Source organism: Myxococcus sp. NMCA1 (assembly GCF_026810205.1).
Lineage (GTDB): Bacteria > Myxococcota > Myxococcia > Myxococcales > Myxococcaceae > Myxococcus > Myxococcus xanthus_A.
Map to the genome: position 1 here is coordinate 7,922,556 of NZ_CP113950.1, position 229,940 is coordinate 8,152,495.

The 229,940-nt window shown below is 68.6% G+C and carries 194 protein-coding genes, 1 tRNA gene and 3 pseudogenes (2 of these 198 cut by a window edge); 122 read left to right on the top strand and 76 right to left on the bottom strand.

Going from position 1 to position 229,940, the window contains the following annotated elements:
- The 10 genes from OZ403_RS32665 to OZ403_RS32710 all read left to right on the top strand — a co-directional run.
- Positions 1-19, top strand: the final stretch of a protein-coding gene (locus OZ403_RS32665) for a hypothetical protein (protein WP_140795158.1). Its footprint begins 533 nt before the window's first position; only the last 19 of its 552 coding nucleotides appear in the window; its start codon lies off the left edge, out of view; its stop codon occupies positions 17-19.
- Between the two features lie 161 nt (positions 20-180).
- Positions 181-606 (top strand): hypothetical protein, encoded by a 426-nt coding sequence (locus tag OZ403_RS32670; protein ID WP_237079938.1) that lies wholly within the window; start codon positions 181-183, stop codon positions 604-606.
- A gap of 222 nt (positions 607-828) precedes the next feature.
- Positions 829-2,262 carry a TolC family protein gene (locus tag OZ403_RS32675; protein ID WP_237077635.1) on the top strand — a complete coding sequence of 478 codons (1,434 nt, stop codon included), beginning with the start codon at positions 829-831 and terminating at the stop codon, positions 2,260-2,262.
- On the top strand, positions 2,259-5,402 hold the full coding sequence (locus OZ403_RS32680) for an efflux RND transporter permease subunit (RefSeq protein WP_140857041.1): 3,144 nt from the start codon (positions 2,259-2,261) through the stop codon (positions 5,400-5,402). The genes OZ403_RS32675 and OZ403_RS32680 overlap by 4 nt, the downstream gene beginning before the upstream one ends.
- Positions 5,403-5,502: 100 nt before the next feature.
- Positions 5,503-6,507, top strand: a complete 1,005-nt coding sequence (locus tag OZ403_RS32685; RefSeq protein WP_268782595.1) for an efflux RND transporter periplasmic adaptor subunit — start codon at positions 5,503-5,505, stop codon at positions 6,505-6,507.
- Positions 6,508-6,924: 417 nt separating this feature from the next.
- On the top strand, positions 6,925-8,319 hold the full coding sequence (locus tag OZ403_RS32690) for a hypothetical protein (protein ID WP_268782596.1): 1,395 nt from the start codon (positions 6,925-6,927) through the stop codon (positions 8,317-8,319).
- A gap of 411 nt (positions 8,320-8,730) precedes the next feature.
- Positions 8,731-8,856, top strand: a complete 126-nt coding sequence (locus tag OZ403_RS32695) for a hypothetical protein (protein ID WP_257792420.1) — start codon at positions 8,731-8,733, stop codon at positions 8,854-8,856.
- Positions 8,857-8,991: 135 nt separating this feature from the next.
- Entirely contained in the window at positions 8,992-9,798 is an 807-nt protein-coding gene (locus OZ403_RS32700) for a hypothetical protein (RefSeq protein ID WP_268782597.1), read from the top strand.
- Positions 9,799-9,813: 15 nt separating this feature from the next.
- A complete protein-coding gene (locus OZ403_RS32705) occupies positions 9,814-10,098 on the top strand; it encodes a hypothetical protein (RefSeq protein WP_140795161.1) in 285 nt (94 codons plus the stop codon).
- A 143-nt stretch (positions 10,099-10,241) separates the two neighbouring features.
- A complete protein-coding gene (locus tag OZ403_RS32710; RefSeq protein ID WP_268782598.1) occupies positions 10,242-11,633 on the top strand; it encodes an ammonium transporter in 1,392 nt (463 codons plus the stop codon).
- Positions 11,634-11,707: 74 nt separating this feature from the next.
- Here OZ403_RS32710 and OZ403_RS32715 read toward each other — a convergent pair whose 3' ends face one another.
- A complete protein-coding gene (locus OZ403_RS32715) occupies positions 11,708-12,391 on the bottom strand; it encodes a GNAT family N-acetyltransferase (protein WP_140795163.1) in 684 nt (227 codons plus the stop codon).
- A gap of 162 nt (positions 12,392-12,553) precedes the next feature.
- On the opposite strand from OZ403_RS32715, the gene OZ403_RS32720 reads away from it, so the two are divergent.
- The 3 genes from OZ403_RS32720 (at position 12,554) to OZ403_RS32730 (ending at position 16,243) form a co-directional block, all read left to right on the top strand.
- Positions 12,554-14,539, top strand: coding sequence for a serine/threonine-protein kinase (locus OZ403_RS32720; RefSeq protein WP_268782599.1), 1,986 nt, complete (start codon positions 12,554-12,556; stop codon positions 14,537-14,539).
- A 61-nt stretch (positions 14,540-14,600) separates the two neighbouring features.
- The gene (locus OZ403_RS32725) at positions 14,601-15,404 is read left to right on the top strand and encodes a hypothetical protein (protein ID WP_237077639.1); all 804 of its coding nucleotides are present in this window, start codon (positions 14,601-14,603) and stop codon (positions 15,402-15,404) included.
- 14 nt (positions 15,405-15,418) lie between these two features.
- Positions 15,419-16,243 carry a hypothetical protein gene (locus tag OZ403_RS32730; RefSeq protein WP_268782600.1) on the top strand — a complete coding sequence of 275 codons (825 nt, stop codon included), beginning with the start codon at positions 15,419-15,421 and terminating at the stop codon, positions 16,241-16,243.
- A gap of 78 nt (positions 16,244-16,321) precedes the next feature.
- Here OZ403_RS32730 and OZ403_RS32735 read toward each other — a convergent pair whose 3' ends face one another.
- A complete protein-coding gene (locus tag OZ403_RS32735; RefSeq protein ID WP_268782601.1) occupies positions 16,322-17,686 on the bottom strand; it encodes a tail fiber domain-containing protein in 1,365 nt (454 codons plus the stop codon).
- Between the two features lie 186 nt (positions 17,687-17,872).
- Here OZ403_RS32735 and OZ403_RS32740 point away from each other — a divergent pair, with 186 nt between their 5' ends.
- The 4 genes from OZ403_RS32740 (at position 17,873) to OZ403_RS32755 (ending at position 24,190) form a co-directional block, all read left to right on the top strand.
- Positions 17,873-19,492 carry a DUF4041 domain-containing protein gene (locus tag OZ403_RS32740; protein ID WP_140795168.1) on the top strand — a complete coding sequence of 540 codons (1,620 nt, stop codon included), beginning with the start codon at positions 17,873-17,875 and terminating at the stop codon, positions 19,490-19,492.
- 201 nt (positions 19,493-19,693) lie between these two features.
- Entirely contained in the window at positions 19,694-21,109 is a 1,416-nt protein-coding gene (locus tag OZ403_RS32745) for an L-serine ammonia-lyase (RefSeq protein ID WP_140795169.1), read from the top strand.
- A gap of 123 nt (positions 21,110-21,232) precedes the next feature.
- A complete protein-coding gene (locus tag OZ403_RS32750; protein WP_140795170.1) occupies positions 21,233-21,883 on the top strand; it encodes an SRPBCC family protein in 651 nt (216 codons plus the stop codon).
- Between the two features lie 156 nt (positions 21,884-22,039).
- A complete protein-coding gene (locus OZ403_RS32755; RefSeq protein ID WP_268782602.1) occupies positions 22,040-24,190 on the top strand; it encodes a catalase in 2,151 nt (716 codons plus the stop codon).
- A 1-nt stretch (position 24,191) separates the two neighbouring features.
- On the opposite strand, the gene OZ403_RS32760 is transcribed toward OZ403_RS32755, so the two are convergent.
- The 5 genes from OZ403_RS32760 to OZ403_RS32780 form a co-directional block, all read right to left on the bottom strand.
- Positions 24,192-25,280: a hypothetical protein gene (locus OZ403_RS32760; protein WP_268782603.1), complete on the bottom strand. Its 1,089-nt coding sequence runs from the start codon at positions 25,278-25,280 to the stop codon at positions 24,192-24,194.
- Between the two features lie 93 nt (positions 25,281-25,373).
- A complete protein-coding gene (locus OZ403_RS32765) occupies positions 25,374-27,086 on the bottom strand; it encodes a sodium:solute symporter (protein ID WP_140795173.1) in 1,713 nt (570 codons plus the stop codon).
- On the bottom strand, positions 27,083-27,262 hold the full coding sequence (locus OZ403_RS32770; protein ID WP_140795174.1) for a hypothetical protein: 180 nt from the start codon (positions 27,260-27,262) through the stop codon (positions 27,083-27,085). The genes OZ403_RS32765 and OZ403_RS32770 overlap by 4 nt, the downstream gene beginning before the upstream one ends.
- Positions 27,259-27,807, bottom strand: a complete 549-nt coding sequence (locus OZ403_RS32775; RefSeq protein ID WP_268782604.1) for a hypothetical protein — start codon at positions 27,805-27,807, stop codon at positions 27,259-27,261. Before OZ403_RS32775 ends, OZ403_RS32770 begins: the two co-directional genes overlap by 4 nt.
- Positions 27,804-29,708 carry a PIG-L family deacetylase gene (locus OZ403_RS32780; protein ID WP_268782605.1) on the bottom strand — a complete coding sequence of 635 codons (1,905 nt, stop codon included), beginning with the start codon at positions 29,706-29,708 and terminating at the stop codon, positions 27,804-27,806. Before OZ403_RS32780 ends, OZ403_RS32775 begins: the two co-directional genes overlap by 4 nt.
- A 127-nt stretch (positions 29,709-29,835) precedes the next feature.
- Between OZ403_RS32780 and bshC the strand changes: the two genes are divergently transcribed.
- From bshC to bshA, 3 genes are read left to right on the top strand one after another with little or no spacing between them, the layout of a single operon-like run.
- Positions 29,836-31,509 (top strand): bacillithiol biosynthesis cysteine-adding enzyme BshC, encoded by a 1,674-nt coding sequence (gene bshC, locus OZ403_RS32785; protein WP_268782606.1) that lies wholly within the window; start codon positions 29,836-29,838, stop codon positions 31,507-31,509.
- A complete protein-coding gene (bshB1, locus tag OZ403_RS32790) occupies positions 31,506-32,312 on the top strand; it encodes a bacillithiol biosynthesis deacetylase BshB1 (protein WP_268782607.1) in 807 nt (268 codons plus the stop codon). Before bshC ends, bshB1 begins: the two co-directional genes overlap by 4 nt.
- The gene (bshA, locus tag OZ403_RS32795) at positions 32,309-33,472 is read left to right on the top strand and encodes an N-acetyl-alpha-D-glucosaminyl L-malate synthase BshA (RefSeq protein WP_268782608.1); all 1,164 of its coding nucleotides are present in this window, start codon (positions 32,309-32,311) and stop codon (positions 33,470-33,472) included. The genes bshB1 and bshA overlap by 4 nt, the downstream gene beginning before the upstream one ends.
- A gap of 20 nt (positions 33,473-33,492) precedes the next feature.
- Here bshA and OZ403_RS32800 read toward each other — a convergent pair whose 3' ends face one another.
- Complete coding sequence (locus OZ403_RS32800) at positions 33,493-34,341, bottom strand: DUF2911 domain-containing protein (protein WP_237077642.1); 849 nt, start codon at positions 34,339-34,341, stop codon at positions 33,493-33,495.
- Positions 34,342-34,568: 227 nt separating this feature from the next.
- Here OZ403_RS32800 and OZ403_RS32805 point away from each other — a divergent pair, with 227 nt between their 5' ends.
- From OZ403_RS32805 to OZ403_RS32835, 7 genes are all read left to right on the top strand, one after another.
- A complete protein-coding gene (locus OZ403_RS32805; RefSeq protein WP_268782609.1) occupies positions 34,569-35,861 on the top strand; it encodes an AAA family ATPase in 1,293 nt (430 codons plus the stop codon).
- Positions 35,862-36,116: 255 nt separating this feature from the next.
- Complete coding sequence (locus tag OZ403_RS32810) at positions 36,117-37,052, top strand: proline racemase family protein (protein ID WP_140857063.1); 936 nt, start codon at positions 36,117-36,119, stop codon at positions 37,050-37,052.
- Entirely contained in the window at positions 37,049-38,185 is a 1,137-nt protein-coding gene (locus OZ403_RS32815) for an NAD(P)/FAD-dependent oxidoreductase (RefSeq protein ID WP_268782610.1), read from the top strand. Before OZ403_RS32810 ends, OZ403_RS32815 begins: the two co-directional genes overlap by 4 nt.
- Positions 38,178-38,447 (top strand): (2Fe-2S)-binding protein, encoded by a 270-nt coding sequence (locus tag OZ403_RS32820; protein WP_140795183.1) that lies wholly within the window; start codon positions 38,178-38,180, stop codon positions 38,445-38,447. Before OZ403_RS32815 ends, OZ403_RS32820 begins: the two co-directional genes overlap by 8 nt.
- The gene (locus OZ403_RS32825) at positions 38,440-39,717 is read left to right on the top strand and encodes an NAD(P)/FAD-dependent oxidoreductase (protein WP_268782611.1); all 1,278 of its coding nucleotides are present in this window, start codon (positions 38,440-38,442) and stop codon (positions 39,715-39,717) included. The genes OZ403_RS32820 and OZ403_RS32825 overlap by 8 nt, the downstream gene beginning before the upstream one ends.
- Positions 39,714-40,604 carry a dihydrodipicolinate synthase family protein gene (locus OZ403_RS32830; protein WP_140795185.1) on the top strand — a complete coding sequence of 297 codons (891 nt, stop codon included), beginning with the start codon at positions 39,714-39,716 and terminating at the stop codon, positions 40,602-40,604. The genes OZ403_RS32825 and OZ403_RS32830 overlap by 4 nt, the downstream gene beginning before the upstream one ends.
- Positions 40,605-40,674: 70 nt before the next feature.
- The gene (locus tag OZ403_RS32835) at positions 40,675-42,249 is read left to right on the top strand and encodes an aldehyde dehydrogenase (NADP(+)) (protein ID WP_268782612.1); all 1,575 of its coding nucleotides are present in this window, start codon (positions 40,675-40,677) and stop codon (positions 42,247-42,249) included.
- Between the two features lie 41 nt (positions 42,250-42,290).
- Here the strand turns inward: OZ403_RS32835 and OZ403_RS32840 are convergent, their stop codons facing one another.
- A complete protein-coding gene (locus OZ403_RS32840; protein ID WP_268782613.1) occupies positions 42,291-44,531 on the bottom strand; it encodes a M9 family metallopeptidase in 2,241 nt (746 codons plus the stop codon).
- 137 nt (positions 44,532-44,668) lie between these two features.
- On the opposite strand from OZ403_RS32840, the gene OZ403_RS32845 reads away from it, so the two are divergent.
- Positions 44,669-45,472 (top strand): AraC family transcriptional regulator, encoded by an 804-nt coding sequence (locus tag OZ403_RS32845; RefSeq protein ID WP_237077643.1) that lies wholly within the window; start codon positions 44,669-44,671, stop codon positions 45,470-45,472.
- A gap of 50 nt (positions 45,473-45,522) precedes the next feature.
- Here OZ403_RS32845 and OZ403_RS32850 read toward each other — a convergent pair whose 3' ends face one another.
- Positions 45,523-46,470 carry a hypothetical protein gene (locus OZ403_RS32850; RefSeq protein ID WP_268782614.1) on the bottom strand — a complete coding sequence of 316 codons (948 nt, stop codon included), beginning with the start codon at positions 46,468-46,470 and terminating at the stop codon, positions 45,523-45,525.
- Between the two features lie 119 nt (positions 46,471-46,589).
- Positions 46,590-47,045 carry a hypothetical protein gene (locus OZ403_RS32855; protein WP_140795190.1) on the bottom strand — a complete coding sequence of 152 codons (456 nt, stop codon included), beginning with the start codon at positions 47,043-47,045 and terminating at the stop codon, positions 46,590-46,592.
- Positions 47,046-47,353: 308 nt separating this feature from the next.
- Here OZ403_RS32855 and OZ403_RS32860 point away from each other — a divergent pair, with 308 nt between their 5' ends.
- Positions 47,354-48,241 (top strand): RNA polymerase factor sigma-32, encoded by an 888-nt coding sequence (locus tag OZ403_RS32860; RefSeq protein ID WP_268782615.1) that lies wholly within the window; start codon positions 47,354-47,356, stop codon positions 48,239-48,241.
- An 89-nt stretch (positions 48,242-48,330) separates the two neighbouring features.
- On the opposite strand, the gene OZ403_RS32865 is transcribed toward OZ403_RS32860, so the two are convergent.
- Entirely contained in the window at positions 48,331-49,440 is a 1,110-nt protein-coding gene (locus OZ403_RS32865) for a winged helix DNA-binding domain-containing protein (protein WP_268782616.1), read from the bottom strand.
- 292 nt (positions 49,441-49,732) lie between these two features.
- Entirely contained in the window at positions 49,733-50,557 is an 825-nt protein-coding gene (locus OZ403_RS32870; RefSeq protein ID WP_268782617.1) for an SDR family oxidoreductase, read from the bottom strand.
- Between the two features lie 48 nt (positions 50,558-50,605).
- Here OZ403_RS32870 and OZ403_RS32875 point away from each other — a divergent pair, with 48 nt between their 5' ends.
- A complete protein-coding gene (locus tag OZ403_RS32875) occupies positions 50,606-50,872 on the top strand; it encodes a hypothetical protein (protein WP_140795194.1) in 267 nt (88 codons plus the stop codon).
- Positions 50,873-50,973: 101 nt separating this feature from the next.
- Positions 50,974-52,698 carry a hypothetical protein gene (locus OZ403_RS32880; RefSeq protein WP_268782618.1) on the top strand — a complete coding sequence of 575 codons (1,725 nt, stop codon included), beginning with the start codon at positions 50,974-50,976 and terminating at the stop codon, positions 52,696-52,698.
- A gap of 86 nt (positions 52,699-52,784) precedes the next feature.
- Here OZ403_RS32880 and OZ403_RS32885 read toward each other — a convergent pair whose 3' ends face one another.
- From OZ403_RS32885 to OZ403_RS32900, 4 genes are all read right to left on the bottom strand, one after another.
- Positions 52,785-53,159 carry an ArsR/SmtB family transcription factor gene (locus OZ403_RS32885; RefSeq protein ID WP_011556159.1) on the bottom strand — a complete coding sequence of 125 codons (375 nt, stop codon included), beginning with the start codon at positions 53,157-53,159 and terminating at the stop codon, positions 52,785-52,787.
- An 84-nt stretch (positions 53,160-53,243) separates the two neighbouring features.
- Positions 53,244-54,341, bottom strand: coding sequence for a S1 family peptidase (locus OZ403_RS32890; RefSeq protein ID WP_268782620.1), 1,098 nt, complete (start codon positions 54,339-54,341; stop codon positions 53,244-53,246).
- A 16-nt stretch (positions 54,342-54,357) separates the two neighbouring features.
- A complete protein-coding gene (locus OZ403_RS32895) occupies positions 54,358-54,960 on the bottom strand; it encodes a toxin-antitoxin system YwqK family antitoxin (RefSeq protein WP_268782621.1) in 603 nt (200 codons plus the stop codon).
- The gene (locus OZ403_RS32900; protein ID WP_268782622.1) at positions 54,951-55,691 is read right to left on the bottom strand and encodes a hypothetical protein; all 741 of its coding nucleotides are present in this window, start codon (positions 55,689-55,691) and stop codon (positions 54,951-54,953) included. The genes OZ403_RS32895 and OZ403_RS32900 overlap by 10 nt, the downstream gene beginning before the upstream one ends.
- A gap of 150 nt (positions 55,692-55,841) precedes the next feature.
- Here OZ403_RS32900 and OZ403_RS32905 point away from each other — a divergent pair, with 150 nt between their 5' ends.
- From OZ403_RS32905 to OZ403_RS32940, 8 genes are all read left to right on the top strand, one after another.
- On the top strand, positions 55,842-56,123 hold the full coding sequence (locus OZ403_RS32905) for a hypothetical protein (protein ID WP_140795199.1): 282 nt from the start codon (positions 55,842-55,844) through the stop codon (positions 56,121-56,123).
- A 54-nt stretch (positions 56,124-56,177) separates the two neighbouring features.
- Positions 56,178-59,921, top strand: a complete 3,744-nt coding sequence (gene ileS, locus OZ403_RS32910; RefSeq protein WP_268782623.1) for an isoleucine--tRNA ligase — start codon at positions 56,178-56,180, stop codon at positions 59,919-59,921.
- 308 nt (positions 59,922-60,229) lie between these two features.
- Positions 60,230-60,508: a helix-turn-helix domain-containing protein gene (locus tag OZ403_RS32915; RefSeq protein ID WP_269467605.1), complete on the top strand. Its 279-nt coding sequence runs from the start codon at positions 60,230-60,232 to the stop codon at positions 60,506-60,508.
- 38 nt (positions 60,509-60,546) lie between these two features.
- A complete protein-coding gene (locus OZ403_RS32920; RefSeq protein WP_140796678.1) occupies positions 60,547-61,929 on the top strand; it encodes an ATP-binding protein in 1,383 nt (460 codons plus the stop codon).
- Positions 61,916-62,467, top strand: coding sequence for a response regulator transcription factor (locus OZ403_RS32925; RefSeq protein ID WP_140795201.1), 552 nt, complete (start codon positions 61,916-61,918; stop codon positions 62,465-62,467). Before OZ403_RS32920 ends, OZ403_RS32925 begins: the two co-directional genes overlap by 14 nt.
- Positions 62,468-62,543: 76 nt before the next feature.
- Complete coding sequence (locus OZ403_RS32930) at positions 62,544-63,590, top strand: hypothetical protein (RefSeq protein WP_237077647.1); 1,047 nt, start codon at positions 62,544-62,546, stop codon at positions 63,588-63,590.
- Between the two features lie 5 nt (positions 63,591-63,595).
- Positions 63,596-64,063 carry a hypothetical protein gene (locus tag OZ403_RS32935; protein WP_268782624.1) on the top strand — a complete coding sequence of 156 codons (468 nt, stop codon included), beginning with the start codon at positions 63,596-63,598 and terminating at the stop codon, positions 64,061-64,063.
- A gap of 68 nt (positions 64,064-64,131) precedes the next feature.
- Positions 64,132-64,551: a hypothetical protein gene (locus OZ403_RS32940; protein ID WP_237077648.1), complete on the top strand. Its 420-nt coding sequence runs from the start codon at positions 64,132-64,134 to the stop codon at positions 64,549-64,551.
- Between the two features lie 58 nt (positions 64,552-64,609).
- Here OZ403_RS32940 and OZ403_RS32945 read toward each other — a convergent pair whose 3' ends face one another.
- Positions 64,610-64,855 carry a hypothetical protein gene (locus OZ403_RS32945; protein WP_140795204.1) on the bottom strand — a complete coding sequence of 82 codons (246 nt, stop codon included), beginning with the start codon at positions 64,853-64,855 and terminating at the stop codon, positions 64,610-64,612.
- 273 nt (positions 64,856-65,128) lie between these two features.
- Between OZ403_RS32945 and OZ403_RS32950 the strand changes: the two genes are divergently transcribed.
- A complete protein-coding gene (locus OZ403_RS32950; protein ID WP_140795205.1) occupies positions 65,129-65,995 on the top strand; it encodes a TolB family protein in 867 nt (288 codons plus the stop codon).
- Positions 65,992-66,645: a M23 family metallopeptidase gene (locus OZ403_RS32955; protein WP_237077649.1), complete on the top strand. Its 654-nt coding sequence runs from the start codon at positions 65,992-65,994 to the stop codon at positions 66,643-66,645. The genes OZ403_RS32950 and OZ403_RS32955 overlap by 4 nt, the downstream gene beginning before the upstream one ends.
- A 49-nt stretch (positions 66,646-66,694) precedes the next feature.
- On the opposite strand, the gene OZ403_RS32960 is transcribed toward OZ403_RS32955, so the two are convergent.
- From OZ403_RS32960 to OZ403_RS32975, 4 genes are all read right to left on the bottom strand, one after another.
- Positions 66,695-67,006 (bottom strand): hypothetical protein, encoded by a 312-nt coding sequence (locus OZ403_RS32960; RefSeq protein ID WP_237077650.1) that lies wholly within the window; start codon positions 67,004-67,006, stop codon positions 66,695-66,697.
- A 44-nt stretch (positions 67,007-67,050) separates the two neighbouring features.
- On the bottom strand, positions 67,051-67,653 hold the full coding sequence (locus tag OZ403_RS32965; RefSeq protein ID WP_268782625.1) for a hypothetical protein: 603 nt from the start codon (positions 67,651-67,653) through the stop codon (positions 67,051-67,053).
- 318 nt (positions 67,654-67,971) lie between these two features.
- The gene (locus OZ403_RS32970; RefSeq protein ID WP_237080732.1) at positions 67,972-68,196 is read right to left on the bottom strand and encodes a hypothetical protein; all 225 of its coding nucleotides are present in this window, start codon (positions 68,194-68,196) and stop codon (positions 67,972-67,974) included.
- 153 nt (positions 68,197-68,349) lie between these two features.
- On the bottom strand, positions 68,350-70,956 hold the full coding sequence (locus OZ403_RS32975; RefSeq protein WP_140877267.1) for an MXAN_6230/SCO0854 family RING domain-containing protein: 2,607 nt from the start codon (positions 70,954-70,956) through the stop codon (positions 68,350-68,352).
- 594 nt (positions 70,957-71,550) lie between these two features.
- Here OZ403_RS32975 and OZ403_RS32980 point away from each other — a divergent pair.
- The gene (locus OZ403_RS32980; protein ID WP_140799921.1) at positions 71,551-73,185 is read left to right on the top strand and encodes an MYXO-CTERM sorting domain-containing protein; all 1,635 of its coding nucleotides are present in this window, start codon (positions 71,551-71,553) and stop codon (positions 73,183-73,185) included.
- 71 nt (positions 73,186-73,256) lie between these two features.
- On the opposite strand, the gene OZ403_RS32985 is transcribed toward OZ403_RS32980, so the two are convergent.
- Genes OZ403_RS32985 through OZ403_RS32995 form a run of 3 tightly spaced genes read right to left on the bottom strand, consistent with a single transcriptional unit; the run spans position 73,257 to position 77,713 of the window.
- A complete protein-coding gene (locus tag OZ403_RS32985; RefSeq protein ID WP_268782626.1) occupies positions 73,257-76,409 on the bottom strand; it encodes a hypothetical protein in 3,153 nt (1,050 codons plus the stop codon).
- 12 nt (positions 76,410-76,421) lie between these two features.
- The gene (locus OZ403_RS32990; RefSeq protein ID WP_268782627.1) at positions 76,422-77,384 is read right to left on the bottom strand and encodes a hypothetical protein; all 963 of its coding nucleotides are present in this window, start codon (positions 77,382-77,384) and stop codon (positions 76,422-76,424) included.
- Positions 77,381-77,713 carry a hypothetical protein gene (locus OZ403_RS32995; protein ID WP_237077654.1) on the bottom strand — a complete coding sequence of 111 codons (333 nt, stop codon included), beginning with the start codon at positions 77,711-77,713 and terminating at the stop codon, positions 77,381-77,383. The genes OZ403_RS32990 and OZ403_RS32995 overlap by 4 nt, the downstream gene beginning before the upstream one ends.
- Positions 77,714-77,876: 163 nt before the next feature.
- Here OZ403_RS32995 and OZ403_RS33000 point away from each other — a divergent pair, with 163 nt between their 5' ends.
- Together OZ403_RS33000 and OZ403_RS33005 are read left to right on the top strand one after the other, a co-directional pair.
- On the top strand, positions 77,877-78,368 hold the full coding sequence (locus tag OZ403_RS33000; protein WP_237077655.1) for a hypothetical protein: 492 nt from the start codon (positions 77,877-77,879) through the stop codon (positions 78,366-78,368).
- A gap of 139 nt (positions 78,369-78,507) precedes the next feature.
- Entirely contained in the window at positions 78,508-79,323 is an 816-nt protein-coding gene (locus OZ403_RS33005) for a spermidine synthase (RefSeq protein WP_237080735.1), read from the top strand.
- Between the two features lie 6 nt (positions 79,324-79,329).
- On the opposite strand, the gene OZ403_RS33010 is transcribed toward OZ403_RS33005, so the two are convergent.
- Entirely contained in the window at positions 79,330-80,637 is a 1,308-nt protein-coding gene (locus tag OZ403_RS33010; protein WP_268782628.1) for a DUF2185 domain-containing protein, read from the bottom strand.
- 474 nt (positions 80,638-81,111) lie between these two features.
- On the opposite strand from OZ403_RS33010, the gene OZ403_RS33015 reads away from it, so the two are divergent.
- On the top strand, positions 81,112-82,176 hold the full coding sequence (locus OZ403_RS33015; protein ID WP_268782629.1) for a hypothetical protein: 1,065 nt from the start codon (positions 81,112-81,114) through the stop codon (positions 82,174-82,176).
- 66 nt (positions 82,177-82,242) lie between these two features.
- Here OZ403_RS33015 and OZ403_RS33020 read toward each other — a convergent pair whose 3' ends face one another.
- Together OZ403_RS33020 and OZ403_RS33025 are read right to left on the bottom strand one after the other, a co-directional pair.
- Entirely contained in the window at positions 82,243-82,719 is a 477-nt protein-coding gene (locus OZ403_RS33020; RefSeq protein WP_140795211.1) for a VOC family protein, read from the bottom strand.
- 34 nt (positions 82,720-82,753) lie between these two features.
- Positions 82,754-83,410, bottom strand: coding sequence for a TetR/AcrR family transcriptional regulator (locus OZ403_RS33025; protein WP_140795212.1), 657 nt, complete (start codon positions 83,408-83,410; stop codon positions 82,754-82,756).
- A 327-nt stretch (positions 83,411-83,737) separates the two neighbouring features.
- Between OZ403_RS33025 and OZ403_RS33030 the strand changes: the two genes are divergently transcribed.
- The 8 genes and pseudogenes from OZ403_RS33030 (at position 83,738) to OZ403_RS33065 (ending at position 97,146) form a co-directional block, all read left to right on the top strand.
- A complete protein-coding gene (locus OZ403_RS33030; protein WP_268782630.1) occupies positions 83,738-87,610 on the top strand; it encodes a kelch repeat-containing protein in 3,873 nt (1,290 codons plus the stop codon).
- A 24-nt stretch (positions 87,611-87,634) separates the two neighbouring features.
- Positions 87,635-89,275 carry an OmpA family protein gene (locus OZ403_RS33035; RefSeq protein ID WP_442929660.1) on the top strand — a complete coding sequence of 547 codons (1,641 nt, stop codon included), beginning with the start codon at positions 87,635-87,637 and terminating at the stop codon, positions 89,273-89,275.
- A 153-nt stretch (positions 89,276-89,428) separates the two neighbouring features.
- The gene (locus tag OZ403_RS33040) at positions 89,429-90,322 is read left to right on the top strand and encodes a type 1 glutamine amidotransferase domain-containing protein (protein ID WP_237080738.1); all 894 of its coding nucleotides are present in this window, start codon (positions 89,429-89,431) and stop codon (positions 90,320-90,322) included.
- 16 nt (positions 90,323-90,338) lie between these two features.
- Positions 90,339-91,268 carry a helix-turn-helix transcriptional regulator gene (locus tag OZ403_RS33045; RefSeq protein WP_268782632.1) on the top strand — a complete coding sequence of 310 codons (930 nt, stop codon included), beginning with the start codon at positions 90,339-90,341 and terminating at the stop codon, positions 91,266-91,268.
- Between the two features lie 177 nt (positions 91,269-91,445).
- Entirely contained in the window at positions 91,446-93,713 is a 2,268-nt protein-coding gene (locus OZ403_RS33050) for a family 2 encapsulin nanocompartment cargo protein terpene cyclase (RefSeq protein ID WP_140799924.1), read from the top strand.
- Between the two features lie 27 nt (positions 93,714-93,740).
- Positions 93,741-95,149 (top strand): annotated as a pseudogene (locus tag OZ403_RS33055) (family 2B encapsulin nanocompartment shell protein).
- 35 nt (positions 95,150-95,184) lie between these two features.
- Positions 95,185-96,585, top strand: a complete 1,401-nt coding sequence (locus OZ403_RS33060) for a family 2B encapsulin nanocompartment shell protein (RefSeq protein WP_268782633.1) — start codon at positions 95,185-95,187, stop codon at positions 96,583-96,585.
- Between the two features lie 135 nt (positions 96,586-96,720).
- Positions 96,721-97,146: a hypothetical protein gene (locus OZ403_RS33065; protein WP_237079948.1), complete on the top strand. Its 426-nt coding sequence runs from the start codon at positions 96,721-96,723 to the stop codon at positions 97,144-97,146.
- Here the strand turns inward: OZ403_RS33065 and OZ403_RS33070 are convergent.
- Complete coding sequence (locus OZ403_RS33070; RefSeq protein ID WP_268782634.1) at positions 97,124-97,711, bottom strand: TetR/AcrR family transcriptional regulator; 588 nt, start codon at positions 97,709-97,711, stop codon at positions 97,124-97,126. The genes OZ403_RS33065 and OZ403_RS33070 overlap by 23 nt on opposite strands.
- Positions 97,712-97,768: 57 nt before the next feature.
- On the opposite strand from OZ403_RS33070, the gene OZ403_RS33075 reads away from it, so the two are divergent.
- The gene (locus tag OZ403_RS33075; RefSeq protein ID WP_011556194.1) at positions 97,769-98,197 is read left to right on the top strand and encodes a VOC family protein; all 429 of its coding nucleotides are present in this window, start codon (positions 97,769-97,771) and stop codon (positions 98,195-98,197) included.
- Between the two features lie 5 nt (positions 98,198-98,202).
- Here the strand turns inward: OZ403_RS33075 and OZ403_RS33080 are convergent, their stop codons facing one another.
- A complete protein-coding gene (locus OZ403_RS33080) occupies positions 98,203-100,281 on the bottom strand; it encodes a TadE/TadG family type IV pilus assembly protein (RefSeq protein WP_268782635.1) in 2,079 nt (692 codons plus the stop codon).
- A 919-nt stretch (positions 100,282-101,200) separates the two neighbouring features.
- Between OZ403_RS33080 and OZ403_RS33085 the strand changes: the two genes are divergently transcribed.
- Together OZ403_RS33085 and OZ403_RS33090 are read left to right on the top strand one after the other, a co-directional pair.
- Positions 101,201-101,956, top strand: a complete 756-nt coding sequence (locus tag OZ403_RS33085) for a DUF6585 family protein (protein ID WP_140795221.1) — start codon at positions 101,201-101,203, stop codon at positions 101,954-101,956.
- A gap of 29 nt (positions 101,957-101,985) precedes the next feature.
- Complete coding sequence (locus OZ403_RS33090; RefSeq protein ID WP_268782636.1) at positions 101,986-102,486, top strand: hypothetical protein; 501 nt, start codon at positions 101,986-101,988, stop codon at positions 102,484-102,486.
- A gap of 125 nt (positions 102,487-102,611) precedes the next feature.
- On the opposite strand, the gene OZ403_RS33095 is transcribed toward OZ403_RS33090, so the two are convergent.
- On the bottom strand, positions 102,612-103,151 hold the full coding sequence (locus tag OZ403_RS33095) for a TetR/AcrR family transcriptional regulator (RefSeq protein ID WP_174258952.1): 540 nt from the start codon (positions 103,149-103,151) through the stop codon (positions 102,612-102,614).
- 72 nt (positions 103,152-103,223) lie between these two features.
- On the opposite strand from OZ403_RS33095, the gene OZ403_RS33100 reads away from it, so the two are divergent.
- From OZ403_RS33100 to OZ403_RS33125, 6 genes are all read left to right on the top strand, one after another.
- Positions 103,224-104,384, top strand: a complete 1,161-nt coding sequence (locus OZ403_RS33100) for an MBL fold metallo-hydrolase (protein WP_140795224.1) — start codon at positions 103,224-103,226, stop codon at positions 104,382-104,384.
- A 34-nt stretch (positions 104,385-104,418) separates the two neighbouring features.
- Positions 104,419-105,093, top strand: a complete 675-nt coding sequence (locus OZ403_RS33105) for an NAD(P)H-binding protein (RefSeq protein WP_140857122.1) — start codon at positions 104,419-104,421, stop codon at positions 105,091-105,093.
- Positions 105,094-105,257: 164 nt separating this feature from the next.
- Positions 105,258-105,818, top strand: a complete 561-nt coding sequence (locus OZ403_RS33110) for a hypothetical protein (protein WP_140795226.1) — start codon at positions 105,258-105,260, stop codon at positions 105,816-105,818.
- Positions 105,819-105,910: 92 nt separating this feature from the next.
- Entirely contained in the window at positions 105,911-107,776 is a 1,866-nt protein-coding gene (locus tag OZ403_RS33115; protein WP_237077661.1) for a gliding motility protein, read from the top strand.
- On the top strand, positions 107,773-109,371 hold the full coding sequence (locus tag OZ403_RS33120) for a hypothetical protein (RefSeq protein ID WP_268782637.1): 1,599 nt from the start codon (positions 107,773-107,775) through the stop codon (positions 109,369-109,371). Before OZ403_RS33115 ends, OZ403_RS33120 begins: the two co-directional genes overlap by 4 nt.
- A gap of 178 nt (positions 109,372-109,549) precedes the next feature.
- Entirely contained in the window at positions 109,550-110,833 is a 1,284-nt protein-coding gene (locus OZ403_RS33125; protein ID WP_140795229.1) for a reverse transcriptase family protein, read from the top strand.
- Positions 110,834-110,841: 8 nt separating this feature from the next.
- On the opposite strand, the gene OZ403_RS33130 is transcribed toward OZ403_RS33125, so the two are convergent.
- Entirely contained in the window at positions 110,842-111,261 is a 420-nt protein-coding gene (locus OZ403_RS33130; RefSeq protein WP_140795230.1) for a GFA family protein, read from the bottom strand.
- Positions 111,262-111,630: 369 nt separating this feature from the next.
- Between OZ403_RS33130 and OZ403_RS33135 the strand changes: the two genes are divergently transcribed.
- Both OZ403_RS33135 and OZ403_RS33140 read left to right on the top strand, forming a co-directional pair.
- Positions 111,631-112,965, top strand: a complete 1,335-nt coding sequence (locus tag OZ403_RS33135; RefSeq protein WP_140795231.1) for a KamA family radical SAM protein — start codon at positions 111,631-111,633, stop codon at positions 112,963-112,965.
- Positions 112,966-113,084: 119 nt separating this feature from the next.
- Positions 113,085-113,387, top strand: coding sequence for an Mpo1-like protein (locus OZ403_RS33140; RefSeq protein WP_140795232.1), 303 nt, complete (start codon positions 113,085-113,087; stop codon positions 113,385-113,387).
- Between the two features lie 16 nt (positions 113,388-113,403).
- On the opposite strand, the gene OZ403_RS33145 is transcribed toward OZ403_RS33140, so the two are convergent.
- Positions 113,404-114,639: an FAD-dependent oxidoreductase gene (locus OZ403_RS33145; RefSeq protein WP_140795233.1), complete on the bottom strand. Its 1,236-nt coding sequence runs from the start codon at positions 114,637-114,639 to the stop codon at positions 113,404-113,406.
- 370 nt (positions 114,640-115,009) lie between these two features.
- Between OZ403_RS33145 and OZ403_RS33150 the strand changes: the two genes are divergently transcribed.
- Positions 115,010-115,837 (top strand): carbonic anhydrase, encoded by an 828-nt coding sequence (locus tag OZ403_RS33150; RefSeq protein WP_268782638.1) that lies wholly within the window; start codon positions 115,010-115,012, stop codon positions 115,835-115,837.
- Positions 115,838-115,892: 55 nt separating this feature from the next.
- Here the strand turns inward: OZ403_RS33150 and OZ403_RS33155 are convergent.
- Positions 115,893-116,591: pseudogene (locus OZ403_RS33155) on the bottom strand (radical SAM protein); the annotation flags it as partial.
- Positions 116,592-116,692: 101 nt separating this feature from the next.
- Here OZ403_RS33155 and OZ403_RS33160 point away from each other — a divergent pair.
- Positions 116,693-116,872 carry a hypothetical protein gene (locus OZ403_RS33160; RefSeq protein WP_268784939.1) on the top strand — a complete coding sequence of 60 codons (180 nt, stop codon included), beginning with the start codon at positions 116,693-116,695 and terminating at the stop codon, positions 116,870-116,872.
- A 204-nt stretch (positions 116,873-117,076) separates the two neighbouring features.
- On the top strand, positions 117,077-118,927 hold the full coding sequence (locus tag OZ403_RS33165) for a bifunctional metallophosphatase/5'-nucleotidase (protein WP_140795236.1): 1,851 nt from the start codon (positions 117,077-117,079) through the stop codon (positions 118,925-118,927).
- Positions 118,928-118,994: 67 nt separating this feature from the next.
- On the opposite strand, the gene OZ403_RS33170 is transcribed toward OZ403_RS33165, so the two are convergent.
- Positions 118,995-119,165: a hypothetical protein gene (locus OZ403_RS33170; RefSeq protein ID WP_162521007.1), complete on the bottom strand. Its 171-nt coding sequence runs from the start codon at positions 119,163-119,165 to the stop codon at positions 118,995-118,997.
- A gap of 58 nt (positions 119,166-119,223) precedes the next feature.
- Between OZ403_RS33170 and OZ403_RS33175 the strand changes: the two genes are divergently transcribed.
- The 3 genes from OZ403_RS33175 (at position 119,224) to OZ403_RS33185 (ending at position 122,634) form a co-directional block, all read left to right on the top strand.
- Positions 119,224-119,472 carry a hypothetical protein gene (locus tag OZ403_RS33175; protein WP_174258953.1) on the top strand — a complete coding sequence of 83 codons (249 nt, stop codon included), beginning with the start codon at positions 119,224-119,226 and terminating at the stop codon, positions 119,470-119,472.
- Between the two features lie 573 nt (positions 119,473-120,045).
- Complete coding sequence (locus OZ403_RS33180; RefSeq protein WP_268782639.1) at positions 120,046-120,279, top strand: hypothetical protein; 234 nt, start codon at positions 120,046-120,048, stop codon at positions 120,277-120,279.
- Positions 120,280-120,981: 702 nt separating this feature from the next.
- Positions 120,982-122,634, top strand: coding sequence for an invertase recombinase-like protein (locus OZ403_RS33185; protein ID WP_268782640.1), 1,653 nt, complete (start codon positions 120,982-120,984; stop codon positions 122,632-122,634).
- A gap of 151 nt (positions 122,635-122,785) precedes the next feature.
- Here OZ403_RS33185 and OZ403_RS33190 read toward each other — a convergent pair whose 3' ends face one another.
- Positions 122,786-124,546, bottom strand: coding sequence for an RCC1 domain-containing protein (locus tag OZ403_RS33190; protein ID WP_268782641.1), 1,761 nt, complete (start codon positions 124,544-124,546; stop codon positions 122,786-122,788).
- Positions 124,547-125,149: 603 nt separating this feature from the next.
- Here OZ403_RS33190 and OZ403_RS33195 point away from each other — a divergent pair.
- Together OZ403_RS33195 and OZ403_RS33200 are read left to right on the top strand one after the other, a co-directional pair.
- On the top strand, positions 125,150-125,503 hold the full coding sequence (locus OZ403_RS33195; protein ID WP_140857140.1) for a hypothetical protein: 354 nt from the start codon (positions 125,150-125,152) through the stop codon (positions 125,501-125,503).
- A gap of 59 nt (positions 125,504-125,562) precedes the next feature.
- Positions 125,563-126,123 carry a peptidoglycan-binding domain-containing protein gene (locus tag OZ403_RS33200; RefSeq protein ID WP_161606808.1) on the top strand — a complete coding sequence of 187 codons (561 nt, stop codon included), beginning with the start codon at positions 125,563-125,565 and terminating at the stop codon, positions 126,121-126,123.
- On the opposite strand, the gene OZ403_RS33205 is transcribed toward OZ403_RS33200, so the two are convergent.
- Together OZ403_RS33205 and OZ403_RS33210 are read right to left on the bottom strand one after the other, a co-directional pair.
- Entirely contained in the window at positions 126,073-130,140 is a 4,068-nt protein-coding gene (locus OZ403_RS33205; RefSeq protein WP_268782642.1) for an NHL domain-containing protein, read from the bottom strand. The two genes, OZ403_RS33200 and OZ403_RS33205, sit on opposite strands and share 51 nt — an antisense overlap.
- Positions 130,141-130,143: 3 nt before the next feature.
- On the bottom strand, positions 130,144-130,842 hold the full coding sequence (locus OZ403_RS33210; protein WP_140795242.1) for a hypothetical protein: 699 nt from the start codon (positions 130,840-130,842) through the stop codon (positions 130,144-130,146).
- Positions 130,843-131,402: 560 nt separating this feature from the next.
- Here OZ403_RS33210 and OZ403_RS33215 point away from each other — a divergent pair.
- Entirely contained in the window at positions 131,403-132,674 is a 1,272-nt protein-coding gene (locus OZ403_RS33215; RefSeq protein ID WP_268782643.1) for an SBBP repeat-containing protein, read from the top strand.
- Positions 132,675-132,909: 235 nt separating this feature from the next.
- On the opposite strand, the gene OZ403_RS33220 is transcribed toward OZ403_RS33215, so the two are convergent.
- Positions 132,910-134,949 (bottom strand): endo-1,3-alpha-glucanase family glycosylhydrolase, encoded by a 2,040-nt coding sequence (locus OZ403_RS33220; protein ID WP_268782644.1) that lies wholly within the window; start codon positions 134,947-134,949, stop codon positions 132,910-132,912.
- A gap of 271 nt (positions 134,950-135,220) precedes the next feature.
- Between OZ403_RS33220 and OZ403_RS33225 the strand changes: the two genes are divergently transcribed.
- The 7 genes from OZ403_RS33225 (at position 135,221) to OZ403_RS33255 (ending at position 142,658) form a co-directional block, all read left to right on the top strand.
- The gene (locus tag OZ403_RS33225; RefSeq protein ID WP_140877302.1) at positions 135,221-135,412 is read left to right on the top strand and encodes an SMI1/KNR4 family protein; all 192 of its coding nucleotides are present in this window, start codon (positions 135,221-135,223) and stop codon (positions 135,410-135,412) included.
- 352 nt (positions 135,413-135,764) lie between these two features.
- A complete protein-coding gene (locus OZ403_RS33230; RefSeq protein ID WP_237077666.1) occupies positions 135,765-137,672 on the top strand; it encodes a polysaccharide deacetylase family protein in 1,908 nt (635 codons plus the stop codon).
- A gap of 356 nt (positions 137,673-138,028) precedes the next feature.
- The gene (locus OZ403_RS33235; protein WP_268782645.1) at positions 138,029-138,781 is read left to right on the top strand and encodes an SDR family NAD(P)-dependent oxidoreductase; all 753 of its coding nucleotides are present in this window, start codon (positions 138,029-138,031) and stop codon (positions 138,779-138,781) included.
- Between the two features lie 110 nt (positions 138,782-138,891).
- The gene (locus OZ403_RS33240) at positions 138,892-139,245 is read left to right on the top strand and encodes an ArsR/SmtB family transcription factor (protein ID WP_011556213.1); all 354 of its coding nucleotides are present in this window, start codon (positions 138,892-138,894) and stop codon (positions 139,243-139,245) included.
- Between the two features lie 4 nt (positions 139,246-139,249).
- Positions 139,250-139,735 carry an SRPBCC family protein gene (locus tag OZ403_RS33245; protein ID WP_328285478.1) on the top strand — a complete coding sequence of 162 codons (486 nt, stop codon included), beginning with the start codon at positions 139,250-139,252 and terminating at the stop codon, positions 139,733-139,735.
- Positions 139,736-139,966: 231 nt separating this feature from the next.
- Positions 139,967-141,100, top strand: coding sequence for an alpha/beta hydrolase (locus OZ403_RS33250; RefSeq protein WP_237080743.1), 1,134 nt, complete (start codon positions 139,967-139,969; stop codon positions 141,098-141,100).
- A gap of 883 nt (positions 141,101-141,983) precedes the next feature.
- A complete protein-coding gene (locus OZ403_RS33255; protein ID WP_268782646.1) occupies positions 141,984-142,658 on the top strand; it encodes a DUF4476 domain-containing protein in 675 nt (224 codons plus the stop codon).
- Positions 142,659-142,987: 329 nt separating this feature from the next.
- On the opposite strand, the gene OZ403_RS33260 is transcribed toward OZ403_RS33255, so the two are convergent.
- Together OZ403_RS33260 and OZ403_RS33265 are read right to left on the bottom strand one after the other, a co-directional pair.
- Positions 142,988-144,817 carry an aspartyl protease family protein gene (locus OZ403_RS33260; protein WP_268782647.1) on the bottom strand — a complete coding sequence of 610 codons (1,830 nt, stop codon included), beginning with the start codon at positions 144,815-144,817 and terminating at the stop codon, positions 142,988-142,990.
- Positions 144,814-145,629, bottom strand: coding sequence for a TrmB family transcriptional regulator (locus tag OZ403_RS33265; RefSeq protein WP_268782648.1), 816 nt, complete (start codon positions 145,627-145,629; stop codon positions 144,814-144,816). The genes OZ403_RS33260 and OZ403_RS33265 overlap by 4 nt, the downstream gene beginning before the upstream one ends.
- Positions 145,630-145,927: 298 nt before the next feature.
- On the opposite strand from OZ403_RS33265, the gene OZ403_RS33270 reads away from it, so the two are divergent.
- Positions 145,928-146,530 carry a DUF4291 domain-containing protein gene (locus tag OZ403_RS33270; protein WP_268782649.1) on the top strand — a complete coding sequence of 201 codons (603 nt, stop codon included), beginning with the start codon at positions 145,928-145,930 and terminating at the stop codon, positions 146,528-146,530.
- Between the two features lie 15 nt (positions 146,531-146,545).
- On the opposite strand, the gene OZ403_RS33275 is transcribed toward OZ403_RS33270, so the two are convergent.
- Both OZ403_RS33275 and OZ403_RS33280 read right to left on the bottom strand, forming a co-directional pair.
- Positions 146,546-147,469, bottom strand: coding sequence for a hypothetical protein (locus OZ403_RS33275; RefSeq protein ID WP_268782650.1), 924 nt, complete (start codon positions 147,467-147,469; stop codon positions 146,546-146,548).
- Positions 147,470-147,694: 225 nt separating this feature from the next.
- Positions 147,695-148,036 carry a hypothetical protein gene (locus tag OZ403_RS33280; protein WP_140795252.1) on the bottom strand — a complete coding sequence of 114 codons (342 nt, stop codon included), beginning with the start codon at positions 148,034-148,036 and terminating at the stop codon, positions 147,695-147,697.
- Positions 148,037-148,230: 194 nt separating this feature from the next.
- On the opposite strand from OZ403_RS33280, the gene OZ403_RS33285 reads away from it, so the two are divergent.
- Together OZ403_RS33285 and OZ403_RS33290 are read left to right on the top strand one after the other, a co-directional pair.
- Positions 148,231-148,842 (top strand): PP2C family serine/threonine-protein phosphatase, encoded by a 612-nt coding sequence (locus OZ403_RS33285; protein WP_268782651.1) that lies wholly within the window; start codon positions 148,231-148,233, stop codon positions 148,840-148,842.
- Entirely contained in the window at positions 148,812-149,042 is a 231-nt protein-coding gene (locus tag OZ403_RS33290) for a hypothetical protein (RefSeq protein WP_237079957.1), read from the top strand. Before OZ403_RS33285 ends, OZ403_RS33290 begins: the two co-directional genes overlap by 31 nt.
- A 4-nt stretch (positions 149,043-149,046) precedes the next feature.
- On the opposite strand, the gene OZ403_RS33295 is transcribed toward OZ403_RS33290, so the two are convergent.
- Positions 149,047-150,570 (bottom strand): endo alpha-1,4 polygalactosaminidase, encoded by a 1,524-nt coding sequence (locus OZ403_RS33295; RefSeq protein ID WP_268782652.1) that lies wholly within the window; start codon positions 150,568-150,570, stop codon positions 149,047-149,049.
- Positions 150,571-150,868: 298 nt separating this feature from the next.
- Here OZ403_RS33295 and OZ403_RS33300 point away from each other — a divergent pair, with 298 nt between their 5' ends.
- Complete coding sequence (locus tag OZ403_RS33300) at positions 150,869-151,990, top strand: sterol desaturase family protein (RefSeq protein ID WP_268782653.1); 1,122 nt, start codon at positions 150,869-150,871, stop codon at positions 151,988-151,990.
- Positions 151,991-152,011: 21 nt separating this feature from the next.
- On the opposite strand, the gene OZ403_RS33305 is transcribed toward OZ403_RS33300, so the two are convergent.
- The 4 genes and pseudogenes from OZ403_RS33305 to OZ403_RS33320 form a co-directional block, all read right to left on the bottom strand.
- Complete coding sequence (locus OZ403_RS33305; protein WP_268782654.1) at positions 152,012-152,815, bottom strand: hypothetical protein; 804 nt, start codon at positions 152,813-152,815, stop codon at positions 152,012-152,014.
- Positions 152,816-153,002: 187 nt separating this feature from the next.
- A complete protein-coding gene (locus OZ403_RS33310; protein ID WP_268782655.1) occupies positions 153,003-153,806 on the bottom strand; it encodes a DNA alkylation repair protein in 804 nt (267 codons plus the stop codon).
- 278 nt (positions 153,807-154,084) lie between these two features.
- Positions 154,085-155,290: pseudogene (locus tag OZ403_RS33315) on the bottom strand (IS701 family transposase).
- A gap of 226 nt (positions 155,291-155,516) precedes the next feature.
- Positions 155,517-156,008: a GNAT family N-acetyltransferase gene (locus OZ403_RS33320; protein ID WP_268782657.1), complete on the bottom strand. Its 492-nt coding sequence runs from the start codon at positions 156,006-156,008 to the stop codon at positions 155,517-155,519.
- 291 nt (positions 156,009-156,299) lie between these two features.
- Here OZ403_RS33320 and OZ403_RS33325 point away from each other — a divergent pair, with 291 nt between their 5' ends.
- Positions 156,300-156,857, top strand: a complete 558-nt coding sequence (locus tag OZ403_RS33325) for a hypothetical protein (RefSeq protein ID WP_268782658.1) — start codon at positions 156,300-156,302, stop codon at positions 156,855-156,857.
- A gap of 94 nt (positions 156,858-156,951) precedes the next feature.
- Here the strand turns inward: OZ403_RS33325 and OZ403_RS33330 are convergent.
- Positions 156,952-157,028, bottom strand: a tRNA-Pro gene (locus OZ403_RS33330).
- Positions 157,029-157,281: 253 nt separating this feature from the next.
- Here OZ403_RS33330 and OZ403_RS33335 point away from each other — a divergent pair.
- On the top strand, positions 157,282-157,668 hold the full coding sequence (locus OZ403_RS33335) for a response regulator (protein WP_044276566.1): 387 nt from the start codon (positions 157,282-157,284) through the stop codon (positions 157,666-157,668).
- A gap of 12 nt (positions 157,669-157,680) precedes the next feature.
- On the opposite strand, the gene rpe is transcribed toward OZ403_RS33335, so the two are convergent.
- Entirely contained in the window at positions 157,681-158,340 is a 660-nt protein-coding gene (gene rpe, locus OZ403_RS33340) for a ribulose-phosphate 3-epimerase (protein ID WP_140795259.1), read from the bottom strand.
- A 173-nt stretch (positions 158,341-158,513) separates the two neighbouring features.
- Here rpe and OZ403_RS33345 point away from each other — a divergent pair, with 173 nt between their 5' ends.
- Positions 158,514-160,016, top strand: coding sequence for a GAF and HD-GYP domain-containing protein (locus tag OZ403_RS33345; protein ID WP_140799959.1), 1,503 nt, complete (start codon positions 158,514-158,516; stop codon positions 160,014-160,016).
- A 4-nt stretch (positions 160,017-160,020) separates the two neighbouring features.
- Here the strand turns inward: OZ403_RS33345 and pyk are convergent, their stop codons facing one another.
- From pyk to OZ403_RS33365, 4 genes are all read right to left on the bottom strand, one after another.
- Positions 160,021-161,454 (bottom strand): pyruvate kinase, encoded by a 1,434-nt coding sequence (pyk, locus tag OZ403_RS33350; protein WP_140795261.1) that lies wholly within the window; start codon positions 161,452-161,454, stop codon positions 160,021-160,023.
- Between the two features lie 101 nt (positions 161,455-161,555).
- Positions 161,556-162,476: a hypothetical protein gene (locus tag OZ403_RS33355; RefSeq protein ID WP_140795262.1), complete on the bottom strand. Its 921-nt coding sequence runs from the start codon at positions 162,474-162,476 to the stop codon at positions 161,556-161,558.
- 118 nt (positions 162,477-162,594) lie between these two features.
- Positions 162,595-164,052, bottom strand: coding sequence for an NFACT RNA binding domain-containing protein (locus tag OZ403_RS33360; RefSeq protein WP_140877318.1), 1,458 nt, complete (start codon positions 164,050-164,052; stop codon positions 162,595-162,597).
- 97 nt (positions 164,053-164,149) lie between these two features.
- Entirely contained in the window at positions 164,150-164,389 is a 240-nt protein-coding gene (locus tag OZ403_RS33365; RefSeq protein WP_020478039.1) for a hypothetical protein, read from the bottom strand.
- Positions 164,390-164,744: 355 nt separating this feature from the next.
- Between OZ403_RS33365 and OZ403_RS33370 the strand changes: the two genes are divergently transcribed.
- Positions 164,745-166,052, top strand: coding sequence for a glycoside hydrolase family 1 protein (locus OZ403_RS33370; RefSeq protein ID WP_268782659.1), 1,308 nt, complete (start codon positions 164,745-164,747; stop codon positions 166,050-166,052).
- 61 nt (positions 166,053-166,113) lie between these two features.
- On the opposite strand, the gene dusB is transcribed toward OZ403_RS33370, so the two are convergent.
- Positions 166,114-167,127, bottom strand: coding sequence for a tRNA dihydrouridine synthase DusB (dusB, locus tag OZ403_RS33375; protein WP_140799961.1), 1,014 nt, complete (start codon positions 167,125-167,127; stop codon positions 166,114-166,116).
- A gap of 95 nt (positions 167,128-167,222) precedes the next feature.
- Between dusB and OZ403_RS33380 the strand changes: the two genes are divergently transcribed.
- From OZ403_RS33380 to OZ403_RS33390, 3 genes are all read left to right on the top strand, one after another.
- Positions 167,223-168,650: a M50 family metallopeptidase gene (locus OZ403_RS33380; protein WP_140795266.1), complete on the top strand. Its 1,428-nt coding sequence runs from the start codon at positions 167,223-167,225 to the stop codon at positions 168,648-168,650.
- 82 nt (positions 168,651-168,732) lie between these two features.
- Positions 168,733-169,797, top strand: a complete 1,065-nt coding sequence (locus tag OZ403_RS33385) for an acyl-CoA desaturase (RefSeq protein ID WP_140795267.1) — start codon at positions 168,733-168,735, stop codon at positions 169,795-169,797.
- Positions 169,798-169,994: 197 nt separating this feature from the next.
- A complete protein-coding gene (locus tag OZ403_RS33390; protein WP_140800816.1) occupies positions 169,995-172,028 on the top strand; it encodes a chloride channel protein in 2,034 nt (677 codons plus the stop codon).
- 12 nt (positions 172,029-172,040) lie between these two features.
- On the opposite strand, the gene OZ403_RS33395 is transcribed toward OZ403_RS33390, so the two are convergent.
- Positions 172,041-173,249, bottom strand: a complete 1,209-nt coding sequence (locus OZ403_RS33395) for a glycosyltransferase family 4 protein (RefSeq protein WP_268784922.1) — start codon at positions 173,247-173,249, stop codon at positions 172,041-172,043.
- Between the two features lie 241 nt (positions 173,250-173,490).
- Here OZ403_RS33395 and OZ403_RS33400 point away from each other — a divergent pair, with 241 nt between their 5' ends.
- Positions 173,491-174,003, top strand: coding sequence for a GNAT family N-acetyltransferase (locus OZ403_RS33400; RefSeq protein ID WP_140795268.1), 513 nt, complete (start codon positions 173,491-173,493; stop codon positions 174,001-174,003).
- A gap of 17 nt (positions 174,004-174,020) precedes the next feature.
- On the opposite strand, the gene OZ403_RS33405 is transcribed toward OZ403_RS33400, so the two are convergent.
- A complete protein-coding gene (locus OZ403_RS33405) occupies positions 174,021-174,551 on the bottom strand; it encodes a peroxiredoxin (protein ID WP_140796692.1) in 531 nt (176 codons plus the stop codon).
- Between the two features lie 48 nt (positions 174,552-174,599).
- Positions 174,600-175,892 carry an amidohydrolase family protein gene (locus OZ403_RS33410; RefSeq protein WP_268782660.1) on the bottom strand — a complete coding sequence of 431 codons (1,293 nt, stop codon included), beginning with the start codon at positions 175,890-175,892 and terminating at the stop codon, positions 174,600-174,602.
- Positions 175,893-176,070: 178 nt separating this feature from the next.
- Between OZ403_RS33410 and OZ403_RS33415 the strand changes: the two genes are divergently transcribed.
- The 3 genes from OZ403_RS33415 to OZ403_RS33425 are packed head-to-tail and all read left to right on the top strand — an operon-like array spanning position 176,071 to position 180,020.
- Positions 176,071-178,173 (top strand): serine/threonine-protein kinase, encoded by a 2,103-nt coding sequence (locus OZ403_RS33415; RefSeq protein WP_140795270.1) that lies wholly within the window; start codon positions 176,071-176,073, stop codon positions 178,171-178,173.
- 47 nt (positions 178,174-178,220) lie between these two features.
- On the top strand, positions 178,221-179,246 hold the full coding sequence (locus tag OZ403_RS33420) for an extracellular catalytic domain type 1 short-chain-length polyhydroxyalkanoate depolymerase (RefSeq protein WP_140857170.1): 1,026 nt from the start codon (positions 178,221-178,223) through the stop codon (positions 179,244-179,246).
- Positions 179,247-179,270: 24 nt separating this feature from the next.
- Positions 179,271-180,020 carry a carbohydrate deacetylase gene (locus OZ403_RS33425; RefSeq protein WP_268782661.1) on the top strand — a complete coding sequence of 250 codons (750 nt, stop codon included), beginning with the start codon at positions 179,271-179,273 and terminating at the stop codon, positions 180,018-180,020.
- Here OZ403_RS33425 and OZ403_RS33430 read toward each other — a convergent pair.
- Positions 180,004-181,902 (bottom strand): ATP-binding protein, encoded by a 1,899-nt coding sequence (locus OZ403_RS33430; protein WP_140795273.1) that lies wholly within the window; start codon positions 181,900-181,902, stop codon positions 180,004-180,006. The two genes, OZ403_RS33425 and OZ403_RS33430, sit on opposite strands and share 17 nt — an antisense overlap.
- Before the next feature lie 161 nt (positions 181,903-182,063).
- Here OZ403_RS33430 and queF point away from each other — a divergent pair, with 161 nt between their 5' ends.
- Complete coding sequence (queF, locus tag OZ403_RS33435; protein WP_090488789.1) at positions 182,064-182,432, top strand: preQ(1) synthase; 369 nt, start codon at positions 182,064-182,066, stop codon at positions 182,430-182,432.
- Positions 182,433-182,450: 18 nt separating this feature from the next.
- Here the strand turns inward: queF and OZ403_RS33440 are convergent, their stop codons facing one another.
- Positions 182,451-183,464, bottom strand: a complete 1,014-nt coding sequence (locus tag OZ403_RS33440) for a serine/threonine-protein kinase (RefSeq protein WP_237078476.1) — start codon at positions 183,462-183,464, stop codon at positions 182,451-182,453.
- A gap of 176 nt (positions 183,465-183,640) precedes the next feature.
- Here OZ403_RS33440 and OZ403_RS33445 point away from each other — a divergent pair, with 176 nt between their 5' ends.
- From OZ403_RS33445 to OZ403_RS33470, 6 genes are all read left to right on the top strand, one after another.
- The gene (locus OZ403_RS33445; protein WP_237077674.1) at positions 183,641-183,844 is read left to right on the top strand and encodes a hypothetical protein; all 204 of its coding nucleotides are present in this window, start codon (positions 183,641-183,643) and stop codon (positions 183,842-183,844) included.
- Between the two features lie 79 nt (positions 183,845-183,923).
- Positions 183,924-185,057 carry a phospholipase D-like domain-containing protein gene (locus tag OZ403_RS33450; protein WP_268782662.1) on the top strand — a complete coding sequence of 378 codons (1,134 nt, stop codon included), beginning with the start codon at positions 183,924-183,926 and terminating at the stop codon, positions 185,055-185,057.
- A 49-nt stretch (positions 185,058-185,106) separates the two neighbouring features.
- Positions 185,107-185,907 (top strand): hypothetical protein, encoded by an 801-nt coding sequence (locus tag OZ403_RS33455; protein ID WP_268782663.1) that lies wholly within the window; start codon positions 185,107-185,109, stop codon positions 185,905-185,907.
- Positions 185,904-186,812: a type VI immunity family protein gene (locus OZ403_RS33460; protein WP_328285479.1), complete on the top strand. Its 909-nt coding sequence runs from the start codon at positions 185,904-185,906 to the stop codon at positions 186,810-186,812. Before OZ403_RS33455 ends, OZ403_RS33460 begins: the two co-directional genes overlap by 4 nt.
- 106 nt (positions 186,813-186,918) lie before the next feature.
- Positions 186,919-188,436, top strand: a complete 1,518-nt coding sequence (locus tag OZ403_RS33465) for a Ppx/GppA phosphatase family protein (RefSeq protein ID WP_140795277.1) — start codon at positions 186,919-186,921, stop codon at positions 188,434-188,436.
- 148 nt (positions 188,437-188,584) lie between these two features.
- The gene (locus OZ403_RS33470; protein ID WP_140795278.1) at positions 188,585-189,805 is read left to right on the top strand and encodes a zinc-dependent alcohol dehydrogenase; all 1,221 of its coding nucleotides are present in this window, start codon (positions 188,585-188,587) and stop codon (positions 189,803-189,805) included.
- 20 nt (positions 189,806-189,825) lie between these two features.
- Here OZ403_RS33470 and OZ403_RS33475 read toward each other — a convergent pair whose 3' ends face one another.
- Both OZ403_RS33475 and OZ403_RS33480 read right to left on the bottom strand, forming a co-directional pair.
- A complete protein-coding gene (locus tag OZ403_RS33475) occupies positions 189,826-190,851 on the bottom strand; it encodes an S-adenosylmethionine:tRNA ribosyltransferase-isomerase (RefSeq protein WP_174258955.1) in 1,026 nt (341 codons plus the stop codon).
- On the bottom strand, positions 190,848-191,576 hold the full coding sequence (locus OZ403_RS33480; protein WP_140799969.1) for an SDR family NAD(P)-dependent oxidoreductase: 729 nt from the start codon (positions 191,574-191,576) through the stop codon (positions 190,848-190,850). Before OZ403_RS33480 ends, OZ403_RS33475 begins: the two co-directional genes overlap by 4 nt.
- A gap of 85 nt (positions 191,577-191,661) precedes the next feature.
- On the opposite strand from OZ403_RS33480, the gene OZ403_RS33485 reads away from it, so the two are divergent.
- Positions 191,662-192,219: a helix-turn-helix domain-containing protein gene (locus OZ403_RS33485; RefSeq protein WP_140795281.1), complete on the top strand. Its 558-nt coding sequence runs from the start codon at positions 191,662-191,664 to the stop codon at positions 192,217-192,219.
- A 41-nt stretch (positions 192,220-192,260) separates the two neighbouring features.
- Complete coding sequence (locus OZ403_RS33490; protein WP_237077676.1) at positions 192,261-192,875, top strand: DUF4230 domain-containing protein; 615 nt, start codon at positions 192,261-192,263, stop codon at positions 192,873-192,875.
- 7 nt (positions 192,876-192,882) lie between these two features.
- On the opposite strand, the gene OZ403_RS33495 is transcribed toward OZ403_RS33490, so the two are convergent.
- Positions 192,883-194,190 carry a tetratricopeptide repeat protein gene (locus tag OZ403_RS33495; RefSeq protein ID WP_268782665.1) on the bottom strand — a complete coding sequence of 436 codons (1,308 nt, stop codon included), beginning with the start codon at positions 194,188-194,190 and terminating at the stop codon, positions 192,883-192,885.
- Between the two features lie 3 nt (positions 194,191-194,193).
- Between OZ403_RS33495 and sitA6 the strand changes: the two genes are divergently transcribed.
- Together sitA6 and sitI6 are read left to right on the top strand one after the other, a co-directional pair.
- Positions 194,194-194,874, top strand: a complete 681-nt coding sequence (gene sitA6, locus OZ403_RS33500) for a SitA6 family polymorphic toxin lipoprotein (RefSeq protein WP_140795284.1) — start codon at positions 194,194-194,196, stop codon at positions 194,872-194,874.
- Entirely contained in the window at positions 194,871-195,596 is a 726-nt protein-coding gene (gene sitI6, locus OZ403_RS33505) for a SitI6 family double-CXXCG motif immunity protein (RefSeq protein ID WP_140795285.1), read from the top strand. Before sitA6 ends, sitI6 begins: the two co-directional genes overlap by 4 nt.
- A 12-nt stretch (positions 195,597-195,608) precedes the next feature.
- Here the strand turns inward: sitI6 and OZ403_RS33510 are convergent, their stop codons facing one another.
- The 4 genes from OZ403_RS33510 to OZ403_RS33525 all read right to left on the bottom strand — a co-directional run bounded on the left by OZ403_RS33510 (position 195,609) and on the right by OZ403_RS33525 (position 202,329).
- Positions 195,609-195,851, bottom strand: a complete 243-nt coding sequence (locus OZ403_RS33510; RefSeq protein ID WP_140799971.1) for a DUF1059 domain-containing protein — start codon at positions 195,849-195,851, stop codon at positions 195,609-195,611.
- 106 nt (positions 195,852-195,957) lie between these two features.
- Positions 195,958-197,550, bottom strand: coding sequence for a hypothetical protein (locus OZ403_RS33515; protein WP_268782666.1), 1,593 nt, complete (start codon positions 197,548-197,550; stop codon positions 195,958-195,960).
- Between the two features lie 149 nt (positions 197,551-197,699).
- Complete coding sequence (locus OZ403_RS33520; RefSeq protein ID WP_268782667.1) at positions 197,700-199,889, bottom strand: trypsin-like serine peptidase; 2,190 nt, start codon at positions 199,887-199,889, stop codon at positions 197,700-197,702.
- 280 nt (positions 199,890-200,169) lie between these two features.
- Positions 200,170-202,329: a response regulator gene (locus tag OZ403_RS33525; protein WP_140796696.1), complete on the bottom strand. Its 2,160-nt coding sequence runs from the start codon at positions 202,327-202,329 to the stop codon at positions 200,170-200,172.
- A gap of 13 nt (positions 202,330-202,342) precedes the next feature.
- Between OZ403_RS33525 and OZ403_RS33530 the strand changes: the two genes are divergently transcribed.
- On the top strand, positions 202,343-203,113 hold the full coding sequence (locus OZ403_RS33530) for a DUF2270 domain-containing protein (RefSeq protein ID WP_140795288.1): 771 nt from the start codon (positions 202,343-202,345) through the stop codon (positions 203,111-203,113).
- Positions 203,114-203,258: 145 nt separating this feature from the next.
- Positions 203,259-204,263 carry an isocitrate/isopropylmalate dehydrogenase family protein gene (locus OZ403_RS33535; protein WP_140795289.1) on the top strand — a complete coding sequence of 335 codons (1,005 nt, stop codon included), beginning with the start codon at positions 203,259-203,261 and terminating at the stop codon, positions 204,261-204,263.
- A gap of 1,608 nt (positions 204,264-205,871) precedes the next feature.
- Here the strand turns inward: OZ403_RS33535 and OZ403_RS33540 are convergent.
- The 3 genes from OZ403_RS33540 to OZ403_RS33550 are packed head-to-tail and all read right to left on the bottom strand — an operon-like array spanning position 205,872 to position 208,009.
- Positions 205,872-206,261 carry a translation initiation factor gene (locus OZ403_RS33540; RefSeq protein ID WP_020478031.1) on the bottom strand — a complete coding sequence of 130 codons (390 nt, stop codon included), beginning with the start codon at positions 206,259-206,261 and terminating at the stop codon, positions 205,872-205,874.
- Positions 206,262-206,279: 18 nt separating this feature from the next.
- Positions 206,280-207,686: a vitamin K epoxide reductase/DsbA family protein gene (locus OZ403_RS33545; RefSeq protein ID WP_268782668.1), complete on the bottom strand. Its 1,407-nt coding sequence runs from the start codon at positions 207,684-207,686 to the stop codon at positions 206,280-206,282.
- On the bottom strand, positions 207,683-208,009 hold the full coding sequence (locus OZ403_RS33550) for a cupin domain-containing protein (protein WP_011556273.1): 327 nt from the start codon (positions 208,007-208,009) through the stop codon (positions 207,683-207,685). The genes OZ403_RS33545 and OZ403_RS33550 overlap by 4 nt, the downstream gene beginning before the upstream one ends.
- A gap of 38 nt (positions 208,010-208,047) precedes the next feature.
- Between OZ403_RS33550 and ygfZ the strand changes: the two genes are divergently transcribed.
- The 5 genes from ygfZ to OZ403_RS33575 all read left to right on the top strand — a co-directional run bounded on the left by ygfZ (position 208,048) and on the right by OZ403_RS33575 (position 212,512).
- Entirely contained in the window at positions 208,048-209,118 is a 1,071-nt protein-coding gene (ygfZ, locus tag OZ403_RS33555) for a CAF17-like 4Fe-4S cluster assembly/insertion protein YgfZ (RefSeq protein WP_140795291.1), read from the top strand.
- Positions 209,119-209,143: 25 nt separating this feature from the next.
- On the top strand, positions 209,144-209,968 hold the full coding sequence (locus tag OZ403_RS33560; RefSeq protein ID WP_268782669.1) for a hypothetical protein: 825 nt from the start codon (positions 209,144-209,146) through the stop codon (positions 209,966-209,968).
- 110 nt (positions 209,969-210,078) lie between these two features.
- Entirely contained in the window at positions 210,079-211,575 is a 1,497-nt protein-coding gene (locus OZ403_RS33565; RefSeq protein WP_140795293.1) for a spermidine synthase, read from the top strand.
- On the top strand, positions 211,572-212,030 hold the full coding sequence (locus tag OZ403_RS33570) for a hypothetical protein (RefSeq protein ID WP_268782670.1): 459 nt from the start codon (positions 211,572-211,574) through the stop codon (positions 212,028-212,030). The genes OZ403_RS33565 and OZ403_RS33570 overlap by 4 nt, the downstream gene beginning before the upstream one ends.
- On the top strand, positions 212,027-212,512 hold the full coding sequence (locus OZ403_RS33575) for a hypothetical protein (RefSeq protein ID WP_268782671.1): 486 nt from the start codon (positions 212,027-212,029) through the stop codon (positions 212,510-212,512). The genes OZ403_RS33570 and OZ403_RS33575 overlap by 4 nt, the downstream gene beginning before the upstream one ends.
- Here OZ403_RS33575 and chrA read toward each other — a convergent pair.
- The 4 genes from chrA to OZ403_RS33595 form a co-directional block, all read right to left on the bottom strand.
- Positions 212,499-213,710 (bottom strand): chromate efflux transporter, encoded by a 1,212-nt coding sequence (gene chrA / locus OZ403_RS33580; protein ID WP_268782672.1) that lies wholly within the window; start codon positions 213,708-213,710, stop codon positions 212,499-212,501. The genes OZ403_RS33575 and chrA overlap by 14 nt on opposite strands.
- A gap of 69 nt (positions 213,711-213,779) precedes the next feature.
- Positions 213,780-214,439: a maleylacetoacetate isomerase gene (gene maiA / locus OZ403_RS33585; RefSeq protein ID WP_268782673.1), complete on the bottom strand. Its 660-nt coding sequence runs from the start codon at positions 214,437-214,439 to the stop codon at positions 213,780-213,782.
- On the bottom strand, positions 214,436-215,416 hold the full coding sequence (locus tag OZ403_RS33590) for a fumarylacetoacetate hydrolase family protein (RefSeq protein WP_140795298.1): 981 nt from the start codon (positions 215,414-215,416) through the stop codon (positions 214,436-214,438). The genes maiA and OZ403_RS33590 overlap by 4 nt, the downstream gene beginning before the upstream one ends.
- Positions 215,417-215,609: 193 nt before the next feature.
- Positions 215,610-215,999 (bottom strand): hypothetical protein, encoded by a 390-nt coding sequence (locus OZ403_RS33595; RefSeq protein WP_140795299.1) that lies wholly within the window; start codon positions 215,997-215,999, stop codon positions 215,610-215,612.
- 215 nt (positions 216,000-216,214) lie between these two features.
- Here OZ403_RS33595 and OZ403_RS33600 point away from each other — a divergent pair, with 215 nt between their 5' ends.
- From OZ403_RS33600 to serA, 5 genes are all read left to right on the top strand, one after another.
- Positions 216,215-216,592, top strand: coding sequence for an STAS/SEC14 domain-containing protein (locus tag OZ403_RS33600; protein WP_011556283.1), 378 nt, complete (start codon positions 216,215-216,217; stop codon positions 216,590-216,592).
- A 116-nt stretch (positions 216,593-216,708) separates the two neighbouring features.
- Positions 216,709-218,346 (top strand): serine protease, encoded by a 1,638-nt coding sequence (locus OZ403_RS33605; protein WP_140799977.1) that lies wholly within the window; start codon positions 216,709-216,711, stop codon positions 218,344-218,346.
- Positions 218,347-218,526: 180 nt separating this feature from the next.
- Positions 218,527-218,874, top strand: coding sequence for a hypothetical protein (locus tag OZ403_RS33610; protein ID WP_237077679.1), 348 nt, complete (start codon positions 218,527-218,529; stop codon positions 218,872-218,874).
- A 2-nt stretch (positions 218,875-218,876) separates the two neighbouring features.
- Positions 218,877-222,098 carry a hypothetical protein gene (locus OZ403_RS33615; RefSeq protein WP_268782674.1) on the top strand — a complete coding sequence of 1,074 codons (3,222 nt, stop codon included), beginning with the start codon at positions 218,877-218,879 and terminating at the stop codon, positions 222,096-222,098.
- Positions 222,099-222,168: 70 nt separating this feature from the next.
- Positions 222,169-223,422 carry a phosphoglycerate dehydrogenase gene (serA, locus tag OZ403_RS33620; RefSeq protein WP_140795303.1) on the top strand — a complete coding sequence of 418 codons (1,254 nt, stop codon included), beginning with the start codon at positions 222,169-222,171 and terminating at the stop codon, positions 223,420-223,422.
- Positions 223,423-223,434: 12 nt separating this feature from the next.
- Here the strand turns inward: serA and OZ403_RS33625 are convergent, their stop codons facing one another.
- Positions 223,435-224,841: an FAD-binding oxidoreductase gene (locus tag OZ403_RS33625; RefSeq protein ID WP_268782675.1), complete on the bottom strand. Its 1,407-nt coding sequence runs from the start codon at positions 224,839-224,841 to the stop codon at positions 223,435-223,437.
- A gap of 152 nt (positions 224,842-224,993) precedes the next feature.
- Here OZ403_RS33625 and OZ403_RS33630 point away from each other — a divergent pair, with 152 nt between their 5' ends.
- From OZ403_RS33630 to OZ403_RS33645, 4 genes are all read left to right on the top strand, one after another.
- Positions 224,994-225,362, top strand: coding sequence for a hypothetical protein (locus OZ403_RS33630; protein ID WP_237080747.1), 369 nt, complete (start codon positions 224,994-224,996; stop codon positions 225,360-225,362).
- 30 nt (positions 225,363-225,392) lie between these two features.
- Positions 225,393-227,186 (top strand): hypothetical protein, encoded by a 1,794-nt coding sequence (locus tag OZ403_RS33635; RefSeq protein ID WP_268782676.1) that lies wholly within the window; start codon positions 225,393-225,395, stop codon positions 227,184-227,186.
- 143 nt (positions 227,187-227,329) lie between these two features.
- Positions 227,330-228,796: a carboxypeptidase regulatory-like domain-containing protein gene (locus tag OZ403_RS33640; RefSeq protein WP_237077682.1), complete on the top strand. Its 1,467-nt coding sequence runs from the start codon at positions 227,330-227,332 to the stop codon at positions 228,794-228,796.
- A 101-nt stretch (positions 228,797-228,897) separates the two neighbouring features.
- Complete coding sequence (locus tag OZ403_RS33645; RefSeq protein ID WP_237077683.1) at positions 228,898-229,386, top strand: STAS/SEC14 domain-containing protein; 489 nt, start codon at positions 228,898-228,900, stop codon at positions 229,384-229,386.
- Positions 229,387-229,396: 10 nt separating this feature from the next.
- Here OZ403_RS33645 and OZ403_RS33650 read toward each other — a convergent pair whose 3' ends face one another.
- Positions 229,397-229,940, bottom strand: partial view of a hypothetical protein gene (locus OZ403_RS33650; protein WP_140795309.1) — the 3' end only. 548 nt of this gene lie beyond the right edge of the window; the window shows 544 of its 1,092 coding nt (coding positions 549-1,092); its start codon lies beyond the right edge, outside the window; it ends in the stop codon at positions 229,397-229,399.

The window sequence follows — 229,940 nt, forward strand, 5'->3', positions numbered from 1 at the left end:
CGGCCAGAAAGCCTCCTGAACAAACGCTATTGATTCTCGAACGCTCGCCGAGGCGCGGACTCGCACCATCGCCCCGAATTTCCCTCGGAGCGCGGGCCTCCGCCAGGTCATGGAGGCGTTCGGCCGCTCGAGAATCGTGAACTCCGGCTTGGCGGAGACCCTTCAAAGGGAGACATGACGATGAGAGCCAATATCTGGACTGTAGTGGGACTGATGATGCTCACGGGGGCCTGTACGCAGCAGGCCGCGCCCGCCATGAAGATGACGCCAGCGCCTCCAGTCCCTGAACAGAGTGCGGGGCAGCAAGGCCACCTCACCCGCGTCACGGACCGCAGCCTTGTCTGCATGGTGAACGACCAGCACATGGGCCGGCCACAGATACCGGTCGAGGTCAGCGGGCGCACGTATTATGGCTGTTGCGAGATGTGCAAGGACCGGCTCGCGAATGACGCGACGTTCCGGACCGCGACGGACCCGGTGAGTCAGCGGCCCGTGGACAAGGCGACGGCCGTCATCGGCGTCACCCAGGACAACTCCGCGCTCTACTTCGAGAACGACCAGACCTTCGCCGCCTACTCACGTCAGGCTGCGGGGGCGTCCCGGTAGTTCTACCCCCGCCGGGAAGTCCCGGACGCGGCCCATGAATGGCGCGGGCGGCCTCGTGAGCCCCCAGCGCTGCCCCCGTCGGCCCCCAACGACGCTCGAGGTGTCACGCTCCACTCCTGACGCGCCTAGGAACACGTCGAGTCAGCCAATTCGCTCGCACGCATCCGCGGACGGCTGGCTCGGCGAACCTCGTCGCTGTGCGTGAATCATCAAGGAGATGTCGTGTACGGGTTTGCATTGCTCTCGCGTGGCGCCGCCGCCATTTCAGGCTTCGGCGCCGTGCTCGCCGTTGCCTTATCTCCGGCCGAAGCCTCGGCTCAAACGCTGACCCTGCGCGAGTCATTGGACACCGCGCTTCACAACTACGGCGACATCCGCGCGAAGCAGTCTCGTCGCGACGCGGCCGAGCATGATGTGTCATACACCCGAAAGGCCTATCTCCCCGACGTCGTGCTGTCGGCGCAGCAGACATTCGGCACCGTGAATGCCCTGCATGGGACGCTCTATTCTCCCGGCGGCCCCTCCAATGCATCGACCAGTCTCCCGTTGCCGGAGCAGAACTGGAACGCGGCGTTCGGCGCCTTGTACTCGGTGCTCGTCCACTGGAACGTCTCCACCTTCGGCCGTCTCGACCGGCAGATTGAGCTGTCGGAGAGGACGCACGAACTGAAACAGCGCGAGCTCGAGCTCGCGCGGTTCCAGCATGGGGTTCGCGTCACCCACGCGTACCTCAACCTATCGACCGCTCAGCGCATCACCCACATCCAGAAGCAGAGCGTGGCGCGCTTCGAGGTCGTGCTCGAGTCCGTCCAGAGCCACGCCGAGAACGGATTGGTCCCCGGGGTGGATGTCTCCTTCGCGCGCGCCGAACTCGCCAGCGCCAGGTCCCTCCAGCTCAAGGCCTATGACGCCGAGCTCCAGGCGTCGAAGGAGCTTGCGGTCCTGATGGGCGTTCCGTTTCGCGAGTTCCAGCTCGAGCCGACGTTCCACCAGTCGACGCCCGAGCCCGGCGAGCCAGCGCACGTCGCGCCCGGGCACCCCGTCCTCGCGGTGCACGAAGGGCAGGTCCTCCGCGGCGAGCAGGAGAAGAAGGTGGCCGCGGCCGAGGGCCTGCCCACGCTCTTCGCCTTCGGCATGTTGCAGGGGCGCGGCTCGGGCTTTCGCTCCAACTACGCGCAGGACCCGGGCGCGTTCTCGAGCGGGTACCTCGACGGGGTAGGCATCGATCGGGGCAACACCATTGTCGGGTTGGGATTGAGCTGGAACCTGGCCTCCGTGCTGCGCAGCTTCTCCAGCGAGGCAGCGCGGGACGCGCGTACCCGCGCGCTCCACCAGGAGCAGGAGCTGGCCACCCAGGAGCTGGTTGCCCAGGCGCGCTTCGCCGAGCACAAGTTCACCCTGGCTCGAGAGGTGACCCACCACGCCGTGTTGCAACGGGACGCCGCCGCGGAGGGGTTCCAGCAGAGCAAGGCCCGCTACGACAGTGGGCTCGGGACGATTGTCGAACTCACCCAGGCGACCTTCTCCGCGACCCGGGGCGAGGTCGACCTCGAGCTCGCCCAGAACGGCATCTGGCAAGCCCTTCTCCTCAAGTCGGCCGCGGCCGGTGACCTCAACGAATTCCTGCAGCAGGTCCGTGGAGTGAAGAAGCAATGAGCATCCTGAAGGTCTCCCTACGAAGGCCCGTCACCGTCCTCGTGCTGGTCGTCGCCATGGTCTTTTTTGGTGTGCGTGCGGCCGGAGACATCAAGGTCGACGTCCTGCCGGAGATGAACCTCCCTGTCGTCTACATCGCGCATACCTTCAACGGGTATACGCCGGCACAGATGGAGGGGTATTTCACGAAGATGTACGTGAACATGATGCTGTTCACGAACGGCATCAAGAACATCGAGACGAAGAACTCCCAGGGCCTGACCCTGATGAAGCTCTCGTTCTACGAAGGCACCGACATGGGGCAAGCGGTCGCGGAGATCAACGCGCTCTCGAATCGCTCCCAGGTGTTCCTGCCCCCCGGCGCGCCTCCCCCCTTCATCATCCGCTTCGATGCTTCGTCGCAGCCGGTGGGACAGCTGGTGTTCCGCAGCGAGAGCAAGACCAACAACCAGCTCCAGGACATCGCCAACTTCACCGCGCGGCCGTTCCTCATCTCCATCCCCGGCCTCACGACGGCGCCCCCGTTCGGCGGCAGCCCGCGCACGGTTGAAATCAACATCGAGCCTGAGAAGCTGCGCGTGCACAACCTCACGCCCGAACAGGTCGTGGAGGCCATCGCTCGCCAGAACGTGACGGCTCCCTCCGGGAACGTCCACGTCGGCGACATGACCTACATCACGCCGACCAACAGCACCCTTCGCGCCGTGGAGGACTTCGGGAACATCCCGCTCCTCAAGGGCTCGGTGGCGAACGTCTACGTCCGGGATGTCGCGACCGTGAAGGACGGTGCCGACATCGCCACCGGCTACGCCCTGGTGAACGGCAAGCGCTCCGTCTATCTCAACGTCGCCAAGGCGGGGAATGCCTCGACGGTGCACGTGGTACAGCAGCTCAAGGAGTCCATCCCCCGAATCCAGAGCAACCTGCCCGACGACGTACACATCTCCTACGAGTTCGACCAGTCCGTCTACGTGGTGGGGGCCCTGAAGGGGCTGATTGCGGAGGGCGTGCTCGGCGCGGTGCTGACGGGGCTGATGGTCCTGCTGTTCCTGCGTGACGTGCGCTCCGCGATCATCGTCATCATCACGATTCCCATCGCCATCATCTCCGGCGTGCTGTTCCTCAAGCTGTTTGGCCAGACCATCAACATCATGACCTTGGCTGGCCTGGCGCTCGCAGTTGGCATCCTGGTGGACGAGAGCACGGTGACCATCGAGAACATCCATCAGCACCTCCAGCGCGGCAAGGCGGTGGCGGTGGCGGTGTGGGACGCGTGCCTGGAGATCGCCTTCTCGAAGCTGCTCATCCTGCTGTGCATCCTCGCTGTCTTTGCGCCTGCCCTCACGATGGGCGGAATCCCCGGGGCGCTCTTCCGGCCGCTCGCGCTGGCCATCGGGTGCTCGATGGTCGTCTCCTTCCTGCTTTCGCAGTCACTGGTGCCGGTGCTGGCGAACTGGATGCTCAAGCAGCACGGCCCGCCCCCGGGCGGTGAGGGCGCCAGCCCCTCCCCTGGGCGCGTGCGCCGCGTGATTGAGCGCATGCTGCCGCACAGGAAGTTGCTCGTCTCGGCAGGCGTGGGAGGCCTCATCGTCCTGGCGGTGGTCTCGCTCCAGCGCATTGGCAAGGACGTGCTGCCGAGAGTCAACTCCAGCCAGCTCCAGATGCGGCTCCGCGCGGCGGAGGGAACCCGAATCGAGAAGACCGAGCAGGTCGTCCACCAGGCCATGGGCCTCGTCGAAGAAGTCGTGGGCGCTGGGAAGGTCCGAATCTCCTCGGCCTACGTGGGCCAGCACCCTTCATCGTTCGCCATCAGCCCCATCTATCTCTACAACGCGGGCCCCCACGAGGCGCTCCTGCAGGTCGCCTTCGAGGGCGGCGTCGGCGACATCGACGCATTGAAGGAGCGCATCCGGCAGCGAGTGCGCGAGGTGATGCCAGACGTCCAGGTCGCGTTCGAGCCCGTGGAAATCACGGAGAAGATTCTCGGTCAGGGCGCGCTGTATCCCATCGAGGTCCGGTTCTCCGGGATGAAGAAGAAGGTCAACGAGAAATACGCGGGGATGCTGCTCGAGAAGCTCCGGGGTATCTCCTATCTGCGAGACCAGCAGGTGCAGCAGTCGCTGCGCTATCCGGCCCTGAACGTGGAGGTGGACCGGATTCGCGCGGCCCAGCTGGGCATCGACATGCAGGACGTCACGCGCTCCCTGACCGCGTCCACGTCGTCCTCGCGCTACACGTCCAAGAACATGTGGGTCGAGGGCATGATGGGCATCGCCTACGACGTGCAGGTCCAGACGCCCGCGAGCGAGCTGAACAGCGAGCAGGACCTGGCGCAGGTGCCGCTGTTGAAGAATGCGAGCCGCCCCGTCCTCGGGGACGTGGCGACCATCACCCCTGGCATCGCGTACGGGGAGACGCACAACCTGGGGACCATGGCGTTCGCCTCGGTTACCGCGAATGTCCACGGCAAGGACCTGGCGCAGGCCCGGCGCGACGTGCAGGCGGCGATTGCATCCATGGGCGAGCTGCCCAAGGGCGTCAACGTGCAGATGGCGGGGCTCTCCGTCGTCCTCGACGACACCCTGCGCAGCCTCGCGAACGGGCTGATGGTCGCGGTCCTGGTGGTCTTCCTGCTGCTCGCGGCCAGCTTCCAGTCGTTCCGGTTGGCCACCGTGGTCCTGACGGCGGTGCCGGCCGTCGTGCTGGGCGCGGTCATCTCCCTGCGACTCACCGGCTCCACGCTCAACCTCCAGTCCTACATGGGCATCATCATGGCCGTCGGTGTCTCCATCGCCAACGGCGTGTTGCTGGTCGCGAGCTCCGAGCAGCGCCGGAAGGCAGGCTCGAACGCGCCCCTCGCCGCGCTCGAAGGCGTATCGCTGCGCGTGCGCCCCATCCTGATGACGACGCTGGCGATGCTCGCGGGAATGCTGCCCATGGCCATCGGGCATGGGGAGGGCGGCGACCAGATGGCCCCCCTGGCACGAGCAGTGCTCGGTGGACTGAGCGCGTCCACGCTGATGGTGCTGTTCGGCCTGCCGCTCGCGTTCGCCTGGGCGCAGGACGCGGTTCCTACGACGTCCCGGTCTCTTGACCCTACCGATGAGGAGAGTGAACACCATGCCATGGGAGTTGTCTGAAATGCGTACACGAGCGAACCGCTGGTGCATCCTGCTGACCCTCGGTGGGCTGGCGAGTGTGAGCGGTTGCCGGACCGCAGAGCCCTCCATGGAGGCCACCGTGCCCACCGCGCGCGCAGCCACTGAGACCTTCCGGGTCGAGGCATCCCGGCTGGCGTCGACCCTGCGACTCCCGGCCGAGCTGGTCGCGGACCAGACGGTGGACGTGTACGCGAAGGTCAACAGCTACGTGAAGCACCTCCGAGTGGATATCGGCGACGTCGTCAGGAAGGGCGACCTGTTGGTGACGCTCGAAGCGCCGGAGATTGAAGCGCAGCTCGCATCTGCCAGGGCGCGGTGGGCCGCGATGGAGGCGCTCCATGTCGCGTCGAAGGCAAGCTACGAGCGCACCGTGCGGACCAGCGCGACCGAGGGTGCCGTGGCCCGCGACGCGGTCGACCAGGCGCGGGCGAAGGAGCAGGCGGATGCCGCACAGGTGGTCGCCGCCAAGGCGCACTACGACGAGCTGCTGGCCATGCGGAGCTACCTGGTGATGCGGGCACCGTTCGACGGCGTCGTGACGGAACGGAACGTGGAGCTCGGAACCTACGTGGGCCCCTCGGGCCGGGGCTCGCACAAGCCGATGCTGGTAGTGCGGACCGTCCAGAAGCTTCGGCTCCACGTGTCGATTCCAGAGGCGTACAGCCCCTATGTCCGGCTGGGTGAGACAGTGAAGTTCACCATACGCGCGCTCCCGGGGCGCGAGTTCTCCGCGCGAATCACCCGGCGGGCGGGGGCGCTCGACGCGGCACTCCGCGCGGAGCGAATCGAGGCGGACGTCGACAACCCGGACGGGGCGCTCTTGCCCTTGATGGTCGCCGACGCGAGCATTGCGCTCTCCTCGCAGGGCCCCACCGTCATGATTCCCCGGACGGCGCTGGTGGAGAGCGGAATGGGCACCTACGTCCTGCGGGTGCAGGATGGCGCGGCGAAGCGCGTGCCTGTATCGCGCGGCATGCGTGCTGGCGAGAAGGTCGAGGTGTTCGGCGCGATTGAGACTGGAGACGTGCTCGTGTTGAAGGCGTCGGAGGAGATGAAGGAGGGAATGGCCGTTGCCGGTGGCTGAGCTCCGCTCAGGCGGCATGAATCGTCAACTGGCCGGGCACCGGAAGCGGATGGGAGGGTGTGCATAAAGCTGCACATCCATCATTCGTCTCTTTGATTGGAATATTTCCAAGACCGCCATGTACAACCGCGCCTGTCGGCGGGCTGCTCGCTCCAAGCGAGGGGCCGCAAGACAACGCACACCTCCCGCTGGCGGCCGGGCCTCTGGGCCCTCATTGGATGAATCATGTCGATGAGCCGTTCACTCGCATTACCTCTATTGCTTTGCATGACCGCGTTGGGATGCTCGGCCCCAGAGCCGTCTTCTCCGACTCCCGACGCGGGCCCATTACCGGATGCGGGCCCTTCTCCGGATGCGGGCCCCTCTCCGGATGCGGGGCCGCACGAGGACCCGGCCCTCCAGGTGCGCATCCAACGCATGCGACGCTACTACTCGCCCGGCGGAATCGAGATGCGCCCCGAGGACTTCGAGAGGACGCCCATCTCCCTCTTCGTCGCGGACGGAACCTCGCTGAACGAAGTTCCGGGGAGAATCGGCGGCCCTGGAGAGTTCATCTTCTCGAATGTGCCGAATGGAACGTATTACGTAAAGGTGGGCATGGACTACGTCGTCACCCGTGATCGTGACGTGGACCTGAGTATCAACCTCATGGGACGCCCCGATGTTCGGTTGCAAGACAGGTCGTTCGTCTATGCGGACATCTCGCTGAATCACTTGGAGCCCTGGCAATACAGCCCATTCCCAACGCCGCCCGAGGCGCCGGGCCCCTCGCTAGAAATCATGTCCGAAGAAGTTCCCTTCTTCGCGATTCTGGCGGTGTCCGACGCACTCGCCGAAGGCCAGACCTCATGGAACGACTCGGGTAGGAGTATCGGCAACGCGGACACTGTTCCAGTCTTCGAACGAGAACGCGGGGATAGGATTTGGGTGCACCAGTATGCCCCGCGACAGGCCGAGACGCTGCCCGATGGCACTTCACTCGGATACATCTCCATGGCGCGTTCCGCTCAGCTTCCCCCGCTCGACTTCGATGGCACCCATCTGATGCCCATCCAAGGAAGCCTCCAAGCTGTGCCCAGCACTGATTCACTCTCCGTGGACTGGAAGGTCTCCGACTTCAAGGCCCTCGCCGAGCAAGCGCATCCAGGCGCCCAGGCGCGTCCTCTCGTGCTTTCCATCGTCACCACCATCCCCGGGGAAGCGGATGTGAGGGTTCCCACGAATGGGCCCATCCTCGCGGCGATGTTGCGCCCACCATCCATGGCGGAGGATGTCCAGACCACCCTCGTCTATGGCAACCCCTATCCATCCAACCGGGATGTGCTGGTTCGTGCTTTCGTGAGCCTTCGCATTCCCCGCGCCCCCGGGGCGAATCAGTTTTTCACCACCGGCTCAATTGCATGGGTGGATCGTGTTGCAAACCTCTCGGGCCGGCCCATTCGTCCCCTTGTACAACCGCCCCGTGCCCTCACGGTGGATGGGGCCGACGGATACCTCCCGAGGACGCTCACCAGCGGACCTCAGGTCATCTCCTGGCAGGCGCCTGCGGACGGCGTGCCCGACGGCTATGTCGTGTCACTCGGAGCCTCCTCTCGCGAGGGTGGCGCACGCATCTATCTCGCCGGGGACGCGACCTCCGTCGTCATTCCTCCGGACCTGCTTCCGCCCGGCACCTCCTTTCTCCACATCGACGCGATTCGCTCGGAAGGCTATGCGCGCTCCGGACAGCCAATGACCGCGTATGACCATGTTCCGAGAGGCAGCGCGACCGCGGTCAGCGGTGCGTTGACCGTCCCCAACGCCATTCACTGATGCCAGCTCTCGGCGGAGTCGGCGACGATACACCCTCACCGACTCCGTTGAGGCTCACGCACCTCATGGATGGGATTTCCATCATGCCGATCCGCGGATTGTGCCACGGCGCCGCGCATTGACAGTCTGTTCCGCGGCGACGACCGCGGGTTGGGGCCCCTGCACGCTTCGGGACCCCATTCGCAGTACCGTGCACGCAATGACGCGTTTGCCAACGCACGCGTGGCACTGGACCCGAATTTTCGGTGGCAACAGAGGTCATCCCTGCCCTCCTGGTAGTGACACCCACTCAATGGACATGGCACGCTCCCGGTAACAAGCCGAAGAGGTGCGTTCGCAACACGCTCACGGCCGAACTGCTCATCATCATGCGCTCCGCCGCCCGCTGTGCTTCAGGAATGGCATCGCGAGGTGGATGACGAGGTCGTCGAGTGGCTCAAGCGAAACCCGAAGGCCACGCCGACGAAGTTCGAAGCCTATCTGCGCGCGGTCTATTCTCGGAAAGGGCTGAAGGAGAAATTCCCCGAAGGGTTCTGACGCATCACCGGCATTCTTCGTCCTCGAAAGCCAACGTGGGTCGAGCCACGACACGGAGTTCACCACGGTCGAGGACCGTGAGCGGGCGGATGCGCAGCGGTGCCCGAAGTGCGGGGGCGTCGTTGGAATGCGCACGTGGCTCCCCCCTACTGGGTCGAGCTGCGGCTGGACCTCATCATCTCCGAGCGCTTCGCGGACGCCTTCCGCGCGGCGGGGCTCAAGGGTCTGAATGGCTTCGCCCCGGTGGAGGTCCTCCGGGTCCGGCGGGCGCGAGGCGCATCCAAGGGCAAGGGCGTCCCCCTGCCCCGCTACCTCGCCGTCACCGTGACCTTCGGCTCAGCCCTGGTGGACGAGGCACAAAGCCACATCCTCCGGCCAGGCCCGTTCGACTGTGACTACTGCCGCGCAGTGGGGACGGACGGCATCAACGGCTTCACCCTGGACCCGAAGAGCTGGAACGGCGACGACATCTTCGAACCCCGCGGCCTCCCCGGCGTCAGGGTGGTCTCCGAGCGCCTCGCCCGCCTCGTCACAGAGCACGGGATGACCAACGTGGAGCTCATCCCCACCGAGCGCTACGTCTGGGACCCGCTGCGGCGATTCACCGGACCCACAGACGAGTCCCCCCCCTTCGCGAGCCTGCTCCGTGTGGGCCCCCTGTTCGGCGTGATGCGCTCCCCGTGCCTACCCCACGCGCGGTCGCTGCCTCACGAGTGCGTCCAAGCCACCCTGGGCAGGGCGTCATTCCGAGTGAAAGAGGCGCGCACGCTCATCATCCACCCCTGGTCGGTGCTACGCGAGCGCGACTTTGTACGTAGACAAAGCACCTGTCTGTCCGCGCGACTGTCAGGGATGCGTCGTATGACTCGGCCTGCCGTCACGTGCGAGGCATGGACAATCACCAACTCCGTGCTCCAGTGTGCGCGGCACCAACGCTCCTGACTTAGGGAAGAAGGCATGAAGACGAAGCTCGCCGCGGTGACACTGGTTGCATCCCTGCTCGCGTCCTCCGCCGCGTGGGCCGCGGTGACGGTGCGCTACTACAACCGCGATTCGCGCGACCACTCGTGGTCCGTGGTGTGTAGCGGCGTGAAGACGTCGGTGACGTTCGGCAAGAGCCAGACGGCCTCCGTCACCATCCAGGGCTCCGGGCCCTGCTCCGTGAAGACGGACGCGGGAACCGTGGTCCTCAAGGGCGGTGAAGACCTGGAAATCAAGGACGGGCGCATCCAGGTGAAGTGAGCCCTCGCCCGCCAGACAGCCTTGACTTAGATTAAATCCGGACCATTTTAACATTACTGAGCGCAAATTAAGCCCAGCCCGGATTGAATCTAACGAGAACCCGCCACATACTGCATTGCGTCAGTCTTCCGGGTGGAGGCGCAATGAAGAAGTGGTTCGCGATGGCCCTTCTGGTGGGTGTGGGTGTGGCGGGGTTGCTGGTCGAACCGGCGGCGCAGTTGAAGCAAGGGGGGCCCATCAACACCGCGGACACGGCGTGGATCCTCACAGCCACCGCGCTGGTGCTGCTGATGACGCCGGGCCTGTCCTTCTTCTACGGCGGCATGGTGCGGCTGAAGAACGTGGTGTCCACGCTGCTGCAGAGCTTCATCGCCATGGCGGTCATCAGCCTGATCTGGGTGATGGTGGGCTTCAGTCTGTGCTTTGGCGACAGCTTCCATGGGCTCATCGGCGACCCGCGAACCTTCTTCATGTTCAACGGCGTGGGCGGTGAGACGCACCCGGACCTGGCGCCCACCATCCCCTTGATGCTGTTCGCGCTGTTCCAGCTCAAGTTCGCCATCATCACCCCGGCGCTCATCACCGGCGCGTTCGCGGAGCGCGTGCGCTTCAAGGCGTACGTGCTCTTCATGGTGCTCTTCACGCTCGTCATCTACGCGCCGCTGGCGCACTGGACGTGGCACCCGGAGGGCTTCCTCCGTCAGTGGGGCGTGCTCGACTTCGCGGGCGGCACGGTGGTGCACATGTCCGCGGGCTTCGCAGCGCTGGCCGGCGCGCTGGTGCTGGGCCGCCGCAAGGTGCACGTGGAGAACACGACGCACGCGCCCGCCAACATCCCCTTCGTGATGCTGGGCACGGGCATGCTGTGGTTCGGCTGGTTCGGCTTCAACGCGGGCTCGGCGATGTCGGCCTCGTCGCTGGCCACGCTGGCCTTCGCCACCACCAACACGGCGTCCGCGGCGGCGATGCTGGGATGGATTGCCTTCGACTGGCTGCGCGGCCGCAAGCCCAGCGCCATGGGTGCGTGCATCGGCGCGGTGGTGGGCCTGGTGGCGGTGACGCCCGCGGCCGGCTTCATCACCGTGGGGCAGAGCATCGTCGTGGGCCTCGTCGCCAGCTTCGTGAGCAACGCGGCAGTGCACTTCAAGAACCGCACCTCCGTTGACGACACGCTGGACGTCTTCCCCTGCCACGGCCTGGGCGGCGTGGTGGGCATGGTGCTGACGGGCGTGCTGGCCAAGGACGTGGGCCTCATCCACGGCGAGACGCGCACCTTCATGATGCACATGCTGGCGCTGGTGCTGGTGTCGGTGTTCTCCTTCGCCGGCTCGTTCCTGCTCTACAAGCTGGTGGACCGCATCGTCCCGCTGCGCGTCACCCGCGAGCACGAGGAAGAAGGCCTGGACCTGAGCCAGCACGGCGAGACGGTGGGCGAGTCCATCATCGCCCCCGGGCCGCAGTCCGCGCTCACCGCGACGACGGCGGTCGCCACCGAGCCAGCGTCGAACGCCTCCAGCCTGCCTCAGCCCGCCTGAGCCTCACCGAGGCAGGTGTCGCGTGCCGCCGCTCGGAGCCCCGGGCGGCGGCCTCGTTCGAAGCCTGAGCAGGCTCAGCTGCTCTTCTTCCTCGCCGCGGGCGCGCGCGCCTTGCGTGTCGCGGCCCGGGTGGGCGCGGTTTCCGGCATGGGGCCCGTCGAGGGCGTCCCCGCCTCCGCGGTGGGCTTCTGCCGGCGCTTCAACCGGCGCGGCGGCAGCAGGTCTGGTTCGCCGGGCACCTTCTGCGCCATGAAGATGGCGGCATCCAGCTTGTAGAAGCTCCGCGTCCGGTACCACGTCAGGGCGGACTCGTTGTTCTCCGCCACCTCCAGGACCAGGTGCGTGCAGCCTCGCGTCCGGGCCAGGTGCTGGAGCTGATCCAGCATGAAGCTGCCCACGCCCCGCCCCTGGTAGTCCGGATGCACCGCCAGCTCCTCCACGAAGAGCGGCCGCATGCCCCGCTTCTCGAACCAGCGGGGGTTCACCCAGTTGTCGTCCCCGGTGGCCTCGAAGGCGCACTCCGAGTAACCGACGATGCTACCGTCCACCTCATAGAGGAGCTGTTCGATCCACTCCGAGGTGTAGACCTCCAGGAATCGCCGCTTGGAGCGAGGCCGCTGGTACTCTACCGTCTCCCGGTTCACGTCCCGGAAGACGAGCTTGAGGAACTCCCAGGTCCGGTTCAGGTCCCGCCTGTGGATGCGGCGCACTCGGACTTCGAGTGAGTCCGGGGGTTTGGGAGTCTTGGCCTTCGGCATACGCCCGCCTCCTTAGCAGGCTGCCGGTGGGACGCCCAGTCTCGTCGCATGCTACGACCCGGCTGGGTGTGCCGCGACATCAGGAGGGTTGCCTCATGGGGGGGTGGGAGGATGGAATGGGCGAAGTTTCCCCGGAATGCCCTGCCTGAGAGTCCCAGCCCCATGACCCTACCCGCTGATGGTGACCTCCGCATTGATGAGGTCCTGCGGAATACGTACAGGATTGTCTCCCTGCTGGGACGGGGAGGAATGGGCTCGGTGTACCTGGCCCAGCACCTGCGGCTCCCCGGCAAGCAGGTGGCGGTCAAGGTGCTGCGCGGCGGCGACCACCTGACGCCCGAAATCTTCGCGCGCTTCCGCCGGGAGGCGGAAATCGCCTCGCGGCTGGGCCACCCCAACATCGTCGAGGTGCTCGACTACGACACCCTGGAGAACGGCAACCCGTTCCTGGTGCTGGAGTACCTGCGCGGAGAGAGCCTCCAGGAGCGGCTGGAGCGCGGGCGCCTGCCCATGGAGGACGTGGTCTCCTTCACCCGGCAGATGGGCTCCGCGCTCCAGGCGGCGCATGGCGCGGGCGTCATCCACCGCGACCTCAAGCCGGCCAACGTGTTCCTGGTGCCCACCGACTCCGGCGGCGTGGTGGGCGAGCGCGTGAAGCTGCTCGACTTCGGCATCTCCAAGGTCCTCAGCTCCACGACGGTGCAGACGCAGGAGGCGACCATCATCGGGACGCCTCAGTACATGTCGCCGGAGCAGGCCCAGGGGAAGAACCGGGACATCGACGCGCGCACGGACGTGTTCGCGCTGGGGTGCATCGTCTACGAGATGATGGCCGGCAAGTCCGTGTTCGGCTCAGGCAGCCTCGCGCAGATGATCTTCCGCGTCGTCTATGAGCCGCCCGAGCCCCTGGCCCCGCTCTGTCCCGAGGCCACGCCGGAGGCCATCTCCGCGGTGATGCGCGCGCTCGCCAAGAGCGTGGACGAGCGCTACCCGGACGTCTCCACCTTCATCGCGGACCTGACGGGCACGCCGCTGCACTCGCTGTCCACCACGGCGGGGAACCAGCCTGCCCCGCGTCCCCAGGCCCCGACGTCCGGAATCGCCCTGCCCTCCGCGGGCCCGGCCTCGCTGTCCGCCACCGTCCAGCCTGGCAGCCTGAAGGTGGCACCGGACACGGGCCGCGAGGGCTTCGATTCCACGATGGCGCCCGGCACCGGCCAGCAGGGCTTCAGTCCATCCGCCACGGGGCAGATGGGCGTGGCGCAGGCGCAGGGCTTCAGTCCGTCCGCCACGGGGCAGATGGGCGTGGCGCAGTTGTCCGCCGCATCGCTCATCGACCCGCCTGGCCTGGAGCCCACGCTCATCTCGAAGCAGCTTCCGGCCATTCCCGTGCAGGAACGTCCCGCCCAGCACCACACGGCCGTGAGCGTTCCCGTGCCCATCCCGAGCGCCGCCGAGGCCCATGCCGCCGCGGCGCTGTTGTCCGCCCCGTCGACGCCGGTCTCGTCGCCCCCCGCGGCGAAAGGCCGCGGCGCCATTATCGGCGCCACCGCGGCGGTCTTACTGGCCTCCAGCATGGGACTCGTCTGGTGGATGAAGGGTGGCACCTCCGGCTCGGGCTCGCCCACGACGCCCGTGACGGACACCCGCGTCCCTCAGGACGCGCAGCAGGCCAACGGCACTCAGCAGGCCAACAGCACGCAGCAGGCCAACGGCACGCAGGCCAACGACACCGAGCAGGCCAACGACACCGAGCACGCCAACGGTACTCAGCAGGCCAACGGCACGCAGACGCCACCGGACACAGACAACCCGCAGCCGGTGGTCGTGGCCACCAACACCGTGCCCGACAAGCCGACCTCGCGCCCGGTGACGCATCCCGAGGCCAAGGAAGAACTTCCGGAGCAGGTCCGCAAGCTGCTGAAGGACGGAGAAAGCGCGTTGGCCTCGGGTGACGCCAGCCGCGCCATCGCGCTGGCACGCAGCAGCCAGCGCACGAAGCGCTCCATGGCGGCGTATTCGCTGCTCACCCGCGCCTACTGCCAGCAGAAGGACCTGGGCGGTGCGGTCAGCGAGTGGCCCAAGGTCGCGTCAGCGGAGCGTGCCAAGGTCAAGAAGTTCTGCCAGAAGCACGACATCGAGCTCTGAAACAGCGGGCCATCCAGGTAGGGGGGCCCTCATGCAACACGAGGTGATTCGCTTGAGAAACATGGTCGCAGTGATTGTCGCGGCAGTCGCGCTGGGGGCGTCACAGGCCCTGGCCGCCGCGCCGGTGGAAGCTGGCAAGGTGTACTCCGGCACGGAGGGCGAAGAGGTGGCCGTGGTGCCGCTCACGCCCCGTTCCGACAAGAAGTTCATCCTGCGCGTGAAGGGCACGGGCTCGGAGTTCGATGGACTGGTGTTCCCCTACGAGCAGAACGACTGGAGCACCCGCAGCACCGAGCAGTTCAACTACAGCACCCAGTGGCACGGCCGGAAGTACACGGCCCTGCACGTGCGCGACACGAAGTACGAGCTCTACGTGCCCGGCCGCCAGCGCCCCATCCGCCTGGCCTATGACGAGAAGAAGACCGCCGCGCTGAAGCCGGAGGAGGTCTACGCGCAGCACCAGAAGCAGATGAAGGACGGCTCCCTGGCGAAGCTGATGGCCTTCGACCGCAAGGGCGAGGAGTCCGGCCACGAGAAGGAATTTGCCGCCACCCTCCAGGAGATGAACAACGCGTGTGGCACGTCCGTGGCCGCCCGCATCGACTGGAGCAGCATCAACGAGGACCAGCTCAAGGAGCTGAGCATCTCCAGCTTCTGTGGCACCCCGCTGACCAGCCTCAAGGAGCTGTGTACGGCGTCCGCCATCGCGAAGCAGACCATCCAGGAGAAGGTGAAGCAGGTCAGCTGCCGCTTTGGCTCCGCGTTGGAACCCAAGATTGAAGCGGACCGCGTCATCTGGACGACCTCCCGCGACGCCTCCAATCAGGACAAGTTCGCCACGAAGTACTTCAAGCAGAACCTGTAGTCGGAGCCTTCACGATGCGATTCCAGCGTTTCGCCTTCGCGGCGATGTCTTTCGCGTGTACCGCCGCCATGGCGACCGAGCCCATCCAGCCCCCCTGGGGCAAGGAGTCCAACCTCGGCGAGAAGATGATGTTGGAGGCCACGTCGGTGTGCACCGACGGCAAGGGCCACTTCGTGGCGCTCACGCCCGACGACGAGGACACCAACGCCGTCCTCTACTACGGCGATGAGAAGCAGTTCGTCCAGGTGCCCCGCCCCGGCCCCTACACGTCGGCCACGTCCTTCCTGGACCCGCGCTTCTTCAACAAGGGCGCGAACCCCAACTTCCGCGGCATCGACTGGCGGGTGATGTCGAGCGTGGAGATTGACCGCAAGGAGCGCACCTGCTCCCTGACCTGCGGTGAGAAGAAGATTCCCCTCACCATGTTGGACGGTGAGCCGGCCTCCGAGCTGCTGCGCAAGGCCAGCTTCCAGCCCAACCCGCAGAAGTTCGTGCCCTACGCGCTGCTGCGTGACACCAAGGGCGCCTACTACTTCGTGGACCGTGGCTTCCACGAGGCGGAGAAGAAGAGCTACCGCGTCTTCATCGGGCCCCGCGGCAGCCTGAAGGCCCAGAAGATGACCAACGTCATCTCCGACTCCGAAGGCGAAATCTTCTCCACCAAGCGCGGAGACCTCCGCCTGCTGCTCGACAAGGCGAAGCCCGCCCTGTGGATTGAGAACACCAAGCGCCGCCTGGAGCTGCGCCAGGTGCCCGTGGATGAGAACCTGCCGCTCATCTACAACGAGCTCGGTGTGTACGAAGGCGCCCGCCTGGGCACGCCCTGCGACGACCAGTAGCCGTCCATCAGCCCCAGGGCCGGGAGCCGGCGTCCCACGGACGTCTTCCCGGCCCTTCGTGTTTTTGGCGTCAGCGGCTCACGGACGCGGCAGCGACGCCTTCAACTGCGCCACGCTCGCCTTCAGCTCCGCCAGCTCCGCCTTGAGCGCGTCGAGCTCGGCGCTCTTCGCGTTCAGCTCCCGCGTCCGCCGCTCCAGCGCCTGGATGGCAGCCATGTTTACCCCGTCGATGTCGAGCATGCCGATGCTGGTGTCATCGGTCCCCAGGCCAAACGCGGCGCGGAAGTCCTGCGCCACGGGCCCCAGGTGCCGCACCTGCCGGTCTTCGCCCTTGTAGCGCCAGGACTCCACGGGCAGTTTCGCCACCTTCGCCAGGAGGGCCTCCCCATCGACGTGGCGGAAGTCCTCCTTCATGTTGCGGTCCGACGTGCAGGTGAACACACCCGAGTTCGCCGGAAGGTCACACCCCGTCCCCAGGTCGGCGCGGGTCCGCAGGCGGACGCCTCCCGCGGCGCGCACCATGAACTGGTTGTCCGCGGTGCTGGTGGCGGTGGTGGTCGACCCGTCGCCCCAGATGAACGCGCCTGTGCGGCCCCCCGTGGACACGCGATAGCCCAGCGCGACGCCGTAATCGCCCGTTGCCTGGGCGCTGTACCCGAGCGCCACGCTCCCCTGCCCCGCCGCGGTGCTGGTGTACCCCAGGGCCGTGGAGCCAAAGCCGCTCGCGGTGTTGGACGCACCACTGGTGAAGCTCGCCGTTCCCGTCGCCTGATTGCTAGAGCCGAAGCACACGGCCACCGTGCCGCTGGCGACGCACTGGTCACCGAAGGCGAAAGTGCCGTACCCACTGGCCCGGCTCCGGTTGCCTCCGGCCCACGAATATTCCCCCACGTTGGCGATGTCCCACTCAGTCTCCGCGTTGCCCGCGCGGAACACTCCGCGGGCCGGCGCCCACATGAGCCGCATGCCTCTGCCGCTCATCGGCAGCGGCGCTCCCAGCTCATACGCGCCTCGCGCCAGCAGTCCGCCGCCGGAGTCCACCGTGAAGACCGGCAATGCGTCCCAGACTGGCTGGGCCTCGCTCGTGTTCGTGACGCGAAGCAGCGGTACGGGGGACGAGACAGCCGCCGCCGCGTCGACGAACAGACCGGACCGCGTGCTGGCCGTGCCCGCGAGAGACAGCGAGGCGTCCTGGGGCTGCGTCCCATTCTGGATGTAGCCCCCACTGCCCGGCAGCGGCGGACGCGCATCGCTCAAGCGAGGGTCGCTCCCTTCCACGACGGTCCCCGGCCCCGTTCCATACGCGACACTGACGACGTTGCTGTCATCCAACCGGAGCCCCGAACCCACCTCCCAATTCTGTGCGGGTGGCCCCTCGGAACCACACCCCGTGGTGGCCAGGGTGATGCAGCTCATCGCGGCGAACAGTCCTCTGCCCCTCATCTCGTCTCCCGGTGTGGAATCCGGGTAGGAAACGACCCCGACCGATTTCCTTCGCGGAAAGGTCCATACTCCCGAGGGGGGATTCCGGGACGCACGCGCGTTGACTGAGCATCGGCCCCCACTATGGGCCGTAGATGCGGCCACGCGCCTCCTTCCACGAGGAGGCCATCCGAGGGGGAGACACCGATGCAGCCTGCCGTCTGGGTCCTGGGGCTTGTGAGCCTGTTGTCGTCCGGGCTGCTCGTCTTCACCGCCATCCGGCTCGCCGCCGTGAAGAGGCGCTTCAAGCCCGTGCTCGACGTGGAGGCCGAACGCCAGCGCGTCCTGTCGGAGCTGACGCGCGAGAAGGCCGAATCCACGCACACGCTGGCCATGGAACGGAACCGGGTGGCCGCTGAGCTGACCCGCGAGAGGTCGGACACCGCCCAGTCCCTGGCCGCGGAGCGGAACCGCGTCACGGCGGAGCTGACGCGGGCTCGAGAGGACGCGGAGGCCGCCATCCAGAGCGCCAGGCTGAACTTGGTGCACGCGAAGGAGGAGAATGAACGCGCCATCTCCCAGGCTCAGACTCAGGCCCAGGCCGAGGCAACGCGCATCCGGGAGCAGGCGGAGAAAGACGCCCGTGAGGCGGAAGTCCAGCGCCAACAGGCGCAGGTCGAGCGCACCCAGCTCGAGAACACCATCTCCCGGCTGGCCGCGGAGCTGCGCCCTTTGGAGGAGGAGTCGGTCCTCCGCTCCTACGGGCTCTACAAACCCGTCTACAACTTCTCCACATCGGAGAAGTACGAGGAGCGCCTGGAAGACATCCGCGAGCGTCAGAAGGAAATGCTCAAGGAGAAGAAGGCCGCCTTTTGCAAGATTGAGTGGGAGGTCAACGGCAGCAAGGCGGAGGGCCGCAAGCAGACGGAGCGGACGCTGAAACTGATGCTGCGCGCCTTCAACGGCGAGGCGGACGCCTGCGTCGCCAAGGTCAGCTACAAGAACGTCAAGGCCATGGAGGCGCGCATCCAGAAGGCCGCGGACGCCATCAGCGCCCTCACCGAAATCCAGCAGTGCTTCATCGCCACGAAGTACGTGGACCTCAAGCTGGACGAACTGCGGCTCGCCCACGAGTACCAGGAGAAGCTTCAGCAGGAGAAGGACGAGCAGCGGCGCATCCGCGAGCAGATGCGTGAGGAAGAAGCCGCCCAGCGCGAGTTGGAGCGCGCCCGGCTCGAAGCCGAGCGGGAAGCGCGGCGCGACGAGGAGGCCCTGCGCAAGGCCCGCACCGAGTTCGAGCAGAGCACCGGTGCGCAGCAGCAGAGACTGCAAGAGCGCATCGCGGAACTGGAGCGCCGGTTGGCCGAGGACCTGGAGCGTCAACGCGCCATCTCCCAGGCCCAGCTCACCCGCACCGGACACGTCTACGTTATCTCCAACATCGGCTCGTTCGGCGAGGACGTCTACAAGGTCGGGATGACGCGGCGGCTCGTCCCGATGGACCGCATTGACGAACTGGGTGACGCGTCCGTCCCCTTCGAGTTCGACGTCCACGCCATCATCCGCACCCATGACGCGCCCAAGCTGGAGTCCGAACTGCACCGCACGTTCGCCAACCGGCGCGTCAACCGCATCAACGAGCGCAAGGAGTTCTTCCGGGTGAGCCTGGACGAAATCGCCGAGGCCGTGCGCGAGCACCACGGTGACTTCGAGCTGACTCGCGTCGCCGAAGCCGCCGAGTACCGCAAGTCACTCGCGCTCATCGACGAGGAACGAAACGGCGCGGAAACATCCACGGCGTCCGCGCCACGGCGCGCCGTCGCTTGAGCCCGCCACTTCGACGCAGCGGGCCAGACAACGCACCGCGTCTATCGCGTCACACGCGCACGACACTGAGGACTCTCGCCTGGAGTGCGACCTACCCGCGCTCGTTGGACTTCCAATGACGTTCATCCGTCCACGTGGAGACATGCGCTTCGGCGGAGGGGCACTGGGACGGAACTGGAAACGTGGCATGTTGCGCTCGCCATGGCCGTCAGCGTCTTCGACCTCTTCAAGATTGGAATCGGACCCTCCAGCTCGCACACCGTCGGGCCCATGCGGGCGGCGCGCATGTTCGCCCGGAAGCTGGCGGACACGGGCGTGCTGGAGCGGCTCACCCGGCTCAAGGTGGAGTTGTTCGGCTCCCTGGGAGCGACGGGCAAGGGCCACGGCAGCGACAAGGCCCTGGTGCTGGGCCTGATGGGCGAGACGCCGGAGGGCGTGGACGTGGAGGCCGTGCCCGCCATCATTTCCCGCTGGCGCGCGGAAGGCCGCGTGGCGCTGCTCGGTCAGCGCGAGGTGACGTTTCGTGACGGCGAGCACCTGGTCATGCACCGCCGGCGCTCGCTGCCCTTTCATCCCAACGGCATGCGCTTCACCGCCTGCGGCGGGGACGGAGCGGAGCTGGCATCGGCCGTCTACTACTCCGTGGGCGGCGGCTTCATCGTCGACGAGTCCGCCGCCGTGGCGGGCAAGGACCCGCTGAGCAAGGACACCACGCCGCTGCCCTTCCCCTTCCAGTCCGCCGCCGCGCTGCTGGCGCACTGCGAGCGCGAGCGCATGAGCTTCAGCTCGCTCATGCTCGCCAACGAGAAGACCTGGCGCGACGAGGCGGAGATTCGCGCCGGGCTGCTGCGCATCTGGGACGTGATGCAGGCCTGCGTGCGCCGAGGCTGCACCAGCGGCGGCATCCTCCCCGGCGGACTCAAGGTGGAGCGCCGCGCCGCGGGCATGTACCAGAAGCTCATCAGCCGCCCCGAGGCTGGCCTCACCAACCCGCTCACCGTGCTGGACTGGGTGAACCTCTACGCCCTGGCCGTCAACGAGGAGAACGCGGCGGGAGGCCGCGTCGTCACCGCGCCCACCAACGGCGCCGCGGGCATCATCCCCGCCGTCCTGCACTACTACTGGCGCTTCGTGCCCGGCGCGAACGAGGACGGCGTGGTGCGCTTCCTGCTCACCGCCGGCGCCATTGGCGTGCTCTACAAGGAGAACGCCTCCATCAGCGGCGCGGAGGTGGGCTGCCAGGGTGAAGTCGGCAGCGCCTGCTCCATGGCCGCGGGTGCGCTCACGGAGGTCATGGGGGGCACGCCGCTCCAGGTGGAGAACGCGGCGGAGATCGCCATGGAGCACAACCTGGGCCTCACCTGCGACCCCATTGGCGGACTGGTGCAGGTGCCGTGCATCGAGCGCAACGCCATGGCCTCCGTGAAGGCCATCAACGCCACGCGCATGGCCCTCTCTGGCGACGGGCGTCACTTCGTGAGCCTGGACAAGGTCATCCGGACGATGCGCGACACCGGCCGCGACATGAAGGACAAGTACAAAGAGACGTCGCGGGGGGGGCTGGCCGCCAACGTGCTGGAGGTGGCCAACCTGAGCGTGGGCCTTCCGGAATGCTGAGCCACAACCAATCTCCGTCGTAGTCGTTGTGCTGTGCGTGGGTTGCGCGGAGCGCCGGACACGCTCTAAGACGCGCGGCAAGAGCGCGGCCACGCCAGGCCGCCTCGTGAGGACCCACTCCCCATGCTCAAGAAGATTCTCGTCGGCCTCGCCGCCGTCATCCTGCTGTTCGTCGGCTTCGTCGTCACCCGCCCCGACACGTTCACCTATCAGCGCGCCGCGGTGCTCCCCGTGTCCGCGGACATCGCCTTCGCGCTGGTGAATGACTTCCACCGCTGGACCGAGTGGTCCCCCTGGGACGGTCTGGACCCGCAGGCGCAGCGCACCTACTCCGGCGCGGAGTCTGGCACCGGCGCGGGCTACGCCTGGGTGGGCAATGACCAGGTCGGTGAGGGCCGGATGACCATCACCGACAGCAAGGCCAACGAGCAGGTCACCATCAAGCTGGAGTTCATCAAGCCCTTCGCCGCCACCAACACCAGCACCTTCGCCTTCAGCGCCGCCGAGGGCGGCACCCAGGTCGTCTGGGCCATGTCGGGCGAGAACAACTTCGTGAGCAAGGCGATGAGCCTGTTCATGGACATGGACGCCATGATTGGGAAGGACTTCGAGAAGGGCCTGGCGACCATGAAGGACGTCGCCGTGGCCGACGCGAAGAAGCACGCGGAGGCCGAGGCCGCGCGCATCGCGGAGGAGAAGGCTCGCACGGAAGCCGCCGCCGCTGCACCGGCCGGAGAAGGTGCTCCCGCCGTGGCCGCGCCCGCCGTGCCGTGATGCACGCCTGACGCCACGGGGTCCGAGCGCGCAGTGGCGGACACTGCCACGCGCGCGAGTGCCGACTCGCCGACGTCCCCCCAAGCCTCATGGCCCCAGGGTGGACGCGGCCAGCGTAGACGGCGCCTTCACCTCTCTCGTTGGCGACAGGCACCCATGAAACCGCGCAAGCCCTCGGCGAAGACCCGGCCCACCACGCTCAAGAGCGAAAGCCTCGAACCCCACCGGATGCATGCGGAGGGGAAGGTCCTCACCACGGACCAGGGCATTCCCATCTCGGACACGGACAACTCGCTGAAGGCAGGCATCCGCGGCCCCACGCTCCTGGAGGACTTCCACTTCCGGGAGAAGATGATGCGCTTCGACCACGAACGCATCCCGGAGCGCGCCGTCCACGCGCGCGGCGCGGGCGCCCACGGGTACTTCCAGGTCTACAAGTCGCTGGAGAAGTACACCCAGGCCCGCTTCCTCACCGACCCATCCCTGCGCACGCCGGTGTTCGTGCGCTTCTCCACTGTGGGCGGCTCGCGTGGCTCGGCGGACACCGTGCGTGATGTGCGCGGCTTCGCCACCAAGTTCTATACGGAGGAAGGCAACTTCGACCTGGTGGGCAACAACATGCCCGTCTTCTTCATCCAGGACGGCATCAAGTTCCCGGACTTCGTCCACGCGGTCAAACCCGAGCCGCACAACGAAATCCCCCAGGCGTCCTCGGCGCATGACTCGCTCTGGGACTTCGTCTCGCTCGTCCCCGAGACGACGCACATGATCATGTGGCTGATGTCGGACCGCGCCATTCCGCGCAGCTTCCGGATGATGGAGGGCTTCGGCGTCCACACCTTCCGGCTGGTCAACGCGGCCGGCAAGGCGACGTTGGTGAAGTTCCACTGGAAGCCGCTGCTGGGCAACCACGCGCTCGCCTGGGACGAAGCCCAGAAGCTGTCCGGCAAGGACCCGGACTTCCACCGCCGCGACCTCTGGGAGTCCATCGAGAAGGGCGACTTCGCCGAGTACGAGCTGGGGCTCCAATTCATCCCCGAAGGCGACGAGCTCAAGTACGGCTTCGACCTGCTGGACGCCACCAAGCTGCTCCCCGAGGAGCTGGTGCCGGTGCAGCGCGTGGGCAAGCTGACGCTCAACCGCAACCCGGACAACTTCTTCGCGGAGACGGAGCAGGTCGCCTTCTGCGTGGCCAACGTCGTCCCCGGCATCGACTTCACCAATGACCCGCTGATGCAGGCGCGGCTCTTCTCGTACCTGGACACGCAGCTCACGCGGCTGGGCGGACCCAACTTCGCGGAGCTGCCCATCAACAAGCCGGTGTGCCCCGTCACCAACCACCAGCAGGACGGCTTCGGGCGGCAGACGATTCCCACGTCTCGCGCCAACTACCATCCCAACTCCCTGGGCGGCGGCTGCCCGGTGCTGGCCAACCCCACGAACGCCTTCCGCCACTACCAGGAGCGCGTGGAGGGCCACAAAATTCGCGCGCGCAGCGGCAGCTTCAGCGACCACTTCAGCCAGGCCACCCTTTTCTACAAGAGCCTGTCGAAGCCGGAGCAGGAGCACCTCGTGGCCGCGCTCGAGTTCGAGATTGGCAAGGTGGAGCGCGTGGAGATTCGCGAGCGCGTGGTGAACCAGATTCTGGTGAACGTGGACCCGGAGCTGGCCGTGCGCGTGGCGCGCGCCGTGGGCGTCACGCCGCCCAAGGTGTCCAAGCCCCCCAAGCCGTCCAAGGCCGCGGGCAAGAAGGCGGCGCCCTCCGTGGAGACGTCCCCGGCGCTGAGCATGGAGAACTCGCCGCATGACTCCATCCGGACGCGGAAGATCGCGGCCCTGGTGTCGGACGGTTTCGCCGGCAAGGAGCTGGACGGCGTGCGCAAGGTGCTGGAGGAGCGCGGCGCGACGCTGGAGCTGGTGGGCCCCACGCTGAGCCCGGTGACGAGCCAGGAAGGCCGGGAGGAGCGGCCCCTGCGGACCTTCTCCACCGCGTCCTCCGTCATGTACGACGCCGTCTACGTGCCCGGTGGAGAGAAGAGCGTCGCGGCCCTGCGGCGCGTGCCGCTGGCGGTGGACTTCGTGCGCGAGGCCTACGTGCACTGCAAGGCGCTGGCGCTCTCCGCGGACGCCGACACCCTGCTGGACGCCGCGGGCGTGCGCGACCTGGAGGCGCCGCCGAGCAAGGGCCTGGACGCCACGCGCGGCGTCGTCCGCAGCGCGAAGATGGAGACGAAGGGCTTCGGCCAGCTCTTCGCCGAGTCCATCGCCCGCCGCCACTGGGAGCGTGAGGCCCCGCCCCCCGCGTAGCTCAGCCGCCCCACCCCATCCGCCCCGCGAGCAGGCCCAGCATGAAGGCCAGCACGGCCAGCAATCCCGCCCAGAGGGGCGGGACGCCCGTCGCGCGGGCGGAGGCGGCGGGGCCCGCGACGCGCACCGCGCCCGCTTCCTCGGGGACGATGACGCGGACCTTGATGACGGCCTGGGTGAGCACGGCCTCGACGTCGGAGAGGAAGCGCTCGTACTCCTCGGCCTGCATCTCCAGCGGCTCGCCGTGGTGAAGCTCGTACCGCTTCGCCACCGCCTTGAAGTTGCGGAGCTGGGCCTCGCGCTTGGACACGTCCACCCAGCCACACGTCAGCGAGCTCCCCGCGCCCTTGCGAGGCACCAGGGAGATGGCCTGCCGCGCCAGCTTCCCGCCCGCGGTGCTGGGCCCTTCCGGCTCGTCGATGCGCAGCACCCGGTGAGGGCCGCGGCCATACATCTTCGTCGACAGCGCGTCGCGGAGCTGCTCGGCCAGCAGCGCCGAGTGGTTCGCGAACATCGTCCGCAGCGCGGGGGCCTCTTCCGCGGCCACCACCTTCGCGCCCAGGGGCTCCAGCGGGCTCAGGCGCACCACGCCCACGCTGGCGGGGGACGCACTGGCCTTCGGCGGGCTGGCGCGCTTCTCCGGAGCGCCCACCAGCCCTCCCGTGGCCTTCGCCTCCGGGCCTCCGCGTGGCCTGGGAGGCTTCGGGGGCATGACGTCCGTGTGGACCTCGGCAGGCGGCGCTGGCGGCTCGGTCCGCGCGCTCCTGGCAACGCCGCGTGAGCGACCCGCCCGGGCAGCCCGAGCGTCGGGGACGGGCCCCATCCGCATCTCCAGCGCGAGAGGCTCCAAGGGGGGCAGGTCTTCCACCTGGGAGAAGGACTCCACGGGGCCCATGCGCGTCTCCTCGGTGAGCGGCTCCACCGGGCCCATGCGCGTTTCCTCGAAGCGAGGCTCCACGGGCCCCATGCGCGTCTCCTCGGGGCGCGTGAGGAGCGGAATGTCCCGCGTCGCGTCCTCGTCCTCGTCCGGGGCGATGCGTGGCTCCTCGGAACGCCCCGGGCGACCGGGCCGCCTCTTCCCGTCAGACATGTCCGTCCCTCTCCCGGGCGAGCATACTTCAAGGCCGGGCCGGCGCCCCTTCACGGACGCCTCCCGGCCTTCACCGCCCTGGATGCCGCGGACTCAGGCCCCCGTCGCCGGGGCCGGCGTCTCGCCTCGTGGCAGGACGGCCTGCATCACCAGGCCCAGCACCACCACCAGCGCGCAGCCGATGACGTTGAACCAGAGGTAGCCCACGTCCGAGAGGAAGAAGAGGGCAATCACCGTCGCCTGGGAGATGACGGCCGCCGCGAACACGGCATGGCCGCGAACGTGCTTCACGAAGAAGGCCACCAGGAAGATGCCCAGCACCGTCCCGTAGAAGATGGAGCCCAGGATGTTCACCGCCTGGATGAGGTTGTCCAAGAGCGACGCGAAGGTCGCGAAGCCCACCGCGACGACGCCCCAGAACACGGTGAACAGCTTCGACGCCACCAGCACGTGCCGGTCGGAAGCGTTGCGCTGGAAGACCCGCCGGTAGAAGTCCACCGTCGTCGTCGTGCCCAGGGCCGTCAGCTCGCTGGCGATGGAGCTCATGGCCGCGGACAGGATGACGGCGATGAGCAGGCCGAACAGTCCGCTGGGCAGCCAGCGCTTCACGAAGGAGATGAAGATGTAGTCGGAGTCCTTCGTCTCCGCGCCGGGCAGCGCGCGGACCACCAGGTCCTTGGCCTCCTTGCGGACGGCGCTCGCCTCCTGCGCATGGCCTTGCAGCAGCGCCCGCGACGCATCCCCGGCCGCCACGTCGCCTGAATCGACGGCCGACAGGTAGCGCTCCACTTCCGCGCGCTTGCCGGACTGGACCTGCTCCCACTTCGACTCCAGCGCGGCGTACTCGGCCGCCTGCGCCGTGCCCTGCACGCGGGTGCGCAGCGCCTCGTTGAAGAGCAGCGGCGGCGTGCTGAACTGGTAGAAGGCGAAGACGAGAATCCCGACGAAGAGGATGAGGAACTGCATCGGGATTTTCAGCACGCCGTTGAAGAGCAGCCCCAGCCGACTCTCGGAGATGGAGCGGCCGGAGAGATAGCGGCCCACCTGCGACTGGTCCGTGCCGAAGTACGACAGGGACAGGAACAGTCCTCCGGTGATGCCGGACCAGAAGTTGTAGCGGTCCTGCATGTCGAAGTCGAAGCTGACCACGTTCATCCGGCCGAATGCGCCCGCGACGTCCACCGCCTTGCCGAACGACACGTGCTCCGGCAGCCGCCAGACGATGACGATGGCGGCCACCACCATGCCGCCCATCATCACCACCATCTGCTGCTTTTGCGTCTGGCTCACCGCCTTGGCCCCGCCCGTCACCGTGTAGAGGATGACCACCGCGCCCATGACGATGACGGTGGGCTCCAGCGGCCAGCCGAGGATGGCGGAGAGGATGATGGCGGGCGCGTAGATGGTGATGCCGGCCGCGAGTCCCCGCTGGATGAGGAAGAGGAAGGCGCCCAGCAGCCGCGTCTTCAGGTCGAAGCGTGACTCCAGGTACTCATAGGCCGTGATGACGTTCAGCCGGTAGTAGATGGGCACGAAGACGGCGCTGATGATGATCATCGCGATCGGCAGTCCGAAGTAGAACTGCACGAAGCGCATCCCGTCCTCGTAGGCCTGCCCGGGGACGGAGAGGAACGTGATGGCGCTGGCCTGTGTGGCCATCACCGCCAGGCCGATGGTGGGCCATTTCAGCTCGCGGCCGCCGCGCAGGTACTCCTCGCTGGAGGCCGCGCCGCGGGACTTCCAGATGCCCCACACCACGATGAACGCGATGGTGCCACCGAGCACCACCCAGTCGAGCCCCGTCACGAATACACCTCCGTGAGCACCCAGCCCAGGGCGAGGAACAGGACGAAGGTGCCCAGCACCAGGATGTAGATGTTGCGCCACGAGCCCAACAGCGGCGGCGCGTCATCGAGCTCGGGCCGGGGCGCGGGGGCCTCGGCGGAGGGCTCACTCGGATTCAGATGGGGGGCAGTGCTCATTGAGAAAGGATGTTGGCCAACAGGCGGTAGGCGCCGGGAACTCCGGCGGGAAGCTGACGGAAGAAAGCGAGGCCCGTGTAGACGAACGTGCCCTTGCCATGGCGGGCGACCAACAGCGCGCCCTGGAGCGGCGCCTCGCCGGCATCGTGCATGGCGAACACGGGCTGGTAGCGAGCGTCCCACGACGACGCGAAGTAGAGACCGCGCTCCTGGACCCAGCCCTCGAAGTCCGCGGCCGTCAGCGCATTGGGCGTGCGCAGCAGCGGCTCATCGGCGCGGAGCGGCGTCATCACGGCCGTCTCGTCCGTCACCCGGTCGCGACCAATCTCCAAGGGATAGGGCCCGACAAAGGACGTGAGCGGCCCCACGCGGCTGTTGGTGTTGTACTGCACCACCAACCGCCCACCGCCTTCCACGTACTGGAGCAGCCGCTCCCGATGGACGGTCAGGTGCGTGTTGGCGTTGAAGGCGCGCACGCCCACGAGGATGGCGTCGAAGCGCTCCAGCTTCTCCCGAGCCAGCCGCTCCTCGGGAAGCAGCGTCACCTCATAGCCACCGCGCTCAGGCTCTCCGCGACGCGGTCGCCCGGCCCGGGGATGTAGCCGATGCGCTTGCCCTTCATGGCCAGGGAGAAGGGCACCACCGTGGCCGTGGACGGCTGGCGCACCGTCAGCGGCGGGATGTGGGGATAGGACACGGAGCGGGCACGCCAGGACCAGGCGCGGTCCCCCACGTCGACATCCACGGAGAGGTCACCCTTCTGCGTCGAGCCCTGGGGCGGCGTCACCTGGAAGGTGATGGTGCGCTCGTCGCCGCGTGTCGCGAGCTTGAACTCGACCGACGCGGGCTCCACGCGCCAGCCGGGCGGCGCCACCATCCGCACCGTGCCCGGCACCTGGTCCATCCCCGCGGCCAGCACCACCGGCACGACACGGGACTCGCCGTTGGGGAACATGAGCACGTCCTGCGCCAGCGTGGCGGTGACGGGCGGGACGACCTCGAAGTCACGGTAGAGCTCGCCGCTCACCGGGTCCGTCCAGACGTAGACCACCGGACGCACCGCGCGGAAGCGCCGCCCCGCGACCTTGTATTCGAACGCCACCGACAGCGCGGGAACGCCCTCCGGCTGGCCGGTGAGCGCGCGGTCCTCGCCTTCGAGCGTATAGAGCCCTCCGGTGACGGGCTCGCGGAGCCAGTAGGGCGTGGAGATGGGCGCCGTCGTCGGCAGCGTCACCGTGCGCGACAGCTTCAAGGGCACGTTCGCCCCCAGCGCCTTCCCCACGGCCTCGGGTTTCTCGCCTGGCAGCGTCAGCCCCACCCACTCGACGGCGGCGGGCGAGCGGTTCAGCGCCACCACGTCCAACGCCACCGGCAGTCCCGGGATGCCCGTGGGCGCGGAGGCTCGCACCTCCAGGAACAGGCCCGCGCAGGCGGCGATGAGCGCCTCCGTCTCCCGCAGCTTGGGCGCCTTCCACGGGTGGGTGTCCGGCAGCGCGGTCAGCGCCTCGTGGACGCGGACAAGCGCGGGAAGGGAGCGGTGGGGGGCGCGCGCATCGAACGCCTTCGTCGCGGCGGCCACCGCGCGGGACACGGCCTCGGAGCCCTTCCAACGTTTCCAGGAGAAGTCGAGCCCCTCGAACACATCGCGCTTTGGCAGCGTCCCCGCCAGCGGTGTGAAGTACTCCGTGCTGGGGCCTCGGTCCGTGGCCTGGCCGAAACCCTGGCTCTTGTGCTGGCTGCGGCTCTCCGCGGCCACCTCGCCCCACGAACGCCCGAGCAACGCGTCGTAGCCGCCCACCTCCAGCTTCACGTAGCGGGACAGGTCCTCATCGGGCTTGAACCACCATTGGGAGGCGTTCTGCAGCAGGCGGTCCGTCTTCCAGGGCTTCACCTCGGAGAGCTGCTCGGGGAAGCGCTTCGGGTCGGCGGCGGCGATGAAGGCCTCCGCCGCGAGCAGCGCCGAGGCTGTGTGGTGGCCGTGGTTCGGCGGCTCCGTGGTGAAGCGGGTGATGATGACGTCCGGCTGGAAGCGGCGGATGGCGAGCACCACGTCCGCCAGCACCGCTTCATGTCCCCAGATGCGCAGCGCCTCTTCCGCGCTCTTCGAGTAGCCGAAGTCCCGCGCCCGCGTGAAGAACTGCTCCGCTCCGTCCACGCTCCGCGCGGCGAGCAACTCGTGCGTGCGGATGAGCCCCAACAGGGCGTCCTGCTCGGTACCGATGAGGTTCTGCCCACCATCGCCGCGCGTCACGGACAGGTAACCCGCGCGCAGGCCGCGGTCTCCCACCAGCCACGCGAGCAAGCGCGTGTTCTCGTCGTCCGGGTGGGCCGCGACATAGAGAACACTGCCCGTCACACCGAGCCGCTTCAGGCCCGCCGCGATTTCACCCGCGTGGAGCTGCCGAGGAGGCTGCGCCACCGCCGTCGACCCGATTCCAAGGCTCATGGCCAGCGTCATTCCGAGGAGCAGGTTCCGCATTCGGGCGGACCCTATAACAAGCCTCTTCCCTGCGCGCGGCTCGCGTTCGACCCGGGATGACACGCGCCGTCACGGCCGCACATGACGTGCAGGCGTGCACTTCCGGTGGCGCGTCCGCCGCGACCTGTTATCACGGCATGCCGTGACGTCCTCGTTCTCGACTGCGTGGCTTCGCGGAGATGCGTCCGCGCTCTCCTTCCTTTCCGACGACTATCGACACCGTGAAGCGCGCGCCCGGGCCGTGGCCGCCGCCGCGTCGCGCGCGGTGTCGCCCGCGTTGCTGGACGTCCTCGGTGCGCAGAACGCGCGCCTCGCGCCCAGTCCCGCGCGGGAGCGCAACCTCGCGCTGCTCGCGCAGCCCGGCACCGTGGCGGTGGTGACGGGGCAGCAGATGGGCCTCTTCCTGGGGCCGCTGTACACGCTCTACAAGGCCGCATCCGCCATCGTCACGGCGCGCGCGCTTCGGGAAGAAACCGGCCGGCCCTGTGTTCCCGTCTTCTGGCTCCAGACGGAGGACCACGACCTTCCGGAGATTGACCACTGTGTCATCCCACGTCCGGGCGGAGGGCCATGTCGACTGGCGCTCGAGCTTCCGGATGCAGCAGCGTCTCGAGCGCCCATCGCCCACCGTCACCTTGGACCGAGCGTCCTCCCCGCCCTGGCCACCCTCCGCGCCGAGCTGGAAGCAGAACCCCACGCGGAGGAATTCCTCTCCCTGCTGGAGCGGGCCTACCGTCCCGAAGCCACGCTCGCGGGAGCCTTCACCGACGTACTGTCATCCCTCTTCGCCGACGAGGGACTCGTCTTCGTCGACCCGAGAGACGCACGGCTGGCGCCACTGGCCGCGCCCGTGCATCGCTTCGCCCTCCAGGAAGCGGGGGCACTCGCCTCGGTGCTCGCGGCCCGAACGGAGGCGCTCACCCGCGCGGGCTACACGGTGCAGGTCCATGTCCGTCCGGGCTCGCCGCTCAGCTTCTTCTCTCCGGATGCGCTCGATGGCCCGCGCTACCGGATGGACCCGGCGGAAGCGGGGGCCTGGAGTCTGGTGGGTCACCCGGACAGCAGCGCCATCACCCAGGACGCGCTGCATGCCGCCCTGGAGCGAGAGCCGCTGCGCTTCACCACGTCCGCGCTGCTGCGTCCCCTCCTCCAGGACACCTGGCTCCCCACGGCCGCGTATGTCGGCGGCCCGGGCGAGCTGGCCTACTTCGCGCAACTGGCACCGCTCTACGCCCACGCGGGACGTCCGATGCCGCTCGCCATTCCTCGGGCCCGCTTCCGGGTGCTCGATGATCGCGCGCGACGGTGGCTCGGCAGGGTGGGACTCCAGCCGGATGAGGTGAACGTGCCGCGCGACACGCTGCTCACGCGGCTGGCCACGCGTGATGCCCCGGAGTCGCTGGAGACGCCCGAGGCTCTTGAGGCCCGCCTCTTCGGCGCATTCTCCTCCGAATTGGAGCGCGTCGCCGGGCAGGTGTCGGCGGTGGACACGAACCTCCAGGATGCGCTGCGCCGCACCGAGGGCACGGTGCGTGTCGCGGTGTCCCGTCTGACGGGCCGCTACCGCCGCGCGCTCGCCCGGCGCGATGCCACGGCGGCCGAACAGGTGGACCGCCTGCGCACCTTCCTCTTCCCGGAGGGCGCGCCCCAGGAGCGGGTCCTCGGGCTGCCCTACTTCGCCTGCCGCATCGGGGCGCGAGCCTTCACCCAGTTGGTGCTGGACGCGTGTGTCCCCTTCTCCGGTGACTCGAAGGACCTGACGCCATGAGCGCGAATGGCACCGCCTACGGCATCGACGTGCTCGCCTTCGGCCCCCACCCAGATGACGTGGAGCTGTTCTGCGGCGGGCTGCTGGCGAGCATGGCCGCCCGTGGCTACCGCACTGGCATCGTCGACCTGACGCGCGGAGAGAAGAGCTCGCGCGGCACGCTCCAGTCCCGCGTGGAGGAGACGGAGGCCGCCACCCGCGCGCTGGGCCTGGCCCACCGGGAGAACCTGGAGCTGCCCGACGGCTGGCTCAATCCGTGGGCGGGCTTCGACACGCCCGAGCCCGAGCGCGCCCGCACGGCCGCCGTGGCCCGCGTGGTGGAAGCGCTGCGCCGCCTGCGTCCGGAGCTGGTCGTCGTGCCCTGGGAGCAGGAGCGGCACCCGGACCATGAAGCCGCCAGTGCGATGGTGACGCGCGCCCTCTTCTTCGCGGGCGTGCGCAAGTTCGACGCCGAGCCCGCAGCGGAGCCCTTCACGCCGCGGCAGGTCCTCTACTACCCGCTGCGGCACCTGGCCGAGCCCAGCGTCGTCGTCGACGTCTCCGCCGTCTACGAGCGCAAGCTGGCGGCGGTGCATTGCTACGCCAGCCAGGTGATGCCCCGGCCGGACGCCCCGCCCACGCTGGTGGGCTCACCGCTGTCGCTGTCCTCGCTGGAAGCCAGGGATCGCTTCTATGGCGCGCAGATTGGCGTCACCCACGGCGAGCCCTACGTCCTCCGCGAGGCGTTGGGACTGGCCGACCCGCTCGACCACTTTCGCAGGAATAGCTTCGCCCGACCCCTGTTCTTCCCGGCACGCACATGAACGCCCCGCTCAACGTGGCCATCACCTGCTTTCCGACCTTCGGTGGCAGCGGCATGGTCGCCACGGAGATTGGCCTCGCGATGGCGGACCGGGGCCACCGCGTCCACTTCATCGCTCGGGACCTGCCGGTACGCCTCCATGGCGCGAACCGGAAGGTCGTCTTCCACGAGGTGACGGAGAGCGACTACCCGGCGCTCCAGCAGTCCAGCACCTATCCCATCGCGCTGGCCTCCAAGATGATCGAGGTCGCCAACTACGAGCGCCTGGACATCCTGCACGTCCATTACGCGGTGCCTCACGCCACCGCCGCGTGGATGGCGCGCGAGGTGCTGGGCCACAAGGCGCCGCGAGTCGTCACCACCCTGCACGGGACGGACACCACGCTGGTGGGAATCGACCCCAGCTACCTGCCGATTACGCGCTTCTCCATCACGCGAAGCGACGCGGTGACGGTGCCGTCGGCCTACCTGCGCCGCGCGACGTGGCGGGGCTTCGACATTCCCGAGAGCGTCCCCATCGACGTCATCACCAACTTCGTGGACACCGCCCGCTATGCCCCGGTGCGAGACCGCGCCTGCCTGCGCGCGCTCTTCCCGGCCCTGCGTGACCACGAGCCGGTGCTCATCCACGTCTCCAACTTCCGGCCGGTGAAGCGCATCGTCGACGTGGTCGCCATCTTCACCGAGGTCCACCGCCACCGTCCCTGCCGCCTGGTGATGGTGGGGGACGGTCCGGAGCGCTCGCCCGCGGAGCGGATGCTGCGGGAGATGGGCCTGGAGGGCCGCGTCGCGTTCCTCGGCAAGCAGGACCGCTTCGAGGAACTGGTCGCCGCCTCCGACGTCTTCCTGCTTCCCAGCGAGCAGGAGAGCTTCGGGCTCGCCGCGTTGGAAGCGCTCAGCTGCGGCATTCCCGTGGTGGCCAGCGACCTGGGCGGAATCCCAGAGCTCGTCACGCACGGGGAAACGGGCTTCCTGGCGCCGCTGGGTGACGTCCCGACCATGGCCCGGCACGTGCTCACATTGGTCGAGGACGCGGAGCGTTGGCAGGGCTTCTCGCACCGCGCGCGGGCGCAGGTCCTGGAGCGCTTCCAGAAGGAACCCGCCATCGACCGCTACGAAGCGCTCTACCGCCGGCTCCTGACGGGGCCCCTCCGTCGCTGAGGAGCCCCGGGAGCGGCTGGCTACTTCTTGTTCTTCCACTCCGCCAGCGCCTTGGAGACCTGGTCACGGTAGAAGAAGTTCTTGTCCTTCTGCCCCAGGTCCCACGCGGCCTGCGCGGCCTTGCGGGCCTCGCTGTACTTGCCCATCTGCGACAGGACACCCGCGCGAACCCAGTGGTTGTACCAGGTGGGGTTGGCGGCCACGGCCGCGTCGGCGTGATTCAGCGCGGCGGCGTAGTCCTTGGTGGCCTCCGCCACGTAGGAGGCGGCGCTCGCGTGCATCATGGCCGTGCTCTTCTGCGCCTGCTCGATGTTCGCCTTCGCGAGGGCGGCGGTGTCCACAGTGATGGGCACGGAGATGCGCAGCTTCTCCCACTCCAGGTCCAGCCGCGTGCCGGTGTCCGTGGTGTCGGTGAAGAGGTACGTCAGGCGCTCGCGCGACGGAATCTCCGTGGTGGTGGCGCTCACCGAGGCCACGTCCTTGGCGGTGTCGTAGGGCGCGCCGCCCCGCCACAGGCCCAGGTCCGTGTTCAGCATCACCTTCCAACCCTTCTGCGAGGGAAGGCTGACGATGGCGTAGGAGCCCGCCGGAACGGCCTTGCCGCCAAAGGTGACAGGGTGGCTGAAGGTAATCTTCGTCGCCGAGTTGGCGCCGCTGCGCCAGGCCTTGTCATTGGGGACCAGCTCGCCCCAGACCTTCCGGCCCTTCACCGCGGGGCTGGAATATTCGACGGAAATCTCGGAGACACCCACCTCCTGCGTCACCTTCGCCGCGGGGCTGGCGGCCGGCAGCTTGAGTTGAGCCAGCGCGGGCATCGCCGACAGGGTCATGAGCGCGGAGGCCATACAGCTGAGAAGCTGGTTCTTCATCGTCCTCACTTCGTCCTTTCCGACCCGGAGGGGTCGCAGAGCCGGCGGAGTGTATAGATGAGGTCTCGCTCCACCTCACGTTCCACCTTGGCCTGCACCGCGTCATGCGGCGACCGTCCAGGGAGGGGCTCGGGCGCCCTCTACACACGAATGGAGGTGGACATTCCGTGACATTGCGCGGTTCCCCCGCGCGCCCACACTGGCCATGCTGCGCGCCGAGGAGACCCATGAAGCTCACGCGGCTCGAGGTCCATCACTACCGGAACGTCGTCCCTGGCACCTCGCTGGTGTTCAGCCCGTCGTGCAATCTGGTGCTGGGAGAGAACGGCACCGGCAGGACGACGCTGTTGGAGCTCATCTCCACGGTGCTGGGCTCGGACTTCTCCGGCCTCATCCACGAGCCGTTCGCGCTGGAGTACGACCTGGCGTTCCCGGGCATGAAGCTGCACGTCTTCGTCCGGAACGAGGAGAACGCTCCTGCGCCGGACGCGGAGGCACCGCCGCGAAAGGGCTCCGCGCTGATGCCGCTGCGCACGCCCGCGCTGGATTCCTCGCTGCACCCGCGCATCGAAGTGGACGTGCAGTTCCATTCGCCGTCGGCCAGGTTGGTGATGCGTGCGGACGCGGCGGGCATGGACTGCAAGGTGGACGGCGAGGCCGTGTGGTCGCGGAGCATGCACTGGTCGCTGCTGGACCGGTCGGTGTGGACGCTGCTGTTCATGACGGCGCAGTACATCGACGCGGGGATGAAGGAGCGGCTCAAGGAGCTGCTGCGCCGCACGTTCCTGCTGGCGCCGCAGCGCTTCGATGAAGCGCTGGGGATGTTCGAGCGCATCGGCGCCATCCGCTACGCCATGGAGGTGCGGGACGGCGAAGTGTTCCCGCTGGGGCTGATGGCGCTGCCCACGTGGATGCCGGGCTGGCTGCGTGAACAGATGGAGCAGCCATCCGTTACGGACGTGCTGGAGCTGACGCACGACGCGCGCGAAGGCAGCTTCCTGGCGAAGTTCGTGGCGCTGGCGGGCTTCGAGGCGGGCCGCTTCCGCGTGGAGGTGCTGGAGAAGCGGTCGTTCGAGAACGGAGGGCGCGTGGGCTTTGGGGGCTTTGGCTTCGAGTTCACGAGGCGCGATGGCCGGGTGCTGACACACGAGGCGCTGGGCTTCGGGCAGAAGCGGCTGCTGTCACTGCTCTATTACTTGGACGTGAACGAGGACTTCACCATCGCGGACGAGCTGGGCAATGGGCTGCATCCGCGCTGGGTGGAAGCGAGCATGCGGGAAATGGGCGCGCGGCAGGTATTTCTCACCAGCCAGAATCCGCTCCTCTTCGAGCACACGCTGTTTCCGTCCGCCGAGGCGCTGAGGGCGTCGCTCCTGCTGTGTGGCAACACGCGAGAGAACGGGCCAGAGCGCATCGCGTGGAAGAATCCCACACACGAGGTCGCGGGCCGGCTCTTCGACGCGCACGGGCTGGGCGCACACCCGCTGGCTGAGTTGCTGCGCCAGCAGGGCCTATGGTGAGCCCCGGCCATCGGCACGGGCGTGCGGCCGTTTCATTCTGAGGCGATGGAATGCACCGCGGGCGCCTCGGTGTCCGCTGCGGCCAACCGGTACCTCCCCGCGGGCGCGCGTGTCTCCGGCGGGTGTCCCCGAGGGGACCTGCTCGCTGGGGCATTTGCGTGATTGCCTCGCGAGTGCGGTCGAATCTCCCAAGAAACAGCGCCTCGGGACTCCTAGGGTGGCTCATGGGTGGCCCGGGTAGAGGGAGCGGTTCGCATGCGGCGCATTCGTGTCATCGACAGTCATACCGGGGGTGAGCCCACGCGCGTGGTGACGGACGGAGGCCCGGAGCTGGGAGCGGGCGACCTGGCGAGCCTGCGCGAGCGCTTCCGCGAGAAGTTCGACGCCTTTCGCAAGGCCATCGTCTGCGAGCCCCGTGGGTCCGACGTCATGGTGGGCGCGCTGCTGTGTCCGCCTGTCAGTGCGTCGAGCGTCGCCGGCATCATCTTCTTCAACAACGTCGGCTATCTCGGGATGTGCGGCCACGGGACCATCGGCGTGGTGAAGACGCTGGAGTACCTGGGGCGCATCGGTCCTGGCGTCCACTCGCTGGAGACTCCCGTTGGCGTGGTGAAGGCCACGCTGCATCCGGATGGGCGCGTCAGCATCGCCAATGTGCCGAGCTACCGATGGGCGCATGACGTGGCGGTGTCCGTGCCGGGACATGGCGAGGTGCGCGGCGACATCGCCTGGGGCGGCAACTGGTTCTTCCTCTCCCGCGCCACGCACCTGCCGCTGGAGCTGTCGCGGACTCCCGCGCTCCTGGCGTACACCTCCGCCATCAAGCAGGCGCTCTCGGACCAGGGCATCACCGGGGAGGGCGGCGCGGAGATCGACCACGTCGAGCTGTACGCCCCCTCTCCAACGCCGGGGGTGGATGCTCGCAACTTCGTGCTCTGTCCAGGGCTGGCCTATGACCGCTCGCCATGTGGCACCGGGACGAGCGCGAAGGTCGCGTGTCTGGCCGCCGAGGGTGTGCTCGCGGAAGGCGCGACGTGGGTGCAGGAGAGCATCCTCGGCAGTCGCTTCGAGGCGCGCTACGTCCGGGACGGTGCGCGCATCCTGCCCACCATCACCGGCACCGCGTCCGTCAACGCAGAGGCCACGTTGCTGGTGGAGCCGACGGACCCCTTTGCCTGGGGCATCGGATGAGCGCCTTCGACTGCGTCATCGTCGGCGGTGGCATCGTCGGCGCGGCGCTCGCGGATGTGCTCAGCGCCGACGGCGTGTCGGTGGCGCTCGTCGAGGCGCGGTCCATCGGTGCGGGGACGACGGCGTGCGGCATGGGCCACCTGGTGGCCATGGATGACAACGCGGCGGAGCTCGCGCTGACGTCGTGGTCCGTGTCGTTGTGGCGTGAACTCGCGGATGGATTGCCTCGCGCGGTGGAGTACGACGCGTGTGGCACCCTCTGGCTCGCCGCCGATGACGAGGAGATGGCCGCTGTCTCCGCGAAGGTGGCCAACTACCGCGCCGCGGGTGTCCGTGCCGAAGTGCTCGACAGCGCGGCGCTCCATGAGGCCGAGCCCGCGCTGGCTCCGGGACTCGTGGGGGCGCTGCGTGTCGTGGATGATGCCGTGCTGTATCCGCCGCTCGCCGCGCGGACCTTCGCGCTGCGTGCCCGGGCTCGAGGTGCGCGGCTGATGACGGGGTGTCCGGTTCGGGAGCTGCGCTCGGGAAGTGTCGTGCTCTCCAATGGGGAGGTGCTGACGGCACGGCATATCGTGCTCGCGGCGGGCGTGGCCAGTCCCACGCTCTGCCCTGGGCTGCCCATCTCTCCGCGCAAGGGACACCTGCTCATCACCCGGCGCGGGGCTCCCGTGGTGCATCACCAACTGGTGGAGCTGGGCTACCTCAAGAGCGCGCACGGCACGGACAGCGCTTCCGTGGCGTTCAATGCCCAGCCGCGTGTCACGGGGCAGCTCTTGCTGGGCTCGTCGCGACAGCCGGGCGATGCGACGCGCGAGGTGGACGCGGCGCTCCTGGAGCGCATGCTGAAGCGCGCGGCCAGGTTCCTTCCGGGGCTCGATGGATTGCAGGCACTGCGCGTCTGGACGGGGCTGCGTCCGGCGACACCCGATGGTCTGCCCTTGCTGGGGCCTCATCCGGAGAAGCCGTGGCTCTGGCTGGCTTGTGGCCATGAGGGGCTCGGTATCACCACCGCCACGGGCAGCGCGCGACTGGTGGCGGACCAGCTGCTCGGGCGCACCAGCGCCATCGATGTGCGTCCGTATTCACCCGCGCGCTTCCTGGCGGTGTCCTCTCGGGAGGTCGCTCATGCGTGAGCCCGCGTCGAAGGCCACCCCGCTCGTCACCCTGCGCATCAACGGACGTGCTGTCACGGTGCCGGTGGGAACGTCTGTCGCGGCTGCGCTGGCGATGACGGACCGCTTCGTCAGTCGCGCCGACTTGAGCGGGCGCCCCCGCGGGCCCCTCTGCGGAATGGGGGTCTGCTTTGAGTGCCGAGCCACCATCGATGGAGTGCCCGAGGTCCTCATGTGCCTGACGCCGTGCCGTGAGGACCAGGAGGTGGTGACCGATGCGTGAGGCCTGTGACCTCGTGGTCGTCGGCGCCGGACCTGGCGGACTCGCCGCCGCTTGCCGTGCGGCCGAGGCGGGGCTGGATGTGCTCGTCCTCGACGCCCAGCCCGAGCCCGGTGGTCAGGTCTGGAGAGGCGAGGCCCGAAAGGGCGCGAATCGCCTCGCGCGCCGGTGGCTCACCCGCTTCGCCGCGTCGGGCGCTCGCTTTCGTCCAGGCGCCCGCGTCGTCGCCGCGCCCCAGCCGGGAGTGCTCCTGGTCGAAGAGCGCTCCTCCTCGTTCGCGGTGCGCTACGGCCGCGCGGTGCTCGCCACCGGCGCACGCGAGCGCTTCCTCCCGTTCCCCGGTTGGACACTGCCGGGCGTGCTGGGCGTCAGCGGCCTCCAGGTGCTCGTAAAGGATGGCTTCCCCATTCGCGGCAAGCGCGTGGTGCTCGCCGGCACGGGCCCGCTGTTGCTCGCCGCCGCCGCGACGATTCACGCCCGCGGTGGCGAGGTCCTCTACATCGCCGAGCAAGCCTCCGCCGCGAGCCATTGGGGCTTCGCCCTCCAGCTCTGGCGACACCCGGCCAGGCTGCTCCAAGGCGCCTTGATGTCCGCGGCGCTCATCAGCGTGCCCACGTCCACGGACGCCTGGGTCATCGCCGCTGAAGGCGAGGGCCGGGTGGAGTCGGTGCGCCTGTCCGTGCGCGGTCGCGAGGAACAGCCGCGGTGCGACTACCTGGGCGCGGCCTACGGGCTCGTGCCCAATCTGGAAGTGGCCCGGATGCTGGGCTGTGAAACCTCGGCCAGCGCGGTGGTCGTGAACGAGCGCCTGGAGACGCGAGTCCCCAAGGTCCACGCCGTGGGCGAGCTGCTCGGCATCGGCGGCGTGGACCAGGCGCTCGTCACTGGAGAGCTGGCCGGACTCGCCGCCGCCGAGCAACCCATCCCCGTCGAGCTGGAGCACACCTGGCATCGCGTCCGCGCGTTCGCCGCCCAGCTCGCGCTGCATGACGCGCCACGCGCGGAGCTGCGACGACTGGCCACGCCCGACACGCTGCTGTGCCGCTGCGAGGACGTGCCCATGTCCGCGCTGGAGGGCTGTCAGAACCTCCGCGAGGCCCGGCTGTACGCCCGGCTGGGCATGGGCGCCTGCCAGGGCCGCACCTGCGGCACGGCGGCGCAAACCCTCTTCGGCTGGCCGGGCGAGGACGTGCGCCCACCGTGTCTTCCCGCGCGCATCGGCAGCCTGCGCCTTCCCTCGAACGTTTCCTCTACCCACACGAGAGAGTCATGAACCTCTGGACTGGTGTCCTCCCCGCTATCACCACCCCCTTCAACGCGGACCTGTCCGTCGACCACGGCGCGGTGCGCTCACACGTGCGCTGGCTGGTGTCGCAGGGCTGCACCGGCATCATCCCCTGCGGCTCACTGGGCGAGGGCGCGACGCTGAGCCAGGAGGAGAAGGTCGCGGTGATGCGCACGTGCGTGGACGCGGTGAAGGTGCCCGTCATCCCGGGCATCGCCGCCCTGTCCACGGCGGAGGCCGTGCGGCTGGCTCGCGCCGCGGAGGAGGCGGGCTGCGCCGGGCTGATGGTGTTGCCCCCGTATGTCTATTCCAGCGACTGGCGCGAGATGAAGGCCCACATATCCGCCGTCCTGCGCGCCACGAAGCTGCCGTGCCTGCTCTACAACAACCCCGTCGCCTACAAGACGGACTTCACCCCCGCCCAGCTCGCGGAGCTGGCCGCCGAGCATGACAATGCGGTCGCCGTGAAGGAGTCCTCCACCGACGCCCGTCGCGTCACCGCCATTCGCGCCCTCCTGGGAGACCGGCTGGCCGTGGGCGTGGGCGTGGACGACTGCCTCGTCGAGGGAGTGGACGCGGGCGCGCGCTTCTGGGTGGCGGGGCTGGTCAATGCGTTCCCCGCCGAGTCCGTGCGACTGTTCGAGCTGGCCCTCGCTGGAAAGAAGCAGGCCGCTTTCGAGTTGTACCGCTGGTTCCTGCCGCTCTTGCGCCTGGACACCGTCACCCGGTTCGTCCAGCTCATCAAGCTGGTGCAGCAGGAAGTCGGCTGGGGCCACGAGCGGGTGCGTGGACCTCGGCTGGAGCTGGCGGGTGCCGAGCGCGAGGAGTGTCTGCGCGTGCTGCGCGAGGCCCTGGCGAACCGGCCCGCGTTGTAGCGACCCGTCGCGAAGTGTCCTGTATCGAAGCTGGAGGGGCGATGGCCCCCTCCCGGAGTGAGGTCGCCGCATGAACTGGATGGGACTGTCCTTGATTGGCGCCGAACGCGGCGAGCCCGGTGGGCCGACGTTCACCGGCTGGAATCCCGCGGAGGGCGTGGCGCTCGAGCCTCGCTTCCACGGCGCGCGGCCCCAGGAGGTGGAGCGGGCCTGCGTGCTCGCGGAGCAGGCCGCCCCCACGCTCGCGGCGCTGCCCTCGCGTCAGCGCGCCGTGTTCCTGGAGCACATCGCCGAGGCGCTCCTCGCGGCGGAGGCGGACTTCCTCGCCGTGACGCCCAAGGAGACCGGACTTCCCCCCGCGCGCATCCAGGGAGAGCTGGGCCGCGCGGCCGGGCAGTTCCGTCAGTTCGCCCGGCTGCTGGAGGAAGGCAGTTGGGTGGATGCGCGCATCGACCGGGCCCTGCCCGAGCGCCGTCCCTTGCCGCGTCCGGACCTGCGCTCCGTGCTGCGCCCCGTGGGGCCGGTGGCCGTGTTCGGCGCGAGCAACTTCCCGCTCGCGTTCTCCGTCGCCGGAGGTGACACCGCATCCGCGCTAGCCGCGGGCTGTCCCGTCGTCGCCAAGGCCCATCCCGCGCACCCCGCGACGTCGGAGCGCGCGGGCCTGGCCATCCGCGAGGCCGTGGCGGCGTGTGGGCTGCCCGAAGGCGTGTTCTCGCTCCTGTTCGACGCGGGCACGGAGGTGGGCGCCTCGCTCGTGAGCCACCCCGCCATCCGCGCCGTCGGCTTCACGGGCTCTCGTGGCGGAGGACGCGCGCTGATGGCGCTGGCCGCCGCTCGGCCTGTTCCCATTCCCGTCTTCGCGGAGATGGGCTCCATCAACCCCATCTTCCTCCTGCCGGAGGCGCTGGCCGCCCGTCCCCAGGCGATGGCGGACGCGCTGGCCACGTCCATCCTCCAGGGCGCGGGCCAGTTCTGCACCTCGCCTGGCCTGCTCGTGGCGGTGGAGGGCCCGGGGTACGAGGTCTTCCGCGCGCGGCTCGCGGAGAAGCTGGGGGCCGCCTCGGCCGCGCCCATGTTGACGCCCGCCATCGCCGAGCGCTTTCGCGAGGGCGTGAGCCGTCTCGCCGCTCGCACGGACACGCGGACCTGTGCACGGGGTGAGTCGAAGGCCGCGCTGGGCGCTGCCGCGCTGTTCGAGGCGGAGGCCCGCGTGGTGCTCGCCGAGAGCGCGCTCACGGAAGAGGTGTTCGGAAGCTGCGCGGTGCTGACGGCGGCGCGTGACGCGGCGGAGCTGGTGCGCGTGGCGTCGAGGCTGGAAGGCCAGCTCACCGCGACGGTGATGATGGATGCGGGAGACACGGCGCTGGCCTCCGAGCTGCTCCCCACGTTGTCGGACCGCGTGGGGCGCGTGCTGATGAATGGTGTCCCCACGGGCGTGGAGGTCTGCCCGGCCATGGTGCATGGCGGTCCCTTTCCGGCCAGCTCGGATGGCCGCTTCACCGCCGTGGGCACGGGCGCCATCCGCCGCTTCGTGCGGCCGGTGTGCTTCCAGGATGTGCCGGACGCGCTGCTCCCGCCGGAGCTGCGCGAGGCGAATCCCCTGAACCTGTGGCGAACGGTGGAGGGGGTACTGAAGCGGGAGTGACTCCCGGGTGCCCCGTCTTCACCCGGGAGTCATCCCGGGCTTCACGGCGCCGCGTCGAAGCGGGACTCCAGCTTCACGCCCGCGAACGCCGCGCGGGACCTCACCATGGCGTAGTAGTAGACGCCGGTCAGCGGCGAGGGGATGTCCACCACCTCGTCGTTGCCGGCCAGATACGGCCGGTAGTCATACGCCGTCGTCGACGGCCACTGGTTGGCGCGGATGTAGAGGTCCGCGTTGCCCGTGCCGCCGCTCATCTGGAAGCGCAGGTTGCGCGCGCCGGCGGGCACCCAGAGGTAGAAGTACTGGATGTTGTTGCCGGCCAGCGGGCCCCGGTAGCAGCCATTGTCCAGCATCCGGGTGTCCGCGCCCGTGCACGGCGTGCCGTTGCCGGGCCCCGGGCCCGGGTCCGGATTCGCGCAGGTGCTCGGGTCGGTCGCGGTGGAGACGCAGTCAATCCACTGGTGGAACTCCGCGTCGTTCGCCGAGCCCAGGCTGTCCAGCGACGTGCGATACCCGGTGTAGTTCCCCGCGCGGAACTGGCCGACGAAGGTGTCCACCTGCGCCGGGTGGCGCTCGAACATGAAGCGCACCGCGAGGTAGCCCCAGTAGTACACGCGCTCGGTGCCACTGTTGTAGTCGTTGCGCAGAATCTGGCTGAGCTGGAAGCTCTTGCTGGTGCCCAGCTCCACCGCGGACGCGTTGTCGTCCTTCTTGGAGACGTACTCACCCAGCCCTTCAATCCACCAGATGGTGGGCTGGCTGATGCTGTCGCCGAAGTCGCCCTTCATGTTGAAGCGGCCATCCAGGTAGTGGACGTACTCGTGGCGCAGGTTCCAGATTTCGAACGTGGGCCGAACCCACTCCGCCTCATAGGCGATGAAGCGGGCCTGATTGCCGGACGCCGCCGGGTCTCCCTCCAGGTACATGCCGCCGTTGTTCGTGTCGATGCCGAACAGCGCGCCGGCATACGTCTGGTAGTCCAGGCTGCTGTCGAAGATGACCATCTCCAGCGACGTGTTGTTGTCACTGGCGACGGGCAGGCGGCCCGTCTTCAGCTTGTCGTGGAAGTAGGACTCCTGCGTGGCGAGCTGGCCGCAGCTCTGCGTGAGCTGCGTGGCCGTCATCTCCTGGGCGCGCATGCGCAGCGTGGCGCCGCAGTTGTGCGTCACGCGGAGCACCGCCTGCTCCAGCGTCCGCCGGAAGTCGCAGATGCCGTAATACGCGCAGTTGGCGCCGTCGTAGTAGTCGGCCATCTCCGCGGCGCCCACCCAGACGCCCGCGGTGGGGCCCGTCATCGAGTGGCTGGTGATGAGCGCCTTCACCTTGGGGCGCGTCTTCGTCTGCACCGTCCCCGGGTACTGGAGGAAGCGGGACAGCTCGCGGGCCGCGTTGACGGCGAGGTACTGGTTGTCGGTGCCCAGCAGGTGCTCGGTGCGCAGGCCGAAGGAGTCCAGCGAGTCGATGATGGACGGGTCCTGCTGTACGGCCGCCACGAAGTCGTCGTTGTAGTGGCCGCGGAACAGTCCGACGAAGACGTTGCTGGTGGCGCTGCGCATGTACCAGGAGGCCAGGGTGGTGTCGTTGAAGCGGTCCAGCAGGCCCTTGAAGGTGCCCAGGTGCCGCGCGTTCTCCCCTGCGCTGTCGATGAGCGTGACGAACTCCCGCAGCACCGCGCCGTGGTCGTCGTTGACGTCCCGGAAGTGGCTGTTGGCCACGAAGGCGGCCAGGGCCGGGCGGATGGCGTTGGCCAGCGCCGTGCCGTAGCTGCCCACGACGTCCGGGGCGTAGTACTGCACGTAGTACCCCGCGCGCAGGAACATGATGAGCTGGAGCGTCTGGCCATTGTTGTTGCCCCCGTAGCCTTGCGCGCTGGTGGTGAGCGCGTTGGCGATGGTGACCATCTTGCTCTCGATGAACACCTGCCGGGCGAGCGTGCCCGTGACGCTGAACAGCGTGTTGATGCACTCCGTCGAGGAGCCCTTCACCAGCGTGACGAGCGCCGTGCCGGTGGCGGCCCCGAAGGCCGCCGTGTCACACGCCAGCAGAGAGCGCTTCGGTGCGGGTGGGGTGAGGGCCTGACGCAGCTGCTCCGGGGAGACATCCGGCTGCCGCTCGTCGGGTTGGATGCGTTGGTGCGCGTGCTCCAGTCCATGGACGCGCTGAGCAGACTCGGCCGGGAGAGGACCTCCGGGACGGGCGTCCGCTCCGGGTGCGAACAGGGTGAGACAACAGATGGCGAGGACGATGTGACAGCGACACCAATCCGTGATTGGACTGCGCATGGCTTCGTGCTCCGCGAATGGGGGGGCTTGCCGCACGGTGTCGTCCGTTCCGAGTAACACCGACGTGGGTTTCACGCGGCTTTCAAGGTATTCGTGAGCACGTGTGACATTCTTGTGTCTTTCCCATGTGGGGACGAATGGAAACCACCAAAACGCGTGAAACCTTGGAGCACTGGCGGATGGGCTTCATGGGGCGGGTGGCGAATCCGCTGTTCGCGGAGGAGCTGTTCGACCGGGTGCCGGACATCGTCTTCTCGGTGAAGGACATCCGGGGGCGCTACGTGTGCATCAGCGAGGCGTGCGCGGAGCGCTGTGGCCTGAAGAGCAAGGCGGCGGCGGTGGGGCGCACGGCGCACGAGCTGTTCCCCCAGTACATGGCGGACCGGTACGTGCGACAGGACGAGAAGGTGTTCCGGACGGGGCGCGCGCTCGTGGACAACCTGGACCTGACGTTGTTCAACAACCGCAAGCCGGGCTGGTGTCTGACGAGCAAGGTGCCGCTGTTCGATGCCACGGGCGAGGTGATGGGGCTGGCGTGTCTGTCCAAGGACGTGCACGAGCCGGGGCGCGCGGGGCTGGTGGACGAGCGCTTCGCGGGGACCATCGATTACATCCAGGCGAACTATGGGGAGCGGCTGCGCATCGACTCGCTGGCGCGGCGGGCGGGGATGTCCGCGGCGCAGTTCGAGCGGCGGATGCGGCGCATCTTCCAGCTGTCGGCCGGGCAGTTCATCATGAAGACTCGCATCGACGAGGCGGCGGAGCGGCTGGTGGAGGATGCGCAGCCCATCGCCGCCATCGCCCTGGGGGTGGGGTTCTGCGACCAGAGCGCGCTGTCTCGCCAGTTCAAGCAGGTGACGGGGTTGAGCCCGCGACAGTACCGGCAGCTCGTCGTCGCCACGTCCGTGCCGGGAGCGTCACGGGGCAAGCGGGCTCGCTGAAGCCAGGCCACCGGCGTGAAGCTCTCGCCGGTGTAACCACAGCAACCCGCTTAGAACTGCCCCGCCCGAGCCTCGTCGAAGTCCACGCGGTGCTTCATGTACAGCGTGTCCAGCATGTGGTTGCTGATGGGGTTGGCATTCCCATCCGTGAACCGGTGCACCACCGCGCCCTTGCCCGCGTCCTTCAGAAAGGCCGTCGGGTCCACGCTCCCGCCCAGGCCCGTGAGCGTCGGCACCGGGTCCGCGTTGTTGACGTAGTGCACATACTTGGGCCCATCCACATACCGCGTGGACGCCGCGCCAAACGTTTCCACGCTCAGCTTGCCCAGCGTCTTCTCCACCTGCGCCTGGGACATGCCGTCCTCGATGCGCAGCCGCTTCGCCACGTCATCCAGCGCCCGCGCGGTGATGAGGCCGCCCTGGCTGTAGCCCATGAGGTGCACCTCACGGCCCGCCTTCAACTCGCTGTAGAGCGTGTCCGCCAGTGTATCCACCGCGGGGTTGCGACCCTTGTCCAGCTTGTCCGCCACACACTGCGCCAGGTCCGCCACCAGGCCCTGCGTCGCGTTGTGGATGCCCACCACCTTCGCGTCCGCCGTCTCCGCGATGGCTTGCATCTCACTCAGCTGCCCCGACGTCGGCGTCATGATGCCGTTGACGTAGAGAATCGTCTTCGACGGGTTCGGGTTGTCCAACGGCGTCACGCCCGGGACATCCTTCAGCGGCGTGCCGGGCGGAAACGTCCGCCCCTTGGCCCCCACGAACTTCCCGTCATTCATCCGGTCCGGCTTCGCATCCCCGCCGAAGATGCGCTTCAGCTCGTTCACATGCGCGGCCTGGAAGACGTCCTTGCCCATCTCGATGAAGCGGGGCACGTCGGCGATGCCGCCCTTGATGGCGTCCACCACCCCGCCCACCAGGGAGTTCTTCGGAGCCGCCGTGGGTGCCTTCACAGTCGTAGGGGTGACGGCGCTGCGGCTGCGGTCGATGGGGCTCACGAGGACCTCCTGCCCGGTGGGGACGGGTGTTCTCCCCATCTTCTCGAAGTCCCAGAGGGAAGTTGCGTCCTCCCACTTCGCGCGAGTCGATCCATACGGAGGGCACGCGACATGCCGCGTCAATGCGGCACGGGCGGTGAGGGCTCACCCGTTTCGGGGCAGTGGTGGTTCAGCGTCTGCTCCGCCTGCTCGCGATGGAGGCGCCGCGTGGCCGTCTCCTCCTCTTCCGTCCGCTGGCGCCGCTTCACCAGGCCCTGCGTCTCATCCACGAACCAGAACACCACCCGGAAGAAAGCCGCGATGACGGTGATGAGCAGCGTGGACAGCACCCAGCTGAGCACGTAGCCCGGCCAGCCGCCCACCGTCACCCGGATGACGTTCGTCCCCGTGAGGGGCACCAGGACGAACGCCACGTAGTGCGACACGCAATAGGGGCACGACACCAGATAGCCCAGCCACGAGTCCTTGCCCCCCAGCCGCGCGCGCAGCGACGCGAAGATGCGCTCCCGGGACAGCGTCTGCGACACACCCATCACCACGGCGGAAACGGCGAAGAGCTGGAAGAGGTCCCCCATCCCGCCAAGGTGGCGATGACGCGCCGGGCAAGAAACAGCGGGTCTCCGTGAAGGGCCCCGCCCGCTCCCCCTGCCTGCCCCCCGGCGCCAACGGCCGCGTTGGCCAGTCAACGTTCGGAAGAGACTTCCGTGGGGCTGGCTGTAAAAACGACCGATTACCGCCCTTATGCACGGGCCGCTTTGAATGCAAACCCCTGGATTCACTTGGAAACGGTGGTGCCACCCCTTGGCACGCGGGTCGCAAAGGGCAACCCCCCGTAGCGGCATCGCGGTCCCCCAACCAGATCTCTTTTTCCCCGAGAGACACCATGCAGGCTTCCAACTCCTTCTCCTCCCCTGATTCGCTCTCCACCTACCTGTCGGAGATCAACCAGTACCCGCTGCTCACCCAGCCGCAGGAGCAGGAGCTGTCGAAGCGCTTCCGCGCGGGAGACCTGGCCGCGGGCCACCAGTTGGTGACGGCGAACCTCCGCTTCGTGGTGAAGGTGGCCTACGAGTACCGCTCCTACGGCCTGAAGATGTCGGACCTCATCCAGGAGGCGAACATCGGCCTGATGAAGGCCGTGCAGAAGTTCGACCCGGACAAGGGCATCCGCCTCATCTCCTACGCCGTCTGGTGGATTCGCGCGTACATCCAGAACTGCATCCTGAAGAACTGGAGCCTGGTGAAGCTGGGCACCACGCAGGCGCAGCGCCGCCTCTTCTTCAGCCTGGCCCGCACGCGCCGCGAGCTGGAGAAGATGGGCGCCGGCGACGCGAACGTCGTCAACGCCGAGGAGATTGCGCGCAAGCTGAACGTGAAGGCCTCCGAGGTGCGCGAGATGGAGCAGCGCATGGGTGGACGGGACCTGTCCCTGGACGCGCCCATGGGCGAGGACGGCGACGCCACGCACCTGGACTTCGTGGAGTCCGATTCCGCCTCCGCGGTGGACGAGGTCGCCGACCGGCAGCAGGCCAACCTCACTCGCGAGCTCGTGCAGCGCGCCCTGCGCCGCCTGGACCCGCGCGAGCGCTTCATCATCGAGCAGCGCGTCATGGGTGACGCGGAGATGACGCTCAGCGAGCTGGGCGAGCACTTCGGCTTCTCCCGTGAGCGCGCCCGTCAGCTGGAGATTCGCGCGAAGGACAAGCTCAAGCTCGCGCTGGCCACGCTGATGGCCGAGGCCGGCGTCGACGAGAGCACGCTCAACGCCTGAGCCTCACACCTTCCTGGGGAAGACGACGGCGCTCCAGCCCGGCCCGGCTGGAGCGCCGCCTCCCCGCACCGGCTCGACATGGAGCGGGCTCACCCCACCCGCTCGAAGCGAATGTCGGCGTGCTGGACGTCCGCGGCGGCGAAGGCGAGCAGCCGCGCGCCCTCGTCGGTCAGCGCGCTGCGGTCCTCACGCGACAGCCGCGCGAAGGGCGTGATGCTCAAGGTCGCGGTGCCGCGGGCGCGTTCAATGCGCCAGGTTCCTCGAACGAAGCCATCGACGAGGATGGTGGCGCGCACGATGCCGTTGATGGTGAAGACACGCTTGCGGGCGGCATCGGAGATGATGCGCGTGCGGTCCGCGTGGGCCAGCAGCACGCTGTCGAACTCGGACAGGAAGCGGATGGGCGCGGGCGTGTCCGGGTCGGGCCTCCGGGCATCGGGGGTGTCGAACAGCTCGACGCCGTGCTCGTCACGGAAGGCGCGCAGTCCAGGCCTCAACCGCTCCAGGACAGCGCCCATGCGTGACAGGCCCGACCAGGCCTGCAGGTCCTTGGCGCTCGCGGGGCCAAACGCGGCGAGGTAGCGCATCACCAGCGCGTCTGGCGGCGCGGCGGGCTCGAAGCGCTGGCCGAGCCAGGACTCGGCGGTGGCGTACACCATCCGCTCGCCATGGCCCCACGTTCCACAGGGTGGCACCACGACGAGCGGCTCCAGGCTCGAGAAGCCCATGCTCAGGGCGCTCGCATCATGGCCGGGCCACCTCTCCTGGAGCCGCTGGCCCAGCTCGCCCCGGGGACTGGGACGTGCCTCCAGCAGCGCCCGTCCCTCCGCCACCAGCGCCTGAGCCTCCACGCCCGCCAACTGCTTGCCATGGGAGGAGTGCTTCAGCCCCCTGTCCAGCGCGGGTTGCAGCACGGGACGCAGCGCGAGGCAGTCTCGCGCGGTCACCAGGTGCAACGTCCCGCGCATCATCCCGGCGCGCACCACCTGACGCTCGGTGATGAGCCGGGTCAGCGACTCTTGCTGGAAGCCGTCCAGCCGCGTCCACAATGCGCCGTAGGGAGAATGGGTGGCCTGGGCTTGAAGCCCCACCAGGTGCTCCAGTGCATCCACCACGCCCGCCCGGGAGCGCTGCAACAGCCACTGACGCTGGAGCAGGGCCCGGTTGAGGGCCCGCTGCCCCAGGACCCGGGCCGGCACGCTCCGCCGCCGCGAGGAGGCACGGACAGGCGGCGCGCTTCCGGATTCCTTCGTGGGTGAAGGCACTGGACTCAGCACCCCTTCCCTCCGTGCCTTGCTGGAGCGTCCACGTTTGACACCCACGGGGACGAGCATCGGCAACATCATCAAGAAGGGAATCATGTCGGGTGGCACCTGGGGGTGGGATGCGAACGCCCCTGGGTCGGGAGAACCCAAGGGGCTTCGTGGACGCCATCCTGCGACCCGCCCCTGACAGTCCTATGTCAGGAATGTGCATTCCGCCGGGCCCGGCTCAGCGCCGCGACATGCCGTGGAGCGCCATCACGATGTGCTCGAAGGTGCTCCCGGGCAGCAGGCGCTTCGACACCAGGCCGACGCGCTGCGACAGGTGCCCCACGGAGTAGCGCACATCCACGCGCTGCCGCTCCATCAGGGCCAGGAGCTTCCGGGCGACCTGCTCGGGAGGAACGCCCGTGCCTTCTCCTGACTCCACCAGGTTCATGACGCGCTCGAAGGCCTCCTGGTAGGCGGACCCGGGACCGGATTGCCGGGCGCGCTGCCGGTACTCGCGCACGCGCGTGAGGACATCCCCGGGCTGCAGCAGCGTGGCCTCGATGCCGAAGGCGGCGACTTCCTGCCGGAGGCTCTCCGTCATCCCCTCCAGGGCGAACTTGCTGGCGCTGTAGAGCCCCTGGAAGGGAAGCCCGGCGGCGCCGCCCATGGAGCTGATGTTGACGATGAGGCCCGACCGCTGCGCGCGCATCGTGGGCAGCACCGCCCGGCAGACGCGCAGCACGCCGAAGAAGTTGGTGTCCATCTGCCGCTGGGCTTCTTCGACGGACACGTCCTCCACGGCGCCGGCCATCACGAAGCCCGCGCAGTTCACCACCACATCGAGCCGGCCCTCGGCCGCGAGCACCGACGCCACCGCGCGCTGAACGGAATCCTCATCCGTGACGTCCAACACGGCCATCCGGTGGTGGGCACCATCCGCGCGGGGATGGCGGCTGGTACCATGGACGGCGTGGCCATGAGCCCCCAGGAGCTCCGCGCAGGCCTGACCGATTCCAGAGGATGCGCCAGTGATGAGGACCACCTTGCGTCGCGACTTGCTCATGCGTGTTCCCGCCCAGGCTCGTGACGAGCATCAACGTGGGAGCGCATAGTGAACCTCATCGAGCCCTGTGTCCTGGCGGGCGCGTTGGTGGGCACCCTCACCGGCGCCATCCTGGGCTTTCCCCATGGCCTGCTGTGGGGACTGGGCGGCATGGCGGCTGGCTTCGTCGGCGGCGTGCTCGTGCTGCCCTTCGTCATCCTCTTCCTCGTCATGGCCGGAATGGCGCTGTTCTTCTGGCCGCGCCACCTGCTCAGGCAGCTCCGGGGCACGCGGCCCGGGACGGATGACGCGCCGCGAGAACACGGCGACCACTGAGGCGTCTGTCTTTACGAGTCGCCGAGTCCTCGCTTAAGAGGCCGGCTCATATGATTTCCACGGACAGTGCGCATTCCCGCCGTCGAGGTTCCTCCGATGTCATGGGCGTCCCATCGCCGCGCGTGAAGTCGCTCCTGGCGTCGCTACTCCTGTGCCTGGCCCCCGTCACCTGGGGCTGTGGCGGTTCGGAGCCGTCGCCCTCCCCCAGACCCGATGCGGGCACCCAGCGGCCGGACGCGGGGGCATCGACGAACGACGCGGGCACGGATGCCGGCACGGAGGACCCCGACGCGGGAGAGCCGCCTCCCGGCTTCACGCTCCAGGCTCCGACTGAAGTCACACTCCGGTTCATCCCGGAGGTGAGCGCGGGGGTGCTCGTCACCATCATCCGCGAGCCCTCGTTCACCGATGCAGTGCACCTCTCCATCGAGGGGATTCCCGAGCACGTGCACTTGACCAGTGATGTGCTCGACGAAACGGAGACGGTGGGCCTGCTCTCGCTCTCCGTCCAGGAATTCGCCCACTACGGCACGGTACCCGTCACGGTGGTCGCGAGCAGCGGAGCGACTCGCGTCGAGCAGCCCATGAACCTCGTCATCCAGCCCGGCCCGGCGGCGCTGGACTCGTCGTTCGGCGGCAATGGCGTGGCGATGCCCGCCTTCGGCCAGCCGGAGGTGCGCATCCACGCCCTGGCGACACAGCCGGATGGCAAGTGGATCCTGGCAGGCGCCACGGGCTCCACCGGCCTGCGCGACGTCCTGGTGGCGCGTCTGCTCCCGAACGGGACGTTGGACCCCGACTTTGGCAACCAGGGCACCGTCACCCTGGATGTCTGCGGAGGTGATGACTACGTGGACGCCGTCACCGTGCTGCCCGACGGGCGAATCCTCGTCGCGGGGGGCGCCATCTCGGGTCCTGGGAGCTGCGCGGGGAGCCAGTACCAGAGCCTGCTCTTCGCCCGGTACACCTCGGCGGGCGCCCTGGACACCACCTTCGGCGACATGGGTGTACGCACCTTCCAGATTTCAGCGGGCAACGCCGCGCTGCATGCCGTCACGGTGGATTCGAAGGGGCGCATCGTCGGTGCAGGCACCGTGCAGCATGATGACCTGGACTTCGTCATCATGCGCCTCACGCCCACGGGCGCCGCCGATACGACCTTCAGCTCGGATGGACTGGCCTGGGATGACCTGGGCGAAGACGAGGACGGACTGGCCGTTGTCACCCTGGCCGACGACCGCATCGTGGTGGCGGGAACTACGAATGCCAGCCGCAATCGAATGGCCTTGCGTCGCTACAACGTCAACGGTACGCCCGACTCGAGCTTCACGTACCGCAGCGTGTCGGACTGGCCTCGCCTGACGCCCCGGACCCTGCATCTGCTGGACGGGGACAAGTTGCTGGTGGGCGGCAGCGCGCGGTGGAATGCGGGCACCGATTCCCCCAACAGCGGCGCGGTGACGCGGGTCCATGCAAACGGCAGCCCTGATACGAGCTTCGGCTGGGATGGCGACAGCGTCACCCACTGGTCCGCGCCAGGACCCCAGCAGGAACGGCTGGTGGGCACGGGTATCCTGCATGGCGGCAACCTGGTCCTGGCGGTGGCCAGCACCATCGATGGCGCCACGGATGGCATCGGCATCATCCACCTGTCCGAGGATGGGAAGACCGCCTTGCGCACGCACCGCACCAACCTGCCGGGAACCGAGGTTGCCCTCGCCGCCGCGCTCGACACCGATGGCTCCATGTGCGTGGCGGGCCTCCGCGCCGACGAAGGCTCGTCCACCACGGCCCCCTTCGTGACGCGCTTCTGGCCCTTCAGGTGAGCGGGACGCCAGGGCCCCGAGCCTATGCGCTGGAGAATGGCGTCCACCTCCTCGCGGGTGGACGTCGCATGTGACACATCCGAACCTCACTCATGTCGCGCGCCCTTCCTGGCGCTGCCGCGCTCGGGCTTGCGGAGCTCCCGCTCCAGGGCATCCAGCCGGTCATTCCAGAAGCGCTCGTAGAAACGCAGCCAGTCGGCCGCTCCGGCCAGCGGCGCCGGCGCGAGGCTGCACCGATGCGTGCGCCCCTCCACCGACCTATTCACCAACCCCGCACGCTCCAGCGTCTTGACGTGCTTGGAAGCGCCCGCGAAGGACATGCTGAACGGCGCCGCCAGTTCGCCAATGCTCCGCGGTCCCGAGGACAGGCTGCGCAGCATCTCCCGCCGCGTCGGGTCGGAAAGCGCGTGGAAGACCGCGTCGAGCTGCTCGGAACGTTGCTGAACCATGGGGGTGACCATAACGACCTCCGCCCAAAATTAAACCACCCAGTTAAACAACATGCCAGAGGGGTGGGCAGGCGGGCAGCAGAAGGCGCTCGCGGACTACCCGCCCTTCGCGCGACGACCGCGTCCCCAGGACCAGGCCAGAAGCACCAGCGGAATCAGGCCGGGGTTTCCGCCCCCTGCCGCCGCGCACCCTCCCTGCGCTGTTGCATCCCGCGGCTCGGGGCAGGGCAACCACAGCCGGCACGCCGAGCCCGCCTTCACACACGGATGCTCCCCCAGCGCGCCGGTGCAGGCAGGCCCGAAGTGGCCCGCCTCGAGCCCCGCCACCGCGCAACTCCGGGTGCCGTCTTCCCTCGCGACACACGCCATGCCCACGGGACAGTCCACATGCGCACGGCACCGCTGCGCGCAGGAGTCCACGTCTGGCTCCACCGGCGTCCGGACGGGCGCGCCTCGTGAGGCGTCGTCAATGGCCGCCTGGATGAAGTCCGCGTGCACGTCGACGCGGGTGTTCGTCCCCGTGGTGCAGGTGAGGTCACCAAACGAAGTCACACCGGCCAGGCGCTCGAGGCCGTCCTCTTCGATGAACACCGGGCCGCCGCTGTCCCCGCCGCACGACATCGCTGGCGCCGCTTCGACGGAGAACGCGTCCGCTTCAACCGACGTGATTCGGGACAAGCCACCTCGGCGCAGGCCCGAGCCGCCCTCCCCGTCCACGCCGAAGCCCACCACCCGCGCCAGCCGCCCCACGCCGTCGGCGGGAAACGCCCGCGCCTCCCAGGCCAGCGGAGCGACTGGCGCATCGCTGGCGAGAATCAACACGCCCAGGTCGCTCACACCCGGACGCCACGCGGGATGGAGCCGGCCCTCCACCACGCGGATGCGCTGCGCGGCCGAGGCACGGGCCGTCTCCGCGGCGAACACCACCGAGAACACCCGCGGCGCATCCGCGTTCTCCACGCAGTGCGCCGCCGTCAGCACCACCCGAGGCGCCACCAGCGTGCCCGTGCAGAGCACGCGAGCCGCCTCGTCGGGCTCACCACAGAAGGGCGAGACGGGGACGATGGCGGCCACCGCGGAGAATCCCGGCTCGGGCGCTCCGCCCACCACGGTCCGCCGCGCCGGGGTGAGCGTCTCCGGGGAGACAGGGACGACAGAAGGACCACACGCTCCCGCCGCCAGCAGGAGTCCCACGGCGGCGGACGTGACGTCACTCGCTGTCGAAGTCGCCCTGCGGAACGTCCGTGGCGGCGCCCGCGACGTCCCAGTACTTCCAATCACCCGTCTTCTCCCCCTTCTCGTACTGGCCCTGCACGGCCAGCGCGCCATTGGGGTGCCACTCCGCATAAGCGCCCTGCGAGCGATGCCCCGCCAGCGTCCCTTCCGCCCACTTCGAGCCGTCCGAGCGCCAGGCGGTCCACTTCACCGGGCCGGAGCCGGGCGAATGGAGCTCCTCGCGGTTCTTCTGGCCCTCCTCGTAGTAGAGGGTCCACAGGCCCTGCTTGAGCCCGCCACGATAGTCGCCCTCGAACTGCTTCACGCCGTCCTCGAAGTAGCTGACCCAGCGGCCCTCCATCTTCCCGTCGACGTAGGTGCCCTCCGTCTTCAGCTTCCCGGTGGCGTGCCACTCCGCCCAACGGCCGTGCTTCTTGCCATCGATTTGGGCGCACCACTGGAGGACGCCGTCGGGCGGCGCGCGACCCTGGAGCCGCGCGCCATCGGGACAGGGCCCGGAAGCCCGGTTGCAGCCCAGGGCCATCCCGGCGGCGAGCGACAGCGCCGCACCTGTCAGCACGCGCTTCTTCAACTGCACGAACCCACGCCGCTGCAGCTGCAGTTGTTGCGCGCGAACGAGTAGTCATCCGACGCCGCCGCGAAGCTGCCCAGGCCGTAGTCGTGCTTGGCGCAGTCCTGCGTGTAGGCCGTGGTGCCCACGCAGCGCGGCAGGCTGGTGACGCCGCAGCCCTGGCCGCAGCGGCCCTTGCAGCCGTTGCCCGAGCCGCCGGTGCAGCCGCAGCCCATGCCCGCCGTGCGGTAGTAGCCGGAGCCGATGTACTGCTGGCCGCAGGAGCAGGAGATGTGCGTCCAGCCGCGCTCGGACACGTACTCGTACGCCGTAAGGACCTCGCCCACGGGGACGATCTGCATGAAGCTCGTCTGGCGCTCGGCGGCGTCCTCGACGCGGGTGCGGCCCTCTTCGGGAAGCTCGCGGGCAAGCCCCTCCAGCAGCGACGCGAGCAGGTGCGAATGGGTCGCGTCGAGCGGGCTGCCCGACGGCATGAACTGGCCCACGCCCTGATTGAAGTCGATGTGGAACCCAATGACGGGGTCGCCAAAGTCGTACGTCACCTCGACGACGTTGGCCTGCGTCTCCACCACGAGCATCCGCACCACAGCGCCCCCGGAGCCGTACGTGGCCTCCAGCGTCGTCGCGTCGTGCTGGAGGACCTTGAAGCCCTCCTGCTCGATGGGCTGTCCAGGCGGCGCGTCGGAACAGCCCACCACGACAGCCAGCGACAGGGCACAGAGCAGAAGCCTTTTCATGTCTCTCTCGATTCCAGGGATATGAGAATTCTCAGCACCCGAGAACCTAGAAACATGCGCACATGGGCATCAACAGGCTTACCCTGAAATCAACACCATCCCAGCATAGACTCGACACCCGGCGATGGACGCCGCCCTCAGGAGAGACCCATGCCCCAGAATCGCGCAACCCTGATGTGCATTGCCGCCCTGCTGATGGGTGGCTGTGGTGGAGCCATGGACGAAGCCGCGGCGGAGCCTTCCGCGACGGAGTCCACGTCCCAGGCCCTCTACCCGGAGTACAACCCGGACATCCACTGCCTGGTCTGGTCCCAGTACGTGTCCTGCGGCAGCGGTCCGACGATGTACGCCTACTACAGCCCGGACTGGGGCTACTACATCGAGCGAAACGTCTGTGGCCGCAACGGGCCGGTCATCTGTCCGCTGTACTGATTCACAGGACGGACATCCATCCCCGGCGCGGGCGGTGCTATCAAGCACCGCACCATGCCTGAAACGCCCCCTTCCCTGTTCGATGCGGTGCCCGCGGAGATGGACTTTCCTTCCGACGAGCGCCGCATCCAGGCCTTCTGGAAGGACCGCCGCATCTTCGAGCGCTCGCTCGAAACGCGTGAGGGTGCCCCCAGCTTCGTCTTCTACGAGGGACCGCCGACCGCCAACGGCCTGCCGCACAACGGCCACGTCCTCACGCGCGTCATCAAGGACCTGTTCCCCCGCTACAAGACGATGACGGGCCACTACGTCCCCCGCAAGGCCGGCTGGGACACCCACGGCCTGCCCGTGGAGGTGGAGGTCGAGAAGGAGCTGCGCATCCACGGCAAGGCGGAGATTGAACGCTACGGCGTGGAGCCCTTCACCGAGCGCTGCATCGAATCCGTCTTCCGCTACACCTCCGAGTGGGAACGGCTCACCGAGCGCATCGGCTTCTGGGTGGACCTGAACCAGGCCTACGTCACCTACCACCGTCCGTTCGTGGAGAGCGTGTGGTGGGCGCTGGCGGAGCTGCACCGCAAGGGCCTGCTGTACCAGGGCCACAAGGTGGTGTGGTGGTGGCCGCAGGGCGGCACCGCGCTGAGCGCCGCGGAGGTGGGCCTGGGCTACAAGACGGTGGACGACCCGAGCGTCTACGTCGCCTTCCCGCTGCGCGACACGCCGGACACCGCGCTGGTGGTGTGGACGACCACGCCCTGGACGCTGCCGTCCAACATGTACGCGGCCGTCAACCCGGGCGTGGACTACGTCACCGTGGACGCGGGCGAGCGCAAGCTCATCGTCGCCGCGGCGCTGCGCGAGGCGCTGGCCAAGAAGCTCAAGCAGGACCTGCCGGTGCTCGCCACGCAGAAGGGCAGCGACCTGGTGGGCCAGCGCTACCAGCCGCCCTTCGACCTCTACCACCAGCGCGCGGGCGACACGCGGCTGCCGCTGAAGGACGGCGGTGAGGATGCGCAGGCCTGGCGCGTGCTGGGCGCGGACTTCGTGACGCTCGACAGCGGCACGGGCATCGTCCACATCGCCCCGGCTTTTGGCGAGGACGACTACGAGGCCTTCCGCAAGGACAAGGCCCGCTTCGCCCAGCCGGAGGCGCTGGAGCTGTTCTGCGCGGTGAAGCCGGACGGCACCTTCTCCGACGACGTGCCGCTCGTCGCGGGGCGCTTCGTGAAGGAGGCGGACAAGGACATCCAGCGCCACCTGAAGGAGCGCGGGCTGGTCCTCTTCACGGAGCAGTACAAGCACGAGTACCCCTTCTGCTGGCGCGCGGATGACGACCCGCTCATCCAGTTCGCCCGGCCCGCCTGGTACATCCGCACCACGTCCGTGAAGGACGAGGCGATCGCCAACAACCGCGCCGTCAACTGGGTGCCCGAGCACATCAAGGAAGGCCGCTTCGGCGACTTCCTGGCCAACAACGTGGACTGGGCCCTGTCGCGCGAGCGCTACTGGGGCACGCCGCTGCCGCTGTGGGTGCACTCGGAGACGGGTGAGGTGGAGGCCATCCCCTCGCTCCAGGCGCTGCGCGAGAAGCCGGGCAACAACGTGGCCGCGGTGGAGGCGGAGCTGAATGCCTTCCTCGCGGGCAAGCCGCACGAGGCCAACGCGAAGCACCTCATCGTCCACAAGCCGTGGATCGACAAGGTGACGTTCGAGAAGCCTGGCACCCCGGGGCGCTTCCAGCGCGTGCCCGAAGTCGTCGACGTGTGGTTCGACTCCGGTTGCATGCCCTTCGCGCAGTGGGGCTTCCCGCACGCGCCGGGCTCGCGGGAGATCTTCAACCGCGCCTTCCCCGCGGACTTCATCTCCGAGGCCATCGACCAGACGCGTGGCTGGTTCTACTCGCTGCTGATGGTGAGCACGCTCATCTTCGACGAGGAGACGCAGGCGCGCATGGGCCTGTCACCCCAGCGCGGCTGGCCGCAGCCGTACAAGAGCTGCATCGTGCTGGGCCACGTCTCCGACAAGGAGGGCCGCAAGGAGTCCAAGTCCAAGGGCAACTACACGCCGCCGGAAATCATCCTGGACGAAGTGCGCATGGACTTCGCCGTCCTCACGGCCACTGAGGCCGGCGTTCCGGGTGAGCCGGGCGTGGCGCTCATCGCTCGCGAGGACCTGGAGGGCCTGGACATCCAGGAGGGCGCCAAGGTGCAGCTCTTCCGGCCGGACCGTCCGGACGTGGTCGTCACCGCGACGGTGAAGGCGCACAAGAAGCTCAAGCGCCGCGTGCTGCTGCTGGCGCCCGCTGACCTGCAGACGCTGGACGTGGCGCCCTCCGCGCGTGGCGCCAGTGTCATGCCGGTGGAGGTGCCCCGGCTGGCGCCTTCGGAGCGCGTGGTGCTGAAGGACCCCGCCGCCAAGGCGCCGGGCGCGGACGCGTTCCGCTGGTTCTTCTACGCGGCGAGCCCCACCTGGTCGAACACGCGGCACTCGCTGAGCAACGTGCGGCTGCTGCAGAAGGACTTCCAGGTCAAGCTGCGCAACGTCTACTCGTTCTTCACCATCTACGCGAACATCGACGGATTCAACCCCGCGGCCGGCAACACGGACGCGTCCGACTCGCCGTGGGAAGCCATCCGCCGCAGCCAGGGCTGGCGCGAGGTGAAGGCGCGGCCGGTGCTGGACCGCTGGATTCTGTCCGAGGTCCACCTCACCCTGCGCGACGTCACCCGCGCGCTGGACACCTACCAGGTCTACGACGCGGCCCAGCGGATGGTGGCGCTCGTGGACGCGCTGTCCAACTGGTACCTGCGCCGCAGCCGCTCGCGCTTCTGGGCGCCGGGCTTCGAACAGGACAAGCAGGACGCGTACTTCACGCTCTACGAGGCGCTCACCACCATTGCCTCGCTGTCGGCGCCCTTCATCCCCTTCTTCGCCGACGAGATGTGGGGCAACCTGGTGCGCAAGCCCTGGCCCACCACGCAGCCGGAGAGCGTCCACCTGGCGCGCTTCCCCACCGTGGATGTGTCCCTCATCGACGAGGGGCTCGCGGCGGAGATGGGCGCGGTGCGGGATTTGGTCTCCCTGGGTCTCAAGGTGCGCACGGACAACCGCCTCAAGGTGCGCCAGCCGCTGGCGCGCGCGGACGTCATCCTGGCGCGCAAGGAGCTGACGGACCGCGTGGCGGTGTATCGCGACCTCATCGCGGACGAGCTGAACGTCCACGAGGTGCGCTTCGTGGAGCCGGGCAGCCCGGAGGCGGACGTGGTGCGCTTCCGCGTCCGGCCCAACCTGCGCGCGGTGGGCGGACGGCTGGGCCCCAAGCTGGCCCCGGTGCGCAAGGCCTTCGACACGGGTGACGGCGCCGCGCTGCACCGCGAATTGCTCCAGACGGGCCGCGTGGCCATGACGGTGGCCGGCGAGGACCTGGTCTTCACCGCCGAGGAGCTGGAGACGCTGGTGGAGGCCAACCCCGGCTATGCCGCCGCGGGCATGGGCGTGGGCGTGGTGGTGCTCCACACCGAGCTGACCGAGTCCCTGGTGGATGAGGGTCTGGTGCGCGAGCTGCTCGCCCGCGTGCAGGGCGCGCGCAAGGACATGGAGCTGGGCTACACCGACCGCATCCAGCTCTGGGTGGACGGCGACGCGCGCGTGAAGCGCGTGACGGACGAAGCGCGGGAGCTGATCGCGCGGGAGACGCTGGCCTCCAGCATCCTCGTGGGCCCCGAGGGCCTCACCGGCCAGGAAGAAGAAGTCAGCATCAACGGCCTGCCCGCGCGCATCCGCGTGGAACGGGCCTGAGCCGCGAAAAAACACGGGCTGCCTCATCCCCGCGATGAGGCAGTCCGCAAGTCACGGCAAGACAGGGACGCGCCAGCCTTCACTCAGTTCGCGGTGAAGGTCGTGTCGTTCCGGTACAGCAACGTCTGGGACCAGTTGGACGTGTAGACGAGCGTGTCCACGCGGTACGTCCCGGCCGGCCACGAGGTGGGTCAGGTTGGCGTCGTGGGCCGCGCCGGCCAGCAGCACCGCGAGCAGGCACAGGCCCAACTCGGTCGCGAGCACGAACGCGGAGCCGCTGCGCATCGAGAAGCGCGCGCGTGGCACACATGAGCATGTCCGCGCTCCATCACCACTTCAAGAGCATCACCGCCATGAGCCCGCTCCAGTACCAGAAGCACCTGCGGCTCCAGGAGGCCCGGCGCCTCATGCTGGGACAGGCGCTGGACGCGGCCTCGGCGGGGCACTCGGTGGGCCATGAGAGCCCCTCGCGGTTCAGCCGGGAGTACAGCCGGCTGTTTGGCGCGCCGCCCGCGCGAGACATCTCCCGGCTGCGAAGCACGCTCCAGGGCCAGGCACCGGCCCGGCAGGCCAATGCGTCAACTTGACGCACACCCCACTGCCATCGCCGGGATATGACGTGCGGGTGTCCACCGCGCCGACTCACGCCGAGGCGCCGTCGCCTGACGTCCCGGCCTCGCCCCCGCGCCAGCCGCGCTCCGCCTTCCGACGCTCCACCGGGGACATGGCGGCGAAGTTGTCCTCCAGCGACATCGCGCTCGGGTGGCTGGTCCGCCTGCGCTGGCACGCCGTCGCCGGACAAGCGCTGACGGTGGGTGTCGCCGTCCGGGTGCTGGAGCTGGAGCTGCCCGTGGCGCCACTGCTGGCCCTGGTGGCCACGACCGCGGTGTCCAACCTGCTCCTCGCGCTCTGGCTCCGCCGCGAGCCCGAGGTCCGTCCCGGCCTGCTGGGCGCCGTGCTCGCGTTCGACACCGCGTTGCTGACGGGGCTGCTCGCGCTGTCCGGTGGCCCGGCCAACCCGTTCGCCATGCTGTATCTCGTCCACGTGACGCTGGCGGCCATCGTGCTGGGCCCCCGTTGGACGGTGCTCATCGCGCTGCTGTCGGTGCTGGGCTCGACCAGCCTCTTCGCGTTCCACGTCCCACTGCCCGACACGGTGAACCCACCGGGCAGCCACGGCCTGGACTCGCTCCACGTCGTGGGCATGTGGGTCGCCTTCACGCTGACGGCGCTCATCATCGCCTTCGTCGTCGCCCGCGTGGCCGCCGCGCTGAGAGACCGGCATGCCGCGCTGGCGCGCACGCAGCGGCTGGCGGCGCGCGCGGAGAAGCTGGCGTCGCTGTCCACGCTGGCGGCCGGCGCGGCACACGAACTGGGCACGCCGCTGGGCACCATCGCCATCGCGGCCAACGAACTGGACGCCCTCATCCTGGAGGCGCCCCAGGAAGCGCTGGAGGATGCCCGCCTCATCCGGGACGAGGTGGAGCGCTGCCGGGACATCCTGGAGCGCATGAGCGCCCGCGCCGGACAGACGATGGGCGAGGTCCCCGAACGGACGACGCCGAGCGACGTGCTCGCCCGCCTCCGGGAACAGCTGGGCACCGCCGACCAGGCGCGCCTCCAGCTCGAGCCCGGCCCGGACGTGCCCTTCTGGTGCCCCGTGCGAGGACTGGTGCAGGTCCTGACGAACCTGGTGCGCAACGGGCTGCATGCCAGCGAGGCCACCGGAGCGAACGTCGTGGTGTCCGCGCACCGCGAGGTGGACCGCCTGCGCTTCATCGTGGAGGACCAGGGCACCGGCATCCCGCGCGCGCTGCTGCCCCGGCTGGGCGAGCCCTTCTTCACCACCAAGCCCGCGGGCCAGGGCATGGGGCTGGGCCTGTTCCTCACCCAGACGTACGCCGAGTTGTGTGGAGGCCGCCTGGAGCTCAGCTCCGAGGAGGGACAGGGAACGCGCGTGACGCTGGAGCTGCCCTTGAGGAAGGAGTCGTCCGATGCCACCAGGTGAAGCCCCCGCCACGGTGCTCGTCATCGACGACGACGAGCGATTCCGAGAGCGGCTGGTGCGCGCCTTCGTGCGGCACGGCTTCCAGGCCCACGGCGCGGCCAGCGCGCAAGTGGCGCTCGATGCCGCGCGGGCGTTGCGTCCGGGTTACGCCGTCGTCGACCTGCGCCTGCCCGACGGCTCCGGCCTGGAGTTGGTGCGCGAGCTGAAGGCCCTGGACGCGAGCATCACCGTCGTGGTGCTGACGGGCTACGGCAGCATCGCCACGGCGGTGGAGGCCGTTCGGCGAGGCGCCACGCACTACCTGGCCAAGCCCGCGGACGTGGACGACATCCTGCTCGCCTTCGCCGGCGCCACCCTCCCCTCCGGCCAGGAGGCCGCGCTCACCCACGAGGTGCCCTCCCTGGCGCGCGCGGAGTGGGAGCACATCCAGCGCGTGCTCGCCGACTGTGGAGGCAACATCTCCCAGGCCGCCCGGCTGCTGCGCATCCAGCGGCGGAGCCTGCAACGCAAGCTGTCCAAGTATCCCGTTCCCAAGTGAGCACCCCGGGGTGCGTCAGCAAGACGCACGAAACGCGGCGACCGAGCCGGTAGGGTGGAAGGTGTCAGGAGGTCCGATGTCCACGCCACGCACGAGTGCGCTGCTGCTCAGCATCATGGTGTCCGCCGGAGGCTGTACCAAGACGCCCACCGATGCGGGCTGGAAGGAAGCCAACGGCGGCATCCAGTGCCAGGAGCTCCAGCACCTGGCCTGCACCGGCCTCTACGGCGAGGGCGGCACGGGGTGGGCAGCCCGGGTGATTCCTCCCGAGGTGCGCCCCTACGAGCCCGGCCTCCAGCTGTGGAGCGACGGCTCGGACAAGGCGCGCTTCATCTACCTGCCGCCCGGCACCAAGGTGGACACGTCCAAGAGCGACGAGTGGCGCTTCCCCGTGGGCACGAAGCTCTGGAAGGAGTTCAGCTGGAAGGGGCGCCCCATTGAGACGCGCTTCCTCTGGAAGCGTCCGGACGGCAGCTGGCTGCGGACCACCTACCGCTGGAGCGACGACGGGAAGACGGCGCTCGAATTGACCGATGGCGAGAAGAACGTGCCCGGCACGGAGGGCTACGAAATCCCCAGCCAGCTGGACTGCCAGTCCTGCCACCGCGGGCGCGGCGACGAAGTGCTCGGCTTCGAGGCCGTCGCGCTGGCCCATGACGGCGCGCGGGGCCTCACGCTGGCGAAGCTGGTGGAGGAAGGGCTCTTGAGCCATCCACCCGCGAAGGCGCCCCGCATTCCCGGCACGCCGGTGGAACAGGCCGCCCTGGGCTACCTGCACATGAACTGCGGCGTGTCGTGCCACAGCGCCAACCGCATGGCGCTGGGCAGCGGCTCCGGCCTGCACCTGCGCCTGGAAGCGGGCGAGCTCGGCTCCGTGCAGGAGACGGACACCTGGCGCACGTCCGTGAATGTGAAGGCGCTCATCCAGACGTCGGGCATGTTCGAGAAGAGCTCGCAGCGCGTCGCGCCGGGTGACGTCCAGCACAGCTCGCTGCTCCACCGGATGAGCCAGCGCGGGGACTTCATGCAGATGCCCCCCCTGGGCACCCGCGTGGTGGACGAACAGGGCCGGGCGCTCATCCAGCGCTGGATTGAAGCGATGCCCGCGAAGAAAGAGGGCTAGGCGTCATGCTCTACTCGGGGGTGTTGCTCCTCCACTCCTGGCTGCGCTGGGGGGTGGTGGTGCTGGGCGTGCTCGCGCTCGTGAGGGCGCTGGCGGGCTGGGCGCAAGGCCGTGACTGGACGTCCGGCGACCGGCGGCTCCAGCGCTTCTTCGTCTCCGCCTTCGATACCCAGATGCTGCTGGGGATGACGCTCTACTTCGCGCTCAGCCCCGTCACGCCCCGGAGCCTGGACGCGCTGCGGATGAGCATGTCCATTGCCCATCTGCGCTTCTTTGGGCTGGAGCACCCGCTGCTGATGCTCCTGGCCCTCACGGCCGCGCACGCGACCTCCGCGATGACGCGGCGGGATGCGCCCTCGCGGTCCAAACACCGCACCTGGGCGGTGGGGCTCCTGCTGGCCATGCTGTTCGTCGCCCTGGCCATTCCCTGGCCCGGCCTGTCCCACGGCCGGCCCCTCCTCCGGGGCTTCTAGTCAGACAAACCGCTAGAGTGCCGCGCATGCGCGGACACAGAAGTTGGACAGACACGTCAGTGATTGCGGTGACGATTTGGCTCGCTTGCGGCGTGGCGATGAGCGGCTGCGGCAGGGGCAAGGAGCGCGCGGCGCTCGCCACGAAGCTGGAGCAGCGCGTCCACGCCGCCTCGGAGACAGGTGGCGACTTCCGCCTGTCAGAGGTGGCGGACTTCGACTGGGACACCTTCCACGTCTTCACGCCCTACGTGGGCGCGGAGGAGGTCAGGAAGTGGCTCGGCATCGATTGGTCCGGCGCCAGGGACGTCTACGAATCGGAGTGCCTGCTCGTCTTCGTCAAGGGAGGTGAGGTCGTCATGGACCTCGACTTCGCTCGGACGAAGGGCGACTTCTCCGCACTGAAGAAGCACCGCTTCACGCGGGACGAGGCCCGGTTCGCCGCCACCAAGGGCGGCAAGGACATCTCGCACGCGGTGGATGCGCCCTGAGCCTCCGGGTGCAGCGACGTGCCTCGGCCCGTGAGGAGAGGCACGCCCGCGAGCACTGCTAGGCTTTCACCCATTTCCCTTGGAGCACGTCCCAGCGCATCTCCTTGCCCTGGAGCGGCTCGGCCTGATTGCTCGCGAAGCTGCCCGTCTCCTTCACGTTCGTGCAGCCAATGGCCTTCAGGTAGGCGAGACAGTCCTTGGTGAACTGATTGGCCTGGTCGTGGTTGTGGGCCCCCATGGCGCCATACATCTTCGAGCTGCCAGGACCGTCGTAAGTGAAGTTCTGCACGTAGTACAAAGGCATGTCAGTCGCTCCCCTGAAGGCGTTGGTTGCCTTCACGACTATCGCACTTTCCGTTCCTCCTGTGAAAGTACGCCCGGAGCCATGCCCACGAGGTGGGAACCCCACCACCGCGCAGGCCAGCCTTTTCCCCCCGCTCCGCCAGACACCGACCCTTCTCCACAACGGGAATATTTCGACAAAACGATAAAACAATAAATTCAAGAAACCGAGAAAAGGAGCACCCGATAACGCCATGGGGCCTCCCCACGTCGTTTCCTCCTTCCTCGGTGAGAGATGAGAAAATCAATCCTCGCGCTCGCGACGCTGACCCTGGCCGCAACCAGCGCCACGGCAATAGAGCGCATGAACCCCGCGGACCTTCGCCGCGCCACAAAGGCCCGCGAGAGCATCGCCCCCGCGGTCCAGAGAGAGTTCGGTCCCAAGGCCCGGTTCATCAACCTCTTCGGACAGGGCCCGGGAATGCTCGCGGGCATCGTCGCCGAAATCCCAACGCAGCCCCTGGGCACGGATGAACTGCCGCTGCTGGCCATCGTCCACTACGACGAGGCGACCGGCGCCGTGAAGGTGGTGGACCGCAAGTTCAAGTATCGCGAGGCGCGCCTGGTGGGGCCCAACGTGGCGCTGCTGGACGGCGAGGGCAACCTGCGCCTGCGCGCCCCCGGCGGCCGCGAGAAGCTGCTGGCACAGCGGGTGGGCGGAGACCTGTTCCCGACAGCGAAGGGTGACGCGCTGGTGGCCACGCTGAAGGGCCGCGGGAACGAGGCGCACGAGACGTCCGTGGGCATCATCGACCTGAACGGCCGCGTGAAGGTGCTGGCGGACGGGCCTGGCGTGGACGCGACGCCCTCCATCTCCCCGGACGGAAAGACGGTGGTCTTCGTGTCCGGCAGGACCAGCGTGGCGTCATTCTACGTCACCTCGGTGGAGGGTGAGGCCCCCCGGCAACTCACCAATATCGGCATGGAGAACTGGATGCTCTTCGAAGGGGTCCCCGTCAACTTCGTGCCCCCTCCCGTCTCGAGCCACCACATGGAATGGCTCGACAATGACGTCCTTCGCTACAACGCCGGCGGCGGCGCGTTCTGGAAGATCAACGTACGCACGGGTCAGGCGGCTCCGGACCTGGGAGATGCCCGATGATTCGCGCGATGGCACGGAAGCTCACCCTGGCGCTGGCCCTCACCCTGCTGGCGCTTCCCGCCGCGTCTCATGCCCAGACGATGTTCCGCTTTCCCATCTCGATGCTCGGGGACCAGTGCGGCAACGGAGGCTGCGTCGTCAGCGCCTACAAGGACTACGGCGGCAGGGACTACGCGTGCGGCGGCGTGCGCTACAGCGGCCACACCGGCACGGACTACGCCCTGTCGGGTGGGTTCGCGAAGATGGACTACGGCGTCTGGGTCATGAACGCCGCCAGCGGCGTCATCGAGTCCGCGGTGGATGGCTACTACGACCGCTGCAACTACTGGAACCAGAGCAACCCCTACGCCGCCTGCGGCCTCTACACCGCCAACTACATGATCATGCGGCACGGGGACGGCTCCAAGACGATGTACTGGCACCTGAAGAAGTTCACCCAGCAGTTCGCCCGGAACACCTCGCTCGCGTGTGCCTACTGGGTAGCCCAGGTGGGCTCGTCCGGCGCATCCACGGGACCGCACCTGCACTTCGAATACTGGGTGCCCGGCTACGGCACGGATGACCCCTACGGCGGATCCTGCGGGACGCCCTTCACGCGTTGGACGTCGCAAGGCGCTTACCGCGGGCTGCCTGGCATCGCCTGTCAGTAACCCGCGGACAGGGGGCCCTGGCCACACCAGGCCAGGGCCCCTCCACCGGCTACTGCCGGGCGACGCGCTTCAGCCGGGTCGGCACCGGGCTCTCGCTCATCGTGAAGTAGCCGGCGCCATCCGCCTGGTACTCGATGGCCTCTCCCTGCCCTTCTACCGTGTCCGTCAGCGACACGGGCGTGGCCGAGAAGGCCGTCTCGAAGGTCGCGCCCGGCGCCGCGCGGAACTCATAGACCTTGCGGTAGGTGCGCAGCAGGAAGCGGTTGGCGCACGGGTGGATGGCCGCCGAGGTGGCACGCGCGAAGTTGGTGTCATCCGAGGTGGGTAACTGGATGTCCGCCACGAAAATCAGCGTGGACATCGTCCCCGGCGCGGGCAGTGGATTGGGGAACTTGTAGACCTTGCTCAGCCCGCTGGCCGCCTTGGTGATGACGTAGATGTCCCCGTCGTCGGGTGCACCATGATGGACTCCGCGTCCTTCGCCGGGTCCGGGTACACGAAGGCGAACTTCTCCGCAGTGAGCGCGCCGCTCGTCTGGCCCGCGCCAATGTCGGGCTCGGGGATGCGGTAGACGGCGAACTCGTTCGGCGGCACGGGGAAGTTCGCGCTGGAGCGGCCAATGTCTCCCATGAAGATGCAGGAGCCGGCCGGGCACGGCCCCGTGGCGACGTCCTCCCAGTCCGCGGGCGTTACGTTGGCCACGTTGAAGGTGCCCAGCGTGCCCGCGTTGGTGGTGCTGATGGCGACCACCGTGGTGGTGTCCTCGTTGTGGACGTAGAGCACGCCCGGCATGATGCGGTTGGCGGCGATGCCCGGCGGCTCGATGACGTCCGGGGACGCCACCGTCCCCACCGTGGTGTAGGTGCTCGCGAAGGTGTCTCCCACGGAGCACGTCGGTGCCCACGCGGCCCGCAGCGCGACGACCTGCGCGACGTTGGTGTTGGGATACGGCGAGCTGTCATTGAACGCCGGATGCGCACCCGCCGCGCCCAGGCCCTTGTGGGCCATGTTGTACACGAGCCCCGTGTCCGGAGAGGCGAGGCACGTGTCGAACGCCTCCGTGAACCCCGAAGGCGGAACAATGGGGCTTGAGGGGCACACCGAGCCCACCCAGATTTGCGAGCCGAACCAGACCGCCCCCCCTGCGCCGAGCTGGTGGTGATAGGGGGCGTGTCGAAGTTCGGCATGAGCCCGTTCTTCTGACCGCTGTGCGCATCAATGGGGTTGGCCGTGTCCACGCCGGAGAACGCGGAGATGCTTCCCGCGACGTTGTTCATGACGCTGCCTGGCGGGGAGATGCCGAACGTGTAGCTGGCGGGCTCGGCGCTACCGGGGACCTTGTAGAAGACCCACGCTCAACGTGAGGGACGTGGTGTTCGTCGCGCTGGCCGTGGAGCTGCTCCGGTGGCTGATGGTCGACAACGCCTCACGCGAAGTGCCGACCTCCGCCTCCTCCAGTTCCGTATCCACCGGCCCACAGGCCGTCATGGCGAAGAGTGAAACAGAACCCACGAGCAGGGATGCGCATTTCCTGAAGACATTCAACGCCATCACAACCTCCAAAACACACCTGAGACACTCAGGATGGCGCTGACATGTCAGGATTTTCGTGAACTGGGGAGCCGGGGGCCGCGAGGTGTCCAACGCCCAATCACAGGCATCCACTCCCCATTCAAACTTCCATCCAGGTGCACCTGGGGCGCGCTAGGCCTTCAGCGCGGACACCAGGTCACCCGCGGCCAGCCGTGCAACGGACTCCGCGGACGTGTGGAGGAAGCGCAGCGCATAGCCCTCGCTGCCTGCCGGGAGCGACGGGAGGTCCGTCATCCCCGCGAAGAACGTGGGCGACGTGCCGGGCGTGAAGCCGTGGGTGGTGGCATCCGCTTCAATGCCACGCAGCCTGCGCAGGAAGGCGGCGGTGTCCTCGCCCGAGCCCCGCTTCAGGACGGACACGGTGCCATCTCGTCGCCGGACCTGCACCGTGCGGCTGCGCGCGGCGGCGTGAAGGCAGGCCAGTTCCCAGAGCGTCGGACGGGCGCCGGTTCCGAAATAGGCCAGGGTGTCCTTTCCAAGGTTCGCGAGCTCCCCCCGGGAGCGGTGCACGCTCTGGAAGCCATCCTCGGGAGGAACCTTCACATCCACCCAACGGAGCTGCTTCTCGACGAGGTCGATGACGAGCGGCACGGAAATCTGCCCGCTCCCTTGCAGGTCGAAGCGCTGCTCCACCGCGCGCGCATCGAAGTGAGGTCCGCCCTCTCCCTCCCGGACCATGAAGCCCGCGAACGCGTCCTCCATGCGGTCGAACGAGACGCTGTTGTAGGAGAACACCACCGGGATGGCGTAACGAACGCCCTGCGCCAGCAGTCGCGGGGCATGGACGTCCAGGAACTCGGCGCCTCCCATCGGCAGTGGGCCGGACGTGACATCCCCCGAATGCACCGCGGCGTCGTCGGCCAGCCGCAGGTTCGTGAAGTCACACAGGTCCACCAGCCACCAATCCTTGTCGTAGAAGGCCACCGACAAGTCCAGGTCCACCCGCGTCCCCTTGGGCTCCGTCCAGTGGACGAAGAAACGCAAGGTCTTCCCTTCCGGCAGCGGCAGCAGGCTTCCACGCGGAACCGCCACCAACGCCCGAGAGGCCGTCTTCTCCGCCAGCGGCACCAGCAGATCGGCCAGGGCCTCATCGAGCACCGCGTGAGGGAAGGCCGGCAGGGCCTCCGCCCGGCGCAACAACTCCCGCTCCAGCGGCGCCACCAGCTGGCCAATGGCGTCACCGGGGAGCAAGGGGCGCTTGTCCTCCATGCCCCAGGCGTGGGTGGCCTCGCCCTTGGGAAAGAACACGCGTTTGGCGAACGGCTTGTGCCGCTGACGCAGGTGCGCCGCGGCGGTGAGCAGCAGCGCGGGCGCGCCCCGAGGCAGCACGGCCTCGAGCGCCGCGAGCAGCTCCGGGTCGAGCGCGGCGGAGCCCGACTGGGCCACAGCCAGGCGGCTCACATGGTCCAACCGGCGCAGCAACTCGCCCGGCCGCTGCCGCAGCAGCCGCAGCGCGCCGCGGACATCGCGCTCGTCCAGCGCCGCTTCGACGTGCGAAGCCCAGGAGCGGAAGTAAAGGCGGATGCCTCCGTCGACCTCCAGCCTTTCAAAGGCCGCCGGATGCTCGCTGGCCAGACGCAGCACTGCTGCCCCGAAGGGTGTCTCCGGCACCAACACCGTCTCACGCAAGACAGCGAACGCGAGCGCGACCTTCGGATGGCGCTGCCACTCCTCGAAGACATGCAGGAGCTTCGCCTGGGCCTTCCACAGGCCAGGGTGGCGCCGGAGGTCCTCGGTGAGGTTCAGCAAGGAGAAGCCTTCCAGCATCCGCAGGACGGCGCGCCGTACCGGACGCGGAGGGCTCTTCAACGGAATCTTGACGGTGAGGTCGGGGTTGCCGCCTGCCCACGCGACGAGCACCCGGAGCACGTCCGTGGCGGTCTTCACGTGTGCCGAGGCGCTGGCCAGCACGTCTCCCGCCGTGTGGGCATCCCGAAGCAGGAGGCCCATGACGTGCGCCAGCGTCTCCTTCACCGGGATGCGCGGTGGGAGCCATCCCAGGATGCGCACACCCACGGCGGAGACGAGCATCCTCAGCAACATCACTTCGCTGGGGCGAAGCACCGTGGACCGGGCCACCAGGCGTCGCATGACCTCCCTTCCCGTGGCATCCGGGTCGGTCCCCAGCGACAGCCGCGTCAACCGGCCGGCGGTCGGGCCATACACGACCGCGGCGGCCTTGAGCTCCGTGGGCTTGAGGAACGGCTCGGACGGAGACAAGCGGCGGTGACAGATGGGACACGCGCTGTAGTCGCTCCCGTCGAAACACCGCTCGCAGACCAGGTGGGCGCACGGCGACAGCGCATGCACCGTGCCCTGCGCGCCACAGTGGATGCACGGCTGTTCCGGCGACTGGAACAACCAGCCCAGCATCCGTTGCACATACAACCGCCGGGTGTCGTGCGGCACGCTTTCGGGGAAGTTCCGGAACAATGGAACGAAGGGCCGGTTGGTCCCCCGGAGCGCCGCGCAGTTGTCGTAGATGAAGCGGCCGGAAGCCGCCATGACCTCGGTGGGCAGCGCGAGCAGCGCCTCCCGGAGCGTGCCGTCCAGCGTGTAGCCCACCCCCGCGAGGTCCGCCTCCAAGGCATCCATGCCCTGCTCCCGCGCCTGCGAATCACCGCTGGGCGAGAGTCCGGCGGGGAGGAAGACAAGCCCCGTGGTCCGGAGCAGCAGCGCGGCGGTATCGCCCGTCACGTCGAGCGAAGGGGAGCCCATGGTGACTCCAAGCGGGAGGAAAAACGGGGCGGAGAGCGGATCCGCTACCTCTAGAGTGAGAAGGAAGCACACCCAGGGCCGCCCCGTGGGGAACCCTATCAGGGCCCGGCGGGGCGCCGCTACCGTTGAAGCACGCGGCTGTCTCCCCGGGCGTCAATCACCACGATGATGTCGTTGGGCGCCCGCCCCTTGCCTCGGAAACCTGGCGGGCAGGTCCGCCGATTGGTTCGAGTCACGCAAGGCGCCCTTCCTCGCACTGAGACGCCAGGCATCGCGCCTGACAGGGATTCTGAAACAAGCCGTGTGGCGCGCTGAACGAGGCGTGGAGGCCATGCGCGCTCCGTGATGAAGCCGTAACCTTCATCCCTGAGCACGCCGCGGTGGACGTGGGCCACACCGCGCTCAACGAACGGATGCGGGAAGAGGTGCTGCGCGACCAGCCGGAGGCAGGCGAGAAACGGGCGGCGTTTGGTTCGCGCGGCCTGAGCCGGGCGGACGCCCCGCCTACAAACTTCCCGGTGCACTTCACCCGTGTCCTTGAGGAGCGTCAGCCCTCGTGGACCTGGACCGGGCGGAGCCGTCAGACTGCGAGACATGAACCTCTCGCGAGCCGCCCTTCTCGTCCTGCTCCAGCCGCTGGCCGTCCAGGCCGCGGATTACCGCGTGGGCCCCGACCAGCAGTACACCCGCCTGGGTGACGTGCCGTGGGAGTCACTCGAGCCCGGGGACACCGTCTTCGTCCACGCACGGCCCACGCCCTACGCGGAGAAGTGGGTCCTGGGCCGCAGGGGCACGGCCGCCGCGCCCATCACCGTGCGCGGCGTGAAGGACGCGCAGGGCAATCTGCCCGTCATCGTCGGCGAGAACGCCACCACGCGCTCGCAGCTCAACTACTGGGGCGAGGAGCGCGGCATCCTGAAGATTGGTGGCTCCAACCGGCCCGCGGACACGCTGCCCGCGCACCTGGTGGTGGAGAACCTCCACCTGCGCCGGGCACGCGGCGCATTCACCGGCCGCAATGGCGCGTCCACCTACCTGGACAACGCCGCCGCCATCTTCATCGAGAAGGGCGAGCACATCACCATCCGAGGCTGCGTGCTCGAAGACAGCGGCAACGGCCTGTTCATCGCCAATCAGGCGTCGAATGTCACCGTCGAGCACAGCCACATCCTGGGCAACGGCAATCCCGGCAGCATCTACGAGCACAACACGTACACCGAAGCCCTGGGCCTCACCTACCAGTTCAACCGCTTCGGCCCGCTCTGCAGCGGGTGCCCGGGTAACAATCTGAAGGACCGCTCCGCGGGCAGTGTCATCCGGTACAACTGGATTGAAGGCGGCAACCGGCAGCTCGACCTGGTGGACTCGTCCAGCGGCACGCTGCGCGCGGCGCCGTCGTATGCGCGGACCTTCGTCTACGGCAACGTCCTGCTGGAGCCCGAGGGCGCGGGCAACCGGCAAATCGTCCACTTCGGCGGCGACTCTGGCACCACGGCCAACTACCGGGGCACGCTCTACTTCTTCCACAACACCGTGGTGTCCAGCCGCACGGACCGGACCACGCTGTTGCGGCTGTCGCACCAGAACCAGACGGCGCACGTGACGAACAACGTGGTGCTGGTGGCCGCGGCCAATGGCAATACGCTGTCCCTCACGGACGAAGCGGGCACGCTCCGCCATGGCGGCAACTGGTACAAGCCCGGCTACGTGAGCACCTTCGGCACGCTCACTGGCGCCGTGGTGGATGCGGGAGGGAATCTCACCGGAGCCGACCCCGGGTTCATCAACCTCGCCGGACAGGACTTCCGCCTGGCCGCTGCCTCCGCACTGAGAAGTCAGGCGGTGACACTCCCCGCCGAGACCAGCAGCGAGCCCGTCACCTGGCAGTACGTGAAACACACCGCGGGTGAGCCGCGCGCCCAGGTGAGCCCGGCCCACATCGGCGCGTATGGGGATGCCTCCGAGCCAGGGACAGAGACGCCGGACGCAGGCACGGGCACCGAGCCCGACGCGGGGCCAGGAACACCCACGGATGCGGGAACAGGCACGCCCACTGACGCGGGCACGGGCACACCCTCGGATGCGGGCACGACGCCGCAGCAGCCGGACGACGCCGAGAGCTCGGGTGGCTGCGCGGCCGCTGGAGCCAGCTTCGCGGGCCCACTGGCGTTCGCACTCCTCGGTGTCCTGGGCCTCCGGCGGAGGCGGAACCCGGCGCGAGGCCAGTAGGTCCGTTCAGGTCGCGCAGGAGGCGGAACGCTCCGACGGGAGCCTCGACGCTCGAGGCCCCCGCCACGGCTTCAGAAGACGTCGGGACGCGGAAGGACTTGCGCGGGATAGACGAGCACGTGTCCCCCTTCGTCGAAGAAGGCCGGGTCGTGGCTGGAATTCACCTGGGTGGGACCACCCACCGTGGCGATGGACTGCCCCATGGAGACAAGCGGCGCATTGCATCGCTGAGGGAGCGCGGGAGCGTGCTTGGAGCAGGTCGTCCCCACCTTGTATGACTCAGGACATGGCGCGGGCGGGCCACCACAGGTGGGGCAAGGCGGGCCCATGGGGAATTCCTTGCTGCATTTCAGACACCAGTTGAAGCCAAGCGGAGGAGGCGCTGGGGGATAGGGATGTACGAGGCAGGGCATGGTATTGGTACAGCCGCCCACCCCACACTGCCACCTTTGCCAGGCGTAGCCGCACAGATGCCGCGCCTCGGTGGGACCGTGAGTCGGGCAGTCCCCGGGCGCGCTCCGCGTCTTGTTACAGCCGACGCACCACCGCAGTTCCTTGTCATGGGTGCAAAGGCCCGGCACGGTCGCATGCATGGCCGGATGGTCATCGCAGGAGTAGGCGCCATCCGTCACGCGCGCCACCGATGCGCACCGCTGACCATCGACGTTGAACACCAGACCGGGCCGCGGGGCCCCTTTCCAGGTGCACAGCTTCCCACGGCCAATGGACATGCCGAACGACGGGATGAGCTGGACCTGCACCCGCGGGTCGCCAGCCACTGCGCCAGGGGCCTGCGGCCCGAATGGGGGAACGGGGCTGTTCCCCCCGTGGTAGAAAAGGTCCAACCGGTTCATGGCGTGGTCCAGGCAGACTTCCAGGCCCAGGGTGACGCCATCCACGGTGACCACCGAGCCACCTCCCTCGCCCGACAGGTTGATTTCCGACCCGACGCGGTTCGGCCGGTTCAACCAGGTGGCTCCCAGCCCCACCCGGTTGGGGCTCGCCGCCGGTACGTCCGTGGAGCCTTCCGTGGGAAGCGCCAGCCTGTCCGTGGCGCCATGGACTTCGATACGCCGGCCCAAGCCCGTCGCGTCGAACCAGGCATTGGCATTGTGGGAGTTGGGTCCCACGAAATCGATGGCGGAGACGTACTCCTTGTAGACGGCGGCCCCTTTCAACCCCTGGCTGAGCAGGGGTGCTGGCCAGCCCTTCTGGACCATGACGACGTTGAAGATTTCCGTCGACTTGGGCTCGACGAGCTCCGCCGACCCGCTGGCGAAGCCCGCCTTCTTGTTCGCCAGCGTGAGACGGTACCGGCCCGCCCCCAGCGGCACACACCCCTTGATGTCGTCCTCTTCGGGCCCCGTGCGCAGCTTCCACGGTGCAGCAGGCGCGGCGCCCGACGACGGGATGAAGATGCGGGAGCACACCCTGGAGTTGACCACGACCTCCGTGCAGGCCCCCGTCTGGTCAACGGTGTCAATCCAAGCCACGGGCTCGGACAACACGACAGGGCCTGGAGCAAGGCCGCTCTTGCCGTCCACGGTGAGCTGGTACTCGTCGGGCGTGAGCGTCGTCGCGACGCCCTTGAGTGCGTGGTTCTTCCCAACCCCACGCACCTTCCAGGTCGTGTCGGGAGGGCGCGAAAGCGTGACCGTGAGGACGTCATCCACGCCGGTCGTGTCGGCATCGAGGAGGACCGCGTGGACCTGCCCCTCCCCGCCATGTGTGAGCGGCGTCCCGGTGGGCGCCCCCGTTACCGCATCCAACTCCTCGTGCGGGAGGTAGCCGATGGCGCTGCCAAACACGAAGAGCCAGTCTGCATACTCCGGCTTGTCCGTCTCCTGCCGGAGCTGCCGCGTGACGTCCCAGAGCTTCTCGACCGGATATCCACCGTCCTTTCCTCGGAAGTAGAACTCCGGCGCCATGAACAACTTGAGGACGTTCTCCTCGGGACGTACGTGGCCATCCGCCGCCGCGAGCCGAATGGCATCCTTCATCACATCGCAGCGCTTCTGGATGTCGACGTCCGGGTCCGCGTCGCCCAGGTAGTCGATTCCGGGTCCAGGCACGCGAGGCTTCGTCCCCGGCTTGACGTTGAAGGCGATGAACTGCACCTGCGCATAGTCGAAGGCGCGGACCTGGGTGGGCATCACGGCCAGCGCGAGGCCCAGCGGTTCGTCTTCGTCACTGTGCGCCTGGAGCTGCACCCGGTAGGGCAACTGGTCGCGGCGAATCGCGGCCTTGTCCCACGTCTTCCGCGCATCCTTCAGGAACTCGTAGCGTTTCCGGGTCCGGAGCTGCTGCTCGTCCAGGGGCGCGAAGAACACCACGTTGTCGTCCTTGTCCCAGACGACGAGCTGCCCCCGCTTGAGCTTGCCGTGGTCGCCTTGCAGCTCCCACGAGACACTCAGCGTGTCCTCGTCGAGCTCGGGGTCCGCGCCCTTGACGGGCTTCCAGCGTGGAGCGAACGGCGCCAGGAGGATTTTCGCCGCGTTGTCCTGGTCATCCTTGTAGTACCGAACCAGCACGTCATAGGGCGCGCAGCCGTGGTGGATGAAGGTCCCCGTGCCCTCCCGCTTCAGCACGCCCTGCGTGGCCTCGCTCTCCCCTTTCCAGTCCGGGAGCTTCTGGGCCACGGCGGGCGGCCGCCTGTCAGCGACCTCGTAGCATTTGCGCCGGCGCAACAGGTGCGTGGAGCCCGCCTCCGTCGCATCCGTGTCGCAGGCCACCTGCCCGCCCTGAGGCGATAGCGAGTGATACCCATGGGCGTGGACCTCGAAGTCCACCTTGTCGGCACTGGAGGCAACACCTTCCAGCACGTACTCCGCTTCGCAGGTGCCGGAGGAAGGCAGGAACCACCGGGTGAGCTTGCGGATGGACACCGCCGGAGCAGGAAACCGTCGCCGCACCTGCACGGTGTGCTCCGTGTCCAGGGCGAGCGGCGCGGCGGGCTTCCACGGCTCGGGTTTGTGAATGAAGGGCTTCGGTCCAAGCGCGGGGTCGAGCAGCGACGCGAGTGGGTCCGTCTCCGGCCTGGCGCAACCCACGAGCTCGACCAGCGCGCGGTTGATTTCCACCGGGACGAGGGTGCCCCAGTTGTAGAGGGCCACGTCGTTCAACCGGCCGCTGAGGCCGTTCGTGTCGAGCAACTCACCCAGCGTCTGCGGGTGCGTCACATCAATCTTGTTGGAATCCGACCGGAGGGCGAAGACAGGAGGCATGGACGCCCTCCGTTACGGGTTCAAGGCAATGAACTCGAAGACTTCGGGGGCACCGTCGTCCTCGAGTTCGAGTGCGTCGAGCGTCAACGCGGTCTGAGGCCCATTCACCAGGGGAATGTCCTCACTGACGCCCTGGTCGAGCACCCACTCCTTTGGCGAGGCACTCGGCGGCCATTGGACGGTGACGTGCGGCCGGTCGATGGGCGCCGTCGTCCCGTCGGGCTGCTGGAGCTGGACGGCGAGCTTGAGCTGTCCCAGTTGCTGGACCTGGAAGTGGAAGCGACGCCGGCCCGCGGGGATGTCCAGCACAGGTGCGGCGTCCAGCAACTGGCCCGTGGCGGAATAGAGCTGGAACTTGCCGCCTCCCGCGAAGCGCAGGGCGAGCGGATAAGACCCGGGCACCAGCGGTTCCCCGCTCCATCCCGCCAGGCCCGAGGTCCCCGTGGCCTGAGCCAGGGGATGGGCATCCCCCAGCATGAGTTCCACGCCGCTGACACCCGCGGCATCGTGCTTCCATTGCAGCAGGAACTCGGGGCGCGCCCCCACTTCGACTGGGACCAGGCACACCGGGCAGGTGTTCAAGAGCACCGGCTGCTCCCGGGCCCCTGGATTCAGGAGCAGGTCGTCCACCGCCGAGAGGCCATCCACCGTGACGGTGTAGGCCCCCGCATCCAATGGCAGGAACCGAGCCACGCCGTCGCCTTGCGTCGCGGCCGTCATGTCATCCACGGCGTAGCGCAGGACGCGGCCCTTGGGCTGCATGGACTTGCTGCGGTGCGGATCGTACACGGGAGGAATGAGCCGTATGGCACGTCCCGACAGCGACACCTGGACCTGCCCCAGCATCTCCTGGGTGTCTGTCCGATAGACGAGCACCAACAGCCCCGTCCGGTGCTCGGCACAGGGAAGGGTCGAAGTCCCCACGACGGTCGACGCGGTCTTCTCCGCGGCCTTCAGGGCGGCGTCGAGATTCATCCTTCCCCCTGGCGCGCCTGAGCCAGCTCCAAGCGCGCATAGATGAGATTGAGCTTCTCGGAAGCCGGCCGCCGAGCGTCCGAGAGCAGGTCTCCCATCCAGCGGGTGGCTGGCGCCTTCTCGAACCCGGGTCCGTATTCGATGAACAAGAAGACGTACAACGTCACCTCACGGGCGTCCGTGATGCCGTGACGCTCGGCATGGGCGATGCCATCCTCCACCGCGCCGCGCAGGGCCCGGGCATCCTGGAGCCGCACGTCTCCCGGAAACACCGAGGGCAGGCTTTGGAGCGTCTCCTCGATGAAGCGCTCGCGCCCTTGCGCGTTCATGAAAGCCATCTGCTCCGGACGGATTCTCAGCATGGCGGGCACGGAGGCTATCAACAGCCCAAAAGCAGGAATAGAAGTAATCGAAGTAAAATCAATGCTCTTGGAATGCCACTTCCAGCCTGCCCTGCCGGAGGGCTTCGCGCCGGGACTACAGTGCGCGGCCATGACAACCCGATTCCACCTGCGGTCCCTCTCCATGGGCCTGGCACTGTTCCTGGCGGGCCCCGCGGGCAGCGTCTCCGCCGCACCGAAGGCCGCCGCGCCGAAGGTGACCATCAGCGACATCCAGGCCCAGGTCTACGACCGGCAGCAGGGCGCCGTGGTCGCGACGGATGCGGCTTCCGACCCCTACGGGATGAACGTGGACGCCTTCATCGTCGTGAAACTCCAAGGGACCTATGAGGGTGACGCGCCGCTGAAGCTGAAGCTGCTGGTCAGCGCGCCCAAGGAGTCCTCCGAAGCGGCGGGTGACCGGCCTGCTTGGAAGGTGACTCAGACGCGCGAGCTGGCGGTGCTCGCGGAGAATGGCGTCACGCAGGTGCCCTTCATCCTCCCGTACCACTGCGCCACCAAGGTCAAGGTGACGGCCACGCTGACGGGCGGTGGACTCAAGGACAGCAAGACGCTCGACACATCCTTCCCCTGCGCCGAGTAGCCCGTATGCTCGGGGCGTGAGGTGGATGCGTCAGGCAGGACAAGCGTGGGGCCCGAGGCCCTGGAGGACGGCACTCGCCAGTTCCGCCCGGTGGCAACCGAAGGAGCCTTCACGAGCGAGGCAGCGCCACCGAAGCGTCGTGGCCCTGGCGCGCGTCTCCCGCGCCTTCGAGTTTCCCCGCACGATTCTGCACGTCGCGCAGTCCGCCAGTGGTCCCATCATCGTCAGTGAGGACGACGAGGGCCGCCGCTACCTCCAGTTCGGGTGGATTGGCGCCTTCCAGAGCGCGATGTGGCCGGGTTTCCCTCTGCGCCTGGAGCTGGACTACACGCGAGCGGTGGCGGCGACGCTGGCCTTCGTGCCCGAGCCCTCGCGCCTGCTCGTCGTGGGACTGGGAGGCGGCACCATCCCCACCTTCCTCCGCGCGGTGCTCCCGCACGCGCACATCGACGCGGTGGAAATCCAGCCCCAGGTGCTGGACATGGCCCGGCGCTACTTCGACTTCCACGAGGACGAGGCCCTGCACGCCCATCTCACGGACGGGCGGCGTTTCATCGAATCACCCGGGGCGCCATATGACGTCATCATCCTGGATGCATACGGCACGCGAAGCATCCCGCCGGCGCTGGCGACGCAGGAGTTCCTGCGGGCCACGCAGGCGAGGCTGACGCCGGACGGGGTGGTGGTGGGCAACGTGCTCCGGACGTCAGGCCGGCCCGGCTCGCTGATGGACCCACTGTGGAAGGCCAGCTTCCCCCAGCTCTATGCCTTCGACGTGAAGGCATCGGACAACCGCATCCTCGTGGGGCTGCACCATGCGCACAGGCCCCTCCGGGCGGAGCTGCTGGCACGCGCCGGGCGGCTCGCGCGCGAGTGGGGCGTGCCCTTCAACCTCCGCGCGCGGGTGGCCCGCCGTGTGAGCCGAAGCCGCCTCCCCGCGAGCGGCCGCGGCTGACGCGCCCTACTCCTGGACGAAGCGCTCTCCTTCGAGCCGGAACAACGCGCCGACAGGGGCATCCAGGATGGCCTCCAGGGCCTTGAACCGGGCCACGAGGACGCGCAACGGCACCACCGTGAAGTTCGACGGCTCGTCCATGTAGGCCTCATCCTCGACACCCGACGAGAAGGCCCAGCCGCTGTCCTCGGACGCGTGCGGCTTCATCCGCTCGGCGAAGCGGATGGGCTCTCCGTCATCCAGGATGGTCCGGCTGACAATCGCGCCCCGCTGAAGCAACTGGAGGCGGCGCATCATCTTCTGCCGCTGTTCGGTCCCCAGCTCCACCCGGATGCGGACCGTGTGGCCCCGCGCGTCCAGGTGCCGGCTGACGTTGAAGATGCCATCACCCCAGCGATTGCCACATCCGACGACGCGCGCACCGTCGAGCACGAGCGTCCCCGTGTCCTCCGGACTCTCGCGCAGCTGTGCATTCAGGCGTTCGAGGTTGCAGTGCGGCCGGTAGTCGACGCCAACGGCGAGAGACTCGGCTTCGATGCGCGCCTGCAACGGCGTCGCCTTCTCCCCCACGCGTTCCATGGGCAGGTCCTTCCAGCCGAACAGCCCGTTACCGAAGTCACTGGCGCCCAGCTCCCGGGCGAGCGCTGGCGCGTCCTCACCGCGGAAGACATAGTCCGCCAGCCCATCGAGCGGCTCCCACATCCGGAAGTGTCCCAACGGTCCGAGCCCCGCGAACAGCAGCTGGCCATGGTCCACCATCACCCCCGCCACCTCCTCCGACCGGACGGGCTCCGCCGTGTCATCCACGACGATGTCGATGGATTGCCAACGCCCCTCGAACGCGCCCCGCGGCATGGGAATGCCCCAGACACGCAGGCTCCGCTCGCGGGGCAGTCCACCCGCCGCCACGGCCCAGAGGCCGTTGTACTTCACCACGCCCAGGCCTCCTCCATGTTCGACGGCAAGCCGGGCTCGCTCGGCATGAGGGATGCGCGTTGGCATCACCTCCGCGCGGGCATCCAAGCCCTTCTCCCGGGCGAGCAGGGCGAAGTGCGCCATGGCGTCTTCGGGGTCCGTCCGATCGAACAAGAACCGGGCGTCGAACTCGCGGTCATAGGCACGCCCGGCCGCCGCCGCATCAGCGCCCGTGAGGCGCAAGTCGTACTGCGCGGGGTCCTTCTTCCTCGGAGACGCCGGCTCCGCATCGTGACGCCAGAAGCGCGCAAGTCCCGGGTCGAGGATGACGAGCACGCCCTCGGGAAGGTCGACTTCGCCCAGCAGCACGGGCGCCAGAGTCACTGCGGATTTCACCATCAGACCACTCTAGCTTCAGCGCGGACGCACACACTTCCGAAAGGCGCAGGCCGCACCTCAAGCGCCAGACGCGGCTCCGGCAGCCCAACTCCAGCCGAGCACAATCACTGCTCAAGAACAAAATTTCGAGAATTAGACAGACATTGAACATTCCGACTCACCTGTTCGAATTTGCACTGCGGGGCTTTAAGCCAAACAAATCCACAGTTGGCCCTCAACCCAAGGCCATGAGCGCAGCGGCCTCCAGAACGCCCCGAACGTGAGAACATCCATGAATAGGAAACCTGACGTCTACACACTCATCCTGACATCCTGGGCCGCCCTGGCCGTCGGACGTGGCACGCCCAGCGAGCCCCCCCCTCCTCCACGGCTTCCACGGAGGCTGGCTTCACAGCCCAGGTTGAGGAGGCGAACGAATCCTCCGAGGACGTATCCACAGAAGGGCTCGACACCGCGCTGTCCAGCTCAGCCACGGTGCTGGGGCGCTTCTCGCGCTACTGCGGCAAGGTCAACAGCCACCAGTCTCCTGGGGGCGCCTGGACGGAGGACCCTGACTGCACCTCGGGCTGCAACATCGGCGGCCTCTCCTACTGCCAGAAGTTCTGGCCGGGCTCCACCGCCATCCGCCAGGTCTCCGTCTCCTCGAAGCCCAACAATGCCTGGCGGACGGCCGGCTGTGGCTTCATCGTCGACGACTACGACGGCACCGACGAGTTCGAATGTGTGGCCAACTCCCCCTTCGCCACCGTGATGGCGCAGGAACAGCTCAAGGGCGAATCAGGTGGCGACAAGTGCAACCCGCCGCTGCCCGCCTATCAATTGCTGACGGTGGGAAGCGGGTTCAACAAGGAAGGCACCACGCAGTTCGGTGACCGGCGCTTCATCTTCAAGACGAAGAAGCTCAACCTCTTTCTGTTCCGCTCCATCTCCATCAAGGGGAAGCTCCAGCGCAGGAAGAAGGCGCTCTTCGTGAAGTACTGGGGCCCGTCGTATGCGGATGAAATCGTTGTCGGCTTCGACAACATGGACCTGCATACCAGCTACATCTTCCCCACACCGCAAACCTACAACACGCTCTTCAAGCCGAACTTCACGAAGCTCGTCAAGTTCAAGCTAGGCAACTGGCTGTTCGACGCGATGAACATCGACGTCAACATCAACGCCCTCCGCTTCAACCTCACTCAGGCGCAGATCAACTCCTTTGTGAACAGCCAGCTCAACCAATTCATCGGAGGCCAACTCAACAACGTGTGGGCTGGCATCGAACGAGGAATCATCAACGCAATCGACGCGTCCTACATCACCCGGTACGCTGAATACACCAAGAAGGTCAACTCACTGAAAGAGCAGAACCGGTTCCGCATGACGCTCGGAAAGGCCGAGAAGCACCAGGGCTACAGCCACAAGAACAGCTGGACCTTCGACTGGAACGTGGCGCTCGGCCAGAGCACGTACTCGTACGACATGAAGGCCGGCAGCTTCCTGGGCCGCGCCAGGGTCGGCTGCAGCTGGCACGGAATCCGGATCGTGCGGCAGTAATGCGTTGAAAGCGGCCCCCTGCCCCGTACGGACAGGGGGCGGCACCACCCCGTGCCGTCGGGCAACCTACCTGCCCGCTCCGTCGTACGCGCGCTGCAAGCCCTGGATATCGAGCTTCACCATGCCCAGCATGGCTTCCATCACCCGGCGCGCCTTCTCCGGGTCCTTGTCATTCAGCATCGTCCCCAGCACGGACGGGATGATTTGCCAGGACAGGCCGAAGCGGTCCTTGAGCCAGCCACACTGCTGCGTCTGGCCTCCTCCCTCCAGGAGCTTCGACCACAGCTCATCCACCTCTTCCTGCGTCTGACAGTCCACGAACAGGGAGATGGCCTCGGTGAACTTGTAGTGAGGCCCTCCGTTCAGCGCCATGAACCGCTGTCCATGAAGCTGGAACGTGCCAGAAACGACCGGCGCGGTGTCCGAATCCCCGGCGCGGTTGAGGCTGAGAATCTTCGCGTCCTTCTTGAAGACGGACACGTAGAACTTCATCGCTTCTTCCGCGTTGCCGTCGAACCACAGGAAGGGCGTGATCTTCTGCATGGTGCGTTCTCCTCTGTTCAGGATGCGCCCGGCGTCAGGCGCGCTTGGATTGCTTGGACTTTGATTTCACCGGCGACTCGAAGAGCCCATCCAGGTACGTGCGCATCTGGCGCAGGTTCTCGATGACTGTTTCAGGCCGCTGCCGCGTCTTGCCCACCAGCATCGAGCCCTGCCAGGTGCTGTAGAGCATCCAGGCCACGGCGTCGGGGTCGAAGCCCACGCGCGGCGGATGCAGCCGCTTCGCCTCCGTGAGCAGCCCCGCCACCGCGCCGACCCAGGCCTGCATGTGGCCTTCGCCCGCCTGGCGAACGGTGGCGTTGGACAGCGCCAGCTCCTGGGACAGCATGCCCACCATGCAGGTGAGCAGCTCGCCGTGCTGGCGAGCCAGGTCGCTCATGACGTCCAGCAGCCGGTGCAGCTTCTCCAGCGGGTCCACGTCGGGCCCGTCCCAGGCCTCGGCGTACAGCCCCATGCCCATCTCCGCGAAGGCGGCCATCGCGGCGAGGCCAATCGCCTCCTTCGACTCGAAGTGGTGGAAGAAGCTGCCCTTGGTCAGCCCGGCCTCGGCGCAAATCTGGTCCACCGTCGTCGCAGAAAACCCCCGACGCATCATCAGGTGTGTCGCGGCCGCGATGAGTTGACGCCGAGTCTCGGGGGCGTCACGCCTTCGTCGGGTGGGCACCTGGCTCATACAAACTGGTTGGTATGTATTGAATCCGCGCCCACCCTGTCAAGCAACGGGGTGACACACCCGCTCCGCGACAGGGGGAACGGAAGCTTCCAGCACAGTGAGCCAGGAGACACACAGAACGCACACCTGAGACATGGTCGACGTTGCCCATCCGAGCATGCAGCGGATAATCCGTTGGAAATGACTCACAGCGTCGGGGACACGGCTCGAGCCGCCCCGCCGCTCCTTTCGAACCGGAGTTCCTGGATGCAGTCACATCGCGCGGTCTGGAGCAGGCGCCTGATACTCGTGGGGAGCGTCATCCTCCTGTCATGCGGGAAGGAGGGATTGACGCCTCCGGGTGACGACGCGCTGGCCGCCGCACGAGGCCAGGCCTTGTCCCAGTGGAAGCAGGCCCCTTCCGCCACCAGCGCCCTGGCGCTGGCGCTGGCCTACTTCCCCGACCTCGAAACGGGTCCGGCCCCTTCAGCGCCCTCGGCCCGGCAGCTCGAGGCCCAGCTCGGGAATGACGGAGGGCTGACGCTGACCACGCGTGGACTGACCTTCCAGGTCCAGCCGGCGGCCTCCACCCCGGGCACGCTCCACCGCGAGCGCTTCGCCGCGTTCCAGGGCGAGCGGCACCTCTGGTGGCCCGCGGGGAGCACGCAGACCACCGCACAGGGCTGGCGCACCTCGCGGGTCGAGGAGGCGTGGATTCTGGACGCGGTACCGGAGGCGCGCGGCGACAAGCCGTCGCACCGCGCCGAGTACACCGTCACGTTGCCGGCCTCCGTCCGGCGCATCCAGGACACGGGCGACTACCTCCAGTTCCTCGATGAAAGCGCGCGACCCGTGCTCCGCTTCCATCCCGCCGTGGTGCGAGACGCCAACGGCCACTCGCGCGCGGGCAGCACGCGGCTCGCGGGTGGACGCATGAATCCGCGCACCCAGGTGTTCGACGTGGACGGCGCGCAGGTCCGCATCACGACCGAAGTCTCCCTCGCCGGGCTCACCGCGCCGCTCGTCGTCGACCCGGGCTGGTCCTCCACCGCCGCCATGGCGGAGGCCCGCGCTCAGCACACCGGCGTCCTGCTCGGCACCGGCCAGTTGCTGGTCGTCGGTGGCGTCAACCGCCTGGGCTTCGTGGCTTCGTCCGAACGCTACGACCCCGACACCGACACCTGGAGCGCGGCGGCCGCCGCCGGGATTTCAGGCAACGTCGCCATTTCCGCGCGCCTCTCCGACGGGCGGGCGCTCGTGCTGGCGGACGGCGCCACGTCGGGGCGCATCTACGACCCCGCGACGGACACATGGTCGGCCACGGGCCCCATGGCCGCGCCCCGCTCCCTTGCCACCCTCACGCGGCTCGACTCCGGTCAATTCCTCATCGCGGGCGGCAGCAACCTCGCGACCGCCGAACTGTACGACCCCGCGAGCAACACGTTCCTCCCGACCGGCAGCCTCCTGAGGGTCCGGCGCTCCCACACCGCCACGCTGCTGCGGAACGGGCAGGTGCTCGCGGTGAGCGGCTTCAACAACGTGGACGACGAAGTCCCGGGCGCCGACCTCTACGACCCGGTGGCGGGAACATGGACCGCCGCCGCGCCGCCCCTGGTCCCAAGGCACTACGCCACCGCCACCCTGCTCCCCGATGGCCGCGTGCTGCTCGTGGGCGGATTCACCTCGGGCGGTATCGTCACCACGCATGCCGAGCTCTATGACCCGACGGCCAACACGTGGACGGCCACCGGCGGCCTGAACTTCGCGCGCAACGGCCACACCGCCACGCTGCTGCCCGACGGCCGGGTGCTCGTCGTGGGCGGCTCCAACGCCGCGCGAGATGCCCAACCGGCATCCGAACTCTACGACCCCGCCACCGGCACGTGGACCCTCGCGGGCTCCATGGCGACTGGCCGGGAGAACAGCACGACGACCCTGCTCCCCTCCGGCAAGGTGCTCACCACCGGAGGCTTCCACTCCAATCCGTCACTCACGTTCTACGCGGACACGGAGGTCTACGACCCTGGCGTCCAGAGATGGGCCGCGGCGGGGACCCTGGGCGCTCCTCGCATTGACCCGCTGATGGTGCTGCTGCCCACGAACCGCGTCCTCGTGGCGGGTGGCCGTGACGGAGCAGGCACCGCGCTGGCGTCCGCCTCGCTGCATGACCGGACGACGAACGCCTGGTCCGCGGCCGCGGGCCTCTCCACCGCGCGAGCGGATGCCACGGCGACGACGCTGGCCTCGGGCGAGGTGCTCGTCGTGGGTGGCACGAACGCAGGCGGCACGCTGAACACGGCGGAGCGCTATACGCCGACCACGAACACCTGGAGCCCCGCGGCGTCACCCACCCGCGCGAGACATCTGCACACCGCGACGCGCCTGCCGGATGGACGGGTGCTCGTCATCGGTGGCCAGGACGGCGCGGACGTGCTCGCCTCCGCGGAGCTGTACGACCCGGCCACCCAGGCGTGGACCGCCGCGGCGTCCGCGGCCGGGGCGCGCACCGCGCACGCCGCCGCCCTGCTGCCCGATGGACGGGTGCTCATCGCGGGCGGACGTGACGCGGGTGGAGCAGCCCTCGCGTCGGCGGAGGTGTACGACCCCACCACCAACACCTGGGCGCCCATCGCCGCCCTCGCCCTGGGCCGCGAGAGCTTCACGCTGACGCTGCTGCCCTCCGGCGAACTCCTGGCGGCGGGCGGCGTCGCGGGAGGCGTGGCGCTCGCCACCACGGAGCGGTACTCCGCCGCCGCGAACACCTGGACGCCGGACAGCCCGCTGACACAAGCGCGCTGGCGCCACACCACCACCCTGATGCCCTCCGGCACGCTCCTGGTCGCGGGCGGCCTGAGCGCCCCAGACACCTACGTGGCCTCGGCCGAAACCTACGGAGCCCCCTCGCGGACCTGGACACCGGTCATCGCGCCCGACGTGCGGGGTGGGGCCGTCGCCGTTGCATTGCCCACGGGCGAGGTCCTGCTCGCGGGAGGCACAGCCGCCACCACGGCCCAGCGCTACGAGGAAGTCCTCGCGCTTCCCGCCTGGCGTCCGGTCGTCTCTGCGCCAGAGACGCTCTACCAGACCTGCCCCACCGTCATCGAAGGCCAGGGCTTCCGGGGCATCTCGGGCGCATCCAGCGGCAACTACCTGGACTCGCCAACGGACTTCCCCCTGGTGCGCCTGGGCGCCGCCGAGGGCGGGCGGCTCTGGACGCTCCCCGCCACGGACATGTCCGCCACGCGCGCGACGGTGCGAGTGCCCGCGGAGGTGCTTCCGGGCCCGTATGCCCTGTCCATCTTCGCCAACGCCATTCCGGGCGGGCGCATGGTGCTGGTGCGCGCCAACACCGCGCCCACCGCGGAGGCCGTGAGCATCGCCACGATTTCCGGCGTCCCGCTGGACGTCACGCTCACCGCGACCGACCCGGACGCGGACCAGACGTTGACGTGGACCATCGTCACGCCGCCCCAGCATGGAACGCTGACCGGCACGCCGCCGAACCTCCGGTACACGCCCAACGCGGGCTACGTGGGCGCCGACAGCTTCACCTACCGCGTCAGTGACTGCGGCATGGACAGCAACGAGGCCTCGGTGGGCGTCACCGTGAATACCCCCACGCCCCTGACCATCACCTGCCCCGCGAACACCGTCCTGGAAGCAACGGGACCGGATGGCGCCCCGGGCAACTGGCCGCCCGCCACCGCGACTCCCGGGGACGGAGGGCCGGCCACCATCACCTATGAACCCGAGGAAGGCAGCACGCTGCCGCTGGGGACCACCACCGTCACCGCCATCGCGGAGAACGCCTCGGGCGACCGGGCCACGTGCACGTTCCAGGTCGAGGTCCGGGATACCACCCCGCCCGCGCTGACGTGCCCCGCCGACATCCGGACGACCTCCGATGATGCGTCGGGCACGACGGTGACCTTCGAGCTGCCCGAGGCCACGGACGGCGTCTCGACGCCCGCCGTCACGTCCTCGCCGGCATCGGGGAGCACCTTCCGGCACGGCAACAACACCGTCACCGTCACCGCCACGGACGCAGCGGGCAATGAAGCCCGCTGCACGTTCCAGGTCACCGTCCAGGCAACGGTCATCTCCATCGCCGGAGGCGGCTGCCAGGCCTCAGGCGGTGGCGCTGCCTCGTCCCTGGCCATCCTGGTGGTTCTGGCATCGTGGAGCGGCCTGCGTCGCCGCTCGCGTCACGCCTCGCACTGACCCGTACGTCACCCTCTTTCGCGAATGGACTTCACCTTGCGTACACAGGCTCGGAGCTGGGCGCTGGCAGCGCTCATCGCATCAATCGCGCCCAATGCCCTGGCACAAAGCACCACGGGCGCAATCGTCCCCATCGACCTGGAGCGGCTTCGCTTCACCCCCGCGGCCACGGACTCCATGCTCGTGGACACGGGACACGTGCTCCCCAAGGGCGCCTACCGGCTGATGCTCATGGCCGGCTACGAGCGCGGCATCCTCCTGCTCAAGGGCAGTGATGGACAGGAGCGCTCCATCCTCGACTACCGCGTCTCCGGATGGCTCGCGGGCGCCTGGTCGCCCGTCGACAACCTGGAGCTGTCCGCGCGGCTGCCCGTCATCATCCATCAGGGCGGCAGTGGCGCGGACTCGCTGGTGGGCATCTCCGCGCCAGACGCCTTCGGCCTCGGCACGCCGGAGCTGGGCGCCCGCTACGCGCTGCTGCGGCGCGAGGACGGCGCCCCCGTCTTCCTCAGCCTGGGCCTGGACGTGGGCACGCCCGGTGGCACCGCGGGTGCCTTTGGCCGGCAACAGGGCTGGGCGGGCCTCCAGGTCGCGCCCCGGGTCGCGGTGAGCCGGGAGCTGGGCCCCGTCGTGCTCGGCGCCAGCGCGGGCGTGCGCATCCGCTCCACGGAGAACGAGCCCGGACGCGACTTCGGCACCGAGCTGGAGCAAGGCGTCGTCGTGTCCACGCGCGGCAAGGGCCTGCGCGGCGAAATCGCGCTGCAAGCCGCGGAGTCGCTGGTGGAGTCGGACTTCGCGCTGGAGCTGCTGGGCGGCGTGCGGCTGCCCGTGGGCGGCGGCTTCGAGGCCTTCGCCATCGCCGGCCATGGCTTCACGGACATCCCGGGCACGCCGTCCATCCGCGCGGCCGCGGGCATCGCCTGGGCTCATCAGCCGCCCGCCCGGGAGGACGTGTGCCGGAGCGGCCGGAGTCACACGCCGGAGCAGTGCCCCGCGCTGGATGACGACGGAGACACGGTGCCCAACGGGCAGGACCGCTGCCCGCTCGAGGCCGGCCCGCCTGAGAACGACGGCTGCCCTGACACCGACTCGGATGGTGATGGCGTCGTGGACCGCGAGGACGCGTGCCCGAACGAAGCCGGCTCCGCCGAAAACAAGGGCTGCCCTGACACCGACTCGGATGGCGACGGCGTCGTGGACCGTGAAGACGCATGCCCGAACGAGGCCGGTGTCGCCGCCCACCGTGGCTGCCCCGAGCCCAAGCCGGAGCCCGCGCCCCAGGCGCCCGCCACCGAAGCGCCGACGCGGCTGCCCACCGAGCACCACGTCCAGTTCCCGGTGGGCCAGTCGACGCTCTCCGACGAGGAACGGCGAAACCTGGACGCCGTCGCGGACTACCTGAAGGCCAACCCGGACCTCTCGCTGCGCATTGAAGGGCACACGGACAACACCGGCCCCGACGAGCTCAACCGCACGCTGAGCCAGGAACGCGCGGACGCGGTGCGCACGTACCTCATTCAGCGCGGTGTCACGTCCTCGCGGCTGACGGCGAAGGGCTACGGGCCCGACCGCCCCCTCACCACCAACGACACGCCCGAGGGCCGCGGCACGAACCGCCGCGTGGAGTTCGTCACGGAGACCGGAGGCGCGTCACCGGCGCGCTGAGCCCCCGCGCCAAACTCGCGGCCAGGGTTTGGCGCGTTCGTTCAAGCCCGCCCTCCCCTGCGCTCCTACCCTGGTGATGAAGCTGTCACCAGGAGGAGCGACATGGGAGCAACCACTTCGACTCAGGCTCCAGCGTTTCGCGCTGGAATGACCATGACGCGGCGCCTCGCCCGGCTCGCGCTCGCATGCTTCGCGGGTGCACTGGGCTGCGCCACCGCGCCGACGCACCAGGTCATCTTTCCTTCCGCGGAGCGACAACCCCCGGAGGTCCATCCCCCTGGGAGCGTCCTCATGGTCCTCTCGGCCGCGTCGGAGCAGAAGCTCGCGAATGGAAGCACGCGCCAGACGGGCGTCTTCCTGAACGAGTTCTATGAGCCCTACCGAGCGCTCATCGACGCCGGCTACGACGTGGTGGTCGCGACGCCCGAGGGCCGTGCACCGGCGTTCGACCCCGAGGGCATGAACCCTTCGTATTGGAAGGAGCACCCCGAGGCGCTCGCCGAAGCCCAGGCGCTCGTCACGCAGCTTCCCCAGTTGCACACGCCGCTGAACCTGTCCGAGGTCCGCGCGCGCGCAGACGACTTCCAGGCGCTGCTCATTCCAGGAGGACAGGGCGTCATGGTGGACCTGCTCGACGACGCGGACCTGCACGGCTTGCTCATCGACTTCGGTGCCACGGACCGTCCCGTGGGGCTCGTCTGTCATGCCCCGGCGCTCCTCACGCGCCTGCCAAAGCAGCAGAGCCCCTTCGCGGGCCGGCGCGTCACTTCGGTCTCCGGCTTCGAGGAGTGGTACATCGAAACCTTCGTCATGGACGCACGCGCCCAGGTTCGTGGGATTGGAGACCAGCTCGACGACGCCGGCTACCGCCATGAGACGGCGCTTCCGGGCCGCTCCCGCGCCGTGCGGGATTGCAACCTGGTGACCAGCCAGAATCCATTCTCGGGTGCCGACTTCAACGTGCACTTCCTCGCCGCGCTGAGCGACTGGCGCAACGCGGGCCGGTGCGCCGAGGACACCGGCGAGCCACCGCGCGCCTCGCGCTGACCAGGAGCTGCCGTTCATGGGCGTGGACCAAGGCACCATGACGAGCCCGTCCCTGAACGCCCTGCTGAAGGCGGCCGTCGCGCGGACCTACCCGGAGATTCCAACCGAGGGGCGCGACAAGGTCACCGTCCTCCAGGCCGTCATGGATGCCCATGGCTGGCGACCCGTGCTGGAGCTCGGCCGCGAGCTGCGGGCCCTTGCGTCCCATCCCGTCCTCCGGGCGCTCGTCGCGGGGCCCACGCCCCGGCACGCCGTGGAGCGGTGGACCACCCTGGAGCGCTTCCTTCACTCCCGCCACCGCACGCAACTGCTCTCCCACGACCTGGCCCGCGCCCAAATGACGTTGCGACATGCCGCCATCGACGGCGGGACGATTCTCACCGTCAACGACCTGTTCATCTGGGGGGTGCTCGTCGCGCTCCTGGAGACCGCGGGTGTCACGGAGCTTTCCGTCACACTCGAGTCCGAAGGTGAAGCGCCCATGGCCATTCATGGCCCCGCCCTGGTGGACGAAACGCGAAGCCTGCCCGCCACGACGAACGTGGCGACGTTCCACTGGAAGCCTGGGAAGCCCCTCCGTCTCCAGGAGCCTGCTGCGCCGCGCGAGGGAGCCCCCCGCGAGGTCCGCGAGCGGCTCGAACAGGTGATGCGGGACGACGTGCTGCACCCCTGGACGCTCGAGGAGACCGCGCAGCGGCTCGCCCTGTCCCGCCGCGGCCTCCAACGCGCCTTGCAGCAGGAAGGGACCACCTTCTCGCAAACCCTTCAACGCGTCCGCGTCGGCGCGGCACACGCGCTGCTGGCAGACGCGCGCCTGACGCTCACGGACGTTGCTTTCTGTACCGGGTTCTCCGACCAGGCCCACTTCTCGAGGACGTTCCGCAAGCACAACGACGTCCCGCCCTCGGCACTGCGCGAGCTCGTGCTCACCCGTTCGCGCCGCTGACGCGCCACCCGGTTTCTGGCTCCGCCACGGCGAACAAGGCACTCACGGGGAGTCGGTCAAATAAATTCTCATAGTGAAAACAACATCTTCTTGTAAACGTCGCATAATCAACAAAGCGCTGGAAGGCCGTTCAATCCAAAACTATAACGCCTCCCCTGAGTTCAACGAGGGGCGTCCATGGGTACGGCGAAAAACAAGCAGCCATTCGAACTGCCAGATTTCTATGTTCCCTGGCCGGCGCGCTTGAATCCCAACCTCGAAGGCGCCCGGGTGCATTCGAAGGCCTGGGCGCGCGAGCTGGGAATCATTGGCCGCCCGAAGGATGGCAGCGCTCCGGAAATCTGGAGCGAGGCGAAGTTCGATGCCATGGACTACGCCCTGCTTTGTGCCTACACGCATCCGGAGGCACCGGGCCCGGAGCTGGACCTCGTCACCGACTGGTACGTCTGGGTCTTCTACTTCGATGACCACTTCCTGGAGCTCTACAAGCGCTCCCAGGACCAGGTCGGCGCGAAGGCCTACCTGGACCGTCTGCCCTTGTTCATGCCGGTCGACCCGGCCGCCACGCCTCCGCCCCCTACCAACCCGGTAGAGGCCGGACTGCTGGATTTGTGGAACCGGACCGTCCCCAGCCGCTCCATGGCGTGGCGGCGCCGGTTCTTCGAGAGCACGAAACACCTGCTGGACGAGTCGAGCTGGGAGCTGTCCAACATCAGCGACCGCCGCGTCTCCAACCCCATCGAATACATCGAGATGCGCCGCAAGGTGGGCGGCGCCCCCTGGTCCGCCAACCTGGTGGAGCACGCCGTCTTCGCCGAAGTCCCCGACCGGGTCGCGGCCAGCCGCCCCATGCGGGTGCTGAAGGACACGTTCTCCGACGCGGTCCACCTGCGCAACGACCTGTTCTCCTACGAGCGGGAGATTCTGGAGGAAGGCGAGCTCTCCAACGGCGTCCTGGTGATGGAGAAGTTCCTGAACATCTCCCCGCCGAGCGCCGCGCACCTCGTCAACGAGGTCCTCACCTCGCGCCTCCAGCAGTTCGAGAACACCGTCCTCACGGAGCTGCCGTCCCTGTTCGTCGAGTTCGGCCTGAACCCGGTGGAGCAGGCCCAGGTGCTCACCTACGTCCGGGGGCTCCAGGACTGGCAGTCCGGCGGGCACGAGTGGCACATGCGCTCCAGCCGCTACATGAACAAGGGCTCCGGCGGCGCGGGCGGCTTCTTCCTGGGCCCCAACGGCCTGGGCACCTCCGCGGCGCGGCTGCCGCAGTCGCCCACCGCCCTGGGGCTCACCCGCCTCAAGAGCTTCTCCCACGTGCCGTACCAGCCCGTGGGACCGGTGAAGCTGCCGAAGTTCTACATGCCGTACTCCACGAAGCCGAGCCCTCACCTGGATGCCGCGCGGCGCGACTCCAAGGCGTGGGCGCGGCGCATGGGCATGCTGGACGTGCTCCCCGGAGTCCCCGGCGGCTACATCTGGGATGACCACAAGTTCGACGTGGCGGACGTGGCGCTCTGCGGCGCGTTGATTCATCCCCACGCCACCGCCGCGCAGCTCAACCTGTCCTCCTGCTGGCTCGTCTGGGGCACCTACGCGGACGACTACTTCCCGGCCTTCTACGGGCACAGCAAGGACATGGCTGGCGCCAAGGTGTTCAACGCCCGGCTGGCGCTGTTCATGCCGGAGGACGCCGGCGCGGGAATTCCGCCCCCCACCAACCCGGTGGAGCGCGGGCTGGCGGACCTGTGGGCCCGCACCACCGAAGGCGTGACGCCCGCCTCACGGAGCCTGTTCCGCAAGGCCATCCTGGACATGACGGAGAGCTGGCTGTGGGAGCTGGCCAATCAAATCCAGAACCGCATCCCGGACCCCATCGACTACGTGGAGATGCGGCGCCAGACGTTCGGCTCGGACCTCACCATGAGCCTGTCCCGCCTGGCCCATGGCGACGCGCTGCCGCCTGAAGTCTTCCACAGCCGTCCCATCCGCAGCCTGGAGAACTCCGCGGCGGATTACGCCTGCCTCATCAACGACGTCTTCTCCTACCAGAAGGAGATTGAGTTCGAAGGTGAGCTCAACAACGGCGTGTTGGTCGTCCAGCGCTTCCTTGACCTGGACCCGGCGCGGGCCGTCTCCGTCGTCAACGACTTGATGACCGCGCGGATGCAGCAGTTCGAATACATCATCGCCAACGAGCTGGAGCCGCTGGCGCGCACCTTCAACCTGGACGGCAAGGCCCAGGACAAGCTGAAGCAGTACGTCCAGAAGCTGCAGTGGTGGATGAGCGGTGTGCTCATCTGGCACCAGACGGTGGACCGCTACAAGGAGTTCGAGCTGCGCGCGTCCCGCAAGCTGGCGCCGCAGCTCTCGTCGGGCCCCACCGGCCTGGGAACCTCCGCCGCACGCATCACATCCCTGTTCGCCAACCTGCGCTCCGGCGCCTGATCTTCCATTCCACTCGAAAGGCCTATCATGTCGAACATCATCAAGCCGGGCGGTGACGCCGAGAAGTCCCAGTTGAGCTTGGGCACGGCCGCCGCGCGCCAGCTGGCCACGACGACCAAGTCCGTCCCGCAGATGCAGGGCATCTCCTCCCGGTGGCTGCTCAAGCTGCTGCCCTGGGTGCAGGTGTCCGGTGGCGTGTACCGCGTCAACCGCCGGCTGAGCTACGCGGTGGGAGATGGCCGCGTGACGTTCACCACCACCGGCGCCAAGGTGCAGGTCATCCCGCAGGAGCTGTGCGAGCTGCCCCTGCTGCGCAGCTACGACGACGTCGAGGTGCTGACGGCGCTGGCCAACCGCTTCGAGCAGAAGACGTACAAGGCCGGCGAGGTCATCACCGAGGTGGGCAAGGAAGCGGACTGCATCGTCCTCATCGCCCACGGCAAGGTGAACATGATTGGCGCCGGCAAGTACGGTGACGCCACCGTGCTCGGCGTGCTGGCGGACGGCGACCACTATAGCTACGAGGCGCTGCTGGAGTCGCAGGACTACTGGAAGTTCACGGCCAAGGCCGTCACGGCGACCACCGTGCTGGTGCTTCAGCAGTCCGACTTCGAGGCCGTGGTGGCCCAGTCGCCCTCGCTGAACAAGCACGTCGAGCGGTTCAAGGCGCGCTCGAAGAAGAAGCAGGACACCACGGGCCAGGCGAAATCGAGCTGGCCGCGGGCCACACCGGCGAGCCGGTGCTGCCGGGCACCTACGTGGACTACGAGACGTCGCCCCGCGAGTACGAGCTGAGCGTGGCGCAGACGGTGCTCCAGATTCACACCCGCGTGGCGGACCTCTTCAACGAGCCCATGAACCAGACGGAGCAGCAGCTCCGGCTGACGGTGGAGGCGCTGAAGGAGCGCAAGGAGCACGAGCTCATCAACAACCGCGAGTTCGGCCTGCTGCACAACGCCGGCCTCAAGCAGCGCATCCACACCCGGCACGGCCCGCCCACGCCCGACGACATGGACGAGCTGCTGGCCACCGTGTGGAAGGAGCCATCCTTCTTCCTGGCCCACCCGCGCGCCATCGCCGCCTTCGGCCAGGAGTGCAGCCGCAAGGGCATCTACCCCACCAGCGTGGACTTCAACGGCAACATGGTGCCCGCCTGGCGCGGCATCCCCATCTTCCCGTGCAGCAAGATTCCCGTCAGCGACTCGCGCACCACGTCCATCATGCTGATGCGCGCGGGTGAGAAGAACCAGGGTGTCATCGGCCTGCACCCGGGCACCATCCCCGACGAAATCGAGCCCGGCCTCAACGTCCGGTTCATGGGCATCAACGAGAAGGCCATCATCAACTACCTGGTCACCAGCTACTTCTCCACGGCCGTCCTCGTGCCCGACGCGCTGGGCATCCTGGAGAGCGTCGAAATCGGCCGCGGCGACTAGCCCTCCTTCCGCTCGGATGACGTGAGGGAATCCACATGGCGAATTTCGTGAAGACGGGTGGCGACGACACCCCGCGCCTGAGCCTGGGCACGGCCGCGGCGCGTCAGCTGGCGACGACGACGAAGACCGTCCCGCAGATGCAGGGCATCACCCCGCGGTGGCTGCTGCGCATGCTGCCCTGGGTGGAGGTGACGGGCGGCACGTACCGGGTCAACCGTCGGCTGAGCTACGCGGTGGCGGATGACCGCCTCGTGTTCAGCAACATCGGCGCGAAGGTGCAGGTCATCCCGCAGGAGCTGCTCAAGCTGCCGCTGCTGCGGGGCCTGAGCGGCGACGACGAGGTGATTGCGGCCCTGGCCAGCCGGTTCACCCAGGCAGAGTACAAGGCGGGCGACGTCATCGTCGAGGCGGGCACCCCCGCCGAGCACGTGTTCCTGCTGGCCCACGGCAAGGCGCGCAAGCTCCGCGAAGGCCCATATGGCGCGCCCGTCACCCTGGATGTGCTGGCGGACGGCGACCACTTCGGCGACCAGGCGGTGGCGGAGTCGGATGACGTCTGGACCTACACCGTCAAGGCCACCACGCCGTGCACGGTGCTGTCCCTGCAGCAGCAGGTGTTCGAGGACCTGATTGCCCGGTCCGCCACGCTGCGCGCCCAGGTGGAGCGGTACCGGGAGCGCATGAAGAAGCCCCAGGACAAGCTGGGGCAGGCCGCCATCCCCCTGGCCGCCGGCCACTCCGGTGAGCCGGACATCCAGGGCGGCTACGTGGACTACGAGCTCACGCCCCGCGAGTACGAGCTGAGCGTGGCCCAGACGGTGCTCCGGGTCCACACGCGCGTCTCCGACGTGTTCAGCGACCCCATGGACCAGACGGAGCAGCAGCTGCGGCTGACCATCGAAGCGCTGCGGGAGCGGCAGGAGCACGAGCTCATCAACAACCGGGACTTCGGCCTGCTCCACAACGCCGACCTCAAGCAGCGCGTCCACACCCGCAACGGGCCACCCACGCCCGATGACCTGGACGAGCTGCTCAGCCGGCGCCGCAAGTCGCGCTTCTTCCTGGCGCACCCGCGCACCATCGCGGCGTTCGGCCGGGAGTGCACCCGCCGGGGCATCTATCCGACGCCCGTCGAGGTCCAGGGCACGCCGTGCATGGCCTGGCGCGGCGTGCCGCTGCTGCCGTGTGACAAGATTCCCATCACCGAGCAGCGCACCAGCTCCATCCTCGTGCTGCGCACCGGCCAGGAGGACCAGGGCGTCATCGGCCTGCGCCGCACCGGCCTGCCGGACGAAGTCGAGCCCGGCCTCTCCGTGCGCCGCATGGACGTGTCGGACAAGGCCATCTCGAACTACCTGGTCAGCACCTACTTCTCCGCCGCGCTGCTCATCCCCGATGCGCTGGGTGTGCTGGAGAACGTGGAGCTCGGCGTCTGATTTTTCAGAAAGTGACACGGCGGGTTCAGGCGCAATGCCTGGACCCGCTGTGCCGCCTGAAACGCTCACATGCCGCATCCGTCAACCGGCGGGCCAGGTTGATTCCCTTTGTGTGACGGAGCATCGTCCGCGGCCATGAGTTCGAGCGAACAAGCCCAGACAGTCATGGCCCTGGCCGACATCTTCGTTCCGCTGGCCGTGGGCATCATCCAGGGCATCCTGGTGATGAAGTTCGTCAGGCCGCTGCTCATGGAACGGCTGGGCGGGCTCGCCGGCATGGTCCGCTCCCGGGCCAACACCTTCTTGGGCATCGTCCAGATGTTCCTGTTCCTGGGCGTGGTGGCGGCCTGCAACGCCGCCTACGCGCCGCAGACGCTCGCCTGGCTCCAGGAACGCGACATCCTCCCTTTCGAGCCCACGCTGCTCGTGCTGCGCATCTCCGCCATCATCGCCTCCTACCTGAGCGGAACCAACCTGGTCCATCTGGTCTCGGCCCTGTCGGACGACACGGAGTCGAACACGCTGGAGCCGCTGCCGCTCAACGACCGACGCCAGCGGTAACGCGCTCGATGAGCGCGAGCATCGCCGCGCGGTAGGCGTTCGCATCGCCGCCGGTGCTGATGGCCAGGGCCGCGCGGTCGAAGGCGGCGGACAACAGGCTGGCGAGCGCGGGCACCAGCGGCCCGTCCCCCAGCAAGGCGGCGAGCCCTTCTCGCAGCGAGCCCGCGGCGGAGGCCTCGTCGAGTGCCATCATCTCCGCATGGCCGAACACCGCCGGCCCATCCACGAGGAGCAGGCGCGTGCGGCCCGGGACGGCCATCGCGTCGAGGTAGGCCAGGCTTCCCGCGATGAGCGCCTCACGCGCGTCCAGGGCCGGCGGCGTCGCCTGGTCGATGGCACGGCGCAGCTCGGCGAATTCCCGTTCGAGCACCGCCCGCAGCAGCGCCTGCTTGTCCTCGAAGTGGTGGTAGAGCGCCCCGCGCGTCACGGCGGCGGCGGCCACCACCTCTGGTGTCGACGTCTGCGCGTACCCCTTCTCCACGAACAGCGCCCGGCTCGCGCTCACGAGCGCCTGCCGCGTCGTCGCGCTGCGCTCATCGTTGCTTCTTCGTGCCCTCGATTGCATACATGCAGCCTGTATGTTACCTCATCGAAAAACAAGCCCGAAGGAGAGCGGGAGCCCATGAAAATCACCAGTTACTACCCGGTCATCATGACGAACGACGTCGCGGGTACGGCGGCGTTCTACACGGCGCACTTCGGCTTCAGCCCGCGCTTCACCAGCGACTGGTACGTCCACCTCCAATCGGACGATGCCGAGCATGTCGCGCTGGCCATCCTCGACGGCCGGCACGAAACGGTGCCGGCGGTGGCCCGGGGCACGGTGGCGGGGACCATCCTGAACTTCGAAGTGGAAGACCCGGACGCTGTCTACCGGGACGTGCAGGCCGCCGGCCTGCCCATCCACCTCCCGCTGAGGGACGAGGCGTTTGGCCAGCGGCACTTCATCACCGCGGACCCCAACGGGGTGCTCATCGACGTCATCAAGCCCATTCCGCCGAGCGAGGACTTCGCGAAGCAGTACGAGGCCAGCGCGCTTCCCGTCGGCTAACGGGCTCAGTGCGTGACGATCTTGGGTGCAATCCCACGCAGCGGCCCTGGCAGCGCGTCCAACATGCCGCCCAGCGCGGGCAGGGAGTTGCGCCCCTGGTACACGGAGGCCAGACGGGGGCGCCAGTAGGGGTTGAAGAAGTTGGGCTGCTCCGCCCAGTTGCCCGGCCGGTGGTAGTAGGACTGCCCGCGGGAGATGACGTTGAGTCCCTCGACCATGCCGAGGAACTTCTTGCGGTTGTTCATCATCTCCAGGCCCTCGCTCTCCGGAGAGAAGGCGAAGGTCACCTTGCCCTGGTTGTTGAGCAGGGCAGGCGCGTTGCTGCCGGCACCATCCGCGTTCTGACGGTTGATGACCTCGTCAGGCGACTTGTTCATCGCCACCCAGGTGGAGGGCTGGTTGAAGTCGACCTGACGCGTCGCCGCTTCCCGCATGTTGGCGTTGGCCATCGGGTTGCACACCGACCCGAACTGGCCGGGCTCGAAGTGCATGAAGGGCACGAGCCCCGCCCAACGGTGATTGCCATCCTGCACGGGCCGGACGTTCGCCGCGTAGACATTTGTCTCCAGCAAGCACACCAGGCCCCGCACCACGCAAATCTCCGTCTCATGGATGCCGAATCGGCCCTCGCGCCCGGCGGGCCGCACATGGCCTCCCCAGGACCGGCCATAGTCCGAGTAGTTGACCCGCCAATGGAGCCCTCCTCGCCGGCTTCCGCTGTCCACGTCGTTGAGCGCCCAGATGCTCGTCTTCATCATGTGCCTGTAGGGCAGCTGGGCTCGGTTGTTGTCGTTCTTGCGCCGGCGGTTGTCGCCAAAGCACTTCCAGTAGTCGTCGTCCTTGGTGCAGGCCAGGGGATTGTCAATCTTGAGGGGGCCGCGCCCCAGCTCGGCGGGACCGATGTTGATCCAGTACGGGTCATCCGAGCCGATGTTGTCGCCTTGCGCCATCATGCCCCACGGCTGCAAGTTGTCGTTCCAGTCCCGGATGAAGTTCCGCCCATCGTTGCCAGGCCCTCGGCCCTCCCGGAGCTTCCCCGCGTTGGGATAGCTCGAGGAGAGCATGCGGGTCTGGCCCATCTTTCCGAACTGCATGACCCCATCGACGTCGATCCCCTCGTTGAGGAAGTCCTTCAGGAAGCCGAGCATGTTCGGTATCGGCAGGAGCCCGCCCAGGCCGCGATTGCCGACGAAGCCTTCCGGGCACTCCAGGACGCCTCCGGACGAAGCGGTATCGCAGGGATACCGAGTGGCATTGGTGATGCCTCCCATGGCGCGCTTGGCGCGAGCGACAGGGTCATTCGCGGCTCGCTTGGTCACGTCCAGGGCGCCGAAGGGGTTCTTCAATGACAGCGGCCCTCCGCCCGCGTGGGTGTTGTGCGCCTGGCCGAACAGGCATTGGCTGTAGGCTCCCGTGGCCAGCTGGCTCATCATGGAATTGATGTTGCTGTCATTCGCCTCGACGACGGACTGACTGGACTGCACCACGTGAGTGGATGCCGAGACCATCACCGCTTGGGATGCGAAGAACATCACGCCATTCAAGGCCCGATGCGCGGGGATGACGAGCTGTCCGATGATGGCATCCGGATTGAGGGTCCGGATGGTCGTCTGGACCAGCCGCAAGAAGGTATCCCGGTAGAGCGTCATGATGCGGCTGACCACCCGCAGGAGGGGCCCGACGATGGGGACGAGTTGCAAGACCGGACAGATGAGCATCCAGTAGCCGGAAGGTGACCCCGCGCAGGGATTCAGCGTCTTCATGAGCCCATAGAGGTCCGTCAGGAACGCCTCGATGGAGTAGACGAGCGACAGCAACGACTGCCACATCATCGCCGACACGTAGTGCGACACCTGTGTACGATTGGCGTATGCGTAGAAATTGAAGGCCCGGGCCTCCATGGCCGCCATGGAGTACGCCGCCGCATCCGCTGTGTTCTGGAGGCGAATGCGCTCATGCACCGTGTGGCCGATGTTGACGGTGGCCAGCACGGCCAGGGACATGATCAGCACCATCAGCGCCATGAGCACCAGCGCCTGGCCCTCCTGGCGGCGGAAACTCTGGCGAAGGCTCCGGGTCAGCATGGGGCAGGTCTCCTCGCGCGGGGGCACAATCCCAGAGGAGCTTTGGCATGGTGGACGCGGCTGGCGCAAAAAGCCTTGCGCCCCCTCCAGCGGCCCCCCAGGAAATCTGGACCCTATGACAATGAATTGCACCACGCAAGGCGCGCTCCCGCCACTCATTCCCATTCGTGGGTGAATGAAAATGGCGCACCGCGCAACTCCTTGCGGCACCGCCCCTGCCCGAAAGCCAGGCTTCCGCGCGCCAGTGCGACGTCGTCCCGCTCCGGCCCCAAGACACGTCGTTCTTCGCGTCAGTGGCGGAGGAGGCTTCACCGAAGCGAGGCCGAGCCATCCGCGGCCGGCGGGAGCGACGAGCGAGGGCTCTCCACGGAGGGGCCCGACGTCGTCGTCCAGCCCCCCCCAAGGGCCCCGCCGTTCCCGCGCCCGCGCCGGCCTGCTCGTTCCCCCCAGCATGTTCTCGGAGGCAGAGGGGCGGGGTTCGCCTTGACGAATCGCACGACCTGACGGGTACGCACCAACGTGGGAGGCGCCAGACCCACCCGGTGCGCGAGCGACCACGCCCCACGGCCAGTGACATCCGCTTCGACCCAGCGCTCACCGCCCGCATCGACGCTTGCCTGGACACCGCGTGCAGCGGACGGCGCCGTGCCACCTGATGCCCCCGCCAGGGCCCGGCGCCGTCCGGAGAATGCGCTCCGCCATGCCTCAGGCACGACAGGCGCGGAAAGGCTGTGTTTCACGCAACCTCATCCAATGGCTTCTCACGAGCTGAGAACGCCGATTGTTTCTCGAATTCGCCGCACCTGAGCAGCCCCGAAACATCACACGGGGTATGAGACACTGGCGAAATGCGCCACTCTGGCTTCACCCTGAGCGCATTCGCGAATCCCATCGAAAAGACACACGCAATTGTTTATAGATGCGTGTACTTTTCGATACGGCTCTGGAGGCTTCACTGAAGCGCTCGCACACCCGGGAATTCCCCACGCACGTCCTGTACTGGCTCGCCGCTGGCTTCGCCCTGATTTACGTGGTGGCCGCGGCATTTCTCTCGTTCGGCAAGATTTACCTGCTCCCGCAGGACTTCATCAAAGGGCTCTTCCGCTACCAAGCCGCGCCCATCATCCTGCTGGCGGGCATCCCCTGCGGCCTCTACTTCATCTTCTGGCGGGCCAGCGACTTGTTCGCATGGCTGGCCGCGCCGCCCAAGCTGGTGGTGGATGAGGAGTACCTGCGCGCGGGCGACACGCGCATCGCGTGGCGGAACGTGAGCGCCATCATCACGGTGCAGAACCACGACCGGCTCGTCCTGCGCCACCGCGGGGGCACCTACCGGCTGAGGCTGAACCTGTGGAGCGACGCGGACGAGCTGTACGCCCACGTAACGGACCATGTCGTCGATGCGCTGATCGAAGGCGTGCACCGGCAGGTCAACGCCGGCAAGGCGGTGCAGTTCGGGCCCCTCACGCTCAGTGGCGCCGGGCTGACACACAAGAAGCGGCTGATGCGCTGGGACGACATCGAGAGCATCCGCTTCCAGGACGAGTTCGAGGAGGGTGTCTCCACCCGCGAACTGGTCATCGCCGCCCAGGGCAAGCCGCTCAAGATTGACGAGGCCCGCATCGTCAACGCGCCCGTCCTCCTGGCCTACCTGTCGCAACGGCTGGCCAACTGATTCCCCTCTCCCCTCACAGGTCGCACGTCATGGAAATCTACAGTTCCTCACAGAACAAGCAGAAGACACAGAAGCCGCGCGAGGTCTACTACTCGCGCACGAAGCTCATCATCGGCGCGGTCATCTGGACGGTGGCCTCGGGCCTCTGTGGCATCCTCACCTTCCGGCTGGCGGACAGCCCGGGCGTGATGGCCCTCTGCGGGGCGGTCAACCTCTGCATGCTCTGGATGCTCTACGGCTGCATCAGGCCGCTGGGCAACCTGGACAAGCCCGCGCTGATTATCGGCCGGGATGGCATCCGCTTCGAGGACGGCCTGCTGATTGAATGGGCCGACATGACCGAGAATACCTATTACAGCCAGTCCTACATGGGTATCCCCACGCTCAAGCTGATTCAAATCAAGACCACGCTGGAGAAGCCCAAGCTGAAGAAGATGCGGGTGGCGGCGCTCGACATCGACAGCGACGAGTACCTGGAGCTCTGCGACACCTACAGCAAGCGCTCGGCGCTGGCCCCCGCCCGGGCGTAGTAGGAAACCTGGCACCCCTGGGTAGATACCGGGGGCGTCCGGTCAGCGGTAGCAGGGTGACACCGCCGCGGAGACACGCGCGAGCAGGTCCTCGGTCTCCAGCCGTGCGTCACCCCTCAACTGCCTCAGTCCGTGAAGCGCTCGATGAGCAACTCCAGACGCTGACGCAGCACCCGCGTCGTGGGCAGGTCGGACTGGAGCCCGTCGACGGCCAGCATGAACACCTCGGCGAGCGGCCGCGACTCCAGGACGGCCTGCGTGTACTTGAGCCAGCGCCGACGGTGTCTCGCCTCGACCTCCGGCAACAGCCGCTCGCAGGCGGCGTAGAACTCGGACGCCATGGGCGCCCCGACCATCAACTCCCACGGCTCCAGGAGGATGATTTCGTACACCTGGAGCAGCTTGTCGCGCGCGGCGCCCGGACGCGCCAGCACCTGCTCCACGCGGGGGTAGCGCGCCTCGAACAGGGATTCGAAGACGGCCGAGAAGATGTCCTCCTTGTTCTTGAACTTCAGATACAGGAGCGGCCGAGACAGGTTCGCCCGCTTCGCGATGTCGTCCAGGGACGTCTTCGCGTAGCCGAAGCGTAGGAAGCACTCCAGGGCGGCGTCGAGAATCGCCGCCCGGCGCAACGCATCACGCTCCTCGCTCCTGGTGCCCGTCATGCGGAACAAATTGACAAGAATATCCTATTTCGTCAATTCATCACCGCACAACGACGAGCGCGGGTGGACGGCATGACGTGGCGCAGAAGGCTGGCGTATGCGGCAATGGGGATGGCGGCGCTGCTGGCCCTGCTGCTGACGGTGGTCGCCATCGAGGCCTGGCCGGCGCTGGGCCAGGCCGCGGACGGCGCGCGGCGGGCACGCATGGAGCGCTCGCCCCAGTGGCAGGGCGGCCACTTCGACAACCCGCAGCCCCTGCGCACCGATACCTGGGGCTCCATCGCGAGCATGTTCAGCGCCAGTCCCGACGTGAGCCCCGCCCAGGGGGCGCTGCCCTCGGTGGCGCTGGACGGAAGCGCTTTCGGCGCGCCGCCCGCCACCGGCCTGCGCGTCACGTGGTTCGGACACTCGACGTCGCTCGTGGAGTTGGACGGGCAGCGGATTCTCATCGACCCGGTGTGGAGCGAGCGCGCGTCCCCTTTGAGCTGGATAGGACCGCGCCGCTGGTACGCCCCGCCCCTGGCGCTGACGGAGCTGCCCGCTGTCGACGCGGTCGCCATCTCCCATGACCACTACGACCACCTGGACCATCGAACGCTGCTGGCGATGAAGGACTGGGACACGTCCTTCATCGTGCCGCTCGGCGTCGGTGCACACCTGGTGGGCTGGGGCATCCCCGAGTCGCGCATCATCGAGCTCGACTGGTGGGAGCGTGCACGCGTGGGAGCGATGGAGGTCGTCTGCACCCCCGCCCGCCATGCCTCGGGCCGGACGGGCATCGACAAGGACGCGACGCTGTGGTCGGGCTTCGCGTTCCTGGGCCCCACGCACCGCGTGTACTACTCGGGCGACACGGGCCTGTTCCCCGCCATGAAGGACATTGGCGAGCGGCTGGGGCCCTTCGACCTGACGATGATTGAGGTGGGCCAGTACCACAGCGCGTGGCCTGACTGGCACATCGGCCCCGAGCAGGCCGTCACCGCGCACCAGTGGGTCCGGGGGCGCGTGCTGCTGCCGGTGCACTGGGGCTTGTTCACCCTCGCGCTCCACGGGTGGACGGAGCCCATCGAGCGCGTGCTCGCGGCGGGCGAGGCCGCGGGCGTGAGCGTCATCGTCCCGAAGCCGGGTGAGCGCGTCGAACCCGGTGCGCCGTCCTCCCCCGAGCGCTGGTGGCCCTCGCTGCCGTGGAACACGGCGGTGCAGGACCCCATCGTCTCCACCCAGTTGGACTGACGTCCCTGCCCGTCTGACTTCAGGAGTCCCCCACATGCGAGTCATCCTCTTTGGCGCCACGGGCATGGTCGGCCAGGGCGTCCTGCGCGAATGCCTGTTCGCTCCGGACGTGGAGCGCGTCCTCACCGTGGGCCGCGGTGCCACGGGGCAACGCCACGAGAAGCTCACCGAACTGGTCCACACGGACCTCCAGGACTTCTCCGCCGTGGCGGAGCAACTCACGGGCTACGACGTGTGCATCTTCAGCCTGGGCGTGTCGTCGGCGGGCATGACGGAGCAGGCGTACCGGCGCGTCACGTTCGACCTCACGCTGGCTGCGGCCCAGGCGCTGGGCCAGTACAACCCTGGCATGCGCTTCCTCTACGTCTCGGGCGCGGGAACCGACAGCTCGGAACGCGGGCGCACCATGTGGGCGCGCGTGAAGGGAGAGACTGAGAACACGCTGCTCCGGCAGTCCACCCTGTCCGCGTACATGTTCCGGCCCGGCTATATCCAGCCAATGCACGGCATCCGGTCGAAGACGCGGCTGTACCAGGCGCTCTATACGGTGATGGCGCCGCTCTATCCCGTCTGGAAGGCACTGTTCCCCACCTTCGTGACGACGACGGAGCAGTTGGGCCGCGCGATGCTCGCCGTCGCCAGGCAGGGCGCTTCGAAGCGCGTGCTCGAAAATCGGGACATCAACGACCTCGCGGCGGCAGCGAGCTGAACCGGACTCCAGGTTGCCCCCAGGACTTCGAGGGCGACCGGGCGTTCACTCCCTGGCAGGCCGAGCCGCTCGCCTGCCGCCCGAGTTGGCGCCTGCCCGTCCGCCCGGCCCAGGTGCCCCTCCCTGCGCCAGGAAGCACCTTGAGCGCGGGAGGCAGAGAGCGGATGAACAGACGACTCGCTTCGTTTTTCCGAAGAGACCCGGCCGAAGTCCAGGGCGCGTATTTCCTGCTGAAGGGCCTGTTGCCCTGGTTCCAGCCGAAGCGGGTCACCCGGTTCACCGGGCCCATCCGCGAAGGCTGGCTGATGAAGACGGTGGGCGGACTCGCCGGCACGGTGGGCGCGACGCTCCTGTCCGCGCACCGCCATGGCCGCGTCACGCCGGAGCTCAGGAAGCTGGGCATCTGGAGCGCGCTCACACTCCTGATGGTCGACGTCTCCACGTACGCCACGAACCGGAAGCGGCGCTCCGTCGTCTTCCTGGCCGATGCGGCCGTTCAGTCCGCGCTGCTCGCGGCGCAGTGGCGCGCGTGCAGCCGCAGGCCGGTGGTCATCGACGCACGCGCCTCCAGCCTTCGCGACCCGTCGCGGTACGGCGCGGGCGAGCATGGACGGTGGAACATCCTCCCTGGCGAGTCACGCGACGCGGCGGGCAATCGCGACATCGTCGCCGAAGGCTCCATGTCTTCGTTTCCCGCCAGCGACCCGCCTTCCTACATGGGTTGACCGCTCACCACTGTGTCTCCCAGAGCGGTCGGTGTAAACCGGGGAGCGTGAACGAAAGCTGGGAGCGGCGATTCCGCCGAGAGGTAAAAGAGATGGACGCCGCCCTGCGTGGCGTCCTGTCCCGGACACAGTCCGACGAAGAACTCCGTGCCGCCCTCGAGGAACTGGCGCGCCGCCCCGCCTTCCGGTCCTTCACCTGGCTGTGGGGGCCCGCCCTCCACGCCAGGGACCGCGTCCGCTTCCGCCCCCTCATGCTGTCCTGCTTCTCGCCCAGCAGCATCACCGCCGACGGGCAGTGGCAGAACCCCTGGCTCGGGGAGAATGCCTCCGCGCTGGAGGTCTGGCTCTTCGACGCGGACCGCACCGACGACGTGGAGATGTTCCGCCGCCTCCTGGCCTGGAAGCTCGCGGGTCTGCGCCTCCCCCGGCAGACGGAGTTCTGGCAGACAGAGGTGGTGCGGCGTGTCCAGAAAGCGCCCACGCGCGCGGCGCGGCACACCGAACTCGCCAAGATGGACATCGGCTGGGGCCGGCTGGACGAGCCCACCGCCCTGGCCCTGGACGCACTGGACGCGGAGGCCGCCCGGCCCTTCATCCTGGAGCACCTGCCGTTGAGATGGCCCCGCGAGCGCCAGCCCATGTGGAACACGCTGCGCGAGCGGGCCCAGGCGCGGGGTGACGCGGCCCTGGCCTCCGCGCTCTACCGGCGATGCGTGGATGAGCCCACATGGTGCCGTGATGCCCTGGCGCTCGCACGCACCGTCCAGCCCCCCGCCGAGCTGGTCGCCGCGCTGAAGGCACACCACCCGGAGACGCCCATGCCCGGCGCGGCGCAGCTCTTCGTGGAGCTGGCGGAGGCGCGCGGGCGGGACGTAGTGCCCTACCTCCTCGGCCATCTGCGGGCGGTGGCTCCTCGCTGGGGCGCGCTGGGACGAAAGGACGCGAAGGGCTTCCCGGAGCTGCTGGCGCTCGCGCGGGCGCGGGACTGGGACGATGTATGGGGCGCGCTCCTGCGCACCTCGGCCATGGCGGAGACGTATGACGCGGAGGTGCTGCGGCTGGTGCGGGACGACGCATCCCTCCCGGCCCGGACTCGACGCCGGCTGCTCCAACTGGCGGGCGCGGGCGGCGAATGGAATCTCCCCGGCCTGGGCCTGGCCCGGGTGCAGCGGCTGACGGACGCCACCGCCACCGCACTGTACGCGCGCTTCCCGGAGTTGGTACGTGGCCCCTTCCGCATGCACGTCGCTTCGAGCTGGCGCGCCGCGTACCCCAAGCTGGTGATGCGCGCGCTGGAAGCGAACGACGAGGACCTGCTGGACTTCCTCGCCAGTCGCGCCGCCATGCACGTCCCGACGACGGGGAGCGCGAAGGAGTGGGAGAAGGTGCTCGACGCGATGGCCGCGCACTACGAGGCCCTGCCGAAGGAGGGCGGCGTCTTCGCCCGCCGCGCCGCCAACGCGCTGGGCGCCCTGCCCGCCTATTCCATCTGGACCTTCGACACGCTGCTGGAGAAGAACCGGCTGGCGCGGCTGTTCTTCCTCCGCTCGGATGACTTCTACCTGGCCGAGCCCCGCGCCGTGCGCGACCTGCTGGAGGCGCCGCAGATTCACGTCCAGGCGCTGGCCTTCCGGCTGCTCGGCCGCGACTCCGCGAAGGCCCGTGAGGTGGCCGCACAGAACGTGGACCTGCTCCAGGCCACCCTGCTGAGGCCCCTGCACCGGCGCACGCGTCACGCCGCCTTCGACGCGCTGGCCAACGCCGCCGCCCACAGCGTGGAGGCCGCCCGCGTGCTGGTGCCGCGCGTGCGTGACGCCTTCGCGCTGCCGGACTCGCGCTATCCCAAGGAGTCGCTGATGGCGCTGCTGGCCCGCATGCTGACGCGCTGGCCCGAGCTGCGAGGCTCCGCGGAAGTCCCCCACGTCTTCGGCCTGCCCGCGAAAGGAGACGGCGCGTGACGGCCTCCAGCTTCCTCTACGCCACGCCCTCCGTGTTCGAGTCCACCCGGGAGCGCGCGCAGCTCAGCCTGTCCGCGGACGCGCACCGCCCCGTGCGTTTCCACGCGCGCGTGGCCCGGGACGTCCTGTCCCTTCGGATGGCCCTCCAGGCGCTCGGCGGGCTCATCTGGCAATCGGACGCGTGGAACGAGACGTGGGGCGGCGGGTTGTTGGACCCGCTCATCACCGTGCACCCCGACCGCGTCTTCTTCGAGGCCTTCAGCCAGGACCAGAGCGCCTACGGGCTCGTCATCGTGGACCGCGGCCTCTTCGAGCCCGAGGGTGAGGTGCGCTGTGGCACCACCAACGTGGACTTCACCGCCTGGCTGTGGGCGGCGCTGGCCGAGATGCGCTCCACCCGGGAGACACACCTGCGCATCGGTCCGGAGGGACTCGACGTGCGCACCACCGGCGCGGGCGGTCGCTTCGAGCAGAAGGTGGACGTCCCGGAGCCCTGGGTGCGGGGCCTGCTCCAACTCCAGGGCGGCATGGCGATGCCCGGCACCCGCCTGACCGCGCGGCCGGTGGACCTGCTCTCCGCGGTGCGCTTCCTCAGCCACACCAAGGCCAAGGTGTCACCGCGCGCGCTGCGCTACGAACTCCACCCGGGAAGGGACGCGCGGCTGATGCTGGAGCCTTGGGAGCACCCCGTGCCCTTGAAGGGTGCGGTCCACGGCTACACGACGCCTCGCATCATCCGGGCCTGGGGCCGCCGGCGACTGCGGCTGCTGGAGCCGCTGCTGCCCTACGCGGAGCGGGTGGACATCTACCTGAAGGGCCGCGCGCTGCCGCACTTCTATGTCGCGCACCTGCCCGGCGGCGTGCGCTTCCTGCTGGGCCTGTCCGGGTGGACGGCGAATCATTGGACGAACACCGCGGGCATGGACCTGCTGCTGGAGCCGGCGCGCGACGACGCGCTGGAGGAGCGTGTGCTCGGCGTGCTGCGCGAGCGCTTTCATGCCTCGACCGAGGACGTGGCCACCGCCCTGGGCGTGGACACGGCGCGGGCCGCGGGCGCCCTGGCGGCGCAATGCGCGGCCGGGCGTGCCCTCTTCGACGTGGAGGCGCGGAACTGGCGCCACCGCGAGCTGTTCGCCACACCGGTGGACCTGGGCCACCTGTACCCGCCTGACGCCCGCCGTGAGGAAGCAGAGCGCCTGGAGGCCGCGGGCGAGGTGGAGGTGACCTCCGCGGCGCCGAGAGAGAAGCGCAAGGTCCGCACGCTGAACACGCCGGAGGGGCCCGTCACGCGCGAGGTGGTCCACCGGGACTGGGTGGTCCATGGCCGCGCGGGCCCGCAGTCGGGCGTCGAGCTGGTGATGAACGACGAGGACCGTGTCCTCTTCGGCCGGTGCGGCTGCGAGTACTTCAGCGAGCACCTGCTGAACCAGGGCCCCTGCGCACACCTGCTCGCGCTCAGCCGCCTGGCGCGAGCGCAGCGCCGCGAACTCAGCAGCTCCGAGCCCGCCTCTGCGGACGCGCTCGCGGCCCGGGCGGCGGAGGCGGGCGCGCGGCGGCGGCCCACAGAGGCGCTTGACCCGGGAGACGACGAATGACGATAACAGCAGGTGCTCTCGGGAGAGGCCAGGGCTCGCAGATGAGCCATGAGTACCGCGGTGTTTCGCCGCGGGGGTGTTCTGTCCCCATCTCTTCGCCAGGGTCCCAGCGTACGCAACGCCGGGAGCCCCGGGTCCAACGCCTCGCAGGTCGTCCCCTGGCCTCTTCCGGAGCACCATGAGCTGGTTCGACAACGCCCTCTCCCGGCTCAAGGGGTTGTTCAGCCGTCCCGTGACGCGGAGCACCACCGGGCTGGACGTGCCGCTGGATGCCCACGGCCGCCCACAGGACGTGGTGAGGGAGACGGTCTCCACGTCGGGCCCTCTGAAGCCGGGGCACCTGAGACAGATTCGCCGGGATGCGCGGCTGCTTCCCAAGGGCATCCGCCGCTACACGCCTGGCCGGAAGAAGTGGATGGAGGCCGCCGAGGCCCGGCGGCTGTTCTCCGCCACGCTGCGCACGCGCAACCGGAACCTGCGGGACTTGCTGCCCGACGAGGCACAGCTGGCGCGTTATGGCCTGCCGGTCTGGCGCACGGAGGAGGACGTGGCCGCGGCGCTGGGCGTCTCGGTGGGCGTGCTCCGGCACTACAGCATCCACCGACCGCGTGAGCGGGTGCGGCACTACGTGACCTTCGCGGTGCCCAAGCGCTCCGGAGGCGTCCGGCTGCTGCATGCGCCCAAGCGGCGCCTGAAGGCCCTGCAACGCCGGCTGCTGGCGCTCCTGGTGTCGAAGCTCCCCGTGAGTCCACAGGCCCATGGATTCGTGCCGGGCCGCTCCATCAAGACGGGCGCCGCGCCGCACGTGGGCCGGCGGGTAGTCCTGAAGCTGGACCTGAAGGACTTCTTCCCCTCCGTCACCTTCGCGCGGGTGCGAGGGCTGCTCATCGCCCTGGGCTACGGATATCCCGTGGCGGCCACGCTCGCGGTGCTGATGACGGAGTCCGAGCGCCAGCCCGTGGAGTTGGAGGGCACCCTCTTCCACGTTCCCGTGGGCCCGCGCGTCTGTGTGCAGGGCGCCCCCACGAGCCCTGCACTGTGCAACGCGGTGCTGCTGCGACTGGACCGGCGGCTGGCGGGCCTGGCGCGGCGGTACGGCTACACGTACACGCGCTACGCGGATGACCTCACCTTCTCCGGCGATGACGTCACGGCGCTGGAGCGAGTCCGCGCGCTGGCCGCGCGGTACGTGCAGGAGGAAGGCTTCGAGGTCAACCGCGAGAAGACCCGCGTGCAGCGCCGGGGCGGTGCCCAGCGCGTCACTGGCGTCACCGTGAATACGACGCTGGGCTTGTCACGCGAGGAGCGGCGGCGGCTCCGGGCGATGCTGCACCAGGAGGGGCGGTCGGAGGACGGCGAGGCACACCGCGCGCACCTCGACGGCCTCCTGGCCTACGTGAAGATGCTCAACCCGGAGCAGGCGGAGCGGCTCGCTCGCCGGCGCAAGCCGCGCGGGACGTGAGCGAGGGCTCAGCTCCGGATGGGCCAGGGTCTGTCGCGCGTCCCGGCCTCCCAGTTGTCATGGCGGCCGTCCCAGTACACGACCTTGAGCTCACCGGGGTCGACGTCGTCCAGGCACTGGATGTTGACGGACCGGAACTCTCCACCGAGCTCCTCGACGAACCCGGCGGAGAAGCAATGGATGCCGCAGTGCTTGCAGAACGAGCGGAAGTTCGGGCTCGAGCCCTTCCGGAACTCACCCAGGTGCTCCGCGCCCGCGGTGACGCGGAAGGCGCTCGGCTTCGGGTAGGCCTGCGTGCCACCCACCTTGGTGCAGATGCTGCAATTGCAGCGGCTCACGGGCTCCGACAGGTCCATCTCGGCCTCGAAGCGCACCGCTCCGCAAAGACATCCCCCGGTGTAGTGCTTCAGCTTGCTGTCCTTCGACATGGCGGAATCTCCTCGAACGAGTGAAACGACGCCCATGACTTAGGCAGCCCGCATGACAGGGGTATGTCAGGTATCTACCGGCCCGCCGCGGCGGCAGGGACTCCCCGGCCCGGAGACTGGAGACAGCAGCCCCCCCGGCCTTCGACACATTGCGTCATGTCACTACGGACGCAGAGTCACTGCAAACTGCAACGTAAGGTGGAATCCAGCCTGCCCGCTCGCCGCTGAGGGATGACACTTCCCACCTCGGCGTGGTAACCGGACTCTCCCTCGTTGGTGGTCAAACGGTGTGCGCTCACGCCCGGCCACCAGCCAGGGTGGCCGCTGTGGACCTCGTGGCCGCCCTGACTACCGCAGGAGAAACGAGACATGAGCGTTATGTCAAACGCAGCACTGGCTCTGTCCACGGGTCGCCGGTACCGTGCCTACACCACGCGACACCTGGACGAGCTGACGACTCGGGCCGGGCTCTCAGCGGATGAACGGCTCGCGGTGCAAGCGGTGGCGCACGTGCTGCCCTTCCGGACCAACAGCTACGTCGTGGACGAGCTGATCGACTGGGCCGCCGCGCCCGCCGACCCCATCTACCGGCTCGTCTTTCCGCAGGCGGACATGCTGCCCACGGACGATGTGGCTCGCATGGCGGACCTGCTGAGCTCCGGTGCATCAACCCTGGAGCTGAACGCGGCCGCCAACCAGATTCGCGCGCGGCTCAATCCGCACCCCGCCGGGCAGATGCAGCTCAACGTTCCCAAGCTGGCCAACGAAGAGCCCGTCCCGGGCCTCCAGCACAAGTACAAGGAGACGGTGCTCATCTTCCCCAAGCAGGGCCAGACGTGCCACGCCTACTGCACGTATTGCTTCCGCTGGGCGCAGTTCGTCGGGGACGCGGACCTGAAGTTCGCCTCGCGGGAAATCGAGCCGCTGGTGAACTACATCCGCGCGCACCCCGAGGTCACCAACGTGCTGTTCACCGGTGGCGACCCGATGATCATGACCGAGGCCGTGCTGGCCAAGTATATCGAGCCACTGCTGGACATCGAGCACCTGGAGGCCATCCGCATCGGCACCAAGGCGCTGGCCTACTGGCCGCAGCGCTTCGTCACGGATTCGGACGCGGACGACATCCTGCGCCTGTTCGAGAAGGTGGTCGCCTCCGGCAAGAGCCTGGCCTTCATGGCGCATTTCTCTCATCCCAACGAGATGGTCCCCGAGATTGTCCAGGAGGCGGTGCGCCGCATCCGGGGCACCGGCGCGGTCATCCGCACCCAGGCGCCGCTCATCCGCACCATCAACGACACCCCGGACACCTGGGAGAGCATGTGGCGCACGCACCTGCGCCACGGCATGGTGCCGTATTACATGTTCATCGAGCGGGACACGGGGCCGCAGGACTACTTCGCGGTGCCGCTCGCCGAGGCCTACGACATCTTCCGCAACGCCTACCAGAGCGTGTCCGGACTGGCGCGCACGGTGCGCGGCCCGTCGATGTCCTCCACGCCGGGCAAGGTGTGCGTGGACGGTGTGACGGAGATTGCCGGCGAGAAGGTCTTCGTCCTCCACTTCATCCAGGCGCGCGACCCGGAGCTCGTCGGCCGGCCCTTCTTCGCGAAGTACGACGAGAAGGCATCCTGGCTGTTCGACCTCAAGCCCGCGCTGGGCGCCACCCACTTCCCGTGGGAGGAGCCGTCCGCGCAGTCGTAGCCGCCACGCGGCGGGAGGGTTTGTGACTTCCAGCGTCACACGCCCGCGACGCCTCCCAGGCCAGACGAGCACCCACCCGGCACCTTCCTCCTGGGGCGCACGGTGCATACCGTGGCGTCATGCTCGGCGACCGTTCCTGGGAGGCGTGGATTTCGGAGTACTCGAAAAGCCACACCCATGCTGTCAACCGTCTGTGTCATACGGTGGGCATTCCGATGATTGCGGCCTCGGTCCCTCTGGCCGCCGCATCCCCGTTCGTCCCTCGCCTCTGGAAAGTGCCCGCCGCCCTCTTCGTCGTCGGGTGGAGCTTCCAGTTCGTGGGCCATGCCTTCGAGCGCAAGCCCCCTGAGTTCCTCAAGGACTGGCGCTTCCTCTTCGTGGGCCTGCGGTGGTGGGCCGCGAAAGTGGCGGGCAAGGCTTGACGCCCGCCTGAATCGCTCAGGCCCTGGGAGGCGCCGCTGGCGTGCGCACGTGTTCGGGCCGTATGCCCATGCCCACCAGGCGCGCCGGAATGCGCCGCAGGAAGGGGACGTGCTGGACCAGCCACAGCGGCAAGGGAAGCGCGGTGGACGCCGCCGGGCTTCGCAGCGCGGGCCCGAGCACGCGATTCTGGATGAGGACCTGGGCCCGCTGGGTGAAACGCGTGGGCCACTCCCGGCGCTCCTGGACGCGCCGCAGGTCCATGGGCGTCACATGCCGGGCGAGCAGTGGCCCCGCGAGGATGTTGGCGGCGGCTACCGCGTCCTGCACCGCCAGGTTGATGCCTACCCCACCCACGGGTGACATGGCATGCGCCGCGTCGCCAATGCAGAGCAGGCCCGCCTGGTACCAGGTGCGCAGCCGATCCACCCGCACGGTGAGCAGCTTCACGTCGTCCCACGTCGCCAGCTCGTGGGTCCGGTCCGCCAGAAAGGGCGCCAGCCGGGCGAAGTCCTCGCGGAAGGACGCCAGCCCGGCCTCGCGCAAGGCGTCGAAGCTGCCCTTCGAGATGACACGCCCGCACTGCCACGAGTCGCCCCGGTTGATGAGGACGAAAATCTGTCCCTGCTCGAAGCGGCCCATGGGGTCCTCGGGGTCTTCGGGCTTGCGCGAGACACGGAACCAGAGGACGTCCATGGGCGCGCCCAGGACCTCCACCTCCAGCCCGGCGCGCTGACGCACGACGGAGGTCCGGCCATCCGCCGCCACCACCAGCGACGCACGAACCTCCAATGAGCCCTCCGGCGTCCGGGCCTGGACGCCGACGACACACCCCTTCTCACGCAACACATCCGTCACTTCCGCGCACCGGCGCAGGTGGAAGCCCGGGTACTCGGCGGCCTTCCGCGCGAGGAAGTCGAGCAGGTCCCACTGCGGCATGAACGCGATGTAACGCGCGCGCGTGGGCAGGTGAGAGAAGTCTCCGACGACCACGTCATGGGCGCCGCGCTGGAAGCGCAACACCGGCGCCTTTTGATGCGGCAGGGCCAGGAGTTCCTCCAGCCACCCCAGCTCGTGCATCAGCTCCAGGGTGGAGGGGTGGATGGTGTCGCCGCGGAAGTCACGCAGGAAGTCCGCGTGCTTCTCCAGCACCGTCACCTCCACCCCCGCCCGTGCCAGCAACAAGCCCAGCATCATCCCCGCCGGGCCTCCTCCCACGACACAACACTGCGTGATGCGCGCCTCGTCGGCCATGTCAGTCCCCCGCCATCTCAGCCCCAGTCAGCAAAATTCTACGAGCGCCCCCACCCGGAACGACCAGACCTTCCAGGACCGAACGTATCTCCCTGACAGCAGGGCGATTCAAGGGGGGCGCTGCTCGGCGCACAAGAAACGATGTCATTTCAAACCCGTCATGACACACCGCCAGGCCGTCTGCCGAGTCCGACAGAAAGTGTCGGAAACAATGGCTAACAAATATTTCTGAATTTAAATGAAATTCACGGACGCCGGCCGCTGGCTCGAAACCCGGTGCGTGTCCGCGTGAGTGGGGCGGCCCTGGCCTGAGGTGAGGCCTGGGGTGCCCGGCTCGTGTTCGTCGTCTCATCCCAAAGGACGCATCCACATGTCTCGTTTTCGCGCTGTCTCAGTGCGCGCCCTCCAGGGCGCGTTGGTGTCATCCGTTTGCCTTGCTTCAAGCGCCCTCGCCCAGGACCTCCGCGGGACCCCGGCCCCGGTCTTCCTGAGCGGAGAGGACGCGCATTGGGGTTATTCACAGACGGTCAGCCCGCAGCACTGGGGCGAACTCCCGGGCAATGCGTTGTGCGCGGCGGGACTGGACCAGTCCCCCATCGCGCTGGTGACGGCGGAGACGGACCGGCAGCATCACCTGGACGTCCCCAGCTTCCATTACGGCGCCAGCCGCGTGCGCATGACGAACAACGGCCACACCGTGCAGTTCACCTATGACGCCGGCAGCACCCTCCAGGTGGGTGGCAACACGTATCACCTGGCGCAGTTCCATTTCCATACGCCCAGCGAGCACACGAAGGACGGCGTGGAGTACCCGCTCGAGGTGCACCTGGTGCACACCGACGCCCATGGCACGCCGGCCCTGGTCGTGGGCGTGCTCATCAAGGAGGGCCTCGTGCACCCGGGGCTGCTCACCTCCTTCCGGAACCTGCCCAAGCACGCCGGTGAGCACAGCCAGCCCCTGGCCGCGGTCATCAACGCCAGCTCGCTGCTCCCGTTCAACAAGGCGTTCTACAAGTACGTCGGCTCACTCACCACGCCCCCGTGCACCGAAGGGCTCCAGTGGTATGTGATGAAGAACCCCATCGAGATGTCGGACTCGCAGATTGCCGCGTTCCAGCGTCTGCCCTACCTCAACCCGAACAACCGCCCGCTGCAGCCGCTGAACGGCCGCGTCGTGAGCGCGCAACGCAGGCACTGAGTTCTCGATGGACACGTCCCAGGCCGGCTCGTTCCGGCCTGGGCGGTATCGCGCCCTACTCCCGCCCCCGAGGCGCCGCACCCGCGGCGCGGGACTTGCCACGCCGCAGCCCCACGAGCCCGGCCACGTCGCTCTGCCGCGGGGACTCCGGGCGCGCGCCATTCTCCAGCACCCCATGCGACGGGAAGTCCACCGTCGGCGCATGGAACAACCCAATGGACACCAGGCCCTTGCCCGCCAGTTCCTCCCAGATGGCCGAGCCAGGAATGGTGTTGTACCACTGCAGGTAGACGCGGACGTTGTATTTGACGAGCAGCTTCGAGGCGAACTCGATGGTCCGCAGGCAGTCCTCGCGCGTCTCGAACGGGAAGCCGATGACGAACGAGAACACACACTTGTGGGAGAGCCCCACCTCCTGAAGCATGGCCGCGGCCCGCTCGAGCACCTTCGTCGTGCAGCCCTTGGCAATCTTCTTCAGGCCCTCGTCGTAGCCACACTCGGCGCCGATGAGCATGTGGTTGGTGATGGGGGCCAGGGCTTCGCAGACCTCACCCCGGATGACATCCGTGGCGCGGGCATCCAGGGTGGCCTGGATTTTCATGCCGCGGCGCTTGAGCTCGCGGGTGACGTCGGCGACCCGCTGGATGTCCAGCGTGTAGAGGTCATCGATGATGCTGAAGACCTTGTAGCGCGTGCGCTTGAGGTAGGGCTGAAGCCGCTCCAACCGGTCCACGAAGTTGCCCGCGGACACGCCCCGCCAGCTCCCGAGGAACCTGGTGGAGCAGAACGTGCACTTGAACTTGCAGCCCCGGGCGGACTCGGCTGACCGGCCCCCTCTGGCCCACGCTGTTCGCGGTGGCTTCGTTCCCCCTGACGGATGGCTGGGCGAACCTGGGCCATGAGCGTCACTGGAACTGGTACGCCCCCCGGACCTTCCGGATGTTCCATGGCGGATGCGCGGCCATCGCGGCGGCGGAGCTGATGCTCTTCTTCGCACTGCTCCAAAGACTGCCCGCGTCAATTCTCACCCCGTGAGATTTCGGCTCAACGGGCATGGCATTCTGCAACGCCGCGCTCCCGAAGTCCGAGAACGCCAGAGACACCGGCGGGAATTTGAGAAACGCCGCTCGAGCGAGAGCATGACGAGACCTTCCCGCGCAGGGAATGACAGAGCCATGAGTTAGGGTCTCGCCCAGCTGGGAGATTCTTCCCGGCATTCCACTTCGTAGAGGTTTCCTGATGCGTTTTCCTGCCTGGGCGCGCGCGTTGCGCACGACTTCCTTCTGTCTCGTGGGTGCCTGCTCGCTGTTGACGGCCTGCGATTCCAGCGAAGAACCAGGGCCCGGCAACGAGCCCCCGCCCGACACCACCCCTCGTACGCTGACGCTGCTGCAGACGAGCGACCTGCACACGAACATCTTCCCGTGGGACTACTTCTCCGGGAAGCCCGACGCGAAGCGAGGCGTCGCCAAGGTGGCCACGCTCGTCAAGCAGGAGCGGGAGAAGAACCCGGACTGCACGCTGCTCGTCGACACCGGCGACACCATCCAGGGCTCGCCGCTGGGCACCTACTATGCCCTGGTGGACAACACGCCCCAGCATCCCATGGCCGCCGCCATGAACGAGATGGGCTATGCCGCCATGGCCCTGGGCAACCACGAGTTCAACTTCGGCCTGGACGTCCTCAACAAGTTCAAGAGCGAGGTCAACTTCCCACTGCTCGGAGCCAACGTGCGCAACTCCGCGGACGGCTCCGAGGCATTCACGCCCTACATCATCAAGACGGTGTGTGACGTGAAGGTCGGCATCCTCGGCCTGGTGACGCCTGGCGTGACGACGTGGGAGCGCGCGGAGAACATCGCCGGCCTGCGCTTCGATGACCCGCTGCAGACGGCGAAGGACTACGTGCCGCGGATGAAGGACGCCGGCGCGGACGTCGTGGTGGTGGCCATCCACAGCGGTCCCGACCGGCAGCCGACCGGCAGCGCGAGCAACCCTGAATCGTGGCTGGCCGACTACGCGGATGATTCGAAGTGGGCGGACCGGGGCAACCTCCCGGGAGAGAACCAGGCCGTCCAGATTGCCCAGCAGGTCCCCGGCGTGGATGTCCTCCTCACGGGCCACACGCACCAGCCCATTCCGAAGATGCTGCTGCGGAACGTGGACGGGAGCGAGGTCCTCCTCACGCAGCCCAACCGCTGGGGCAGCCACCTGGCCGACGTCCAGCTCCAGGTCACCTGGGATGGCGAGCGATGGGGCGTGAACACCCATGACGCCCAACTCCACGTCGTGGACGACACGGTGGCGGCGGATGCCGCCGTCACCCAGAGCACCCAGGTCCACCACGACACGACGGTCGCCTACGTGAACCAGAAGATTGGCACCACCACCGGCGTGTTCCCGGGCGGCTTCGCCGGACGCTACGTGGACGGCCCACTGGGGGACCTCATCAACATCGTGCAGGAGCAGGCCGCGCTCGAAGCCGGTTTCGCCGTGGACCTGTCCCTGGGCGCCATCTTCACCAACGATGTCTCGCTGCCCGAGGGAGACGTCACCCTGCGCGATGCCTACAGCGTCTACATCTACGACAACACGCTGTACGTGATGGAGATCAACGGCTCCATCCTCCGGCGCGCGGTGGAGATGAACGCCAACTACTTCGCCACGATTGACCCGGACAACCTGCCCCCGACGCCCGCGGCGGCAAAGGCCACCTCGCCCTCCATCGCGGACTACAACTGGGACCTCTACTCGCACATCGAATACGGCTACGACCTGACGAAGCCCGCGGGCTCGCGGACCACGCACCTGCGCTTCAAGGGCAATGAAGTCACCGATGACCAGGTCTTCATCGTCGCCATCAACAACTACCGCGCGGGCGGTGGTGGCGGCTACAGCATGTTCAAGGAAGGCCGTGTGCTGTGGACGTCCGCGGATGGCGTGCGGGACTACGTCGCGCGCTACCTGCAGCAGAACCAGGGGCTGTCGCCGGACGCGGTGAACACCTGCAACTTCACGCTCGGGCCCGACCTCTACACGCCGTACTACGCGGCCACGTTCGGCCCGGCGAAGTGCCTGACCGTGGAGTAGGCACACGCTGATTTCACGCGGGGCCGGGCGCACGCCGTTCAGGTGCGCCCGGTCTCCGGCGCGAAACTCACTTGCGCCGGGGCGGAGCGGGTGGCGCCTGGTCCTGCGTGCCTGAGATGTTCTGTGGGCTGGCGAGCCGCATGTCTCCCTCGGGCGTGACGACCACATCCGCGCCCAGTCCATCCGTCCCCATGAAGCCGGGCTTCGAGGTCACGCAGGACGTAGCCCGCGAAGTCACGAATGGCCTCCGATTCCTCCCTGAACAGCGGGAGGAGATACGGAATCGCCGCCGCGCCATGAGCCTGGATGCGGCTCGCGAGTCCTTGCGCTTCCGTGCCGACGCCACCGCTGTCATCGACGACCTCAAGGATGCGCTCCACGAGCTGCTGGAGCGAGGTGCTTCCGCCAGGCACGGGTGCGCTGGCCAGCGGGGCGGGCACCATGGGCGTGACGCCATCAATGGCCGGCTGAAGCCCCTTCGCGCGCCGCCAAGGGGCTTCGAGCCATTCTTCGCCGCTCAGAGACAGTACGACGTGGGGAAATAGCATTCGGACACGTTCGTCGAGTACCAGGCCCCGTAGATGCAGATCTCCTGGCGGCGTCGGGTTGCCGTCTGTGTGCAACACCCATCCCGCACCCAGCGGGTCGAGTTATGGGAACAGGCGGCCGCTGCCACGGTGCCCTCCTCGGAATGAAGCGGGACGACGTCCTCGGAGTACAACGCGGACTCGGGTGACACCTCCAGCACCGACATCTCACCCTCAGCGCCGCATCCAGCGACCAGGGCACTTGCTCCTACACACATGGCCAGCATGGGCATGAACCGGAGTTTCAAGGGACCGCTCCTTTCGTGTTTGACATTGCCAGGATCAACATCCCGCGGCCTGGTGGCGAGGGCGGATGAACAGACGGTGCTCGCCCCTGAACACTCTTCGCATTGACAACCACGGCGACATGACCTCTCCGCACGCATGCCAGGCGAGCGCCATCTACAGACACTGGAAAGGTCTGTTCCCAGGCATTCAGCACTGTCGGGCAGAATGCCACCATCCATCAGCACGCGCGGTGCCGTCAGACTCTCTCGGGAATACGCACGCAGGGTCGCGCTGGTGACACGGGTGGTGGGGAATGATGGACGGGAGAAGAGCATCATCAACGTCCACCTCGCCTCGGGCAACGAGAACGCGACCCTGCGGGCGAAGCAGCTCGACTATCTGGCGGACGTCGTGCGGGCGGAGAGCAAGGGCCCTCCAGCCTGCGAGGTGGTCGTGCAGGGAGACTTCAATGACTCCACGAAGAACGTCGGCGCGGCACTGGAGGACGCCGGGCTGCGCCGCGTGGTGGGCGGATAGAAAGCGAATGGCGATAACTTCAACCAGGTCTGGGGGTCCGCGGGGCTCGATACCGACACCAGCGCCCAGGTGAAGGCGGACGGCGTCACCGACCACAAGCACGCCGGCTACACCGTCATCCGCTGAGACCATCCACGACCAAGGGACCGCCGCATCGACAGCGCGTACTGCTCGGCAGGGGGTTGTACTCCCACCACCAGGGCATGTCGGTCAGGCCGAGGACGCTTCGCCGACATTCAAAGCGGGGAACGCACGCAGTGGCACCTGCCGGGAGGCGTGGCGCAATGGGCGGACCGCAGCATCCCAAGCCCCTGTACTAGCGGCGGACATCCACAAGGAACTCCAGCCCATCCTGGTGGAAACACTGCGTGAACATCGCGTGTCGCCGAAGCGGCTGAAGTTGCGCGCAGCCCGCTCGCGGTAGCCCCCCCTTGATTTCCGGGTGCGCAATGTGGGGCTTTCCGGGGGAGAACGCGCCCACGCAGCGCGGAAGAATCAAGGAAGCATCGGACTCTCAGAATTCTTCCATACCATGAGGCAGACACGGCGCAACCGTGGGGGGCCGGCTCGGTCCCGCTTGAGGGAAGTGTGGTACGAGAAGCCCGTTCCGCGAACCGGAGGATTGCTTTGACGTTGTTTCGAGTGTGTCTGACTTCGCTGCTGGTCTTCGTGGCCGCCTGCGGGGGGGATTCGGATCCCGTAGTGACTCCTGACGCCGGCCAGACGCGACCGGACGCGGGCGGCGAAACGCCGGACGCGGGCGGCGAAACGCCGGACGCGGGCGGCGAAACGCCGGACGCGGGGGAAGAGGCGCCTGACGCCGGTGAGGAAACGCCGGACGCCGGCAGCGAGACGCCGGACGCGGGCGAGGAAATCCCGGACGCCGGCGGCGAGACGCCGGACGCGGGCGAGGAAATCCCGGACGCCGGCAGCGAGACGCCGGACGCGGGCGAGGAAATCCCGGACGCTGGCAGTGAGACGCCGGACGCCGGCAGTGAGACGCCTGACGCGGGTGTGGAACCCGGGGGGAGCGTCATCGACAACTGGGGCTTCGAAGAGTGGCCCGGTGCGCTTCCGGAGATGTGGCTCGGGAGCAAGTCGAACATCACGTCGGACAGCGTGCAGAAGGTGACCACGAACGCCTTCGAGGGCGTGAACGCGGTCCGCCTGACCAACACTTCGGGGACGCACCGGCGCTTCACCACCGGAGCGAAGTCGATGCCCGCGGGCCGCTACGCCTGCACCTTCCAGGCGCGGGGCATTGGCGACGTTCGAAACGCCTTCTTCGACGACGACTACTCCAGCTACTCGTCCTACACGACCGTCAACAGCGCGACGTGGACGCAGGTGGCGTACAGCTTCAACCTCGCCAACGATGTCTTCGACACCTTCGAGCTCATCTTCAGCATCCGCAACACCAGCGGCGAGCACCTGAGCATCGATGACGTGCGCTGCACGCGGGCCGCCGAGCCGTGTGACGATGTCAGCTGCGAGTCCTGGGAGCGCTGCGTGAATGCCACCGCGACCTGCGAGCCGCTCGCCGGCCGGTGCAACGCTGCCGAGGACTGCAGCGAGTGGCAAGCCTGCGACGAGACGAACACGTGCGTGGTCGCCGCCGACCGCTGCACCCGCCACGCGGATTGCGCGGGGACGCCGGAGACGCCGGTCTGCGATACGGCCAGCCATCTCTGCGTCGAGGGCGACCCTTGCGCCGGCGTCGTGTGCAATCACCCGGCGACGAGCTGCAACCCCACGAGCGGCGTGTGCGAGCTGTCCGCGGGAGCCTGCTTCACCACGTACGACTGCGTGGGTGAGCTGCCGGCCTGCGACACTGCGACCGGACGCTGCGTGTCCGCCGACCACCCCGCGAACATCATCCGCAATGGTGGGTTCGAGAGCTGGAACACCTACAACATCCCCTACCACGGCAACCATCTCATCCCGGACTACTGGTACGGGCTCGACAACGGCGTCGCCGACCCGGGCACGGAGATCAGGCCCTCGCGACTCGTGCGCTACACGGCGGCGGTGCATGGCGGTTCGTCGGCGCTGCAGTTCGTGGTCCCCATCCAGGTCGCCGAGCGCTTCACGCTCGAGAAGTTCAACGTCCCCAGCGGCAACTACTCCTGCTCGTACCGGGTGCGGGGCCACGGCACCATCCGGCATCGCAGCTACTCGAGCGCTGGCTGGAGCCCGGCCACCGACTTCCTCACCGTCGACAGCGACGAGTGGCAGCCGGTGTTCTTCCGCATCACGGGCAACGTGCGTGACTGGCGCCTGTTCTTCTATCCGAGCCGCAGTGAAGCCGACCGCGACCACCTCCAGGTCGACGACGTCGTCTGCACGAAGGACTAGCGAGCCGCGGCGAAGGACCGCGGGCTTCCAAGCCCGCGGTCCTCCGCCTCCCGCCCGGTGCCCTCAAGAGGGCGACCTGCCCCCGACGCCGCCATGAGCCACGACGCCGGGAAGGCGCATCAGGAGCGGCGATGCGCCCAGGCGCCGTGGCTCAGGGCAGCGGCACCGGGATGGGGGCCGGGTAGGACCAACTGTTGATGACGCCGTCCGGGCCGAGCGAGCCGTTGAGGTTCCAGCCCCAGGCGAAGACGGAGCCATCCCCGCGCACGGCGATGACGTGGGTGGCGCCCATGCCCATGGAGGACAGCGGCGCGACCTCCGCCGAGGAGGCCGTGGGCTCCGGATGCGACTGCACCGTGGAGCCCAGGGCGAGCTGGCCGTTGTGGTTCTGTCCCCACGCCATCAGCGAACCGTCCGCGAGCCGCGCGAAGCTGTAGTTACCGTTGGCGAACACCGCGCGCGCCTGGGCGACGTTCTTCACCTTCACAGGCGTGGCGCTCTCGCCGCCCGGGGTGAGGGCGCCCGTCCCGAGCTGGCCGCTGGCGTCCAGGCCCCATGCGGACACCGTGCCGTCCGCGTGCACCGCGAGGATGTGGTCGCGGCCGTTGGCGATGTCCACCACGTCCGTCACGCCCGGCACCTGGTTGGGGAGCGGGTGGCTGTCACCGTCGACCACGCCCGTGCCCAGGTTGCCGTAGTCGTTGCGTCCCCACACCCACACGGTGCCATCGCGCTTGAGCGCCGCCGAGTGCATGGAGCCGCCAATCACCTTCACCACGTCCGTCAGGCCCGACACCACCACGGGGTAGTCCCGCGACACGGTGGTGCCGTCGCCCAGCTGACCGTTCTGGTTGTTGCCGAAGGCGCGCACCGTGCCGTCCTCCATCAGCACCAGCGAGTGGCGGAAGCCCGGGCCCACCGCGACCGCGCCCGTCAGCCCCGGCACGCGCGTGGCGGAGTAGCGAGGGGTGACGTCCCGCGTCCGCGTCTCGCCCTCCACGGGCGGCGTGCCCAGGCCGAGCTGGCTGTCGCCGTTCTCTCCCCACGTCCACACCTCGCCGCCAGCGGTGAGCGCCATGGCGAAGTTCTGATTGAAGGCGATGGAGGTCACCGACTCCAGGCCCGGGACCGCCTGCGGGTTCTTCTGGTCCATCGTCACGTCCGCGCCCAGGCCGAGCTGGCCACGGTTGTTGCGACCCCACATGTAGACAAGGCCATTGCGCACCGTGCCGCTGTGCAGGCCGCCCGCGGAGGCCAGGCCGCCGAAGTGGAAGGACACCGTCGACTCGCCCGTGTTGCCCCCCGCGTCACGCGCCTTCAGCGTCACGACGTTGGCGCCCGGCCGAGGAGTCACCTCGAAGGCCAGCGCGCCCTCCGCGTTCGCGGGGGCGTCCAGGGCCTGCTCCTCGCCGCCGTTGAGCGAGTAGCTCACGCCCGCCACGCGCTTGTTGTCCGAGGCCACAGCCTCCACGCGCACGCGGCGCACGCTGATGGCGAGTCCCTCGTCCGGAGACACCACCTGCACCTGGGGCGGCTCGGTGTCCGGGACATAACGCACCGTCGTCACCTGGGAGCCCTTGCCCCCGGACTGGTCCACCGCCTCCAGGTGCACCGTGTTGTCACCCTCGCGCAGGGTGAGGTCCACGGCGAATGTCCAGGCACCACTGACCGCGGTGGCCACCACGGGAACGGCTTCGCCGTCGTTCAATCGCGCGGTCAGGTCGGCCAGTGTCCCCGGCGCGTTCACCCGGCCGGTCAGCCGGACGACGGCGTCATCCGACTCGAAGCCGGACACCGGGGTGGTCACCGTCACGCGAGGGGGAGCGGGAATGCCGGGCGTGTTCTCCACGTCCGACCCGCAGGCGGAAAGGAACAGGGCCACAAGCGCCAGGGCGCAGGCACGGAACTTCATGGGACTCCTTGGGGCATAAATTGAGATTGACTTGCAGAATCAGAACTCGTTCCACCTCTTATCTCTCGTGACGCAGGGTGCGCAAGAGGGGGATGCCGCGAGCCGTCACTTCATTTCTCCGAGGGACGAAGGCGCTTTGGCGCACGGAGACACGGCGGAGGGCGCGTCCGTCCACACTGCGCCACACGTAGCAAGCGCATGCACTCCGGCAGATGCACTCCCGCCGCCCATCCCATCAGCGTCCGTATGAAACCGTTATCAACCGCCCCCTCCATGCGTTGTCTGGGAGCAAGTGCTCGAAGAGGTCTCAAGCCTGACCTCAGGCAGCCGGCAGTCCGCGCGCATGCCAATGAGGCCTTGGGTGCAAGATTCGCGGTGATGAGAAGAGTATCTGTCCGCTCGTCCGCGCCACCCCGGAGCAACGCACGGCATGAGCAGGGTGATATGTCCAAAGGGAGTCATGTGGCGCCTCCTCAGACCTGGCGCACGGGCAGAGGTTCCGGCAGCGGCGCTCCTCGGCCGCGTAGCACCTGCCCTCCCCCGCGGCGGCGCATCCATCCGGCCTATGGATACTCCGGGCAGCGCATGGGTATCCTCTCTTCCATGACGCTCGTTATCCGCCAGGCGCAGTTGGAAACCTTCGGAGAGGCTTCTCTCCATCGGTTCGAGTCGCGGCTCTGCGACCTTGTGCGCCAGCACTGGCCGGAGTCGTGCGAGGCGATGTCACCGTCCGCCCTCCAAGAATTCGTAGAGGACGGCATCGCGCGGGGCCGGAACTACGGCGTCACATCTGAAAGAGACCTCGCGCGCTTCGTCAACGTCCAGTTCGCGCTCGGCGCGGAGTTCGACACCAATCCCCGCTATGCGTGGGCCGCCGACGTGCTCAAGGCCTCTGGCGTCCCCGCGTCCACACGCGTTGACCAACTCTGCGAACTCACCGCCGGGGCCCTGCGATGAGCACTCATGAGAACTTTGCCCGCCTCCAAGCCGAGACTCAGTCCTTCCCGGACCGCCCCGTGGACTCGGCGGTGGAGCCCTGCCCTCTCCAACAAAAGGTGCGAATCCGCCTGGTGGTGCGGAATCACGACTTTGGCGTGTACACCCACAAGAAGTACCGGCTGACCATCGGCTCGGCATCCGTCGACGGAAACACGGGCGACCGTGGCCTGGTCGACCAGTTGGTCCCCAAGGAGGCGCGCAAGGCGGTCCTCAAGGTGTGGCTCGCCGAAGGGCTCCCGCCGCGTACGTGGAACCTGGAGTTGGGCAAGCTCAAGCCCCCGTCCACCGTCCAAGGCGTACAGGCACGATTGAGCAACCTCGGGTTCGAACAGGGCCCTGTTGACGGCGACGCGGGCGCCGAAACGAGACAGGCCCTCATGGCCTTCCAAGCGGACTTTGGCATTGAGCCAAGTGGCGAGCTTGACGACGGTACCCGGTCGCGCATCGACGCGGTCTACCGGTCGCGCCAGGAGGCGCCCTCACTCGAGGGCGTCTGGCGTCCGAAACCAGGCAAACGATTCAAGCGTTCAAAGGATCGCACGGCGAATCCGCCGGTTCCCGGTGTCCGCGATAAATAGGCTGCGCCCGGCCTGGTCAACCGCCAGGCCGCGAGGCCCATTCATCTGAGCCGCCCCCGGCAGACCGCCGTCACCCGCGAAACCGGCTGCGCCCGTACCCACCAGCGTGGTGATGATGCCTTCCTCGACCTTGCGCACACGCGCTTGCGGCGTGCATGCGATGTAGACCACGCCCGCGCCATCCACGGCGAGCCCCTGCGGGGTGTCGATCTGCGCCGCGTTCGCCGCGGCACCGTCGCCCGTGTGGCCCTGCACGCCCGTGCCCGCCAGCGTGTTCATCGTGAAGGTGTCCGTGGTGTCGTCGTACGCAATCAGGCGGACACGGTGGTCACCGACGGTCGCCACGTAGACGTTGCGCGAGTTGTCGACTGCGACAGCGACCGGTGTGTGGAGCGATGCCGCGGCGGGCGCCCCACCATCGCCCGCGAACGCCGCATTGCCGTCACCCGCGAAGGTAGTGATTGCCCCGGTAGCGACTGAGAGCGCGCGAATGCAGTTGTTGCCTTGGTCGCAGATGTACAGCACGTCGCCCTTGAAGTCATAGGCGACGTCGGAGGGGGTATCGAGTTGCGCGAGCAGGGCGTCACCGTTGTCACCGCCGAACCCCTGGGTCCCATTGCCCGCGACGAGCGAGATGTTGCGGGACCTGAGGTCGACGCGGCGCACGCGGTGATTCCCACTGTCCGCCACGTAGAGAACATGGTTGTCGCGGTCGTAAGACAGCCCGCCCGGAGTGTCCAACCGCGCCGCCGCAGCGGGATGATTCGCGTCGCCCGCGTGACCGTTGTTGCCGTCACCCGCGCACGTGTAGATGTCGACCGCGCCGTCCACCCTCCGGACACGGTGATTGACGGAGTCCGCGATGAAGACATCCTCACGCCCACAGGCAACCGCCAGCGGGGTGTCGAGTTCGGCTCCTCTGGCATCAAAGTCGTCGCCATCGAACCCTTGCGTGCCGTTCCCCGCGAACTCGTCGATGGTGCCATCCGCCACCGTGACCTTGCGAACCCGGTGGTGCCCTCGGTCGACGATGTAGACATCGTCCGTGGAGTCGACCGCGACGCCACAGACGGTGTTGAACGTCGCCGCGGTCGCGAGCCCGCCGTCGCCCCCGTTACCATTGGCGCCCGTACCCGCGAACGTGCTGATCGTACCGTCCGCCTCGTTCACTTTTCGCACGCGGCGGTTGCCCCGGTCGGCGATGTACACGTTGCCCGTGGAGTCGACCGCCACGCCACCAGGCGCGTTGAGATGGGCTGAGTCCGCATCCGCGCCGTCCCCCCAGAATCCTTGCGTCCCATCGCCAGCGAAGGCCGTGATGAGTCCCGCCGAGACCAGGCGCACGCAGTGGTTGCCTGTATCCGCGATGTAGAGCCCGCCGCCCGCGTCCACCGCCACCGCGGTCGGCGCGCTCAGTGTCGCGGCGGCAGGAGGGCCGTCGTCGCCCGCGTGGCCCGCGACACCTGTGCCCGCGAAAGTTCGGATCTTCCCCGTGGTCAGGTTCACGCAGCGGATGCGGTTGTTGCCTGTATCCGCGATGTAAAGCAGGTTGTCTGCCACCGCGAGCGCCAGGCCGCTGGGGGCGTTGAGCAGGGCCGCGGTGGCGAGCCCCCTGTCGCCCCCGAAACCCGGGGCTCCAGTCCCCGCGATGGTGGTGATGATTCCCGTGGACAGGTTGACCTCGCGGACCCGGTGCGACACCGAATCCGCGATGAAGAGGCGGTTGCGTGATGCGTCCATCGCGAGGCCCGCCGGCGTGCGGAGCCGGGCGTTCGTAGCCAGCGCGTTCGAGTCGCCCGCGTACCCCTGGTTGCCGTCTCCAGCGAGCGCGCGGATGTCCCCCGAAGCGTCGATGACGCGCACACGGTGATGCCCGGGGTCCGAGACGTACACGTTCCAATCCGCGTCGTACTCCAGGTGCGTTGGCGTGTTGAACTGCGCGGCGGCCGCCTGTCCCGCGTCGCCCACGTTGCCGTTCACACCCGTGCCCGCGAACGTCGAAACGGACGCCGGGAACATGCCGAAGAAGTTGTGGATGGAGAGCGAGCAAGGCCCGTTCGGACAGACGCGCGGGTGTCGATGGCACCCGACCTGCGGGGCGCCGCAAGCGCCGGCGAACGCGACGCGGGCGGACGCCACGGCGGCGCGCGCGACCTCCGCCAGCGTCAGGCTGGGCGTGCCACAAATGGCGGCCACGGCGGCGATTCGAGGCAGGAGCTTGGCGTTCACGTTGTCGATGAGCATCGCGGGTGCGAACGCCCGTGGATTGATGGGAATCGCGGGTGCCAGCGCGGCGGCCGCCGCGATTGCCACGCGGACATCCGCACGGATGGCCGCCATCGCAGCCACCGCGGTAGCGGCTGCTTCCGCCGGCCCTTGTGAGAAATTGCCTCCCGGCTGGCCGATTCGCGCCTGGGACGCGGCGCATACGGCCGCGGTCACCGCCGTCTTGATTTGCGCGTCCGTCGGCACGTTGGCCCCGTTGCGCGCGTGGGCTGCGAAAACGATGCGTGTCGCGAACTCGGTGGGGATGGCGTCGTGTACCACCTCGATGGTGTCGGCGTGCGCCGCACAGCCGTGCGCCTGCGCTGCCGCCTCTTTCGCCTGGCTCGGCAGCGTCGGAACGTTCAACGGGTCGCTCAGCAGGTCCGCGATCACGATTTCGACGAAGTTCGTGACCTCCTGGGCGCACTTCGCGGCGGCGAGCATCACGCAATCGACGATCGCGGCGGCCAGGGCCTGGGCATTGACGTGCGACGCGACGGCCGCCGTCGCCACAACGGTCCCCAGGGCCCCAGCGAGCGAGGCATGCGTGGCCGCCAATCCCGCCATGTCGGCCGCCCGCTGCGCGAGCGTGCGCGGAGGGACCTGGACCGCGGGGACAAGCATGGCGTTGGCCACGAGCGGAATCTTGCTTTCGATCGCCGCCTGGTATGCCGCGCCTACCGCGACCTGGGCCCGCGTGCCCAGCACGTTCTGGTAGACATCAATCTCCGCCGCGGCCGTGGCGAGGAGCGACACCGCCGCGCCGTTGATCTCCTCCGGAGTATTGGCGGCGTCCGCGTAGCACGGCCCACGGGCCGCGCCCGGCCACAGGAGGCCCACGTTGCCCCGCGGCCCCGCGTACTTCGCGGCGAACTCCGCCCCCCCGGTGTCCATCCGGTGGTCGTCGTCCCACTCGCGGCTCTCATACGCCGTCACGCCATCGCCGATGTTCGGGTGGCCGAACGCATTGCCCCAACCGAACGAATAGACAATCAGGTACTCCGCCGCGCGATTGGGGCGCGGAACGTACGGGGTGTGGCCCACGGGCGAACCGTGGTGTCCCGCGACGAGTCCCACGCACCGCTGGTCCACCCCGTGGCGGAAGACCTGCTGATTGGCCATGTGGGGTAATTGCTCGAACGTCGCATCCCCCGTGAGCAGCATGTACTCCCCAGCCACCCCGGGGTTCTCGATCCGCAGCGCGAGCCCCGAGTTGTTCGTGTCGTTGCCCGAGCACTTGATGACGCGGAAGTGCGAATGCGTGGACCTGCGCATGACCGGGGCATTGTGCCAGTCCTCGTCGGGCCACTTGTGGAGGGTGCACCCGTCGCCATCGAGCGTCTGCTCCAGCGCCTCCGCGCTCATGCTCTTCTGGATCGAGGCGCGCCAGGCGATGTTCGACCGATCTTGCGCTGGTGCCAGGATGTGAATGTTGTTGATGGCATGCGCGTTCGACAGCTGGAGCATCGCGCGGTAGTGGTCCTCGTCCCAGTGCGACTGGATCACGCGAGAGTAGGCGACGTCGATGCAGTACGTGGGCGCTGGGTGGGGATAGGTGAACTGACTGCCGCTCATCCCGCCCCCCAGGTCGTAGTAGATGAACGGGCGCCAGTTGTCGTTGAAGACGACGTTGCAGTTGCCCTGCCCCACGTCGACGACCACCACGAAGCGCGGCCTGCTTGCCGCCCCGACGGGGAACCAGTTCTGGAGCAGGGCGTCAGCGGTCCCTTGATTGAGATTGATGATCGGCACGGTTCAGCCCTCCTGCCAGATTCGGCTCAAGCGCATCAGCTTCCGCAGCGCCCAGGGCGTGTCTGGAACCCGGGCGATGCCGCGCATGAACCACCGGGAGTCGATTACGCCGGACAACCCAGCCAGGGCCGGGTTGGTGGCGCCTTGGGGTACGAAATGGATGTCGACTGCCGCCAGGGGGCGATTGTCGCGAGGGTCATCGTTGCGGTTGACCACCATCTCCACCCAGTTGCCTGGAAAGAAGTAGGGCGCGTCGCCGTCGATCGCGGTGACAATATCCCTCAGCACGTTGGCCGAAACGGTCAGGTCCACGATGCAGAACTTGCTGTCCTGCCCCGCCGTGTTCCAGCGCGGCATGTCGCGGAGATCGTCATGGAGCTGGCCGAACCACTGCTGGTCGATGCACTCGAAGATGACATGGAAGTAGGGAACTCCCTTCGAGTCCTCTCGTTCGATGTCGCGAATGTACCCGTACAGGTACTCGTCGTAGACCACCAGCGCGTCGAGATCCCCGTGGTTGTTCACCTCGAAGACCTGGACCTCGTGCGGGTGGTCGGCGCCCAGGTCCATCTCCAACGCCTCGGCACACCCTTCACCGCACTCGCCCTCGGCATTGCAGACGGTGCAGATATTGACGCCACAGTGCAGACAGGCGTCAAAGTCGTCCCGGTGGCCGAAAGGGTCCCTGCAAGGAATGTACATGGCAGCTCTTCCGCAGGCCGCCGGCGCCTGGGCCCCCTCGCGCGTGATGGACGCCCGGCTGTCGGAGATTGTCTCGCGCCCGCTGGCGGGTAACAAGCACTGCCGCAGAAATTCCTTGGACAAAGCTGTGCTGCGCGGCTGAACGCGCTATCTGAACAAGTGGATGAGCCGCATCCAGCGACTGACCGGCTGCAGGTGACGGGGGGCGTGGCTCTGCCTCGGGCAGCCAGCCATCGGCTGCGCTCCTTTTCGGCAGCCCTGCCTGCTCGCCGCCGAGGTCCACCGCTTCCTCGCCTGTAGCACGTCCTGGGTGAAACACACGTGTCACAGCCGCATCGGCGCTGAAGCTGCCACAGTGCATCATTTGCATCGGGGTCCGTGATACCTCAGCCCCGGGTCAGACATTGTCTCTTGCGTGTCTTTCGTTACCCATCTTCCGCGCGCCCGAATCTCGTGGTCTTGCAAGGGTGCCGTGGCAACAGACTTCTCCCCCCGGAGCGGACGACAGGCGTCCTCCCGGCGCCACGGCTCGGTTCCCCCACTGAGAAATGGAGTTCGTGATGAAACACCCCCTCTTGAGTATGTTCGGGCTCGCCGGCATCGTCTGCGCCTCGGGTGCCCCTTCCATCGCCGAGGCACAGGTCCCACCCCCGTCCTGGGTGCGGCAGCTCGGCGCCCACCATGACGAGCAGGCCAACGCCGTGGCCGTCTCGGGCACGAGCGTCTACGTGGCAGGCCAGACGACCAGCCAGCTCGGTGCCGACCCGCGAGCCGGCGGCCAGGACGCCTTCATCGCCCGGTACGACACCGCCGGCAACCTCCAGTGGGTCCGCCAGTTCGGCACCGCGCAGACGGACCGCGCCACCGCCGTGGCCGCCGACGCGGACGGCAACGTGTACGTGGCCGGCACCACCTTCGGCAGCCTCGACTTCTACACCAACGCGGGCGGCATCGATTACTTCATCGCCAAGTACGACGCCGCCGGCAACCGCCTGTGGCTGCGCCAGAACGGCACGCAAATGGACGACTTCGCCACCGGCCTCGCCGTCAGCGCGCCCGACAAGCTCTTCTTCACCGGCTATACCGGCGGCAGCTTCGCCAACGGCGGCAACCCCAGCAACTACGACATCGTCGTCGCCCTCTACGATACGGCGGGCAACCCCTACTGGCTCCAGCAGTACGGTACTTCCGCGAGCGACATTGCGCGCGGCATCGCCGTCACGCCCACCCACGAGGTCTACGTCGTCGGCAACACCTACGGCAGCCTCGACGGCACCACCACGCCGGTGAGCACCGACATCTTCCTGCTCAAGCTCAACATCCTCGGCACCCAGCAGTGGGTCCGGCAAATCGACGCGGGCGCGCTCGATGATGCCAAGAGCGTCGCCGTGGGCCCCGACGGCGGCGTCTACCTCGCTGGCGAGACGTTCGGCAGCCTCGATGGCAACACCAACAACGGCACCGTTGACGTGTTGCTCGCCCGCTACGACAGCGCTGGCAACCGCCAGTGGAGCCGCATGCTCGGCGGCGCGCAGACCGACTACGCGTTCGGCGTCTCCGTCACCGCGAACAACATCGTGCAGCTCGTCGGCTACACCTCCGACGCGCTCGACGGCAACCCGCCTGCTGGCTCCTTGGACGCCTTCCTCGCCCGCTACGACGCGCTCGGCACCAAGCTGGGTACCCGCACCCTGGGCACCCCGTTCCACGACAGCGCCCGCGGCGTGGCCGTGGACGCCTCCGGCAACGCCTACGTCGCCGGACAGACCTTCGGAAGCCTCGGCGGCAACACCAACGCCGGCGGCTACGACGCCTTCCTCGCCCGCTTCTGATTTGACAGGAATCCCATACGGCCCGTTCCGACGCGATACTCCGGAACGGTCACCGGCGGCGCCCTTCGCGGTAGCCCAACGCGGAGGGCGCGGCAGCCTCGCGGCATGCACTGGCATCTCTTCCTGCGCTGTCCCGCGTTCGCCTCGCTTCACGGCTCGCACACCGCTGGTGATGAAGCCCTCGAGCGCCTTGTCACGAGAGGCCCCTGGCCGCCGGGGCCCCTCGTGTCCACGCTCAGGGCCGCGTGCACTCCCGGCCGCCGCCCGCGTGATACATCATGTCCTGGTACACGGTCTGCGCGACGATGGGCGTCTTGCTCACCAGCCGCTGCACCGTCTGGCCATTGCGCTGGAGCTCGAAGACAGGCGTGGTGCCCGGGACGAGGGGCACGGAGAACGGCGTCACGCCCGCGCTCGTCACGTCCAGCGTCCGCACGTCGGTGCCCTGGGTGATGACGAGCCGGCCCGGCTCCTTGAGGAAGGCGAGCAACTCCACCTGATTCCAACCTGACGGGCCGCCCTTGAGCGCCATCGGAGGCGCATTCTGCTTCGTGGCGTCGAACGGCGCGTCCGTGCGGTGCCGGCGGTGCGTGTAATAGAGCGTGTCGCGGAGGATGGTGGGGCGCTGTCCCGTCTTGAACCAAGCGGTGTAGTACGCAATCCAATCCATGATGACGTAGCCACGCTCCTGGGACGCCGTCATCCACGACTCGCAATAGTCCGTCATCGTCAGCAAGCTCACCCAGTCGGCATCGCCTTCGATGGCCTTCTCGAACTGCGTGCGGAACGCGAGGCTGTTCTGCGCCTCCCAATAGACACGCGTGCTATTCACCCTCGCCTCGTCGAACCGGTGGCGCACGTCCTCGAACGCGACGGGAGACATCCACATGCGGCCTCGCCGGTGCGCCTCCACGCTCCAGCGTCGCATCGTCTCGCCGGAGCTCGCCGGGCGGGAACCCCAGGTCGAGTAACCGGCCACCATGTCGTTCCAATCCGAATAGAGGGTCGTGGTGGGGGCGGCATAGTCGAGGAAGGGCCAGTAGGTGGTGGCGATGCCCATCGCCGAGAGCTGGTTCCGAAGGGTGGCCCAGTACGAGACGGGCTGGCGATTGACCCCGAAGCTGGCAAGGACGATGGCGCCGTTGTGCCGATAGACGGACGGATGGTTGGCCACAGCGGCGACCGCCGTCGCCACCGGGTCCGGAACGTCACCGGCCTTCACAGGGAAGTCCGGACTGAGGACGATGTGGAACTCAGGGTCCACCGCGAGCGCCGCCGCGAGCATCGTCTTGAGCTGGTTGTTCGCGTCGTTCGACGAGACCTTGTACGGATGCTCGTAGATGAAGCCGTCCAGACCGGCGGCAATCGCGCGGCGAACCTCCGTCTCGAAGTCACGCTGGCGCCAGTTGCCAGTCCAGGGCGGGCGCGGCAGGGGCCGGTCGCGCATGAGCCCACCGACTGAGCGGTACTCTCCGTTCCGTCCCTCGGGGTCCAGCCAGCTCGACCAGAAGTCCACCGACGGGTCCTTGTTCTCGAGGGAGATGGGATAGATGGGGTAGTAGAAGCCAAACACCTTCTTGCGTGCCGCGCGCAGCACGGGCGTGGTGGGCATATCGAACGGGTAGCACGCCGACATGGGATTCGCGTCGGGCGCGGCGGTGGCGCTCAGCTCCAGTTCGAAGCGCATATCGGACGTGTTGGCCGCGGACTGATGGACCTCCACCGCGAGTACGTTCGTCCCAGTGACGAGCGCCGCCGGGGAAACCACCTGCTCCATCCAGGTGGTCTCCTCCGCGGGCAATGAGATGGTGGCAGGCGCCAGGGTGCGGTAGCCCACTGCGCCCGTGGGCATATTGCTGCGGAAGACCTCCGCGCCATTCAGGTAGACGATGGCGCCGTCATCCCGCTGAAGCCGCACGAGCAGCTCACTCACACGCGACGCATCCTCCACCGTGAAGCGCGTGCGCAGATACGTGGTGATGTGCTTGCTATTGGCATTGGAGCCGTAGGACACGGTCGTCGCCAGGTCCGGCTCCCCGTAGCCCAGGGGCGCGGCGCCCTCCGCCCACGCGGCATCGTTGTAGCCAGGCGCGCTCCAGGCGGAGCCCAGGTCCGCGCCCGTGTCCTGGTAGCGCCAGGGCGCACCCGCCGCGACGAGCACCGTCGCCAGCGAGGACGCGGCCCGCGCCTGAGGACCGGGGGCTTCGGCGGCCGCGGCGGGAGCCTCGGTTTCCGCGGCAGGCTCCTCCGGACCGCCCGCGCACGAGACGGACAAGAGCGGTGTGAGCAGCCATGCGACAAGTCGCCCCCTGGAAAACGCCTGTGGTTTTCGCATCGTCGGACCTCGGGATTCCCTCGCCCAAAGCCAAGACGAGGGTGGGTTTCCAGGGGCATACGCTCAATTTCAAGCGACTGCGATTACCTTGAGAGCAATTCGACGACTTCCCTCTCCTACACGCAGGCGCGACTGAGCGTGCTCGCGGCGTTGGCGGCGTGCGATGCGCTCATTCACCATGCGGCGCATGCCAACGCTCGAATAGCGCCTCGTGTCAGGCTCAGAAAGCCTCACGGAGTCGGAGATTGCCGCCGCCGAGGAGCGGCTCGGTCACAAGTATCCGCCTGGTTTTCGTGCGCTCCTGCAAAAGCACGGTGCATTCAACCTGCGCCGCCCGGGCAGCGAAGACGCCGTGTTCGAGGCGTGGCTCGAAGACCCCGCGCGTCGGTGGGCGACCGAGTAGCGGCGGCGGCACGGACGCGTTTGCGCCAGACCAGCCCGCCGACCAAGCCCACGCCACTGCCGCCCCCCCACCAGCGCTCCCATTCCTCCAATGCTCGCCGGAGGCGACCCCGCCCCCTGCGTGCTCCCCCCTGCCAGCCCTGCCCTCCCACTGCAGGGCCCGTGCCCGTCTCCCCCAGCCTGCCTCCAGCTGCGACGGGAGGGTGTGTGGCAGCGCTGCTGTCGCCATCACCCTCGTCCGCGAGGGAGCACTCCGGTTGCGCCTGGGTCCGCCCAGCCTCAAAACGTGAGGGGACGGGGCGCAGGGGGGCCCATCGCGAAGAGGAGCGTCGTGGCCTGAGACAGGGGGGAACATGCGAGCAAGGCTCAACGCGCGGGCGGGCACCTGCCTCCTCGCAATGGTGCTGGGAGTGTGGGGCGGAGGGGCGTGGGCCGGGACGCCAGGGGCGCGGACGGTCGTCACGCTGGCCTTCGACGACGGACTCGAGGAGCAGCGCCAGGTGCTGGATATGCTTTCGGCTTCGGGGCTGAAGGCGACCTTCTTCATCATCAGCGGGCGGGTCGGACAGACGGGATACTTGAACGTCGATGACCTGCGCCGCCTGGCCGCGGCCGGACACGACATCGGGGGACACACGCTGCAACACTCGGAGCTGGCGGTGATGACGCCCAAGAACCAACGACAGGAGATTTGCGAGGACCGCCTGCGGCTGCTCAGCTGGGGCTTCTCGCCCACCGCCCTCGCCTTCCCCTTCGGCTCGAACGATGCGGTGGTGAACCAGACGGCAGCGGCGTGCGGATACAACGCCGCGCGCGACGTGCGGGGCCTGGTGGATACCTGTAGTTCCTGCCCCACGGCCGAGACAATCCCTCCGCTCGATCCCTACGAAATCCGCACGCCCGCGACGGTGACGCGCGACGACGGGCTGGAGCAGTTGCAGGCGTGGGTCACCACGACGGAGGCCGCGGGGGGCGGCTGGGTGGTCGTCGTCTTCCACTTCGTGGAGCCGGACTGCACCAAGCACACCTATTGCGTGAAGCCCGACGTCCTCCGGGAGTTCATGGGCTGGCTCTCGCAGCGGGCACCGATGGGGACAGAGGTGCGCACAATGCAGGACGTCCTGGGCGGTGCGGCGCGGCCCGCGGTGCACCCCTTGCCCCAGTCGCCCACGGCCACGCTGAAGAATCCCTCGCTCGAGGACGACGCGAACGTCGACGGCGTGCCCGACTGCTGGCAGCTGGGCCCCGCCCACGGTGGCGCCGTGCGCGCCGAGCGCTCGGCCGAGGCGCACAGCGGCGCCTGGTCCTACCGGCTCGAGCGCGTGGAAGCGTCCGGGGGCGTCGCCTCGCTCCAGGTGCTGCGCGACGACGGCACCTGTGCACCGGCCGTGACGCCAGGGAGCGGTTCGCGGGTGAGCCTCTGGTACCGAGCCAGCACGCCGCTGCATCTGGAGGCGGCCGTGAAGGGGGCGGATGGGACGTGGAGGGTGTGGAACCGCGGCCCGAGCCTGCCACCCGCGGAGACCTGGACGGAGGCGTCGTGGGAGCTGCCCATCGCGCTGCCGGCCGACGCGTTCGAACTGAGCGTGGGCGTCGCCCTGGAAGGGGTGGGATGGGCGCTGGTGGACGACTTCGGGCTGGCGGAAGCGACGGCGCCCGCGGCGCGCCTGGTGCTGGACGCACCGACCGGCGGAGAGGACTTCGTCGTGGGCCAGAAGGTGGAGGTGAGGTGGTCCACGCTCGGCGAGGTGCGGACGCTGGACGTGGCGTACTCCACGGAGGCGAGCGCCGGCTGGGTGCCGGTAGCCACCTCGGTGGAGAACACGGGGCACCTCATCTGGCGCGTGCCCGACGCACCGAGCCAGGAGGCGCTGCTGCGCGTCGCCAGCACCGAGGATGGGACGGTGTCGGGCATGAGCGCGCCCTTCCGCATCCTGGCCGGGGGCCCGCAGCCGGACGTCGAGGAGACGCCACCCGAGGGACAGCCGCCAGGGGGGCAGCCTCCCGAGGAGGTCCTTGGTGACGGGCAGGTGAACGGCGAGAGCGGTGGTTGTGGGGGATGTGAGGGCGCGGGTACGGGGCAGTTGTTTCTCGCGGTGGCCGGTGGACTCTTCGCCCTCTCGCGTTCGCGAGCCAGGAGGAGATTGGGAGCACTGCCAATGCAAGGCGAACAGCGCGCCCCGCACCCGTGCTCATCCCTGGGGCCTGGATGCTGTCCACATCGGCCTCGACACCCGGCGAGGTGGCAGCGGAAAGAGTGACGCCTGAGGCAGCGGCGAGCCAGGCGCTGAAGAAGAAGCGAGCCCCGACGCTTCGGGGCCGCTCCATCAAAGTGTGCTCCATGGGAGCGCGGCCCCCTCCACCGGCGCCGCGCTCCGCCTTTGATGACTTTCGGCCAGTCCACAGCGCGGTGCTCGTGCGCGCGACCGTTGACTGAGAGCGTTCCATGCAACCGTGAAACGGACGCTGCGCTGCCCGGCAAGTCGGAGCCGCGTGGCGGCCCTTTCAACGCCTGCGCTCGACGCCCACGCCATCGTCGGCGCCGGCTCGGAGTCCGCCGCAACCGGGCAGGTCAGCCTCGCTCGACTTCGCTCGAAAAGCGCGGCTAGAAGAGGCGATGGGGACATTCACGCATCGAACCGCGCTCGTGACTGGGGCTGCTTCTGGCATCGGGCTGGCGGTGACGCGACATCTGGCAGCGGAAGGTGCCACACGGCTGATTCTGGTCGACCTCGCGCAGGAGGCGTTGGAGGCGGTGACGCTTCCATGCGCGGTCGACCGGGCCGTGGGGGATGTGCGCGACGAGGCATTCTGGGAGGCGCTGGCGCCAAGGCTGGTGGGGCTTGACCATGCCGTGGTCAACGCGGGTGTCGCGGGGGCAGCGACCATCGTCGACCATGGCTTCGACGAATGGCGGCGCATCCTGTCAATCAATCTGGACGGTGCGTTCCTGACGCTGCGCGCCGCGATGCGTGCGATGCGGGGGCGTGGTGGCTCCATCGTCGCGACGGCGTCCGCGGCGGGCGTGAAGCCCGAGCCTGGCGTCGCGGCGTATGGCGCGTCGAAGGCGGCGTTGATTCACCTGGTGAAGGTGGCGGCGAAGGAAGGCGCGGCCGACCGAATCCGTGTCAACGCCATCGCGCCCGCGGGCGTCGAGACACCGGTATGGGATGCCGTCCCCATGTTCACGGACCGGGTGGCGCAGGTCGGGCGCGATGCGGCGTTCGCCGAGCTCGCCGCCCTGGCGACGCCTCTGGGCCGCTATGCCAGGCCGGAGGAGGTCGCGCGCCAGATTGGCTTCCTGCTGTCGGATGACTGCGCGCTGATGACAGGCACGACCTTGCTGAGCGACGGCGGCTACACGCTCTGAGCACGCGGCCGCTCCTCCGGAGCTCACGGCCCGCGGTTCGAACTCTCGACTCGGCCTGCCCCCACAATATTCCTTGACGAGAATATACCTCACGAGGAATATACATCCTCGTGATTGAGACCTTCACGGCGCTCGCCGACCCGAACCGCTTTCGCATCGTGGAATACCTGCTGGGGGGCGCTCGCTCGGTGGGTGCCATCGGAGAAGCGCTGAACCTGAACCAGCCGCAAGTGTCGAAGCACCTGCGCGTGCTGAAGGAGGCCCGGCTGGTGGACGTGGAGGCGCGCGCCCAGCAGCGCCTCTACGGCCTGCGGCCCGAGCCGCTGCGCGAGCTGAACGCGTGGCTGGAGCGCTACCGCGACATCTGGGACGAGCGACTGGGACAGCTCGACTCGCTCATCGAAGAACTCAAGACGCAGGACATGGAAGCAGCGCAGCGACATGCTCGAAAGAAGAAGGGATGAAGTGATGAGCCTTACGTCAGTGGAGTTGGAGTCGGACCGCACCATCGTCATTTCTCGCAAGTTCAATGCGCCCGCGCGCATCGTGTTCGACGCGTGGACTCGCGCGGACCTGGTGAAGCGCTGGTGGGCGCCAAAGGCCCTCGGCGTCACCATGGCGAGCTGCGAGGCGGACGTGCGCGTTGGCGGCGGCTACCGCTACGTGCTGCGCAATCCGGACGGCGGTGAGGTGGCCTTCTCCGGCCAGTACGCTGAAATCACTCCGCCCTCGCGGCTCGTGTACACGCAGGTCTTCGAACCGATGGCGGACGCGGGTTCGGTCACCATCACCGTCACCTTCGACGAGCGCGACGGAAAGACACACATGGTCTCGCGAGAACTGTATCCGTCAAAGGAAGTACGGGAGGCGGTCCTCGCGTCCGGAATGGAGCACGGCTTGCGCGAAACGATGGGGCAGCTCGACGCGCTCGTGTCGTCGCCGGGCCTCGACTGAGCCGGTGCGCCGCCGTCATCCGTGCGCGCTTCGCGTTGCAGCGGGGGCATGTCACTTGGAGTTGCCCCCGACAAATCGGGCAGCTCAGGGGTGAGAGTTGGCAGTACGGAACTCGCGGAGCGCCCCCTCGTGCCTACAGCCGCGTCGCACCAGACGCCGGGCCTCAGGCACTACGATGCGACGGTCTGCCCCTCTTGCCGGATGACGTCACCGCCCTGCCCTCTCCCCTCCATGCCGACCCTCCTGGCGATACTGCACATCGTAGGCTGCGTGGTGCTCGCGGCCGTCTTCTTCGCTCCCGCTGGAGTGCCCACGCTCGTCCACCTGCTCAAGGGCATCGTGCGGGAATACAGCCTGGTGATGCTGTTGCCGGCGCTCCTCACCGCGCTGGTGGCCGTCTGGATTTCCCACGTGGACGTATGGAGGTGGCTGCGCTGGGCGACGGCGGCATCCGCACTGCTCGTCGGCATCCTCGCGGCGTGGCCCGCCGCCTCCGCGTGGCGGATGGCCAGGGCGTCCGACATTCCACTCAGCCTCCGTGAGTATCTCCGTCCCCTTGTCGGCTCCCGCCCCCTCCCGAGCCACACCGTTCGTTTCGCCGTGGTCGAGGGGCACGACCTGCACGCCGACGTCTTCCTTCCCGATGCCTCCGCCTCCAGGGCCCGCCCCGCCGTGCTCTACTTTCACGGAGGCGGCTGGCGTGGCGGAGAGCGCGGCTATGCCCGCGCCTGGGCCGACTTCCTCACCACGCGGGGCTATGCGCTCATCTCCTTCGACTACCGGCTCTTTCCTCCTGCCACCGGCCTGAAGGCCCCAGGGGACGTCAAGTGTGGCATCCGCTGGGTCAAGGACCACGCGGCCACCTACGGTATCGACCCGGACCGGCTCGTCCTCTTCGGAGAGTCCGCAGGCGGGCACCTCGCGACCCTCGCGGGGTACACCGAGGGAGATGCTCGCCTTCCGTCCTCTTGCGCCCCCGGGGACACTTCGGTGGCGGCCATCATCAGCTTCTACGCGCCCAGCGACCTGGTGGCCTACGCCGCGAGCGCCCCTGCTCCGCTCAAGGGCTTCACGGGTGTGCCGCTGGAAGGCCACCGCGAGCTGTACGAGCTGCTCTCCCCCATCAACCACGTCGGGCCACGTTCCCCTCCCACACTCCTGCTCCATGGCGGGGCCGACAGCGTCGTGCCGCTCGACGCTTCGCAAGCGATGGCCGCTCGACTGGCCCAGGCTGGCGTTTCCCATGCCCTCTTCACGCTGCCGTACGCGGAGCACGGCTTCGACATCTGGGATGGCGGCTTCGGCCGTCAGCTCGCCCGGGCGCTGGTGGGGCGGTTCCTCCAGCAGCACGCGCCCGTCAATTGAGGGCGTCCCCTCGCGCTGTAGGCAGAGAGCGTTCCCTCCATTCTTCGGGCCATGCCCTGCGTCTCGTCCAATGTGTACACATGGGCGGCGTCAGGGCCCTGCGACGGAGCGCCGGAGGCGCAGGCCGCCTGATGGTCATTCGACGCGTTGCGCGTATCGCCCGGGGCCCTGGCGGACGGCGAACAGGAGGGAGACTCTTCCCCGCTCACGTTGTTGTTCCCTCCCACATACCTTCGAGCCGTGCCGCGTGCAGTGACTGAGCTCATGAATGGGCGAGGATGCCTGTGGTTCACGCCAGCGCTTGCGCTTCACTCAAACGCGACGACCGAGGACGCGCTCGTGGCTGAAATCGTAGCGCGCAGCGAGCCGATGTGGTGACCCAGTACACTATCGACGCGCGACTCCATCTGATGACTGTGCCTATCCAAGATAGCGGCGCAGACGCAGCGACCGAACACCTCCCAGGTCCCCAGGCTGTTCCCAGCGAGAGTCCACCTGGAAGACAGACGCCCCCTTGATGCGCATCGCCGACGCGGAACTGTCACCGCGCTCGCTGGAGTCAACACAGCCCCACCAGCAGGTAGCGAGTCGCCGTCTTCATGTCCCTCCCCAGGCGTATTCGGGGAACACGAATGCCTCGTCTCAAATGGAAGAGACAGGCCGGGCGACATCGTTGCATTGAATCGTCGGCAAGAATCGCGGTCCGGGACGCATGGCTCGCGGCGCCCTCCCCGGGCACGACACCACGCGCAAGCGAGGCTTTTTAGTCGACAAATGAGCCGTGAATAATCCACGCTGAAGAGCGTCCAGGTGGGCCAGTCGGTGAATGACTCCCCGCGCCCCAACGGGCCCACCGGCTTCTCAAATAGAAAGAAAAAGCTCGATGAACTCGATTGCTCGCGCAGTGATTGCCTCATCCATGTTCGCCGCTTCCTCCGCCTTCGCCCAGGACGTCGAGATGAACATCCACGCCGATGACATTGGCATGCCGTCGACCAGCATTTCCGTGGAGGGCATGTCCCCGGATGGCAACCCAGCGGGCGTCAACATGGAGATTCGTGGTGGCGGTACTCGCATGGAGGTGAACGTGTCGGGAACCGGAACTCCGCCTCCGTCGGGGCGACATGAGCGCAGAGAGCGCCATGAGCATCGCGAGGAAGTCGCGCCGCGCGAGCCCCCCGTCCGACATGTGCGGCACCATTCCGAGCCCGCGTTCCGCGACTGTGGGACGAACCAGGACCCGGGCTGCACCATGCAGCGCAACGGCCATTTCGCGATGGACGCGGAGACCTTCCACGGCTTCATGCAGTCCCTCAAGAGCACTCACAACGAGCTGACGCGGGAGGAAATGGTGGAGAAGGTGATGAAGCGGGCCTTCCTCACCGCGAAGCAGTTCGGCCTCGTCCTGGACCTGTTCAAGAACGACATCACCCGCCTGGACGTGGCGAAGACGGCCGCGCCCCGCGTGGTGAACCCGCAGCACGCGCTGGGGTTCTCTTCCAAGTGGAGGAACTCCATCTCTGCTGACGAGTACGTGGAGATCATCACCGAGCAGTAATCCACGGGATGTCGTTCCAGCAGCCTCCGCGCGCCGCCGTATCCCCGCCTACCCATGCCCCTGAGGTCCGCTTCGCTGGCCGCGGCTCAGGGGAGAGCGAAGCTGGCGGGGTGTTGCGCCACAAGCAGTCGCGTTGCCCCCTTACTGGATGGATGAGCCGCTTGGTACGGCGTGTGCCCAGCGGGGGCTGCCAAGCCGCTCCACCGGCCTGGCGCACAGCCCAAGGGCCCCGTCAGTCACCTTCTCAGCCGGGTCGGTCAGCACCAGTAGAGCCAGGGTCCGCCCCGGGCGAGCCGGTTCCCGGGAGCAGTGACGTGCTCGACGGTGGCTCAGTAGTAGTCTCGTAGGGTGAGCCGGCGCTTGCCGCCGTCTTTCAAAGTGAGCACCACCGTCTGACCTGCTGCGCGATATCGCCAACGCGAGAGTTCCGTGCCCGCGTAATCAGGGCCAATGGGCTTGCCATCAATGGCGATGATTTCGTCCCCCGCCTTCCAGCCCGAGCCGGCGGCGGGGCTCCCAGGGGCCACCAGCTTCACCACGAGCCGCCCCTCCGCGGGGAGGGCAATCAGGCCGGACCGGTCCTTTCGGAAGGGCTGCCGCAGCGCGCGGGCATCGGGGACCAGCATCAGCGTGTCCGTCGCATAGTCCGTTATCATCCGGAAGCGTCCGAGGACGGCGAGCCCCAGGTTGCCGAGGAGCCGGTCCGAGGCGGAGACACTCTTGCCCGCATCGTCGAACACCGTGGGCACGTCCTTCAGGGTGAAGCCCGCCAGTTGGATGTCCTTCAGCGTCGCCACATCGCGCTCCCGGAGTCCGCCCACGGCTCCGGACAGCGTCCTGGAGCTGCGCCTTTCCGTGAGCAGCCCCGCTTGCTGCCAGTAGGCGGGGAAGAGCGAGAGCGCTCCGCTGTTGCCCACGTCGAACAGCACCGGAATGGGGGGACGGCCCTCGATGGAGATCTGGACGGCGCGCTGCCCACCCGCGGATTCAACCAGCGGGAGTCGCACCGCTCGCGGCGGAGCCTTGAAGCGGGACGCCTCATGGAAGGCGACGCGCCGGTTGGGGAAGTCCACGTCCACGACGAGCTGGTTGAAGGACTCCTTGCCCAGGACGACGGGCAGCGGGTGGCCTATCAACCGCGCGACCTCGGACAGGTCGATGACTGCGACCGTCAGCCCCGTCAGTCGCAGGTTGCCCAAGGTGATGTCCACGCCGCCCGCGAGCTGGGCCTGTGCCTGTCCTCCGCTGCCGACCGCCGCGAGCTGCCCCTGCGTCTTCAACCCCAGTTCACGCGCATAGGCCGTGTCGACCACCGTCATCTCGGCGCCGCTGTCCAGAAGCACCTGCGTCGGCTGGCCATTCACCCGCGCTGGAATGTAGACGCGGTTCTCGTCGAAGAACTCGAAGGGGATGAAGCCGGTGCTGTGGTGGCCCTTCGCGAAGCTCGCCTTGCGGACGTCCTGGGGGCGTTCGAAGACCGCGGACGGAATGGGTGCGTTCAGCTCCAGCGTCTCCACCACCGTTCGTGAGTCGGAATCCGGGTTGTCGGTGAGCACCTCCTCCAGGAAGGGGATTCGCACGCCCTGGACCTGACGCCAGTCCCCCAGTCGCACGAAGCGGGTGACGTTGTCCTCGCGGATGCGCAGGCCGTGGAGGGCTCCGTCGGCCTCATTGAGGAACAGGTCGTAGAGGTCTTCATCGCCAAAGGTGACGCGCACCACCTTCCAGGCGCGGCCGTCGCGCTGCGCATCGGGTTGCAGCGCGAGCGTCGCGCCGGCGCTCCCCCGCAGCGCCGCCCCGAAGTCGAGCGCCACCTGGTGCCGGACATCGCGCGCGTCGGTGGGCGAGGCATCTTCGACCTGTCCGCTGGCGTTCAGCTTCCAGCCGCCATCTGGGGTGATGGTCATCGACTGACGCATCACTCCATAGTCCTCATCCCGGCGTGCCCTCCCGTCCCGGTGGCTCCAGGACTCCATCGGGCCCTGGAGTCCGCCTGTCACGGACTTCCCTTTCGCGTGGATGCTCTCCAGTTGCGTGAAGGCGTCCCCGCCACGCCACGCGAGGTGGCGTGCGAGGAGCGGCTGCAGCGCCTCTGCCCCGGCTTCAGAGGGGCCAAACAGGAGGGGCAGGGTCAGCAGAACCGCGATGAGGACTCTCATGGGGAGTCTCCGCGCTTGGAAGAGGAACGGGGCTGACGCCCGACGAGCTGGCGCAGCCCCGGAGGGCTCGAGTTGATGAGGGAGAAGGACCGCGCCAGCCGCGTGCGCGCGGACGGTGGAGCGCTCAACTGGATCTCCGCGGCCAGCCCACTGTGTTGCAGACAGGAGAGATAGACGCTGTCGCTCCAGATGGCCTGCTTGACGCCGGTGCCATCCGTCGTGAGCAGCGCCACCAGGAACTCGCGGGCATCCACCACGAGCGTGAGTTGCGCGCCTGGCCAGCGCTCCCGAACGAAGTCCGCGCTGGACGAGCGCACGCAGGCGAAGGGAGCCTTGGGGGGGTCGTCATAGACAAGCCCCGCGATGGACACGCGTCTGGCGCTCGCTTCCGTGAGCGCCGGGGTGAGGGCCGCGAGGGGCGGCGGGAAGAGGTCGAAGAGCAGCCGCTCCGTGGCGCCGGCAATCATCGCCCGCGCGCGCTCCATCACCTGTGCATGGCTCTTGAGGTGGTAGATGCGGTCGTCTTGCACCGGAGCGTGGAGCTTGCGCAGCGCGTCCGCGGCCTCGCGCCTGCGCGTCTCGAGGCCACGCTGGAGCGCCGTGAGCACTTCGTCCGGAGGAACGGGCCGGAAGGAGCGGGGCTCGCCCTCCTCGACGAGCACCGCCCCCTTGTGTTCGAGCGAGGCGAGCGCCTGGTAGATGCTCGGAGGCGCCTTCCCCAGTGCCTGCGCGAGCCGGTATCCGGTGGCGGGCGCCCCCTTGAGCAGCTCGCAGTACACCCGCGCCTCCACCTCCGTGAACCCAAGGGCCACGAGCCCTTCATCCGCGTCCATGGAGAGAGTGTTATTACTGGTTGGTAATAATGGTCAAGTGACAGAGGGGCAAGGTGTGCCCCGACGGAGCCGTCGTGGAGACTGAGCCGTCGCAAAGGCAGCCGATTTCACCGATGACAGCCCCCCAACTCACGGCGGTGCTGGGCGCCTCGGTGCATCGCCCCTCCTGATGCGACCTGGCGGCCCCGGAGGATGGTCCAACGCGCCCGCGTGGGCCTGCTACCGTGCGCGCCATGACACGGGGCTCGCGACAGACGAGTGGGACGGGGGCGCGGTCATGAGCGCACAACGGGAGGTCCGTGCCGACTTCGACCGGACATCCATCGTGATGTATCAGGCGTATCCGGACGCCATCGCGGACGTGGCGGTGGCGAAGCAGAAGTTCGGTCCGCCCTTCTCCACCGGGAGGATGACCTGGATAAAACCCAGCTTCCTGTGGCTCATGCACCGCTCCAATTGGGGGCACAAGAGCGGGCAGGAGCGGACGCTGGCGGTGCGCATCCTGCGCAGTGGTTGGGAGACAGCCCTGGGGCTCGGGGTCCTCACCGCCTACGAGCCGAAGGCCCACGGCTCGCCGGAGGCGTGGCGCACGGCCTTCGACGCCGCGCCTGTCCATGTCCAGTGGGACCCCGAGCGCACGCTGCGTGGCGCAGGACTGCCCCATGACAGCATCCAGGTGGGGCTGGGCCGCGCCATCATCCAGCGCTTCGTGGAGGACTGGATTGTCTCCATCACGGACTTGACGCCACTCGTGCTGAAGTTGCGCAAGCACCTGGACACCGGACGCGCCGAGCAGGCCTCGCGACTGCTCCCCCCCGAGGCTGCCTATCCCGTGTCGGCGGAGCTCGTCCGTCGACTCGGGATGCGCACCGGGCCATGAGAAGCCGCCGGGGCGTCACTCCGGGTAGGAGGTCTTCGCCCGCGCCTTGCGTTCCTGCTCCTGCCGCTCCCGTTCGTTCAGGTGGCGCTCCATCTCGCTCGCGCCCTCGCGTCGTTCGCGCAGCTTCTCTGGATAGCGCGCGGCGATGAGGGGCGCGAAGTGCTCGAGCGCTTCCTTGAGGTCGGGGAAGGGCACGTCCGCCTTCTCGACCAGGATCTCCCAGGGCTCCGACATGGAGCCTCGGGTCATCTCGAAGCCGACCCCCTTGTCCGCCCAGGTCCCTGGGACGTCGATGAGGACGCTGATGTATTCGCCCACCGTGCACGACTCGATGAAGACCGACGTCGGGTGCTGGCGCTGGCCTCGCTTGTCGCGCCGCTGGTAGGTGAGCGAACAGGCCTCGAGCGGTCTCAGCTGCTCCTGGACATGAGTCAACTCGGGGAGACCTCCCACGTCCGAGGTCGTCAGGAAGCCACCTTTCTTGAGGCCCGTAATCACCACCCCAATGCCACTGCCGAGGGCCATCACGGAGCTGATGATGACCAACACCTTCGTGCTGGAGTGCTTGTTGACGGGGCCCTGCGTGGCTCCCGTCACTCCCGATGCGTTGGCTGGCACCTCGGAGGTCTGATGCGCGGCGCCCCAGGGCATGGACGCAAGGCCGAAGCCCAACACGAAGGCCGCGAACCCGGAGACGCCCTGCATCAACTTTGGCGTGAGTTCGAAGGGCACCACGCCGAGCGTATTGAGCCACGCAATGGTCCTGGCCTCCATGATGGCGTTGCGGGACATCATCACGCCCAGCGCCCCGACGAGGCTCACGAGGGACCACACGCCAGTGACGGCGGGCACGTCGGGACCCGCGCGATTGCGACGCCACCTTCCTATCCCCGCGCCCACCAGCATGGGAACCCACAACAGCACCGACCTGAAGAACATCGCGGACTCCATCCGATTCATGGACATACCTTGCGTCAAGCCCAGACCCGCTCCAAGAACAAGTGCGACGCTCGCGCGAAGGGCATGTCTCTGCGGGCTTGGACCTGTATCGCCCGGCGCACAGTCCGCGCACGCCCTCCAGCCCGCTCCCTCGAACAGGGAAAAGCCCGGCCACCCTTCGCGGGTGCCGGGCTCTTCATACCGCGCTCGCGGCTCCGAAAAGGCCTAGCAGGTCTTCCTGTAGAGCGCGAGGCAGTTGTCGACGAACTGCTTGTCGGTGCACTTGCCGTTCTGCTTGCAGGTCGCCCAGCCGTTGTAGCGAGGGTCCTTGCAGTACAGGAGCGTGACCCAACAGTTCGGGCCCATCGCGGAGACCTCACCGTCCGCGTCACCCATCGACGCCAGCGGCTCCTCTTCCGAGGTCAGGGGGCTGTAGTCGAGGTTGATGCTCTCACCGGACTCGGTCGTCACCGTCTCCACTGTGTCCGTCGGCGCATCCTCCGCGCCCACACCACAGCCCACGGCAGGAACCACGGCCAGCATGAACCCCAGGAGCAGCTTCTTCATTGTTGTTCTCTCTTCCTCGGAAATTGAAACGCCTGAGGAGGGCGTTGCCATGTGGACGCGTCCCGTCCACGCCCACCACCCTACGACGAAGATAAACCAGACTTAAAGCAGTAAATCAGGAATTAAATGAAACCACACAAATCCCCATCTTCCCTCCGGCAACAGCTCGCTCAGGGCCTCCAGGAACGCGACACATGAGCGATTTGGAGACGGCGTGGCATGTGGAACAGGCGGGCAAGACGGGTGCGGACCGCGTGCTGGCCCTGACGCGAGGTGACGCGACGGTGCTCGTGGTGGCGGATGGGGCGGGAAACTCACGACGTGGCGCCGAGGACGCCATGGAGGCCGGAGCCGACGTGGAACGCGCGGAGACCTGGCGCGACGTGCTGGTGCGGTGCGACGCGGAGCGGGTGGCCTCGGGACAGGGTGGTGAAACCACCGCCGTGGTCGCCTGTGTCACCACGCGGCGAGTGGTGGGGGCCAGCGTGGGGGACTCGGAGCTGTGGCTGTTCCAGGACGGAGAGCCGACCGCGCTGACGGAGCATCAACACCGCAAGCCCCTGCTCGGCAGCGGGCTGGCGCGGCCCGTCACCTTCGAGCTCGCGTGGCGAGGCGGCGTGCTCCTCGGCGCATCAGACGGGTTGTTCAAGTACGTCGACCTCCGTCTCATCCAGGAGCATGTGAGCCTCGCCGACGCAAACGCCGCGGTGCTCGCGCTCGCCGCGCTGCCTCGACTCGCGAGCGGCACGCTCCCGGATGACGTGGGGCTCGTCCTGTGCCGCCCGAGCGCTCCACGCCGGTGCTGATGCTGCCCTTCGCGCCGGCCTACGAGAACCTCGACGCGCTGCGGGCGTCGGCCGCGTGGACGGTGCTGGACGAGGCCCTGCACTGGGGGCTCGCCGTGGGAGGCGCGCTCGTGCTGGCGGGCGGGCGCCTCACGAAGACGGTGAGGACGCAGCCGCCACCGGCGCCCCTCCCACTCGTGGAGAAGCGCCGGACGGCCTGAGCCGCTACTGCGGATCCCACCCCGCGTTCACCGTCATCCGGTCCAGCGCGCGCACGGTGACGTAGGGGACGAAGCCCGCCGCGCGCGAGCGGGTATAGGCGTCCGCGACATGCGCGGCCTGAGTGGCGTAGTCGGTGGAGAGCACCAGCTTGCCGGCCGCGCGGACCCGGGCCGCATTCGTCCGGTTCTCCTCGCACCAGCCCTCGTCGCAGGCGTTGTCGTCGGACCAGTACATGTCCTCCATGCCCAGCCCGTCGATGGCGGGCAGGTAGGCGGGGTCATCCACCAGCTCCGGGGAGTTCTGGGGCATCACCTTGAAGGCCGGGTTGCGAGCCTTGGCGTACTGGCTGATGCGCTCGATGAGGGCCACCATCTTCCGCGCGAGGTCGGCGCGGTTGGTGCCCGCGGAGTTCGCGGGAATCTCCTCGTACGTCACCACCATGTCCAGGTAGCACCCAGTGAAGCCCGCGGCGAGCGCCTGGTCGATGCGGCCCTGGACGATGGGCCACCAGCGCTCGTCCCAGTACTTCACGTACTGCTCGTCGGGCCAGCCGGCCACGGGGCCGAGCTTCAGGTCGTCGGGCACCTGAGGCCACTCGGGGCGGTACTCCTCGATGGCGCCAATCTCGAAGTACGCGAGCACCTGCTTGCCCTTGGCTTTGAGCGCGGTGATTTCGGCAGCGGTGAACCAGCCATCGGAGCCGTCGCGCGACAGCTCGACGATGGCGAGGTCGAACTTCGAGTCGGCGATGGTGTCGAGCTTCCCCTGGGGATAGTTCGTGAGCTGGTAGGTGAAGCTGTGGACGCCCTCCCACGATACGGGCGTGCCGGCGTCGGTCCCCGTTCCCGCATCGGAGGGGGTGCCCGCATCGGAGGGGGTGCCCGCGTCGCCAGGGGTTCCCGCGTCCGTGGGAGTCCCCGCGTCGCCGGGCGCGCCCGCGTCCGAGGCGGCGACCTGGATGCGCACCACGAGCAGGTCCAGCAGCGACGCATCCGCCGTGGACGTCGTGCGGTAGCGCAGCTTCACCGGGCCTCCGCTGACGAAGCGCTGGGGAGACGGCAGCGCGAGCGACGTCGCGGTCCACCTCCAGGACTGCGCGAAGGTGTTGTCGCCCACCAGCACCCAGGCGCCCGCCGCGTAGTCCCACGCCTCGAACAGCCAGCGCATCTGCGACTTGAGGGGCCCTCGATAGTTGATGCCCACCTCGGCGGCGACGACGTCGGCGGCGCCCACGTCCGCTGGGAGCGCGTACGTGCACGTGGCGGAGGCGCCGGGCGAGAACTCGACGTACTCCGCCCAGCGGTCCTGCGTGCCCGACAACGTCTGCGTGTGCAGCCCCTGGACGGTCTGCCCCGAGCCGATGGTGCCGCTCTCAACCTGGAGACTGGCGCACGTCAATGTCCGGGCAGCCGCGAGGACGGCCGTGTCCCCGCTCCGCTCCGCGCTGTCCGCGCTTCCGGAGGAACCTCCACAGGCGAACAGCGCGATGCACCACAGACTCGTCCACCCTACTACCGCGACTCGCATGTGCGCTCCCTGTCGCCAGAGCCGGGCCCCGCCCCGATGTCGATGCGCTCGGCGAACGTGACGCGCTTTAGCTTCAGGCACCCGGAATCATCAACGCGATGTGGCGCGCGACACGCGACATTCAGCCATGTCCTGGAACATTCGTTCCTGTCTGGATGGAGTGGTGCGTTGCAGGTGATGGGGTCTGGCCTCTGGTGGAAGGTACACGCGACCACCGGAGCCAACGAGGCCGATGCTAGCCGCGGACGGGAAGTGGAATAGGCTTGCGCCAAGGCATTCTCTCTCAGGAAGACTCCCCTTGGACCTCCCCTTGACTCCTGCCCTGCGCATCAACCTGGGCAAGCGCGCTGGTGTCACCGGCGGCCTGTTGGGCGTGCTGTGCGTGTGCGTCGAATTCTGCTTTCTGTTTCCCCACTTGCTGGTGTCCAACGACGGCCGGGCCTTCTACGTGGAGCACCTGGGCGTGTTCCGGGGCATCCTCCAGGCCGCCATCGTCGCCACCTTCGCGCTGGGGGCCTTCAGCATGCTCACCTTGCGCTCCAAGGCGCATGGCGGCATCGCCATGCTGCTCGCGCTGGTGGCCATGCTGCTGGGCGGCAGCCAGGCGGAGCCGCTCACCCACCAGCCGCGTGCGCTGAGCGCGGGCCTGGACTATTTCGCGCTGGAGCTCCTCGTGTTGGGGCTCCTGTTCATCCCCATGGAGCGGCTGTGGGGGCTTCACCCGCAGCGCATCTTCCGCGAGGGCTGGCAGACAGACCTCAAGCACTTCTTTGTCAGCCACGTGGGCGTACAGCTCATCTCCTTCTCGGTGATGATTCCGGTGCAGGTCTTCTTCTCCTGGGCGGTGCGCATGGACTTCCAGGCCCATGTGGCCGCGCAGCCCGTGTGGCTGCAATTCTTCGAAATCCTCCTGGTGGTGGACCTGGTGAGTTACTGGGTGCACCGCGCCTTCCACCAGGTGCCGTGGATGTGGAAGTTCCACGCCATCCACCACTCCAGTCAGCAGATGGACTGGCTGGCCAGCTCGCGCTCTCACCTGGTGGACGTGCTCGTCAACCGGTTCGCGGGGTTCATCCCGGTGTTCCTGCTGGGCTTCAGCGCGGCCGCCATCTACGGCTACCTCGTTTTCGTGTCCTTCCACGCCGTCTACATCCGCGCCAACGTGAGCCACCGCTGGCCCTATCTCCGTTGGGTGTTCGCGACGCCCGAATTCCACCACTGGCACCACACGTCCGACGAGGAAGGCATCGACAAGAACTTCGCTGTCTTCCTGTCCTTCATTGATGCGATTTTCGGCACCGCGCATCTGCCCGAGCACTGGCCGTCGCGGTATGGAACGACGAAGTTCCAGCCTCCAGAGACCTACCTGGGTCAGCTCGCCTACCCGTTCCAACGGCACGAAGAAACGCCTTACGGATAGAAATGAAACTCGATTCCGGGTTCAAGCGCGAGGGCCGCCTTCAGTGTCGTCGGTGTCCGCATGGACGCCTGCCCCGCCCATTCCGACGGCTCCAGCGCCACCTCCGCCGCCGGCACCACCTCCCCCTCGTCCACCGCCCTTGCCCCCTCCTCCGCCACTGGGACGCAATGGGCCCTGGTCGGGAATCGCGACCCCATGGGGGATGGGCTCGAGGTCGAGTGCCCGGCGGATGAAATCGCGCAGCGATACGACCAGCCGCGCGGTGCCGACCTTGCGCCCGGCGACCATGTCCGCGGCAGCCTCCGCGGCGAGCCGCACCTGCTCCTCGGTGCCGAGCAGCATCACATCCGACAGCGCCGCCTCGACCGCGTCGCGCGTGCGCCAACGGCGTTCGAGCGCCGGGTGGTCGAGCGACGACGCAAGCACGAGGCCCTGGTCGGGCTCCTGTTCGAGTGGCTCGCCAGCCGCGAGCCGACGGCGCATGTCGCGCAGATGGGTCGGGTCCACGACGAGCTCACCGGTGAATGAGCCGCCGAGTGTCTTGTATGCGGAGATCAGCGTCTTCAGCCGCTCGTTGATCTGACGGTTCTCGCGTTCGCGTCGGCGCTGCACGGTCTGCATCACCAACAGGCGGATGCTGACGACGACCAGCGACACCAGCACGAGGCTGGCCAGCGTCGCCGCGAGGCCACGCCAGGAAGTGAAGTCGAGAGAGCTCATCATCGGCGCGACGATAGCGCGTCCACCGCACGGTCGCCGCGACGCGCTCGCGTGTGCCGCTGACCCGTCTTGCTGAGGAAGTGCTGCCACGGTGGAGTCCTTCACCCAGCAGCCCCCCTGTGGCCGTGGTGGCGGCGGGCAATCACGCGCTCGCCGCCCATGCCGACCTCTTCGCCGAGTGGGCGCAATCCCCAAGCACCACGCTCCGGGTGAAGCAGGCGTTGTGCCGAGCCTGGCGCAGCCACGACCCACAACTCTCTGCCGCCCTCCTCAAGCAAGGCGGCCAGGGACGTCAGCGCGCCCGCGTTCTGGCGGAGGGGTTCTTCGCGGCGCTCTTCTTCCTGGCCGCAGCGACCTTCGCCTTCGCGACGGCCGGCTTCCCTTCGCCGCGCGGTGCCTTCGCCTTTGCGACCGCCTCCATCGCTTTTCGGGCTTCGGTCTTCTCACCTTTCCGCAGCGCGAGCGCCGCGGCGATCCACTCCGGTGCGTAGCTCGAAGTGCACCCCTTCGGAATCGGTCGCGGGTCCCAGCGACCGAGGCGCTCGCCGATGGCGATGGCCTCCGAGGTGTACGCGGGCAGGTGGAGGCCGATCCAGACCAGGCAGAAGTTGATGCCCTCCTTCACCCGGTACGGTGCATCCGGAAGCTCACGCTCAATGCGCTCGAGCGTCGCGCCTACGTCGAGTTCCTTCTCGAGGCCTCGCGCAATGCGCCCGGCAAGAAGCTTCCATCCGGCGCGGCGAGGTAGTTCCTTGCTGCCGTCCATCCACTTCTCCTGAAGCCTCGGGGCGACGAGCGTATGCACGAGCACGCGGCCGACGAGTTCGTCGACCAGGGTCGGGTTCGAGAGTGGCTCGAGGAGCCCGCGTGCCTCCTTCTCAGTGAGCGCCGCGGGATCGAGGAGCATGCACGCGAGGATGCGCGCATCGTGATTGCCAGTCCCCCACAGCTCCAGTCCGAGCCCGTGGTTCGTCCCCAACGTCGCTGCCAGGCCACGGATTTTGCCGAGCAGCACACCAAAGACATTGTCGACCACCCCGTCGCGCACGTAGCGCTGGCGCACCTTCTCGTCACCATGGCTCTCGAGCAGCTTCATCACCTGGGACAGCGACATTGTTTTTGGCACGGGGAGCACCTCGACGGGCGGTGGATTGAGAGCGGCTGGAAGGGTGGCACGACAGGCGCCCACGGTCGAGGAACGCGTCCCTAGCACTACTGCGTCAGGGGCCCGAGGGGTGGACGGGGAGACCGGACAGGCGAGGTGAGGCGTGGTGGTGGTTGGTGCGGTGGCAGGTGGGGCAGCGAGGCAACCAGGTAGCAATCACTCGCGCCATGGCAAGCCGTGCAGTGATGAAGCTGTCGCGGAAGTGGCGCTCAGGCCGAGAGTGACTGCGCGTGGGCGTCAGCCGCCCTTCGGGCCGAGGGGGAAAACGCCGCGTGCGTTCCGACACGAGGAAGGCGTAGCAACACAGCGCGACGGAGACATGGTGATGCCAGCCAGGGAAGCGGCGGCCTTCGTAATGGTCCAGCCCCAGCTCCCCCCTTGAGGTCTTCGTAGACGCGTTCGGTTCTCCATCGCTGCATCACCAGACGGATGAGCTGCCTCTTCGTCCGGCCATGTGGCAGGGATATCAGAAAGTAGTTGGCGGGCTCGGGCTCACCGTCTCGCCACTCGATGAGCAACGCCAGGGGCTCCTGCTCTCGCAGGGGGACGCCCGCGGCGACGACGCGGCGCAGGGCAAATCGTGCCGACAAGGCGTCTTGCGTGCCCTGGCGCCAGGTGCACCGTCGGAAGCCGCCTCGTTCATGAATGCGCCAGGCCAGGTCCGAAACGCTTCGCGCGTCCTTTCGGGGACGGCCCTTCGTATCCAGGAGGCAGACGGTCGTCTGCGCAGACACCGCGACTGCGTACTGCAATCCCAGCGCGCGAAGGCGCGCACGGAAGTCGCTGGCATTGCCATAGGCGCTGTCCGCCAGGAGGACACCTGGCGCCACCCCGTCCTCCACGGCCCGCTCAATCATGCGCAGCGCCAGTTGGGGCTTGGTTTTGAAGGAAACCTCGGCGGGGATGCGGGCCTCGCGGCGACGCGCCTCGTCGTTGGCCCAGCACTCGGGGAGGTACAGCTCGAAGTCGACGGGCAGGTGCTCGGTACGAGTGGTCACGCTGAGGCTGACGCCAATCTGGCAGTTGGCCACCTTCCCCGCCGAGCCGGTGTACTGCCGCTGGACGCCCACCGAGTGCTTGCCCTGCTTGAGGAAGCCCGTGTCGTCCACAATCCAGGCTTCCACCGACTCCCGCCGCGTCATCGCCTCCAGCGCGTACCTCGCCGCCTGGCGCCTCACATCCCGGTCGCTCCACCTTGAGTCCACCGCGAAGTGCAGCAGTCGCTGGTGCATGGCATCCACCCGCTCGGGGTCCGGACACGCCCGGGCGGCAATTGGCTCCACGCTCTTGCGCTCCCCATCCCCCAGCAGGCCCATGGCGTAGAGGGCGAACGAGCCGCGCCGGCTCTCCTCGCCCAGTACCTCGCCGATTTGCTGGAAATACCTCTCAATCCGCTGCACCGCGGCGGCGCTCATGAAGGAGTCCATACCCGCTTCATGAGTGGGGCGGATGGCGGCCGATGCAATGAGGGCCTGCCCGCCCAGCCCTCCGTCGCCCACTCCCCCTTCGGCCTACCCCTAACGCAGTAGTGCTAGTAGGGCCGCTTGGGCCGGCATGTTCCCCGAGGGACAGCACAGCCGCTGCTCCGACACGGCGCACAGCCCGCGTGTCACCCTCCCGCGGCCCTTCCTGGCCCCTCACTCAAGGAGTTCTATAAACAACCCCCTCATCACCATGAAACGCCATGGCCTTCCAATAGACCATCCCAATCTTCTCAAGCACCCTCACGGAGGCAGTGTTGGCCTTCATGGCACGGCCAATGATGGTCTTCATTTGCAGATGACTCAACCCATAATCAAGACTGGCCCTTGCAGCTTCGGTAGCATAGCCTCTATCCCAGTGCTTCCTGAAGAACCGGAAGCCAACATCACACTCATCGACTTCTGGACTGTACTTGAGTCCACACCAGCCCAAGAACTCGCCATCTTCTTTTCGGATAACCGCCCATCGGCCAAAACCGTACTTCTCATAGTGGTCATAGCCTCTCAGAAACTCCCTTGCTGCCGCGATATCAGCAAACGCCTCATCGCCCGTATAGCGAATGACTTCGGGGTCGGCATTGAGCAGGTAAAAACTTTCGGCATCCGCCGGGATGAATTCGCGAATCAGGAGGCGCGGCGTCTGCATCACCATAACGAAACCCACTCTTCTCTCTTTTATCAATCATCACGACCATCTGCTTATCAAGCCAATGTAACTCCAGAGCGATACGGCTCTGACGCCACATCACGGAGCCCTGGGGATGAATTCTCAGGCCCCCCCCCTGGCATGTGCCCCGAGGGGCGGCATAGCCGCTGCTCCGGCCCGACGCACAGCTCGCGTGTCACCCTCCTGCGGCCCTTCTTGGCCCCTCTTCACCAGCCCGCCGGACTCAACAGGGCGCATATCCGTCCGATACTTTGGCTCGTGGCAGGTTCGAGCACCATGAATCTGTCGCCCTTGAACGAGGGGCTCCGCACGAAGGTCGAGCAGCGGATGCGCACGAAGCCGGAGTTCACACCGTTCATCGGACGCATTCTCGAAATGCGCGCCGCAGCCAAGTCCGATGAGGAGCGCGCCCGCCACGACCGGCAGTTGGAGCGTCTCATCAGACCGAGCCGCATCCGCGAGCGGCTCGGCCTCGCGCTCCTCGCGGTCTGCGGCGCGCTCCTGGGCTATGCCATCTACATCGATCAGCAGGTGGAGCACGCCGCGGCAGCAGGCACGCCGACGACAGCCCAGGTGGAGCGGATGGAGCCGGGGGGCTGCCTCATCGGCACGAAGACGGAGCACTGCTTGACGTTGACGGTCAAGCGCTATCCGGCCTCGGGTGCGCCGTACTCGGCCTCGTTCACCCAGCGCATCCCGCTCGAATGGCTGGCACGGGTGCAGCCGGGTTCGTGGCTCACGGTAGCGGTGGCTCCCGCGGAGCCGCAGAAGGTGACGTTCGACGTGCGCACCATGTACGTCGCGCCGCCAGCGCCGCCCGCTTCCGCGCAGTGAGGGGCATGTGGACCTCGGGCTGGAGGGAGCGACGCCAGAGGCTCCAAAACGAAACGGGCTGGAGACCTTGCGATCTCCAGCCCGCTTCATGACGTGGTCGGGGAGACAGGATTTGAACCTGCGACCCCTTGGTCCCGAACCAAGTGCTCTACCAGGCTGAGCCACTCCCCGATATGTCGCCTCGCCGGACGGTCCTTCTCGGGACCGGCGAAGTGCGGGCGGTAGTACCCGAGCCGCCCAGCCGAGTCAACGTCCTCGGATCACCTTTTCTTCCGCCCCTCCCCGCCCAGAGGGAGCTGGCAGCCGGGCGATGCCCGGGTGCCCCCCGACTCCGCTTCCCAAGACCACGAATTTCCTGTACTCCCGGACAGTTTCCCCTCCTGCTACACTCACGAGGCAGCCTGCATTGTTGCACCGCGATGCCATGACGCCGCCCCCCGTCGTCCTCATCTCCGATGACGAGCCCCTCATCGTCTCCGCCCTCGCCCGCGAGGGGAAACGGTCCGGGCTGAACTGCATCTCGGACACCACGTCCGAGCGCGTCCTGGAGCTCGCCCGCGAACACCGGCCGGCCGTCATCATCCTGGACATCAACCAGCACCAGGACGGCCGGGACCTGCTCGCCCAGCTCAAGCAGGACCCCAACACCCGCGACTGCAAGGTCATCATCCTCAGCGCCGTCGAGGACCAGTTCACCCGCCACGTCTGCTTCGAGCTCGGCGCCGACGATTACGAGGTGAAGCCCTTCGACCCCACCTTCATGACCCGCGTCGCCCGGCTCGCCTCCTCCGTGGCGCGCCCTCGCACCTGAAGTCAGCCGGCCTCACGGGCGCAGCGAGCGGATGGCCTCCGCGTAGTCCTTCGAGCCGAAGACGTAGCTGCCCGCCACCAGCACCGTGGCCCCGGCCTCCACCACCCGCTTCGCCGTGGTGGCGTTGATGCCGCCGTCCACCTCGATGTCCACGTCCTTCAGCCCGCGCGCATCCAACATCCCGCGCAGCCGGCGCACCCTCTCCACTGTGGACTCGATGAAGCTCTGCCCGCCGAAGCCCGGGTTCACGCTCATCAGCAGCACCATGTCCACGTCGCCCAGCACCTCCTCGATTGCCGACAGCGGCGTGCCCGGGTTCAACACCACCGCCGGCTTCGCCCCCGCATTGCGAATCTGCTGAAGCGTCCGGTGCAGGTGCGGACTGGCCTCCACGTGCACCGTCAACACGTCCGCCCCCGCCTTCACGAAGGCCTCCACGTAGCGCTCCGGCTCCACAATCATCAGGTGCACGTCCAACGGCTTCGTCGCCACCCGCTTGATGGCCTCCACCACCACGGGTCCAATCGTGATGTTCGGCACAAAGCGGCCATCCATGACATCCACGTGAATCCAATCCGCACCAGCGGCTTCGATGGCGCGGACCTCTTCGGCCAAGCGGCCGAAGTCACAGGACAAAAGCGAAGGAGAGATGCGAACGGGGCGGCGGCTCATGCCGCGCTTCATAACCGCAACCCGCGCGCTGGCTAAGGCCGAACGCAACGCGACGACGTCCACCAGACAGCCAGGGACCTGCCAAGTGGGTCCTCCAAGGCAGCGTGCTGTCTACCCGTGCTAGAACTTTGTAGCCCTTCGCGGCCGCTGGCCGCTTCTCACGGAGCCGCCTGGTGCTCGCTCAACCCGCCCCACAGCCCGAGCTGAACCGCCGCCTGGCGAAGCTCACGTCCATCCTGGATGTCGCGAAGGCGATGAGCGCCGAGCGCGACCTCGACCTGCTCCTGCCGCTCATCCTCTTCGAGGCCACCAAGGTGGTGGAGGCGGACCGCTGCTCGCTCTTCATCCTGGACCGCGAGCGCAGCGAGCTGTGGAGCAAGGTGGCCCAGGGCTCCAAGAGCGAAATCCGCCTCCCGGTGGGCAGCGGCGTCGCCGGACAGGTGGCCCAGACGGGCGCCGTCATCAACATCCCCGACGCCTACGCCGACGCCCGCTTCAACCGCTCGTTCGACGTCTCCAGCGGCTACCAGACGAAGACCATCCTCTGCGTCCCCATGCGTGACGCCGGCGGCGAGGTGACGGGCGTCATCCAGGCCCTCAACAAGCTGGACGGCGCCAGCTTCAACGCCGAGGACGAGGAGCTGCTGCTCGCCCTGGGCGCCCAGGCCGCGGGCGCCATCGAGAACGCCCTCCTCCACGAGGACATCAACCGCCTCTTCGAGGGCTTCGTCTCCGCCTCCGTCGTCGCCATTGAATCCAGAGACCCGACCACCGCCGGTCACTCCGGGCGCGTGGCCGACCTCACCGTGGCCCTGGCCCAGGTGCTCGAACACCTGTCCACCGGCCCCTACGCCCACACGCGATTCTCCGCCGGGGAGATTCAGGAGCTGCGCTACGCCTCGCTGCTCCACGACTTCGGCAAGGTGGGCGTGCGCGAGCCAGTGCTCGTGAAGGCGGAGAAGCTCTACCCCCATGAGCTCGAAGGCCTGCGCGCCCGCTTCCAGCTCGCCCGGAAGGACTTGCAGCTCCAGAGCTACCGCCGCCGCCTGGAGGCGGTGAAGATTCGCGGCCAGGCGAACCTGGCGGAAATCGAGGCCGAGGAAGAGGAGCGGCTCGCCCGCGAGTCGTGGCAGCTGGACGAGGTGCTGGAGTTCATCCTCTCCTGCAACCGCCCCACCGTGCTCGCGCAGGGCAACTTCGAGCGCCTCCACGAGTTGGGCGCGCTGCGCTTCCTGGATGCCCACGACAAGGCCCAGCCGCTGCTGCTGCCCGGGGAAATCCAGTCGCTCTCCATCGCCCGCGGCACGCTCTCTCCCGAGGAGCGCCGCGAAATCGAGAGCCACGTCGAGCACACCTACCGCTTCCTGTCCCAGATTCCGTGGACGCGCACGCTGCGCCGGGTGCCGGAGATTGCCTACGCCCACCACGAGAAGCTGGATGGCACCGGCTACCCCCGCGCGGAGAAGGACATCCCCGTCCAATCCCGGATGATGTCCATCTGCGACATCTACGACGCGCTCACCGCCAGCGACCGGCCCTACAAGAAGGCCGTGCCACACACGCTCGCGCTCGACATCCTCCGGCGCGAGTCCGACGCCGGGCAACTGGACCCGGCGCTCTATACCGTCTTCATCGAGGCCGACATCCCCCGGAAGGTCCTCCAGGGAATCAAGTAGCCGCTCAGCCTTCGATGGTGTGCAGGCGCAGGCTGTTGATTTTACCCGGCTGCCCCACCGGCGCGCCGAACACGATGACGATGCGGTCGCCCTTGCGGCCCAGGCCCCGCGCCAGGAGCTCTTCCTCCACGCGCTTCACCATGGCCTCGGTGTCCTGGATGGGCTCCAGCACGCGCGGCACCACGCCCCACAGCAGCGACAGCCGGCGGCGCACTTCCTGGTTGGGGCTGAAGGCGACAATCGGCACCGTGGGCCGGTAGTGCGACAGCAGGCGCGCCGTCACACCCGACAGCGTGAAGGCCGCGATGAGCGAGGCATTGCTCGCCTTGGCCGCCTCGCAGGCCACGCGCGCGATGACGTCCGGGAAGTGGTTGGGCAGCCCCAGCGGCGTCTCCAGCACGCGCATCAGCGACTGCGTCGTGCGCGCGGAGGACTCGGCCGCCAGGATGATGCGCTCCATCATCTGCACGGACTCGATGGGGAACTTGCCGCTGGCCGTCTCGCCCGACAGCATCACCGCGTCCGCGCCGTCGAACACGGCGTTGGCCACGTCGCTGGCCTCGGCGCGCGTGGGGCGCGGGTTGTCAATCATGGAGTTCAGCATCTGCGTAGCCACGATGACGGGCAGGCCACGCAGGTTGGAGCGCCGGATGATGTCCTTCTGGACGGCCGGCACTTCCTCGGGGGGAATCTCCACGCCCAGGTCGCCGCGCGCCACCATGACGCCGTCCGTCTTGTCCAGGATGGCGTCCAGCCGGGCAATGGCCTCCGGCTTCTCCAGCTTGGCGATGATGGGCACCGTGCGGCCCACCTCCGCCATGGCCTGGCGCGCGGTGTCCAGGTCGGAAGGCTGGCGCACGAAGGACAGCGCGATGTAGTCCACGCCGGCCTTGATACCGAACACCAGGTCCTCGCGGTCCTTCGGCGTCAGCGCCTCCGCGCGCACCGCCACGCCCGGCAGGTTGATGCCCTTGTTGTTCTTCAGCGTGCCGCCGTGGATGACCTGCGTGCGGATGAGCTTCTGCTTGTCCGTCTCCAGGACCTTCAGCTCCAGCAGGCCGTCATCCAGGAGGATGCGGTCCCCCGGATTCACGTCCGCGGCCAGGAACGGGTACGTCGTGGACACGATTTCGTCCGTGCCCGGAACCGTTTCGTCCGTGGTGATGTGGAAGGTGCCGCCCTCCTTCAGCTCGGTGCTGCCCTTCACGAAACGGCCGGTGCGAATCTTCGGGCCTTGCAGGTCACCGAGGATGCCCACCGCCTTGCGGACCTTCAGCGACGCGGCGCGCAGCTTCGCGATGTTCTCCGCGTGCTGCTCGTGGCTGCCGTGGGAGAAGTTCAGGCGAGCCACGTCCATGCCGTTCTCCAGGAGCGCTTCGAGCATCTCCTGGCTCTGGCTGGCGGGACCGAGGGTGCAGACAATCTTCGCTCTTCGCATAGAGCCCGTGAGGATGGGTTTCCCTCACGGCAGCGTCAAGCACGCTGCATGGGCCGCTTCGCTCGGTAAAACGGTAAATGAGCCAGCGAACGGCGCGGCGCTCAACCGCGCAACAGCACGCCCAGGTTCTCCCGCTCCCAACGCAGTGCGGCGGCGTAATGCGGGAATGTTCGCTCGCGTTCGCGGAAGGCACGCGGGTGATGCACGCGGCGGCCACCCCGGCCCGTGCTCGGGAAGAGCTGGTGGAGCATCTCGTGGAAGATGATGAACTCCACGAAGAAGGAAGGCACCTCGGGGGTGTCCAGCGCCGGGTGGATGCGAATCTCACGCGTCTGGTGGTCGTAGACGCCCAGGCGGATGGACTTGCGACGGCGGCGCGGAGGCATGCGCCCCCAGCCAATCCGGGCCTGGATGAGGCCCTGGAAAAAATCTCGGTTGGTGGTGTCGTAAAGCGCCTGGAGGTCGAAACAGCGCCCGCGCGGATTGAGGTCCGCGTCGGATTCGCGGCGCATCTGACGGATGCGCGGCTGCTGACCGCGGATGTACTCGTCCAGGATGGCGCCCGCGGTGCGGTGCCCCCGGCCCGCGTAGTCCGCCACCGCGCGCACCACCGGCTCCGGCGCGTCCAGGAACATGTGGTGCAGCCGCAGCGCCAGCACCGCGGAGCCCCGGCGGAAGGACACCATGGTGGAGCGGTTGTCCGTCACCGACAGGCGCACCGGCATGCCCAGCTCGGCGCTCAGCCGCCAGGCCAGCGATTCAGCCCGGGTCCACAGCTCCTCCCGCGTGGGCGGGCGCGAGACGATGCGGGGTGCCTCGTCGGGCAGGAGGTTGCGCTGCGGCGTGGGCACGGGCGGTGCGACGGGCCGCGGCGCGGGCGCCACGGGTGCGGCAGGTCCCCCCTCGGGCCGGGGTGCGGCCGTTCCCTCTGCGGCGCGGCTGGCGGCAGAGAGACCTCGAGGGAAGAGCGACGTCTGGCGAAATTGCTCGGGGGACACGCGGCTGCGCATCGTACCCCGCACTTCCGGGGACTCAAGGGCGGCGGTCCCCTGCTCGCCTCCTCACCGTCAGCCCGTCAACCGCGCTCACACGCAGCGTCCACTAACAGGAGGGAAAGGCAGGCGAGCGTACGACGCGCCCTCACGGTGCGGGCGGCTCCGCGTGCCGGGACTTGAGGAGCCGCTCCAGGCGCTCGGGCTCCATGCGCACCACGAAGGTCTTCTCGCGCGTGAAGGTCACCTGCCCCGGCGCGCCGCCCTTCACCTTGCGCACGAACTTCGCGGGCACGTAGCTCACCTCACCGCGCGGCTCGCCCTTGGCCCCGGAGTGGTGCAGCGCCAGGTGCGCCGCGTCCAGCAAGACCTCCTGCGCCACCTCCTGCCCCTTCTCCAGCGGCAGCACCACGTGGCTGCCCGGTACACCGCGCGCGTGGAGCCACAGATGCCAGGGCCTGGCCACCTTGAAGGTGAGCGCGTCGTTGTCCTCCGAGCCGCGCCCCACCCAGATGCGCGCCCCGCCATGGCCCACGTACTCCTTGAAGGGCCGGCCCTCCTGCGCGCCCTCGCCCCCACTGGGGAGCTGAAGCACTTCCGCCTGCGCCAGCAGCGCGGCGTCCTCCATCCGCTCAATCTGCGCGAGCGCCTGCTGCGCGTGCGCCACCTCGCGCGCCAGCTCCGCCTCGCGGTGACGCGCCTGCTCCACGCCCCGCAGCAGCCGCCGGTACTGGTGGAAGTGCCAGTCCGCCTCCTCCTTCGGGGTGCGCTTCGGGTCCAGCGTCACCCGGACCTCCTTCGCGCCCTCCTCTGTATAGGCGGTGAGCACCGCCTCGGTGGCGCCCCGCTTGAGGCGGTAGAGGTTCTGCGCCAGCAGCTCGCCCACTTCGCGGTGCTTCTCCGCATCCGGGCCGCGGGCCGCCTCGGCGCGCACCTTCTCCAACGTGCGGGAGGCGCGCTTGAGGCGCGCGCGGTACGGCTGCGCCAACCGGCGGCGGATGGTCTCCGAGCGGCTGGCCTTGTCGCGCGCTCCGAGCAGGCGCTCCGCGGCCTGGGAATACGGCAGCGCATCCGAGTCCTGGGGAGCGAGCCGCGAGGGTTGGCTCCGGGCCTTCTCGCGGGCCTCGGGCGGCGGCGGCTCCGGCGGCGCCCACGCCGCGCCCGGATGCAGCCCCCGACGCTGCGCGAAGCCTTCACCGGAGAGCATCAGTACGCGGCCGTTGTCGCTGAGCAGCAGCAGACCACCGGGCGCGCCCACCTCCAGGAGGAGGCGCCTGCGCACGTCCTCGCGCTCGAAGTCGAAGGCCACCACGCGCTCGGCTTCCATGAAGCGGGCGCCCTGGAGCTTGAAGCCTGTCAGCTCCTGACGCAGCCACCGCTGGAAGGGGGCGGGCTCGCCCGGCGTGGGGAAGCGATCATCCGCCACGGACACCCGGGCCAGGTCACCTTCCGCGCACAGGCACAACAGGATGGATCTGCCCGGGACGCGAAGTTCCACGTAGGCGAGCCTGGGAAGGGGACACCAGGCCTTCTGCGCCACCGCGCCAGTGAGGCGCTCTGCCACCTCCGCCACCACCTGCTCCAGCTCCACGGGACGCAGCGACATGGGGCACTCCGGGTCCTGAAAATGAAAACGGCCCGGCGGGTTTCGCCGAGCCGTTCACCGGACGTCAACTACCGTCCGCTCATGACGACGGGACTGCTCAGGACTCCGGCGTAACCGGGGCCGCCACCGTCTTGGCCTTGGTGGTGCGCTTGCGAGCCGGGGCCTTCTTGGCCGCCTTGCGGGTGGTCTTCTTGGCGGCCGCCTTCTTGGTCGCGGTCTTGCCAGCCGTCTTGCGAGCGGTCGTCTTCTTCGCCGACTTCGCCGCCTTCGTGGCCTTCGCGGTCTTGGCAGCCTTCTTGGTCGCGGACTTCGCAGCGGTCTTCTTCTTAGCGGCCATCAGAATCCTCCAGTTCAGTGGTTGGCCCCAGGTCAACCGAGGCCCTGCACTCTTCTTGATGGGAGTGAGTGCTTGAAGTGAATGGTACGGGCGACATGCCAGTGTGTCAACGCATGGTGATGTATTGCATCGCGTGCGAGGCCGATTTTTCGGCATCGAGCGCGTCCGGAGGTGCCGAACGCCACCTCGCGGACACTCGCGAGCGCATCCGAGGTGTCGCGCGCGAGGCCGAGTTTCCGGCTCCGGACACGTTTCGGCCACTTTCGAGCACGACGTTGGCGCATGCCGCGGCGCATGCGCGCGAGCGACGCGGCGCTTTTCGTCGTGGGGTGCGGCGTCTACGGTTCGCCACCACATGAGCGCCACCGAGCAGACCTTCCCCGCGGACTTCACCTTCGGCGTCGCGACCGCCGCGTACCAGGTGGAGGGCGGCATCGAGAACGACTGGGCCGAGTGGGAACGCGCCGGGAAGCTGAAGGAGCCGGACGCTCGCTGCGGCCCCGCGGTGGACCACTGGAACCGCTACGAGGAGGACTACGCCCTGGCCCGGGCGGTGGGCGCCACCGCGTTCCGCATCTCCCTGGAGTGGGCGCGCATCGAGCCGGAGCGCGGGCGCTTCGACGAGGCGGCGCTGGAGGCCTACCGGGAGCGACTCCTGAAGATGAAGGCCCATGGCCTGCGGCCGGTGGTGACGCTCCACCACTTCACGCACCCCACCTGGTTCCACCGGGAGACGCCGTGGCACCAGCCGGCCAGCGTGGACGTCTTCCGGCGGTACGCGAAGCGGTGCGCGGCGCTGCTGGAGGGGCTGGACGCGCTGGTCATCTCCTTCAACGAGCCCATGGTGCTGCTGTTGGGGGGCTATCTGCAGGGCGCCATTCCTCCGGGCCTCGCGGATGGCCCCACCACCATGCGGGCCATGGAGAACCTGGTGCGCTCGCACGTGGCCGCCCGGGAGGAGCTGTTGTCCCGGCTGGGCCGCGTGGAGCTGGGCATTTCCCAGAACATGCTCGCCTTCGCACCGGACCGCTGGTGGCACCCGCTGGACCGCGCGCTGGTGAGGCTCGGGGCCCAGGCCTACAACCATGCGTTCCACGAGGCGCTGGCCACCGGCAAGCTGCGCGTCACCATGCCGGGCGTGGCCTCCACGCGCGTGGACATCCCTGGCGCGCGGGACTCCGTGGAGTTCATCGGGGTGAACTACTACACCCGCGCGCACCTGCGCTTCGTGCCGCGCCCGCCCTTCATCGAGTTCAAGTACCGGGACATCCACGGCCGGGGCCTCACCGACATCGGATGGGAGGACTGGCCGGAGGGCTTCCTCCAGACGCTGCGCGACGTGAAGCGCTACGGGAAGCCGGTGTGGATTACGGAGAACGGCATCGACGACCGCGTCGGCACCCGCCGGCCCCACTACCTCCATTCCCACCTGGCCCAGGTGCTGGCTGCGCGCGCGCAGGGCGTGGACGTGCGCGGCTACCTCTATTGGAGCCTGCTCGACAACTTCGAGTGGCTGGAGGGCTGGGGCCCGCGCTTCGGCCTCTACCACGTCGACTTCGACACGCTCCGCCGCAGCCCCACGCCCGCGTGTGACTACTTCCGCGCCGTGGCCACCGAACGGAAGCTGGTGCCGCCAGACGCGGTCCGCGACTCGAGCGCTTGAGCGGCGCGCCGCCCACGAAGGGCACGGGCTCCCTCCTTATATATAGAGAAGCGCCGTGCCCTCAGCCCAGGGCCGCCCGGTAGTCCACGTCCTGCTCCCCACCGGGGCCCGCGAGGTCCACCTGGGCCGCGGTGAAGAAGCGGCGCACGCAGTCCTCCACCGCTGACGGCACGTCCAGGCCGTTCACCTCCGCACGGAAGGCCGCGGCACCGTACAGGCCGTGGGCGTACCACGCCAACTGCTTGCGGAAGGAGCGCACGGCGCCCAGCGGGTCCCCCATGAAGTCCAGGTGCGCCCGGAAGTGGGTCAGCACCAGTTCGCAGCGCTCGCGCGGCGTGGCGGGCGGGCCCCCGAGCAGCTCGCGGAAGATCCACGGGTTGCCCAGCGCGGCGCGGCCAATCATCACGAAGTCGCAGCCGGTGGTCTCCAGCATGCGCGCCGCGTCCGCGGGCGTCTTCACGTCCCCGTTGCCGATGATGGGCAGCTCCGGGAAGTGGCGCTTGAGGTCGGCGATGACGCTCCAGTCCGCCTGCCCCGAATAGCCCTGCTCGCGCGTGCGGGGGTGGATGGCCAGCCCCGCGCAGCCCGCCTCCTGGAGCGCGCCAGCCACCTGAAGATAGTTCAGGCTGCGGGCGTCCCAGCCCGAGCGAATCTTGCAGGTGACGGGCAGGCCGGTGGCCTCGCGGATGCGCCGGACGATGTCCGCCGCGCGGGGCACGTCACAGAGCAGGCCGCTGCCCGCCCCGTTCTTCACCACCTTCTTCACCGGGCAGCCCATGTTGATGTCGATGATTTGCGCGCCCGCCTCGCGCCCCACCACCGCCGCCCGGGCCATGGCGTCCGGTTCGCCGCCGTAGATTTGGAGCGAGTAGGGCCGCTCCACCTCGGCGTCGTAGCGCAGGTACTTCAACGTCCGCTGGTTGGCGCGCATCAGCCCCTGCGAGCTGACGAGCTCGGTGGGACAGAGCGCCGCGCCCAGACGGAAGGCGAGCACACGGAAGGGCATCTCGCTCACCCCGGCCATGGGGGCCAGGATGTACGGATTCGGCAGGGTGTAGGGACCAAGCTGCGGCATGAAGGGCGGGGAACCTAGCGGATTTGCCCGGGACATGGCGGAGACGGTGAGCAAGTGCCTGCGCTCGGAGGTCCTAACGGTTAAGGTCCGTCCCCATGTTCCGCTTTCGTCTCGGGAGCATTCCCGTCGAAGTCCACCCCAGCCACCTGCTGGTGTCCGGCATGCTGGCCTGGAGCTCCGTCCCCGCGGCCCAGAACGGCTGGCCGTTCCGCCAGGTGGATGGAGCCCCCACCCTGGGCCACGCCAGCGCGATGGTGGTCTACATCCTGTCGTGGATGCTCATCGTCTTCGTGTCCGTGCTCATCCATGAGATGGGGCATGCGCTGGCCAGTCGCCTGTTCGGCTACCGGCCAAGCATCGCGCTCGTCTGGATGGGTGGCCACACGCTCCCCACCGACGCGCCAGGTCCCCTGCCGTGGAAGCGGGACTTACTCATCACCGCGGCCGGCCCCTTCTTCGGGCTGATGCTGGGGGTGACGAGCGGGCTGGGCTACGTCCTGTTCGAGGGCCGCTCGCCCGCGCTCGACTTCTTCCTGCTCACCTTCATGATCGCCAACTTCTTCTGGGCGTTCCTGAACATGCTGCCCGTGCTCCCGCTGGATGGGGGGCGCATCACCACCACCCTGGCCACGCGGATGTTCGGTCCGCGGCGCGGCTTCGTGCTGGCGCAGGGGCTGGCGCTGCTGGTGTGCGTGGGTGCCGTGGTGTACGGCCTGCGGTCGGGTTGGCTCCTGCTCACCCTCATCTTCGCCATGTACGGCATGCAGTCCTTCCGCGTGGTGGCGGAGGCGCTGCGCAACGGACAGGCGCAGAGCGTCCCACTGGAAGGGCCGCTGGCGGAGAAGCTGCGCGAGGCCCGGGCCGCGCTCGACGCGGGCCGCATGGACGAGGCGCGGCGGCTGGGCGCGTCCGTGCTGGAGGCCAACGAGGGCCTGACGCCAAGGGTGGCCAGCCATGCCCACCACCTGCTGGGCTGGCTCGCCCTGAAGGAGGGCCAGGGCCGCCAGGCGCTGGACCACTTCTCGCAGGTACAGGGCCTGCCCGTGGAGCCACACGCGGTGGCGGCGTCCTTCTCCCTGGTGGGCGATGACGCCCGCGCGGTGGAGTGGTGGAAGCAGGCCTGGCAGGCCTCGTCGGACCGGACCGTGATGCACGAGTACGCCGGCACGCTCATCCGCATGGGCCGTGAGTCGGAGGCCCTGAAGCTTCCGGGCCTGGACCCGGAGGCGGCGTTCTCCTGCGCGGAGCGGGTGCTCTTCATCCGGGGCGCGTACTCGGAAGCCGCGGCCGTGGGCGAGGCGGCGCTGAAGCACGCGCCCAGCGCCACGCTGGCCTATGACGCGGCCTGCGCCCATGCCCGCGCGCGCAACGTGCCTGACGCGATGCGGTTGCTGCGCCGCGCCACGGAGCTGGGCTTCACCGATGGGGCCTATGCCGCCTCGGACGAGGACCTGGCTCCGCTCCATGGGTACCCCGCATTCGAGGAGTGGTTGACGGAGCTGCGGCAATCGGCCGCCTCCTGACAGAGGGATGACAGGCGGGGGTGTTGATGCGGGGTGAGGCTGAGCACGTTCCAGCTCGGCCCACCCAGCGCACGAGGCTCCCTTGCAGACACCGTCTCCAGCCCTGCCCGCGGCGGATGAGCGCCTCAACTGGCTCTCCTCCGTCCCCTTCTTCGCAGTCCACCTGATGTGCCTGTTCGTCTTCGCCGTCGGGGCGAAGCCGGTGGACGTGGCCGTGTGCGTCGGCCTCTACGTCGTGCGCATGTGGGGCATCACCGCGGGCTTCCACCGGTACTTCTCCCACCGGGCCTTCAAGACGGGACGTGTCTTCCAGTTCATCCTCGCCTTCGTGGGCAGCATGTCCGCGCAGAAGGGCGTGCTGTGGTGGGCGGCGCACCACCGCCACCACCACCGCTATTCAGACCAGGCGGAGGACATCCACTCGCCCCTGCAGAAGGGCTTCTGGTGGAGCCACGCAGGGTGGATTCTCTCCGACAAGTACAACGACACCCGCATGGAGGGCATCAAGGACTTCGCCCGCTTCCCGGAGCTGGTGTGGCTCAACCGCTTCCACCTGGTGCCGCCCGTCCTGCTGGCCGTGGCCCTCTACTTCATCGGCGGCTTCTCCATGCTGGTGTGGGGCTTCTTCGTCAGCACCACCCTGCTGTGGCACGGCACCTTCACCATCAACTCGCTCAGCCACATCTTCGGCAAGCGCCGCTACAAGACGACGGACACCAGCCGGAACAACTGGCTGCTGGCGCTCGTCACCCTGGGCGAGGGGTGGCACAACAACCACCACTTCCATCAGAACACCGCCAACCAGGGCTGGTTCTGGTGGGAGGTGGACCTCAGCTACTACTCCCTGAAGGTGCTCTCCTGGTTCAAGGTGGTGGAGGGGCTGCGGCTTCCCTCCGAGGCCACGAAGTACGCGTTCCAGAAGTACACCGACGAGGAGCGCGCGGCGCTGGCGGCCCCCACCCGCTTCTGGGGTGCTTCAGGCGCGCGGGCCCAGTTCGTGGCCACGAAGGCCGCGGGCGATGCGGCGCGGGCCGCCAGTGACGCGGCGAAGGCCGCGGGCGACAAGGTGCGTGAGGCCCTGACGGCCGCCGCGGACCACCTGCCCACCTCCGCGCCGCCATCCTCCGCCATGCTCAAGCGGCGGTAGCCGTTCGAAGCTGAATCGAAACCGCGACGCGCCTGCCATGGGCGCGACCCGACGGCTGGCCGCCCTGCACACGTCCGCGTCACGAACCTTGAGTGGCGCCTGACCCACTGTTAGTGGGACCTGCAATGACCGCAGGGGATGTACCCGCATCAAGCGCGGCGGCCCAGCGCGCAATCTGGACGCAGCTGCGCGCGGTGATGGGCCGCTTCGTCCACGCCGCGCTGAGAGCGTCCAACCGCCTGCGGCTGCCGGGCCCCTCAGTCCTACCGGTGGCGGGCGCGGTGGTCGGCCTGTACAGCGGGCTGGCGGCCGGCATCTTCTCCAACCTCATTGGCCTGGTGAGCGGGCTCACCTTCGGGGCGGCCTCGCTGAAGCACACGCTTCGCCAGGGCCAGTTCCAGTCGCTCATGGAGGCGTTCGCCGCGGCCCGCTGGCATCCGGAGTACGCCTTCATCGGCGTGCCCCTGGCATCCGGCGCGCTGCTGCTGGCGCGCATCATCGAGCCGGGCGGGCCCCGTGACGAGGTGAAGCGCCGGCTGCGCCTGCTGGCCCTGCTGACGCTGGGCGGGCTGTCGCTCTACTACCCGCTGGTGGCGCTGTCCGCGCTCAACAGCGTGTTCGGACACAGCCACAACCTGCCCGAGGCGCTGCCCCACCTGCCCTGGTGGCTGATGCTGCTGGCGCCCACGCTGGGCGGCGTGGTGGTGGGCCGGCTGCTGCGGGACAGGCCCGAGACGCATGGCCACGGCGTCCCCGAGGTGGTGCGGGCGGTGAAGAGTGGCGCCAATGCCCTGCCGGCGGACCGGGGGCTGCTGAAGCTGGTGGCGTCCGCCATCACCATTGGCAGCGGCGGCTCGGCGGGCCGTGAGGGGCCCATCGTCTACGGGGGCGCGGCGTTCGCCTCCACCGTGGGCCGGGTGCTGGGCTTCAGCCGCAAGGAGCTGTCCATCCTCCTGGCGTGCGGCGCGGGCGCGGGCATCTCCGCGTCCTTCAACGCCCCCATCGCCGGCGCCGTGTTCGCGATGGAAATCATCCTTCGCGAGTTCGAGCTGCGCGTCTTCTCCCCCATCATCCTGGCCAGCGTGGCCGGCACCCTGGTGAGCCAGGGCGTCATGGGTGAGTCCGCCATGCTCCGGCACGTTCCCTACGAGCTGGTCAGCGGCGGCGAGGTGCTGGCCTACGCGGGCCTGGGCATCACCTGTGGGCTGCTCGCCTTCACCTTCGTGCAGTTGCTGCACGGCGTGGAGCACTACTTCCATGGCCATGGGAAGGACCGGCTGTCCCCGTGGCTGGGCAGCAAGCCGCTGCCGCTGCGCGCGGGACTGGGCGGTCTGTGCGCCGGCATCCTGGCCTTCGCCAGCCCCACCGTCTGGGGCAGCGGGCACGACTACATCAACCTGGCCGCGCTGGGACGGCTGCCCTTCCTGTTCCTCATCACCGCGTGTCTGCTGAAGCTGGTGGCCACGGCCATCACCATCGGCTCGGGCGGCTCGGGCGGGACGTTCTTCCCGGCGGCGCTCATTGGCGCCATGGCGGGCGGCGCCTTCGGCACCCTGGTGCACTACTTCTTCCCGGAGAGCACAGGCCCCAGTGGCGCGTATGCCCTGGTGGGCATGGGCGGCGCGGTGGCGGCGCTCACCCGCGGCCCGCTCACGGGCATGATGATGCTGTACGAGCTGAGCGGGAATCACGACATCATCCTGCCGCTGATGGTGACGTGCACCATCGCCTCGGCGCTCTGCCACTACCTCACCGAGCGGAAGACGCCGAAGGTCCAGAGCGACGCGGACCTGCTGGAGGCCACCCCCGTCCGCTCGCTGATGGCCCACCTGACACCCGTGCCCGCGGGCACGCCGCTGCGGGCGCTGACGGACCTGCTGCTCACCTCCGAGGCGGGCACCCTGCCCGTCCTGGACACCGTGGGCCGCATCTACGGCACCGTGCAGGTGGAGCAACTGCGCGAGGTGTGGCGCGACGAATCCGTGTACCCGCTGCTGGTGGCCAGTGACCTGGCGCGCAAGCTGCCCGCGCTCTCCCCCGACGCGAACCTGTCCCATGCCCTCCACGTCATGGACCACGAGGACGTGGACGCCCTGCCCGTCAGCGTCCCGGCGGGCAGCCCCACCTGCGGGCTGCTCACCCGCGCCGCGGTGCGCAGGTTCCTCTTCGCGCAGCATGCCCAGGCCCACGCGTCGGGCGACTACCCTGTCAGCCCCACCGAGGCGAGTTGACGCCCCACCCGCTCATTGCGTGGGGGTGCCCGCTGGAGACAGCGCATCCCGCGTGCCGATGAGGCTGGCGTAGGCGGAGAGATAGCGGCTGGCCATCCGCCGGGGCGTGTACGTCAGCGCCCAGGCCCGCGCGCGCAGGGCCAACCGGGTGCGCAGCCCGGTGTCCTCGCGCAGCCGCTCCAGCGCCTCCACCAGGGCGTCCACGTCGTCCGGAGGCACGAAGCACGCGGCCCCATCTCCCCACACCTCGCGCAGCGCCGGGATGTCGCCCAGCACCAGCGCGCAGCCGGACAGGGCCGCCTCCAGCGCGGTGAGGCCAAAGGGCGCGTACCGGGCCGGTAGCACATAGATGGATGCGCGCGACATCCACTCCGCCAGGACATGCGGCTCCAGGTGCCCCATCCACTGAAGGTGGCGCGGCTCCGCCTTCCGCTCGGAGGGATGGCGCGCGTCTCCCGCGAGCCGCACCGGCCAACCCAGGCGGGGCGCGGCGGCGTCCAGCACGGCGACATTCTTCGCGGCGTCCCACGGACTGCCCACGCTGAGGATGAAGGGCTCCCGCTCCGAGCGGGGCGGCACCCGGTCCGCGCGCCGGGCATGGGGGATGACCTCCGCGGCGGTCAGCGGGCCGTAGTGCATCTGGAGGGAATCAAGCAGGTCCCGGCTCGGCGTCACCACCCGGCCCGCGGCGCCCAGGCCCGCGGTGACGGCCTCGCGATAGCGCGCATGGCACGCGGGCGCGTCCTCGCCCTTCACCGCCCGCCACCAGGACAGCCTGCATGCGTGCCCCACCACCAGGGGCCGGTGCAGCCACGGCAGCGCCCCGTGCACGTAGCCATTGAGGTGCACCACGTCCGGACGCACCCGGCGCTCCAGCGCGAGCAACCAGTCGCCCGCCGAGAGCACGTCGTCCCACGGGTCCTCCATCCACTCCAACCGGAAGCGCCCTTCCTCCACGGAGAGGTTGGGGATGCCTCGCGCCTCCGCCCACTGCGCGCTGGTGAGCGGCGCCCCCATGGTCGCCAGCGTCACCTCCACCCCGTGCGGCGCTAGCGCCCGGGTCAGCTCCAGCGCGTACGTCCAGACGTCGCCCACGGCGTCGGCCGTCATCAGCACCCGCCGCACCGTCCGGCTCGACGTGACGTCATTGCCGTGCGCATGCCTGCCCTCGCGGGGTGGGGCATGGGTCTCCTGGCCTTCCATTCCACTCGCCATGCGCATCCGCTGACTGTTCATGGTCCCCCCCGCCGAACCCCGGACTCGTGGAGGGCAACGTAGGCCGAGCGCCTCCGTGGGAGGATTGCCCCACCGCGCGCCCTCCCTGCATGACATCCGATGGATGGAGAGACGAGGACCCGCCCGGGCCCCTCCTCGTCCGTCCGCCAGGCCCAGCAGATACCCTCCGCGACACCCTGGCCGACGGACGCTCAAAGGGTCATGCTGGGAACACGAGAGGCCCTCCATGGAGATTCTCCGAGCGACTCCGTCCGAGCACACGCTGCTTCGAAACCTCTACCCGCTCTACCTCCACGACCTGAGCGAGTTCGGCGTCGACTACGCCATGGACGAGCAGGGGCGCTGGCGGCCGGACTTCCTGCCCACGTGGCTGGTTCCCGCCCCCGAGGTCCATCCCCTGCTGCTGCGCTGGGAGGGCCGCGTCGTGGGCTTCGCCTTCGTGGGGCAGTCCCCCTTCCCCTACATGACGCCTGGACGCGACTTCCGGATGAGCGAGTTCTTCATCCTCCGAAACGAGCGGCGCAGCGGCCTGGGCCGGCTCGCGGCCAGGGCCGTGTTCGACCTCTTCCCCGGCATCTGGGAGCTGTCCCAGCTGCCGCGCAACCGCCCCGCCATCACCTTCTGGCGCAGCGTCATCGACGAGTACACGGGGGGCGCCTTCGAGGACACCTTCATCGATGGCTCACCCGCGCAGGTCTTCGACAGCCGGCAGCGCGTGGCACCCGCGCAGGGACGGTAGCCACGTGCCTCGCGCGGCTACTTCGTTCCCGAATCCGGCGCCTTCGCGTCCGCGCCGGCCGGTTTGCGCAGCGGGCACGCGACAATCGCTCCGTGCGGGTTGATGGCGTCGCTGCCGGACTCGACCTTGAGAATCTTCAGGCCCTCACCCACGACGAACGTGTACCGCTTCGGCGCCGACAGCAGCGGCATCTTCACGTCATAGGCGGAGACGACCTTGCCTTCCGGGTCGGGGATGAACGGGAACGGCGCCTTCAGCTCGGCCTTGAAGCGCGTGAGCGTCTCCGCGTCATCCATGCTGATGGCCAGCACCTGCCCCTGCGCCTTCTCCACGTCCGCGTAACGGTCCCGGTACGCCTTGAGCTCGCGGGTGCAGCCTCCCGTGAAGGCCTTGGGGAAGAAGGCCAGGATGACGGGGCCCTTCTTCACCATCTCCGACAACGTATAGACGTTCCCCGCAGAGTCCTTCGCCGTGAAGTCCGGCGCCGTCTCTCCGGCCTGGGGAATGGCACCGCTGAAGAATCCCGCAACGAGCAATGGCACGAGCATGGGCGGGACTAGACAGGACATCCCGCCCATGGACAAGACAGCGGAGGGCTACTTCTTCGCCGCCTCCGCCATCCGCGCCCACACCGCCGACGCGGCCTCGCGCGCCTGCTCCGCCACCACGGAGGGACTCACCGACAGCGGCCGACGGGCCCACATGCGCCACACGCCATCCACCATCACCGCCTCCACGTGCCGGCTGCCCAGACCGAACACCACGTGCCAGGCCAGGTTCTCCGCCGTCAGCGGCGTGGCCGGCAGGTAGTCCAGGATGAGCAGGTCCGCGAGCGAGCCCTCGCGCATGGGCCCCACCGACGCGTCGAAAATCTGCGACGCCATGCGGTGCCCGTTGGCCAGGTAGCGCAGCACATCGATGGGCTGCCCCGCCTCACGTGAGCGCAGGTACGCCGCCTGCGCCTCCGCGAACAGGTCCGCCGACACGCCATCCGCGCCCAGCGTGGCCCGGGCCCCGAACTTCAGCGCCGGCGCGTAGCCCACCTCCAGCCCCTGGTTGGCGCGCGGCGTGTGCACCAGCCACGCACCGGTGGCAATCACCTGCGCCAGGTCCGCCCAGTCCAGGTGGCCCACGTGCGCCAGCTGGCTCTTGGGCGACAGTAGGCCCGCCTCCAGCAACCGCGACACCGGCGAGGCACCGTAGTTCTCGTTGGACAGGCGCTCGTCGAGCGGGTCCTCCGCCAACGGCAGGTGCAGGCCGCCATCGCCCAGCGCCTTCAGCGCCTCCGCCAGGCCCGACAGCGCATCCGGCCCGATCGTGAAGCACGGCGCCGCGCCCACCTGCCCCCGGAAGCGCCCCTTCGCCTTCTTCGCGAAGCTGACCGTTTCCTCCAGCCCTTCTTCGCGGCCGAGCGCCCCCTGGCGGTCGGACACCGCGTAGGCGAGCACGCCGCGCACGCCCACCTCATGGAGCCCGCGCGCCAGCCGCACCAGCGAGCCCGAAATCGCCTTGGGCGACGAGTGCAAATCGCACACGGTGGTGGTGCCGCACTGAAGCGCCTCCAGCCCTCCGGCACAGCCCGCCACCTGCACGGCGTCCAGGTCGAGCGCGTTCTCATACGGCCAGGCCACCTGCTCGAGGATGTCCTGGTAGGTCTCCAGCGGCGGGCGTGGCATGCCACGGCCCAGCACCGCGTACAGGCGGTGGTGCGCGCTCACCAGCCCCGGGAAGACGAGCTTGCCCGACAGCGCCACGACTTCGTCATCCGGGCCCGGCGTCAGGTCCGGCCCGCGGGCGACGATTCGCTCTCCTTCGATGCGCAGGTCCACGCGCTCGACCAGCGCCGGCTCCAGTTCGACGACGTAACCACCCTTGAGGACTGTGCCCAACCATCCCTCCGGCCGCAGCGCGTGCGTGTGTCTGGGCCACCTCCCGCCAGGCCCACGAGACAGGCGGGACGTTAACATTCCCGCTCCCTCGCGCGAGTGGGCAGGTAGAGGACCCCCACCCGCCGTAATGGCCACAACACTGTGCGCGGAGGGCGCCTACACGTAGACTGCGCGCACTTTGGAGCCGGAGCAGAACCCCTATCAGGTGGGTCGCTACCGACTGTCCGCGCGAATCGCGACAGGCGGCATGGCGGAGGTGTACCTGGGCCGCCGCGTCGAGGACGACGGCAGCCGTGGGCCCTCGGTCGCGGTGAAGCGCTTGATGCCGCACCTCGCCTCGGACCGGCGCGTGGTGCAGATGTTCCTCAACGAGGCCCGCATCACCGCGCAGGTGCGGCACCCCAACGTCGTCACCATCATCGAGCTGGGCATGGAGGGCACCGAGCCCTTCATCGCCATGGAGCTGCTGGAGGGACGTTCGTTCGCCGAGCTGCGCCAGGAGGCCGCCGAGCACGGACACCGCGTGCCGCTGGGCATCACCCTGCGCGTGCTGGTGGAGGCCTGCCGGGGCCTGGACGCGGCGCACCGCGCCGTGGATGAAGCGGGCCGGCCGCTGCGCATCGTCCACCGCGACTTCACGCCCGACAATATCCACGTGGGTGTGAATGGCGCGGTGAAGGTCATCGACTTCGGCATCGCCAAGGCGGACGCGCTGGGCTCGGGCACGGAGCCCGGCATCCTCAAGGGCAAGTTCTTCTACATGTCGCCGGAGATGATTGCCGGCAAGCCGGTAGACCACCGCGCCGACCTGTTCGCCGCGGGCGTCATGCTCTACGAGCAGCTCTGTGGCCGCCGGCCCTTCACCGGCCTGTCCGCCGACGAGGTGCTGGGCCGCATCGCGGAGGGACGCCCCAAGCCGCCCACCGCCTTCGACCCGTCCGTGCCCACCGCGCTGGAGCTGGTGTGCCTCACCGCGCTGGCCCGCGAGCCGGCCGCGCGCTTCGACAGCCTGGAAGCCTTCATCGCCGCCATCGAGTCGATTGGTGGCGCCGCGGAGATGGCCACGCCCGAGCAGTTGGCCGCCTACGTGGATTCGCTCTTCCCTCCGGACCGCGACCCCAAGCGACTGGCCCTGCGGCGCGCGCGGCTCGCGGACCCGTCCCACGGAAGTACGCCGGCGCCCCACACCCGGCCCATCCTGGGTGTGGTCGACGCGCCCACCGCGTGGCCCCAGGTCTCGCGGACCACGAATCCCGACGCGTCGACGGTGGCGGGCGCCACGCGGAAGGCACCCGCGGGCACGCTCCCACCGACGCCAGGAGCCGAGCACACCCCGAGCAGGCGACGCTCGCGCCTGGTCCCACTCCTCGCGGGAGTGCTCGCACTGGGCGCGGTGGGCGCGGGTGCGACGTGGTTCCTCACACGTCCCGCAGCGCCCCCCGCCGAGCGCCTGACCCGGGCGGAGTCCGCCACCACGGCGGATGCGAAGGCGGCAGCCCTGGAGGGACTGGCGTCCGATGACCGGGCGAGCGCGGAGGAGCTGAGCCGGGCGGGCGCGCTGCTGCTGGAAGCCGGCGCGCACGCGCAGGCCCTGACCCTGGCGGATGGCTTCGTGGCGCGATTTCCCAAGGACATCGAGGCGCACCTCATCGCCGCGCGCGCCGCCACGGAGCTGCGACTGGGCAAGCGGGCCGAGCGCGCCCTCGAGGAGGCCACCGCGCTGGCCCCCAAGGACCTCCGTCCGCCGCTGGCGCTGGCCGAGTTGCGCGAGCGTCAGGGGGACATCCCGGGCGCGCTGGCCGCGCTGGCCACGGTCCATGCCCGGAAGCCCGGCTCCTCGGAGGTGACGCCACGCTACGGCCTGCTGCTCTCGCAGAGTGGCCGGCTGGATGAAGCCGCCAGCGTGCTCTCCGCGTGGACACGCGCCCACGATGACGCCGCGAGCCTCGCCGAGCTGGGCTTCGTGCGCTTCCGACAGCAGCGCGTGGACGAGGCCGCCACCCTGCTCAAGCGCGCGATTCGGAAGGCGCCCAAGCTCGCCGTGGCGCACTACTACCTGGGGGCCGTGCTCTTCCGGCAAGGCGACACCGCGGGCGCCGAGCGTGCCTACGTCGAAGCGGACCGGCTCTCTCCCGAGGACCCACGAGCGCTGGCCTCCCGCTGCCAGCTCCACGCCCACACCGGCAACACAGCGGGTGTCACCGAGGTGAAGCGCGTGTTGTCCGAGCGCTTCCCGACGCGCGCGGAGGCGCTGGCCGCGGAGTGCGTCGCGGTGAAATGACGCCAACACTTCGTGCGTCACGGCCCCGGCCCATTAACTTCGAGGCCATGCGCTTTCGCAGAACCCGCCTCGTCCTCGGGGTCCTGCTCGCCGGTGTCACGGCGTGCTCGTCCTCGGACACCTCCCGCCGGCCCACGGAGGATGCCGGCATCGTCCCGCCGCCCACCGGCGAGGAGCCCACGGTGCCGGAGCGCACGGCCTGCACCGGCCTCACGGTGGGGCCTGGCACCTACGACTGGACGGTGGAGCACGACGGGCGCACCCGTCACTACCGCGTCCACGTCCCCCCGGGCTACGACGCCACCCGGCCCACCGCCGCCGTGGTGGCCTTCCACGGACTCGGCTCCAACGAGGTGGAGATGGAGGGGCTGATGCGCCTGTCCACGCTGGCCGACACGGAGGGCTTCCTCGCCGTGTATCCCCGGGGCCTCGGCGCCTCCGAAATCAATCACCAGGGGACTGACGGCACCTACCGGGGGTGGAACGCGGGCGCGTGCTGTGGCCCCGCCTGGACGGCCAAGGTCGATGACGTGGGCTTCGTGGACACGTTGCTTTCGGACCTGGACACGCGCGTGTGCGTGGACACGCGCCGGACCTTCGCCACGGGCTTCTCCAACGGCGGCTTCTTCTCGTACCAACTGGCCTGCCAGCGCGCGAGCCGCTTCGCCGCCATCGCCCCCGTGGCGGGCATGGAGGGCGCCACGCCCTGCAACCCGTCACGCCCCGTGCCGGTGCTGCACATGCACGGCACCGCCGACCCGGTCATCCGCTACCAGGGAGGCAGCAACCTGGGCCCCTTCGGCGGCACCTACCCGTCCGCCGAAGAGTCCGTGCGCCGCTGGGCCGAGCGCAACGGCTGTACGGGCCCCACCGTGGAGACGTACCAGCAGGGCGACAGCACCTGCACCGCCGCCACCGGATGCAGCCCGGAGTCCGCCACCGCGTCCCTGTGCACGGTGCAGGGCGGCCAGCACACCTGGCCCGGCTTCACGGACTTCAACCACGGCGGCACGCCCCACCTGGACGCCACGCGGGAAGCGTGGAAGTTCTTCCAGACACGTCCCCGGCCCTGAGCCCACCGCGAGGAGAGCCCCACCATGCATTCACGCGCCCTCATCATCAACGCCGACGACCTGGGCTACGACCCGGCCGTCACGCGCGGCATCCTCCGGTCCATGCGCGAGGGCGTCGTCTCGTCGGCCACCTTCATGGTGAACACGCCCTTCTCCGAGGCCGCCGCGCGCGAGGCCCGGGGCCTCTCCATCGGCCTGCACCTCAACCTCGCCCGGGGCACGCCCGTGTGGAGCGGCTTCCCGCGCGAGCTGCTCGGTGAGGACGGCGGCTTCGTGGAGGCGCGCGCGGGCAGCCTGCCGGCGGACGTGGTGGAGGCGGAGTCCTTCGCCCAGCTCGCTCGGCTCGCGGGCATGCTGGGCCAGCCGGCCACCCACGCGGACGTGCACAAGCACCTGCACCTGCACGCGGGGGTATTGGAGGGTCTGGCCCGGGCGGCGCGAAGCGTGGGCGTCCCGGTGCGCTCCATCAACGCGGAGATGCGGCGCACGCTGCGGGCCCAGGGCGTCGCCACCAACGCGCACTTCGTGGGTGACGCGGGCGCGGAGGCGTACTGGACGTTGGAGCGCTTCGCGTCGGAGCTCTCCGCCCTGCCCCAGGACGGCGTCATCGAGCTGATGTGCCACCCGGGCTACCGGCCGGAGACGCTGAAGAGCGGCTACTCGGCCCAGCGAGAGGTCGAGCTGGAGACCTTCCTCCACCCCCAGGCGCGGGAAGTCCTGGCCCGGGCGGGAATCGTCCCGGTGGACTTCCGCGTACTCACGTCCGGGAGCTGAGCAGGTCCAGCGGCGCCTCGGCCGAGGACCGCCGCTCCACGGAGAGCGCGTTGCGCACCCGGGTCACCAAATCCTCGGGCCGATAGGGGCGCGTACACAGCGACGTGCCCTCATGGGCCCACCAGGGCCGCTCGTCTCCGGCCAGCAGGATGGGCACCGGCCGCGCGCGCGGCAGCGTGGCGAAGGTCTCCAGGAAGACGCCTGTCTGCCCCTGCGTGGCGCTGGTGGACAGGACGATGAGGTCCACCGGCAGGTGCGTGGCCCTCCGCAGCGCCTCGGCCCCGTCGCGCGCCGTCAGCACCTCGAAGCCCTCGGAGAGCAGCACCTGCTCCGCCGCGGCCTCCTGGGTCTGGTCCTCGTCCAGCAGCAACAGCCGGTGGGGCAGCCGCCTCACGTCGTGCGCCGCCATGCGAGGCAGGCTCAGCGAGAAGGTACTGCCCTTCCCTTCCGCGCTGCGCATCGACAGCGCGCCGCCGTGAAGCCGGGCGATGGAGTGGCTGATGAAGAGGCCCAGCCCCAATCCGCCGAAGTTGCGGTGCGACACGTTGCGCGCCCGATAGAAGCGCTGGAACACCTGCGACTGGTCCGCGCCCGGAATGCCGATGCCGTGGTCCTGGACGTGGATGCGCGCCTCGCCCTGGGAGCGCTCCACCGTCACGACGATGGGCTCTTCCGACGCGCTGTACTTGTGCGCGTTCTCCAGCAGGTTCACCAGCACCTGCTCCAGCCGGTCCCTGTCCCCGCGCACCCAGACGCGCTCACGGGGCACCTCCACGGCGAAGGGCCGCTCGAAGGCCGCGCGGAAGTGGTCCACCACCTCCGCCACCAGTTGCCCCACCTCCAGCGGCGCCAGGCCCAGTGCCAGCCTCCCCGCGTCCAGGCGCGACGCGTCCAGCAGGTCCTCCACCAGCCCCACCAGCCGGTCCACCTGCCGCTTGGACTTGAGCACCGTGGCCAGCTCCACCGGCTGGCCCGACGACAGGCGCCGCTCCATGGTGAAGAGGCCCAGCTTCAACGGCGTGAGCGGCGTCTTCAGCTCGTGGCTGGCGATGGAGATGAACTCCTCGCGCACCTGGAGCGCAGCCTTGGCCTCGCGCAGCAAGCGCGCGTTCTCCACCGCCACCGCCAGCTGGTTCGCCGCGGCGCTCCACAGGTCCAACTCCCTCACGGAGAAGGACGTGCCCTGTTCCTTGTAGAGCAGCAGCAGTCCCACCGTCCGGCGCGGCGCGCACAGCGGCACCGCGGCGAAGATGGAGCCCAGGGAATCCCCATAGCCCCGCTGGATGCCCAGCTGCGCCTGACGCAGCGCCAGCGCCTGTCGGAACGGGTCCGACTGGGAGTCGAAGGTCGCCTCGGGGGACTCCGAGCCAGCCAGGTCCGACACCGCCACCCGGCGCAGGCTCCCGCCCTCCTCTTCGCAGAGGAAGACTTCGGCGCGGCGCACGTGCGCGCAGCGGACCAGGGCCACCACGGCGGCGGCGCAGACGCTGTCCACCTCCAGCGTCTCACCCACGGCACGGGCAATCTCCTGCACCGCCTGGGAGAAGGCCCCCTCGTCGTCCACGCCCGAGGGCTCCACGACCAGCCAGACACCCGCTGCCTCGCCCGCCGAGGCGGGCTTCACCTGCACACGGACCTGACGCAGGGCGCGGGTGATGACGTGGCCGGTGTGGGGCTCGCCGTCCCGGATGGCGCGCTCCAGGGCGTCCAGGCTCCGGGTGCGCTCCAGGGCGTCCCGCAGGTCGCCACCGGCGTGCAGCGCCACGCCCGTCTTGTGGGCGAATCCTTCCTCGCACCACTGCACGCGCAGGTCCGGACCGACGCGAACCAGCGCCAGCGGCAGGCACGAGAATGCATCTTCGACGTCGGAGGGAAGCGGCATGTGCTCGGGCGGGGGAAGAGGCTCCCCTTGATTATGAGCCCGCGCCCACGTGGCAACCGGGGGACCCCCAGGATTCCCCCCTGCTGGGCGCCAGGCGCGTTGGCAGGCGGACATCGAAGGGAGGGATGACACGCGGCGTTGGTGTGGTAGACGACAGCGCCATGCCCTCGCAGCCGTCCAAGGAACTGCAGACCTTCCCCAACCCCGCCGCCGATCGCGACTACGAAATCGTGTTCGACGTCCCGGAGTTCACCTGTCTCTGCCCGCTCACCGGTCAGCCCGACTTCGCACGTTTCAAGATCTCCTACGTGCCGGACCAGAGCTGCATCGAGCTCAAGAGCCTCAAGCTCTACATGTGGGCGTACCGCAATGAGGGGGCCTTCCACGAGAAGGTCACCAACACCATCGCGGACGACATCATCAAGGCCATCCAGCCGCGCAAGCTCACCGTGGTGGGCGACTTCTTCGTGCGTGGCGGTATCGGAACCATCGTCACCGTCACGCACGACAAGTCCAAGCAGCAGGCCTGAGCCACCACCCGCCGAGCCTCAGCGGGTGAGCTGCTCCACCAGCGGCGCCCACTGGGCCTGGGTGAAGTAGAGCCCCGTGCCAGCCGCCGTCATCAACGCGATGGCGGCGGCCAGGGCCCACTTCAGCTTCCCGCCCTGGCGGGAGCGCCCCGTGTCGAACCCCTCCACCGCGGCGTCCAGTTCGTGCGGCCGCATGAGCTGCTGGGCCTCCGTCTCCGTCAGCTTCTGACGGTGGCGCAGGAAGGCCACCAGCAGCGCCGCATGAGACACCTGCACCTCCTGCGCGAGGAAGACGTCCAGCTCGCGGCGCATGGCGGCGGCGTCTGGGAAGCGGTCCTCCGGCTTCACCTCCATGGCGCGCTGGATGATGCGCACCAGCGGCGCGGGGACGTTGGGCGCCACCTTGGAGAGCGGCGTGTATTTGCCGTCGCGAATCTTCGCGAAGACCTCGCCCGCCGTCTTGCCGTGGAAGGGCCGCGCGCCGGAGAGGGCTTCGTAGAGCAGCACGCCGAGCGAGAAGATGTCGGTGCGTCCATCCACCGGAACGCCCGTCACCTGCTCCGGGGACATGTACGACGGCGTTCCCACCGCCATGCCCTGCTGGGTGAGCGCCTCCATGCCCACGTCCTTGGCGATGCCGAAGTCCATCAGCTTCACCTCACCGGACTTGGTGAGCATGACGTTGGCGGGCTTGAGGTCGCGGTGGATGATGTGGCGGAAGTGCGCGTGGTCCAGCGCGCTGGCGATGCGCGCGGCGATGACGCCGGTGACGTCCGCTGGCAGCGGGCCTTCCTTGATGAGCGTGTGGAGGGTGGGGCCGTCCACCAGCTCCATCACCATGAAGAGGCTCTCGGCCTTCTCCACCATGTCGTAGAGCGTCACGATGTTCTGGTGGCGGAAGGCCGCGAGCGCGAGCGCCTCGCGCCGGAAACGCGACAACGTCTCCCTGTCGCGTTGGCCATCCGGGAGCAGCTCCTTGATGGCGACTTCGCGCTGAAGCATCTCGTGCAGGCCTCGGTACACCAAGGCCATGCCACCACGTCCCAGCTCTCCGAGTACGCGGTAGGCACCAATCTTCCGATGACGAACGGGCTTCGCAGCAGGGGGCACGGCGCGCAGGCTATCGAAGCAGGCGCACAGCGTCGATGGGGGGATGTGGCCGCGCACCGCCGGGCCGGGTCCGAACATTCATGTCCTGGCCCCGCACGATGAAAGCCCGTCTCCTCCTCCCCGTCCTCGCGCTCTTCACCTTCAGTGGCTGCTTCCACCATCACCACCACGACTCGCGTCCGCCCAAGTCGAAGAAGTCCAAGCGGAACAGCAAGCACTGCCACCCGAGCCAGTACTGGGACGGCACCGAGTGCAAGCACAAGGGCAAGGGCAAGGGCGCGCGCAAACACGACGGGCGATGACGGCTCGTGGCGGGACGGCCCCATGTCACGGTGAGGCTGTCCCGTCGAGACGTTGGGAGCGGTAGGGTGGAAGGCGCTCATGGGTGCCGAAGCCTCACTGCCGCCGTTGACCGCTCCTGGCCTCCGCATTCCCCTCAACGAGGTCCGTGAGGAGCGCATCACCCTGCTCGACGGCGGGACGGAGGCGTACCCACGGATGCTGGAGGCCATTGCCTCCGCGCAGGTGCGGGTGCACCTGGAGGTCTACACCTTCGAGCGGGATGGCATTGGCGCGCGGTTCCTCGAAGCGCTGGTGGCGGCGGCGCACCGGGGCGTCGCGGTGAAGGTGGTGGTGGACGGATGGGGCAGCATTGGCGCCAGCCGGCACCTCACGCAGACGCTGGAGGCCGCGGGGGCGAAGGTGCGCGTGTACAACCCGCTCACCTCGCTGTGCACCGGCCGCTCCTGGCGCAACCATCGGAAGATTCTCCTCGTCGATGACGCGGTGGCGTTCCTGGGGGGCATCAACATCGGGGACGCGTACGTGGCGAAAGGGGACGTGCCCGGCTGGGCCGACCTGGCGCTGGAGCTGCGAGGGGACATCTGCCGGCAGCTGGGGGCCACGCTGCACGCGGGCGCCTCCGCGCTGGAGTCGGGCGCGGTGAAGTTGTTCCTGTCCGGCGTCGCGGGAGGACACCAGTTGCGCAAGCGGTACCTCCAGGCGATTGACGGCGCGCAGCACGAGGTGGTGCTGGCGCATGCGTACTTCCTGCCGGACAAGGGCTTCATGCGGGCGCTCAAGCGCGCTTCGCGGCGGGGCGTGACGGTGCGGCTGATGCTGGCGGGGCGCAGTGACGTGGTGTTCGCGCGCGCGGCGACCATGCGGCTGTACCGCGACTTCCTTCGCGCCGGGGTGAGCATCCACGAGTGGACCGACTCCACGCTGCACGCGAAAGCGGCGCTGGTGGATGGCAGGAAGCTGCTGGTGGGCAGCTTCAACCTGGATCCGCTGTCGCTGGTGAACCTGGAGACGCTGGTGGAGGTGGAGGAGCCCGGCGTGGCGGCGCAGGCACAGCGGTGGCTCGACAAGCACCTGCTCGGCTCGCGGCGGGTGTACCTGGAGGACTGCGCTCGCTCCGGGCTCCAGCAGTGGCTCCTGGACATCGTGGGGCTGGCCGTCGCCCGCTTCGCGGAGCGCTTCGCCAGCTTCATGGGCCGGCGGCGCAAGCGGTAGCGTGCCCCCCGTGTGTGCGCGGCCCCCATGGCCATGCACGGGAGGGGACATGCCGCGACATCAGTGGATGGCGCTGGTGGTCAGTGGACTGGTCGCCGGTTGCGCGGCGCGCCCGGAGCGCTACGGCTTCGATTCCGCGACCAGCGCGTGCCGGCAGAATCCAGCGGTATGCGCGCGAATGGCGGGCGAGGAGGCCGTCCTCCCTGGCACCCGGGCCATGCGCGTGGCGGCCTCCATTGGCACCGCGGGTGACGCGGCGCTGCGACTGATGAAGGCGGAGGAGCGGGATGCCATCGAGGAGGCGCTGGAAGCCTGCGCCGACGACGCACGTTCGACCGTGCTCATCGCGTTGTTCAACGGAAGGAACCCGACTCCAGAAGAATGCCGCTCGGAGGTCACGGTAGACGCGCAGGGGCGCCCCATCACGCTCGCGATGCAGCTAGGCACCGAGATGCACAAAGTCGCACTCCCGTGCGCGCACAAATGGCTGAGCGAACTCCGTCCAGGAGGCTTTCGCCTCGAACCACGATATCGCTACAACCCGGACTCAGGCAGATGGGAACCCATGCGGGAAGAGGACGTGCGCGCACTGTTGAGGCATGGGCGGGGCAGTGAATTGAAGGGAACGCTTGTCCCGGACGTCGTCATCCATACGGGGTCGGAGATGCAGGTCCTGGCCATCTACGACTTCAAGTTCCCCTGTGTCACGCCCACCCGCCCCTCAAACTGGCCTCGATACCCCAAAGGACATCCCCACGAGGGGCAGCAACAAGATGCCATGTACCAACGGGCACTGAAGCCGAAGCAGGCTCCCCTCCAAGTCACACCTCGCATGGGAACCCTGCCATGAACGCACACCCTCCAAGGCTTCGAATTCACGGCCGAGACGATACGCCGGGCGTGTCCGCAGGACTCAGTGCGAGTTTCTACCTCCCCTATGCCCATTCCTCCGTGGCAACCGCGGTGCTGCAATCCCTGGAGGTCTACCAGCGGACCGTGGGCCCACGCGTCCTGACCTCATACGAGGGCGACGATGGGGAGTGGCACCCCCTGGACTCGCATGGCTGGGCAGAGGTTCATCGTGGGATGCAGGAGGAACCATGGGCCAACGTCCATCTTTCCGGCGCATCCCCGGAGGCGGCCTTCCGCTTCGACTATCTGGGACGTGAACGCGTCGACGCACCCTCCGTGAGCGGTCTCGGTGAAGTCAGCGCCGTGTCGTTCTGGCTTTCCACCGAGTACATGGAACAGCACGGCCCACGGCAGACCCGGGAGCTGCTGATGGCCCTTGCCGCCCCCCTCCCCTTTGCCTCAGGCAACGCGGGACTGGCCTTCAGCGGCTCACTCGATGTAGCGGCCAACATCCGGCAAGTGCGTCGCGACTGCGTTCGATATCCGGGACTGGATGTCCTCAGGCTCAGCATGACGTCCCTTCGCATTGGCACGCGCGTTCGAGGCCCCTCCTGGCTGACTTTTCTGGGAGCGCCCGTGCTGAGCCAACTGGGAGGAGCCGACCAACTCCGCTCGCGCCTCAACGCGCCCAGCACCACCGTACAGGCGGAGAAGGGCACAAGCGCCGTCGTTACCCTGGGTGACTGGCCCGCAACGGGCGATAGCGAGCACGGCGAACCACTGTCCAGCTACCGGGAGCTGGCTCGCGTCCTGGAACCATGGACGCTGTGGGGGGAGGGCGAATCCATCCTGGGGCTCGACCCCGAAGCTGCGCGCCACTGGGAGCGCCGCTTCCTCGACTGAGCGACTGATACGGGTCTGTCACAGGCTGAAGCGAGGGGCCAGCCTGCCGGTGAGGTTCCCGCTGCGATTACCGCTGGAGCCCCGTAGACTCCGGCGAGAACCACCCATGCCTTCTCGCCCCCCTCCGCCCGTACTCGCCGCCATTGACGTGGGCACCAACGCCGTCCGTCTGGAGCTGGCGCGGCCAGACGCCGACGGCGCGCTCGAAACCCTGCACCAGGAACGCGACGCCATCCGTCCGGGAGAGGGCGTCTTCGCCACCGGCTCCATGCCGGAGGAGACGGCCGAGCGCCTGCTGGCCACCATGCGTCGCTACGCCGCCCTCTGTCGCCGCCACAAGGCCCAGGTGCGCGCCGTGGCCACCAGCGCCATGCGCGAGGCCAAGAACAGCGCCGACATCGTCCGCCGCGTGCGCGAGGAGGCCGGCCTCAACCTGGAGGTCGTCAGCGGCAAGGAAGAGGCTCGCCTCATCTGCCTGGGCGTGCTCCACCGCAAGCCGTCCCACACGCGCTCGCTCCTCATCGACATCGGCGGCGGCAGTACCGAAATCGCCACCGCCATGGGCGAGAAGCCCGACAACCTCTGGAGCCTCGCCCTGGGCTCCGTGCGCCTCACCGAGGTCTTCGACGCCTCGCGCACCGTGCCGCCCAAGCAACTGCGGCTCATGCGCAGCTTCGTCTCGGACGTGCTGCAAAAGACGCTCCCCCCCACGGTGCCCAACGTCCCCCGCGTGGCGCTCGGCTCGTCCGGCACCATCAGCGCCGTGGTGTCCTTCGCCGCCGCGGAGAACAGCGGCAACGCCACCGTCCGGCAGCTCACGCAGACGGTGGACACCCTGGCGCAGATGCCTCCCGAGCGCCGCCGCAAGCGCTTCGACCCGCGCCGCGCGGACATCATCGTCTCCGGCGCTGTCATCCTGGAGGGCGTCGCCAGGCACCTGGGCGTCGAGTCCGTCAGCGTCGTCAACCGCGGCCTGCGCGACGGCATCCTCGTGGACCTGCTCTACCGGCAGGATGAGCACCGCGAGGACCACAGCCTCGCGGACGCCGCCCTCGCCCTGGGCAAGCGCTTCTACTTCGACGAGAAGCACGCCCGCCAGGTCGCCCGGCTGTCACTCACCCTGTTCGACAACCTGGCCGCCCTGCACCAGCTGCCGCTGTCGGTGCGCCCCCACCTGGAGGTCGCCGCCCTCCTCCACGACGTGGGCCACGCCGTCAGTTACGAGCGGCACCACAAGCACACGTATTACCTCATCCGCCACGCCGACCTGCCGGGCCTCGCCGACCGCGAGCGCGAACTGGTGGCCCGCGTCGCCCGCTACCACCGGCGCAGCCCGCCGGAGCTGGCCCACGCCGGCATGGCGGGTCTCAACCCGGTCGAGGCGCGGACGGTGCGCAAGCTGGCCACCTTGCTGCGCGTGGCCAACTCGCTGGACGTCAGCCACCACCAGCCCATCAAGGACTTCAAGGCCACCAACGGCCGCGATGGCGTGGCGCTGCACCTGCACACCAGGCACCCCGTGGACCTGGAGCTGTGGAACGCGGACCGGGAGGTCCTGAACTTCCGCCGCGTCTTCGGCAAGCGACTCACCTTCCACGTCCACCACACCTCCACGAGCCGCTAGCCCCCGCTCCCCCGGCCGCCAGGCAGAAGAGGGGGCGGCGTTCGCTTTGCCCTCACCCGGGGCGATGCCCAGGCTCCAAGTCACGCGGGTCTGCGTCCGCGCAGGCCCTTTTCGTCTTGGGGCCCCGAGGGGGGCAGGAGCGCACGCAATGAAGGCTGTCGTTTTCCATGGGATTGGGGACATCCGGCTCGACGACGTGGAGGAGCCGCGAATCGAGAAGCCAACGGATGCCATCGTCCGCCTGACGGCGAGCGCCATCTGCGGCACGGACCTCCACATGATTCGCGGCACGATGCCGGGCATGAAGCCGGGCACCATCCTGGGCCACGAAGGCGTGGGCGTCATCGAGGCGCTGGGCGATGACGTCCGCAACCTCAACATCGGCGACCGGGTGGTCATCCCGTCCACCATCGCCTGTGGCAACTGCTCGTACTGCCGCGCCGGGTACCACGCGCAGTGCAACGACGCCAACCCCAACGGCCCCAGCGCGGGCACGGCCTTCTTCGGCGGTCCCCAGGAGACGGGGCCCTTCCACGGCATGCAGGCGGAGAAGGTGCGGGTGCCCTTCGCGAACGTGGGCCTGGTGCGCATTCCCGAGGGCGTCAGCGACGAGCAGGCCATCCTCATCTCCGACATCTTCCCCACCGGCTACATGGGCGCGGAGCTGGCGGAAATCAAACCCGGTGACACCGTGGCGGTGTTCGGCTGCGGGCCCGTGGGGCTCTTCGCCATCGTGAGCGCGAAGCTGCTGGGCGCCGGCCGCGTCTTCGCCATCGACTGCCACGAGGACCGGCTGGACCTGGCGCGGGCCCAGGGCGCCGAGGTCATCAACTTCGAGGAGGAAGACCCGCTCGAGACGCTCAAGCGCCTCACCAACGGCATTGGCGTGGACCGCGCCATCGACGCGGTGGGCGTGGACGCCGTGCACCCGCACCATGGCCCCGCGGCGAAGAAGGCCCACCAGGAGAAGGCCGAGTTCAAGCGCGAGGTGAAGGAAGCCGCCCCCAAGACGAATCCCAAGGGCGACAACTGGGTGCCCGGTGACGCGCCCGCGCAGGCCTTGATGTGGGCCGTGGAGGGACTGGCCAAGGCCGGCACCCTGTCCATCATCGGCGTCTACCCGGCGCAGGTGCGCACGTTCCCCATCGGGATGGCGATGAACAAGAACCTCACGATGAAGATGGGCAACTGCAACCACCGCAAGTACATCCCCAAGCTGCTGGAGCTGGTGCGCACCGGCGTGGTGGACCCCACGGCCATCCTGTCCCACGTGGAACCCATGAGCAGCGCCATTGATGCGTACCGCAACTTCGACGTGCGCAAGCCCGGCTGGGTGAAGGTGGAGCTGGAGCCCACGCAACTCCAGTAGAACTCCGAGGCCCACGCCGCTCACGCGTCCAGCAGCAGGCACGAGTCTCCGAACTCGTGCCCCAGGTAGCCGCGCGCCTCCGCGTGCGCGGCCACCTCCTGGAGCAGCGGAAGCGGCGCGAAGGCCTGAAGCAAAGCATGGTGGCTGCTCCCTGGCTCGTGCACGCCGGTGAGCAGCCCGTGCACCAGTCGCGGGACGAAGCCGGGCCCCAATAGCAGGTCCGTCACCTCCTCCCCCGCCACCAGCCATCCTCCGTGCTGCGCCGCGCGGCCCTCCAGGGCCCGCACCACGGTGGTGCCCACCGCCACGACCCGCCCCCCCGACGCCCGCGTGTGCAGGACGGCCTCCACCGTGGCGGCGGGAATGTCGGAACGCTCGGGCCGAGGCAACGCCGCGTCCAGCGCCGCGTCTCCCGTGGAGGACAGCCCCGCCGCGTGGGTGAGCGAGGCCAGCCGCACGCCCTGCTTCCGCAGCGTCAGCAGCACGCTCCAGGTGAGGGGCAGTCCCGCGGAAGGCGCCTCCACGGACCAGGGCCGCGCGCCGTACGCCGTCTGCACATGCCACAGCGACAGCGGCGCCTCCATGTACGCGTACTGCACCGGACGCCCGCTCCGGTAGAGCCTGGACCAGAGCGCCGCCCCCGTCACGTCGAAGGCCACGCGCAGCAACCGGGGAGACGGTGGCAGCACCGCCACCACCCGCGCCTTCAGGCCTCCCACCACGAGCCCCGCGCCCGCGGCCAGCACCGGCGGCGGTGGCCGGTCCTCCGTGCGCCGTCGCCAGTCCCCCGCGCCGAAGAGAACCCCTGTCCAGGTGCCGTCCAGCTCGCGTGACAACAGGCGCAGCTCGATTCGCTCTCCGGACTCCGTTCGCCCCACCAGGGACGCGGGCAGCGTGGCGGCGTCGTTCACCACCAGCAGATCCCCTGCGCGCAGCAGCGACGGGAGGTCCGCCACGCGGGTGTCGCGATAGCGGCGGGCGCGCGGCTCCACATGCAGCAGGCGTCCCTCCTCGGGGCGGTCCACGGGCCAGCGCGCGGGCTTCATGCGGCCTCCAGCTTCGCCGCCTCCAGGCGGACTCCCGAGGGCAGCGACTCCGACCGCCACGCCACCCACTCCACGAGCCGGGCCGCCACCGCCTCCGGGCGGCTCAACCGCGAGTAGTCCCCATCCGGCACCGCGTCGCGATACATCCGCGTGTCCATCTCCCCGGGGTCCACCGAGACGAAGCGCACGCCCGTGCCCTCCAGCTCCGCGGCCCAGACGCGCCCCAGGTGTTCCAGCGCAGCCTTGGACACGCCATAGGCGCCCCAGCGGGGATAAGCGGACACCGCCGCATCCGAGGTGATGTGCATGACCAGCCCCTTGCCTCGCACCGCCATGTTCCCGGCCACCGCCTTGGTGAGGCGGAAGGGGCCCACCACGTTGACCTCCAGCACGCGCTGCAAGTCCTCGCAGGCGGTGTCCAGCAGCAGCGGCAGCGGTGTGGGCCCCAGCGTGCTCGCGTTGTGGACCAGCACGTCCAGCGGGCCCACCAGCGCGGTGGCCGCGCCCACCAGCGGGTAGATGGCCTCCTTGTCCCCCACGTCGTAGGCCAGCGCGTGCGCCTCCAGCCCCTCCCAACGCAGCGCCTCCGCGACGGCCTCCATCTCCGCGGCATGGCGCGCCACGCCCACCACCCGCGCACCTCGGCGAGCGAAGCCATTCATCAGCGCCAGCCCCAGTCCCCGGCTCGCGCCCGTAACCAGGATGCTCTTGTCGATGCGAATCATTCGTGCGTTCTCCTTGCGACGGGAGATACACGCCGCGCGCCATTCTGTTGGCGTGTGGGCCAAGGGCTTGGCAGATTGCCAATCCATGAACGACGATGACCTGCCCGGCAGACTGGCCCGCAACATCCGTTCCCTTCGCGAGACGCGAGGCGCCACACAGGCGCAGCTATCCCGGCTGGCGGGCGTGCCGCGCGCCACCTGGGCCCATTTGGAGTCCGGCGCGGCCAACCCGACACTGTCCGTGCTGCACCGCGTGGCCGCCGCGCTCCAGGTGTCGCTGGAGGAGCTGATTGCGAAGCCCCGCGCCAGTGCCCGGCACTACCCGCGCGCCACCCTGCCCGTCCGGACGCGTGGTGGCGGCATGCTGCGCAAGCTGCTGCCGGACCCACTGCCCGGTATGGAGTTCGACCGCGTGGAGTTGCCGCCGCAGGTGCGCGTCACCGGCGTTCCGCACACCCCCGGCACCCGGGAGTACCTGGCGTGTGAGTCGGGGGAGATGGTGCTCGTCGCCAGTGGGGAGCGCTTCCACCTCCAGCCCGGCGACGTGGTCGTCTTCCGGGGGGACCAGAAGCACTCGTACGAGAATCCTGGAGCACGAACGGCCGTGGGTTATTCGGTCGTCCTGCTGGCGCCTTCGATATGAGCGCGCCGGAAGCGCCTGCCCGGGGAGGTACACTGGGGCCCATGGCGCACCTCTCGCGAGTCCTCACCGTCGTCCTGGGCGCCGCGCTCGGCGCGCTGGGGGCCTGGGTGTTGATGAAGCCCGCGTCGCCGTCGCTGCCGGACACGCCGTCCGTCGTGCAGCAGATGCGGGACGTGGCCCGGCTGGAGACGCTGGAGGTCGCGCTCTACAAGAAGGTGACCTTCACCCCGGAGCCCCAGGCCACGGATGCGCTCTGGAAGGACGTGCTGAACTGGGCGCGTTACGCGCTCCAGAATCCGCATGGCCGCGCCATCGTCTTCGCGAACGCGCACCTGGGCTTCGACTTCCAGCGCTTCGACCGCTCTCATCTCCAGGTGACGGGCACGCGCGTCTACGTGGTGCTGCCGCCCATGGAGGTGAAGGTGGAGCTGCGTCCCGGCGAGACGGAGGTCATCGACTCCAACCTGGACAGCGAGCAGACCGCGCAGTTGCTGGAGAAGGCCCGCATCGCCTTCGAGCAGGAGGTCCGCTCGAACGGGAAGCTCCAGCGGCGAGCGCGGGAGTCCGCGGAGCGCTCGCTGCGGGCGCTGCTGCTCACGCTGGGCTACCGCGAGGTGATGTTCGTGGACCAGCTGCCCGCGGGCACGGCGGGCTGAAACCGCCTCACACCGCGGACAGGCCCTCTTCCGTCAGGCGGAAGGCGCCCGGGATTCCATCCGGCGAGGGCACGAGCCGCGCCAGCGACTCACACGCGGCGGCATCCGACTCGCGGCAGACCAGCACCAGTTCCCGCCGTCCGAGGGCCACGCGCAGGGGGGCCTCTCCAGCGAGCAGTGCCAGCTCCTTGCGCTGCGAAGGCAGGAGCAGCCGCGCGGCGTCGTGGCCGTCCCCCTCCGCCACGGCCCAGAGTCCGGAGAAGGCCTCCGCCAACCGGACCTCCCCCTGGTCGACGAGCACGGGCCGCACCGGGGCCAGACGCGAGGCGAGGTTGCGCCATGCCGCCGCGTCCGCCGACTCCGGCGTGAGTCCCGCGGGGGCCAGTGCGGCTTCGGGCAGGTAGCGCACGAACTCCGCGTCCTCCAGCACGTAGAAGACTTCCAGACCCGCGGGACCGGGCCGGTGCAAGGCGCCCACGGCGCGCGCCGCGAAGTCCGCTGGGCGCAGCACCGGACGCAGCCGCGCTTCCAACGCCGCGACCTCCGCGCTCAGGCCCGAGGACAACCCGCCGAGCCGCGCAGCTAGCGCATTCGCGTAGGCAGTGAGCCCCTGCGTGCCCGGGGACTCCTGGTAGGCCGCGAACAGCGAGCCCACGTCCACGCGCCCAACACCGCCCGTGGCGAGCTTCACGAGCAGGTCCTTCCCCTGCCGTCGGAACGCCACCCGGGCGCGGCCCAGCGCGGCGGTGAGCGCGGCGGTGAACTCCGGGCGCAGCACCTGCTCCTGGGGAACGGGCGGAGGCGGCAGGTCCACGGACTCCAGTTCCTCCTTCAGCAGCCGCGCCTCGGCGTCGAAGGGGTCGCGAGCCAGCGCATCCGCGACATAGGCACGCGCCTTGTCCGCTTCACCGCGCCGCAGTCCCAGCACCGCGAGCACCTTGAGCACTTCCGGGTCTCCCGGAGACTGGGCCAGGACCTCGGTCAGCAGTCGCTCCGCGTCGCCGTGGCGCTCCAGTCCGAGTAGGGCCCGCGCCAGCCCCAGCCGCACGGGCAGGTCGCGTGGGAAGTCCCGCCGCAGGGTCTCCAGCAGCGGCAGCGCCTCACGTTCAGCGCCCGCGTTGATGAGGGCGTGCGCCAGGGCCAACCGCAAGGCGGAGCCGAGGCCACGCTGCGCCTCGGCGCGGAGCAGGGACAGCTCCGCGTCGCTCAGAATCTCACCCGCCTCCACCTTGCGGCGGACGCGCTCCAGGTCCAGGGGGGCACTCACTGGCGGGACTTTAACGACCATCTCGGCGCTGGACGATAGGTTCCCCAAACCATGCGAACGCTCCTGTCACTCTGGCTACTGCTGCTCACAGCACCGTGGGCAGGCTGCGCGTCGACTCCACAGGCGTCCATTCAGCAAGCATGGGACGACGCCGAGGAGGCATGCGCCACGCCAGATGATGCCCCGTGCGTCTCGCTCCTGTGCATGGGAGACGCCTGCGGCTTCTACCGGTGTCAGGACCTGGACGGCGCGGTGGAACTCGCGCGCTTCCCACCGGCTCGTCCGCCCGCGGCGACCGCGGCTCCCGGCCGAGGCCCCCGGAGGCACTGGGGCGGAGGACAGCATCTGCCTCGGGGCGCCGTCATGGTGTTCCCCAACTGGAATGGCGCCCCTGAGCGAGCCTTCTCAGCGCCACCGCGACTCACGCCCGGACGCTGGGAGAAGCACCACATCTTCCCGCAGGCAGAGGACCTCGCCCGCTGGTTCGAACGGCAGGGAGTGAAAATCCACGACTACACGATGCCCATTCCACGCCACGTCCATCAGCGGATTCACCGAGGCGGCGAACGCGGCGGCGCGTGGAACAGGGCCTGGCGTGAGTTCAAAGACGCGAACGAGGGTGCGACCCCAACCGAGATTTTCAGACACGCAGGGGAGCTTATTCACCGCTTTGAGCTCATGGGCGGGCCTATTCAGCCCTACTATTCCCGCCTGGAGCATGAGGACGAATGACGCGTTTCTTCTGGCTGCGCGAAGACTCGACGGCGCAAGCCCACACCAACGGCAGCCTCAACGCCGCCCACAAGTGGGGGCTGCCCGGACTCAAGGAATGTCCGGGCTGCGGTGAAACCTGGGCCGGCTCGGGACACCAGTATCCCGCCGTTGATTTGTCCGTCCTGCCCGAGCAGGGCGCCTTCCTGAAAGCCAGGCCTGAGACATTCACCGAGTTCTCACGGCTCCGGGAGTTGGTGCGACCTCTGGCACCGCCAGGTGCCCTGCTTCCCCCGGGGACGACGTTCGGCCCGTTGGTGGGAACCGCGTCTGGACGGTTCGGTCCCTTCGCATGGCTGGGTAGCAGTCTGCTGCTGATTCGCCACGAAGAACTGGAGCGACTTCGAGAGGAAGGCATCCGCGGACTGCTCGGCGCGCGAACAGAGCTGCGGTTCCGGCAGAAGGATGCCCCCGAGTTCCTGGAGCTTCAGCTCGACCCGCGTGGTCAACTGCACGCGGACTGCATGCCTCCGGACCTGCCCCCTCGGTGCGACACCTGTGGACGCCTCGGGTTCCGTCGGCCCGACGAGCCCATTCTCGACGCGGCCTCGCTCCCAGTGGACGTCGACCTGTTCCGGGTGGGCAACTTCGCCACGATGATTGTCGGCACCGAGCGGTTCATGGAAACAGTGCGCCGCCTGGAACTGGACGGCATTTCGTTCCGCGAACTGCCCACGCGCTGACAGGCGCGTCCTTCAGTGCCTGCTCGGTTGCTGCGGCTCCTGCATCGGCATGGGCCGGCCCATGCTGGCCGCGGGCGCCTCGTCCTCGAGCATGCCGCGAATCATCTCGCGCAGCTCGGCGGAGTCCTCGTGGCCGTGCGCTGAGACCGCGTGCGAGATGGCCGCCTGGAATACCTCGTCCTCCTCACCCGAAATCGTCAGCGTGCAGTGGGTGTCACTGGGCGCCTTCCGGCAGTCCATCGTCTTGCGTGACATGGCGGTGTCTCCTCCTCCCTCAGAGGTGGACACCGCCGCCCAGCGCCACAAGGGAGGGACAGGCAGCCAGGGCCCGGCTGCCGTGCCCACCATCACACCTTCCGCCTCAGCGCGCGTTGAGCGTGGCCACGAAGAACGCACTCCGCGCCTCGAACAGCCGCGCCGACACCCCGTCGTACTGCTGCTGCGCCTCGGGCGTCTCGAAGTACTGGTCGTTCCACGAGCCCATGCCGCCGAACACGTCGGACAGCTGGTAGGCGAGCAGTCCACGCAGCTTCTCCTCGGACATCCCCAGCGACTGGAACAGTCCCAACGAGCCCAGCCTGTCCTCGAAGACCTGCACCGGCCGCCCGTCGAAGCCCGCGGCCTTCACCACCTCCAGGTAATCCGGCACCCGCTCCGGTGACAGTTCGTCGTAGCGCGGCGCCTGCCCTTCGAGCGCGAACAGCGCCAGCTTGAACGCATCCCCGAAGTTCGAGCCCTGCGCGGTCGCGAAGTCACCCGCCTCCCGCAGTGCCTTCGTGAAGCCACGCCGCGCCGCGTCCCAGGACGGCCCCTCGGATACGGGCGCGGGCCCGGCCGCCAGCTCGTGGAACAGGTACATCTGGTACACGTCGGGATTGGACTGCAGGCGCAGCAACTCCTTGCCCGGAATCCATCCCGGGTCCTCATCCCGAGAGAACGCAGGCCGGACGCATCCGCGCAGGGGCTCGGGGATGACCAACTCCGCGCCATGGGCCCGGGCCGCCTGCTGCAACGCCATCATCAGGTTGCCGGTCAGAAGCGACTGGAGCCCATCTGGCGCCATCGTCCGGAGACGGGCCTCGAAACCCTCCGCCGTCACGGGCGGCTCCCCCTCCGCCAGGAACTGGTTCTGGTCCCGGGCGATGCGCGTCCAGGCATCCGCGGCGAAGGGCTGCGCGGACACCAGGTCAGCGAACTGCTGAGGCGTGGTGGTGTCGGTGAGGAGGAGCTGCTCCTCCGACGGGACGAACTCCGCCTGCTGCTCGGGAGACAGCATCTCGCGAAACAGTGCGTCCGGGTCGCTGGTGTAGAAGCAGGCCCGGAGCGCGTCTGGAATCGTCACGTCCGCGCCGTGACGGCGAAGGGTGGCCTGGAGTTCCTCCACCAGGTCACCGCCGCGCAAGTCGTAGTGCACGAACCCGTCCGGCGAGGCCAGGTAGTCCGGCACCTCCGAGGCCGGCACCGCGGGCCGGTCGTTGAGCTGGTTGTTCTCGGAGATGGACTCCGCCCAGGCCTCGAAGATGCGGTCCGCGTGCGGCTGCGCACGGGCGAAGTCCACGAGTTGCCGCGCGGTGAGCAGGTGCGGGCGGCTGGAGTGCATTCGCAGGAGGAAGAGCGAGGACGCCCCACCCGAGGTCACCTCCAGCACTACGCCTCCCGAGTTGGCGAACGCGGCGGCGATGTGCGCGGGAAGCGCCTCGGACGAGGACGCACCGAGGTCCACCACGCGAACGGAGCGCACCCCACCCGCATCGAACGAGTCGAACCACGTGGCGAGCGGGAGCTCACGCCCATCCTGGAGCCGCACACCCAGGGAGTACGCTCTCGGCACCTCGAGCCGCCGCAGCGCCCAGGCCTCGCCCAGCTCCTCTTCCAGCGCATCGAGCCTCTGGGGCCACCTGGAACGGTCCTCCCGCAACAGCGAGGACACCAGCACCAGGCAAAGGTCATCCACCCGCACGCACTGCCTCCGGGAAACGGACGCGGCGGGAAGCGCCGCACCGGAGACCAGACAAAGCACGGCAACGGACGGATGCAAACACGTCACGGCCTCGCCCGCGTCAGGACGGCACGCGAGCGAAGCCGCGTCAGGCGAAGCGACAGCTACTTCTTCGGCTTCGGCTCGCCGTGGGTGTAGATGTCGTAGCCGATGCCGCCCAGGCTCTCGCGGTCAGGCTTGTCCTGGTCGAACTGCACGACCTCCAGGTGGTAGGGCTCCGGCGTGGCGTCCGCCGAGCGCTCGAAGAACATCCGCAGCTGGTGCTCCTCGCGGAAGCCCAGCGGCAGCTCGTGGAACACGCCCCCTTCCGGAGACACGACCTCGAACTCGCCTTCGCGCAGCATCTTCATGCCCTCGGCCTTGCCGCCCACCTCCACCCAGCGCTTGAACAGCTCGTCCGGCAGACGCACGACGACACGGCCGCCATTCGCCGGGAAGGGCCGCTGCCGGTCCGTTTCCGGCACCCGCACCGCCAGCCGCAGCGCCCGGATTCCCTCGTGCACGTTGCGCACGATGAAGTGGACCTCCTCGCTGCCGGACTCCAGGTCCACGATGTTCACGTTGCGCCAGATGATGTTGTTGTTCTGACGGACGTTGGTGCCGATGTCCGTCGTCTCGGTGAACGACATGGGGTCGGATGCGGACTCCCAGCGCGCCACCAGGCAGTAGTGGCCCTCGCCGGGCAGGCCGCTCCACGGCGACTGGACGATGTGCGTGTCGGGCGTGAAGCCGTTGACGGCGACGTCACCGAACTGCGTCCAGTCCGTGGGCCAGGCCAGGCCGGTGGAGGCGTTGGCGTAGTACAGCTTGAGGCGCCCCGCGGCGCCCGGACGGGGCCCGCCGTGCAGCTTCACGTAGGCGTAGTTCGTCGCGCCCAGCTCGGGGTTCTGGTGGACGTGCGGATTGGCGACACCGTCCGGGTTGCGGCGAATCCAGATGTACGGGCTGGCCCACATGTCCTGGCCCGCGGTGGCGGGGTCCGGCTCCAGGCCGGTGTCGGACCAGGTGTCGCGCATCCAGACGTCATACGGGTCCGGGCAGGTGGCGCTGCGCAGCGCGCACTGAGGCAACAGCGAGCCCAGGTGGGAGATGATGGAGGTGATGGGCACACCACGGTTGGGGCAGTTGGCGCAGTGGTGCAGCGCGACGACGCGGTGGTCGGAGTTGGCGATGACGGGAGAGCCGGACGAGCCACCCTGGGTGTCCGCGTAGTAGCCGATGTCCGGCGGGCCACCCGGCGAGCACGCGGGCCGGTTGAGGGCGAAGATTTCCGCGAAGCCCGAGGCGTCCGACGCGTGCGTGGAGTTGCGGGCGATGTGCTTGCCCCAGGCGGCGGGGTGCTGGGGAATGTAGATGCGCTCATCCACGAACGCGGTGGTGTTGCGCAGTTGGAGGTAGCCGTAGGTGGCCGTGGGGTTGGTGGGCAGCCGCACCAGGGCGTAGTCCCGGGGCGCGTCCACGGCGATGAGCGTGGAGCTCGTGGCCACCACCGTGCCCGGACAGCCGAACCAGCTGTTGCAAGCGGAGGTACAGGCGCCGCCCTCGGCCATGAACTCGAAGTCGGTGTTGAGCGCGTCCGCCGTGTTGGCGATGCAGTGCTCGTTGGTCATCACGTGGCCCTGGTTGCCCACGAGCCAGCCCGTGCAGGCCCCGCTGCCATTGATGAGCAGACGGGCCACCGCGCGCGAGTGCTTGTACTGACGCGGGTCCGACGTCTGGTAGCAGCGCGCGTTGCGCGAGTCGTCCGGACCGCAGACGGCCTTGTTGTCCAGGTCCTCGCCCAGCGCCGCCAGGTTGGCGAAGCCGCGAGCGAACCGGTCGATGGTGTAGCCGGACTTCGCGTGGCCGCCCACGCTCCACAGCTCGACGATGGCGACGTCACCGGAGATGTGACCACTCCAGAAGCCGCCCCTCACCGGCGCGTTGCCCTCGCCCTTGCCGATGCCCTCGTAGCGGTACTCGCGCGAGCCGTCCGGCGCGCGGACGATGACGTAGTCCCCCGGCGCGAGCGCGAACTGGCTGAAGTGCGGCGCGATGTACGTGGCACCCGGGCTGCTGATGCGGTCCGTCCAGGCCAGCTCGGCCTGAGCGCGAACCCCCTCCGGCCGCGCCTTGGGCTGACGTGACTTGAAGGTGGCGACGACGTCCTCACCCACCTTCACGCGCCCCTGGGCATCCCGCTGCAGGGGAGGTTGTGACGTACGGCCCTCGCAGACCGCACGCTCTTCCGCCATGGCACCGCCGCCGGCCAGCATCATGCCGGCCAGCAACAGGCCTCTCAGATTGATTCTCACGCAGAACCTCGTGGGGGGTGGCAACCACCGGGGGTGGACGCCCGAAGCAGGACCGCGGGCACCGGCGGGCCCGCGGTCCTGGAGCAAGCAACGAGCCACACTTTCAGTTCTAGCCAGACAAGGAGATTGCAATGGGGAAGCATCCGCGCCCCTCAGACACGGGCCCTTCCCGGCGCAACGGGCTTCGCGGTGTGACGCGCGCCGCAACACTTTGAGTGGAAAGTGTAACGCCGCGAGCTACCGGCCCGCCTGAGGCACCACGTCGTCCTGTCCGCTGCGCTCAGGCGGGCGGCGGGGAACCCGAGGTCAACGAACCGTTCTCGGAAGCGGCGGTGTCGGACTGCCCCAGGAAGTCATCCAGCGCGCCCACGTCGATGGGCTTGCGGAACACGGCGTCCACCAGCGCGAGGTTGGAGCGGTTCTGTCCGCGCACGTCCATGCCGGTGACGATGGCCAGCAGCACCTGAGGGGACTTCTTGCGCAGCTCGCGCGCCAGCTCCCAGCCGCTCATCTCCGGCATCACCGCGTCCAGCAGCGCGGCGTCGTAGCGGCGCCGGTCCCACATCCCCAGCGCCACCGCGGGGCTGTGGGCCACCTGCACCTCGTAGCCTTCCTCGCTCAGCACCTCCGCCATCATCCGCGCGTTGTCGAGGTCGTCATCCACCACCAGCACGCTGCGCGTCTGCTGGAAGCGCCGGGGCCCCGCCGGCCGCATCACCTCCGTGCGCGACGGCTCCGGACGTGGCGCGGTGGACACGGCGCCTTCATGCACGCGGGGCAGGCGCACCACGAAGGCCGTGCCCGTGCCCGAAGCCGGAACCTCCGCCGTCAGCTCGCCGCCCCAGCGCTCCACCTGTGCCCGCGCCACCGCCAGGAACAGGGACAGCTGCGGCGCGCCCGCGTCCCGGCGCAGCGGGTCGAACAGCCGCGCCAGCTCATCGGGCGCGTAGGGCGTGCCCTCGTCCTCGATGCGCAGCGTCAGCCATGCGGAGCCATCCGCGCGGGTGGAGACGTGCAGCCGGCCACCGGCCTCCATCCGGTCGCGCGAGACGAGCAACAGGTTCACCACCAGTTCGCGGAAGAAGCCCGTATCCGCGCGCACGCTGCCGACGTCGCCCAGGTCCAGGTCCACGTACACCGGGTGCTCGCGCTGCTCCAACTCGCCGCGCGCCAGCTCCAGCGCCTCGCGCACCGTCTGGTCCACCGGGACGTCGGTGGGCTGCTCCTGGGTGCGCTGGATGTTGAACTCCTGGAGCCGGGCCACCAGCTCGCCAATCTGCTGCACCGTCTTGTCGAGCGCCTCCAGGTGCTCGGGCTTGAACTCGCGTTGCAGCAGTGTGATTCGCAGCCGCAGCACGTTGAGGAAGTTGTTGAGCGCATGCGCCGCGCCGCTGGCGAGCTGTCCCAGCGCCTGCTGGCGGGTGCGCTGGAGCAGGCGGCCCTGAAGCCTGCGCAGTTCCCCGTGCGCGCTCTGGAGTGCCTTCGTCTTGTTCACCGCTTCCGTGCGGTCGGTGAAGGTCTGGATGGCGCCGGCCAGTTCGCCCTCCTCTTCCCAGACGGGCGTGGCGCTCAGCTCCAGCGTCGCGGTGTCGCCGCCGGGGCGCTCCACCACCATCATCACCCCACGCACGGGCCCCTTCTCCTTGAGTGCCCGCAGGAAGGGCATGTCGGCCAGCTTGAAGGGCTCGCCCGTGAGGTGGCGCGCGTTCACCTGCGTCAGCACGGGATTGATGGTGTTCGCCGCCCGCACCCCCACCACCGCGCGCATGGGCACCCCCATGAGGCGGCTCACCGGCGGCGTGGCGAAGGAGACGGTGCCGTCCACCTCCGCCAGCATGATGCCCACGTCCACCTGGTTGAGCACCGACTCCATCACCGCCGCTTCACGAAAGCGCACCTCCTCCGTCTTCAGGATGCGCGCATAGGACGCCTGGGCCGCGGCGTCCGCCTCCCACACCAGCTCCGCCATGAGCTCCGCCACCTGGGGCTCGATGAAGCCACCGTTGCGGCGCGCGTAGACGTGGAGCATCACCTCTTCCAGGGACTTGAACTCACGCGTCAGGTCCTCGGGGTCGAAGTTCTGGCTGTAGCGGAAGGCGCCGTGCGGGCGGACCACCTCCGGCCAGAGCCGGACGGCGTCGTCGGGCCGGTCCCTGAGCAGGCGGGCCAGTTCGTCCAGCAACCGGCGCAGCGGGGCTCGCAGGTCCCTGCCCGGGACCGCCACGTCATAGGTCTCCGCGCGCAGGCGCTTGGCCCACAGGCGCGCCAGGCGCTCGCGTTCCTCCTGGAGGAGGTGGGACAGGGCCTGGATGGGATTCACGTCGGGCACGTTCAAGTCTGCAAGCTGCACACGCGCGCCCGCCATGGCCACCCGTGCGCCCGCCTGCCTGCCTGCCACCCCCACCCCGCCTGCGTTGCAAACGCCCACTGCCCAGCCCACCTTCCGGCGAAGGATGCCCGTGCGTGAACGTGACAAGAACGACGTGCTGGAGTCGCCCTGGCTCTCCCAGCAGGCCATGGCCCAGCTGTTTCGGGGGGAGCTGAGCCGCTCCGACACCTGGCGCACGCGCCTGGACACCACCACCAACTGGGCGCTCACGACGACGGCGGCGGTCATCTCCTTCGGCTTCGCGTCGACGCAGAGCTCACACGTCACCTTCCTGGTGGGCATCTGGATGGTGGTGTCGTTCCTCCTCATCGAGGCGCGGCGCTACCGCTACTACGACTTGTGGAATCGCCGGGTGCGTCTGCTGGAGGACGGCTGGTGGGCCCCCATGCTCCGGCGTGAGCCGGTGGACCCGGACGCCCTGCGCGAGCTGGCCCTGGAGCTGGAACGGCCCCAAATCCAGCTGTCCCTCTTCTCCGCCATCTCCACCCGGCTCAACCGCGCCTACGGGCCCATCCTGATGGTCCTGATGATGACGTGGTTCGTGAAGGTCTACAGCCACCCGAAGCCGCCCGTGGACCTTGACGAGTTCCTGGCACGGGCGGGGGTGGCCTGGATTCCCGGCGAGGCCGTGACGGCCACCCTGCTGCTGCTCACGCTGACCGCGTCCTACCTGTTCCTGTCGTCCTTCTTCATCCGGGCGCCCTTGGGCGAGCTGCGGACCCGGCCCCGGGGACGCCGGGCGGCCCTCTGGGAGGCCTTCTACCGGCCCTACGCCATCCGTACCCGGCGCAAGCCCACCCGGCGCCCGCGACCGTCCTCCACGTCCGAGCACTGACACTCGGAGCGGATGCCCTCCCGCCCGGAAACCGGCCGGGTGACCCGCCAGAGCGTGCCTACCTCATGGCCGCCATGCCTCCGGCTGAATCACGGGCGTTTTCGTCCTTTCGACACCAGGGAAATTGTGCTGTGACTCCGCACCCATGGCGACCACACGAACTGTCACGATCATCAATGGCGATGGCATTGGCCCCGAAGTCATGGCGGCCACCGTTCGCGTCCTCGAGGCGCTCAAGGTCCCCCTCGATTTCGAGTACAAGGACGCAGGCACGGAGGTGGTGGCCAAGTACGGCACCAACCTGCCTCACGAGACGGTGGAGGCGGTGCTGCGCAGCGGCATCGCGCTCAAGGGTCCCACGGGCACGGTGGTGGGCGGTGGCCTTCCGTCGGCCAACGTGGGCCTGCGCAAGCGGCTGGACCTGTACTCGTCGCTGCGGCCCGTGAAGAGCGTGCCGAACGTGAAGACGCGCTACGAGAATGTGGACCTCGTCGTGGTGCGTGAGAACACGGAGAGCCTCTACGCCGGCCTGGAGCACATCATCGTCCCGGGCGTGGTGGAGTCGCTGAAGATCATCACCGAGAAGGCCTCCACGCGGATTGCCCGCTTCGCCTTCGAGCACGCCCGCAAGCACGGCCGCAAGAAGGTCACCGCCGTGCACAAGGCGAACATCATGAAGCTGTCGGACGGTCTCTTCCTGGACTGCTGCCGCAAGGTGGGCCGTGAGTTCCCGGAAGTCACCTACGAGGAAGTCATCATCGACAACCTCTGCATGCAGCTGGTGAAGGACCCGACCCGCTTCGACGTGCTGGTGGCGGAGAACTTCTACGGCGACGTGCTCAGCGACCTGTGCGCGGGCCTGGTCGGCGGCCTGGGCGTGGTGCCGGGCGCCAACATCGGCGAGCGCACCGCCGTCTTCGAGGCCGTGCACGGCACCGCCCCGGACATCGCGGGCAAGGGCATCGCGAACCCCACCGCCCTGATGATGTCCGCGGTGATGATGCTGGACTACCTGGAGATGGGCGAGGCGGCGCGCCGCATGGAGAACTCCATCTTCAAGGTGTACAGCTCGGGCGAGGTCCGCACCGGCGACATCGGTGGCAAGGCCACCACCCGCGAGTTCACCGACGCCATCATCGCCGCGCTGTAATCGTCACACGGCGCAGGCTGCAGCGAGAAGCCCGGGGCACCTTCACGGTGGCCCGGGCTTTTTCGTGTCCGGATGCCCCCTATTGGGAACCCGCTGGCGCGGGGGACACTGGCGGTGGCGCAACGGGCAACGGCGGCGCCGGGGTCGCCGGAGCTTCGGGAACAGGTGACTGAGACTCAACTGGCGCGGGTGCGGCTGGAGGCGGGGCTTCTTGAGGCGGTGACGCAGCAGGCTCCTCGCTCGTCGGAATCGGAGCCTTCGCGACCACCTCGCCCTGGGCCGTCACCGCATAGACCTCCCACCAGTCGAGGACACGTCCGCTCGGACCGCCACAGCGGTCGAAGCGTTGGTCCACCGCCACGAAGTACAAGCCCGGCGTCGGCCCCGCGAAGACGGAGACGTCCAAGCCCTGCTCGGGACTCGAACACCCCGCGAAGAGGTTTGGAAATGGGTTGGTCCTCACCACCTCACGAATTGCGCCTGCGGCAGCCAACGCGGCACCGGCCTCCATGGGCTCTACGATGGTTCTGGACGAATGCTCATCCGGCCACGGAACTTCACCCTTCCAAGCGGATGCAGGCGCGGCGCACCCTTGAAGCACCGCGACCAACCCTGTCACCGTCAGCGCCTTGCTCATTTTCCCGACCCTAATCACGGAGTAACTGCAAACCCCCGCTACGACATTGGGGGGCCACGTTCCGAAACGGAGGACGAGGAGGAGTGGGAGCACAGATGCCCAGTGTGACCCAGCTGCCCCTGGCTTCGCTCCACTGCTGAACCTCGCCCGTGGGGAAGTAGCGCAGGAAGAGCCGAGTCCCATCCTGGCGCTCCGCCACCAATGCGGAGGCCATCTCGATGACGGAGCCCATGAAGGCTGCTGGAGCAGGGTTTCCAGGTATCAAGCGCACTTCCGCCATAGACACGAAGGGCTTGAACGCGTCCGTAGGCCACACGCTCAAGTCCTGCGACGAAGGTGCCGCAGCACACGGATGGTTGTGGACGAAACCCACGACCCACACCTGCGAAGATGGATAGTCCACATCCTTCACCGCGAAGAACGGGCGACAGGAAGCATGACTCCCCCGAACGGGCTCTGCCACCCGCCAGGACAAGGAGTCTCGACCGCCCGCCACGTACACCGTCGAGCAATACTCCGTGGAGAGCCCTACGACGGGACGCCGTGTTCCCGGATCGCACGCCGTCGCCCCAGGGAGCTTCAGCAGCGCCTGCGCCACATCCCGAAGAAGGCTTATCGGGATGGAAGCATCCCCTGTGGGCATCTCGACGGCGGGGACTTCTGACCACGGGCCTCTCGCAACCTCTGCGCCGGAGGCGGTCATTGAGGGTGGAGTGAAACCTGCGCATCCCGCCACGAGGAGGAAAAGCAAAGCGCCAAGCCTGATGGAGCCAGAGAAAGCCATCGGCACGAGTTATAGACGCCGCCACGCACACACAGTAAACATTCGTCGGACGCGCAGCGAGAACGACACGCGGTTCGACCTTCGTCATTTCCGCGTCGTCACCTGACAAGACAGGAGAGTGGCGGGCCAGTTCCCGCGGAGGACACCAGGCCTCGCCCTCCGCGAACAAAGCCCGACACCAAACGCGTCAGCCCACCGTGACCTTGCGCACGCCCCGCGCCTCCAGCAGCGCGGGAAGCCGCTCACGCTGGTCGCCCTGGAGCACCAACGTGTCGTCCTCCACCACGCCGCCACAGCCGAGCGAATTCTTCAGCGCCTTGAGCCACACCTCCCGCTGAGCCGCGGGCAGCTCCAGGTGCTCCACCACCGTGACTTCCTTGCCGCCACGGCCCTTGCGCTCCATCCGCACCACCGCGCGCGCGGGGCCCTTGGGCTCGGCCTTCACAGGCGCCTGAGCCACGGGCGCGGCGGGCGCCTGGGGCAAGGCCTCCCGCTGCGCCACGAGCGCGGCGAACGGATTGTTGAATGGAGCCGCCGGTGCCGCCGGCGGCTCACCCTTCTTGTCGCGCTTGCCCATGGTGCGGGTGCCGCGTCCTCAGTGGTTGTGACCCGCGTGGTCGTCGTGGCCACCAGCCGGGCGCGGGCGCGGCGGAGGCAGCACGTCGAAGCCAGGGGCGCTCGGGTTGCCGTCCGCCATCACCAGCGCGTAGATGAATGGCGCGGAGGGCATCACCTGGCGGCCGTTCACCAGCACCAGCGGCGTGCCCTGGATATGGTGGAGCATGGCGTAGCGGGAGTCCTCCTGGATTTTCGTCGCCGTGGCCGGGCTGTTCATGCACACCTCCAGCTGCGAGCGCGGCACCGAGCCGGACGACGCGATCTCCACCGCCCGCTCCGTGTCCAGCACGGCCTGCGCGGCGAACATCTTCTCCCGCAGCTCCCAGTAGTCCGGCGCGCCCTCCAGGCAGATCTGCGCGCGAGCCGCCACGCAGCGCACGCTGGGCGCGTCCGGGCCCCGGCGCGGAATCGCCGGGTTGCACGCACCATCCAGCGGGAACTGGCGAGCCTCCAGCGACATCTTCCCTTCGGGAACACGCTTCTTCAGCGCGGACAGCTCCTCCACCAGCATCTTGCAGTGGGGGCACTTGCTGTCCGTCCACTCGACAATCTTCACCGGCGCATCCACCGGCCCGTAGCGATGACGCGCGGGCGACGCGGCGGGCTGCGGCGTCTCGCTGCGGTACGCGGCCAGCGAGTCCGCGATGAACTGCTGGTGCTGCGGCGGCAGCGAGCGCAGGAACTCCTCCAGCGACGCGGGCGGAGGCGGCGGCGTCTGCGGCGTCACGCCCGGCATCGGCGTGCTCGCCACCTGCGGTACCGGCGGCAGCAGCGCGGCACCGGACGCATCCGACGCCTTGGGCGTGGCCCGGCCGGGCAGCAGCGTCGCGAGGAAGACCGCGGCCGAGATGCCCACCGTCCACTTCAGCGTGGCGCCCCACTCGCCCGCGCCGGGCAGCAGCGGCCCGGGCAGTCCCTTCCAGGCCACACCCGCGAAGGCCACCACCAGCGCATAGGTCGCCAGACAGGTGGGGCACAGCGCGCCCGACTGCGCGCTGGCCACGGCGAAGACAGCCACGGACACCAGGCCCGCGGCGGCCACCAGTCGCAGCCCGTTGGCCGCCGGACGCACCGGACGGCCCGAGCGGGCCCACGTCAGGAACAGGGCGGACAGGCCCACGGCGACCAGCCCCCACACGAGGCCCAGGGCCGCTACGGGCAGGCCCACCAGGTCATGCACGCGGCTGGCGAAGGCGGAGTTCCACACCGTCTCGCAGTTCACCGTGTCGGAGACACCACACACGGTGGAGCCGCCACCGCGCAGGGTGAGCAGCTGCATCCACTGGAAGATGGACAGGCCACTCTCCGCGAGGCCCAGGACCAGCAGCGCCAGCGCGCCACGAGTCGCCACGGGAGTGGGCGAAGGGGAAGACGTCGAGCTCATGCATGCTCCGGGGGCGGGGACATCAGAACGAGGAGGCGGGCGGCATCGGGGCCGTCATTGGCGACGCCGTGTTCGGCGCCCGCGGGGGCGAAAATGGCGGCGCCAGGGCCGTGGACTTCCTCTTCGGCGCCCACGCGAAACCGGCAGCGTCCGTCTAGGACGACATACACCTTGTCCGACGTGGCATGGCGGTGGGGCTTCTGGGCCTGTCCCGGCTGGAGGCAGTACACGTCCAGGAAGAAACGGCCGGACTGGAAGACGTTGTGCTTCAGGAGCTTCTCCGGTGAGAAGTCCTGGAAGGACGACAGGTGCTTCACATCCATCGTGGCATTCGCTCCTTCGCCTCTATATAGCGACGGACATGGAACCGCTGTCTCTGCATTTTCTTCACGAGAAGGCGGGCGCCCGCTTCGGCGCTGTGGGCGGCCGGGAAACCGTGGCCGGGTATGGAGACTCGGAGGGAGAATACCGGGCGGCGAAGGCGTCCGTGGCCCTCCATGATGCCTCCTACCGCGAAACCCTCCGAATCACTGGAGAAGACCGGGCCTCTTACCTACACGGGATGGTCACCCAGGAGGTGAACAACCTGCCCGTGGGCACCGCGGCCTATGCAGCCATGGTTACCGTCAAGGGGGCCATGGTGGCGGATGCCCGCATCCTCAAGCGGGAGACAGACCTTCTCCTGGATTTGGAGCCCGGCACCGGCGCCAAGGTGCGGGAGTTCCTGGATAAATACCTCATTTCCGAGGACGCCGAGTTGCACGAGGCCACGGGGGAGCTGGCCCTGCTCCGGCTGCTCGGGCCCCAGACGGCGGACGTCCTGTCGGCCGCCCTGGGCAGCCCCCATGCGCCGCTGTCGCACCATGCCGCCCGCACGGCCACGCTGGCGGGCCAGGAGGTGTGGCTGCTGGGGAGCACCGCCATCGAGCCCCATGGGGTCGACGTCTGGGTGCCGCGCGCCGGCCTGGAGGGCGCCTGGCAGGCCCTGTCCGACGCGGGCGCCGCTCACGGGATGAAGCCCCTGGGCTTCGAGGCCCTGGAGTTGCTCCGCGTGGAGGCCGGTGTGCCCCGGTACGGGCAGGACATGGTGGACACCACCATTCCGCTGGAAGCCAACCTGGCGAACGCCATCTCCTACAACAAGGGTTGCTACATCGGGCAGGAGGTCATCGCCCGAGCCACCTTCCGCGGCCACATGAACCGCAAGCTGACGGGGCTGCTGCTGGGCGACGCGGACGTGGCCCCCGGCACCGAGCTGCGGCGCGGGGAGAAGAAGGTGGGCTGGCTGACCAGCGTGGTGCAGTCGCCTGTCGCGGGGCAACGGGTGGCCCTGGGCTACGTGCACCGGGATTCGCTGGAGCCGGGCACCGAGCTGACGCTGGCGGCGGGCCCCGCCACGGTGAAGGTGGCGTCCCTCCCCTTCTCCGCGTGAAACAGTCCCAGCATACTGGTGAGCCATGTTCCCTGGCTCACCGAGCACCCTGCTTCGTCCCGCGCTGCTGCTCGCGGCACTGTCCCTCTTCCTGACGGGCTGCTTCAACGTCGAGCAGGACCTCTGGATTGAGCCAGGAGGTTCGGCGCGCCTCGTCGTGGACATGGGGATGCCCAAGTCACTGACGGCCATGGGGCTGCTGGGCGGCGCGACGGACGCCAGGGAGGCGCTGCTCGCGAAGGCGCGCGAGGCGGAACAGGCGCTGCGCCAGGACCCGGAAGTCTCCCAGGTGATGCTCCGGGACTACGAGAAGGACGGACAGGTCCATCTCGTCTACGACGTGACGGTGAAGGACGTCACCCGGCTCCCGGAGCTCTACCGCCGCGCCGCCGAACAGCACGCCCAGGGCCAACCGTCGTCTCCGAAGGATGCGTGGGACTTCCGCATCGAGCGCCAGGGCGGGGACTACGCCTACACCCAGCGTTTCAACCCGGAGAAGGCCTTCGCCACGCCGGTCGGAATCGGTGACGAGGCCGCGGAGCAGGCCGCCCAGGAGCTCGCGAAGGGCATGGTGAAGGCCATGCTCGTCAACAACCGCCTCACCCTCCGCATCCACGGCCCTGGCATCGGCGAGACGAACGGCACGGTGAACGAGCAGAAGGACACCGTGGAGTGGAAGCTCAACCTCGCGGAGCTGATGGACGCCCCCGCCGAGGGCCGCGAGTTCCGGGCCGTCATCCGCGGCGGCGAGCCGCTCTGGCTGTGGCCGCTGGTGCTGGGCGTCCCCCTGGTGGTGCTGCTGCTGACGGTCGCCGCCGCCCGGAAGCGGCGGGGCGTCGCCGCCCGATAACACGTCCCCCTGGCACGGTTGTCATGGTGGCCCTGCCATCGCTGTCCCCAGCTTCAATTATTCCGAGGACTTCGCGCTGGAACGGACCTTGCTGAAGCAAGCGTCCGAGCATGCAACCCACGTCTTCGCTGACATGGCTGTCCTTCATCACCGGCATGACGGTCATGGCATCGGAGATGGCGGCGTCACGACTGATGGCGCCCTACTTCGGCGGCAGCACGCCCGTCTGGGCCACGCTCATCTCCCTGGTCCTGGGCGGGCTCGCGCTGGGCGCGCATCTGGGAGGCCGCGCGGCTGACCGCTCGGGCCGCCTGACGCCGCTGCTGAACGCGCTCTGCCTCTGTGCGCTCGCCCTGGCCCTGCTGCCCTTCCTCGCGCGGGCGCTGCTGCCCGGCGCCACGGCCGCGGTGCTGGGGGGACGCCCCGTGGAGGGGCTGGGCCGCGTGGCCTTGCTACTGGTGGTAGCGATGCCGCCCCTGCTGGTGCTGGGCGCGGTGGGCCCCTACGTGCTGCGCGTGGGGCTACCGGGGGTGGCGTCAGCCGGCGCGCACGCTGGACGCCTGTCGTCGGCGTCCACGGTGGGCAGCATCACCGGAACGCTGCTGGCGGCCTTCGTCGTGCTGCCCCTGCTGGGCACCGCGCGCACCATGGCGCTCTTCGCGGCGGTGCTGGGGCTCACGGCCTCCTGGCACCTGGGATGGCGGTGGCGGCTGCCCGCGGTGGGCGTGCCCATGGTGGCACTGGCCCTGGGCGTCCACGCCCTGCCCCGCAGCCCCAAGGCCGTGGACGTGGCCGAGTCACCCTATGCCTTCATCCAGGTGGTGAAGGACGAACACGGCACCCGCTCGCTCGTCTTCGATGAGGGCTACGCGGTGCAGAGCGTCCACCGGCCTGGCCTGCCTGTGCGCGGAGAAGTCTTCGGGCACTACCTGCTGGTCCCCGCCATGGCCCAGGCAGCGCCACGAGCGCCCCGGGTGCTGGTCCTGGGCCTGGGCGCGGGCACGAGCGCCAGGGGCCTGCGGGAGACGTACCCCGGCGTGGAGGTGGTGGGCGTGGAGCTGGACGCGGAGGTGGTGCGGCTGGGCCGTGCGCACTTCGACCTGCCCTCCGAGGTGGAAGTTCACGTCGGAGACGCGCGCGCCTTCCTCGCGAGCGATACCCGCCAGTACGACGTCATCCTGGTCGACGCGTTCCGCTTCCCCTACGTCCCCTTCCATCTGACGACGCGCGAGTTCGCCGCCGCCGTGGCCGCGCGCCTGAAGCCCGGTGGCGTGGCCTGCTTCAACGTGGGGCGCTACGCGCAGGAGCGCGCGGTGGTGGAGGCCGTGGGAGCCACGCTGGCCACCGTCTTCCCGGAGGTCCGGGCCGCCGACGCGCGCAACCACAGCAACACGCTGCTCTTCGCCGGGGCCCCCGGGCTCGCGGATCGGCTCGCGGCTCGCACAGCGTCACTTCCCGCATCGCTGCGCCCGCTGGCGGAGCGCGTGGCCGGAGAGCTGAAGCCGGTGCCCGAGGGCGAGCCGCTGACGGACGACAAGGCCCCGGTGGAGTGGCTCACGGACGCCATCCTCCTGCGGGCCCTCTCGAGTGGGGAGAAGCTCCAATGAAGCGCCTTCCCTCCATGTCGGAGTTCCTCGCGCCGCTGCCCCTGTTCGCGGTGGCGCTGATGGCGGTGAATGACCGCTGGCTCAAGCCCACCTTTCACAACGCCCTCACCGGCAAGCTGTCCGACGTCGCCATCTGCTTCTTCCTGCCGCTCTACGTGTCCGCGCTGCTGGCGCTGGTGACGCGCTGGCCCAGGGCGCGCAGGGTGGCCGTGGGCGCGGGCTTCACCGCATGCCTCTACACCGCGCTCAAAATCTCCCAGCCCGCGGCGGACCTCTTCTGTGAGCTGCTGCGCCCCCTGGGCGTGCCGCTCGGCATCCGGAGCTTCCGGGCCTGGGCCGACCCCACCGACCTCGTCACGTTGCCGCTTGTCTGGGCGGCAGTGCGCTACAGCCGCGCCGCCGCCCGCGAACCGTCGTCCCTCCCCACCTCACCCTCCACTGGAGTCAGCGCGTGAAAGTCATCCTGATGAACCTCGCGGCCACGGCCGCGCTCGCCACCACGGCGGTGCTGCTCGTCGCGGACTCGGGAGAAAAGGGCTGCCACCAGCCCGCCCAGAGCGTCACCTTCGACGTGGGCCACAACACCTGCGGAGCGCCGGGCATCCTCCGGGTGAGCACCCCCCAAGACACCTGCCGCCTCGACGTGGAGATGGAGGAACGAACGGGCCTGCCCATGACGGGGGACGTCTACGACGGCACCGTGGACCTCCGCCAGGGCGACAACTGGTACCTGGCGGACATGAACGTCGCCATCATCGTGGACACGGATGGTGGGACTCTGCCCGGCGACGCGGGCAGCGGAACAGCGGTCGAGGTCAACCGCGCGTGCGAAGTCCTGCGCGAAGGTGAGGTCCTCCGGCTGAAGTGCACCGCTCGCAAGGCGGACCTCGCCAACGAGCAGGTGCGCGCCTGCGAGGCCGTGCTCACCCCGCGCTGAGGCCCCCGGCGGCCAGTCCCCCCACGCAGCCGCCGCCCAGCACCAACCACGCGGAATTGACGCGATAGCGGATGAGCAGCACGGCGGCCACGGCCGCCAGTGCCACCGGCAACGGACTCACCAGCACGGCCCGCCCCAGCTGCCACGTCACCACCGCCATCAGCGCGAGCGACGCCACGTTGACGCCGTCCAGGAAGGCGCCGGCCACCCACGAGCGGCGCAGCCGCGGCACCAGCGGTCCACTCAGCGCCACGAAGACGAAGGCGGGCAGGAAGATGCCCGCCGTGGCCACCACCGCGCCCGATGGGCCGCCCATCACGTAGCCGATGAAGGTGGCCGTGGTGAACACGGGCCCCGGCGTCACCTGCCCCACCGCCACCGCGTCCAGCAGCTGGGCTTCGGTCAGCCAACCGTAGCGCTCCACCAGCCCGGTGCGAAGGAAGGCCAGCAGCACGTAGCCGCTGCCGTACAGCACAGAGCCCACCTTGACGAAGAAGAGGAAGAGGCCGTGCAGGGTGAAGGGGGCGGCGGCCGTGGCGGTGGTGGCCCCCAAGGACAGCAACGGCCACAGCGGCACCACCCCCGCCCGAGGAGCGCCTGGCCGTTGTCGTTCCATGCCGCGCCACGCGAGCACGGCGAGCCCCGACAAGAGCAGCAGGAGCAGCTCATTGACGCCCATGAAAGCCGCCGCCACGGCAGCCGCTCCCACACAGGCGGCCAGCGGTGTCCGCACGACGGTGCGTAGCAGTCCCCAGAGCGCCTGGGCCACCACGGCGATGATGACGGCCTTCACGCCATGCAACACGGCGTCCACCTTCGGCAGCGTGCCGAATCGCGTGTACGCCCAGGCGATGGCCGCGACCATGAAGAAGGCGGGGAGGATGAAGCACGCGCCCGCCACCAGCAGGCCGGGCCAGCCCGCGCGCCGATGGCCGATGTGGATGGCCAGCTCCGTGGAGTTGGGCCCCGGAATCAGGTTCGTGGCGCCGAGCAGGTCCACGAACTCCTCGCGCGACAGCCAGCCGCGGCGGCGCACCACCTCGTCCTCCATCATCGCGATGTGAGCCGCCGGGCCGCCGAAGGCGAATGTCCCCAGCCGGAGGAACAACACGGCCAGTTCCCGCAGCGACGTGGCGCGGTCCACCGGCGAAGCGGGAGACGACGGAAGGCCACCCTGCGGGGACAAGGAGGGACTCATGGGAATCGAGTGTCCCGCGGCGCGCTGACGGCGACCGCGCCCAAGACAGGCGCGGCCGCCACACCGGACTCAGGCGGGAACCGCGTCCGGCTGCCGGTCGGCCTGGGCGGCCTGGAAGGCGGGCAGCGCCTGGCACTCGGCTTCAATGCGCAGCAGCGTGGGGTACGGCGACAGGTCCACGCCGAAGCGGCGCGCGCCGTAGAGCTGCGGCACCAGGCACACGTCCGCGAGCGACACCGCATCCCCGACGCAGAAGCGCCCCACCGTGGACTGCACCGCCGCCTCCAGCGCCTCCAGGCCCCGCGTGTTCCAGTAGGCCGACCACGCCTTGTCGTCCGCGTCCAGCGCCTGCTTGACGTGCTGCATCACGGACAGGTTCTGCAGGGGCTGGATACCGGAGTTCACCATCTCCGCCAGCATCCGGGACTTCGCCCGGAGGAACGCGTCAGCGGGCAGCAGCGCGGGCGCCGGAAAGCGCTCCTCCAGGTACTCGAGCACCGGCAGCGACTGGGACAACCGGCGCACCGAGCCATCCGCCTCCGTCCACTCCAGCGTGGGCAGCGTGCGCATGGGATTGACCGCCCGGTACGCGGCGCTGTTCTGCTCGCCGCCGTCCTTCACCAGGTGCACCGGCACGTAGTCGAACTTCAGCCCCTTCAGGTGCAGGCCGATACGCACCCGCCAAGACGCGGACGAGCGCCAGTAGCTGTAGAGCCGAAGGCCCGTCATGGCACCTTCACCACCTTCTGGGAGATGCGGCCGAACACGCTGCGGCCTTCGGCATCCGTCATCTCGATGTCGATGGTGTCGCCCGGCTTCATGAAGGGCGTCTTGGGCGCGCCCTGCTCAATCGTCTCAATCATCCGGCGCTCGGCGAGGCAGGAGATGCCACGCTCGCGGTCCGCGTTGGACACGGTGCCGCTGCCCAGGATGGTGCCCGCCGTGTAGCTGCGCGTCTTGCACAGGTGCTGGATGAGGTCGAAGAAGGAGAAGTGCATCTCCGGACCCGCGTCCGTGTCGCCCACCTGCTGCCCGTTGAGCACCGAGCGCAGCCGCAGGTGGATGCGCCCGTCGTGCCAGGCCGCGCCCAGCTCGTCCGGCGTCACCGCGAAGGGGCTGAAGGCCGTGGCCGGCTTGCTCTGGAAGAAGCCGAAGCCCTTGGCCAGCTCGTTGGGGATGAGGTTGCGCAGGGACACGTCGTTGGCCAGCATCAGCAGCTTGACGTGCGGCGCCGCGTTCTCCGCCTTCGTGCCCTGGGGCGTGTCGCCCAGGATGGCGCAGACCTCACCTTCGAAATCCAGGCCCCAGGCCTCGTCGGCCAGGGGGATGTCGGCGGTGGGCGCCAGGAAGTCCCCGGAGCCGCCCTGGTACACCAGCGGATCCGTCTTCAACGTCTCCGGGGGCTCGGCGCCGCGCGCCTTGCGCACCAGGATGACGTGGTTGAGGTACGCGCTGCCGTCCACCCATTCGTAGGCGCGCGGCAGGGGCGCGTGCAGGGCGTTGACGTCCAGCGGGCGGCTCTGCACCGTGCCCGCCTCCAGTTGGGCGTCCAGCGCACGCAGTTGTGGTTCCTTCGTCTCCCAGTCGTCCAGCGCGGCCTGCAGCGTGAGCGCCACGTTGGTGGCCAGCGCATAGGCCGTGTTGTCCCGCTTGACGACGATGAGGCGGCCGTCACGGGTTCCGTCCTTGAGCGTCGCGAGCTTCAATGCCGGGCTCCCCGGCGGCCTCTGAGGAAAATAGCCGGGCCGCCTCGTGTGTCCGGGCTTTTCCGACGGGGATTCCGGGGTGTCAAGCAAGACGGACACGCGCCCCCGGAGAAAAGCGAACGGCCGACACGTCGCGAAAAAAGAGCGCACGGGCGGAACCGGCCGCCCGTGCGCTCCTGGGTGCTTCAGTCACTCACGCCCGGAGCGGATTCACGACCTCGGGGCAGTGCCAGTACGTGTACTCGCAGGCCTCCTGCTCGGCATCGCAGGGCACCTGGATGATGGTGATGGCCTCGCACGGATGGCGTGGAGCCTTGCCCTGGCCTCCACCCCTCGTGCGGCCTTCGTCGGGGACCGCTCCCTGGGTCTCCAGCGCATCCTTCGCGTCTGGAGGTGGCGTCACCCCCGCCGGATGGACGGGAGCGGATGCGCCCTTCGCCGGGCCTCCCCGGCCCTTTCGAGAAGTCCCGCGCGAGTCCTGACGCGACTCTTGCGTGGACGCCACCGGCGGCGCCGACACCACCGGCAGCAGGCCCGGGGCGGCGCCCAGCACCGCGCCCAGGACGTACAACTTCGTGTTCATGAAACCCCCTTGCCGGCTGCAGCCGCCGTCGCGCCCCTTCGGCGCGCCGGTACCGGAGCAGCGGCAGGGACGTCAGTACCAGGCGGGTCTGACATTCCCTGCCCTTCCGGACAGGGCCGGGAAGGTGCCGCCAGGGCGCGCCATCCGTCCCCCCGCTCTAGACGTGTCACCGGCTGCGGCTAGGATGGCGCGCCCGCCCGGAGCCCGTCACCGTCATGCCATTCCAGATCACCGTTCACTCGCAGGACCGCATCCTCGAGGTTGTCTATCCCCCGCAAGTCACGACCGCGGACCTGGCCGAGTACCTGGCCGACGTGAAAAAGGCCATCAACGACCTGGCCGGTGAGTGGTCCGCCCTGGTGGACCAGTCCCAGCTCCGGGTGATGCCCAGCGACGTGGTGACGGCCATGGCCAGCCTCAACGCCTTCGCCCAGCTCCACGGCATGAAGCGCTCCGCCCGGGTCGTCAGTGACGCCCCCTCCGGACTCCAGGCCTGGCGGATGACGAAGCGCGCCATGCTGAGCATCCCCACCCGCACCTTCGAGACGCGGGGGGAAGCCCTCCAGTGGCTGCGCGACCCCGACGCGGACTGAGGCGCGCGCGGAGCCTGTCCGCCAGCCGACAGCAGGAACGCCTTTTTTCACATATATTGCGGCGGCCCACCCCCACGGGGGGTGGGCCTCACATCTCCCGTAGGAGTGGTTGTCTCATGCGTATCCCCCGGACCGACGCCCGCAGGAAGCTGCTCGGCGCGCTGTTGTGTACCTTCTCCGTCGCGGCCTGTGGACCGGCCCAGGAGGGCGAGCCCGCCGGCAGCGGCTCCACCGAGCAGCCCGTCGTCTATGGCAACGACGACCGGATGGACGTGTACGCGCACCCCGACGCCACCCTGCGGCAGTACGCCATGCAGGCCAGCGCCGTCATGGTCGACCCGTTCGAGATTGACGACTCGGACCCCAACAACGTCGTCTTCGACAGCCCCACCCTGGGCGAATACGTCAACCTCTGCCCGGGCCAGCGCTTCATCGACGACCCGTCGCCCGGCTACTGCTCGGGCACGCTCATCGACGATGACCTCCTGCTGACCGCCGGCCACTGCGTGGAAAGCGCGGCCGACTGCAGGGACTTCAAGTGGGCCTTCAACTTCTACCGGCCTGACGCGAACTCGGTGCAGACCATGACCACGCAGGACATCTTCAGCTGCAAGGAGATTGTCGTGCGGCGGGATAACACCTCCAGCGGCCGCACGCTGGACTACGCCATCATCCGCCTGGACCGTTCGGCGGCGCCGCGCTTCACGCCCGCGCCCATCCGCCCGGGCAACGCCGCCCTGACGGTGGGCGCCAACGTGGCCGTCATCGGCTCGGGCAGCGGCATCCCGCTCAAGATTGACTCGGGCGGCAGCGTTCGCAACGGCCGCGCCAGCACGCTGGACTACTTCGTCGCCACCACCGACACCTTCGGCGGCAACTCCGGTTCGGCCGTCTACGACATGTCGAGCCACACCATCGCCGGCATCCTGGTGCGCGGCACGACGGACTACGTCTACCAGGGCAGCTGCCGCGTCGTGAACCAGTGCGCGGAGAACGGGTGCAGCGGCGAGGACATCACCTACGTCCGCCCGGCCATCGATGCGTTCTGCGCCGCCAACACCAGCGTCCGGCTGTGCAACACCACGCCGCCGCCGCCGACGTCCTTCGACTTCACGGCCAGCAACACCGCCAACGCCACCGTGAACACCACCCGCCACACGGTGGAGCTCACCGCCGGCCAGAGCATCACCGTGGGCACCTGCGGCCTGACGGGCGCCAGCTCCACCGGTGACACGTGGCTGCGCGTCAATGGCCCCAGCGGCATCGAGGTCGCCTCCAACGATGATGGCTGCGCCACGGGCCGCGGCTCCAACGTGACTTTCACGGCCGGCGCGGCTGGGAACTACGAAATCATCGCGGGCTGCTACGACAACACCAGCTGCAGCGGCACGGTGAAGTGGACCATTGGCACGGCGACCCCGCCGGCCACCTCCGGCACGTTCAGCTACAGCTCGGTCAACTCCGACAGCGCGCGGCAGAACACCACCAACGAGAACGTCACCCTCACGGCTGGCCAGCGCCTCTCCTTCGGCACCTGCAACGTGACGGGCGCCTCCGGCACGGGTGACTCGTTCATCCGCCTGTACAACGCCGCTGGCACGCAGGTGAAGTTCAACGACGACGGCGCCGGCTGCGGCTCGCTGTCCCACGCCACCTACACGGTGCCGGCGGGCGCGGGCGGCACGTATCAGATCCGCGCCGGCTGCTACGGCAACACCAGCTGCAGCGGCACGGTGGGCTGGACCGTCCAGTAATCACGTTCCACCCACGAGGTGGGCACCGCGGGGCGCGTCACTCTTCACGGAGTGGCCGCCCCGCTGTCGCATCTGGCCACCCGCTCGCGGTTGAAGGACCTTCCCGTTGAGCGTTAAAATTCACACATTCGGCCGTTCGGTCCCGGAGCGTGCGTGGTCCTGAGGATTCGACCCGAGCAGATGGCATGCCTCGACACCTCGGTACGCGGCGCCTACGTGAGCAGCGTGGTGCGCTTCCTGAGGACGCAGTTCCCCCGGGAGAGCGCGGACCTGAAGGAGCGGGAGCTGCGCGCGCGGGCCGAGCGCGGCATCAACGCCGCGGCCCGGCATGGCATCACCGCGCGCTGGGACGTGGCCCGCTTCATCGCCTGTCAGCTCTGCCTGGGCGAGCACTTCGACACGGACCCGGCCCATGCCTGGCCCCAGGCCGTGCTCGCGCGGCCGTACCTCACGCCTTCCCGGAAGATGGACTGGATTGAGCGCCACTACCTGCGGCCTCGCCGCGGGCGCTCCCCAACCGTGCCCTGACAATGCCCTACCTCCCCCTGCGCTGCGACTGGACGCACTTCGCTCCTTCCCAGGAGACGCTCGCCGTCACCTACGACCCGCCGGATGAAGGGCGGCTCGTCTCCGTCCGGCTGGAGGTGCGCGACTACGCGGATGCCCTCGTGTACCGCTCGGACGCGCTCGACTGCCGGGGAGGGCCAGCGGCCGTCAACTGGACGGGCGCGCTGAACGTGGGCAATGACGCCGTCCAGGAACCCTTCGCCACGCCGCTGAGGGCGCCCTACACGCTCCGGGTCGAAGCCGTCATCGAAGCGGATGCGCGCGAGGACCTCCGCCAGCCCGAGGACCTGCCCAACACCGAGCTGGGCAGCGTGGCGCCCTGCGAGGCCCGGCACGACGAATCACTCCCGGAGGAAGAAGCGAGGGAGCTGCCGCCCCCACCCCCCACCACCGCGCGGGTCAACGTCCTCTACCATTCGGTGGAGGTCGTCCGCGGGCCCTGGCTGGCCACAGGCGAGGTGTTCGTCCGGGGCACCGCCGCCAGCATCTGCCACAAGCTCAACCAGCTCGGGTACTACGCCGGCCCTCCGGCACGCGCGGCGGCCAACACGGACCTCCTGGACAAGGCCAAGGAGCGCTTCCGTCGCAACCACGGCACCTTGCGCCTCCAGGCCGCGCCCGCGGACAACGACTTCGAGAACGCGCTGGACGGCGCGCTGGGGCACGCCCATGGCGCACGGCCGACGCTGGTCGATGACCAGAGCAACCCCGTCCCGGAAGGCACCGCGATTCCCGAAGGGAATGGAGCGCCGCTGCGGGTCTACGTGGAGGCCGTGGGCTTCGACGAGGACCTCGCCCACCAGACCGACGAGTTCATGCGGCAGATTCCTCCCAACCGGGGCAACGCCGCCATCGACTGGAGCACGCTGCACAACAAGACGACGAGCGAGGCCGGCAAGCTCAACCGCCCGCTCGTTCCGCTCGAAGCGGTCATCTACCTCAAGGGCCATGATGGAAGCCGCGTCGCCGCCCCCCGGGCCGTGGGCGCGGTGCGGGTGGACTGGTCCGCGCTCGAGCCGGGCGAGGACGTGTCGCACCTGCCATTGAATCACGGCCTGCACTCGGGAACCCGGGCCTACGTCAACCGCGTCTTCGGCAGCGACTTCGTCGACCTCGCGGGCGACGGTGGCACGAACTGCCCCGTGGCCTACGGCGGCATCCGCACCAAGGACGGCAACTTCCGCAACCCCTTCTGGCGGGAGCCCCAGTCCTATGCCCCCTACGCAACGCCCACGGAGGACGCCAGGGCCAGGAAGCTCTGGGTCCCCGCCTTCACGGACGGCGCCGCGCACCCGAACCGCGTGGGCCGCTCGGGCATCTACCTCCAGCCGTCACTGATTGCCGGCGACCGATACCAGGTGCGCGCGCGGCTCAGCTACGCGGGCCGCGGCAATGCCATGCAGCTCGAAGCCGCCAATCCCGTCTGCCAGTACGAGACGAAGCCCATCGTCGTCTGGCGCCGGGTGGAGGTCTTCGGCATCGTGGGCTGGCCGCTGCGCAACCACGGGAACCTGCCGCAGAAGTGCCGGGACCGCTACGCGGAGGCCTACCTGGAGGTCGACTTCTCCCACACGCTGTACCGGCGCATCTCCCAGGTCATCAACGACACGGACTACTCGGACTGGTTCACCCACATCCGGACGCACATCAAGCCGTCCGTCGCCAGCGTCGTCGGCCTGCTGGACACCACACATGTGCATGACGCCAGCCCCGTCGTGCGGCTCAACCCTGGCGCGGAGCTCAGCGACAACCAGAAGAACAACATCTGGTTTTTCGTCAGCGACATGTTCAACGAGCTGATCAACTCGCCGAACGTCCGCAGCGCCGGCGGCTTCCTGCTCTCGCGCATCTCCGACAGACTCCGCACCGGGCATGCGCCCTGCGGCGGCATCGTCATGCTCGAATACAAACTGTCGGACGACATCGTGGACGCGCTCGAGACGTCGGACGTCGGAGAGGTGCCCACGACCTCCAACGGCAACGGCGACCTGCTGGGCATCATCGACCAGAGCGTGGATGCGAACCCCGACTTCGTCTTCACCCACGAGGTGGGCCACTGCTTCTGGTTGACCCACCACGAGGCCTCCTCGGGCGTGGTTCCCCAGCACCACGACCCGCTCGACCACAACTGCATGATGAGCTACCCCGACTGGGAGCAGAAGCGGCCGCAATATCCGCATCATGCGCCGGCCCGCTTCGACCCGCACTTCTGCGGCAAGTGCAACCTCAAGCTGCGGGGCTGGGACATCACCCACGATGACATCCTGGCGCTCGACCCGCCCGCACCGGTCGACCAGCTCAGCACCCTCTTCTATTACGACCGCGCGGACCCCGGGCTGCAGTGGAACGTCGAGCTGGGGCACGTGAGCAATGCCTTCGCCCTTGCCTCACGGGGTCCGTTCCGTGAGCGCTTCTTCGACCGGGACGCGAACTTCGACACCTGGGTGGACCAGCTCGGCGACTGCGACATCTACCACCACGTCACCCACGGGAACGTGCGCTGCTCGAAGCACGCCGTGCGCCTCGCGTCCATGGACATGGCCTATCCCCGCTACCCGACGTGGTGCAGGAATGACCAGTCCAAGGTGGAGGGGCTGGCGGCCAAGGAGGAGGAGATCTGCGTGGAAACCCGCTTCGACCCGGTCGCGCTCACCCAGTGGGCGAAGGAGTCACTCATCATGCCGAAGCTGGGCTGGAGCCTCTTGAGCCCCGACCACACGCTGAGAAGCGTCATCCAGTGGACCGTGGACGACAACGACAGCAGGCGCGACGTCGAGTTCACCTACGAGGCCATCGAGCGGGCCTTCAAGCGCGGCAAGAAGCCGCCCCGGATGCTCGCCTTCTTCAGCTCGTGCCTGATTGGCTGGGAGCACCACTTCGCCCGGCTCTTCATCGACCACGGCACGCCCTATGTCATCGCCTTCCGCAGCCGCTACCAGACCTCCCAGGCCCTGCCCTTCAGCCAGGAGTTCTACCGCATCCTGGCCCTGGGCAAGCTCGAGCCCCAATTCATCCACCGCGCGTTCCAGACCGCGGCGACGGGCCACCCTCACGCCGAGCCCTGCCTGTTCACGAAGGACAACATCTTCCGTTGCATCGCGAAGACCAAGGCGGGCGAGGCGGAGTTCCACGACGTCAAGTGGGACTCCAAGGAGTTCTACGAGCCGCGCTTCCCAACGCAATGACGCACGTCCCTCAAGCGAGCCCCCACCCCACCCTTGACAGTCCCAAGTCCCAGGTCTAACGCAAGGCGCCATGAGCACTCCCCAGTTCCCGCCCTCTCCGACGCGCGCCATCAGCAGTGACGGCCCCTTCCGAGCCCTGCTGCTGGAGAACATCCACCCGTCCGCGGGGGAGATGCTGGCCGCCGAGGGCTTCCAGGTGGAGCGCGTCTCGTCCGCCCTCAAGCCGGACGAGCTGGCGGAGCGGCTGAAGGGGGTGCACCTGCTGGGCATCCGCAGCAAGACGACGGTGCCGCTCGCGGCGCTGGAGCACGCGGAGAACCTGCTGGCCATTGGCGCCTTCTGCATCGGCACCAACCAGGTGGACCTGACGTCCGCCAACACGCACGGCATCCCCGTCTTCAACGCGCCCTTCAGCAACACGCGCAGCGTGGCGGAGATGGTGATTGCGGAAATCATCGTCCTGACGCGGCAGCTCTTCGACCGCAGCCGAGAGGTCCACGCGGGCCAGTGGCGCAAGGTGGCCACCGGCAGCCATGAGGTGCGCGGCAAGACGCTGGGCATCATCGGCTATGGCCACATCGGCTCGCAGCTGGGCGTCATCGCCGAGGCGCTGGGCATGCGCGTCCTCTACTTCGACGTGATGACCCGGCTGCCGCTGGGCAACGCGCAGCCAGCCGTCACCCTGGAGGAGCTGCTCGGCGCTTCCGACTTCGTCACCCTCCATGTGCCCGCGCTGCCCACCACGCACATGATGATGGGCGCCGAGCAGATCGCCCAGATGAAGAAGGGCGCCTGCCTCATCAATGCCAGCCGAGGCACGGTGGTGGACATCGACGCGCTGGCGCGGGCGCTCCAGTCCCAGCACCTGGGCGGCGCCGCGGTGGACGTCTACCCGGAGGAGCCGGAGAGCAACTCGGACGGCTTCGTCACCGCGCTCCAGGGCCTGCCCAACGTGGTCCTCACGCCGCACATCGGCGGGTCCACGGAAGAGGCTCAGGCCTCCATCGGCAAGGAGGTGGCCACCAGCCTGCTGAAGTACTTCAAGGCGGGCGCCAGCACGGGCGCGGTCAACTTCCCGCACATCGAGGCGCCACTCATCCCGGGCACGCACCGCATCCTCAACGTGCACCGCAACATCCCGGGCGTGCTGCGCGACATCAACCGCATCGTCTCCGACCTCAACGCCAACATCCACGCCCAGGTGCTCAGCACGGACGCCAACATCGGCTACCTGCTGATGGACCTGGACCAGGACGTGTCCACCCCGGTGTGCGAGGCCATCGCCGGGCTGGAGACGGACATCAAGACGCGCATCCTGTCCTGATGTCCGGCGCCCTCAGGCATCCACGACCTTGCCCGGGTTGAGGATGCCTTGAGGGTCCAGCGCCCGCTTGAGGGTGCGCAGCAGGGCCAGCTCCGCCGGCGCGCGTGAGTAGCCCAGGTAGTCCTTCTTCAGCAGGCCGACGCCGTGCTCGGCGGAGATGCTTCCGCCGTGCTTCTGCACCAGCGCGAACATGGTGGGGTCCGCCTGCTTCGTGTGGGCCAGGAACTCCGCCTTGTCCATGGCGTCCGGCTTCATCACGTTGACGTGCAGGTTGCCGTCGCCGATGTGGCCGAAGAGGCAGATTTCCCAGCCCGGGTAGCGCGCGCTGAAGATGGCCTCCAGCTCCGCGCAGAAGGCCTCCAGCCCCGCCACCGGCAGGGAGATGTCGTTCTTGTGCGGCAGGCCGGTGGCGGAGAGGCTCTCGCTGATGCCCTCGCGCAGCGCCCACAGCTCGGCCGCCTGCGCAGCGCCCTGGGCCTGGACGCCGTCCGTCACCAGCTCGCGCTCGAAGAGCGAGCCCAGCCAGCCCTCCACCGCCGCGGCGTCCTTCGCCTCCGCCTCCAGCAGCACGTAGCACTCGCTGGGCGTCTCGAAGGGCGGGCGCAGCTTGCGGTGGCGGCCCAGGCGCGCCATGCACTTGTCGGTGAAGAACTCGTAGGCGGAGATGCTGAAGGCGTTCTGCCGGCGCGCGTCGCGGAACAGGCGCAGCACGGCGGCCACGTCCGGCACCGCGAAGAGGAACACGTCCTGCTTGCCGGGGAGCTGGGTGAGCTTGAGGGTGGCCTCGGTGATGACGCCCAGGGTGCCCTCGCTGCCGATGAAGAGCTGGCGCAGGTCGGTGCCGGTGTTGTTCTTCTCCAGCGCGCCGTTGAGCTCCAGCACGTCCCCCTGGGCGGTGACGACCTGGAGCCCCAGCACCCACTGCCGGGTGAGGCCGTAGCGGATGACCTTCACCCCGCCCGCGTTGGTGGCGATGTTGCCGCCCACCGTGCTGGAGCCCTTGGAGGCGAAATCCACCGGCCAGGTGAGGCCGTGCTCCGCGCAGTGGTGATGGACGGCCTCCGTCACCGCGCCCGCCTGCACGCGCACCGTGTTGCCGAGCAGGTCCACCGGCCCCATGCGCGTCATGCGCTGGAGGGACAGGACCAACTCGCCCCGGGCCGCCACCGCGCCGCCGGCCAGCCCGGTGCGGCCGCCGGAGGGCACCACGGCGATGTGATGCTGGTGGCACAGGGCGAGCAGCCGGGAGACCTCGTCCGTCGTTCGAGGGAGCGCCACGGCGGCGGGGGCGGGCGTGTAGACGCGCGTCCAATCACGGCCGTACTCCTGGAGCTCCCCTGGCTCCCGGGTGAGGAAGTCTACGGGGAAGCCCTCGGTGATGGCCTGGAGGAAGTCGGCGGGGAGCGCGGCGGTGGACATGCCTCTAGGCGTATTGCAGCCGGACGGCTGTGACAAGGTGCAGCACGGGGCGCGTTGGCGCCGAATCCGCCAAGGAATCGAAGGGAGGGCGTATAGGGCGTGGGCCCATGGCGGAATCCGCCCGTTTTCAGCCCCTCCGCGAGGAACCTCTTATGTCGAAGTCCCTGTCCCGGCGCATCCAGGCCCTTCCCCTGCTCGCGGCGATGTTCGCGGCCTCCACGGCGATGGCGGAGCGGGCTGAAACCGGCCGGGAATACGTCTTCACGACCGTGGATAGCTACACCGTCCAGCTCGAAGGCACCATCGAGATAACAGGTGTGCTCCAAGGCGAGGCATCTCCCCGAACGCTGACCTTCTCGGCGCCAAACAACACCCAGAACAGTGCGGTGGCGTACCGCGACCGCTGCGACCGACTGGCCCTGCTCGCCATGACCAAACCTGGCGCCTACCTGTTCACCACGTCGTCGGGAGGCAGCATCAGTTACCACCAATTCGCCTGCAAGCTGACCCGCGTCCCCTAACACCGCACGTCGATGGCACGAACGGCGCCCATGGGGACAAACCGAAAGACGTGGCTGGTGTTGACGCTGACCGTGGTGGGACTCCTCGCGGGGTGTTCTCCGGAAGCAGGCCCCACGGAAGAGGACGCGGACGGGGACGGGGTCGCGGACGCGGTGGACTGCGCGCCCGGCGATGCGAGCCGGTGGCGGCTCCTGGAAGGCTCCGTGGACGATGACCGCGACGGTGTGGGCGCTGGCGCGATGCGCGAGGTCTGCGCCGGCGAGCGCCTCCCCGAAGGCTGGAGTCAGCAGAGCGGAGACTGCGCTCCGGGCGACGCGACCCGCTGGCGGGAGCGGGCCGGGCTCTATCCTGACCAGGATGGAGACGGGGCGACCGCGGAAGGCCCGGTGACGGGCTGTGTGGGAGCGCCGCTCGTGGGCTACCGCGAGCAACCCGGCGCGCCGGACTGCGACGACAACGACCCCCGCTTCGCCGCCTCCACCCAGCTCTGGCCGGACGTGGACTTCGACGGCATCGGTAACGGCGAGCCCATCTCCCACTGCGCGGGCAAGGACCTGCCCCGGGGCTACGCGGCGGTCGACGGCGACTGCGCACCCGACGACCGCGCGCGCTCGACGTGGCGCGACTACGCCCACCGGGACGCGGACGGCGACGGCTTCACCGTGCCCGAGGAAGGCCGGGTCTGCTCTGGCATGACACTGCCCGCCGGCTACGCCCTGGAGGCGCGCGGCCTGGACTGCGACGACACGAACGCCGCGTGGTGGCAGGAGCGCACCGTCTACGCGGATGTGGACGGAGACGGCTTCGGCAGTGGTGCCCCCGTCATGCGGTGCACGGGCCGCACGGCGCCTCCCGGCTACGCGCTGGACTCCGTTGACTGCGCGCCGGAGGACGCCACGCGGTGGCAGTGGCGCTCTTATGCCCACCGGGACTCGGACGGTGACGGCGACACGGTGCCCGAACAGGGCGTGACCTGCAGCGGCGCGGAGCTTCCTGCGGGCTACGCCCAGTGGCCCACCGGTCATGACTGCGACGACCGCGATGCCACCGTCATGGTGACCTGGCACGTGTACTCCGACGATGACGGGGACGGCTTCGGCGCGGGCACGCGGCAGACCTTCTGCGCGGGCCGGCAGATTCCCTTTGGGTACTCGGCGGTGAACACCGACTGCGACGACACGGACACCCACCGCTGGAGGTTCCTGGCCTACTCGCACCGGGATGCGGACGGGGACGGCTTCACCGCGCCGGAGGCAGGCACGGTGTGCTCGGGCACGGCGCTGCCGTCTGGCCATGCCACCACACCACGAGGGAACGACTGCGACGACGCGGACCGGAGCGTTCACACCACGGTCCAGGCATGGACGGATGCGGACGGGGACGGCGTGGGCGCGGGAGACGCGGGCGCGCTGTGCACGAATGGCACGGTACCCGCGCCGTGGTCGGCCCAGGGGACGGACTGCGCGGCGGAAGACGCGGCGCGCTGGCGGCAGGTGGTCTACGCGCATGTGGACCGGGACGCGGATGGACACACCCAGCCCGAGGCCGGAACCCTGTGCACCGGTGCGTCACTGCCCTTGCCCTACTTCACCCAGGCCACGGGCAATGACTGCGATGACACGGACGCCGCGCGCTACCGGAGGGTCGTTCTCTACCCCGACGTGGATGGCGACGGCGTGGGGACCTCGCCCCGCACGATTCCATGCATCGGCGCACAGACGCCCCTGGGCTTCTCCCTCAAGGGCTACGACGTGGACGACTCGGACGCGTCCATCCAGGAGGACCCCGAGGACGACCTGATGGTGGAGCTCATCCTCGACTAGACGCAGACGCTGGCAACGCCAGATGCCATTTGAATTACAATTCCCAGTCGGCGACAGGTGGCTGCCACAGGCACTCTTCCGTGTCGAAGGCCTCCACCTCCGGCCCGAGGAGTGCCTCCCCCGCACACACTGGAGTCCTGCCGATGCGTCTCGCAAGAACGTCATGGCTCTGGGCCATCCTCCTGGCCCTTTCCGCGTGCACCCCTGACAGTCCCGCCCCCACGCCCGACGCCGGCACACCGCCACACGACTCAGGGACACAGCTCGGCCGCGTGACGGGGCAGGCCCTCCTCGAAGGGGAGAGCCACCATGAGGGCACCACTGTCATCCTCTCCGGCGTGAGCGACAGCGTGACCACGGACGCTCAAGGCCGCTTCACGTTCGACAACGTCCCCGCGGGAACGCACACCGTGGCGGCCCATCGGAGCAACTACGAGCAGGCCGGGGACACGCTGGAGGTCCAACCGGGTCAGACGACGTCGGTCGACCTGTCACTGAGCCGCCGCCAGGAAGCCCTGGTGCTCGAGGCGCCCGCCCTCACCGTGCAACGGGGCCACCTGAAGCTCACCGGCTCTGGCTTCGGCGAGGCGCGTGGCACCTCCCGCGTCTCCATCGGCGGCGTGGACGCCGAGGAATACCTGTCCTGGTCGGACACGGAGGTGGTGGTGCGCGTGCCGGGGAGCCTCGTGCCCGGCGAGCAGGAGGTCGTCGTCACGCCTGGCGTGGATTGGAAGCCCGCCGCCACCGCGTCGCTGCGAGTGCTCCGGCAGCGGACCCTCGCGCATGCGGCCAACTGGGGCATTGGCGTCCTGCCGGACAACACCGTCACCGTCTGGGGCTCGGCCGACTCCCTGAATGATGTCACTCCGACTCCCGCGGGGCTTTCCGATGTCGTGAGTGTGGGCGCGGGGATGGCCTTCGCCGTGGCCCTGCAGGCAGATGGAACCGTCGTCAAATGGGGAGGCCCCGACCCCGTCCCGGTGCCCGCGGGCCTGTCGGACGTGGTGGACATCAGCGCGAGCGGAGTCCTGGTCCTCGCGCTCAAGCGGGATGGGACGGTCGTGGCCATCGGTGCGGAAATCGACCAGCAGACGCATGTCCCTGAAGGGCTTCAGGACGTGGTCGCGGTGTCCGCGGGGGCGTACCACGGCATGGCGCTCAAGGCGGACGGCACCCTCACCGTCTGGGGGCAGGACGTGTTCGACCTCCTCGTCGTCCCGGCGGGCCTGGACGACGCAGTGGCCATCGCCAACACGAGCAGCAGCGCACTGGCGCTGCGGTCGGACGGGACCGCGGCCGTCTGGGGATTTGGCGCGGCGTACTACGACCTCGCGCTCACCCCGGACCTCAGCGACGTCGTGGATGTCGCGGGAGGCGAACACCACTACATGGCGCTCCGGTCCAACGGCACCGTCGTCGCCTGGGGGAACAGCGCCTATGGCCAGACGACGCTCCCCGCGGGATTGACGGATGTCGCCGCCGTCGCGGGCCAGGCCTTCAACAAGAGCCTGGCGCTCCGGCGCAACGGCACCATCGCGGCCTGGGGAGACACCACCTCTGCCTGGAGCCTGCCTCCGCCGGGCCTGGTCCTCCGCGTCCCTGCCCGGTAGCCCCCAAGCCGCGCCTCCGGCTCCCCACCTCGGGAGCCGGAGTGACAAGTATTCCAAGGAATACAGGTTGCACATGGAGCCATGCGGAGGAACACTCCGGCATGCTCGCAATCCAACGGAGAGACGCGGCGATGACAGCTCCCGTCCAGCTCGACGCGCCCGACATCCAGGACGTGGTGCGGAGCCGGACGTTGGGGCTGGCATATGTCGGCACGGTGCTGGTGGTGGCGCACAACGCGCAGCCACCGGCCCCCGACGACTGGGCGCGCTACTGCGAGCTCATCGCGCGTCACCAGGGCACGGCCACCGGGCAGCTCGTCCTGGCCGAAGGGCCCGGGCCCAATGCCACCCAGCGACAACAGGCGCTCAACCAGGTGCCCAAGGACTACGTCATTCCGCCCACGGCGGTGTTCACCGAGTCCCCACTGGTCCGCGGCGTCGTGACGCTCTTCAACTGGTTCACTCCGCGGGCCATGCGCGCCTTCGTTCCGGGGGACGTCCCGGGCGCCGCGCGGCACCTGGGATTGAGCGAAGAACAGGTGCAGCGGCTGGTGGACATCGGCAAGACGGTGCGGCCGGCACTGCAGTGACGCGCACCGGCTACGGCTGGGTGCCCTGCTGAATGCGCAGCTCCCGGATGCCCTTGAGGATCCGGGGCGCCGTCAGCAGCATGTTCTGGTTGAGGAGCTTGCCGTCCACGGGGATGCAGCTTCCCGACACACATGCGGTGTACGCGGGGCACGGTGACTCGCACTGGAAGGACTCCGGCGACACCTGGCAGGTCTCCGAGCAGTAACCGGAGAGGCAGGCCTCGTGCCGCATGCACGGCTGTCCATCTGGAAGCTGGCACAGCCTCGTCGCGCCACACTGCGTGGGCGAATGACATTCGGCGTTGCTGTCACAGCGTCCGTCATCGCGGTTGCACTTGCGCTCCGCGTTGCAGAAGAAGCTGGCGCAGTCGCGGTCGTTCTCGCAGGCCTCTCCCGGCTCGAGGAGACAGACGGACGAGCCCAGCACGTCGGCACACGTCAGCGCGCCCGGGCAGTCCTCCGGGGAGGCGCACTCCTTTCCCAGCGGCACCGTGCACCCCACGCCGGGCTCACAGAAGCCGGTGATGCACTGGGAGCCCGCCTCACAGGGCTGG

What these genes read in the sequence shown, in the direction of transcription:
- OZ403_RS32830 (WP_140795185.1), top strand. Translation starts at nt 39,714, where the DNA reads ATGAACCTCTGGACTGGTGTCCTCCCCGCTATCACCACCCCCTTCAAC.
- OZ403_RS33195 (WP_140857140.1), top strand. Translation starts at nt 125,150, where the DNA reads ATGACGCTCGTTATCCGCCAGGCGCAGTTGGAAACCTTCGGAGAGGCT.
- OZ403_RS33550 (WP_011556273.1), bottom strand. Translation starts at nt 208,009, where the DNA reads ATGGATGTGAAGCACCTGTCGTCCTTCCAGGACTTCTCACCGGAGAAG.
- OZ403_RS32845 (WP_237077643.1), top strand. Translation starts at nt 44,669, where the DNA reads ATGGAAACCACCAAAACGCGTGAAACCTTGGAGCACTGGCGGATGGGC.
- OZ403_RS33135 (WP_140795231.1), top strand. Translation starts at nt 111,631, where the DNA reads ATGAGCGTTATGTCAAACGCAGCACTGGCTCTGTCCACGGGTCGCCGG.
- OZ403_RS33425 (WP_268782661.1), top strand. Translation starts at nt 179,271, where the DNA reads ATGCATTCACGCGCCCTCATCATCAACGCCGACGACCTGGGCTACGAC.
- OZ403_RS33470 (WP_140795278.1), top strand. Translation starts at nt 188,585, where the DNA reads ATGAAGGCTGTCGTTTTCCATGGGATTGGGGACATCCGGCTCGACGAC.
- OZ403_RS33085 (WP_140795221.1), top strand. Translation starts at nt 101,201, where the DNA reads ATGCGTGTACTTTTCGATACGGCTCTGGAGGCTTCACTGAAGCGCTCG.
- OZ403_RS32815 (WP_268782610.1), top strand. Translation starts at nt 37,049, where the DNA reads ATGAGCGCCTTCGACTGCGTCATCGTCGGCGGTGGCATCGTCGGCGCG.
- OZ403_RS32965 (WP_268782625.1), bottom strand. Translation starts at nt 67,653, where the DNA reads ATGGCCCACAAGGGCCTGGGCGCGGCGGGTGCGCATCCGGCGTTCAAT.
- OZ403_RS33395 (WP_268784922.1), bottom strand. Translation starts at nt 173,249, where the DNA reads ATGCGCATGGCGAGTGGAATGGAAGGCCAGGAGACCCATGCCCCACCC.
- OZ403_RS32755 (WP_268782602.1), top strand. Translation starts at nt 22,040, where the DNA reads ATGAAACCGCGCAAGCCCTCGGCGAAGACCCGGCCCACCACGCTCAAG.
- bshA (WP_268782608.1), top strand. Translation starts at nt 32,309, where the DNA reads ATGAACGCCCCGCTCAACGTGGCCATCACCTGCTTTCCGACCTTCGGT.
- OZ403_RS32715 (WP_140795163.1), bottom strand. Translation starts at nt 12,391, where the DNA reads ATGCCGAAGGCCAAGACTCCCAAACCCCCGGACTCACTCGAAGTCCGA.
- OZ403_RS32705 (WP_140795161.1), top strand. Translation starts at nt 9,814, where the DNA reads ATGAAGACGAAGCTCGCCGCGGTGACACTGGTTGCATCCCTGCTCGCG.
- OZ403_RS33275 (WP_268782650.1), bottom strand. Translation starts at nt 147,469, where the DNA reads ATGTTCTTCAGGTCGGTGCTGTTGTGGGTTCCCATGCTGGTGGGCGCG.
- OZ403_RS33020 (WP_140795211.1), bottom strand. Translation starts at nt 82,719, where the DNA reads ATGCAGAAGATCACGCCCTTCCTGTGGTTCGACGGCAACGCGGAAGAA.
- OZ403_RS33235 (WP_268782645.1), top strand. Translation starts at nt 138,029, where the DNA reads ATGGGGACATTCACGCATCGAACCGCGCTCGTGACTGGGGCTGCTTCT.
- OZ403_RS33310 (WP_268782655.1), bottom strand. Translation starts at nt 153,806, where the DNA reads ATGAAGCTGCTCGAGAGCCATGGTGACGAGAAGGTGCGCCAGCGCTAC.
- OZ403_RS33065 (WP_237079948.1), top strand. Translation starts at nt 96,721, where the DNA reads ATGAGTTCGAGCGAACAAGCCCAGACAGTCATGGCCCTGGCCGACATC.
- OZ403_RS32720 (WP_268782599.1), top strand. Translation starts at nt 12,554, where the DNA reads ATGACCCTACCCGCTGATGGTGACCTCCGCATTGATGAGGTCCTGCGG.
- OZ403_RS33630 (WP_237080747.1), top strand. Translation starts at nt 224,994, where the DNA reads ATGTCGAAGTCCCTGTCCCGGCGCATCCAGGCCCTTCCCCTGCTCGCG.
- OZ403_RS33430 (WP_140795273.1), bottom strand. Translation starts at nt 181,902, where the DNA reads ATGCCGCTTCCCTCCGACGTCGAAGATGCATTCTCGTGCCTGCCGCTG.
- OZ403_RS33175 (WP_174258953.1), top strand. Translation starts at nt 119,224, where the DNA reads ATGAGCCTGGATGCGGCTCGCGAGTCCTTGCGCTTCCGTGCCGACGCC.
- OZ403_RS32925 (WP_140795201.1), top strand. Translation starts at nt 61,916, where the DNA reads ATGCCACCAGGTGAAGCCCCCGCCACGGTGCTCGTCATCGACGACGAC.
- OZ403_RS33285 (WP_268782651.1), top strand. Translation starts at nt 148,231, where the DNA reads ATGAGCGATTTGGAGACGGCGTGGCATGTGGAACAGGCGGGCAAGACG.
- OZ403_RS33100 (WP_140795224.1), top strand. Translation starts at nt 103,224, where the DNA reads ATGACGTGGCGCAGAAGGCTGGCGTATGCGGCAATGGGGATGGCGGCG.
- OZ403_RS33035 (WP_442929660.1), top strand. Translation starts at nt 87,635, where the DNA reads ATGGACTTCACCTTGCGTACACAGGCTCGGAGCTGGGCGCTGGCAGCG.
- sitI6 (WP_140795285.1), top strand. Translation starts at nt 194,871, where the DNA reads ATGACGCGTTTCTTCTGGCTGCGCGAAGACTCGACGGCGCAAGCCCAC.
- OZ403_RS33635 (WP_268782676.1), top strand. Translation starts at nt 225,393, where the DNA reads ATGGGGACAAACCGAAAGACGTGGCTGGTGTTGACGCTGACCGTGGTG.
- OZ403_RS32905 (WP_140795199.1), top strand. Translation starts at nt 55,842, where the DNA reads ATGCCCCAGAATCGCGCAACCCTGATGTGCATTGCCGCCCTGCTGATG.
- OZ403_RS33510 (WP_140799971.1), bottom strand. Translation starts at nt 195,851, where the DNA reads ATGTCACGCAAGACGATGGACTGCCGGAAGGCGCCCAGTGACACCCAC.
- OZ403_RS33640 (WP_237077682.1), top strand. Translation starts at nt 227,330, where the DNA reads ATGCGTCTCGCAAGAACGTCATGGCTCTGGGCCATCCTCCTGGCCCTT.
- OZ403_RS33145 (WP_140795233.1), bottom strand. Translation starts at nt 114,639, where the DNA reads ATGGCCGACGAGGCGCGCATCACGCAGTGTTGTGTCGTGGGAGGAGGC.
- OZ403_RS32735 (WP_268782601.1), bottom strand. Translation starts at nt 17,686, where the DNA reads ATGAGGGGCAGAGGACTGTTCGCCGCGATGAGCTGCATCACCCTGGCC.
- OZ403_RS33070 (WP_268782634.1), bottom strand. Translation starts at nt 97,711, where the DNA reads ATGCAATCGAGGGCACGAAGAAGCAACGATGAGCGCAGCGCGACGACG.
- OZ403_RS32725 (WP_237077639.1), top strand. Translation starts at nt 14,601, where the DNA reads ATGGTCGCAGTGATTGTCGCGGCAGTCGCGCTGGGGGCGTCACAGGCC.
- OZ403_RS32985 (WP_268782626.1), bottom strand. Translation starts at nt 76,409, where the DNA reads ATGCCTCCTGTCTTCGCCCTCCGGTCGGATTCCAACAAGATTGATGTG.
- OZ403_RS33190 (WP_268782641.1), bottom strand. Translation starts at nt 124,546, where the DNA reads ATGAAGTTCCGTGCCTGCGCCCTGGCGCTTGTGGCCCTGTTCCTTTCC.
- OZ403_RS32805 (WP_268782609.1), top strand. Translation starts at nt 34,569, where the DNA reads ATGAAGCTCACGCGGCTCGAGGTCCATCACTACCGGAACGTCGTCCCT.
- OZ403_RS33335 (WP_044276566.1), top strand. Translation starts at nt 157,282, where the DNA reads ATGACGCCGCCCCCCGTCGTCCTCATCTCCGATGACGAGCCCCTCATC.
- OZ403_RS33645 (WP_237077683.1), top strand. Translation starts at nt 228,898, where the DNA reads ATGCTCGCAATCCAACGGAGAGACGCGGCGATGACAGCTCCCGTCCAG.
- OZ403_RS32780 (WP_268782605.1), bottom strand. Translation starts at nt 29,708, where the DNA reads ATGAGCCTTGGAATCGGGTCGACGGCGGTGGCGCAGCCTCCTCGGCAG.
- OZ403_RS33115 (WP_237077661.1), top strand. Translation starts at nt 105,911, where the DNA reads ATGGACGCCGCCCTGCGTGGCGTCCTGTCCCGGACACAGTCCGACGAA.
- OZ403_RS32855 (WP_140795190.1), bottom strand. Translation starts at nt 47,045, where the DNA reads ATGGGGGACCTCTTCCAGCTCTTCGCCGTTTCCGCCGTGGTGATGGGT.
- OZ403_RS33560 (WP_268782669.1), top strand. Translation starts at nt 209,144, where the DNA reads ATGTTCCCTGGCTCACCGAGCACCCTGCTTCGTCCCGCGCTGCTGCTC.
- sitA6 (WP_140795284.1), top strand. Translation starts at nt 194,194, where the DNA reads ATGCGAACGCTCCTGTCACTCTGGCTACTGCTGCTCACAGCACCGTGG.
- OZ403_RS32950 (WP_140795205.1), top strand. Translation starts at nt 65,129, where the DNA reads ATGAGAAAATCAATCCTCGCGCTCGCGACGCTGACCCTGGCCGCAACC.
- OZ403_RS33130 (WP_140795230.1), bottom strand. Translation starts at nt 111,261, where the DNA reads ATGTCGAAGGACAGCAAGCTGAAGCACTACACCGGGGGATGTCTTTGC.
- OZ403_RS33080 (WP_268782635.1), bottom strand. Translation starts at nt 100,281, where the DNA reads ATGCTGACCCGGAGCCTTCGCCAGAGTTTCCGCCGCCAGGAGGGCCAG.
- OZ403_RS32820 (WP_140795183.1), top strand. Translation starts at nt 38,178, where the DNA reads ATGCGTGAGCCCGCGTCGAAGGCCACCCCGCTCGTCACCCTGCGCATC.
- OZ403_RS33095 (WP_174258952.1), bottom strand. Translation starts at nt 103,151, where the DNA reads ATGACGGGCACCAGGAGCGAGGAGCGTGATGCGTTGCGCCGGGCGGCG.
- OZ403_RS33530 (WP_140795288.1), top strand. Translation starts at nt 202,343, where the DNA reads ATGCCCGTGCGTGAACGTGACAAGAACGACGTGCTGGAGTCGCCCTGG.
- OZ403_RS33405 (WP_140796692.1), bottom strand. Translation starts at nt 174,551, where the DNA reads ATGCTCGTGCCATTGCTCGTTGCGGGATTCTTCAGCGGTGCCATTCCC.
- OZ403_RS33600 (WP_011556283.1), top strand. Translation starts at nt 216,215, where the DNA reads ATGCCATTCCAGATCACCGTTCACTCGCAGGACCGCATCCTCGAGGTT.
- OZ403_RS33625 (WP_268782675.1), bottom strand. Translation starts at nt 224,841, where the DNA reads ATGTCCACCGCCGCGCTCCCCGCCGACTTCCTCCAGGCCATCACCGAG.
- OZ403_RS33380 (WP_140795266.1), top strand. Translation starts at nt 167,223, where the DNA reads ATGTTCCGCTTTCGTCTCGGGAGCATTCCCGTCGAAGTCCACCCCAGC.
- pyk (WP_140795261.1), bottom strand. Translation starts at nt 161,454, where the DNA reads ATGCGAAGAGCGAAGATTGTCTGCACCCTCGGTCCCGCCAGCCAGAGC.
- OZ403_RS33390 (WP_140800816.1), top strand. Translation starts at nt 169,995, where the DNA reads ATGGGCCGCTTCGTCCACGCCGCGCTGAGAGCGTCCAACCGCCTGCGG.
- OZ403_RS33610 (WP_237077679.1), top strand. Translation starts at nt 218,527, where the DNA reads ATGGCATGCCTCGACACCTCGGTACGCGGCGCCTACGTGAGCAGCGTG.
- bshB1 (WP_268782607.1), top strand. Translation starts at nt 31,506, where the DNA reads ATGAGCGCGAATGGCACCGCCTACGGCATCGACGTGCTCGCCTTCGGC.
- OZ403_RS32825 (WP_268782611.1), top strand. Translation starts at nt 38,440, where the DNA reads ATGCGTGAGGCCTGTGACCTCGTGGTCGTCGGCGCCGGACCTGGCGGA.
- OZ403_RS33490 (WP_237077676.1), top strand. Translation starts at nt 192,261, where the DNA reads ATGGCGCACCTCTCGCGAGTCCTCACCGTCGTCCTGGGCGCCGCGCTC.
- OZ403_RS33595 (WP_140795299.1), bottom strand. Translation starts at nt 215,999, where the DNA reads ATGAACACGAAGTTGTACGTCCTGGGCGCGGTGCTGGGCGCCGCCCCG.
- OZ403_RS32770 (WP_140795174.1), bottom strand. Translation starts at nt 27,262, where the DNA reads ATGAGCACTGCCCCCCATCTGAATCCGAGTGAGCCCTCCGCCGAGGCC.
- OZ403_RS33040 (WP_237080738.1), top strand. Translation starts at nt 89,429, where the DNA reads ATGACGCGGCGCCTCGCCCGGCTCGCGCTCGCATGCTTCGCGGGTGCA.
- OZ403_RS33360 (WP_140877318.1), bottom strand. Translation starts at nt 164,052, where the DNA reads ATGTCGCTGCGTCCCGTGGAGCTGGAGCAGGTGGTGGCGGAGGTGGCA.
- OZ403_RS33475 (WP_174258955.1), bottom strand. Translation starts at nt 190,851, where the DNA reads ATGAAGCCCGCGCGCTGGCCCGTGGACCGCCCCGAGGAGGGACGCCTG.
- OZ403_RS32990 (WP_268782627.1), bottom strand. Translation starts at nt 77,384, where the DNA reads ATGAATCTCGACGCCGCCCTGAAGGCCGCGGAGAAGACCGCGTCGACC.
- OZ403_RS33060 (WP_268782633.1), top strand. Translation starts at nt 95,185, where the DNA reads ATGGCGAATTTCGTGAAGACGGGTGGCGACGACACCCCGCGCCTGAGC.
- OZ403_RS33260 (WP_268782647.1), bottom strand. Translation starts at nt 144,817, where the DNA reads ATGAGAGTCCTCATCGCGGTTCTGCTGACCCTGCCCCTCCTGTTTGGC.
- OZ403_RS33565 (WP_140795293.1), top strand. Translation starts at nt 210,079, where the DNA reads ATGCAACCCACGTCTTCGCTGACATGGCTGTCCTTCATCACCGGCATG.
- OZ403_RS32745 (WP_140795169.1), top strand. Translation starts at nt 19,694, where the DNA reads ATGGCCGTCAGCGTCTTCGACCTCTTCAAGATTGGAATCGGACCCTCC.
- OZ403_RS32860 (WP_268782615.1), top strand. Translation starts at nt 47,354, where the DNA reads ATGCAGGCTTCCAACTCCTTCTCCTCCCCTGATTCGCTCTCCACCTAC.
- OZ403_RS33245 (WP_328285478.1), top strand. Translation starts at nt 139,250, where the DNA reads ATGAGCCTTACGTCAGTGGAGTTGGAGTCGGACCGCACCATCGTCATT.
- OZ403_RS33570 (WP_268782670.1), top strand. Translation starts at nt 211,572, where the DNA reads ATGAAGCGCCTTCCCTCCATGTCGGAGTTCCTCGCGCCGCTGCCCCTG.
- OZ403_RS32680 (WP_140857041.1), top strand. Translation starts at nt 2,259, where the DNA reads ATGAGCATCCTGAAGGTCTCCCTACGAAGGCCCGTCACCGTCCTCGTG.
- OZ403_RS33270 (WP_268782649.1), top strand. Translation starts at nt 145,928, where the DNA reads ATGAGCGCACAACGGGAGGTCCGTGCCGACTTCGACCGGACATCCATC.
- OZ403_RS33460 (WP_328285479.1), top strand. Translation starts at nt 185,904, where the DNA reads ATGAACGCACACCCTCCAAGGCTTCGAATTCACGGCCGAGACGATACG.
- OZ403_RS33230 (WP_237077666.1), top strand. Translation starts at nt 135,765, where the DNA reads ATGCGAGCAAGGCTCAACGCGCGGGCGGGCACCTGCCTCCTCGCAATG.
- OZ403_RS33485 (WP_140795281.1), top strand. Translation starts at nt 191,662, where the DNA reads ATGAACGACGATGACCTGCCCGGCAGACTGGCCCGCAACATCCGTTCC.
- OZ403_RS33165 (WP_140795236.1), top strand. Translation starts at nt 117,077, where the DNA reads ATGCGTTTTCCTGCCTGGGCGCGCGCGTTGCGCACGACTTCCTTCTGT.
- queF (WP_090488789.1), top strand. Translation starts at nt 182,064, where the DNA reads ATGCCCTCGCAGCCGTCCAAGGAACTGCAGACCTTCCCCAACCCCGCC.
- OZ403_RS32750 (WP_140795170.1), top strand. Translation starts at nt 21,233, where the DNA reads ATGCTCAAGAAGATTCTCGTCGGCCTCGCCGCCGTCATCCTGCTGTTC.
- OZ403_RS33125 (WP_140795229.1), top strand. Translation starts at nt 109,550, where the DNA reads ATGAGCTGGTTCGACAACGCCCTCTCCCGGCTCAAGGGGTTGTTCAGC.
- OZ403_RS32670 (WP_237079938.1), top strand. Translation starts at nt 181, where the DNA reads ATGAGAGCCAATATCTGGACTGTAGTGGGACTGATGATGCTCACGGGG.
- OZ403_RS32760 (WP_268782603.1), bottom strand. Translation starts at nt 25,280, where the DNA reads ATGTCTGACGGGAAGAGGCGGCCCGGTCGCCCGGGGCGTTCCGAGGAG.
- OZ403_RS33025 (WP_140795212.1), bottom strand. Translation starts at nt 83,410, where the DNA reads ATGAGCCAGGTGCCCACCCGACGAAGGCGTGACGCCCCCGAGACTCGG.
- OZ403_RS32810 (WP_140857063.1), top strand. Translation starts at nt 36,117, where the DNA reads ATGCGGCGCATTCGTGTCATCGACAGTCATACCGGGGGTGAGCCCACG.
- OZ403_RS33140 (WP_140795232.1), top strand. Translation starts at nt 113,085, where the DNA reads ATGCTCGGCGACCGTTCCTGGGAGGCGTGGATTTCGGAGTACTCGAAA.
- OZ403_RS33250 (WP_237080743.1), top strand. Translation starts at nt 139,967, where the DNA reads ATGCCGACCCTCCTGGCGATACTGCACATCGTAGGCTGCGTGGTGCTC.
- OZ403_RS33420 (WP_140857170.1), top strand. Translation starts at nt 178,221, where the DNA reads ATGCGCTTTCGCAGAACCCGCCTCGTCCTCGGGGTCCTGCTCGCCGGT.
- ygfZ (WP_140795291.1), top strand. Translation starts at nt 208,048, where the DNA reads ATGGAACCGCTGTCTCTGCATTTTCTTCACGAGAAGGCGGGCGCCCGC.
- OZ403_RS33320 (WP_268782657.1), bottom strand. Translation starts at nt 156,008, where the DNA reads ATGGTGATGCAGACGCCGCGCCTCCTGATTCGCGAATTCATCCCGGCG.
- OZ403_RS33210 (WP_140795242.1), bottom strand. Translation starts at nt 130,842, where the DNA reads ATGTACATTCCTTGCAGGGACCCTTTCGGCCACCGGGACGACTTTGAC.
- OZ403_RS32690 (WP_268782596.1), top strand. Translation starts at nt 6,925, where the DNA reads ATGCGACGCTACTACTCGCCCGGCGGAATCGAGATGCGCCCCGAGGAC.
- OZ403_RS33010 (WP_268782628.1), bottom strand. Translation starts at nt 80,637, where the DNA reads ATGGTGAAATCCGCAGTGACTCTGGCGCCCGTGCTGCTGGGCGAAGTC.
- OZ403_RS33325 (WP_268782658.1), top strand. Translation starts at nt 156,300, where the DNA reads ATGAATCTGTCGCCCTTGAACGAGGGGCTCCGCACGAAGGTCGAGCAG.
- OZ403_RS32870 (WP_268782617.1), bottom strand. Translation starts at nt 50,557, where the DNA reads ATGAGCAAGTCGCGACGCAAGGTGGTCCTCATCACTGGCGCATCCTCT.
- ileS (WP_268782623.1), top strand. Translation starts at nt 56,178, where the DNA reads ATGCCTGAAACGCCCCCTTCCCTGTTCGATGCGGTGCCCGCGGAGATG.
- OZ403_RS32835 (WP_268782612.1), top strand. Translation starts at nt 40,675, where the DNA reads ATGAACTGGATGGGACTGTCCTTGATTGGCGCCGAACGCGGCGAGCCC.
- OZ403_RS33545 (WP_268782668.1), bottom strand. Translation starts at nt 207,686, where the DNA reads ATGAGCTCGACGTCTTCCCCTTCGCCCACTCCCGTGGCGACTCGTGGC.
- OZ403_RS32955 (WP_237077649.1), top strand. Translation starts at nt 65,992, where the DNA reads ATGATTCGCGCGATGGCACGGAAGCTCACCCTGGCGCTGGCCCTCACC.
- OZ403_RS32840 (WP_268782613.1), bottom strand. Translation starts at nt 44,531, where the DNA reads ATGCGCAGTCCAATCACGGATTGGTGTCGCTGTCACATCGTCCTCGCC.
- OZ403_RS33110 (WP_140795226.1), top strand. Translation starts at nt 105,258, where the DNA reads ATGAACAGACGACTCGCTTCGTTTTTCCGAAGAGACCCGGCCGAAGTC.
- OZ403_RS32930 (WP_237077647.1), top strand. Translation starts at nt 62,544, where the DNA reads ATGTCCACGCCACGCACGAGTGCGCTGCTGCTCAGCATCATGGTGTCC.
- OZ403_RS32710 (WP_268782598.1), top strand. Translation starts at nt 10,242, where the DNA reads ATGAAGAAGTGGTTCGCGATGGCCCTTCTGGTGGGTGTGGGTGTGGCG.
- OZ403_RS33455 (WP_268782663.1), top strand. Translation starts at nt 185,107, where the DNA reads ATGCCGCGACATCAGTGGATGGCGCTGGTGGTCAGTGGACTGGTCGCC.
- OZ403_RS32995 (WP_237077654.1), bottom strand. Translation starts at nt 77,713, where the DNA reads ATGAACGCGCAAGGGCGCGAGCGCTTCATCGAGGAGACGCTCCAAAGC.
- chrA (WP_268782672.1), bottom strand. Translation starts at nt 213,710, where the DNA reads ATGAGTCCCTCCTTGTCCCCGCAGGGTGGCCTTCCGTCGTCTCCCGCT.
- OZ403_RS32935 (WP_268782624.1), top strand. Translation starts at nt 63,596, where the DNA reads ATGCTCTACTCGGGGGTGTTGCTCCTCCACTCCTGGCTGCGCTGGGGG.
- OZ403_RS33075 (WP_011556194.1), top strand. Translation starts at nt 97,769, where the DNA reads ATGAAAATCACCAGTTACTACCCGGTCATCATGACGAACGACGTCGCG.
- OZ403_RS33615 (WP_268782674.1), top strand. Translation starts at nt 218,877, where the DNA reads ATGCCCTACCTCCCCCTGCGCTGCGACTGGACGCACTTCGCTCCTTCC.
- OZ403_RS33370 (WP_268782659.1), top strand. Translation starts at nt 164,745, where the DNA reads ATGAGCGCCACCGAGCAGACCTTCCCCGCGGACTTCACCTTCGGCGTC.
- OZ403_RS32885 (WP_011556159.1), bottom strand. Translation starts at nt 53,159, where the DNA reads ATGGTCACCCCCATGGTTCAGCAACGTTCCGAGCAGCTCGACGCGGTC.
- OZ403_RS33215 (WP_268782643.1), top strand. Translation starts at nt 131,403, where the DNA reads ATGAAACACCCCCTCTTGAGTATGTTCGGGCTCGCCGGCATCGTCTGC.
- OZ403_RS33540 (WP_020478031.1), bottom strand. Translation starts at nt 206,261, where the DNA reads ATGGGCAAGCGCGACAAGAAGGGTGAGCCGCCGGCGGCACCGGCGGCT.
- OZ403_RS32880 (WP_268782618.1), top strand. Translation starts at nt 50,974, where the DNA reads ATGGGCGTCCCATCGCCGCGCGTGAAGTCGCTCCTGGCGTCGCTACTC.
- OZ403_RS33150 (WP_268782638.1), top strand. Translation starts at nt 115,010, where the DNA reads ATGTCTCGTTTTCGCGCTGTCTCAGTGCGCGCCCTCCAGGGCGCGTTG.
- OZ403_RS33050 (WP_140799924.1), top strand. Translation starts at nt 91,446, where the DNA reads ATGGGTACGGCGAAAAACAAGCAGCCATTCGAACTGCCAGATTTCTAT.
- OZ403_RS33400 (WP_140795268.1), top strand. Translation starts at nt 173,491, where the DNA reads ATGGAGATTCTCCGAGCGACTCCGTCCGAGCACACGCTGCTTCGAAAC.
- OZ403_RS32900 (WP_268782622.1), bottom strand. Translation starts at nt 55,691, where the DNA reads ATGAAAAGGCTTCTGCTCTGTGCCCTGTCGCTGGCTGTCGTGGTGGGC.
- maiA (WP_268782673.1), bottom strand. Translation starts at nt 214,439, where the DNA reads ATGACGGGCCTTCGGCTCTACAGCTACTGGCGCTCGTCCGCGTCTTGG.
- rpe (WP_140795259.1), bottom strand. Translation starts at nt 158,340, where the DNA reads ATGAGCCGCCGCCCCGTTCGCATCTCTCCTTCGCTTTTGTCCTGTGAC.
- OZ403_RS33090 (WP_268782636.1), top strand. Translation starts at nt 101,986, where the DNA reads ATGGAAATCTACAGTTCCTCACAGAACAAGCAGAAGACACAGAAGCCG.
- OZ403_RS33295 (WP_268782652.1), bottom strand. Translation starts at nt 150,570, where the DNA reads ATGCGAGTCGCGGTAGTAGGGTGGACGAGTCTGTGGTGCATCGCGCTG.
- OZ403_RS32960 (WP_237077650.1), bottom strand. Translation starts at nt 67,006, where the DNA reads ATGTCCACGCTGATTTTCGTGGCGGACATCCAGTTACCCACCTCGGAT.
- OZ403_RS33445 (WP_237077674.1), top strand. Translation starts at nt 183,641, where the DNA reads ATGAAAGCCCGTCTCCTCCTCCCCGTCCTCGCGCTCTTCACCTTCAGT.
- OZ403_RS33450 (WP_268782662.1), top strand. Translation starts at nt 183,924, where the DNA reads ATGGGTGCCGAAGCCTCACTGCCGCCGTTGACCGCTCCTGGCCTCCGC.
- OZ403_RS32915 (WP_269467605.1), top strand. Translation starts at nt 60,230, where the DNA reads ATGAGCATGTCCGCGCTCCATCACCACTTCAAGAGCATCACCGCCATG.
- OZ403_RS33045 (WP_268782632.1), top strand. Translation starts at nt 90,339, where the DNA reads ATGGGCGTGGACCAAGGCACCATGACGAGCCCGTCCCTGAACGCCCTG.
- OZ403_RS32980 (WP_140799921.1), top strand. Translation starts at nt 71,551, where the DNA reads ATGAACCTCTCGCGAGCCGCCCTTCTCGTCCTGCTCCAGCCGCTGGCC.
- OZ403_RS33255 (WP_268782646.1), top strand. Translation starts at nt 141,984, where the DNA reads ATGAACTCGATTGCTCGCGCAGTGATTGCCTCATCCATGTTCGCCGCT.
- OZ403_RS33480 (WP_140799969.1), bottom strand. Translation starts at nt 191,576, where the DNA reads ATGATTCGCATCGACAAGAGCATCCTGGTTACGGGCGCGAGCCGGGGA.
- OZ403_RS33440 (WP_237078476.1), bottom strand. Translation starts at nt 183,464, where the DNA reads ATGGCCTTGGTGTACCGAGGCCTGCACGAGATGCTTCAGCGCGAAGTC.
- serA (WP_140795303.1), top strand. Translation starts at nt 222,169, where the DNA reads ATGAGCACTCCCCAGTTCCCGCCCTCTCCGACGCGCGCCATCAGCAGT.
- OZ403_RS33105 (WP_140857122.1), top strand. Translation starts at nt 104,419, where the DNA reads ATGCGAGTCATCCTCTTTGGCGCCACGGGCATGGTCGGCCAGGGCGTC.
- OZ403_RS33465 (WP_140795277.1), top strand. Translation starts at nt 186,919, where the DNA reads ATGCCTTCTCGCCCCCCTCCGCCCGTACTCGCCGCCATTGACGTGGGC.
- OZ403_RS33000 (WP_237077655.1), top strand. Translation starts at nt 77,877, where the DNA reads ATGACAACCCGATTCCACCTGCGGTCCCTCTCCATGGGCCTGGCACTG.
- OZ403_RS33365 (WP_020478039.1), bottom strand. Translation starts at nt 164,389, where the DNA reads ATGGCCGCTAAGAAGAAGACCGCTGCGAAGTCCGCGACCAAGAAGGCT.
- OZ403_RS32800 (WP_237077642.1), bottom strand. Translation starts at nt 34,341, where the DNA reads ATGAAGAACCAGCTTCTCAGCTGTATGGCCTCCGCGCTCATGACCCTG.
- OZ403_RS32740 (WP_140795168.1), top strand. Translation starts at nt 17,873, where the DNA reads ATGCAGCCTGCCGTCTGGGTCCTGGGGCTTGTGAGCCTGTTGTCGTCC.
- OZ403_RS32730 (WP_268782600.1), top strand. Translation starts at nt 15,419, where the DNA reads ATGCGATTCCAGCGTTTCGCCTTCGCGGCGATGTCTTTCGCGTGTACC.
- OZ403_RS33605 (WP_140799977.1), top strand. Translation starts at nt 216,709, where the DNA reads ATGCGTATCCCCCGGACCGACGCCCGCAGGAAGCTGCTCGGCGCGCTG.
- OZ403_RS33280 (WP_140795252.1), bottom strand. Translation starts at nt 148,036, where the DNA reads ATGAAGAAGCTGCTCCTGGGGTTCATGCTGGCCGTGGTTCCTGCCGTG.
- OZ403_RS33535 (WP_140795289.1), top strand. Translation starts at nt 203,259, where the DNA reads ATGGCGACCACACGAACTGTCACGATCATCAATGGCGATGGCATTGGC.
- OZ403_RS32975 (WP_140877267.1), bottom strand. Translation starts at nt 70,956, where the DNA reads ATGGGCTCCCCTTCGCTCGACGTGACGGGCGATACCGCCGCGCTGCTG.
- OZ403_RS32970 (WP_237080732.1), bottom strand. Translation starts at nt 68,196, where the DNA reads ATGGCGTTGAATGTCTTCAGGAAATGCGCATCCCTGCTCGTGGGTTCT.
- OZ403_RS32945 (WP_140795204.1), bottom strand. Translation starts at nt 64,855, where the DNA reads ATGCCTTTGTACTACGTGCAGAACTTCACTTACGACGGTCCTGGCAGC.
- dusB (WP_140799961.1), bottom strand. Translation starts at nt 167,127, where the DNA reads ATGCCGCAGCTTGGTCCCTACACCCTGCCGAATCCGTACATCCTGGCC.